Below are 230686 nucleotides of genomic sequence, written 5' to 3' on the forward strand. Positions count from 1 at the left end.
ATTTACAATGATCAAACAAGCCAGCACCTCGGTTAAAATAGCTGCTGCTGTCGGAACGCTAGCCGTAATTTTAACCGCCTGTGGGGGTGGAGATACCGCAGCGACGAACAATAGCGGAGCAACCAGTGAAGCTTCAAGCTCGCCAACTGCGGCAGAGTCGACAACGAACCCAAGTGAAGCGCTGATAACGCCGGAGCAATTGCCAGAGGCGCTGCTTGCAGGCAATTATAAAGGGATTTATGAGCGCTTTAGCGCTCCGTTTAAGGAGCAGGTTAGCGAGGCTGATTTTCTAAAAATGGCGGAGTCGTTTATGAGCGGCGTGAAGTCGCTCGAAAAGTCCTCCATTTTGAACAAAAGCGGCGTTGAACAGCGCACATGGGTGAGCGATTCCGGAACTAAGGGAATTGTCGGCATTTTTGATGCGGAAGGCACGATTATTGGGCTTCAAGTGAAGGAGCTCTCCCCTGCAACGGAAACAGACAGCATCCTGACCAAAAATAGCTACAGCCTGCCATTTCGCGGGGAATGGCTTGTCATTTGGGGCGGAAACAATGCGTTAATCAATTATCACTATGAATATGAGAGCCAGCGTTACGCCTATGATTTTGTGCAGGCGAAGGACGGTTTTTCCTATGAAGGCGATCCTTTGAAAAATGAAAGCTACTTCGCCTTTGGCAAAGATATTATTGCCCCTGCGGACGGCACAGTCGTATCGGTTGTTAACGATATTGCCGATAACGAGCCCGTTGGCGTTATGAATGAAAAGGCGCCTGCCGGCAATGTGGTTGTCATCGATCATGGAGGAGAATACAGCTATCTCGCCCATATGAAAAAAGGTTCAGCAGTTGTAAAGCCAGGCGACAAAGTCAGCAAAGGCGATGTCCTTGGACAGACGGGCAATTCCGGCAACTCCAGCGAGGCCCATCTGCATTTTCAGCTGTCTGACGGTAAGGATTTGTTCACCTCATCAGCGATTGCAGTGAAATGGGAAGGCGGCATTAAGCCTGTGCAGGGGGAAACGATTGGCTCCGCAGAATAAGACAACATAAGCAAACAGCTGCAAGCATCGGTCTTCTCAGACCCTGCTTGCAGCTGTTTTTTCTCACGATCTTATGCGCCAGACGGACTCATATTTTTACGGTATTTTTCAATGAAACCGGATTAAACGTTTATAGACGAATGTGGTCTTGCGATAGCCCTGCTCCTCATAATGCGATATAGGAGCATCAAGCTGCTGGCCCATCTTGAACAGCGCTTCCGCCTCCAGCATCAGCTGCTCTCCTATCCCTTGGTCCAAATATTCCGGATGTACGATAAGCCCGCCAATATAGGGAACGTCCCCTCGCACATGCAAATGAATCGAACCGACGATGGCGTCGCCCTCCACAACCGCTTTGAGAAAAATATGGTCTTGAAACTGCTTTCTTATAGCCGCCAAGGACGTAATGGAAGGCTCCAGCCTGTATGCTCCGAATCGTCCGGCAAGACCTCTGCCTGCTGCTTGCTTCAGTGCGATAAGGGCTTCGGCATCGGATACAAGCGCTATTTTTATTATCATCTGCTCTATCACCTCTTTGAGCGTACAATCTTCTTTAAACCATTTATTATTTATTATATAAAATAAAACTGAACTGATTCTGAACACTTCTCCTCTTCCATCAGGTAAATAAAGAAGCAGAGCAAGAGAACTGCTTTTCTCTTGCTCTGCTTCTTGCTCTTACTCTGCTTTCTCTTGATCTGCTTTCTCTTGATCTGCTTTCTTTCGCTCTGGATTCTCTTGATCTGCTCGATCTGGTTGTTGAGTTGGTCCGCTTAATCTAAGTAATCTGCTTTGGCTATTAACCAAACTGTGCCTGATGGAGCCTGCTGTAAATGCCGCCTTGGTGAACAAGCTCCTCATGACGGCCCTGCTCCTCAATGCCTTGTGGAGTAACGACGACGATGCGGTCGGCGTTTTTGATCGTTGCCAATCGGTGCGCAATAACGAGCGTCGTCCGGCCCTCCGACAGCTCAGCCAGCGACTGCTGAATAATCAGCTCCGTCTCTGTATCAAGCGCCGACGTAGCTTCATCCAAAATCAGAATCGGCGGATTTTTCAGGAACATTCTTGCAATCGACATCCGCTGCTTCTGCCCACCGGACAGCTTGACCCCACGCTCGCCAATGACCGTATCCAGCCCTTCCGGCTGCGTACGAATAAAATCATCCAGGCGCGCTCTTCGAGCCGCTTCCCATATTTCTTCCTCGGTGGCACCGAGCTTGCCGTAGAGAATATTTTCACGAATCGAGCCCGAGAACAAAAATACATCCTGCTGCACAATGCCGATTTGGCTGCGCAGCGATAGCAGCTTGATCTGGCGAATATCGACGCCGTCCACCGTAATGGAGCCTTCATTCAGCTCGTAAAAACGCGGCAGCAGGCTGCACAGCGTTGTTTTCCCCGCACCCGAAGGCCCGACAAAAGCGACCGTTTCCCCTTTGCCGACAGTCAGGCTTATGTTATTGAGCACCTTCTCCTCGCCTTCATAGCCGAAGGAAACATTTTGGAAGCGAATGTCGCGCTTAAGCTCGCCCATCGCCACCGCATTCGGCGCATCGGCAATATCCGGCTCAATATCGAGCAGCTCCACATAACGCTTGAAGCCGGCAAAGCCTTGCGGATAGCTTTCAATAATCGCATTAATTTTCTCAATTGGCTTGAAGAAGACGTTCGTCAGCAGCAAAAAGCCGATAAATTCGCCGTACGTCAGCTCGTTCTGAATAACAAACCAAGTGCCGCATACCATGACGAATACGGTAACTAAGCGCATCATCATGTAGCTGATCGTTCCGTTTTGCGATATGAGCTTATAGCTAAGCAGCTTCGTCAGACGGAAACGGCTGTTGTTCGTGTTAAACTGCTCTTTCTCATACGACTCATTAGCAAACGCCTGAACGACGCGAATACCGCCAACATTATCCTCTACCCGGGCATTGAAATCGCCAATATCGGTAAACAGCTGATGAATGGCGCTCGTCATTTTGCGGTTGAAATAAATAACGAACCAAATAATGACCGGCACGACGATAAAAGTCATCACCGCAAGCTTCCAATTAATGAGCATCATCAGCACGAAAGAGCCTGCCAGCGTCATAACAGCGATAAATAAATCCTCTGGTCCATGATGCGCCATCTCGCCGATCTGCATCATATCGTTGGTTAGACGCGTCATTAAATGCCCCGTCTTCGTATTGTCGAAAAACTTGAAGGACAGCTTCTGAATGTGCTCAAACAGCTTTTTGCGCATATCTGTCTCGATGTTAATACCGAGCATATGCCCCCAATAATTTACGACAAATAACAGCAGCGTATTAACAATGTACAAGGCCAGAAGCGCCAGCGACGCCCACAAGATGATCATCCATTCTCCCTTTGGCAGCAGATCATCTACAAACCGGTTGACTACTAGCGGAAAAGCGAGCTCTAGCAGCCCGGCCAGCACCGCACAGCCAAAATCCAGCATGAACAGCCCTCTATAAGGCTGGTAATAAGAAAAAAAACGACGTATCATGAGCTTGCTCCAATCCCCCTTATCATCTGTCTCTTTAAAAATATATAGAAAACAGCGTTGGGAGACAATGGATTATTGTAGGTTTGGCTTGGAGGATTTCAGAAATGTGTACCAAAACACTTTTTAGTTTATTTATTCTTTTCTGTCTGATAGATGGAAACCAAGGTCGCTACTACTTTATATGTCCTAAACCAACTGTTTAAGAATTTTTCGATGATTGGCTTTTAATCCTTCAGTATTCTTCAATTTCGATTCTATCTCTCTTGCGTCGTGAAACGGTTTTAACAAACTAGGTCTTCGGGATACATAACCGTTGCTTAAATAATAATTAATCGTAACAAATGGAGCATCCGCATTTAATACTGTTTCAATAACCTTATATAGTTTTTCAGGATTACGTGATATTGCCTTGAAAGAGTCTGTGAAGAAAAAAGATTGCTCACCACTTTTAACTGTTTCAAGAATTTCATTTAGCGAAGGACCTATTTTAGAGTCCATCCCACTTTGATTTTCAATTTCGATATTCTTATCATTATTAGTTTCACAATTAAGATGTGAAATGCTATGTTTTTTATCTTTTTGAAAATTCACATAAGTTTTGCACTTACTAAGATAATTCATAACCTCCCATGCTAGTGGGTACTTAAAGGGAAGCTCCTCAAAAGGATCTTCTTGCGGTTTTCCCACTTCTTGAGCTTTAATATTTAAATCATATTTTGATAAAAAGCTTATTGCATCAGAAGTAATAACCCTAACCTGTAGATCAGAAATAATCGGCTTTGTTAAACCTAACCCCCTTGCCGCTAACAATGTACTAGCAGCATCTTCTAACAAACTATTCCTTATCCCCACTACTACAAGTGAATTAACACCAATGTTAGATCCCGGTTGGTAATACGTTGCCTCTTCAATTCCATGCATTAGCAGCGTATTACGATACTCTTCATCTCTCCATCTATATAAAATAGATGAAAGTCTATTATGTATATCAATAGATATTTTCGAAGTCACCTCTTGATTAGCATCAAGACTGTTAACCAAAGGAATGAAGTTATTTTCAATATATAAATCTACAATGTTACTCATACAATCTCCTTTCTACGTCTAAAAATTTATATAAATCATGTAGCAACTAGCTTGTGCTTTCAGTCCTATTAACTCCCAAAAGATATTTTCTTAATAGCACAACTTTCAATTCCCATTAAAAATAAGTATAATATTTATCTATTATAACACTTTTATCCAGAGGAGACTTAGACATGTTCGCTCTTAATATGACAGACTCAAAAAATGACAGCATTCAGTTGTACACATCGGTCACTCATAGAACTTTCAATGAATATCTAGAATATCCTGAATTTGAAGAAAATTTTGATTTCTCACCCATTAGGCATGGTATTAAATTAGTAGCATCTTTAGATATGATATTAGAAGAAACAAATGCACAAGATATAGAAGAAAAACTGAAAGCAGAATACCATTTAGATAACGAAAGTAACGAATTAGTTATTGCGAGTATCAGCATTAGGGTCTGTCAATAATTTTGTGTAAACGCTCTTGAAGCAAAAATTAACGGAGGTGCTGACCGATCCGTTCAGGGAAAAAGACGGAGAGCTGGAGGAGCANGGGTCTGTCAATAATTTTGTGTAAACGCTCTTGAAGCAAAAATTAACGGAGGTGCTGACCGATCCGTTCAGGGAAAAAGACGGAGAGCTGGAGGAGCATTTGTCCCCAATTCTGCACACGGCCTGTCCACTTTCGGGTAACGTCCATCGTAGCCAAATAAAGCATTTTGAGGAGGGACTCGTCGGTGGGGAAAATGCTTTTTCCCTTTGTCACTTTCCGAAGCTGACGGTGGTAGCTCTCAATCATATTGGTCGTATAAATGAGTTTACGAATCTCAGGNTCGGTGGGGAAAATGCTTTTTCCCTTTGTCACTTTCCGAAGCTGACGGTGGTAGCTCTCAATCATATTGGTCGTATAAATGAGTTTACGAATCTCAGGTGGATATTTAAAATAGGTGGCGAGTTCATCCCAGTTGGTACGCCAGGAGCGCACCATGAGCTGGTATTTGCTTCCCCATTGCTCTTCAAAGCGATCTAATTCGAGCAGGGCGGCTTCTTCGGTTACCGCTTTGTAGATCGGCTTTAAGTCAGCCGTTACCTTTTTCAGATCCTTGTACGAGACGTAACGGATGGAGTTGCGGATTTGGTGAATGATGCATTTCTGAATCTCGGCATTCGGATAGCAGGCAGAGATCGCCTGAGAGAAGCCCGTGAGGTTATCCACACAGGTGATCAGAATGTCCTGTACACCACGGTTTTTAAGTTCGTTTAATACACTAAGCCAAAATTTAGCGGACTCATTTTCCCCAATCCACATGCCTAATACGTCCTTGTTGCCATCTAAATCAATGCCAATGACCATGTAGGCTGCCTTGTTCACAATGGCTCCGTCTTGTTTCACTTTGTAATGAATCGCATCCATAAATACGACCGCGTAGATGCCCTGCAACGGCCGATTCTGCCATTCTTTAATGAGGGGGACGATTTTGTTCGTCACGTTTGAGATCATCGTGGGAGAGACGTCTATCCCGTATAGTTGGTGGAGATGATCTTGAATATCTCTTGTGCTGACACCTTTTGCGTACATCGCGATGATTTGATCCTCAATACCGGTGACGGTTGATTGGTGCTTCTTCACAATAACGGGCTCAAACTCGCCATGACGATCACGAGGGACGGCAATCTCCACCTCGCCGTATTCACTTGTTACTGTCTTTTTCGTTTTCCCGTTTCGGCTATTGCGTGTCGCTTTGCTTTTCACATCATGCTTCTCATAGCCCAGCTCCGTGTCGAGCTCAGCCTCTAGCATGGATTGCAGCGTCTCTGCAAATAGCTCCTTCAATAAATGCCTTCACTTGTTCCTTATTGAATCTCGCCATCGGTGCCATCCTCTCAAACCAGCCTTTCTTCTATTGTAATAGGGTTTGAGAGTTTACACAGAATATTTTACAGACTCCAGCATTACTGAATTTCCGGCTGAATGGAAAGAACATATGGAAGATTCGTGGTCCATGTGGTTAGACACACTGGATGAAGACCATTGTATTATAGGCAACCGGGCCGATCAGATTGAGGAGCACGATTTATATAATGATCCCTTTTCATTTGGAAGTCTATTCTACATAAGACGAGTCGATGTACATCCAAAGTTTCGGGGACAACACACAGGTATTAATTTAATTCAATATACTTTTAAAAATCTTATTAGAAACGCAAATGGAATGGTATTCTTATTTGCAAAACCAATGCAATCCACCCTCTCTAAAAAGAAAGAGACTTTTAAAAGCCACGCAAGGCTTGCTAAATACTATGAAAAATGCGGTTTTAAAAGAGTATCACAGAAAAAAGCAGATGCTATTTTGATGGAGACAAATTTGCAGGATTTGGTTGAACACAATTGAAATAGAAGAAAACAGAATTGTGTTCTCACAATATTTTCAGATAAAGCAATTAAAATAGCGCCTGTTCAAGGCGCTTTTACTTTTCTTAAATCCTGACATCGTTTCTTTCTAAAATCTAGGATGTGTATGCAAACGTAAGCGAGCCAAATCCCGATAGATGCAAGCGTCAAACATACTCCCGCAACCACCGCGAATGCAACCCGCATGAATGTGAACCTACTTACCAAAAGGCAACCTCGCGCTCCTCGTTCCAGGGGTTTGCTTCCTGCACAAGGACACAAACGTAGATTTGGAGGACACAGCAGCCGCTATTTCAACCGAATCGCTGGTTTTGGCATAGGCGCGGACTCAGGAGCCGCTAATGCGCTGCCCATCATCATTTTGAGAGGATTATGAAGGCAATAGCGGATTTCCTGTCCGCTTAAGGTCCAAAATGGGATCAAAATCCAGAATAGCGGAATCTCAGTCCTTCAGAAGAGGAGTTGAGCCCCACAAGCTGCGTATTCTTAGCCACAGCGTTCTCTGCAACTGTGTTCTTAGCAACAATCGCATGCTGTGGCTCCATAAACCTTGAAATGTCAGAGAAGATGAGCCTCTAGTATGCATTTAGCAAGGTGTAGCAAGAAGAGCTCCAGTTTGCATACACATCCTAGCTAATAAAAAAATCGATTGACAGCGCTTCCCATAAAATGCTACTATCTTCTCCCTGTCATTTTAACAACGTGAGGAGGAAAGCACTTGATTGAGGTTAACGGAATAAGCAAGTCGTTCCTGGTGTCGAAGCGGCCGCCGGGCCTGGCGCATGCGGTAAAATCGCTTTTTCGGAGGGAATATACGGTCGTGGAGGCGCTGCAGGATATTTCATTCACGATTGGCTCCGGTGAAATTGTCGGGTATATCGGCCCGAACGGAGCAGGGAAATCGACGACAATTAAGACGATGAGCGGCATTCTCGTACCGGATAGCGGGACGTGTTCGATTATGGGGTACACCCCTTGGAAGGATCGCGTTTCATATGTGAAAAATATCGGCGTCGTGTTTGGACAGCGCTCGCAGCTATGGTGGGACGTTCCGGTATTGGACTCCTTCGAGCTGCTGCGCGACATCTATCGCACTCCCCCACTGGAATATCGGGCTACTCTGGCATTGCTCGTAGAAACGCTGGATTTACAAGCGCTGCTGCACACTCCCGTTCGCCAGCTCAGTCTTGGACAGCGCATGCGCTGTGAAATTGCTGCTTCGCTGCTGCACAGTCCCAGCCTGCTGTTTCTCGATGAACCGACGATCGGGCTCGATGCCGTATCCAAAATCGCCGTCAGGCAGTTCATTAAAACGATCAATGAAGAAAAAGGCGTTACCGTCATTTTGACGACCCATGATATGTTTGATATTGAGGCACTCGCGAGCCGCCTGCTGCTCATCGGCAAAGGCAAGCTGCTTTATGACGGCACCGTGCAGGGGCTGCGCAGCCGCTATGGCGGAAAAGTTGAGGCGCCGCAAGCTTCACAGCTGGAACAGGCATCCGCTTCAACGTCTGAACGGGGCCATTCTAACGACAGCCTGTCCATTGAAGACATTGTCGTGCAAATGTACAAGGAGTACGCACTATGATTAAACCTTACTACGCCGTACTCAGGTTGCGGCTCAGCAACGGGCTGCAATACCGTGCCGCCGCATACGCCGGCATCGGGACGCAGTTTTTTTTCGGCTTTATTTTCATTATGGTGTTTGAAGCCTTTTATGCCCAGACCAGTGCCGCCGCACCACAGATGAGCCTCTCCGAGGTTGTCGCCTATTGCTGGCTCAAGCAAGCGTTCCTTGCCTTCATCGTTTTATGGCTGCGAGACAATGAACTGTTTCAGCTCATTACAAGCGGCAATATTGCCTATGAGCTGTGCAGGCCCAGTGGCATTTACGGCCTCTGGTATGCCAAGCTGCTCGCCCAGCGGCTGTCCAGCGCTTTGCTTCGCTGCCTGCCGATATTGCTGGTCAGCGTCTTTCTGCCTCAGCCCTACAGGCTTGAGCTGCCGCCTGACTTTGCCGCCTTTTTCCTATTCGTCTGCTCGCTTATCATAGGGCTGTTTCTGATCGTGGCCATCTCCATGCTCATTTATATTTCCGTATTTATTACGATGTCTCCGGCCGGCTCCCTGCTGATGTTCAGCGTGTTTGGCGAGTTTTTCGCCGGCATGATTATTCCGGTGCCGCTTATGCCGGATTGGATGCAGCGGATCGTCTACGCTCTGCCCTTCCACTGGACCGTTGACTTCCCCTTTCGCGTCTACACTGGCAACATTTCCACGCTAGATGCCGGAACGGGACTGCTGTTTCAGCTGCTGTGGCTCGCTGCCCTTATTTTCCTTGGCAAAATCGCGATGAACAAGGCGCTGCGACGCGTCGTTGTACAAGGAGGCTGATGCGGCGATGACGCTTTATTTTAAATACATGCTGCTGCTGTTCAAAGCGCAAATGCAGTACCGCGCTTCTTTTCTGCTTCTCGTGCTTGGACAATGCTTAACGCCATTTACCGTATTTGCCGGGCTATATTTCATGTTCGAGCGTTTCGGGGAAATGAAAGGCTGGAGCTTTTACGAGGTGCTGCTGTGCTTTGCTGTGACGCATATGGCTTTCTCTATTACCGAATGCTTTGCACGCGGATTTGATATGTTCTCCTCGCTAGTCGTCAGCGGAGATTTCGACCGGCTGCTCGTTCGGCCGCGCGGCACCATTATTCAGGTGCTGGGCTCCAAATTTGAATTTTCTCGCGTCGGACGGCTGCTGCTCGGAATTGTGGTTCTCGTCTGGACGATCATGAATCTGGACATTCCATGGTCGCCGCTTAAAATAACGGCGCTCGTGCTGATGGAAGCAAGCGGCGTCATTATTTTTGCCAGCATCTTTATTTTGTGCGCTTCGTTCAGCTTCTGGACCGTGCAGGGACTGGAGATCGCTAATATTTTAACCGATGGCGGGCGGGAAATGACGCAATATCCGCTGAGCATCTACCATCGGCGCATTCAGCAATTTTTCACCTTCATTATCCCGTTCGGCTGTGCCAACTATTTGCCGCTGCAATACATACTCGGCCGCGAGGCAAGCCCGATGTATGCTTTTCTGCCGCTGGCAGGGCTGCTGTTTCTTGCACCCTGTCTGCTCATCTGGCAAATTGGCGTTCGGCGCTACCGCTCGACCGGGTCCTAGTGCTGCGGAATAAGCAGCTGGTTACTGAGCCGCCGGATAAATGCGATAGGCATCACGGCCAGCCGCGCCCGGTGCGTCCGGTACATTGACTGTATCAGCTGCTTCGGTTAATTGGGGAGCTGCACCATCCAGCTTGGACAATGTCCAACCGTAAGAAAGCACCGAGGCAAGCTGGTCAGCTTCAGCGTTCGTCAGCCAAGCATGGACCGATTCGCCTCCTGGCTCCAACAGAAGCTCCGCTTCTTGCTGAAAAGCAACTTTAATCCAGCTGTGAATGCCGCGAATCGTATTGTATTTTATTTGATAGCCCTCGTTCACAGCCTGTGCAAACAGCTCCGCATCGCTGCTGGCTAAAGCATTCAATAGGCTGTAGTCAAATTGAAAGGGGCTCGTATCTACGGGTAAATCGCCCTCATGCACCTTGCGAATCAATTGTTCATTCGTCCAGCCATAGGACTTAAGCGATTCCAGCAATAGCGCATCCCATTGCGATAGTTTAATAACCGTTCCTGTCTTTGCATCCATGTTATTCGTCTCCTTTATCTGTGCTAACGCTTGTCCTTATATGAGTAAAGAGATTGCCCCGACCATCACGAAGGAGGGGGGCAATCTCTTTCTATTATTTAGCTGCTGCGCCTGCTTGGTAGGCGTTCAAAAACTCTTTTACTTTTGCCGGATCAGCCTTCAGCTCAAGGCCTGTTTTCACAAGCGGGCTAAGCGTAGAAATAGCTTTAAATTTATTGCCGCCGTAATAGGCTAAAAACTCATCCTGATTGATCGAATAAAGCACCGCTTTTCTCAAATCTGCGCTTTCTGCAACCGGACGGTTTTTCGTATTAAACAGCAGGTACGAAGCCGCGTTGCTCGGAAGCGTCTGGAGCGCCAGCTTGCTGTCGCCCTTCACAATGTCAAACTTCGTTTCAGGCACGCTGTAATAAAGATGAATTTCGCCGCTGCGCAGTGCAGACAATGCACTATCGGCATCTTTAATAAAGCGAACCTTAATCACCGTAATTTTCGGCTCATGCTTCGTGCCCTTCATGTAGCCAGGGTTTTTATAGAAGACAGCTTCATAGTCGTTTTTGTGAGCCAAGATGTAAGGTCCGCTTGTGTACAGCGTATTGTTGTACTGGCTGCCCTCGGTTACCGTGTTTTGGTCGCCGTAAGGAATATCCTTGTTCACATCGAATTTGGCTACATCGTACGTATTAATTTTTTCTACCTGCTTCTTGGATACGATACCCGCAGATTGGTGGGCCAAATAATTCAGCACTTGCGGGAATGGCACCGTTGTTGTCAGCTTCACAACCTGGTACTTGCCTTCCTTGCTATTTGCTTGTGCTTTATCCGACACGAGCTCGGAAATTTTGGCATCGAGCCCTTTTTCCAGTTCATTTTTCACATTACCGCTGCCGCTCGACAGCTTTACAGACTCAAGCGCTGCCGGGTCAGTGATCAGCTCGACATTTTTAATATGCTCGTGCAGGGTATACGTCCGGTGGTCAGGAACGGAATCTTTATTTTTGGCGCGATCCAGCGAGAAAATAACGTCGTCGGCGCCTACACGCTCGCCAGAATCGGCAACAAGCTTGTCTTTAATTTCCGCGAAATGAATATCATCACGCAAAATGAAATAATAATCGGAATTGCCTTCGGCAATCGCAAAATTATACGACAATGAGCCTTCCGCCGTCAGCTTGTCGTCATCGGTCAGGTTCAGCAGGCGCACGTATTGGTTCGTGTTGATAATGTTAATGGAGCCGTCATTGCCTTTAATCGGGTCAAGCGAAGTCAAGGTCGCCATGGCCGATTGCAGCACCAACGCTTCCGTATTGCGCTTGGATGCATCTTTAAAATCCAGCTCTTCCCACGGGAGCGATCTAGACTTCGATAGGCGAACGCTGTCCTTGTTCAGCACTTCCTGATTAAACGCTTGCGATTTAAGCGAGCTGTAAAGCGGAGCAATATAGGCGTTGTCAAAAACGAGCTTTTGCTCCAATTGTTTATACGTTTCTGTGTATTGATCCGGTGTTTGTGTGGAAGCCGTATCAATGAGGGCATCAATGTCCTTGTCGCTCATAATGCTATAGTCACCGCCGGTTTTAAACAGCGAGCGAACCGCATAGTCCGGGTTTCCCGTTACTGTCGTCCAGCTCGACAACGCTATATCATAGTTGCCAGCATCCTGTTGTGCTTTAAACGTACCGTAATCGGCTTGAATGTTCAGCTTTACGTTAAAGCCGTTTTTCGCCAGCTGGTCACGTACAATGTTCAGATCAGCCTCATTGCTGCTCATTCCGAGCAATTCAATATCAACCGGCTTGCTGTCGACAACCGCCTCTGCGCCTTCCGTCGCTTGCGGCGTGCTGGCAGCCTCATCCTTCGTCGTCAATGTGCAGCCGCTCAGCATAATAGCCAAACTGAGCAGAATGAGTGAAAATAGCTTGCTTGTGTGTTTCATGTTTCTCTCTCCTCTTGTCATTATTCTATAGTCTATAAGTTAACTCACATTCGCACATCGCCCATACATCGTTTCGTAACGTAGCTTTGGATAGAATATGAATGAGGTTACAGCAAATATAAAAGCAAATACAGCTGCAATTGCAGCTTTAGCACTGCCCTAATCCAGCTTCGGATCTAATGTATCCCGCAGGCCGTCGCCGAGAAAATTAAACGACAGCACGAGCGCAATAATCGCCAGCCCCGGATAAATCGCCGTATAGGCGTGGGTTTCCAGATAAGCACTGCCCAGCCGCAAAATATTGCCCCATTCCGGTATATGCGGCTCGACGCCCAAACCGAGGTAACTTAAGCTGCTCGTTGAAATAACGGCTGTGCCTATCGTAAGCGTCGATTTCACAATCATCGGAGCAATAGCGTTCGGCACAATATGCTTGAACAAAATAACGAAGTCTCCTGAGCCGAAAGCCCGCGCAGCCTGTACATATTCGAGCGTCGAAACGAGCAGCACATTCGCCCGCATCGTTCGGGCATAGGTCGGAATAGCGCCGATACTGAGCGCTAATATCAAATTAGTCGTGCTGGCGCCAAAAGCGGCAATGATCGCAATAGCCAGCAAAATGCCTGGAATGGCGTACAGCACATCGAGTGCACGCATGATGATGTTATCTGCATGGCGGCCGTAATAGCCGGACACCGCACCCAGCACACCGCCGATTAGGACGGGAATGAGCGTCGATAAAAAGCCGACAATCAGCGATATTCTAGCACCGAATACGATGCGTGAAAGCAAATCCCGGCCGAAATTGTCCGTCCCCAGCGGATAAGCGAGATTTGGATGCTGCAAAATCGCTCCATAATTATTATCGATAGCCATTCCATAATCAAAGATCAAATAGCTGGTGACCGACAAGGTCAGCAGGAACAAAATAAAGAGCAGTCCCAGCATCGACGTTGAGCTTCTGGACAGCCGCTCCACCACATCGCTAAGCCGTGAGCCGGATGTAAAGCTTCGATCCCGCAGCTTGGCGATAAGCAGCAAGCCGAGGAACAGCGCGAACAGATTGCCGCTCACTGCCGTTGCGATTAGAATCAAGGCGACCAACCACATCCAGCGCGGCAATTCCGCCTTGTCAGCGTATTTGGCAACGAGCAGCAGACTCGCAAGCTGGGCCAACGCCGAGATGAGAAGCAGCAGCATGCCAAGCAAAAATGTATTCGCCACATAAGGCTTGAACAAATTTAGAGCAGATACGGCGAGCACTAGCAACGTAGTTAGCAAGGTATAAACCGCAAGCGTATAAGCTGCGCTCTTCTTCCGTTTAATGAGCTGGAATGCTGCGGTGGCAATGAACACATTCGCCGTCGCCAGGCTGAGCAGCAGCACATAGCCGAGCGCTCTAGTCGAGCGGCGAAGCTCGCCGCCCCCTTTAAGCAAATCGCGCCGAATGAACGCCCATACTGCAAGCTGCAGCAGCGCAAAAACGAAATAGGCAGCGCTTAGGGCCAGTCCCCCCGGCTTGAACGAAGCGTCGGCAGGCGTATAGCTACTGAGCAGCAGTACAAGCGCCAAAGCCAGGGAGACAATGCCAGCGAAGCTGGACTGGCTGTACTCCAGGCTGGATTTTAATTTAAATCGAATTTGCTGCTTGTTTATGAAAACATTGGACACGGATAGCACCTGCTTTAGTATTGTTTCATTTTGGAGCGAATTCTCGGGTCAAAGAAGGCGTAAAGCAGATCCACAATGACGTTAATAACCGATATCGTAATTGCCGTGTAGACAACCCCGCCCATAATGGCCGGAATATCCGGAATAAACTGCTTGTCCACAATATAGCTCCCAATCCCGCTAATATTGAACACCTTCTCCGTCACTGCCGCCCCGCCAAGCATCGCGCCAAATTGCAGCCCAATCACCGTAATAATTGGAATGAGCGCATTGCCTACAGCATGCTTCCAAATGACCTGCCGGCGGGCCAGCCCTTTCGCTTTGGCGGTCGTAATATAATCCTCATGAATAACCTCCAGCGTCGAAGATCGAGTCATGCGCGCAACAGCCGCCGTCAGACCTGTACCTAGAACAATGATCGGCATAATCGCCGACAGCGCATTTTGCGGATTATAAGTTGCTGGCAGCCAGGATAGCTTAATTGAAAAATTCAAAATAAAAATCAATCCTTGCCAGAAATTCGGAATCGACAGCCCTAGCAAAGCAATGAACATAAAGGTGTAGTCGAAAAAGGAGCCTGGCCTCGTTGCCGAAATAATGCCGATTGGCAAAGCAATCAATACGGCGATCAACGTCGATACGAAGGTGAGCGTCAGCGTAACCGGAAATTTGCCGGCAATAGCTGTCGTTACACTTTCATTGCCTGCGAAGGAACGGCCCAGATCAAAGGTCAATATGCCCTTAATCGTATTCCATAGCTGAACAAGATAAGGTTGATCCAGCCCATACAGCTGGTTAAACGCCGCAATTTGCTCCGCGGTAGCCGTTTCTCCCAATATGTTGGCTGCTGGATTCATTGGCGAAATATATAAAATCGTAAAAACTAACAAGGCTACACCGAAAATAACAAATATCGCCATAATCAGACGCTCGGCAATATATTTCACATACGGGTTCGCATAAAGCGCCATAATGGCGTACATCAGCAGGCCAGGAATAAACGATAATACGAAAAATGCGGGCCGCTTGAGCAGGGAGTCAAACGTATCGCTGAACGTCAGCTTCCCTTGCGGCTCCTCCGATAGCCGTTCCAATACGCGGGCGGCAAGCTGCTCTTTAAATTTAGCGGCAGCGATTCGCCTCGCTTCCTGCTCCGTTTTGTGTGCGCCGGGCGTCTGACCGAAAAATTGCTGCTTGCGCTGCAACTGATCCAGCGCCTCCGCCAGCAGCTTGTCCATGCTGCCTGCTTGCAGCAGCTCTTGTCTCGTCTCTTCCTCAAGCCGGCGATAGCCAAACCGGGCTTTGCGATATACATAAACCGCGAATACGAATGCGGATACGGGTGCGCCTGCAATAAGCAGCAGCAGCCTGTAGGCTGGATGCTGAAGCATTTTACGATAGACAGCAGCCGCCCAGTCTGTGATGCCATTTCCAATTTTCAAGTCTTGCACCGTCAAGCCTGTCCGCTCCTTTTAATTCAGCATTTTAATTGCATTATTCCGATAGATATAGTAGATTTTATTTTAAGGAATACAAAATGTCAACATTCTACTAAATATGATTTGCACAGGTGACGATATGAAACCATTATTACAAGTCAATCATTTGTCCGTTTCCTTCTTTTCTCGCGATTCAGAGGTTGAGGCGGTACGCGGGGTAAGCTTCGAAGTGCATCCAGGGGAAACGCTCGGCATCGTAGGCGAATCGGGCAGCGGCAAAAGCGTAACCGCCCGCACGATCATGCGCTTGCTCCCTTCTCCCCCCTCCATCGTCAAAGGCGGCGAGGTGTTGTTTCAAGGCGATAATCTCGCTCATAAATCAGAGCACGAAATGGAGAAAATACGCGGCAAGGATATCGGCATGATTTTTCAGGACCCGATGTCTTCGCTCAATCCGACGATGCGTATCGGCCGGCAAATTGAAGAAAGCTTAATCAAGCATCGCAAGCTTGGCAAGCAGGAGGCCCGCAAAGCGGCAATTGAAATGCTGGATATGGTTGGAATAGCTGATAGCGAGTCCCGCTACTATCAATATCCCCATGAATTTTCCGGCGGCATGCGGCAGCGGGTGATGATTGCGATTGCCCTTGCCTGTAGGCCTTCGCTGCTCATCGCAGACGAGCCTACGACTTCACTAGATGTAACGATTCAGGCGCAAATTTTGCAGCAAATGAAGGAATTGCAGCAGCAGCTCGGAACGTCCATTATATTGATCACGCATGATTTGGGCGTTGTAGCGGGGATGTGCGACCGCGTAGTCGTCATGAAGGATGGAGAAATCGTGGAGAGCGGCACGACGGAGCAAATTTTCGCAAATCCGCAGCATCCTTATACGGTGAAGCTGCTTCACGCCCTGCCGCGTCTCGATGAGAAGAAGAAGCCAAAGCCGAAGCCGTTGCTAGCCCGTCCGGAGGACAATGTTCCGCTGCTGCAGGTGCGCTCGCTCAGGCAGCACTTCGACCTCGGCAAAGGCCAAATCGTTAAGGCGGTTAACAATGTAAGCTTTGATATTCAAGCTGGCGAGACGCTTGGCGTCGTTGGCGAATCAGGCAGCGGCAAGTCGACGACAGGCCGCACGATATTGCGGTTAAACGAAGCGACTGGCGGGGAAGTGCTATACCGGGGCATTCCGCTCCAGCATTTAAACCGGGCCGAGATGAAGCAAATGCGGCGGCATATGGGCATTATTTTTCAAGATCCCTATGCTTCGCTTAACCCGCGCCTGCGCATTGTCGATATTATCGGCGAGGCGCTGGACGCTCATGGCCTAACGAAGGGCAAGGCAAACCGTCTCAAACGCGTAGAGGAACTGCTGGAATTGGTCGGGCTGAACGCCTCCCATGCCCTGCGCTATCCGCATGAGTTTTCCGGCGGGCAGCGGCAGCGCATTGGCATCGCCCGCACGCTGGCGGTCGAGCCGGAATTTATCGTCTGCGACGAGCCGCTGTCTGCCCTTGACGTCTCGATTCAGGCGCAAATTGTGAAGCTCTTGGAGGAGCTTCAACAGCGGCTTGGCCTGACTTACCTGTTTATCGCCCATGATCTATCCATGGTTAAGCATATTAGCGACCGGGTCGCGGTTATGTATAAGGGCAAAATTGTTGAGCTGGCTGAAAGCGAGGAGCTGTATTCGAATCCGCTCCATGCCTATACGAAGTCGCTGCTCGCAGCTATCCCGGTTCCTGATCCTGCGATTGAGTCGAAGAAGCGGCTGCTGCCGCATACAGAGGCAGCCAAAGCCGATCCGTACGGACTGGAGCATTCTTCCTTTATTGAAGTGAAGCCGGGACATTTTGTCGCCGTTGCAGGAGCTTAAGCTTCCGGATCAGCCTTAGCATAGGTTTATTAAATAAACAGCCAGCACTAGCCGAAAATAGACGGCAGGTGTTGGCTGTTTAGCGTTCTTTTTCATGGAAACGGGGCTGTGTCTCCATTTGGCATCCTGTGTGCAGGCAAGGTTAATGGATATTACCCGCGGCCTTCAGCCTCTCCGCAATGGCAGCAAAATCCTCAGCGGAAATGCCCGGCGCGAATTCCTCCTCCACCTCTGGATATTCCGGTACAGGCACGCCCTTCGGCAACCCATGAATAACCTCAAGCGGCTGCCCATCCTCTGGATGCGTGCCCTTCCAAATTTGGTCAATCGTTTTAAAATCATTATCGCTGTACGTATAAAGCTTCGTATGAACGCCTTTCTCCTCATACTTGCGCGCTTCATTGAATGCTTTGTTATTAAGAGAAGGAATTGGAATCAGCTTCGTCACATCGACGCCGGTCGCCACTTGCAGCGCTTTCGCATACGCCACGACATGGACACCGCCCCGTACGAGCAAATAGCCGACTACTTCACGCGCAGCCGGATGGGAGGTCATTTCATACACCTTCATTTTATGGGTTCTGGCGCCAACCTCCAGGAAGAAATTATGCAGCAAATCCTCGACCAAATTTCCGCTGTTGAATACATGCTCGCCCGTCCACGGCCGCCCCATTGAATCAACGGGCAATGCGCCTTGTCCGCCAGACAGGAAAGGAAGCGACATCCGCCAGTCCTTAACGGATTTCAGCGGCGATTCATCCGGCTTGCCCGGTGTCGTGGAGCCATGCAAGCAATGGTTAATCGCGTGGGAGACGAGCTCGACATGGCCTAGCTCCTCCGCCGTAATGCTCGTAACCAAATCATAAAACGGGCGCAGCTTCGTTTTCGAGCGAAAATTAAACGACTGGTACAAATAGTTGCTCAGCGTAGACATTTCGCCAAATTTTCCGCCCAGCAGCTCTTGCACCGCAGCCGCCGCGTTCGGCTCAGGCCGCCCGACATTCGGAATTTCGATCAACACTTCATCCAAGCGTTTGAACATGCTTTACCCTCCATCATTGTCAGTATCAGACTTCTCTGACAGCGCCAATAAGTTGCGACGCTTTATTATTTGCTGGATCAGGGAACGATATCCGTAATGGAGAACAATGGGAGAATGAAGCTGGTTTTTTATGGCCCTTGTTTTCTAAACTCTGTCGGAGACAGGCCCGCTATTTTCTTGAATTGCTTTGAAAAATAAAACAGGTCATTAAAGCCCGCCTGCTCGGCGACCTCGCTAACGCTGAGCGTTGAATCGGCCAGCAGCTCCTTCGCTTTTTCGATTTTCAAACGAGCGATGTATTGAATCGGCGGCACGCCCATTTGCTCCTTGAACATTCTTATAAAATAGTTCGGATGCAGGCACGCCCGCTTTGCCAGGTCTTGAATGGTGATATCGCTGCCGCTATTCATATGGATATAGCTCAAAATTTCTGTCAGCCGCTGGGTGGCAGCCGCATTTTTCAAGCTGATGCTCTCCTCGCCCTGCTGCATAATGAACAATGAAAACAGCTCCAGCAGCTTCGCTTTTGCAAGCAGCCTGGCATAGATTGTCTGGTCGTTCGCATAAAACACCAGCTCGGCAAAAATCGTCCGTACCCGTTCCTGATCAGCAGCCGTGCACAGATAAGGCACATCCAGCAGCTTGAACAGGTTGATTTCCCCAACCTTGGCGCTGAAATGGCACCAATATTTGCGGTATGTGGCACTCCCCTCTATGACCGAATACGATTGGGGCACGCCCTCCGGCACCAGAATAAGCTCGCCTGGAGCAGGCGAATACTCCTCGTCCCCGATTTTGAGCCAGCCGCTGCCATGCTCGATGTAATAAAACTTGCTGTAATCCGGCGTAAAATCGAGATCCTGCCATTCGGTGCTGACCGTATTATGATGGGCGATAAATAGCTCCACCTGCATATGGGACAAATAATAGGCGAGCAAGGAATGAGCATTCATGGGGCAAACCCGCTTCCATGGTTAATTTTATACAAATAAAAGTTAGTGTCCCACATTCTTAATCCTGTTAACGCTTGCTAGAATAGCCATGTAGATTTCAAATCGGAAAGGACGGTAACAGAAACCATGAATAAACAAGAGTATTTGAACCAAATAGCCGCAACGATTGCGCAGGGCCCTTATCGTGACGATTGGCAATCTCTCGGCGCATTTGAGGTTCCGGCTTGGTATAAGCAAGCTAAATTCGGCATCTTCATTCACTGGGGCGTGTACGCCGTTCCGGCCTTCGGCAGCGAATGGTATCCGCGGAATATGTATATCCAGGGCAGCAAGGAATATGAGCACCATATTGCCACCTATGGCGAGCATAAAAACTTTGGTTATAAAGATTTTATCCCGATGTTCCAGGCTGAAAAATTCAACGCCGAAGAGTGGGCCGACCTGTTCCAGCGCTCGGGAGCGAAATATGTGATGCCCGTTGCGGAGCATCATGACGGCTTTCAAATGTACAAAAGCGCCATTTCCCGCTTTAACGCTTATGAAATGGGACCTAGACGGGATTTGCTGAATGAGATGAAAACCGCTTTCGAGCAAAAGGATTTGACCTTCTGCGTCTCGTCACACCGTGCAGAGCATTGGTTCTTCCTGTCGCATGGCAAGGAGTTTGAATCCGATATCCATGAACCGCTTGCGTGCGGCGACTTGTATTGGCCTTCTATGCCGGAGCCGGATCATCATAACTTGTATGAATCGCCACCGACGGATGAATATATGGAAGACTGGCTCATTCGCTGCTGCGAGCTGATCGATAATTATGAGCCGAAAGTTTTATATTTTGACTGGTGGATTCAGCATGCCTCGTTCAAGCCGTATTTGAAAAAGCTCGCAGCCTATTATTACAATAAATCCGCTGAGCTTGGCTTCGAGGGCATCATTAACTATAAGCATGACGCCTACATGCTCGGCAGCGCCGTTCCCGATGTGGAACGCGGACAATTCGCTGAGCTGAAGCCGTATTACTGGCAGACCGATACGGCTGTTGCCCGAAACTCATGGAGCTACACGCCTAACAATGATTATAAATCGCCGCTGGAGCTCATTCAAGATTTGGTCGATATCGTCAGCAAAAACGGCAATCTGCTGCTCAATGTTGGCCCGAAAGCCGATGGCACGATCCCGCAGGAGGATCAGGACATTTTGCTCGCGATCGGAGGATGGCTTGAGACGAACGGCGAGGCCATCTATGATACAAGCTACTGGCGCACTTATGGGGAAGGACCGACGAAGGCTGTAGAGGGACAATTTACGGACGGTAAAAGCAAAATTTTCACACCGCAGGATATCCGCTTTACCGTGAAGGGAAGCAGCCTGTATGCCACCGTACTCGTCTATCCAGAGGACGGCGAGGTTAAAATTACGTCGCTGAAGGAGAAATCCCACGATTTTCAAGGCATTATTCAGCAGATCGAAGTACTCGGCTTCGAGGAGCAGCCTGTATGGGAACGCACAGCAGAAGCACTCGTCGTGAAGACGAATGATGTTCGCAGCTCTTATCCGGTTGTGTTGAAGATTACAGTGGATTAATCAGATCAATGTATCCATTCGTCTAAAAAAAGCAAACCCACCAACAGCCGGATAAAGGCTAGCGGTGGGTTTTGCAGTTGACTCTTTTGCAAATGTTAAGGACTTTTTTGATCATCGACAATACAATCGTCCCTGTACACATAGGACATGGCTCACAGGTCGTATACAGCGTCAGTCCATTGTCCGCGATAAACCTTTTATTTTCAAGCTGGAGCATGTGGTTCCCCGCTCGTCCATTCCAATTATCCCTCCAAAAATTCACAGCAAAAAGCTTCACAGCGTAAACCATTCGTCCACTTTCTTCCGATCATAATCTAAAATCCAATCATTATACTGCTCATATATCCCCCGTAACGTCTCCACTTTTTCAGCGATAATGTCCAGTCCTCTGTCATCATAGAGATGAAAAATCGTTTTGTTCGTTTCATTAATGATATATATGTCCCCATCAATAATTGGCTCAAGACCAAGCGAACGATTTGCAATCGCCTCTAAAAGAGAATTAACGTTCAAATTTTGAAGCTTCACGCGGGCATAGTACCTTACCGTCACAATATCATCCGCATCATCCGGGCTCTTGTATCGATATTCCTGCTCTTGCTTTGATACTTCACTTATAGGAATGCCGCTAATATAATCATTGAAAGTCTTATACACATCTTTTTCAAAAAGAGTAACCGGGTGCTCGTCCCAGCTATCCATGAACAGTACAAAATAAATAAAATCCTCGCATCGATTAATCGCATTAAATAAAGCCAGCGCTCTGCTTTTGACTTTCTCAGCTCTAGCCGCAGCTTCACATATGTCTCCGCCCATTTCGAATCTAATGCCTACTGGCGCATTATAAAATATCGGGCTTTTTAAAGGCAGGCTCTTAAAATAATGCAGTAAGAAATGATCTAAATGTGAATCAAACGCCATCCCATCACCTCTTTCAAATCTGATCGTTCTCACCTTCGCCAGAAAACCATTGTATAATGAACACAGCTCTATTGAAACGCTTCAATATTTGCTTCGACATTAAAAATATGACCACTGCGAGGGAAAAAAGATGTTTGATCCAACCGTATTCGATAATTTGAAGGTTGCTTTTGAAAATCAGCTGTACGATCTGGATACGCTGGACGAAACGATTCAGATAACAGGCCGCAAAGATACGATGGAAATGTCCGTTATGGGACGAGCCTTCAGCCTTGCCTTCCACTTAACCGGGCAGGAAGCCGTAACCGCCGAGCTGCGGCTCGAAGCCTCATTGAAGGAGCTGGCCGCCGAGCTATTGGAGCTGCCGGGAGAGGCGCCCGGCTGCGAGCTGAGCTTGCTTTTTCATATGAGGGTGAAGGATTTCGAGCAGCAATGTCCGCAGATTGAAGCGGTATTCCAGCGGATTTGGCCGGAAAACCCTGTCCCTGTGCAGTCGCTCAGCTTTGTCTACTCAGAGGGGCAGGCGGAGCATCAGAACGAGATTAAGCTATCGTTCAAGCGCAAAATCAACGAGGAGCAAATGGAGGATATTCCGAGCTTGCTGGAGCATGTTCTGTTGACTTTGCGAGCGCTGGGCGAGGTTTCCGCTGCAAGCATAGAGGGAAAATAAGCGGCCCACCACATAACAGGCTAATCATTCCATAGTCAATATAGCGCATAGCAGCAAAAAGAAGAGCCCGCAGCCAATGCGGGCTCTTGCTCTTTGCACTATTTTCACAATCCATCGCTTATTTAATCAGATCTACAGCATCCTGCGGCACAAACGCATCGGTTCCGTTGTAAACGATGACGCCTTTAAGGGTCGTTTTCTTTCCGTTCAGGACGGCGATGTTTTTGTAAATTTGCAGCTCCAGCTTCTGGCTGCCCTTCGTCACGAGGATGGTTGGGTTTTTCGCATCCTTCAGGTTAAGCTCGTATTTCGCGCCTTTAGCCGTAAAAGCCTGCTTAGCCGGCACGAAGAGCTGCTTGCTGACCGCATCCAAATCAAGATCCAGCACGCGAGCCATATACTTCGCAATATCGGTATTGTCGATGACGCCAAATGGCCGGTCATTATTCGGAGCATATGTGTACAGCACCACATCTCCGCCGGTGTGTCCGCCAGTTGTCCAGCCAATACCTGCACGCTTGCTGATCATAGGGCCTACTGCATAATTCATTCTGCCCGGCTCCGCAGCTTTAATCGCCGCCATTTCCTCCGTCGTCAAATCCGAAATGCCATAATATTGCTGAAGCACAGATTTAATGTTCGTTCTCTTCGCATCCAGCTTCGCCTCCAAGCCCTCACCCGTCAGCTTCGCTTTCTTCAGCGGGCCAATGAAGGTGGACAACGGCTCCTTATCGTAGGTGCCTGTCGTTGCGGCGCTGCCGATCGTCAAACCGCCATTGCCATGGTCCGTTACAGCAACAACGGCTGTCTGCTTGTCCTTTTTCGCAAAATCCAACGCTACTTTAACCGCATTATCAAAGGCCAGCACATCGCTGATAATACCGATTGGATCGTTGGCATGAGCTGCCCAATCCACCTTGCTGCCCTCTACCATGAGGAAAAAGCCGTCTTTATCCTTGGAAAGAATGTCGATCGCTTTTTGCGTCATGTCGGCGAGACTTGGCTGCTTAGCGGGATCACGGTCCATATCATAGGACAGGCCTGCCGGAGCAAACATGCCCCATAGCTTGCCCGATTTGGAGGCCTTCATCGCCGCTGGCGTCGTGACATAGTCGTAACCGAGCGCTTTAATGGAGGAAACCAAATTTTCGCCATCGCTGCGGCCGGACGGAACCAAATAATCGCTGCCGCCGCCTAATACAACATCGACCTGATTATATACCTGCTGCTTGCTTAGGGCATCGTAGTTTTTACGGTCTGGATAGTGAGCGGTAAAATCAGCCGGAGTCGCATGCATAATTTCCGAGGTTGCAATGATGCCCGTCGCTTTTCCCGCAAGCTTGGAAGCTTCCAGCACAGAAGCAACCGGCTTTCTCTCATCGCCCGGGGCGATAGCCTTTTGGCCCGGCATCGTAGCCTTGTCTGGCAAAACGCCAACAAACCCCGTATGCGATTTATGTCCAGTAGCAAAAGCGGTGCCCGCAGGAGCAGAATCCGCAATCGGCGCATCTGCCGAGTGGGTGCGGACCATGCCGCTCGCCATTTGATCAAGCGTTAAGGAAGAGCCTTTATACCATCTGGCGAGCGCCGTTGCATCATTTGCCATGCCGTCAGGAATGAGAATGATCACATTTTTGATTGGCGATTGCTCATCCTCTGCGCTCACTCCGCTGTTTCCCCCTACAGTTGTTACTGCCACAATAGTCGCGACTGCCAGTGCTACCTTGGCTGCACGAGCATGGAACCTCTTTAACATGTACATCCTCCTATTAACTAGATTGGATAATGCTTCAACACAACTAGTTTATAAGAGAATTGATAGGGGAATGTAAAGGTCACTTTGATTATTTGTAAATTTGCAACAATTACCCATATTTAGTTTATCGCTTGAATCCTTAGATACATGCGTTTTTTCTACTTTATTCAGCTTTATTCAACAAAACATTTTGATAAATTCAATAAAACATCTTCCCTATTCATTATTTTCCATGGTAGTATTATACTATTGAGCAAAAAGACCTATTTTATCTTCTATGCAGAGTGAGTACATAGTCTTATTGTTTTAGGTCCTATGCACAATATGCAATTGTTTGGCAAACAGAGAATAGATAAGGGAGAGAGTTATGATGATTGGCAACATGGCAAGCAAACGTATTTCAGTCGCACTTGTTTTTGCAATGGTCTTATCGATTTTTTCCACGAACTATATCGCCTTTGGCGCAGAGGCAGCCGCCTCCTCCGTGTCGTTCACAGACATCGAGAAATCTTATGCTAAAGATGAAGTAACCGCTCTAGTAGAAAAAGGCATTCTCGGCGGTTATGGCGACGGCAGCTTTAAGCCTTCGAACTCTATTACTCGCGCGGAACTAGCTAAAGTGCTTGTGCTTGCTCTAGGCAAAGAGCAGGATGCTGCAAGCGCCGCATCTTTCAAAGATGTGGCCAGCAACAGCTGGTATAACGGCTATGTTGGCGCACTTGTGAAATCCGGCATTACGCAAGGCATTTCCGCCGACCAATTTGCTCCGAACAAAACCGTTACACGCGAAGAGCTCGCCGTATTCTTTGTTCGCGCCTTCGGCTTGGAGCAAGCTGCTAAAGCGGTGCCGCTGGATGAGAAGCTCTCGGATCTCTCCACTGTATCGGCATGGGCGAAAAGCTCCGTTTCCTTCGCCTACCAAATCGGCTTCATTAAAGGCGTAGCCAATGCAGACGGTACAACTCGCTTCAATCCTTCGGGCGTAGCAGATCGTCAAGCGCTAGCTCGTCTAGCCTACGAATTCGTCTTCAACAAATCGTCCTATGAGCTGGCAGCCGCTTCGCTCGGTGCAACTGCTACACCAGCACCGTCTGCTACCCCGACTCCAACAAACCCGCCGAAGTCATCAGACAGCAGCAGCGGTGGTGGAAACAATGGTGGAAATAACGGTGGAAATAATGGCGGATCGACGAGCACTTCCATTAATTCCGCAGGTGAGCACACGCTGGGTGCGGTGACTGGCGATGTCCGCATCTACGCTGCCAATGTTACCCTTAAAAACACAACGATTTCGGGTAATCTGTACTTGGAAACTAGCATCGGCAATGGCGATGTAACGCTCCAGAACGTTACCGTTAGCGGATCGACGACCATTAATGGTGGCGGCCCTAACAGTATTCACGTACAAAACTCCACTCTGGCAACCGTCATTGTAGACAAGCAAGATGGAAGCATTCGTCTCGTATTGGAAAATGGAACCGATGTTCAGCAGGTTACGATTCGCTCTGGCGCTATTATCGAAACACAGCCAGGGGTTGGACAAGTTGGAAACATCACCATCTCAAGCAACGTTCCACATAACGCACAAGTTTCGTTAAACGGCGTATTTAATTCGGTTTCCGTCTATGCTGAACAAGCAGCCATCACGCTAGGCGAGAACGGCTCTATCGGTCAGCTGGATGTATTCGCAAGCGCACTGAATACCGTTTTCCACCTGGAACATGGCTCTAACGTTGCAAATGCCGTACTTGATGCGATCGTTTCCTTCCTTGGACAAGGCTCGATTACTGATGCAGTGGTCAATGCAGACGGCGTAGACTTCAGCTCGCTGCCAAGCCAGCCAAACCTGCAAGCCGATCCTGCGGTTTCCAGCATCATTGCTGAACCTGCTCTAGGCTTTGAGCTTTCAGCGATTGGAGCAACACGTCAAATCGTTGCGACAGGCGTGAAATACACAGCTAACGCTAAAGATATTACGACTCATTCCAACTGGACCAGTTCAGATGCTTCTGTAGCTGAAGTCGTATACGGCAAGGTTAAAGCTGTCGGCGAAGGTACAACCTTCATTACAGCAACCTATGGCTTGTACAATGTACAGGTTCCTGTAACAGTAGCCGTTTATGAGCAAGGGTACCCGACGATTTCCACTGTACAAGTAACGAACGGCGCAGTCGATGTTTCTTTTGATCAGCAAGTGGAGGATGTGAGCCTGTCTGATTTCGCAATTTCCGCAACGCTGAACGGTGCAGCTTATGAGCTGAGCGGCTTGCAATATGCGGACGGCAAAATCACCTTTAATCCGGTTCAAAGCTATGGCTCCACGCTGTACGTTCATGTGGAAGCGAATGAAGCCAAAACCAAGTTCGCAGGCAGCCAAAGCGGTTCGGTTAAACTGACAGGCTTCGGCGGTACCATCATTGATGTTGCCCGTAATCCTGTAGCTAACCTGACGATTGAGTTCCGCAAAGGCCTCGGCGCTACAAGTGGCCCTGTTGTTGGAACAGCTGTAACCGATGCTAACGGAAGATATTACATTTATTTGGCTCCTGGCATTTACACAGGTGAGCTGGGCGGCGTAGGCACGCCATACGTAACAACCTACATGACTGCTGTATCGGCAGTAAATGTAAATAACCAGAATGAAAATCAAACTGCAATCGGCATTCCGTCCGAAAATGAAACGCGTATCGTATTGACATGGGGCAAGGACCCTGCCGATCTGGATTCGCATCTAATTGGACCAGCTGCACAAGGCGGTATCTTCCACACTTGGTATGGTGGTAAAGCTTATTATTATAACAATACCAAAATGGTTGATCTAGACTTGGATGATGTAACTTCGTATGGACCTGAAACAACAACGATCCGTAAAGATACAAACGGCACGTACACTTTCTATGTGCATCACTTCTCCGGAGCAAGCACAATTTCGGCTTCCGGTGCCAAAATTGAAGTGTACCGTGGTTCTTCCCCTACACCAATTAAAGTGTACGAAGTGCCAACCGATAGAGGCAATGAGATTTATTGGACTGTATTCACGATGACCATCACAGATGGTCAAGTTACATTCACGGATGTTAATGCATTCTCGAATACGAATCCTGTAAGGGGTCTGAACATCGTAGATAACAATCAAAGACCTTCTGAAGAACCAGAGCAAGAAGAAGAGCCAGAACAACAACCGGAGCAGGAGCAACAACCTGAACAGCAGCCAGAGCAACAGCCTGATCCACAAACAGCACCTTAATAGGCTGCAAAAAAATAACGCAGCGGTAACGCCTTAAACTTCAGGCAGCCGCTGAGCAATCAACAAAAACAGCATGACCGCTGAATCGGTCATGCTGTTTTTTTCTTTTCACTATAGGCTTGCGCTCCACTCGCTTACCCGTTACGACTCTTTGGCAAACGCGTCGCCCACCAAACCCACCAAATCAGCACTAAATACCAAACAATCCAATTCCCCGTCTTCCTTCTCACAGAAGGTACGAACAGCAGCAGCGCAAATATCCACTCCACTATACCTGTCGCATAAATGATTTCAAGCCGCAATGGAACAAAATCAGGCAGCATCTCGGCAAAGCCCTGCGCCTCCCGAAAATGTTAAAACCCCGCAACCACAAATAATAAAGCAAATAATACACAGCCAATGAATCTGGCTGCCGTTGTTCGCTGCTGTCGAATATTCCGTCACACTCCTTCCAATTGCTTTTATTATCTATTACCCCTATTCCTTTTCATACATAAAAGGGTAAGCTTTTAGCCAAATTATGACTTGGAGAGCTTTGGCGACTGGCGTGATCCCTTACCTAGCCGCACTCCGATCCTATTCAAGGAGGGTGGCACTGGCATGTTTTTCAACCATACAAAATCAGGTGGCTTGAATCAGCCGAAGGGCGGCTCTCCCCGGAAGAAGCATAAGGAACAACCGTTCAGCCCTTCGCTCAAATCCAATATAGATACGTTTACTAAGCTGCTTGGTCACAGCTCTGATCTCGAAATTAAGCCTTTTGCAAGCGACTTGGCTCCAGAGATTACGATGTCGCTCGTCTATTTGAGCGAAATGGTCAATGAGGCGACGTTAAATGAATCCGTCCTGCGCCCCTTAATGGAGGAAGATAAACAAGCGGAGGAGCGCAGCAACGCTTTAATTCATTTGATTAAGGAACAGATTATACAGGTCGGCTCGACTTATTGCACCGATTCCATAGAAGAAGCGATCGATATGCTGCTGAATGGTTACTGTCTCCTGCTTGTCCAGGAAGCGAGCAGCGGGCTGATGATTAATGTCAGCAGCAAAGAAGGCAGAACAGTCAGTGAGCCGACTACCCAAACCGTGCTGCGCGGGCCACAGCAAAGCTTCAATGAAATCTTGAGTACAAATATTAATCTGATGCGCCAAATCATTAAGTCGCCGGACTTGCATATCGAATCGATGGTTGTTGGCAGCCAAACACGTACGCAAATTGCGATGCTGTATTTGAACGGCGTCGCTTCAGCAGAAGCTGTAAAGACCATTCGTGAACGCCTTGAGGCTATTGAAGTCAGCGGCATTCTTGAAAGCGGCTATATCGAAGCGCTCATTCAGGAAAAACGATATACCCCCTTCCCAACGCTGATGAACACCGAGCGTCCAGATGCGGTTGCCGGGGGCATATTGGAGGGACAAATTGCGATTGTTGTAGATGGCACGCCATTCGTGCTGCTTGCGCCGGTCACGCTGTTTCAATTTTTCCAGACACCGGAAGACTATTACCACCGCTTTGATATCGCTACCTTCCTGCGGCTGATTCGTTTCGTATCTTTTCTCATTTCCATGCTGCTGCCAGCCCTATATATTGCCGTGACAACATTCCATCAGGAAATGCTGCCAACTACACTGCTCATCACGCTTGCTGCCCAGCGGGAGGGCATTCCGTTTCCGGGGCTGGTCGAGGCGCTGATTATGGAGATGACCTTTGAAGTATTGCGTGAAGCAGGCGTACGGATGCCACGAGCTATTGGTCCAGCCATTTCCATCGTAGGCGCACTCGTCTTAGGACAAGCCGCCGTAGATGCCGGAATCGTATCCGCCGGCATGGTCATGGTCGTGTCCTTCACCGCCATATCCAGCTTTGTCATTCCGCAGTTCAATATTGCGATTTCCGCTAGGCTCATTCGCTTCACGTTCATGCTGCTCGCTGGCGTGTTCGGCTTTATGGGCATTGTCGCCGGATTTATGGCGATGCTCATCCATTTGGCTGGACTTGAATCGTTTGGCGTTCCGTATATGACGCCGCTTGCTCCCTTCAATTGGTCGGCCATGAAGGATACGTTCATTCGCGCACCCCATAAAGCTCTGCTGAAACGAGAAGCTACGAACAAAATTAATCGCACTAGCAAGGCCGAATAAAGCTTAGCTGCCCAAATCTAGTCGAGAGCCCGCGGTTGTACAAGCGGCGTACGCTGAAAGGAGGAATCCGCATATGTATCGCCTGCTTACCCGCATCGTAGGCTCTTTGCTCATATTCATGCTGCTGGGAGGCTGCTGGAATCGCGTTGAAATGAATGAAATCGGCATTATTTCTGCCACGGCAGTAGATTGGGAAAAAGGGAAATGGATTGTATCTTACCAGATGGTCATCCCGCAGGCCATTTCCTCTCAAGGCAATAGCGCTGCTACGGGCGATGCCCCGGTGAACGTATTTTCGACCGAGGCAGATAGCATTCGCAAAGCCATCGGCGATGCCAGCCGCGAAATGTCGCGCAAGCTTTATTTTGCCCATAATCAAATCATTGTCATTAGCGAGACGGTCGCGAAGAAGGGAATCTCGCCGCTGATGGAAATCTATATGCGCAACACCGATGCCCGCGAAACGGTGTCGATGTTCATTGCCAAGGGCAAAGCGCGCAAGCTCATTGAGCAGCTGCTCCCTGTGGAGAAAATTCCCGGTACCGCTGTCCAGCGTCTGGTCGAAAACGAAGCTGCAAGCAGCTCCGTCTATCCCGATATGACAATGTATCGCATTTTACTCGAGCTGCTTGGCCCTACGCAGGCAACCGGCATTCCTGAGCTGGAAATTTCCGGTTCCAAGCAGCCTCTCAGTTCCGTAAGCTCCCTGCAGAACACCTATACCCGAGCAAAAATCAAGCTGGGAGACCTTGGCGTTATTTCCGGTGACAAGCTGGCCGGTTGGCTCACACCGGATGAAGCGGCCGGCGTCATGTGGCTGTCCGATCAGGTCAAGCGGACGACCATTAGCTTTGATTGCAGAGGTCAGGGGAGCAAAAAGGATTCCTCCGTTATTATAGGGGGAGCCTCCACCACGGTGAAGCCGGAGCAGCGGGCCGATGGAAGATGGGTCATGAATGTAAGTGTCAAAGCTAATGGGACACTCCTTGAATATACTTGCCCGAACGATCTTCAGCAGCCGGGGCTGTTAAAGCAGGAGGAGCTAAGAATCGCCGAAGAAATTAAACGAGGGATGGAAACGAGCTGGAAGGCGGCAAGCCGTCTGAAGACGGATATCGTCGGATTCGGCAAAGCCATAAGCATGAAATATCCGCAGCAGTGGAAGCAAATACAGAAGGATTGGAATGAGGAATTTCCCGAGACGGTGCTGAATTTGGATGTCAAATTCAAGCTTGCCCGCATTGGGTTCAGCAACTTTACCTTCAAAGAGGCGCAATCAAAAACGAGAAAATAGCGACGCCAGATTTGCACGCGCAGCCTGCGCTGCATACTAATACACGCTCGAAGGAGGGGTAAAATGCGATGGCGAAGGCACCCAAAATAGGCAAGTTTCAGCTTGCCATCATGATTTTGCTTTTCCAGATCGGCAGCACCCCCCTCTTCGAGCTGGGCGTAGATGCGAAGCAGGATTCATGGCTTGCGATGGCGCTCGGGGCAGTGATTGGCGGGATTTTTCTCTGGATGCTGCTGCGCATTCAAACTCGGTCCCCAGACGCTGACATGCCAGAGCTCTATAAGCAGCTGTTTGGCAAATGGCTGGGTTTTACGCTTGCTGTGCCGCAGGCACTTATATTTGCCTATGAATCGATGCGAAACGTCCGCGATTTTGGCGAGCTGACCGTCATGACCATTTTGAACAAAACGCCGCAATGGAGCATTATGCTGCTCATCATTTTATTGTCCTTATATGCGATTTGGAAAGGAGTCGAGGTATTTTTTCGGCTGGTGGAGCTGCTGTTTCCGATCGTATTTTTCAGCTATATTCTGCTTATCGCGCTGCTTATTCAGACCGGACTGCCGGACTATCACCGCCTGCTGCCAATTATGAGTGATGGCCTAGCGCCGATTTTCAAAGCGGCCGTGCCGGATATCGTCGCGTTTCCATTCGCACAGATGCTAACGATGTTAATGTTCTGGAAATATGTAAAGCCGATTGCCTCAAGGCTTCGCACCACCTACAGCGCTTATACGATCGTCTCCCTATTTCTGGTTTTCATGAATATGCTCATTATGTCCGTGCTCGGCCCTGCGCTCTCAGGCTACAGCATGATGCCTTTTCTTGAAGCCGTCCAGCTCATTCGCATTGCTGACTTTCTGGAACGGCTCGATGTAGTCGTAACGATTCTGCTTATTATCGGGCTGTTCGTCAAGCTGTCGCTGCTTTTTATGGCCGCCGTTCTGGCGCTCAGCTCACTGCTGAAAATTCCGTACCGCAAATGCGCGATTATCGTCGCAGTATTGATTTACAGCGCCTCCTTTGCCGAACCGAACAATACGGTTCATCTGTGGATTGGGCTGAAATATACGGTAAGGTACGTAACTCCTGTGCAAATAGCCATTCTGTTTATCGCCTTCCTGCTCGGCTTTTTTCGCAAAGCCAAACCTGCCAGCCGCACGCAATAGGGTCGGTATCTACTTTCAAATGAAAATCCTGTATAATAGTGTCAACTATCTTCACATGAGGGGAGTGGACACTATCGTACAAACGCTGCTGCAGCTGACAATCCGCGATATTTTACAACGGCCGCTGTTCCAGAAAGCCGAGGTGCTCGCAAGTGAAGATGCCTTAAACCGCACCGTCAGATGGGTCCACATTATGGAGGTCATTCAAGCTGGCCAGCTTTTAAGCGGCGGCGAGCTGATTTTGACGACAGGCATCGGCTGGCAGGAGGATGAAGAACGAAGCCTGATTTTTCTACAGCAATTGCTCGATTCCGGCGCATCTGGGCTGTGCATTGAGCTGGTCACTTATACTTCCAGACCGCCGGCACGGATGCTGGAGCTGGCAAAACGCGAGCATTTCCCCATTCTCCTCTTCCACGAGCAAGTCCGCTACATTGATATCACTCAGGATCTTCATGCCCACTTCATTAATCAGCATCATAAAATGGTGTCCGAACTGGAGACGTTATCCAGGCAGCTCGGACAGCTGCTCTTGTCCGGCAAGGGCCTGAGGCCCCTTCTGGAGCTGCTTCAGCAAACAACGGGTGCGCAGGTCGCTTTTTTTCCCTTGAATGCCGAAGCCCAGTTTGTCCCCTTCATGACGAAAGCGAAAGCCGACAAATTTTACGAGCGGTGGATTTACAATGAAATGTTCTCCGCTCCGCTGCTGAGCCAGCAGCTTGCTCATCGGCCCATTGTGGCGCTCGGCCATCTATTCGCTGATTTGCTCATTCACGCGAGGCAGGAGCTGACTGAATTTCAAATTCTTGCGCTGGATCGCTGTGCGACTGCGGTAGCCCAGGAAATGATGCGCACCCAATATACCGAGGAGAAACGCCGCTACCAAGACGATCTCTGGCTTGGCGACTGGCTTTCCGGCAAACATGGCCTAACCGAAATCAACGATTATATTCGCCGTATTAAACCGTCTGCCAAGCTTGGCAGCGTAGCGGTATGCGTGTTTCAGTTGGAAGCCTCGCACATGGAAGCGGCGGATTTTGAATCGCTGCTGCTCCAGCGCTACCGGGTGGCGCGGGCGATTTTTGAGGGGGAGGGCTTTTATTTGCTCCCGCTGCTGCTGCAAGGGCAAATTGTGTTTATTTTGCTGGATCAGCTGGAGCGCCAAAAATGGAAGGAGCGCCTGCTGCAAGCAGTTGAGCGGCTGCGCAAGACGGAGATGAAGCAGGAGCCGGCGCTCTTCTCCGGGCTTTGGGGCATTGGCAAGCTGGCCGCACAGGTCGACCAAGCAGCGGAAAGCTATGCAGCAGCCAAAGAGACGCTTGCTATACAACGGGATGCCGGGCCGCTGCCAGCCCCCTTTTTCGACGAGCTGCATACGTACAAAATCATTTCCGCGCTGAAAAAAAGCGGGATGCTGGATGAACTGATCCGCGAATACATTGAGCCGCTTGTCTCCTATGACAAGGAAAAACACGGCCAGCTGCTGCTGACGCTGAAAACCTATTTAATCCGCTCCGGCTCCAAGCAGGATACAGCCCGCGAGCTGTTCATCGCCCGGCAGACGCTTTATCATCGCCTTGATAAAATCATTGCGCTGCTGGGCGAAGATTTTATGAACGCCGATAAGCGGCTCGCCATTGAGCTCGCAGTGAACGCCTATGAATATACGCGCGAGGCCATCCGCTAAGGGGGCAGCGGATGGCGAGGATTACGCTGATGGCGCAGCGCCTGAGCTGGAAGAGGCTGCAGCAGCCGATGCCCGGGCCTGCGCCAGCTGCTTGATCAGCAAATTGGTTAAATATTTGCGCGCTTCGGCAGTAAGCAGCTGAACCGTTGCGGCTTCTCCGCCCGGATGCTGGAGCGTTACCGTCGCTCCGCTCAAATTTTCCTCAATGTGGATAAATTTAAACTGCCTGACCATATAGCTGTCCAGCTTCGCCTTCTCCTCCAAAACCTGCTGATATTCCGACACTTCGATCCCTCCTTGCTATCATTGAACCGTCTATTTGCTGCTTATGCCGACCGCTTTATAAGAAGCAGCAGGCAGCTCCCCCTGCACGGGCTGTTTGTAGGGCGCGCGCTTCACATATTGTCCGGCGCCTGCCCGTCCGACGAAGGCTAGATCGCGAATGACAAACTCGCCGCGAGACAGCACGCTGACTGGGGCTCCCGTTACAGCTATCCCTTCAAACGGGTTATAGTCCACATTCATATGATGCGCTGCTTCCGAGATAACCCTCTGGATCGTCGGGTCGAAAATCACGATGTCGGCATCGCTGCCTACCGCAATCGTGCCCTTGCGTGGAAACAGCCCGAACAGCTTCGCGCTGCGTGTCGAGACGAGATCGACAAACTGGTTCAGCGTCAATCGCCCTTTCGCTACGCCTTCGGAATAAAGCAGGGAGAAGCGGTCTTCGATGACCGGCCCGCCATTCGGAATTTTGCTGAAATCTTCGCGTCCAAGCTCTTTTTGCCCGCTGAAATTAAAGGAGCATTGGTCCGAGCCGATCGTTTGCAGCCCTCCTGTGCGCAGCGCATTCCACAAGACGTCCTGATGCCGGGTCTCGCGCAGCGGGGGCGACCATACGTACTTGGCTCCCTCAAAATCCGGCAGCTCCAAATACGATTGGTCGAGCAGCAAATATTGCGGACAGGTTTCACCCCAGACGTCGAAGCCCTGCTCCCTCGCCTCAGCAATCGCTTTTACCGCCTCCTCGCAGGTGACATGCACGACGTACAGCCTCGCTCCCGTCAATCCTGCAAGCTTTGCCGCTCTTCCTGTCGCCTCTCCCTCCAGCATGGATGGTCGGGTCAGCGCATGATAGATCGGCTCCGTATGCCCTTCCGCCAATGCCTTGGCAACGAGATAGTCGATGACATCGCCGTTCTCGGCATGGACCATAACCATCGCTCCCAGCTCGCTTGCCGTCAGCATCGTTCGGTAGAGGGTGCCGTCGTCGGCTTGGAAAACATTTTTGTAAGCCATAAACACCTTGAACGACGTAATGCCCTCCGTGTGGACAATATCCGGCAGCTCGGCCAGCACCGCATCGTTAATTTCGCCAATCATCAGATGGAAGCCGTAGTCGATGGCCGACTTTCCAGCCGATTTCGCGTGCCACTTCTGAATTGAATCCGCCAGCGGCTTGCCTTTATCCGTCAGGCAAAAATCAATAATCGTCGTCGTTCCGCCAAACGCAGCAGCAATCGTCCCCGTCTCAAAATTATCCGCCGTCACCGTACCGCCGAAAGGCATATCCAGATGCGTATGCGGATCAATGCCTCCGGGAAACAAATATTTTCCAGACACATCGATGATTTCCGCGCCGATAGCCGCACCAGCAGCTTCCAGCCCCGTCCCGATAGCCTGGATGATGCCCCCCTCAATCAGCACATCCGCCTGATACGTGTCCGCAGCCGTTACAATCGTTCCATTTCGAATGAGTTTCGCCATCTTCTCCATCTGCTACACCGCCTCTCTCGCACTTGATTTGGCATTCCCTTCGCTGCCGCCCATGCCCGCGATCGCTTGCTGGCGCTCATTCCATGACATCGGCAGCTCGGAAGACGGCACCTCGACCATTGAGATTGCTCCTTCCACTGGGCAAACGATGGAGCATAAATTGCAGCCGACGCAATCCTCTTCCCTCACCTTCAAGAAAGCACGCCCGCCTTCGTCCGTATGCCGCTCGATGCATTGATGCGAGGTATCCTCGCAGGCGATATGGCATTTGTTGCATACGATACATTCTTCCTCATGAATGCGGGCAACGACTTGATAATTCAAATCGAGATCGCCCCAGTCCGAATAGCGGGACACCGATTTGCCGATCAGCTCCATCGCCGACGATAATCCCTTGTCATCCAAGTAATTGTTCAAGCCGTCGATCATGTCCTCGACAATGCTGAAGCCATGATGCATCGCTGCCGTACACACTTGAACGCCCGTTGCGCCCATAAGCATAAATTCAACCGCATCGCGCCAATTCGAGATGCCGCCGATTCCCGAAATCGGAATGTTCACCTGCGGATTACGAGCGCATTCCGCGACCATGTTCAGCGCAATTGGCTTCACTGCCGGGCCGCAATAACCGCCATGCGCCCCCTTCCCGCCCACATGCGGAATCGTCAGCCAAGAATCCAGATCGACGCCAGCGAGCGAATTAATCGTGTTAATTAAGGAAATGGCATCCGCGCCGCCCCGCGTCGCCGCCTTTGCCGTCGCCGTAATATCGGTAATATTGGGCGTCAGCTTGACGATAACCGGTGTCTGCGCCGCCTCCTTCGCCCACATCGTCTGCGCTTCGACCAGATCCGGCTGCTGCCCGGAAGCAGCCCCCATGCCGCGCTCCGCCATGCCATGCGGACAGCCAAAGTTCAGCTCAAGGCCATCTACGCCGACCGCCTCGACCTTTTTGACGATTTCATGCCATTTCTCGCGGCTTGGCTCGACCATCAGCGAAGCAATGACAGCATGATTCGGGAATCTCTTTTTTGTCTCATAGATTTCCTTTAAGTTGACCTCCAGCGGACGATCCGTAATCAGCTCAATATTGTTGAAGCCCGCAACCCGCTGCCCGTTGAAATGTACGGCGGCAAAGCGCGAGGACGTATTGATAATGGGATCGCCCAGCGTCTTCCACACTGCGCCGCCCCAGCCTGCCTCGAATGCGCGCTGCACCTGGTAGCCCGTATTGGTAGGCGGCGCAGATGCCAGCCAGAAAGGATTTGGAGAGGCAATACCCGCTAGATTAATGCGTAAATCAGCCATTGTCGTTTCCCTCCTTATGCCTTCGATAAGATGCGAATTTGTACAGCTGCGTTTATAGCAGCTTGGCATTGATTGATGAGCCTGCTGCCTTGTCGTTCCCATGCAACAGTCACATACTGGATTTCACCGCATGCGGAGCCGACCCGGCCAATTTTGACGCTGCTTTCCTTATGCCGGCTCCTCCTGCAGCTTGATTAACTGCTTATAAATAGCATAAGCTGCCTTCTTGCCCTGCTGGGCGGCCGAGACGACCATCGCTTCTCCTTGGCCTTCACCGAAAATAACGTCCCCAGCGGCAAAAATTTGCGGATCGGACGTTTGATAGCTGCTCTCGTCTACCGTTACAATGCCGCGTGTATGCGCGATGCCTAGCTGCTCGATCAATGGCAGATGGCGCGTTTGTCCAATTGCTAAAACAACAGCATCCACTTCCAGCCTGAACGTCGAGCCGGGAATCGGTACGGGACGCGCCCGCCCTTCTTCCGTTTCCTCCAGCTCCATCATGAGGCATTCGAGTGCCGTCACTTGCCCCTTGGCATTCCCGATAATGCGAGCCGGTGCTGTCAGCCATTGAAATTCAACGCCATCCTGCTTGGCGAAGTCATATTCGAACGCATAGGCCGTCATTTCGGCGGCGCTGCGGCGGTAGACGATTTTCACATTCATGGCGCCAAGTCGTACCGAGCAGGTCGCCGCATCAATGGCCGTGTTGCCTGCGCCGATAACGGCGACACGTTTGCCCGCTATGTCGGTGCGCACAGCCGTTTTCGTCGACTCCACAAAATCAATGGCGTCAAATACGCCGTCCAGCGTTTCGCCTTCAATGCCAAGCGAAGGTACCTTCGACATGCCAATGGCCAGCACGATGGCATCAAATTCACGGCGCAGCTGCTCCAAGCCCACATCTACGCCAACCTTTGTATTCGTCCGAATGTCTACGCCTAGCTGCCGCACTTGCTCAACCTCCCAGAGCGAAACCTCCTGCGGCAGCCGGAAGGAGACGATGCCATACGTATCTAGACCGCCCGCTTGCTCCTTCGCCTCAAATACGGTAACGGCAAAGCCGAACCGCGCCAGCTCCCGCGCTGCCGACAGCCCGGCTGGGCCGCCGCCGATAATCGCGATGCGCTTGCCGTTGCTCTTGCCGGCCGTGAACAGCTGCTGCTCATTATGAATCGCCCAATCTGTAGCATAACGCTGCAAATCGCCAATGCGAATCGGCGTGGAGGAATGATTCAGCACGCATGCGCCCTCGCACAGCTCCTCGGTTGGACATACGCGCGAGCAGGTCGCGCCGACCGGATTGGCATCCATAATCGCTCTGGCGGAGCCCTTCAAATTGCCAGAAGCGATCTTTTTAATAAAAGAAGGGATATTGATACCTGTTGGACAGGCCGTAATGCACGGTGCATCATAGCAATACAAACAGCGATTCGATTCATCGATCGCTTCCTTCGGCTTCATGCCTGCCTTCACCTCGGCGAAATTGCGCCGGAGCGATTGCTCCGATATAAAGGCGATGCCCATAGCTGCTTCCCCTCCTATTTTTAAACCGCCTATTTATGATGAAAATGATCCACTATCCGCTTATCCGCTTATCCGTTTGTCCGTTTACAATCACAAGCTGACGAGATTGTCATACGTCTCCGGGCGGCGGTCACGGTAAAACTGCCATACCTCGCGGACTTCACGAATCAGCTCCTTATCCAGCACGCCCATGACGATTTCCTCCTTATCCCGGCTCCCGATTGCCGTAATCGCCCCACGCGGATTGACCAAATACGATTGCCCATAAAACTCGCCCATATTCCAAGGCTCCTCTACACCCACACGGTTGATCGCCGCAACATAATAGCCATTCGCCACCGCATGGGCGGGCTGCTCCAGCTTCCACAAATACTCCGAGGTTCCCGCAACCGTCGCCGATGGATTAAACACGATTTCCGCTCCATTCAACCCCAGTGCCCGCGCCCCTTCCGGGAAATGGCGGTCATAGCATATATACACGCCAACCTTGGCGTACGCCGTATCAAAGACGGGATAACCGAGATTGCCCGGTTTAAAATAAAACTTCTCCCAAAAGCCGCCCCCGCCGCCGCCCACAGCGACATGAGGAATATGATGCTTGCGGTATTTGCCAACATAAGCGCCATCCGCATCAATAACGGCAGCAGTGTTGTAATAAGTGGCGATGCCCTCCCGCTCGTAAATCGGCAAAATGATGACGATGCCGCATTCCTTCGCCAGCTCCTGAAAAAGCCGCGTCGTTGGCCCATTCGGAATTTCTTCCGCAGCTGCATACCATTTCGTCTGCTGCTCCGCGCAAAAATAAGGGCCATAAAAAATTTCCTGAAGCGATACGATTTGCGCACCTTGAGCCGCAGCTTCCCTTATCATGCGGATATGCTTCTCTATTGCAGCCGCCTTATGCGCCTCGACAGACTCGCCGCCATGCAGTTCGTTCGCCGCTTGAATTAAAGCAATCGACACCTTGCTCATCCCGTTTTCGCTCAAACCACCTCACTCCTTCCCCTTAGCAATGTTCACAGCCGCGCGGTACAGCAGCTCAGCTCCAAGCGCAATATCCTCCGGCGCGGCATATTCCCGCGGATTATGGCTAATGCCCTCCTTGCAGCGGACAAAAATCATGCTGTAATCGCACACGTAAGACATCGTGAGCGAATCATGAAACGGTCCGCTCATCAGCTCTGGCGGCGCAAGTCCCATGCCCGCAGCCTCGCGGTGCAAAATCGTCTTCAGCCAGTCCGCGCAATATCTCGGCTCGCTGTTCGTATCCTCGCGTATCGCATACGCGAGGCCATGCTCCACGCTGACCTGCTCGATCACCGCTCGCAGCTCCCGCTCCAGCCCGTTTCTCCGTTCCAGCTCAATGTCTCGGAAATCAACGGTAAAGCTGACCTTCTCCGGTATAATGTTGCGCGAATCCGGGAAAACAGCGACCGATCCGACGGTGCCGACCGTCGGCGCACCTGGCACGCGCCGGGCCAGCTCATCCAGCGCGACAATAACCTTAGCGCAGCCGACCATCGCATCCCGGCGCATCGCCATCGGCACAGAGCCGGCATGCCCGGCAAAGCCGGTCAATTCGACCGTCCACCAGACGGGACCGGAAATGCCGCTGACGATGCCGATTGGTTCATTTTTCGCTTCCAGTATGGGGCCCTGCTCGATATGAAGCTCCAGAAAGGCTCGGATTGATCCCGCCTCAAAAGAATAGCTGTCATATTGTGCTGGATCACAGCCGAATTGCAGCAGCGCTTCCCTGCGGGTTATGCCGTTTTTATCGGCTCGCGCCAGCTCCCCCTCCTCCAGCTTCCCGGTCATTCCCCTTGCGCCGAACAGCCCTATATTGAAGCGGCAGCCCTCTTCATCGCAAAAGGCGACTACCTCTACATTCATCTCCGGCCTAATGCCGCGCTCCGCCATCGTCTGCACTGCTTCAATTGCGCCGAGGACGCCAATGACGCCGTCGAATCGGCCACCATAAGGCTGCGAATCAATATGTGAGCCCAGCATAAGCACAGGCGCCTGCTCATCCCGTCCCTTATACACGCCGATTAAATTGCCGAAGGGATCGATTCGCGCCGTCATGCCTGCTTCCTCCATCCAGCCCTTTACGAGCTCCACTCCTGCGCGGTCCTCCGGGGATAAGGCGAGGCGGCATACGCCTGTTTCACCAATCTTGCCGATCGCAGCCAGCGCCATAATCCGCTGCTGAAGCCGCTCCGCCTGAATGTGATGCTTGTTCTCCTTAGCCTGAAGCGGCTTCATGCCGCATCCCCTCCTCCGATGCTCCGCCAGCGGCCCCGAACACCGCCAGCAGCGTTTCGATGATAAAAGCGATATCTTCATCCGTCGAAGAAAGCGGCGGACTGAGCGTCAAAATATTCATAAAGCCCGGCACGGTATCCCCGTTTTTGCCAATGAGCAAGCCTCGTGCCTTGCAAGCCGCGATTACACCAGCGACAAATGCAGCAGCGGCAGGCGTCTTCGTCTCCTTGTCCTCGACCAGCTCGATGCCGACGGCGGAGCCGAAGCTCCGAATTTCTCCGACATTCGGATGCCGGAGCAGCGGCTTCATGCGGCTGCGCATCCGCCTGCCAATGAGAGCAGAGCGCTCAACTAACCCTTCGCGCTCAATAATTTCAAGGTTTTTCAGTGCAACGGCACAGGAAACCGGATTGCCGCCAAACGTATTGATATGGCGGAAGTGGCTGTCCGGCCCTGCTTCCTTGAAGCTTTCATACAGCTCGGCGGATACAGCCGTTGCGGATAAAGGCGAGTAGGCGCTCGTCAGCCCCTTCGCCATCGTGACGATGTCCGGCTTAACGCCATAATTGTGGTGCCCGAATTTTCGCCCCGAACGTCCGAAGCCGCAGATGACCTCGTCAACAATCAGCAGGACGTCATATTTATCGCAAATGGCTCGCAGCTTTGGCAAATAGCTGTCCGGCGGCACGAGCATGCCGCCCCCGGTAATGACGGGCTCGACGATAATGCCAGCGACGGAGTCTGGCCCTTCCCAGATGATCGCGTCCTCATAGGCCTGGGCGCATTGCAGCTCGCAGGCACCGCTCGTCTGGCCGAATGGGCAGCGGTAGCAATAGGGCGGCGGCACGTGGGAGAAGCCCACGCCAAGCGGCTCGTATTTTAGCTTGCGCTGCGCCTGCCCCGTTGCGCCTAGCGCTCCCATCGAGTTGCCGTGATAAGCCCGATGGCGCGAAATGAACTTGTGCTTGGTCGCTTTTCCGCGTTGATGAAATGCTTGGCGGGCAATTTTGAACGCAACCTCGTTCGCATCAGAGCCGGAGTTAGAGAAGAATATCCGATATTCCCCCTCCAGCCAATCACCCAGCTTCGCCGCCAGCTCGATGCCCGGGACATGGGATTGAATGAGCGGCGAATAGGCCAGTGTCGTCATTTGCGCGGCAGCCGCCTCGGCAATTTCCTTCCGCCCGTGCCCCACATTGACGCACCATAGCCCTGACATGCCATCCAAATAGCGATTGCCGTCCACATCCGTAATCCAGCTTCCTTCCCCTGACGCGACAATCATCGGATGATCATTATGAGGTGTAATATGATGCCATAGGTACGCCCGATCCTTTTCCAGCAGCGCTTCCTTTAGCTCACTTGCTTGCATGGCTGCATGCTTAGCTTCATCATCCATTGCTTCGTGGATATCCATCAGCTTCTTCATCCTTCCCGCCGATTGCCGTCTATGTGCTCGATCTGCCGTTTATGTTGTCTATGCCCTGCAACAGCCATTTATGCACGAGCCCGAGAGATTCTTTAATTCCAATAAGGCTCGCCTTCTCGCAGTCTCAAAATCCCGCTTCGCTTCGGGCTTACGGCTTCGCCGCATCCGCCAAAATCGTCTTGTCGACTGCCACCGCCAAATCCGGCTCCTTCTTGATCAGCCCATATTTCAGCGAAATATCGACCGTCCGCTGCACAGCCTCGTCTACGAACGAGCCCACCTGCGCCTCCGTAAAGCCTTCCGGCTTGACCAGCTTGGCCATTTCCATCAACATCGTCGTCTGATGCTCCTTCGTCGTGCTGCCTTCAGTTACGGCTTTCATAATGATGTCAACCGATTCCGGCTGATTGGCAATGGCGTAGTTCCAGCCCTTCATCGTCGCGCGAATCGCTTTAACGGCGGTTTCCCGGTTCTTTTTCAGCCACTCCTCCTTCACGACCAGCGTATCCTCCAGCATGCCGACGCCCGCATCCTCAAAATCGTAGACGTACAGATCGTCTTCCTTCACGCCGCTTTCAAGCACAACATGGTATTCGTTGTAAATCGTCGAAACAGCCACATCAAGCTGCTTATTGAAAAATTGATCCATCGTGAAGCCCTGCTTCACAAGCTCCACGTCCTTTTTCGGATCAAGGCCATTTTTCTCCATGAAGGCGAGCACTTGAAACTGCTGGCTGCCCGTCCACATGCCGACCTTCTTGCCTTTCATCTTCGCCGGCTCGTCGATGCCAGATGCTTTGTCGGCGACGAAGCGGTAGGAGCTTTTCTGAATAAGCTGGGCGACCGATACGAGCGGCAAGCCATTAGCCCGGTTGACCAAAAGACTGTCAAAGCTCGTCACCCCAATATCCGCCGCCCCATTAACGACCTGCTGCTCAATGACGACATCTGGGCCGCCGGGAATAATCTCGACATCGAGCCCCTCCTGCTCATAGAAGCCTTTTTCCTTAGCGACAAAAATACCGGCGAATTGCGCCTGCGGCACCCATTTCAGCTGAATTTTCACCTTCGTAAGCGGCGCCTCAGCCGCTGCCGTCTCCTCCACTGCCGCCCCTTCCGATCCAGTAGGCATCTGTGTGCTTGCTGGCTCACTGCCTCCGCCGCCGCAAGCTGCCAGCAGCAAAAGCCATGCCATTGCCATCATTGCCAAGCTTGTTCTTCGGTTTCTCTTGATCATGAAGACCATTCCTCTCCCTATCGAATCGCATCTATTTATATGGGTCTTCCCTAGCTGCTGAAACTGCGACTGAGACTTAGACTGAGACTGCTGTGGCGGGGCGAGGTCGGCAGGCCCGCGCTTAAGCAGGCGAATCTAAGAGGCTCCGTATGAAGCGAGCTACCGATTGCGCTGCGCAACATGCCAAGGAATAGAAAGCTGCTCTGCAAGCTGTACAAGGTAAAAAAGCACAATGCCGAGCGCAGCGGCAATCGTTATGCAGGACCAGGCAAGCGGCATATTGCCGAGCTTGATTTGATCGGAAAGCAGAAAGCCCAGCCCCCGTGACGATATAAAAAACTCGCCGACAATGGCGCCGATGATGCTCGTCGACATATTGATTTTCAGTGCGGTAAAAAAATGCGGCAGACCATTTTTAAAACGAAGCTTTATAAATACGGAGCGGCGGCTTGCTGCATACACATGCATCAGCTCCACATACATGGGATCAATGGAACGCAAGCCCTTGTAGGCGCCGACCGCCATCGTGCTCATGGTCATAACGGAGACGATAGCTATTTTGGAAGCTGCTCCGCTGCCAAACCAGTTGTTCATTACGGGAGCAAGGGCAATAATCGGGACGGCATTCAGTGCCGCAAGCACAGCGATGCCGCCATTTAGAGCTTTCGGAGCAAAAGACGCAGCGGAAGCGGCGATTAGCCCCAGCAGCGAGCCTACTAAGCAGCCCATGATGATTTCCATGCCGGTAAACAGCGAATAGCGCCACAGCATCTCGGCATTTTCTTGAATGGACGAGGCAATCGCCGACGGCAGCGGCAGCTGATATAACTCCAGCTGAAACAGCTTATGGAATAGGCCCGTTTGCCAAGCCATCAGAAAAAGCAGCCCGAACACCAGCGGCAGCAGCCATGCCTTGCTTCCTCTTCGCCTTCGCCCCTTCTTCACTCGTCTGACAGTGTTTTCCCGCGACAGTACCGCAGATTGATTAGCAGGCACAGCAGCCATCTCCTTCATCATTCGTCCCTCCCTTGCGAGCGGAACTCTGGCTGCCATGGCGTAATAAGACGCTCCGCTATACTAATAGCCGCGAGCAGCAGCAGGCCAATAGCCATGCTCATTAACACCGCAGCCCAGAACATGTATACTTGAGCGTTCCCATAATAGAGCGAGCTAATCATCAGCACGCCGATGCCGTTCGGCGCTCCCATCAGCTCCACAATGATTGATGCGGTTATAGAAAGCGGCGCAGACAGCTTAAGTCCGGCAAACAGGCCGGGCAGCGAGGCTTGGAGCTTCAGCTTCATGTAAAGCGTCCATGTTGAGGCTGCGTAAGAGCGCATGAGTTCCTCTTGCTCCGGCTTAATGCTCTGCAAGCCGCGCAGCGTATACAGGGCAACCGGGAAAAAGGTAACGTAGCCCGACATCAGCGTTCGCGACAACGCTGGATCATGAACGATGCCGTAAATGATTGGCGCAAGCCCGATAATAGGCACCATTTGCGAGGCGATCATATACGGCGACAGCGTATGCTCAAGCGTGCGGGATAAGCTCATCAGCACCGCGAGAAGGAAGCCGACCGCAGAGCCAATGGTGAAACCTAGAAGCGAATTGCCGAATGTAATGGCACCCTGCTCGGCTAAAACAGGCCAATACTGCACAGCTGCATTCAGTACTAGGTGCACATAAGGCAGCTTTGAAGCTGGAGCCAGCAGCTGCCATACATCGGCTATAAGCCAAGCAAATGCTTCCCATAGCAACAGCACGCATACTGTCCACAGAACTACATGCCAACTGATTCCCCATCGCCTATACGATTTGCTCGTCAAGCGAATCACTCTCCTCATGGAAGCAGCTCCGCACCAAATCGGTCATCGCATGAAACTTATCCGATCTGCGAGTATGCGCGAAGCTTCCTTCCTCCCGCTCAACCTTGATTATGGAATGAACACGACCCGGATGGGCCGATAAAATGACGATCCGATCGGATAAATACACCGCTTCAGGAATGCTGTGGGTAACAAAAACGATCGTTTTATTCGTTTGTTTTTTAATATCAAGCAAATCAAGCTGCAGCCGCTCCTTCGTAAATTCATCAAGTGCAGAGAAGGGCTCATCCATCAGCAGCAAAGGCGGATCAAGCGACAAGGCCCGGGCAATCGCGACCCGCTGCTGCATGCCTCCGCTAAGCTGCCACGGATAGTGGTTTTGAAATTTGGAAAGGCCGACAAGCTCTAGTAAATGCGTTATTATTTCAGAATATTCAGACTTTTTAAGTCCCATTATTTCCATTGGCAGCTCAATATTGTCCTTGACCGTGCGCCATTCAAACAGCGTAGCACTTTGAAAAACAATGCCGAATTTGCGGCGCAGGCGCGCCTCGCGGGGATGCTGGCTGCCAATCGTAATTTGGCCCGAGGTAGGCTCCAGCAAATCGGCCATTAAACGCAGAAGCGTCGATTTCCCGCAGCCGGATGGGCCGAGGAGCGAGACGAATTCGCCCTGGCGGACGTCAAAGCTTACATTTTGCAGCGCAGCCACCTTGCGGTCACCGCTGCCAAAATACATGGATATATCGTCGATGCGAATTTCCACTGGTTGATTTTCCTTCGGAGCGTCCATGCCATCCCTCCTTCTCTTCAATCAACGCTATCTTTGTGTAATATTATATAACACTCAGTTTTAATTACATTAGACAGAGTGTTACATAATCATAATAATCCATTGTACATGATGTCCAATTCTTGCATAAATAGCTGATTTCCGCGCGCTGCTGTTGGGATTTATGTTTTATTACCTTACCTATTTGATACCGTTAATAGTTAAGGCTATCAGCTATTTATGAGATATAGCTTCTACTTTTGTCCTGCTCGTCACTAAATTTGCATCCCCAAAGTCAACCTCATGCTTTTCGATCCAGGGGATTGCTTTGTGCACAAGGATACAAAGATAGTTACGGAGCGGAGGGCACAGCAGCCGTTCTTTCAACAGAATCGCGGGTTATTCCACAAGTGGCGGACACAGCAACCGCTATTTCAACAGAATCGCGGGTTATGGCGCAAGTGGCGGACTCAGGAGCAGCTATTGCGCTGCTAATCGCCATTTTGACGGGGTTAGAAGGACAATAACGGTTTTCCTGTCCGCTTGCGACCCGAAATCGGCTTAAATGCCCAAATAGCGGAACCTCAGTCCGCCAAAAAGGAGGGAGCGTCCCTAGCTGCCCAGTCTCAGCAATACTGTTCTCAGCAGCTACACGCCTACACAACAAAAACCGCGCCACCACCATGAGCAGGAGCCCATGCCGGTAGCGTGGCTTTTTTTTCGAAATGAAAGCTATGCTATGAACTAATATCCCCAAACCGCCTAGCTATCCCACGCCTGCCAACGAAGGCCGGAGAATCAGCCTCGTTCTGCGTTACCTAGGATGCGGCCGGCGGGCGGTAAATGTCAGCCCTTTACGGCTCCATCGGTCACACCGGCTATAAATTGGCGGTTGAAAAACAGGAAGATTAGAAACAACGGCAGCGTAGCCATAACTGAAGCCGCCATAACAAGCGACTTATCCTGAAAATAGGACGACGTATCCAAGCGCAGCAGCGCTACCTGCACCGTCAGCATCTCATTCGATTTCATCACAATCGATGGCCATAAATAGTCATTCCACGCCCCCATAAAGGTCAAAATGCCAAGCGTCGCATAAGCGGGAGCAATTGCCGGAACAGCTATTAAGGCATACAGCTGCAGGTTTCGGCAGCCATCGATTCGCCCCGCCTCCACCAGCTCGTTCGGAACGGAGGCTTCGATATACTGCCGCATGAAAAACACCCCAAAGGCACTTACCATGCCCGGCACAATGACCGCGCGATAATCATTCAGCCATTGCAGCTTCGTAATAATCAAATATTGCGGGATAATGCCGAGCTGCGCCGGAATCATCAGCGTCCCGAGTACGAACAGCAGCATAAAGCCCTTTCCCGTAAAATTCAGCCGGGCAAAAGCGAAGCCTGCCAGCGAGCTGAGCAGCAGCATGGACACGGTGATGCTGACTGCAATAATGGCCGTATTGCCCATCGTACGCAAAAAATCGACATTTTCATTATTGAAAATCTTATCAAAGTTTTCCGCCAGGCGGCTTCCATAAAATACCTTCGGCGGTATCGCCGAAATTTCGCCAGCCGTACGGGTAGAAATAACGCTCATCCAATAAAAGGGAAAGATCGAAAAGCCGACAAACAGCAGCAGCAATACATAAACGATGGAACGCCCCGTCCGATTTCGCATGGCCGCCTCCTACCTCCTTAGCTTTCCGACTAGCAGCGAATTAAATAGAGCAAATATAACAATGATGATCAGCAGCAAATTGGCAATCGCTGAAGAATAGCCAAAAGCATGGTCGGTGAAAGCTGTTTTGTATAAATACATGACAACGGTTAGCACCTGATTGTTTGTGCCGCCATTAACGGCCGCGACGGCTCCCGACAAATCGGACATGAAGGTGAATGGCTCCGTAAACAGCTGGAGACCACCCGTCGTAGCAATCAGCGTCGAGAACATAATCGTTGGCGTCAGCATTGGGATCGTAATGCGGAAAAACTGCTGCCCCTTGCTGGCCCCATCAATCGTCGCGGCTTGGTACAAATCCCCTGGGATGCTTTGCAGCCCTGCCAGCTGAATGACCATGTGGAAGCCGAGATAACGCCAAAACACAAGCGCAGCGACTGCAAGCTGCGTAGCCCATGAATCCCCTGCCCAATCTAATCGATCCAAGCCCAGCAGCGTCAGCAAATAATTGAACAGGCCGTATTTCACCCCAAATACATTGGCAAAAATCAAGCTCACCGCCACAAGCGAGGTGATATTTGGCAAAAAGATAAAAAAGCGGAACACGCCTTTTCCTCTAATAAACGCCTGATTGAGCAGCACCGCCAGCAATATCGCAAACAAAATTTGAAAGGGCACGGATTCAAACCAAATTAAAAAAGTGTTGCCAATCGATTTCCAAAACAAGGGGTCATCCGTTAACAGCAGCCGATAATTCCGCAGTCCGACAAACGTCCGGTCCCCGAGCATATCCCATTTAAACAAGGAAATATAAATGGTATACAGCATCGGATAAAAGCCAAATACCATGAAGATTGCAAAAAACGGCAGCGTGTACAAATAACCGGAAATATGGTCGCTGATACGTTGATTAAACCGGCGAGCGGCATGCCCAGTCCTCATTTTCCTCTCCATTTTCCTCTCCACTTTCCAGCCTCCTCTCTAGCAGCATTTCATTCATGCAGCCTCGAACAGCAAAGGTAGAGTGCAGCCGGAAGGCCGCGCTCTACCGTCGTTTTCCTAACGGGCCAACGTCGATTTCACCTTGCTCACTAGCTCGGTCCACGTTTTCTCCGGGTCAGCCCCTTTCTCCACATTCGGAAGCTGCTGCCCAATTTCATTCGTAATCGTCGACCAATTATTAATCGAATCCATTAACGTCACCTGCTCCGCTGCTTTCGGATAAATCTCGCCTACTGGTGCGCCATTGAAAAAATCATCCTTTTTCGAGGTGAACGCTTCATCCTTGTATACACCCGGTGTCGAAGGGAAATTGCCATTGGATTCATAGACCGAAAGCTGCTGCTCCGGCGCCAAGATCCATTTAATAAACGCATAAGCTTCCTTTGCGTGCTTGCTTTGCTTAGGAATAAGCAGGAAGGAGCCGCCCCAGTTCGCCGAGCCGCCGGGCATCATCGCAATATCCCATTTCCCTTTCGCATTCGGAGCATTTTGCTTCACGAGGCCGAGCATCCACGGAGGCGCAAACATCGTCGCAAAATCGCCCGTATCCAGTCCGACCTTCCAGTCATTCGAAAAATCCGGCTGCTGCGCGGTCAATCCTGCCTGTGCAAGCTTCGCCGAGTAATCCCATGCCTCTTTCACCGCCGGATTCGTATCCATCGTCAAATTGCCGTCCTTGTCAAAAAAGGTGAACTCCCCGCCCTGCTGGATTTTAGGCAGAAACGCGCCAAAGAAGGCGTCGGTCGTCAGCGGCTTGCCCGTTTTCTCCTTAATCGTCTCGCCCAGCTTGAAATAGTCATCCCACGTAGCGGCGAGCTTGGATACCTCATTGCGGTCCGTCGGCAGCCCCGCCTGTTCGAACACTTCAATGCGATACATCATCGCCATAGGGCCGGAATCGGTCGGTATGCCAAAAATAAAGCTGCCATCCGCGCTTGTGCCCTGCTTCCAACGGGAATCGAGATAATCCTTTTGCAGCTCATCCGCTCCAAAGTCCTTCAGATTGTAGAAATAATCCTCTTTCTTAAACTGCGGAATATCATCAACCGTCAAAATAACGATATCTGGCGCTCCGCTGCCCGCGGAAAGCGCGGTTAACAGATTTTGCTTATGGTTGGCTTCGTCAATTTGCACATCCAGCGTAATGTTTTTATTTTCTTCCTGATACTGTTTAATCAGTCCATCAAGTCCGGGACCGTTCGTATTCCAGTAAGTAAGCTTGATTGGCGAGTTAGCGCTTTCTGAGGTGCCGCTAGAAGATGGGTCATTCGAGGAGCTGCAAGCAGCCAAGGAGCCTGCCAATAATCCGGCGGCCAGCAGCATGGTAAAAGGTTGCTTCATTCTCATCTTTATATCCCCCTGCATCATAATGTAAGCCCTTACAAGTCAGTTATACCACTTGCAGGCTAGGCCCGAGAATAAGGGGGATTTACGATTTTTTGAACTATTCTACAATCGGGTCATTTTTTCAGGTCGTACTCGACCGGATCCGGTAATCATACGGGCTGACGCCTTCTAGCGATTTAAATAAGCGGCTGAAATAAGCTTGATCGGAGTAGCCGGTGTTATGGCAAATTTGATAGATTTTCAGATTCGTTTCACGCAATAGCGTCTTCGCCCGCTCCATCCGAATTTGCGTCAAATGCCGCGTGAAGGACAAGCCCGTCTCGGAAGTAAATAGGGCGCTTAAATAATTGGGCGTCACGTCAAGCCGATTAGCCAGCATGCTGAGAGAAAGCTCTCGATTGGCATATTCATATTGAATGTGCGACATCGCATTTCGAATAATGCGATGCACAAATTCATTCATCGTTCGATTGTTCGTTGAATCGGGCAGGCCACCCTGAAAGGTTCTCATACTCTGCTCATACATCGCACGAATTGACGCCAAATCTGCAGTTACGCCACCAAGTCCGACTGCTAACTGTACAGCCAGCTTTTGCTCCAGGCATAATCTGGCCTCCTCTATGTACGGCTCCAATGCGGGCACAGCGATATCTGTCGAGAATAGAACGGCGGTCATACGCGAGGCTTCAATAATAATGACGCCGATTCCGTAATGGGCCAAAACATCCTCCAGCAAGCTCTTCGCCCAGAAGCGGTCCGGCTTCGTCCAAAATTCACGGTCGGGGCTCGTCAATGTGAACAATCCAATCCAGCGATGCGGTGGAAACAGCGAGTGGTCTAGCGGCAGCTCCGGCTGCTGTTCATAAAATAAATCCTGCACACGCGATTCCAGCGCATTTTGCTCGCGCAGCTTAATAATTTCGAGCGAGGGTCCTCGACTCTCATCCCTTAGTCCTGACTCTGACTTGAGGCTATCGATCCCCTCCAACCTGTGCTCAATCATCACAATGATCAATTGCAGCACATAAGTCCGCAGCTTCATTCGTTCCAGTTGGTTCATTGCAGCCGAATGGCGGGAGGCTTCGATTATTTGGTCAAGAATCGGTCGCAGCCGCTCCGCCACCCTAGAAGCAGCCGCATAAAACAGCTGCGGATCATGAAAAATCGAGTAGGCCAGCGAGCGATCCTCTATATCCAGGTGCAAGCAGAAGTAGGTGACTCCCTCCTTGTCACTCGTCTGGCTCTCATGCGTATAGCCGGGAGGAATAATGACCAGATCACCAGGGAATTGCTCATAAGGAATGCCATTAATGATCATTTTCTGAAAACCCTCAACGACCAGATTAATTTCCAGCAGCGGGTGGTCATGCTCCGGGTAAGACCAGCCCTGCTCTGCACTGCGCCAGTGTGTGCCATAAAGCTGGAAGCTGAACCTAAAATCCGGCAGCGCAAACTCCTCCAGACATTTGTCCTTCCCGCGGCCGGGAATAAACAATAACGCCATACGCCGTCCCTCCTAGAAATATCCATCGTCATTTTATTGTGGCATACGCCTTAAAAAAATAAAAGCGGCCGCATTATAGCAGCCGCTTACAATAAAATATTCAAATACCTTGGTGATTCAATCTAACCCAAATCATTAATTCACTTCAAAAGCGTAGCCCAATCTTGTATTAATCCGAAAGTCTCCTCTTGATTTTCATCTAATCTTTCAGCGATGCGTATACATTCTAATTTCTGCTCGGGTGAAAGTCCTCCGGCAAAATGTATGGCTTCTGCATAATAATAAATGAGCTGATTGTCTTCCTGTTCCAGTTCCTCCTTATCCGCCAGCTTTTCCAGACGCGCTATACACTCTACTGCCAAGGCATTCCCAAAAGACTCCAACTGCAAGAAAACATCGATTTCCGCTTTATCAAATTGAAATGGAGATACCTCTGCAAATTCACTTTCCAGTGCATCCAGCCAATAGTCCAAGTATTTCCCGACTGACAGTTGTTGATTTTGCTGCATCGTTTGCTTGAATTGCTCATCCTTCTCCTGTAAATCAGGGAATATCTCATAAAACAATTGTGGATCAATCGTCTTTCTCATAATTAAGCTATAATCCAAATAGTCATTTCCGGTAGCGGCAAACGCAATAAAATTTTTGGTCTTGTTTAGTGATTGAAAAGCATCTTCCTCAATTAAACGTTTGACTGCTTTCAGCACAAGAACTTGAAAACCTGCCTTCATAATTCCAGTCTCAAATGCAACAATAGGGTCACTATCTTTAGCAGGAGTCTCCTCTTCCTCTAAATCTTCTGTCAAATAAGCCAGCTTTTCAAAAAAATCGATAACAAGTCCATGCATCCCCATATGCTCCTGCCAATATTGAAACTCGAAATCACCCTGATTATATTTCAAGCTGTTCACTTCGTGAGCACTTTTAAGTTTCGGATAACTTCTCAGCGTTTCCTCAAAACTTTCTAGCGTATTCATATAAATGTATATGCTGTTATGCTCATCAGCGTATAAATTAAAAGCATATACATCCTTATTGTGATCACTATCTGCAAAAGACTGTATCGCCACTTTGCACCCTTCTACCAAAGCATGAACAAACTTCTCTGTAGTAATAGTTTCAACATGCTCTGGCTTGCATAAGCTATATCCTGCCTCTCCATCCTCATATAACACGTAATAACCGGCTCGATCGATAGGGGTTCTTCCATCCATCTGTCTTCCAAGTTTCGAATAATAAATGTTCATATGATTTCTCCTCTATATGTTTTATTTCCCTAAAAATCCGCCTTCAGATCTAATGATCTGGCCCGTAATCCACTGCGCATTGTCGCTGGCCAGCAAACAGATCGCTTTCGCCGCATCCTCCGGCAGACCGATACGTCCCATCGGGAACAGCGGCAGCAGGCGGGCTTTCAGCTCATCATCCATCCAGCCCGAATCGGTCGGCCCCGGATCAAAGCCATTGACCGTTATTTGCAGCGGAGCAAGCCCCACAGCAAACGGCTCGATGAGAGCGATTAAAGCGCCTTTCGTAGCCGTATAGGCGAGATTGTCCGCATCCGGTCCTTTGGAAACCATAAATATAATTCTTCCGTTCGTCCCTATCGGCTGGTTTTGCTCAAAGCGCTTCGCGAACTCGGTACTGAGCAGCATCGTTGTCCGGTTGTTCACCACATGATGCTGCTCAAGCAGCGCTAGATTCAGGGTCCGAAAATTTGTCGGCACACAATAAGCCGCATTATTAATTAAAATCGAGGGGCTGCCCAGCGTCCGCTCCACCTCATCCATGATGAGAGACGGCATATCCGGGTTGGAAAAATCAGCCTCCATATGGCTCGCCCTTACGCCTAGACGTTCCAATTCGCCGCGCAATTGCTCCGGCCAAGCTTGCTCGAGGCCATTGCCTTCCACCTCATCAAACGCTTGCCAATGCGTAAAAAAGATATCGATGCCACTGCCCGCGAGCGCGCGGCAGATCGCTGTTCCAATGCCCGTGGAGCGGCTTGCGCCGGTCACAATAGCAATTTTATTTTTCATCGAAGCTTTCAAAGAAGTCATGTGTAATTCCCCCATTCAATATTGGAGGATAAGAAGACATTAGGCATTCACCCGAGATGCTGCTCTGCCCCATAACGAACAACGGCTGCCTATAGGCAGCCGCTGACAGGGGTATATGAAATCCCCAGCCCTGCTTATCCTGTAAGGTTTGCGAAAGGAACGCCAAATACAATAGCAAGCTAAAGCCCCTTACTAAATCGGCATTCTATTCTGCTGCTAACCTCTACAGGATTATCCACATGGCGGGTTCAAGTCTCCTTTTTCAAGCATCTCTATTCCGGATCATAGCATGGCGTGGAAGGTTTGGAAAATCGTGAGAATATAAATATGTGATCCTTTCATTACCTTTTAAATATGTATAGAAAGTATTGAAAATAATCGGGTCTATAACACCGCAAAATACAATCTATTACATCCACATTCGACTGATATCGCCAAATTATTTGGTTTAAATTCTCTCAAATTGTTGATGATGGAATCATTAAGTGATACTATAGAACTAAATAAAAAAGATTTTGAGGGGGATCAATTGGACATTGAATGAGAAAAAAAAGCCAGGCTGTTTGAAGATTATCCTTATCGTTTTTGGCGTTTTCCTAGCACTAAGCATTATTATTGCAATTATTGGAAGTTTAGCTGACGACTCTAGCGAACCCACTACTGCGTCCACAACTAAGGAAACAACAGCAAAAACTTCACAAGGCTCAGAAGAATTGTTTGCTACTGCTAAGAAGCAATTTGAAGAGGGCAGCTACCTTGATGCTTCTGCTACAATTGAAAAAGCAATTAAAGCTGAGAATAAAGACGAGTATACTAAATTAAAAACGGATATTGCGGCGAAAATCAAGGAACGCAAAACAAAGCTTGAATCCGGTTTTGAAATCAAGGAAGATAAGGTTGAGAACATCACTTTCATCTCTCCATCCGAAGGTGTTACAAAAGGATTAGTATTTTACCCTTACATCGGCGTTAAAGATTCCAAAAAGTATATGTTGTTAAGAGTAGGATTCCAAGAGGATACTTCAAAGGCTCTATTCGTATTTACTAGCATTAAAGTACGTGCAGGAGATAAATTAGAAGAACTTTCTTTTAATCCTTTGAATAAATCAAGCGATGTTGATATACTTGGTGCTGGTATGACGGAAATTGTTGATATTAATGTTAACAAAACCATTCAAAACATGCTTGACAGCCAAATTCCAAGTACCGAAGAAGTTATTGTTAGGTTTGAGGACATTTCCAATAAATCAACCGACTATACATTAACGAAAGAACAAAAACAAACGATTGCTGACATTCTAGAGTATTACAATTATTTGGATTAAATCATAAGAATACTTAAAGGCGCCTCCTTTCTTTTATACAAGAAAGGAGGCGCCTTTTGTATACTGCCGTTACTTTTCCGAGCATGAAGCAGTAAAACCTTAAGGCTACTTATTTTTCACCATTTGTCTCGCATGCAGCCAAGTTTTGATATTGCTATACAAGCTGTGCGGGTAATCATAATGATAAACTTGCGCTGTCTCTAAAGACAGACGGCCGAATAATTCATAAGAGACGATCAAGGCTTTCCAGCTAGCAAGCTGATCAAAACCTCCGAACGATTGTTTTAAGTCCGCTATAACTGCATCATCTGCCCAGTCTGCAATAAATTTCCCGGCATGCCAAGTATCATAGTTTTGTCCATGAATCGCTTTGGCATGCCACTCCATCATTTGCAGCAGCAGCTGTTTGCAATCGTGATCCCTTTCGCCCGCGACCCATAATTCACCGCGCAAAATCTGCTTCGCCACATACAGGCAGGCAAACCCATATTGCTGAACCACCTGCTGGAAGGCAGCTTCCGTAATCGGTGGCGGCAGGTCAGGGACAGCTGTTTTGGGAATCAATTTGTCGCCTTTGCCCGTCTTGTCCAGCAGCAGCTTCACCCCACGCTTAAAGCCCTGCGGCACTTGTCCGACAGCAGCCAAACGTTCCAGTTCAGCGATAGGACAAAACAAGAAATCCACCTGCAGTCCCTCATTGAATAGCACTAATTTCTCAGGATCTCCTCCTGCCGTCCGGTACATAAAGCTCGTCCAAACTTCCCCAATATGGATCAGCCAATCATTATGCTCAAAATAGTAATCTGGATTGGTCGAATAAATGACGATGTCCAGATCGGAAAATTCATCAAACGGCTTATCCGTTCTTGCTCGCGATCCCATCAAATATATCGTCTGTATTTCATCGTTTTCACCAGCCCAGCTTACGATTCGCTGCTGCAGCATTTCGTATAAATCCGCCATTTTCACTCCTCCATCACTTGTGGGCGTCTAAAGATCCTTTTTCAAATAATAATGCTGATGGCCCCCGGCGTTGTCTATTGTGCCATAAACCTCGTAGCCATGCTTCTTGTAAAAATCGAGCGCCTGAAAGCTTAACGTGTCCAGTTTAATGAAATCGCATTTTTTCGCTTTGGCAAGCTCCTCTGCTTCTTCCAAGAGCTTCGACCCATAGCCTAATTTCCGCAGCGGCTCATCGACATACAAAATATGCACCTCCAGCCAGTTCCAGCACACTTCACCCAGAAGCCCGCCGTATACGACGCCATCCTCCTTTTTTAAAATCAGATTAATCTCTTGGTATCTGTCGCTTAGCTCTTTCGGAAAATGCTCCCTATTAAAGGCGATTAGCTTATTTAGCACAGCTTTCTTATCGGCCGAATTTGATTCGTTTATGATCTGAAGTTCCATGGCACACCCCTGCTTTCTCCCAGCTAATTCCATCCTATTCTTGTATTATCTACCGCAAACGGGGAAAAAGCTATACACAAATAGAGAAATAGAGCGCAGCTTACTGGGGAAGCTTAAGTTTCCCCCCTTTAAAAATCGCGAGCCAAATGAACAGCAGCCTAGCCCAAGCATCGGCATGCTTGGGCTAGGCTGTGTGCAAAGTGAGCGTTACGCTTTATTTTCCAGACTGCTGCCTGTCGTAATGGCTGCCTCCTTAAAATTTTCCACCGAAGCGGTCTTTTCATAAAAACGGGGCGTATTCGCCATTAAGCCTTCACGCGTATAGAAGGGATCGTTTTCTGCAAGCGGGAACACGACCTTTTCTCCTGTGCTTGCCGACTTGTAAACACCCGTAATAAATTCAAGCGTGCTGCGGCCGCTGATACCGTCAATAAGAACGGGCGCGCCGGTCTCGATCGCGGTCAGCACGTTATCGATCTGTCCGAGATGGCCGATATACTCCACCTCCGGAAGGTCTTCATACAGCTTCTGAAGCTGCTGCTCCAGCTCTTCATTAGCCATCGGGAAGCCATTCGGCCGCGAGATAGAAGCCTTCATTTTCCATGGAACGGACACACGGGCCTGCTTGCCTTGGAAAATCAGCTGCTGCTCCTCGCCATGGTGCACAACGGAGCTAGTCACGATGCCGAGCGCCCCTTGCGGGAAGCGCAGCATTGCCATCGACAGATCCTCGACCTCTGCATTATCATGCGATGTATTCGTCATAAATGCTTGTACCTCGCTGGGCTGTCCCATCATCCACAGCAGCGCATCAATATGGTGCACCGCATGGTTCAGCGTACAGCCGCCACCTTCCTTCTCCCATGTGCCTCGCCACCACAAATCGTAATAGGAATGTCCACGCCACCAGAAGGAATCAACCTGAGCATGAACGATAGGCCCCATCAGACCGCTATCTACCACCGATTTCAGCTTCATCATTGGCGTTTTAAAGCGATTTTGCGCCACAATGGACAGGATTTTCCCGCTGCGGCGGGCCGCTTCGTTCATTTGGTCGCATTCCTGCAAGGAAGAGGCCATCGGCTTTTCCACGAGTACATGCTTGCCATCGTTCAGAAGATCAACCGCAATAGGCGCATGGGTATAAGGCGGCGTACATACCGATACCAGATCGATATCCTCCCCTAGCAGTTCCTTATAATCAGCTACAATTTTAACGCCTTCCAATTGAAACTGCTCCAGTCTCGCCTGTGCCTTATCCGTGTAGGAATCGCAAATCGCTACAACCTTGCAGCGCTCGCCAAATGTTCTATACGCTTCCAAATGAGCGGAGCTAATGGCTCCTGCTCCAATAACCGCTACTTTCAGCATAAAACGAACTCCCCCGTCCGCAAATGAGTTAATCTTTCCCTCTTAATTTTAAAGGAAAATCAACCTCATTTATGATTGGGAATTGTGATAAAATACAACTATATTGCGGTTTTTGAAGTGTTTCAGCTACATGCAATATAAGGGAGGCTCGGCAGCCGTGCACAAAATGGAAGAACAGTTTTCATTCAACTATCGCATCTCATCCGACAGCAGCTTCTGGGAAGTTTTTCACGCCCATTCCCAAATGGAATTTTCCTATGTCCATGCCGGACATGGGGATCTCATTGTAGAAGGCAAGCGCTACCGGGTCGAGCCAAATACTTTAATGGTTTTTCATCCCTTTCAGCTTCATCGGGTACAGATGGATGTATCGGCAGAGCAGCCGTTCGTTCGCACCGTGCTCATGTTTGAGCCGTCGCCACTCAAAAAATACTGGAGCTCCTTCCCATTGCTGAAAGCTTTTTTCGAGGAATTGCTGCTTCGGCCCGGCGGCGAGCCCTGGTACGGCATTTCTGAGTCATCACCGCTTGCGCTGCTTTTGAAGCAATTTAAGGAAACGCGGGAGCAGCTTGCTGCTGATGAATCCGCGGAAGAAGAGGACGATCATTTTCTGCTGCTGGAGCTGCTGCGGCAATTAAAAGCCATTCGCCAGAAGCCCGGCAGCCAAGCTGCCTTGCAAATAAGACGGCAGAGCCACAGGGCAGAGGAAATGATGGAGTGGATCGAACAGCACTATCAGGAGCCGTTCCGGCTGGAGCAAATGGCCGATGCGCTGCATCTGTCCCGCTATCATGTCGTGCATTTGTTCAAGCAGGCTACGGGCTCAACCATTATGGACTATACCAAAGCGACGCGCGTCCGACATGCCTGCCTCTATTTAATCGAAACGACGCTGACCGTACCTGAAATCGCCACCCGTGTCGGCATGGGCACCCCCTCTTATTTCTGCAAGGTGTTTCGTCAGCAGATGGGACATACGCCGCATCAATATCGGCTGCATACCCAGCGCAGAAAATAAGGCCGCTCTATTCGCATAGAAGGCAGCCTTGCTCTGTCAATGCTAAGCTTTTCTACATTTCCATTTCCCGTTTCGGACGGGGCTCACTTTAACCCCAATTTCCACAGCGGTTATGGAAAGGACTTTAATATAAGTAACCACACCCTTCACATTAAGAATGGCACAACCATTGGCCACTCCCATGAACACGCCTACATGGGAGGTGCCATCAAAATGAATGCGAATATTAGGAGTACCTACACCAATACCCTTAAGAATGTTCCGAATGCAGCTGTTGCTGCCTCCGCTTTTGTTGTTGCAGCTTCGATCATCTTTGCTCTTATTCCCATAGCTTTTATTCCCGTAGCTTTTGTTTCCGTGGCTTTTGTTTCCGTGGCTTTTGTTTCCGTGGCTTTTGTTTCCGTGGCTTTTGTTTCCGTGGCTTTTGTTACTATAATTTTTGCTGCTATAGCTGCGACTGACTCCTTTTCTAGGCAATAATATCACCTCCTTATTGATAGAGTTGATATTATTGTATGGAAGTTGATAGATTATGGTGTGTGTCTTTTATGCTATTAAATTTCATCTTCCCGCAATACAAGGAAAAGGAAAATTCCTACCCATTCGCGCTACTAAGCACTTTATAGTAAAATGAGAGAATGCTCTAAGATAAGATGAAGAGGTGCCTGAATGTCCATTAGTTTCACTACATCGATTATAAGCCGGCTCAAAAGAGAAATTGCTGCTTTAGAAGCCCAAAGCGTATTGGAGAAAAATAAATCCGCTAAAGCGCAAGCGAAGCTGAAGCAATTGCAAAAGGATAGCAAAAAAAGCAGCCTGCCCAGCGATTTAAGCAGCAAGCTGACCCGTATGAATAAATTAAATGAAGAAATCGCCGAAAGCGCGAAAAAACAAGCCGAGTTCTCCCGGCAGTTGGTTTACAAAAAGTCTGAGTTAAAAAAACACTCCTCCTAGATTTTCACACCCTACAATCGGCTAACGAATGCATGTAGTCCGCAATTGGAAAAAGGTTGGATTCTCCTTTAATCGAGGGAATCCAACCTTTTTTATTTTCCCATTATTCCTTCCCATGCATCCCGTACAGGCGGCGATAGGCAGTCGGCGTCATGCCTTCATGCTGCATAAAACGCTTATTGAAATAGCTGACGCTCGGATAGCCAGCTTCCTCGGCAATTTGCCCAATGTTGTCATCCTTCCGCTCCAATAGCCATTGCTTGGCTGCTTGCAGGCGACAGCGCGTAATAAAATCCATTGGCGTCATCCTCGTCGCCGCTCGAAACAGCTTACAGAAATAATAAGGCGTCACTCCGAGCCTATCCGCCCATTCATCCAAAATAAACGGCTTTACCGCCTCCTGCTGCATCAGCGGAAGCAGCTCCATAATTCGGTCGGCGGACGTTTCCGCCTTCCCCTGTTTCAGCGCCACTGCCTGCTCGACGAATATCGTAAGCAAAGCATAAGTAAGCATAGAGAGATGCGCCGGATGCAGCATACGATATGTGTCCGCCTCGCCCAGCAGCTCCTCATGAGCCTTCTCCCAAACCGCGGGCTGACGAAGTCTCCATAAAGGGCTTTTGTGCAAGCCCTGCTCAATCAAATAATCGCGCAGCCCGCTGCCGCCATAAAAGTGGAGCCAGCGGATATCCCATGGCTCATCCTTGCTGCTGTAATAACGCTGTTTTTGCAGTGGAAAATACAGTACCGCCTCCCCCGCGCGCAGCTCGTGAACGACACCGTCCAATTCGACAAATCCTCTGCCCGATGCGACATAATGGATATTAAAATTATTCAGCGCGCCCGCTTCCCGATATACGCTATGCTCGGGCTGTTCATTGTAATTGCCAACCGATTCCGGAAAACAAAAGTAAGGCATATTCGGTAGGGTAAGCAAATGGCTTTGACGATGCAAATCCAACACCTCAATGACAATATTGTTTTAATAGGGTGCAAAATATTATCATTTTAATTTTAATTCACATCCTCTATAATCGCAATATCATCATAAACTTTCATACAAAGCGAGGTTGAATCATGAGCAAGAAGTTGAAATGGGGCATTATTGGCTGTGCTGGAATTGCGAAACGCGCTGTTATTCCAGGGCTGCATTTATCTGAATTAAATGAAGTGGCTGCCATCGCCAGCCGCGACGGAGACAAGGCTAAGCAAACCGCCGAACAACTCCAAATTCCGACTGCATACGACAGCTATGAAGCCCTTTTGGCGGACAGCTCCATCGACGTCATTTATATACCGCTCCCTAACCATTTGCATAAGGAATGGGCAATCAAGGCTGCTGCGGCAGGCAAACATATTTTATGCGAAAAACCGCTTGCCCTTACGGCACACGAAGCAGCAGAAATGGCTGAAGCCGCTGAGCAAGCTGGCGTCCTGCTTTCCGAGGCTTTTATGTATCGCTACCATCCCCGCTATGAAACGATTAAAAACTTAATTGCAAACGGTGCCATCGGTGAGGTACGCGGCATTCGCAGTGCTTTTACATTCAACAATGCAGGCGATAAAGCGAACGTCCGTTACCGCAAGGCTTGGGGCGGCGGCTCCCTCTACGATGTAGGCTGCTATCCGATTAATGCAGCGCGCCTATTGCTGGGCAAGGAGCCTGAAGCGGTAACGGTAAACGCCCAATTTTCACCCGAGCATGATGATGTGGATATGATGGCGTTCGGGCTCATCGAATTCGAGGGCAATGTATCGCTCACCTTCGATTGCGGCATGTGGTCCGCCTTCCGCAATCCGCTTGAGATATTAGGCAGCGATGGAATAATCGAGGTTCCTTCCGCTTTTGTTACGCCTACTCCAGAAAGCGGCACGATATTCGTCACATCTGGCGGCGAGCGCAAGGAAGTTGAAGTCCCTTATGTAAATGCCTATACCGAGCAAGCCGACCATATGGCACGTGCCATTACAGAAGGCAAAGCTCTAACCTTCGGTGCTGCGGATGGCATTCGCAATATGAAAGTGATTGATGCCTGCCTGCAGTCTGCACGCGAGCGCCAAAGAGTTATTTTATAAGCTTAAACGCTTCAAGCACATTAGCCTATTGAGGAGGCCACGACAACAATGGATTATTTAAAGGTGCAAGGCTTGGACAAACCGGTATCCCGGCTTATGAAAGGCTCGGATTATTTTTTTCATGACCGCTATGATAAAGCTGCGGCAAACTTGGATGCGTTTTTCGCCATCGGCGGCAATTCCATTGATTCGGCCCATATTTACTGCGGCGGTCAAAGCGAGGAAGTTATCGGCCGTTATTTGAAAGAAAGAGGCAATCGGGAGCAGTGGGTCATTTTGACTAAAGGCGCACATCATGACCAAAATGGCCCCCGTGTAAGCAGTGAAGCGATTCGCAGCGATTTGAACACCAGCCTTGAGCGGCTGCAATCCGGCTACATTGATATGTATGCGCTGCACCGCGATGATCCAGCCGTTCCCGCTGGCGAGGTCATTGAAATTTTGAACGAGCATGTCGCTTCAGGCGCCGTTCGGACGATTGGCGTGTCCAACTGGACATGGCAGCGTATTAAGGAAGCCAATGATTACGCAGCAGCCAAAGGTTTGGTGGGCTTTTCCTTCAATAGCCCTAACTTCAGCCTGGCAAAAGCAAACGAACCGTTCTGGGCAGGCTGCGTTTCCGCCGATGAAGAGACATCCGCTTGGCATGAAGCAACGCAAATGCCGTTATTTTCGTGGTCGTCCCAAGCCAGAGGCTTCTTCACGGAACGCTTTACACCCGAGGATCGGTCGAATGCCGATCTGGTCCGCGTCTTCTACAGCGACGGCAACTGGGAGCGGCTGGAGCGTGCCAAGCAGCTTGCTGCCCGCAAAGGGTTTACCGCCATTCAAATCGCACTCGCTTACGTGCTAAATCAGCCGTTCCCGACCTGCGCCTTAATTGGCGCACAGTCACTGGAGGAGCTGCGATCCTGCGATGAGGGCTCGCTTATTACATTGACAGCAGAAGAGCGGAATTGGCTGGATCTGACCTCGGAAACTCAAGGCTAGGTAACCGCAGCATACGATTGTTGCTGAGATCACGCAGTTTTGGAACCTCATTCCTTTTTTGGCGGACTGAGGTTCCGCTATTCTGGCTTTTGACCCGATTATAGGCGATATGCGGACAGGAAATCCGTTATTGCCCTCTTCCTCCCATCGAAATGGCTTTGGACAGCGCATTAGCGGCTCCTGAGTCCGCGACGTGTGCCATAACCCGTGATTCGGTTAAAATAGCAGCTGCTGTGTCCGCCAAATCTATCTTTGTACAGGGGAAACTCCTGAAACGACTCGTATGAAGCTGCCTTACGGTACTTCATCTATTAGATCGAGATATCGAGATCCAAAATATCCTTGAGCCGCCAACCTTTTGGCGGTTTTTTGGCGTGCTTTTAACGAAAAAATATTATGGATAGCGCTGTTATAAAGCAAAGGAAATCGACAGCTATTTGTCGAATAATGTCTGTTATATTATCTACTACTATTTTCAGATAACTGTGGAAATGGGGGAGCGTTAGCAGCAAATTGTATGAAAGAATGGGATTCATAAACATCGAGAAATAAAATTAGGCCGTACACCGCTGTAAACCATTTAATTAAGAGCACCTACATCTGAGGGAGTGATCCATATTATACGCTCGGTTAAACATCTCAAGAAGGCTTTTATAATTTTATTAAGCTTAACGGTCGTTCTTTCTAGCAGTTTTTCTATGAATCCATTCATAGACGTGGCTGCCGCTGCCATCACCCCCACAACTGTCACGTTTACCACGAATGAAGCAACGGCGTGGAACGACGGTATTGCCGAAGACGGCGAGGGCGGATCTGCCAATATCGCAGGTATTAATATGCAGTTTTACAATATCAGCGATACGAGCGGCACAATTATTCCAGAAAAGCTGATACATGGGGATACTCAACAAAGTGACTCTTTCCATGCTTTGACTAGTTATGCTTCTAATATAGCTAGTGGTTGGAAAGGCATGGGCATGCAATCGTCTGACGGAGCCGAGTTTCGGTTAAAGGAATTCTTTTACTCTAATTGGGGCGGATCTGCTTCTATTACTGTAGTAGGCTATCGTAATGGAACGGAAGTGGGAAATACTTCATTTACTACAGATGAATTAGTGAATAATTACGATTCGAAAACAGTGATATTAGGATCAGCATTCTACAATGTTGATAAGGTGCTTCTATATTCAACAGGCCCAACCTGGCATGGTATTAATAATATTCAAATTGACGAACCAATCATCACTAATGCGGCTCCGCCAACTATTGGCACTCAGCCGACTGATAAGACCGTGAACGTCGGCGGCAGTGCAAGCCTAAGTGTCGCGGCTAGCGGTGGCGCGACGCTTAGCTACCAATGGTATAGCAATTCGACGAACAGCAACGTCGGCGGGTCGCTTATCGGCGGTGCGACTAGCGCTTCGTATTCGGCACCAACCTCCAGTGCGGGCACGACCTACTATTACGCAGTCGTAACGAATACGGACAGCAGTGCATCAGGCAATCAGACTGCTACGGCTACCAGCAATGCAGCTAAGGTTACCGTGAACGCTCTTACTCATGCAGCAACTCCGACGATTAACACGCAGCCAACAGATAAAACTGTGAACGTCGGCGACAGCGCGAACCTCAGTGTTGCGGCTAGCGGTGGCGCGGCGCTTAGCTATCAGTGGTACAGCAATTCGACGAACAGCAACGTCGGCGGGACACTCGTTGGCGGTGCGACTAACGCTTCGTATTCAGCACCAACTTCTAGTGCAGGTACGACTTACTACTATGTTGTCGTGACCAATACGGACAGCAGTGCTACAGGAAACCAGACTGCTATGGCTACCAGCAATGCAGCTAAGGTTACCGTGATTTCTCTTACTCATGCTGCAACTCCAACGATTAATACGCAGCCAACAGATAAAACTGTGAACGTCGGCGACAGCGCAAACCTCAGTGTTGCGGCTAGCGGTGGCGCGGCGCTTAGCTATCAGTGGTACAGCAATTCGACGAACAGCAACGTCGGCGGGACGCTGATCGGCAGTGCGACTAGCGCTTCGTATGCAGCACCAACTTCCAGTGCAGGCACTGCCTACTACTACGTTGTCATCACAAATACAGACAGTAGCGCAACAGGTAACCAAACCGCTACGGCTACCAGTAATGTTGCAACCGTAACCGTGATTGCGTTAACCAACGCATCCACTCCTACTATCGATACNCACAGACAGTAGCGCAACAGGTAACCAAACCGCTACGGCTACCAGTAATGTTGCAACCGTAACCGTGATTGCGTTAACCAACGCATCCACTCCTACTATCGATACTGAGCCAACGGATAAGACTGTGAACGTGGGCGACAGCGCGAACCTGAGTATTGCAGCTAGTGGCGATGCAACACTGAGCTATCAGTGGTATAGCAATTCAACTAACAGCACGGTTGGCGGTACGCCTATCGGCGGCGCGACTAACGCTTCGTATGCAGTTCCAACTTCTAGCGTAGGCACGACTTACTACTATGTTGTCATCACAAACACAGACAGTAGCGCAACAGGTAACCAAACCGCTACGGCTACCAGTAATGTTGCAACCGTAACCGTGATTGCGTTAACCAACGCATCCACTCCTACTATCGATACANAGTAGCGCAACAGGTAACCAAACCGCTACGGCTACCAGTAATGTTGCAACCGTAACCGTGATTGCGTTAACCAACGCATCCACTCCTACTATCGATACAGAGCCAACGGATAAGACTGTGAACGTGGGCGACAACGCGAATCTGAGTATTGCAGCTAGTGGCGACGCAACACTGAGCTACCAATGGTACAGTAATTCAAGCAACAGCACAGTTGGCGGGACGCCTATCGGCGGTGCGACTAGCGCTTCTTATTCAGCACCAACTNGCAACACTGAGCTACCAATGGTACAGTAATTCAAGCAACAGCACAGTTGGCGGGACGCCTATCGGCGGTGCGACTAGCGCTTCTTATTCAGCACCAACTTCTAGTGCGGTCACGACTTACTACTACGTTGTCGTGACCAATACGGACAGCAGTGCTACAGGGAGCCAGACTGCTACGGCTACCAGCAATGTAGCTGTCGTAACCGTGAATGCACTAACCAACGCATCCACTCCTACTATCGATACTGAGCCAACGGATAAGACTGTGAACGTGGGYGACAACGCGAACCTAAGTATTGCAGCTAGTGGCGATGCAACACTGAGGTCGTCATNGCTACCAGCAATGTAGCTGTCGTAACCGTGAATGCACTAACCAACGCATCCACTCCTACTATCGATACTGAGCCAACGGATAAGACTGTGAACGTGGGTGACAACGCGAACCTAAGTATTGCAGCTAGTGGCGATGCAACACTGAGCTACCAATGGTACAGTAATTCAAGCAACAGCACAGTTGGCGGGACGCCTATCGGCGGTGCGACTAGCGCTTCTTATTCAGCACCAACTCGGCTACCAGCAATGTAGCTGTCGTAACCGTGAATGCACTAACCAACGCATCCACTCCTACTATCGATACTGAGCCAACGGATAAGACTGTGAACGTGGGCGACAACGCGAACCTAAGTATTGCAGCTAGTGGCGATGCAACACTGAGCTATCAGTGGTATAGCAATTCAACCAATAGCACGGTTGGCGGTACGCCTATCGGCGGTGCAACTAGCGCTTCGTACTCAGCACCAACTACTAGTGCAGGTACGACTTACTACTACGTTGTCATCACAAACACAGACAGCAGCGCGACGGGCAACCCAACCGCTACGGCTACCAGCAATTCAGCTGGTGTAACGGTTAATGTACTAATCGCACCTGATCAACCGCAAAATCTTATTGCCCTAGGCGGCGATCAACAAGTCACCTTGAATTGGAGCCCTTCAGCAGACGCGAGCTATTACGATATTTTTATAGCAAATGCTTCCGGGCAGTACAGCAATACGCCTATCGCAACAGTGACAGGCACTAGCACGATTGTGCAAAATCTAAGCAATGGCACAGCTTATTACTTTGTTGTAAAAGCAGGCGGTACAGGCGGCCTGAGCCTTCAATCCAATGAAGCAAGCACGACTCCAGCCACCGTTGCCACAGCCCCAACGAACGTCACCGCAGCAGCAGGGAATGGGCAGGCAACTGTCTCCTTCACCGCCCCAGCAGACAACGGCGGGAGCTTAATAACAGCGTATCAAATAACCGTTTCTCCAGGAAACGCAACGGTTACCGGAACAGCTAGCCCAATCACCATTACTGGCTTAACAAATGGTACGAGCTACACTTTTACAGTCAAGGCGCTTAACGCTGCAGGCGAAAGCATGGCTTCCACTGCCTCTAACGCCGTCACGCCATTTACGACAACTAGCAATAGTGGCAGCGGTGGATCTTCACCTGCTGTACAGCCAACAGATTCGACAACTACCCGTAACGGTGTTGAAGTATGGATCAATGGTAAGGTTGAAAATATCGGCACTTCCATCACTAGTATCATCAACAACCGTTCCACCACAACCATTATAGTTGATCAAAAAAGTCTGGAGAAAAAGCTTGCAGAGGAAGGCAAGTTTGCCGTCGTCACGATTCCGGTAAGCAGCCAATCTGATGTGATCATCGGTGAAATCAATGGTCAGATGCTTAAAACGATGGAAGATTATCAAGCCACTCTTGAAATCAGAACAGATCGTGCATCCTACAAAATTCCCGTTTTGCAAATCAATAGCAGCTTTGTTTCCGCCCAGCTTGGCAACGCTCTATCTTTGCAGGACATAAAAATTCAAATTACAATATCCACGCCAACAACTGATATGAAAAATGTAGTAAACAATGCTGTGGCTAAAGAAGGACTCACGCTTGTCGCTCCTGCCATTGAGTTTACTGTCAAAGGCATCTACGGCAATAAAACCTTTGAGATTACCAAGTTCAACACTTATGTACAGCGCTCAATCGCTATTCCGAGCGGCATTGACCCGAACAAAATTACAACGGGAGTTGTCGTTGAACCAGATGGAACGGTGCGCCATGTGCCGACAAAGGTCGTCCAAGAAAATGGTGCCTATTTTGCACAAGTAAATAGCCTAACCAACAGTACGTATGCGATAGTCTGGCATCCCTTTGAGTTTAGCGATGTCACGCAGCATTGGGCGAAAAAGGCAGTCAACGATATGGGCTCGCGAATGATTATTGAAGGAAATGAAAATGGCCTCTTTAATCCCAATCGCGACATTTCTCGCGCAGAGTTTGCAGCCGTAATCGTCCGTGGACTAGGCTTGCGACTTGAAAACGGTGCGGCTTCATTTTCAGATGTATCCGCCTCGGATTGGTATAGCTCCGCCATTCATACCGCCTATGCCTATCATTTAATCGATGGATTTGAAGATGGTACGTTCCGTCCGAACGATAAAATTACACGGGAACAAGCGATGGTCATTATCGCTAAAGCCATGACGCTGACGAATTTGAAAGCCCAGCTTGCGAATGAGGCGGCAGCACAAACTCTGCTCCCTTATAAAGATGCAGCGAATGCTGCTGAATGGGCGAAAAATGGCATAGCCGACAGCGTGCTAGCAGGCATCGTATCCGGAAGAACCAGCGCCGAGCTGGCTCCTAAAGCTTTTATTACCAGAGCTGAGGTCGCTGCCATTATGCAAAGACTGCTGCAAAAATCGTATCTGATTCAATAATTAAAATTAGACTGACCAAAGGGGTTGCCATCCAAGTCATCCACGATGACTTAAGGGCAGCCCTTTTCTATTTTGCGGCACCGCTGGTTGTTGATCAGAAGAGCTGTCCATTATAATTGAATGTATAAGCACTAAGCAGCTCGGCATTTATTGAGAAAGCAGGTTTCAGAGGATGGACGTACATGATCATATCGTGATATGGAATTACACCTATTGCAAACTGCTGGATGTTCGCCACATTGTTGTGAAAGCGGGAGAATCCACTCGCCCCTATAAAGCGCCTGCCAGCCTGTTTATTATGTGTATTCGTGGAAGCGCGCAGGTACAAGTTAACGTGGAATTGCACCCTTTTAATCGTTTTAAGATTTTGCATATCGGTAAAGGAGCAGCCATTGATTTTCAGGCTGGTGAGGACGGCTTTGAATATTATAGTGTTTATTATAAAGCGACGATTCCACTGCCTGCGCCGCAGCACATTGTTCAGCTTGCTGAACGGCTGCGCCCTTTTCACACGCTATATGAATTTGCGCCTGCCCATCCTGTCGTTTTATACCGCTGCTTGACCGACATGTACAAGGAATGGAACAAGGCGGAGGCGCTTGGACAGCTGCATGCCAAAAACCTGCTTTTCCAGTTCGCCCACGAACTATTAAATCAATTGAAGGTACAGGGCACTTATTCAGAAAAGCGTGATTTAGCAGCGCAAATCATTGCGATTATTCAGAAGCAATATGCCGAGCCCATCACACTGGAGTCCTTATCAGAAAGCCTGAATTACAGCGTCCCTCACTTATCCTCCTATTTTAAAAGCCGGACGGGTGTTAGCCCCATTGATTATTTGATCAAAGTCCGTATCGACAGGGCGGCAGCTCTGCTGCTTGAAACCGATGCCACGCTAAGCGAAATAGCGGCTGGCGTCGGCTATCGCGACCCCTATTATTTAGGCAGGCTGTTTAAAAAATATAAAGGCGTCTCTCCCTCCCTATTCAGAGCGCAGCGTTCTGCAATTAAACCGGTAGAAGATTGTCCTTCTACAATCATGAGATCCTCCATTGCCCCTCCAAAAACGCTCCGCTATACTAATGTAGCTGATAACGATTATCAACGGAGCAAAGAGGGAGAGTCTATTATGTTTAGAGAATTAAAACCGTCCATGGCGGCGGTAATACTACTCAGCTTTATGCTGCTTCTCAACGCTTGCGGAACACAAGCGTCTACTAGCAATAATGCTGCTACTGGAGCAGCAAGCTCTACAGAACCGAGCAGTACGCCTCAAGCAACGGCTAGCCCCGCGCCTGAGCAAGAAGGAACCAAAATCGTATCGACCGTTATGGGTGATGTTGAAGTTCCGCTGCATCCGAAACGCGTAGTGGCTGGAGAATATTTAGGCAGCCTGCTGGCACTCGGTGTGATTCCGGTTGGAACCTCCACTCACCATCTTTCAAATCCTTATTTAAGCGATGCTTTAAAGGACGTAGAGGATCTGGGAGACGGGAACGGCAGTATAGAGAAAATTCTTTCGATAGAGCCAGATCTGATCATTATGGATGACATGTATACTGAAATGAATGATCAGCTAAGCAAAATCGCGCCAACTGTTATTGTCCCTTATGCTTCGCTTAAATCGGTACATGAGGAAGTTTCCTATTTTGGCGAACTGCTGGGCAAGGAGCAGGAAGCAACCGCATGGCTTGCCGACTATGATAGCCGTATCGCAACAGCGAAACAAAAAGTGCTTGAGGTCATTCCGGCAGAAAGCACGTTCTCCGTCTTGGAATGGATCGGGAAAGACGTTTCGGCGGTCGGCGCCAACTATGGCAAAGGCGGACAGCCCATTTACAATGTATTTGGCTTTAAGCCTCCTGCTGAAGTAGCTGCTGAGATAGGCGATCCAGGCTGGGCAACCCTATCTAATGAGGTATTGCCTAAATATGCCGGGGATTATATCGTGCTCACGACCGACAGGCAGTCCATCGACGATCTCAAAGCAGACCCGATCTGGGGATCTCTTGACGCCGTCAAAAATAACCGGGTATTTATTTGGGGCAAAGAGCGTTCCTGGTACTGGGACCCGATCGCTATTCTGACCCAAACGGAAGAGCTTGCTGATTGGCTTGTAAGTACGAAATAATAAATTAATGGCGTTTAGAAAATAGGTAATGGAGTGAAATATTCGCTCCATAAAAAAACACAGCAACGGCGCGAAATGTGCATTGCTGTGTTTTTTTATTTTATGAGACAAGCTCCGAATAAATCATGATAGAGCTATCGGGCTCCCAGTACCACTTGCCATCAGTTGCTTTACTTACATCCTGCAACTCATAGAGCCGAGTAAATTCTTCTGTAGTCCCTTCACTATTTTTTACCGTAGACACATAATATACTTTTGCTTTATTCGGCTCATATGAAACTATCGTCGCTTGCTCCAGCCTATAGTCGTAATCGTAATTTAAAAAAACAGAGGTATAATATTTATTCAATTCTTCCTTGGAAAAAGAGCCTTCACTTGCCCAATAAACGGGATTGATCATCTCGATCAAAGCTGAGGAATTTTCATCATCTATTGCTTTCGCGTTTGCCTCCACTAAAGTATAGATAGCGGATTTATCTTTATCAGGTACAGCTACCTCCTCATGGGAGAGTGACTCATAATCAAGATATTCGATTTCCGATGAGACATCATGTATTTCCCAGCCTTTTCCTTCTTCATTACTCATTCTAATAGTTGCATGCTCCATGCGATCCAGCAACTCATTCCCCATCTTTGGTATGAATACACCCGTGAGCATCGTGACATAGGTGCCCCAAGATTCTAATTCAATGCTTGTTATCTGAGCAACGGGATTAAAATCTTGAAAGTATGACTCAAGAATGGATCGAATTATTCTTAGATCGGCCTTTTTGGGTTTTGGCCACATACTTTCATGTACGTTTACAATTCTTTTGTCTGTATAATACTCTGCAACTAAATACTCAGTAGGTTGAAACAAATGTCCAAGGACTAAGGTGTTCGCCCCAGATTCAATAATAGTAGGTGTTTCCCAATCAAAAACAAACTGCCTTCCGTTAACGTAAGCCATCCCACTATTTAAATCAATTTTAAAAAATGCGTACCTCTGACCTTGCCGTAATAATCTTCTTGTTTTTATCAAAATGAAAAGTAAAACCCAATTCCTTCACAACACTGCGAAACTCGACATACACTCTTCCTCCACGGATAATGGGAGCAACCACAGGTTTAATTTCTTTATCCTGTACCAAGAGACGTATCGGCTGCACAACTGGCTTATCTGCTGCAAATACCGATGTGTTAGGCATTAGCATGCATGCTATAACCAGTAGAAACACGAAACCATTTTTAATAAAGAGTTTTCTTATCATTGATTTTTCACTCCACACTGAGCTATTATTGAAGCTTAATTTGCGTTAACTCACTGTAATTTAGATCATCCATCCAACCTTTCTTATAATTCTCGCCAAAAATAAAGTACGGACTATGCCCGACTCCCCATAACGTCCCATCTTGTTTTAAAAATAGGGATTTGCTTGTATCCGCGAATACATCTCTTACCGGAGACAAATCCATAATTTTCGTTGGTTTTTCCACCGCCTCGCCAATCGAAAGCATACCAAGCTCTCCGGCGACATTTTCTCCCCAACCATATAATGTTCCCTTATCATCAATTGCAAAAAAATGATATTTTCCAGCTACAGTTTTTACGATACGGCTTAAACCATCAATCTGCTTTGGAGACTTGGCAAAATAATAGCTGCTACCAAAAATACTTTCTCGCAGCTCATCCCACCCCCACACCGTGCCATCTTTCTTTATAGCGAGTACGGCTGTATTGTTCATTTCAATGCTCGTAATGTTGGAAAGCTCTTTAACATGAATAAGCTCGGAGCTGTCAGGATTCGTCTTCCACACCGTGCCATCATTTTTCAATACAGCTGTAAAGGTAAATCCGATTTTAACCTCTTTCACATTGCTCCATGGCAACTTAACAGGGCTTGGGTGAATAATCTTATTGATATCGTATTCCTCTCCCAATTTCCCATTGGAGTTTGACCCCCAAGCATATACTTCTCCTGAATCATCTATAGCCATAACAGCCGAGTTATGATTTTCTATAGCTGATATTTTCTCAAGCCCCTCCACTTGCTGGGGAATGCGGGTCACCTCATATTTTTCCAAGCCATTGCCCCAACCACCTGCATTATTAAAACCCCAAACCCAGACAGTTCCGTCATTTTTCAAAGCAATACCAAGGTCCCCATCCAGTTTGACTTGTTTAACATTTTCCAATAATTTCATAGGCTTCTCATAAAATTGCCCCCACGTCCATAACTGCCCGCTTGATGTTACAAGCGCAATTTCTCCATCTATACTTGCCGTTTTAATCGAATCGGTTATGTAGGGCTCTGTTTTGGACCAAATCCCTAGCTTTTTCATGTGGGCCTCCTCTTGGAAAGGCAGCAGCCGTGCTTTCAGGTAGGGATCTTCATTAACTAAAGAGTTTTTAGCGTACCCTCGGCTCACCAACTCTTGGTTAACAATCGTTCCATCGTCCTTATATACCAAAGCCCACAGATTCTTATTTCTATCCCGCCCACTTCGAAAATCTACCCTAACCTTTGTGCCAATTGGCAGCATAGCCTTTAAGTATTCCGTTGCCTCCATACTATTTTGAATGGGAGAGAGCCCCGAAAGCCGGACTTGTTCGGTGACCAACTCCTGCTCCGTATTTATATATTTTAATGCCACATACAGGCCATCAAAAGCCTCAACAACCTCAGCATCTATCTTTGGAGCGGATTGTATTTGCAGCGTAAGATTCGTTTTATCCCACATCAGCTTGGCTCCAAAGGCTTCCGCCGCAATCCGTACAGGAAACATCGCTGAACCGTCTACCCAATCCCCTGGCAGCGTAAGCGATACAGGATCCTCGTTAATAAAGGCCTGTTGTTCCCCCATCTGGTATGACAATATTTGATCAGCTTTGGAGGAGATAAATATTTTATAACTGTTGTACCAAACAAGCTCCGCCCCTAGCGCTTCAAAGATCATTTCCGCTGGTACCATTACCTGTCCTTTTTGCAGAGCAGGAGCAGTTTCAGAGGTAAGGGGAACTCCATCGAGCAATATCTTTATTTCTCGTGTATCATTTGCACCGTAAACTGCTGGAGCCAGCAAGCCTAAGCATAAAAATCCTATTACCAATACGACTATCTTCTTCATATACTTCTCTCTCATCCCCTATTATCCGCTTCGTATAATATTGTAATTATCGGCTTAATGTAACAGATGATATAGATACAGCTTATAAAAAAAAGCCTTCGGCAGCATGCCGAGGCTGTTTTGCATTTGAAATAGAATCTATCAACGATTTTCCTAAAGCCAGGCTAAGGAATCAGAGCCGCGAGCACATCGTCGATTTTACTGCCGTCAGCGATCGGTCCGCTCTTCATCCATGTTCCAAAATTAACCTCGTGAATGTTACCGTTTTTAACAGCAGGCAGGTTTAACCATAATGTACTTTCAAGCAACTCCTTCGCTTGCTGCTCTGCGCCCGTATCTACGGTCAGAAAAATATGGTCGGCATCCAGCTGCGGAACCATCTCCAGCGACAAGTCGAACGCGCCTTCGATTTTGGTATCCAGAACGAGCTCTTGCACCAGCTTGCTCGGCGTCAGCTTAAGCTCGTTGTATAGAACAGGACCTGCATAGCCTGGCCCACCATATAGTCTTAGCGACTTGGCATGAACACGCAAAATAGCAACGGTCTCATCACCAATAGCCGCTTTTAGAGCAGCGGCAGCAGCGGCTGCTTTCTGGTCATACGCCGCGATTGCTTCTTCCGCCTGCTCCTTCTTGCCAAGTAAATCGCCGAGTGTGCGAATCGTCGCGCGCCAGTCTTCGCGTGCATCCGTAAAAGCATACATCGGAGCAACTTTAGACAAATGCTCATACTGCTTCTCATCATACACATTGGTCAAAATAAGATCTGGTTCCGCCTTAACAAACGCCTCGACATCTCCATCAATATCAATATCTTCAACCGTAAGCCCCAAATAGTCTTGGCTGCTCCATGAACCAATTCGCGATTGGCGAATCGGGGTAACGCCCAAAGCTGTCAATTCATCCTCTAAATAGATGCCGATAACTTTGCTCGGCTCGGCTGGAATTGTCAATTCATGTCCGATTTCATCCGTAACGACCCGATCGGCTGATACTGCAGCCTCCGTTGAAATGGGCTCCTTCACTGCTTCTGCTTCCGTCGAACTGCTATTCGCAGCCCCACATCCTGTAAATAAAATAACTAGCGCCAGCATTATGCCGGGCAACGCCCCTGCCTTAAACATGCCTGTAACCACTCCCTGAGTATAATGATAATCGTTATCACTATATTCTTTTTTCACCATTTCCCCAAGGACAAATCGACTTTTTTTATAGGACATTTGTGTCATTGGCGGCCATAGACGAACAAATTCAGCGCTTCTGCTATTTTGAGCTTATCCATCTCCATACCGATGCTCATCCACGTATAATAGTCCGCTTTATAGGTTTGCCCGTTCCTGACAGCAGGAAGCTGATTCCAAGCTTCACTCGCCATAATAACGCTAGCTTCCTCCTCCATACCCGGGTCAATGACGAGGAGCAAATGATCGGTGTCAAGCATTGGCAGCTGCGAGGGATCAAGCTCTGCCCACCATTTATCCCAAGTCAGCTGCCGAACAAGCTGCGGTGGCTCCAGCAATAAATCGCCATAGAGGACGGGACCGACGAAGCCCTGCTCTGGTCCGCCATACAAGCGAAGCTGCTGAGCATGGAACCTCAACATAGCTACGCTGTGCCCCGCCAAAATCCGGCTTAATTGTTCACGTGCACTTGCTACGTGCTGCTCAAAGTCTGCAAGCAGCTGCTCGGCAAGCCTTCTTCTTCCGATCAAGCCCGCAATTTCCAGCAGGTCGGCCCGCCGCTCTCTCCGCCAGGTTACAGTCACGGTTGGCGCAATTCGGCTCAGCAGTTGCTCCTGATCAGGGTGAATATAATCGCTGCACAAAATAAGCTCAGGCGGCTGTGCCGCCAGCAGTATGGCTTCCCGTTCTCCGAAATTCTCCTCCAAGCTTCCCAAATGCAGGGAAGCCTGCAAGCGTCCGCTCAGCGGATGATCGGGATCGATCATCGTTGCACAGGGTACCACCCCCAGCGCCAGCAGCGCATCAATAAAAGGCGGATATAAGCAAGCGATCTTCCGGCGTGGCTGCTTCTGGTAAGTCGTTGGCGAAACTCCCAAAGCATTTTTGAACACTCGGCTAAAATAATAGGGCTCGCCAAATCCGGCGTACTCGGCAATTTCACTAATTTTGTCTGCGCCTTGGATCAGCGCTTTTTTCGCCTGATTGAGCCGAATCCCGGTCCAATATTCCTGAGGGGTTTTGCCCAGCGCCTTTTTGAAGGCGCGCGAATAATACGGTGCGCTCATGCCAGCCATATCGGCCATTTTATCGCGGGATAACGGCTCCTGAAAATTCTGCTCCATATAGCGGGCAGTGAGGAGCAGCACTTCCCGCTGGCTGAGGCCCGGCTTCTGTTCGACAGCCTTAAGCAGCCTGTAAAGCAGCTCCTGAAAATCAATTTGCAGGCGGAATCGCTCCAATGTCCCATCGTAAAGACGATTCACATACAGCTCCTTCACGCGGTCAATAAGCGACCCGGCGGCACGTTTGGACAACTCCGCATAATAGCAAGATACGGCAATGTCCGGTAATGCATCATGCCGAAAAGCAAGCTCATAAAACCCCATCGGCTCTTCCTGCTCTGCCGTAACAACCAGCTCAGCCCCCTGCATGCTGATGCAAAAGCTCCCTCGATGCAGCATTCTTTTCATTCCGCTGTCCTCTAAAATGCCTGCTCCGCTTGCTACAAGCAGCAGACCTCCGCTGTCCGCATACCTAAGCCTTATCGTCTGCTCCCCATCAATTCGCTGATATTGAATATGTTTCATTTCGATATGGGATTCAATTAAAGCTAGCGCCATTACCCGGCTCTGTTCCATGATGTTCACCTTATATGCTTTTATTTTAAGGATTGGTTACGTCTATTTTAGCAGAAAGACAGCCGGGAAGCTGGACGGTGTAGAAAGCAAAAAAAGCCCAGGAGGTAAGCTCCCGGACTTTCAGCATTATTTTCAAACTCAGGATCGATGATACCTGCTTATTTCTGCAGCTGGGCTACCTTCTCAATCATCTCATCAACCGCTTGCTCCGCCAAATAAGGGCCGAAGTTCCATTTATCGCGGGTTACGTTGATAATCCGATTATTTTTGATCGCAGGGATGGATTGGTATAGCGGCTCCTGGAACAGCTTATTCATGTCGACCAGTTCCTCGTCGGTCATTTGCGTGAAGAAATAGTCGGCTGGGCGATCCGCTAGCGATTCCATGGAAAGGGCGGCTCCGCCATCCGAATATTGCTTGAACTGCTCCGGCATTTGGTAGCCGAAATCCTCATAAATCAATTTGCCAAGCGTACCGCCTTCGCCTCCAAGAAACAGCTCTCCTTGGTAAAGAATAAAGGTGATAGCCGTTTCGCCTGGCGTCACTTTTACTTCAAGCTGATCGCGGACGCTTTGCAGCTTCGCTTCAAATTTCGTAATCCACGCTTCCGCCTCTTGCTTGCGGTTCATAATATCGCCCATGTCCCGCAGCGTATTGATGATATCTGGATCGCCGCCCCATGAGACAGCTACCGTTGGCGCGATCTTTTCAAACTGGGTGTACGCCGATGCGTCATGGTATTCCGGTAAAATAATCAAATCCGGCTCAAGCGCAGAAACGGCCTCGACATTGCCAAGCCCTTCACCAATGCTAGCAACGCCTGCCAGCTCTTCTGGATAATGATCAAGCACCGCCTGATCAACACCGACCGGCTGTATGCCAAGCGGCAGCAAATAGCCGCCATAGGTGATAACAACCACTTTGCTAGGGTTCGATGGAATTTCCACCTCACGTCCAAGTGCATCCTTATACATTCTTGTCGTTGCTGCTGGTGATTCTGCTGCTGTATCAGCCGTAGCAGTTGCACCTGGCTGAGCATTGCTTCCTTGTGCGCTCTGCTGCGGCTCTGCAGCAGTACCGCCACATGCAGCGAGCAGCAGCGACAAGCTAAATAATAATGTAACGGCAAAAGATGGCTTAAAACCTAACTTCATTTCATTCACTCTCCAAGCGCTATATTGATAATGATTCTCGCTGTTACCAATATAGCTTTGTCCAGCTTGAGGGGCAATGTGCGATTCGGGCATCATTTTTGGACGAATTGAACCTATTGAGCCCAAATTAAGCTTTTTAAACTGTGTAGGAGTTACTCCTGTCAGCTTCTTAAACAGGCGGCTGAAATAATAAATATCGGTATAGCCCACCTTTTCAACAAGGCTGCGAATCGGCGTATCCGTCTCCGTGAGCAGATATTTGGCTCGATTGATCCGAGTTTGCATCAAATATTCCATGGGGCTGCAGCCGAATTTGCGCTTAAACACCCTTGCTAAATAATGCGTGCTGTAATGGAACTTCCCAGCCATCGTTTCCATCGTTACCGTTTTATGAAAATACTCGTGAATATACTCAGCGATTTGCTCTGGTAAATCTGGTACTGTAGCTTCGGCTTTCACCATTTGCAGTTGGCGAAACTGTTCCACCACGAATTGATAGAAAATTCCCGTTACCTGCAGCCGATCAAGCTCCTCGCTACTTGCCCACAGCTGAGACATCTGCTCCAGCAACGACAGCAGCGACATAGCATGCATCACCTCAAAGGCATAGCGCCTCCCGAACACATCCTGCTGCTCTAAATCACCATGCCTTACTTGATTGCCTATCATGACCAGCGGTTTATACAAAATTAAATAATAGTCAAACGGCTCATCCCCACTCCATATGCTCAGGTTGGCGCCTTTTCCACTATGCAGCAAATAACCATTATCGCAAGGAGCTTCTAGCTCCTCCATTACTAGCCTCGCATTGCCTTGATTGGCATATACAAAAGCGTTTGCAGGAAGCCGATAGGCTAACCGCTTCTCTCCCGGCTTCATCGTAAGATGGCGAATATCCAGCACTTGAACAGGCCTTCGGTTCCATAATTGGATAGTATCCTGCCATTCCATAAAAACACCTCGAAACGAAAATAAATGCTGAACCTGCATCCTTTATTATAAAGGATAACATCCAAGCAGCAAGTACGTCAGCCCTATTGCTTTTCTTTTTGCCGCTCGGATTTTCAATAACTTAATATGGATTCGAAGCTCTATTTGAATCAATAATTTAGCAGACTGATCCATATTGGAACCCTCGATTTGTAAAGAAAGGATAGATATAAAGCTGATGATTTTTGCAAATAGACGAAAAGTAAGTAATTATCTAACGCATGTACATTATTAAGTGGATTATCCCGATAAATAATCTATATACATAATTCACTTGGGAGAAAGAAAAAAACCAAAGGAGACCATACGTATGTTTAAGCGAGTGGAGAATGAGCTGGAGCTGGCGATGTTTAATGGTGTTTGGACAACTGTCTGGAGGGAGAAAGGATTTGATCTTGAGTTTTCCGCTCAAGCACTTGAGCGACTTATGATTGTCACGATGGAGGGACATTATGTAGGCACGGCTGAGATTAAGCCGTACAGTGCTGCAAGCACGATTAACGAAGCCGGATTCTTTCAGGAGCACCCGGAGCTGATAGGCGCACAGGGAGAAATTGCGGAAATTGACAAAATAGCCTTATTAAAGCCGTATCGTGGGCAACAATACATATCTGAGCTGCTCTCCTCCCTTGTCTATACTGCGGAGGAACGGCAGATCAAATATTATGTTTCGTTGCTGGAGCCTGTATTTTTTAGGGCATTGCGGGTTACTTTCAAGGTGCCGTTAGAGAAGCTTGGAGAGAAGGTGTTTTATAAAGGAGATTATGTGGTTCCAATGGTATTAAATGTGGAGCAAATTTATTCGAATAAACAAAAATATAATTGGCTTTCCTATTCGCAGCAGGGCGTTTTCACTGCACATGCTAGCAACGCAGGAGTCTAGAACTGAATCGGCTTAGCTTTACAAATTATAAAAAGGTGGATTTACGTATGAAGAGAGTACTAACGGAGCTTGATAAGCGGAACCGATTGTTAATCAAAATTCTTTGGGGCGTGCTCTTTCTAGGAGTGGTCACGGATATTGTTATCGGTCTGGATAAAAATATGATTCTTTTTCTTGCCCTCGTTGGAGGTGGAACGAGTGCTATAGTCACTTTTATGACTTATAGAGGTATCCTTACAGACTATATTAAGTATATGGTTCCGTGCATTTTAACGATAGTTGTCTCCTTCCTTATCATTTCCGATCCGAATCCAGTCGTAAGCACTTATTTTATTGTTTATGTTAATCTCGCAATCATCACCTTGTACGCCGATTATCGGCCTATTATTTTCACAGGCATACTGGGAGCAGCGCTGAGCACTTATTTATTTATGAACCCTGTGCTTCAGCCTAAGCTATTCCCAGGAGAATCGCTCGCCTATTTGTATTTGTATTTAATGTTTGCAACAGGGGCGCTAGCATTCTCGGCCAGCTTCACCCAGCGGCTGCAGAAGCAGGTAACAGACAAGCAGCGCGAGGCAGTAGCCTCCAAGGATATGGCGGAGGCGCTGCTTACCAAGCTGGAATCCTCGATTCTTGTGCTTACCGAATTCAGCAGCAGCCAGCAAGCGACGGTTCGTTCTACCGGAGAAATCTCCAAAGAGGTAACGACGACCTTCTCGGCCATGTCAGCTGCCATTGAGACCCAGACGGGAACCATTATGAATATTAGCGATACGACGCAGATGATAGACACGGCCGTCAAGCGCTTGCTTGATGGAACGGAATTGCTGCGACAATATTCTGCAGACAATGCCGCGTTGACCGTGGAAAATCGGGATCAAATGGCTGCACTATCAGAAGAGATTGAGCGTGTTAGAGCGATCATCCTGCATACAGTCGACATGATGAACCAGCTTAATGAGCAAAATGATCGCGTAAGCTCGATTGTCGGAACGATCAGCGATATTGCAGAGCAAACGAATCTACTGGCGCTTAATGCCGCCATTGAAGCAGCACGGGCAGGCGAGCATGGCAAAGGTTTTGCAGTCGTATCCGACGAGGTACGAAAGCTTGCCGATAGTTCAAGAGCTGCGACACATGAAATTACGACGATTTTATCCGGTATTCGTTCGCAAATCAGCGCTGTTCACCTGCAGGTAACAAGCGGACAAGCAGCAGTGACAACCAGCAGGGATGTTTCACGTCAGGTACAGCAGCTTATTGATCGCATCAGCGAAAATATGGAGCTCGTGAGGCAGCACTCTGATACAGTAGGCAGTTCTGCGGGTGATCTGCATGAGCGTTATGCAAGCATGGTCGATGAGATGGTCAATATTGCTGCTACGACTGAACAGAACATGGCTTCCGTTGAAGAGGTTCATGCTAGTATGGAGACGCAGGATGTGAAGATCCATACGATGGTGCAGGAGTACGGTCAGCTGGATCAGTTGTTGTCAGAGCTCAAGGCGATGGTAGCAAAGCAGTAGCCTGATATAAGAAATACCCGTAATAGTGTAGGCAAAGCCGATGCTTCGGCTTCTGCCCACTTTACCCAACGGAGCACTCTCCCTTCTTACGCGTCTTCTTCCCGAACACCAAGCGCCAGATTTTTTTCTCTGAACTTGCTATTATGCGAGGAAACATAAGCAACCTCGTCGGCTTTTGGCTCCATATACAGCTTGGCGCTGTTCACGGCAAAGGCCGCATCGGTAAACGCTCCGGCAATTAAATAAAGCTTTGATTCGTAATCTACAAAATCTCCGGCAGCAAAAACACCCGGAATATTCGTAGCCAGCTTGCTGCTTACCTTTACTCTACGAACGCCAATATCCAATCCCCATTCACGAATAGCTCCACAATCACTCTTCAAGCCATGATTTACAATTACGGCATCAACGTCCAGCGTTTCTGTCTCTCCGCTCTCCACCTGACTGATAGTCACCTGATGGATTGCTTTACCATCCTTGCTATGCAGCTGAGTAACCGCATATGGCGTTTTAACATTAACCGTGGACTGTCTCATCCGCACAACATTTTTCTCATGTCCGCCAAATTGCTCGCGGCGGTGTATAATCGTAACGCTGGCCGCCAGCGGCTCCAGCTCATTTGCCCAGTCTACCGCCGAGTCCCCGCCGCCGGATATCAGAACATGCTTGCCGCGAAACGGTTCAAGCTCCTGCACCGTGTAATGGAGATTGCTCACCTCATAACGATCTGCTCCTTCAATATCGAGCTTCGACATTTTCAGAATGCCGTAGCCGATCGTGAGAATGACCGTTTTCGTCCAATGCGTCTCTCCCGATTCCGCTGTAAGGAGAAAGGTTCCGTCCTCCAATCGATCCAGACCGACAATCTGCTGTCCAAATACAAGGGTCGGATCGAAAGTCCGCGCTTGCTGTGCCAGCTGCGCAATCAATTGCCTGCATAGGATCGGCGTCACGCCGCCAACATCCCAAATCATTTTTTCCGGATAAATCAGCATCGTTCCACCAAGCTCTTCCTTGGCTTCAATCAGCTTTGTCTTCATATCGCGCATACCGCTATAGAAGGCCGCGTACATGCCAGCCGGGCCCCCGCCGATTATCGTTACATCGTATAACTCTGTGGATTGTGTCACTCTGCTTCCTCCAATCTAGGACTTCGATTTCTCGATCAGCCAATTTGCCAGCTCTTCAACCTGAGACAGCATCGCGATCGGATCTTGGAACCATGATTGATCCTCTGTCCATAGAAACACACGATCATTTTTTATCGCATCCAATTGGCTCCATAACGGATTAGACTTGTATTCATCCAATGCTTTCGGACTGGTCAAGACAACATAATCACCAGCGAAATCGCCCAGCTTTTCCAGCGAAATCGGGTAATATTTCTCCTTCATAATCTCTTTAGTAAGTCCTACTGGCGGATTGAGCCCCAGTGCCTCATAGATTGCACGTCCGCCCCGGCCAGAAATATTACCGAAGACGTAAATCGATTTATCCTGATCTTCAAGCACGCTAACCGTCGCATCCTCAGGAAGCGCCTGTTTCACCTTCGCTTTAGCGGCAGCTATACGAGTATCGTAATCGTCCAGCCAAGCGGTTGCTTTTTCCTGAACGCCAAGCAGCTCGCCGAAATAGTTTATTTCCTCATGAACATTGTTGAATTTATTATAGGGAACACTAACTGTTGGAGCTATTTTACTTAACAATTCATATTTCTTTTGATCACCTGTCAATGTGATAATCAGATCGGGCTCCATTTCCATAACCTTTTCAATGGAATCCCCCACATTTTCAACACCATCGATCTTATCCTTTAAATACGGGTTTTGCATAAGCCACTCGGATGAACCGATCGGATTCGCACCTAAAGCGACGAGAGATCCCAGATAGTCTATCGCTACGATTCGTTTAGGATTTACTGGTATCGTAACATCCCCGAACACGGTGGATACCGTTTTAGTTGTTTCCGTTGGTGCTGAGCTCGCTTGATTTGTGCTGCCTTGCTGGCCATCAGCGGCTCCTCCTTGAGCAGCATCTGCTGGCTGTACGTTCGCCGATTGGCTTCCCCCGTTTGCTGTTGCCGTCGTCGTATTCGTGCCTCCTGTGCCGCAAGCGCTTAGCAGCAGCATGAGACATAGCAATAAAGTTGCTGTCATAGATGTTTTCGTACCTCTGTACAACGTAAAATCCCCCTCTGGTTTATATTGATAATGATTTTCATACTCATCACCAATATATCGTTGAGCGACACGTTTCACAATGGAGGATGTTAACGATTTTTTTGCAGAATATTGTATCTTGCCGCCGGCAAGCTTGCGTTTTTTGTACTGGCCGGGAGCTACGCCCACATGCTTTTTAAACATCCGATTGAAATAAAACATATCGGGATAGCCCACAGAAGCGGCAACCTCCTGCAAGGTAGCATCCGACGTCAACAGCAGTTCCTGCGCTTTGTCCATTCTTAGCATGATGAGAAAGTTGATTGGACTGTTTCCCGTCTGCTCCTTAAACTTTCTGGATATATATTGCGGACTATAATTTAGCAGCTGCGCCAGCGACTCAATCGTAATATTGTGCTGATAATTGTCCGTCATATAACGAATGGCTTGCTCCGATAAATCTGGACTGTCCGTCTCCAAGCCCTGCCGTTGTATTTGCCACAGCAATTCATACACAAATTGATAAAACAGCGATTTGGCATGCAGCTTTTCCAGCGTATTCAGCCTGCTCCATTCACGATGCATCCGCTTTACCTTGTCCAGCAATTCAACCGGATATTGCGGTGTAAAATCATATTGCTGTTGGAACGGATTTTCCCGCTCCATAAGAAGCTGCAGCTCGCGCCGGAAAGGTGGCACTAATGACGCTTTATACAAAATTAAATAATATTCAAATACATCCTCGGCTTCGATCTCCAGCCGGGCTCCTTTGCCGCCATGCAGCACATGAAACCGCCGAACCATGCTCATATGGCCATCCAATGAAACCTTTGCACTGCCTCGCGCCGTCAACAAGAACGCACTCGCGGGCAAGTCATAAGCCGGCAGCTTCTCATTAAATTCCATCCTGATATGACGAACATCCATCATTCGAACTAACGCGTGGTTCCATAACAAGATATGATCTTCTATACTCATCGCACCGTTTCAATTCCTCTCCTCAGTTTCCCGTATGCTGGATCGCTCTACGAGATAACTGTCGCAACAACTCCCTCTATTATAAATGATAATGATTCTCTCTCATAGATTATAAGTTTTCAACCACGACGGTACTGCCAAAATCTTCACTAAACAGCAGCTCAATTAATTTTGCCGCCGTGTATTCAGGTGTCTGCAGCTTGCCTTCTTCCGCGATTTGAATGAATTGATCAACGTAGGGAAAATCCGCTTTGGATAATGAACGCATCTCCGCTTGCATTTGGGTATCGATCATCCCCGGATAGACGGACACGACCTTGGCTGGAAATGGCTGAACCGACTGCTCCAAGCTCACACTTTTTGAAAAAGAATCCAGACCCGCTTTCGAAGTGCTGTAACAGCTTTGCGAAGGCAGCAAATAGCGGGCAGATCCAGAGGAAATATTCATAATCCGCTTATCCACTTGGTACTGCTGGGCAAACTTGAGGAAATTAGCCGTTATAATCATCGGAGCCAGCAAATTAATGTTCACATTTTCAATGATGCTTTGAGCTGGATTTTGTTCAATGGGCGCCACCGGAGCTAGCATTCCCGCATTATTAATTAAATAGAGGCCTGTGATTTCTGTATCCTGCGGAATCATGCTGAATAGCACCGTAAACATATGCTCAATATGCAGCAGATGATTCAAATCGAAAGGATAATAGGTCATGCTCGTCTTTTTCTGAATCGACCGCTCAATTAGCTGTTCATTTTCCGCCCGCGATAGGCAAAATAAATGATGATCCTCTGCCAACAGCTGATTAGCAAGTTCCTCGCCAATGCCTCTAGATGTGCCCGTAATGAAAAAAACTTTCATTCGTTATTCCCCCTTAGCGTCTATCAATACACTATTGACCGTTTCCATCCATACTTCATGGTACTCCATCGCAACTTTCATCATCATGCATCGGGATAAATTATCAATAACTAAGGCCAGCATATGGGCTTTGTATACGACATTTTGCGGTGCTACCACTCCCAGCTCCACACCCTTCATCAATAGATCATGGAAGCCGTTCAGAAAATTTTGCTGCATATTTCCGAGAAGTGACCGGTACAGCTCATCGCGCTCCGCAAGCAGCATAAATTCACTTAACACCCTTAAAGAGGCGGCATGCTCTTTACTCCCATCGGGAAGCATTTTCAAGCCGCCTTCATACAAGGCTTGCCTGAAATCCCCTGCCGCAGCAAAGTCCGCCTGAAAATAGCTTTCGAAATAATGATTTTCAAAAAGATGCGAATAAATCCGGCTGACCAGCTCTTCCTTTGTCGAAAAATGATAATAAATCGACGGCTTCGTAATGCCGACTTTGCCCGCAATCATGCTTAAGCTCGTTCGTTCAATGCCGTGCTCGGCAAAAAGCTCAAATGCCGCCTCTATAATTTGATTCGTTGTAAGCTCCTTCTTCTTCAAGGCATTCCGCACCTTTCTTCATCCATCCTGCTGGAAATGATTATAAGCGACAGGAAAACAGTCTGTCAATAATTTAACTACCGATAGTTAAAAAATATATTAAGTAACGGCAGCATCTGCTGAAAGCGTCCCATTTCATTTAAGAGCAAGTTAAAAAGGTTGCCCTGCTCATGCCTGATAATAGGCGTAAGCAGGGCAACCTTTTATTTTTGCGTATAGCTCCAGTGTATTATTGCTATGTATTGCTATTATTCCGTGTCCTAGACACAACAATGCAGAGCAGGACTATAAATACAATCATAAATGGGATCGTGATAAATGGAACATAAGCAGCATCTCTTGTAAAGGTGAACAATACGGCTAGCAGAATGCCATTTATGCACATGCCTATATTCTCTCTTCTTCGAGCAAAAAGCTCATTCTTCATTAGTCTGTTAAGCAATAGTATAATTATAAGCACCATCCAACCAAAAGCTATAAAAAGAATTGCAGTTCCCATACAACCTCCTAAATAAATGTATAATAAATCATGCCTATTTTCAATTAATTATACATCACCTCATCAAAAATAGAAGGAATTAATCCCATTTTTCAACTTAGTGCCTCAAAAAAACATTCAGTAGGTCAACCAGCTTGTGGATTGACAAACGCAGCCAAATCATTTATTTTCGTTGTACATACAAAATAAAAGAAGGAGGAATATTTATGACAGAGCAGCCTCAAACCGATGCCGTGCAGCAGGATGATGCTTTTTTGCATAGCTGCATGTATTTCACAACGAACCGCCTGAGCCGGGCAATAACGCGAATGGCGGATGAAGCCTTTGCGACGACGGGACTTGCGCCAGCCTATGGCTATTTGATTCGCCTCGTCGTCGGTAAGCCAGGCATTACGCAGAAGGAGCTCTCGGAGAAGCTGTATATTACCCCTTCCACTCTGACGCGTTTTATAGATAAGCTTGAGGGAAAGCAGCTGGTGGAGCGCCAAGTGCAGGGCAAAACCGTGCTCGTCTATCCAACCGACAAGGGCAAGGAGCTGGTACCGTCACTACGCCAAGCTTCACACACACTGAAGGAAAAATATCAAGCGATTCTCGGCAAAGAGCTAGCTGACCAGCTAACCCATGCTCATGAATTAGCGAGCGAGCAGCTAGAGCGCTAGAATGTGCATGCCGGTTGTATAAGCCACTTCAAGCGTGGCACCGGCTATTTTGCATGGTTTTTAATTTTGTATGTACAACAAAAATATAAAGGGAGATCGATTTATATGAGCCTTCTTCATTCGCAAGCTGAGCTGCAGCCGAAATCCCGGTTTTATTATGGCTGGATCATTGTACTGCTGACCTTCGCCACACTGCTCGTGTCGGCGGGTATCCGCTCGCTGCCGAGCATCTTGCTTGTCCCGTTTCAAAATGAGTTCCATTGGAGCCGCGGCAGCATCTCCAGCGTCATCTCCATGGGCATTTTGCTATACGGCTTAGTCGGGCCATTTTCCGCCTCCATGCTGCTGCGCTTCGGGGTGCGCAAAGTCGTCATAAGCTCGCTCGCGCTGCTTGCCGTCAGCCTGGCAGCCACACCGTTCATCCACGCCTTATGGCAGTTCAACCTGCTGTGGGGGCTGGTCTCAGGCCTTGCTACGGGCATGATGGCAAATGTGCTTGGCGTAACGGTCAGCAATATGTGGTTTGTTAAGCGCAAAGGCCTAGTCATTGGTTTGCTGACAGCAAGCGCTGCTACCGGCCAACTGCTGTTTCTGCCCCTTTTTGCAAAAATGACGGCTGATTTCGGCTGGCGCTATGCTATTTTTGCAGCTATAGCGGGCGTTCTGCTTGTTCTCGCTGCCGTAGCCATCTGGATGCGCAACCACCCTTATGATGTTGGTGCCGCTCCCTACGGCTCCAGCGAAATCGTAAAACCAGCCGAATTCACGGGGAACCTGCTTCTGACTCCGCTGCGTAATCTCTGGCTGGCTATGAAAAATTCGACGTTCTGGCTGCTCGCTGGCACCTTCTTTTTTTGCGGCTTCTCTACCAACGGCTTAATCGGCACCCATCTGATTGCCGCTTGCGGCGACCATGGCATGCTGGAGGTTGCTGCTGCCGGCCTGCTCGCCATGATGGGTCTGTTCGATTTGTTCGGAACGACGATCTCTGGCTGGCTATCCGACCATTTTGACAGCCGCAAGCTGCTGTTCTGGTATTATGGGCTGCGCGGCCTGTCGCTGCTGTTTCTGCCCTATGCGCTTACCGCGACGCCAGCCATGCTTGTCGTGTTCTCCGTTTTCTATGGTCTCGACTGGATCGCAACGGTTCCCCCGACCGCCAAGCTGGCTGGCGAAACGTTCGGCAAGGAGAAATCCGGCATGATTTTCGGCTGGATCGTCGTTGCCCACCAGCTCGGCGCTTCTACCGCGGCCTATGGTGCAGGGGTTATGCGCGATTGGTTCGGCACCTATTCGCAAGCGTTCGTCATCGCCGGATTTGTATGCTTCTTCGCGGCATTAATGGCGCTGCGCATTAGAAGAAACCCGGCTGCTGGCGCTCAAGCAGCATAACAGATGCGAAAAAATAAGCCATGAACAACGTCTCGACAGACGATGCTCATGGCTTATTTTCAATCTTAAACGTTTTCCTTGACGCTTACTTGAAAAACACCTTGTCCACATTGTATTTCGCTCTTAGCTTATTCACAATATACGTCTCGTAAATTTCTCTATCCACTGGCTCTTCAATGATGCAAACCACAATCGTCGTCACTTCGTCGCGATGCGGTTTCATTGGGGATACCGAATCTTCAAAATGCTTCTTGATTCTTGGTCTCAGCTTTCTTGCCTTGCCGACAAACAGCAGCTCCTTGCTCTTGTTGTAGAACATGAAGATGCCGCCCTTGTCGCGGGGAATCAGGTGAAAATCAGTAAAGCCATAAATATTGCTCAGCTCAGGAGAAATTTGCTTCTCAATCGTTACATCCGGTGTTGGTATCGTAATATTAATCACGCGCTGCTCACGTCCTCATTCAATATAAGAGTAAATACTACCACAAAACCCGCCGCAACACCATTTCAAATTTCCCCCTTCTTTCTGCCCTCGCTTATTTACGCTGAAAATAAGTATCCATATAATAAAGAAAGAAGAATAAGGCCCTACTTAGGAGGATAAAACACTGCAATGAAACTAGATGACCATATAATGCTCTGGAATCATGCTTCTGTGAAAGTAATGGATTTTCGCCATGCCCAGCTGGAAGCTGGAGAACGGCTGTCCCCCTACCGATTGCCGTCCAACGCCTTTCTCTATGTCCTTGACGGCAGTGCACATGTACAGCTGGATCAATCCCAGCATCACATGAAACGATTTCATGTCCTGCACGGCGGACGCAGTGCGTATCTCACCATCGAAGCAGAAGAGCCCTTCACGTATTACCTTGTTCTGTACAAGCCCGTTCTGATGCTGGCCCCTTCACATAAGCTAATGCAGCACCATGATTTGAACCGCCCTTTCCAATATGTTTACGGCTTTGTGCCGTTATATCCTTTACCTTTGTTAGAGACGCTTGGTAAGATGCATTCAGCGTGGATGACGCCTGATCCTCTTCATCTGTTCCACGCGCGGACTTTATTTTATCAATTTGTACATGAGCTGCTTTGGCAAATGCAGCGTCAAGGAATTGAACCGGCTCGCCCGGATTTATTGGCTCAGATGCTGCGTTATATGCAGGAAAGCTACAGGGACCCTATTACGCTGGAAACGATGTCGGCGCTGTTCGATTGCAGTGTAAGCTATTTAACCAAGCTGTTCAAAAAACAAATGAATGAGAGCCCCATCCGCCTGCTGACTCAAATCCGCGTAAGGAAGGCTGCCGACTTGCTGGCGCAAACCGAGACCTCCCTTCAAGAAACGGCGGAGCTTGTCGGTTATCCCGACGCCCATACGCTGGGCCGCAGCTTCAAAAAATATTATGGGCTGCCGCTATCCGAGTTTAGAGCCAAATACCAGCAAAACGGCCCTATACCAAAATCGCCTGCATTTCGTACTAAATTTGCCATTGTCCCTCCTTATACACAGTGCTATAGTGTGAATGATTACGAGTATCATTATCATTCAACGCGAAGTGGAGGATTTTCTGTGTCAAAAATAAACAAGCCCTATTCCATGGCGGCAGCTCTGCTGCTATGTATGACCTTACTGTTAAGCGCCTGCTCTGGCGCAACAAACGCAGGCGCTAATCAGCCTGGGACAAGCAGCAGTCCTGCAGCACAAAGCTCAAGCCAGCCGTCGGCGGAAGCCTCTCCAGCCAGCAGCTCTGCTGCAACTAAAACCTATACAGATAGCAAAGGAACGGTAACCATACCTGCCAACCCGGAACGGATCGTTGATTTGACAGGCAGCGCCATCGGAAACTTGCTTAAGCTGGATTTGAAGCCAGTCGCTGCTTTGGGAGAAGCACTCGTTAACCCTTATCATGAAGGCAAATTGGATGGAATTGTGGATCTCGGGGATGGCACTAACTTGGAGGCTATCCTGCATCTCGATCCGGATTTAATTATCGTCTTTGATTTTCTGGAGGAAAGCGAATATGAGAAGCTGGAGCAAATTGCTCCGGTTGTACGGCTTAAATATGGAGCAGGCACCCCTGCGGAGCTGTTAACCGAGTTCGGAAAAATAACCGGCCGTGAACAGGTCGCACAAGCATGGATTGAAGAATGGAATGCAAAAATCGCCGAGGTTAAGCCTAAAATTACGGAGGTTGTCGGAGACAAAACCGTCTCGATTTTGCAGCCTTATGCGAAAGGCATTTATGCTTGGGGCAATAAAGGCGGCAGGGGCGGAGAAATCCTGTATGGCGATCTTGGCCTGAAGGCTCCTGCTATTATTCAAAAAGCTCTTATTGATGGCGCCGAGTTTGGCTCAAGCTTATCCCTTGAACAATTGCCGGAGTATGCCGGGGACTATATTTTCACCAGCAATTGGGGCTGGGACGATGGGGACCCGGACGTCGTTTACGGGAGCAGCCTATGGAAAGGGCTTCCTGCTGTGAAGCAAAATCAAGTTTTTTTCATTAACGCTGAAGGCTCTTATTTCAATGATCCCATCTCCTTGGAAGCTCAATTGCAATTTATTATTGAGAGCTTTATAGGTGACAAGGCTTAACGCCTGCCCAACTTAAATAAGCATGTTCGCCAGCAGCTTGATGCCGGTGAACATGCTTTTTCTCATTTCGCTTCACAATTATACGCCGTTAGCTTCCCTTAGCTGGAATACAGCGAACAATACGTACGCGTGAAATTCCCTGCAAGCAAATCTTCTTTGCGTATATAAAATTGCAGTTCCCCGGCATCCCACCAGCAGAAGCCTACGTCATTATCCGAATCAAGAGCTAGCAGCACAAGCGTATCCGCAACCTCCTGCTCAGCCTGTCCTTCATCGCCTCCGAAGTGGTCCGCGAGCTGCTTCATCGCCTTATCCGGGCTGTATTCATAATGCTTGCCCGTCATCAGCATCAGCGCCGCCTCAATCTCGCAGTCGCCATGCTGCGTTGCCGGATAGCCAAACATGACGGCAAGATCGCCATCTTCGCTGCCGCTCAATTCATCGGTTAAATCCTCGTATTCCTCATAATCATGCTCATCATCTTCTACTTGCTCTTCATCAACATAGCCATAGCCTGGAAGCTCAATAGAAGCTCGGCCCACCACCTCATAGCCTGTATAGTCCGCATCCTCCAGTGACGTTTCCTCAGGAGCAAGGCGGCGCTTGGCACCTGCAAGCTGTTCGTCTTTCAAATGCAGGACGAAATGGTCAATATGATAAGCGGGCTCATCCACTCCTAAGAAAAAATAAAGCATGCCGCCATGCGATAACCGCGAAGCCGCATCATGCGGTGCCAATTCCTCCAGACGCAGCTGCGCCAAAAAAGTCATCGGTGTGCCCTCTTGATCAAGCGGCCATTCTATTTCATCAGGAAGATCGGGATCTCCGCCAATTCGCGATACGCAGGTTTTAGAATAATCCGCTAAATTTCGCTTCGCCAAACGCACGCCTTCACGGGCATGCTTCATTAAGTAGTCCAAGGCATGGGTATACTCCTGTTCTTGCAGCAAGTGTTCCAATTTTTCCTGATTTGGTTTTGTTAATGGCATAAAATCAAGCTCCTCATGGAAAATATGTAGACCCTTCGTCTATTGTAAACGATTGCCTACTTCATGCCCATAATTTTCGGTAGTTCTTCCAGAAAACGTTCCATTGTAATGGGATCACTCGCATTCCAGCTAATATCAGCCGTATAAGCCTGATTATTTTTAACAGCGGGGATCGACTTCCAAAGCGGGCCTTCCATCAGCTTTTTCGCTTCCACTTCATCATCTGTACCGGGTGAACTGAGTAAAAACACATGGTCCCCCGCATAATCAGGCAGCACCTCCATTGAAATAAGAGAGAATACTTCCTTCTTATCAATGAGCTCCTGTACCTTCGTGCTTGGGCTAAAGCCGCCTGACTGGTACAGCGACATTGTTAAGCTGAAATGGCCCATGACATAGAAGTCACCAGCCAGGCTTAGGTAGACCGTTGCCGACTCTCCCGGCTTCAAGCCGATTTTATCCCACATCGCCTTCGCCTTAATCTCATAGCTGGCAATCCAAGCCTCCGCCTCCTGTTTCTTATTGACGATGTCAGCAACCTCTCGCAAGCGATCAAACGTTGCCGCATCTCTATTGAAGATGACCGTGGGCGCGATTTTGGACATTTTCTCAAAAATTTCGGTGTCATCCGGCCCGCCATATCCAGCCTGCAAAATCAGGTCTGGAGCAAGCTCCAGCACCTTCTCCATATTATGCGGGTAGCCAATATCGACAACCCCCGCCAAATCATCTTTATAAATGTAGGGCTCGTTCACCCAATCGTTCCCGGCAGGTGTAATGCCCAGTGCCAGCAAATCCCCTGGAATGTCGCCGAGCATGACGATTTTCTGCGGATGTGTTGGAATCGCAACTTCATGCCCGCTAAAATCCTTGTAGATGCGTGTTGCTGCCTCTGTCGCAGCTGTTGCAGCTTGTTCAGCCGTCTCAGACTCGGTTGACTCGGTTGAAGCTGGTACCGACTCCGTCGCTTCTACACCACCCGTAGAGCCGCAAGCTGTTAATAAACCGAAGGTTAATAGCAGTATAGCGGCAATGAACATTCTGACTTGTTTCGCAGACATGTGAAAACCCCTCTTTTTGTTTGATGATAATCATTATCAATATACTGGATGCTGCCATCCAGCACAATGGACAAAACAGGCTTCTGCTATTTCACATGACAGGAAAACAACGACGAGGCTACATGACAACACTGTAAGCTTGGATGTCCCGTTTTGTAAGGGAACAACTATAGTTCAGGCGTTTTTGGCAGGATAAAATAGGATTAACCTCACCTGTGATTTGTTCGTCAGTACTTGAGGAAATTTCACAAAAGGGACGGTTTGATTATGCCTCATTCAAACAGACCGCTCTTCCTCATTTAACGAGGTTTTGGAGGGGCACCGTTTATGCTGGAATCGCCGCTATGCTGGCACTCACAGCGGGGCTTATCGCGATGTCGGGGCACAGCTTAAGCATATGGGCAGCGTCGCTGATCACGGAGGACAGGTTGTGTATGTAGCAGGCGCAGAGCATTATAATTTTGCCGATGTGCAGTTTCTTACCCCCATACTCCGGCAAATTGGCATGACCGGGAAGCGGAGTACGGACCGGGTTGCTTCAATTATTAACGCCTATACCCTTAGCTTCTTCGACCATTATTTGAAAAATAAAGGCGACAGCCTGCTGGAGGGACCAAGCGAAGCCTATCCAGAGGTGAAGTTTATGACCTCGCTGTTTGCTGGCGGCAATGGAGAAGAGTCCGAGAAACGAGAGAGACAGGAGCCTTGACGGGCCCCTGCCTCTCTTTTTTTTTCATTCCACGATCATGTCAATTTCCTCATGCTGCTCGTCGAACGTAATGCGCAGCCCCTTATTGTCGAGATACCACAAATTGGCTTCCTCCATGAAGAAGGTAATTCCTTCAACGGTAGCGCTGAGCCCCGGATTTATTGGCAGTTCCTTATTAACGCCTAGAGACAAGCCCGGCACTACAGTGCTGCAGCCGCCAAGCTTTATAAATATTCTGACCGACTCTCCATTTTTAAGTTCCAACTGCTGCTTATACCAGCTCGCCGCTGGCTGCTCAACGATTAATTGCATATGTGTCAGCCCCTTCCATTCGATATTCGCCACTTAAATGATGCTCCTTCATGTACGAATACCTTCATCATCGCCAATTGGCGGGCTGGTGTCAATGCAGCTGCAAATATTTGCTTTTATCGTTTATTCGCTCAAGCTGGCAGCAGCTTTAACCTTAAGCCGATATTCCTGCGGAGAAATCCCCTCCAGCTCCTTGAACACGCGGGTAAATTGCTTGCTGCTCTCGAAGCCTGAAGCGCTACCGATGTCCTGCATTTTATCGCTTGTGCTCTCCAGCAGCTCCTTACCTTTGCGGATACGCAGCTTTTTCAAAAACAAGACGAAGCTTTCTCCTGTATGTGCCTTAAACGCCTCGCTGAAATAAGAATAATTGAGGCCGACATAATTGCTGACAACCGCCATATTGAGCGGCCGGGCGTAGTTCATCTCCATATAAGCGATAGCCGCGTTAATTTCCGCATGCTCGTTATAGGCAGAGTGGATGCCTTTCACATATTCATTTACGCTGTACAGCAGATGCTCCAGACTGCGGTAATAGTCGTGAAAGCTGCGAAAATTGTCCATGCTGCCGACTCTGCGATACAGCTTCAGCACGTCAATAGACGCTTCTCCGTATAGGCGGAACACTTCATCGAGCACCTGCTCATTCATTCGCTTGCCCACCTGGCGCAAATAACCGATATCTATATCAGCCAATTCCTCGATACGAAAAATAGCTTTAAGCAGCGCTTGCAGCTCCTTCTCCCGCTCGGTGCCCAGCATATTGCCAAGCTTGCGAATGTCTTCATCCGGCAGCGGATGCATGCGGCGCTGCGACGCGCAAATATCCTGATGCTGGAGCAGGCGGCTGCTGGGATAAAGAAAGGAATAGTGCAGCGCTTCCTCTGCCTGCTTATAGCAGCTGCGCAAATCCTCAAGCCTAGCCGCCTCTGAGCTTAGTCCCAAACGCAGCCCTTCCAGCTCCTTGCCGCCAGTTAGCCTCAGCAGCTCGTGGAACTGCGCGGCCAGCCCTCCAATTAGGACAAGCCTTCCCCCGCCATCCACAAAAGAAGCATCGACCGTCCCTCCAAGCTGCTCCAGCATACTCTCGATGAGCTGCCCCCGCTCATTGCGGTTCACCGCTTCCCCATTCTCGGATTTATAGCTTAGAACAGCAACATGGCATGGCAAGGTGATTGATTCGAAGGGCATATCATTATCAGGACGCAGCTCCTCCTCCTGCCCCTGCAGCAGCTCTCCTTGAATGAGCCACTCTTTCAGGCGGCTCATTCGAACCTGCTCGCGGTATTTGTCTCCCTCAGCTGTTTTGCGCGCAAGCTCTGCCTGTGCCTGCAAAATACTTTCGCTCTTGCGCAGCGCCTCGAACAGCTCATCCCGGCGAATCGGCTTCAAAATATAATCTCTGACCTGGTACTCAATCGCCGCCTTCGCATACGTAAACTCATCATAGCCGCTCAAAATAATAAAAACAGGCTTGCGCTCCTCCTCCGGCTGCTGCATCACTTGCTTGATCAGCTCAATGCCATCCATCACCGGCATACGAATGTCCGTAATGACGATATCCGCCTGCTCGCTCTCATATTGCGCCAATGCATCCTCCCCATGAATGGCTAGCCGAATATGGTAGTAATCTGGAAACTCACGCTCAATCATCGTTTTCAGGCCGATTCTTATATTTTTCTCGTCATCCACGATCAGCAGCTTCTTAATCGTCATCCCCTCCTCCTGCAATCAGCACCTTGGGCAGCGTCAACATAACTTCAGTGAACTGGCCTTCCTCGCTGCGCACCTGCAGCCCGTAGGGCTTGCCGTAATAAATGCGGATGCGTTGATGCACATTACGCAGCCCTATGCCGTACAATGGTTTTGCGCTTCGTTCATATTCATCCATCAGGCGCTCCCCCGCCCGCTCCAGCTGGATGCGTTCATTCAGCAACGCAAGCGGCTCCGGAGCGATTCCTTCGCCATTATCGCGCAGCGTAATGACGATTCCGCCCTCCGCCTGCTCGAATGCGGCAATCTGGATGAGGCGCTGCTCCTCTCCCAGCTCTGGCCAGGCATGCTTAAGCGCATTTTCAACAATCGGCTGCAAGGACATTTTCAGCATCTCTACTTCCAGCAAGCCCGGCTCCATGCTCCGTTCAAGGACGATGGGCTCGTCGAAGCGAATATTCATGACGTCGATATAGTTTTGAATATGGCGAATTTCATCCTGCAAGCGCACATATTCGCCAGACCACTTAAAGTTGTAGCGCATCATGCCGCCCAGCGACGTAAGCGAGTCAGAGATGAGGCGCTGGTTTTCAATTTCGGCCAGCATTTTTATATTTTCCAGCGTATTGTACAAGAAGTGGGAATCAATCTGGCTGTGCAGCGTCCGCAGCTCGGCTTCCTTCGTCAGCGCCTTCTTCCTTACGCCTTGGGCAATCAGTTCATTAATCGTTTGCATCATTTTGTTAAAATGGAATGCCAGCTCGCCAATTTCCCCGCCTCCGCTGAGAGGAAGTCCCGCCGGCGTCTCGCCTCGCCTGACCTTCTTCATCGCGTCGGTTAAACGCCGCAAATTTTTAAGAATAATAGCATTCATCATATACGTAATAATGGACAGCAAGCCAATGAGCCCCACATTAACCGCCATAATTCGAAATTGCCCCTTCGATACGCGTTCATACACCGACTCCAAGGAAATGACATGAAGCAGCTCTGCTTCCGCTTGCTCTACGGGCGTACGAATGAGCAAATAAGGATGATCATCAACGGTAAAACGTATTTCCTGCTGCCCAAGCTCCTTCATTGCGGCGAACTGCTCCTTAATGGCTGTGCGCAGCTTCGGATTGCTGCCCTTGCCCGCGAAGGCTTGGAGCTCATCGAGCACGATGCTTCCCTTGCTGTCGGCCAGCATCATCTGCGAGCCCTCATCCTGCAAGCTTGCAAAGGCTTTAGGCGCAAAATGCTTCAGCAGCATTTCCACCTGAATGACGCCAATCCGTTCACTCCCTGCCCGGACGACCCGCATAAGAGAAACCTTGGGCATCTGATTATGCACATCCGTCACATTCCGGTGCAAAATATCGGCGTCCTCCTCCTTAAACACCCACAGCTCCTTGCCATCCAGCTCCGCAAGCTCTGAATACCAAGGCTCCGTCTGAATACGCCGCTCATGAAACACAATCGGCCACATTTCCGATATATAGTCATTGTCTGCAAACAGGCGCAAATGGGCGATGTTCGGATTGTTCGTTTGAATATGGATAACATCGGTCAGCGGCCCCCAATATAAATCAAGCAGCTCCTCCGTGGTAAATTCCTTGTGTGTAGATATATACTCGGTAATATCCGCGCTTAATATCGTAAGCTGGGCTGCCAGCTCCATCGCTTCAATTTGATTCAAAATATTTACCTTCTCCAGCTCCACTAAATACTGCCCCTGCCGAAGCGTCTCATTAATATGGCTGTCTCTAATTTCCCCAAACAAATAATTGGACACCACAATGCTTGGAAACAGCAATATAAAAACATACGCGGCGACGAGTCGACTTTGCATCGATCTTCTGCCCAGCCAATAAGCCGTCGATTGAAAATAGTTCCGAATTTGCCTTCCCACGTTAGGCTCACTTCCATCTTCGCGGCCCAGCCCCCTGACTTGCTTGCAGGCGGCAAAAAGCGCGCCAGTCCATGATGGATTTGGCGCACCTAATGCCGGGATGTATGCCCGGGCCTGACCTGTATTAGTTAATGAATTCTGCCAGCTTCGCTACGTTCTCTTCATATTTTTTCTGCTTATAGGCCTGAACGGTGCCAAAGCCAAGAGCATCGCGCTTGCTCAAATACTCCTGCCACAAGCTGTCGAATTCGGCATCTGACTTCGCAAGCAGCAGCCTCGGAAGCGCCTTGCCAAATTCATGATCCAGCTTCGTCTTCATAATGCCTTCCTCGGATGCCCCCGTCGGGTCAAGCTGGTCAAATTGCGACAGGCTGAGCGCTTTGCCGCGCGTCCAGTCTTCCATCTGCTTGAATGGCTCAACAGCTGGCGGCGACCATTCCGGCGTCAGATTCGTATCCATCAGCATCCAGAACGTATGGGAGGCGCCATATTTTTTATCGAAGGCCCCACGGTCGGAATTAAGCAGCTCCAATACGTCAGGTAAAAACTGGTCTTTCCCGTCTATTGTATCCCAGGTTACGCCCTGCTTGCCGAAAAACATATCCCGCTGGCCCTCTTCCGAAATAAGGTAGTCCAGGAAGCGGATCGCTCGTGCTTTATCCTTCACATTTTTGGAGATGAGGGTAACGGTCCAGCCGGAAATGGATGGCCCTGCAAGCGTTGCTTGATCCTGAGCAGCATTAGCTGGCCCATCCACCGCAATATAAATGGAGTTAGGATCGTTTGCAAATAGCGCATTTTGCTGGTTAGCCAGATCAGACCTCGCATACAGCATGGCAAAGTAGCGGCCTTGGGCAATTTTTTCCTCCATTTGCGGACGCTTGTCGATGAACACGTCTTTCGAGAGCAGGCCGTTTTCATTCGCTTGGCGCATCGTCTTAAGCCATTTTACATATTCTGCGTCCGTGTCGCGATCATACAGCTGCCCATCCTTTTCATAAGGAATAGCCAAGAAATTTTGAATATAAGCTTGCAGCGAGCTGTTGCCCTTTTCATTAAAATCATACATCCCCAGCGGAATTAACGGCTGGCCGTTAATGTCGGGAAATTTCGCTTTTGCATCAGCCAAGGCTTGAAGGAAACCTTCTGTTGTCCGCATATCCGGGCTGCCGATAGCCTCATACATGTCCTTGCGCACGAGGAACGTCTGCGTAGAGGTGATGCTGTCGCCAAACTTCTCGTAATCCTTCGGTGAGGAGGAGGCGTTCGGATACCCATAGATATGGCCATCCTCTTGCTTGTACCAGGCGAGCTTCGCCGGATCGGTCACCTTGTAGAAGTAAGGGTCATATTGGTCAGCCAGCTCATTAAGCGGGAGCACCATCTCGCCTTCTATCATTTTCTTGACGGCATCCTCGTACCAGCCGAGCGTAATGAAATCAGGCAGGCTGCCGGAGGCGATCATCGTATTCATCTTTTCCGCCTCATTGCCGGCAGGGACGATGAAGTTAATATCTACGCCTGTTTTTTCCGTAATATACTTGGATGTGTCATCTACGCCCCACTTATTAGGAAACCACGCGAAATTAATATACCAATCGAACGTAATCGGACTTTTATCCACTTCCCAGCCTTTATCCTCCTGCGTCAGCTTCACCTCAGCAGCAGCAGTTGGAGACGCGCCTCCATTCGTTGTGCCCTCGTTCGTATTGCTGTTTGATGAGCAGGCTGCCGTAAATACGAGTGCAGCGGCAAGCGGCAGCACCAGCAAACGTTTTATTGCAGGTTGTTTAACCATGTTTATTTTCCCCTTTTCTATTTGAGTAGACTAGCCCTTAATAGAGCCAATCATCATGCCTTTGACAAAATACTTTTGCAGGAAAGGATAAACCAGCACAATCGGCAGCGTCGTAACGACCATCGTCGCCAGCTTGATCGACTGTGAGGTAACGGTTTTGCCAACGCCGCCCGGAATGGCGGCTACCATCTGATTCGAGCTGGACTGTGCCACTACCCGGTACAAATACGTTTGGATCGGCTGCAAATCCATGTTGTTCATATAAATGACGCCGGCAAAATAGTCATTCCACTGATACACCCCATGGAACAGCGCAATCGTCGCAGTAACCGGCAGCGATACCGGCAGCACCACCTTGAGGAAAATGCCCCAGTCATTCGCTCCGTCGATTTTCGCCGCTTCCTCCAGCCCATCCGGAATTTCCCGGAAGAAGGTCATGAATATAATGAGGTCGAAGAAGCTGAACATCGCTGGAATAATATACACGAGAAAATTGTCCAGCAAATGCAAATCTCTAATTAGCAAATAGGTAGGAATCAGGCCGCCGCCGAAAAACAAGGTAACCGTGCCAATTAAAATGTAAATTTTGCCGCCAATAAGTCCCCTGCGGGAAAACGCATAGGCTACCATCGCGGTGAAAAAAACATGCAGCAGCACGCCAAGCACCGTTTTCGCTACCGTAATGCCCATTGCCGTCATAATGCCCGCGCTCTGGAATACCGCCTCGAAGCTTTCCGCGCTGAACACCCGCGGCCACCAGTAAATGCCGCCGCGCATGCCATCCTGCCCTTCATTGAATGCATTTACGAGGACGTACCAGATGGGATACAAGGTCGCAAAGCACACGAGCAGCATGCCGAAGCCGTTGAAGAGGTCGAATGCTGCTTCTCCCTTTGTTTTTCGTTTCAAGCTGAGCAAAGCCAGTCGCCTCCTTCCTAAAACAACGATGTGTTATTGATTTTTTTCGTTACACGATTGGCGATGAGCAGCAAGATAAGGGCGATAACGGATTTGAACAAGCCGACTGCGGTGGCATAGGAATACCGTCCCTGCTGCATGCCCGTCTGATAGACGAACATATCAATCACATTGCTTGCGCTTTCATTTAATGCATTTCTCAGCACCAGAATCTGATCAAAGTTGGAGTTCAGCACGCCGCTGACCGCCAGAATGAACAAAATCGAAATCGTTGCTTTGATGCTTGGCAGCGTGACGTACCACATTTTCTGAAAGCGGCCAGCACCGTCAATCGTAGCCGCCTCGTACATTTCAGGCGATACGCTCGAAATCGCGGCCAAATAAATAATGGCGGACCAGCCAAGCTCCTTCCATATATCCGAGGTAATAATAATGCCCCAGAAATAATCCGGCTCTGCAAGATACGAGATCGGTTCCTTAATGACGTTAAGCGCCATCAGTACATGATTGACGATGCCGACATCCGACAGCCAAGTCGTCAGAATGCCGCCAAGAATAACCCACGATAGAAAATGCGGCAAATAGGATATCGTCTGTACCGATCTTTTGAACAGCACCGAGCGCACCTCGTTTAAAAATAAGGCGAATATAATCGGCAGTGGAAAGCCGATCGCCAGCTTGATCAAGCTAATGCCCAGCGTATTGCGCATGACATTGACGAAGCTTTCATCTTGGAAAAATTCTTGAAAATGCGACCAGCCTACCCAAGGCGCCGCGCTGATCGGCTTGACGATATTAAATTCTTTGAACGCTATGATGATGCCGTACATCGGAACATAATTAAAAATAATCATCCATAAAATGCCAAGCAGCGCCATCACCTGCACATGCCTCTGGCCGTACAGCTTCCTGAACCATCTGCTGCGCTTGGCCGCTCTCGTGCTTGCAGCAAGCGCTGCCGCCGATTGTGCTTCGTGCCGTATTTTCACCTTATAAATCCCCCATACTACGTTGGAATCTTGCTCTATAGACTGAAATGCCTTCTTTATCCATTGTAGACGGCAGCTTCCGTTCCGGTAAGGCTTCAAATTTCGTTTTAGGGGGTCCTTTTTTCGGATTGCCTGCAAAACAAACAGGCCCATGCTTATGCGCATGGGCCTGCCTAAATACAATGATCTATTTTCAATTTTGAAGCTAGATTTGGCGGACACAGCAGCCGCTATTTCAACAGAATCACGTGTTATGGCATAGGCAGCGGACTCAGGAGCAGCTAATGCGCTGCAAATGGCCATTTTGACAGGATGATGAGAGCCATAGCGAATTTCCTGTCCACCTACGGCCTGAAATCGTAGCAAAAGCCAGAATAGCGGAACCTCAGTCCTTCAAAAAAGGAGCGTCCCGAGCTGTGGGGTGTCAGTAACAATCCACTAGCCGGATAAGGCAAATTTAATGACCCGGCTTATCGCTCCCGGCAGCACGCTAACGTGGCTCTCCTCGGGAAATTTGGCGATTGCAGCATGGAATCCGCTGGCTTGGAGCGGCCTTAGACTGTCCGCCAGCTGCTCGGAGTCCTTCACCATATCCGGCAGTTCCTCCGCGCCAATGGTGATCAACAGCTTCGGCGGGTGATCGATCTGAGGGAGCCTTGCTTCGAATGCGGCTTGCTCCTCCAGCACCGCATGCTTGTTCCACCATATGGACGGGCTTCCCGCAGCAAAGCGCTGAAAGGACTGAGGGCGGCTGAATAAGGCATGGAGGACGAGCAGGCCCCCCAGCGAATGTCCAAAAATCGTCTGCCGCTCCTTGTCTATGGGAAATTCCTTCTCCAGCACCGGCTTCAGCTCCGTCTCCAAAAAATCGAGAAAGCCATCAGCTCCGCCATGCTCCGGCCATGGCTGGCCATTCGGCCGGGCAGGCAAATTTTCGAGCTTTGCAGGTGTCGTGAAATCATAGCAGCGCCGGGTCATATCGAACGGTTCACCGGAAGGATAGCCGATGCCTACGATAATGACGGGGTCATAGCCATGCGGCTTGCGAGTCTGCAAAAGGGCGGCCTCAGCGAATGTGCCGAACACCGCATCCCCATCCGTCGCATAAATGATCGGGTAGCCCTTCTCCGGAGGCGGCTCCTTCGGCACGGCTATCCTAATGCGGTATTCCAGCTGCCTGTGGCTTGCATGCACCACTCTCTCGCTGCTTTCAGCCGTATAATGTCCCTTAGCTTCGCTTTTCATTATGGCGCTAGAAACCGAACAATATCATCGATAATTTTGCTGTATGCGATTAGACCGCCGCCTGTCCAATACTCATCGCTAACCGCGTAAACATGGCCCGCTTTGACCGCAGGCATGCTTCTCCAAATCGCATTGTCGGTCAGCTCCTTAATGTTGGCTGCGCCTGAGCCCGCGTAGTCGATTGTAAAAATAAAATCGGCATCCAGCTCAGGGAGAATTTCGAGCGAGGCATCCACGCTGTTTTTCTCTTCAACCAGCTTGCTCTTTCCTATGCCTAGCTCATGCGAAAGTACATAGCCTCCAAAGTAGTTGCCGCCAATCAGGTACATTCCTTTGGCATTAAAATTAATTAAAACCGCCTTTTTCCCATCAGCAACTGGAGCGAGCTTGGCCTTGGCTTCTTCCTTCTTCTTTTCATAATCGCTCAGCGCCTGCTTCGCCTCGTCAGGTTTGCCAAGCAGCTCTCCCAGCTTCGTTATCGAGCTGTTTAAATCGCCAGCCGCATTGACGAAAACGTACGTAGGCGCAATTTTGGAATACTGCTCATAGATGCCGTCGTCGGCATAATGGGCCGTATGCAAAATAATCAGATCAGGCTCAAAATCCATAATTTGCTCTGGGGAAGGCGGACGTCCTCCTGAAAACTCGACAGTTGGCACACCCTTAAGCCGATCCTGCAAGTAGGCTTGGCCTTTCCCGCTATTCCCCCATTGGGCAATAGGCGTTACGCCCAAGCTCAGCAGAGAATCCTCCATATAGGGGGCGAATACCTTTAATGGCTTGGCTGGTATAACGAGTTCATGCCCTTGTTCATCCGTTACCGTCTTCGTCGCTGACACTTCCTCTGAAGCCTCAGGGGCTTCGCTAACCTCAGGAGCCTGACTTTCTTGTGCAGCAGCAGCTGTCTGGCTTGGCTCAGCTGGGTTTTCGGCATTCGTGGAGCCACAAGCGCTCAGCAGGCTAAGCGCCATTCCTATAATGAGCAGCGAGAGCCCGCTTGCTTTTAACCTTTTTCGCAAAAAACTGTACTTCTGGAACATTCGAAATACCCTCCTATGATAACAATTCTCACTTAGGAGAATTATAAAGGATGCCCTATGCAGTCTCCATGGACTTTATCCGTTCCTGCCTTTGGACAATATCCGGTTAGGAGCAGCAGCATCTCGTCCAGCATCCGATTCATCGCTATGGCTGAGTATTCGAACCATGGGTCCGAAGGCAACAGATAGACAAAATGATTGCGAACCGCTTTGAGCGCCCGCCATTCCTTGTTATGTTGAAGCGCTAGCCAGTACGAGCGCGACTCTGCCTCAGGGCATACTACTATCAGCAAGCGGTCCGGGTCAAGATGGCTGAGCTGCTCCAGTGTTAGCTCCACATTGTACAACGAAGCCTGCTCATAGGCCGGAGACAATTGCAGCTCCTGATACAGCAGCTCAAAAATAGCTTGGTTGCAGTAGGCATGCACCTTTTTCCCATATATCCGCAATACGACAAAGGTATCCTCCTGCACGGCATGCTTGATGTTCGTCCGGGCCGATTCCAGCTTCTGCCCATATCCATCAATCCATTCCTCCGCCTGCTGCTCGCCTTTTAAAAAAGAGGCCATTTGACGAAGCTGCTCTCGCCAATCCTTCTGCCCCTTATCAACGAATAGGGCAGGGGCAATGCTGCCCAGCTTCTGCTTTTCTTCATCGCGCAAATGATCGAAGCCTACGATTGCGTCGGGACGGACCTTCGTCAGCTTGTCCCATTCCTCATGCCGCTGCAAATCCCCATAGCGCATATGCACCTGAATGCTCATCTGGTACACATTATAATAATAAGGCGTCCACTTTGAATCGAGCGGCGCAGCAACCGGAATAATGCCCAGCGCAAGCAGCTGCCCTATAAGCGAAGGAGAACATACCGCAATGCGTTGTCTGGGACGGGTCACAAAGGCGGAGGGGGATACGCCAACCTCTTTCTTAAACTTGCGGCTGAAGTAAAATTCATCACTGTAGCCTACCTTGTGGGCAATTTCCCGCAGACGGTAGTCCGTCTCCGTTAAATATCTTTTTGCCCGGTTGATGCGCAGGTCGGTCAAATAATCAATGGCGCTTTGCCCATATGTTTTTCTGAACAAATCCACAAAATATTTAGGGCTTATATGGGCCATCTCTGCCAGCTGTCCCACAGATATCGGCTCATTGAAATGCTGCTCCATAAAGCGGCGAATGCTTAATAAATCCGTCTTTGGGGGTTGATTATCGTACATGATGCCTCCGTTCCATGCTTTCGAGCCTTGTCCAGCTTATCCTCTCAGTATAGCAACATTGAGAATCGCTATCAATGGATTTGAAAATTGACCTGAGCGTCACACGGCGTTAATCCTGAGCTGACATAACTGGCGTATAGTCGAATCATACTCAACTAAATAAAGGATGATGGCACTTATGGGCATTCATACGTACTTTAGATCACTAAACGATTTGGAACGCATTATCCGCACCCCTGGCAAATTCAAATTCGAAGAGCACAGCGTGTCGGCTCACTCCTGGAAAGTTGTCCAGTACGCCAAGACGCTTGCCGATATCGAGGAGCAGCACGGCGTCACGATTGATTGGAAGAAGCTTTATGAAATTACGAGCAGCCATGATTATGGGGAAATTTTTATTGGAGACATTAAAACGCCCGTCAAGCATTATTCCCTTGAACTGCGTTCGATGCTGCAGCAGGTTGAGGATGGCATGGTCGAGCATTTTATTCAGGACCATATTCCTGAGGAATTTCAGGCTATTTTCCGCAGACAGCTGCGCGAGGGCAAAGACCATTCGGTAGAAGGGCTCATTTTGGAAGTTGCTGATAAAATGGATCAGGTCTACGAGGCATTCGCTGAGCTCCAGCGCGGCAATACCGAGAAGGAATTTATCGTCATGTACCGTTATGCGTTAATTAAAATCAAAAATATCGACCTCCACTGCGTGAAGTATTTCCTCGAGCACATCCTGCCAGATATTATCCATGAAGGCACTCTTTCCCCCATCGATATTCGTAAAATAACAGAAGAAGCGCTGGCGCAAGGTGAAACGGCCGTCGCCGTCCTGTAGCGGCGCGGCGCGTTTCATTCTGAGAAATATAGAGAAAGGATTGCGTTAGATATCCTTTCCTATATTTCAAGGTGAAACGGCCGTCGCCGTCCTTTAGTGGCGCGGCGCGTTTCATTCCGAGAAATATAGAGAAAGGATTGCGTTAGATATCCTTTCCTATATTTCAAGGTGAAACGGCCGTCGCCGTCCTGTAGCGGCGCGGCGCGTTTCATTCCGAGAAATATAGAGAAAGGATTGCGTTAGATATCCTTTCCTATATTTCAAGGTGAAACGGCCGTCGCCCTCCTGTAGCGGCGCGGCGCGTTTCATTCCGAGAAATATAGAGAAAGGATCGCGTTAGATATCCTTTCTCTATATTTCAATAAAAAAACGGCACTCCATCCTTTGATGAAGTACCGTTTTTTTGAGCTTTTCCAGCCCATTCGCTGCTATAAATTTTGCTGGGTAATACCCAATTCCGGATCGAACACCAGCATCTTCGTGCCAATTTTATCAATGAAAAACCGATCATGGCTTACGGTCACAACAGCGCCGGGAAAATGTATCAGCGCCTGCTCCATCACCTGTATGCTCGTTAAATCCAGATGATTCGTCGGTTCATCCAATATGATGACGGCTGCACCCGAAAGCAGGCATTTCGCCAATGCAACCCGGGCCATTTGGCCGCCGGACAGGCTGCCAATCACTTTGCTTAAATCCATCTCGGAAAATTGCAGCATCGACAGAAATTTGTTCACCTTTTTCCGCGGCGCATCGAGCCCTAGACCATACGTATTGACGGCGTGGCTCACTGTATCCTTAGGATCAAGCTCCTCCCACATCCGGTTGAAATACGCGTAGCTGACCCCTTTTTCCCAGGTGACCTCGCCGGATTCAGGCTTCTCCTGCCCCGTCAGCACCTTGATCAGCGTGGACTTCCCGCTTCCGTTCGGGCCAACGATGACGAGGCGATCCTCCTTCTGAATGTCAAAGCTGACGTTCTGAAAAATAGCGCGTTCCTCATAGCTTTGCCCGATTTGCTTAACCTCGCACAGCTTGTCCGGGAAACGCAGCAACTCATAAATATCCGTAATCAGCACGTTCACCGGATTCGGCTCAACCCGCTTCTTATTATCGGCCAATTTGCGGGATAACCGGTCTTTGGACGATTTTTTGCTGGCGCGGCTGTCGATCGCTTCCGACTCCATGAGCAGCAGCTCTTCCTCCCACTCGAACTGGCGGTCCAGCTCCTTCTTGCGCAGCTTCTTCTTACGAATATAGTCCGTATAATTGCCATCGTATGGCTGAAAATGATAATTTTCAATCTCGATAATTTGCGTGACGACCTTGTCGATAAACTGCCGATCATGAGAGATCAAGATCATGGCGCCATTAAACCGGTAAAGCCACTGCTCCAGCCACGCAATGCCTTCCATATCCAAGTAGTTTGTCGGCTCGTCAAGCAATACAACATCCGGCAGCTCAATTAGCATTTTCGCTAAAGCCGCACGGTTTCTCCAGCCGCCAGACAGCTCATCAATCGGCTGATTGCGTGAACGATCGTTGAAGCCCAGCTTCGTCAGAACGGTGTTGATCTCTACGGAAACGTTCCAGCCGTCCAAATGGTCCATTTGCTCGAACAGCTCCGCCTGCCTCGCCAGCAGCTCATTCATTTCGCCATCATCCGATACCAAGCCCAGCTTTTCCCCAACCGCTTGCAGCTCGCGCTCAATCAGAGCAACCTGCTCGAAGCACATTTCCAGCTCTTGCTGGACAGACAGACTACCGCGCATTTCTGAAAATTGCGAGAAATACCCGATTTTCACCTTTGGATCTATTTCCACTTTGCCGCTTGTCGGCTCTTCTTTGCCCATAATGAGCTTGAATACCGTCGACTTGCCGGCTCCATTCCGCCCAATAAGGCCAATTCGCTCCCCTTGGCTCACGCGAAAATAAATATCGCGAAAAATCATGGCGTCTTCATATTTCTTCGTCACATTTTCCAACCGAATTACACTCATGCTATCACCCTTCTAGCTCCGTCAGTCTACTAGTCATTATAACATTAGATATTGTTTATTTTTTGTTGCGCGCCAATATTTCGCCTGCCTTCGCCCGAAACTCGGTGGCCGCCGCCTCGGGCGTTATTTTGCCAAATAGCAGCAGGTCATGCAAATCACGCAGCACCACGGTCACTTCTGCCGTTCCGACCGGGTCCGGCGGGTCCATGGGACTGCTATTTTTCTCCACCCAATCGAGATATTCAAAGATTTGCGCAAGCTCAGGCTTAACGAACGGCTTCAGCTGCTCCTTTAACTGGGAAGATACGGGCACGCCCCTCTCTCCCTGCAGCAGCTTGTTTGCCTCTAAATTATTGACGAAGAAGCTGATGAATTTCGCGGCCTCTTCTTTATTTTTTGAATTTTTGGAAATCGAAAAAAACATGCCCGGCTTCAAAAATAACCCTTGCTTGCTGTTTGGCCCAGGCAGCGGCACGATAGCCAGCTGTTTGCCGTAATGCTCCACGATGTTGATGAACTGATTGGAATAGCCCCAGCCTAATAGAGCCTCCCCTTTAAAAAAAGGGTCTGCGTCCGATTTATTAATATCGGACGTCCAAATATCGGGCAAAAATATCAGTTTATCCTTCGCGAGCCTTTGCATTCGTCCAAAATAGTCGATAAACAGCTTGTCATCCTCATAACCTAGACTAGTGCCATCTTCTGCAAACAAGGTAAAGCCATGCTGTCTAAGAAAATAAGCAAAAAACTGCTCCGGCGTAAATACCGTTCCTAAATAAACGCCTGTGCCCTTGAGCTGCTCTCCCATCTGGTCAAAATCCTCCCAGGTCCACGAGGCGGTAGGCGGCTCTACGCCGCTGGCCTTGAAAACCTCTGGGTCATATACGGCAAATAGCGCATTGACGCCCAAATTCATGCCGTATAATTGGTCTCCCCATTTCCCGCTGGACAGATGGCTCTCGCTGATGGAGGACGCATCTATGATACCGCTTCGAATATACGGCTCCAAATTCTCCAGCAAATCAAGCGAGCTGTACTGGGACAAATACGAAATGTCCATCTGAATGATGTCCGGCAGCGCATTGCCCGCCGCGTACGGCGCGAGCTTTCTCCAATATTCATTGAAAGCGCTGTATTCAAATTCAATGTTAATATGCGGATTTAGCTCTTCATACATATGGATAACCTCGATCGTTGCGTTGTTGCGAAATTCATTGCCCCACCAAGCGATGCGAAGCGTAATCGGCTCCTCCTTAAGCTTGTTCAATGGGTCGGAATCCCCCGGGATGCAGCCCCAGAGAGCGGCTAGCAAGCCAAGCATTATGCCAATTCGGATGGTCGTTCGCATCATCTGCTTAATCCTCCTGCACAAGCGGAATAAGGACGCTGACTTTCGTTCCGCCCCCCGCCCGGCTGTCAATTCCTAGCCCATAGCTTTCGCCGAAAGCGAGCTTGATCCGATTTTTAATATTCAAAATGCCAATCCCGTTCCCCCGCGTCTCCGCCTCTCCGCTCAGCACACGCTGCACATAAGCTTCCTCCATGCCCGGCCCGCCGTCCTCGACAATGAGCGCAAGCTTCCCTTCCCCCCACTCCGCATAAAGCCGGATCGTACAGGGCTCAATCATAGGCTCCAAACCGTATTGCACGGCATTTTCCAATAGAGGCTGCAAAGTAAGCTTAGGGATGGCAGCGGCATAACAGGAAGCAGGCACATCCATATGAAAATCCAGCCGATTTTGAAATCGGTATTTTTGAATCGTAATGTAATGCTTCACCGTTTCAAGCTCCTCGGCAACCGTAATCACATTTTGCTTTAAGCTGATTGAGGAGCGCAGCAAATAACCAAGCGAGACGACCATGCTGGATATTTGCTGCTGCGCATTTTTTTTGGCCAGCCAATGGATAGAATCGAGCGCATTATACAAAAAATGAGGATTAATTTGCGCCTGCAGCGCCTTGAACTCCGTTTCCTTAATGATAAGCTGGTTGGCGTAATTTTCTTTAATCAGCGTATTAATGCGAGTAATCATCATTCGATACGTTCGCTGCAGCAGCCCTACTTCATCCATTTGCTGAAATGCAGGTGCGGACATGCTGGCATCCATGCTGTCCAGGTCGCCATACTGCACCTCCTTCATCTGGCTGATCAACTGGCGAATGGGCCTCGTCAAGCTGCGGGCAAAGGCCATCCCGATGGCAACAACGACAATAAAGGTCAGGCTATAGACGATAACGAGCGAATTTTTCAGCCACACGACCGTTTCAAAAATATGATTGTAAGGGACGATATTGTAATACATCCAGCCTGTATAGGAGGATTTTTTCTGCGACAGAAAGGTCGGCTCGTTGTTCACCTTCTTGATCTCGTAGCCGTCTCCCGCCTTTAGCGGCTGAAAGGCAACAGCCACACCTTCTGGCATTTGCCCGTACGGATAGATGACATCCTGCCCTGATTTAAGCAAAATATCACTACTCTGACTCGCCGTGCCTGCATAGTCCTCCACTAATCTCTCAATATTAATCCGCAAAAATAAAATGCCGATGGGCTCCAGCGTCAATGGCTCATACGCCCGCACCTCCCTGACCATAATTAGCATAGGGTCGGAATCATCCGGGTAAAGCCAGCGGACTTCGCCTTTTCCCGCCACAGCTTCTTTTATCATGCGGGCGTATTTTTCCTCTGAGAAGGATGGGGAGTCCCCATATTTGCTGACCCGCTGTCTGGAGTCGATAAGATGAACAGATTGCACATAACGTTCAGCATTGCTAATATGCGCCCACAGTTGATCGGTTATCTTCTTACGGGTTATGTAACCGGCATATTCTGCATCGTCCTGAAGCAAATCCTTTAATCCTCGCTGAATTTGTGAATCTGAAATAATGGTGAGCGACATCGACTCCAGCTTCTTCAGCTCCATATCTATCGTGGTGGACGATAAATTCAAGAGTCGATAGGATTTGTCATATAGCTGTCTGTCATAAATCGAATAGGCATAATATAAGGAGCTGTAAGCAATCGTAATAATAAGGGTCATGATCAGAAAGATCATGAGAAACATTTTTCGCTTGATGCTCAGATTCCGATATACCGTCATTATACAGAGCGCTCCTTTGCACAGGTCATACACTAGATATATCACAATCGGCAAAAACCAGATACACTAGCGGAAACCGGAGCTCTATTTTCACGAAGAAAAGGCTACTTTGGGGCGTATTACGCCCCATACAGCAGCCTTCATCCGTCTATGCATTTTTCACACTGCCGCTTATTTCGTTTGGTATCTTTCGTAAGCCGCTTGGTGCATTTCGACAGCTTGATCAATGCCCATGCTCTTAATCGTCTCTACCATTTTGTCGAACTCGGCAATCGGCTTCTGCCCGTTAATGATCGCTGTCATCGTCTCGTTCAAGTACGTATTGACTTGGCTCATAATGGAAGTGACCGTGCTTGCTTCGTCCAACGTCAGGCGGATAGGAGGAAGCGTCAGCTCGGAGCTCGCTTTCATCCACTCCGTGTTGGCATCCCGCTGGCCTTGATCGAACAAGAGGGCGTCCAAATATTTGCTGTCCTGATTGATCGGGCCATCCATAATCGATAGCGCATAAGAAGCCAGCGCCTGATCATAGGTCAAGCCGTTCGGATTGTCGGTGATGAGACCCGTAAACTTGATAGCATCGCCGTCCTTCTCGTAGCTCTCGCCCTCGATGCCAAAGTTGAACAAGTCGCTGCCCTGCGCGCTGTAATTAAAATCCATCCATTGCACGATATATTTCAGCTTGTCTTCATCGGCGCTTGATGTGATCGCTTCTCCATAGGTCAGCACCTTATTGTTCATATTGAAGGTCGCGTAGGCATTGCCATCCGGCGATACCGGCCATGGAGCGCCTGTCAGATTAAAATCCGGATCGGTATCCCTCATCAGGTTGAAATATTTGCCCATGCCGCTGAACACACCGCCCAAGTAGGAGCCGGCTAAATTATTCGTAATTTTATAGTCAAAGGCTTTGCCGTCATTCGTCATAATTTCCGGATCAATCAGCCCTTCTTTATACCAAGCTGCCATCGTCTCGAGGAAACTTTTGTATTCAGGCTCGATTGGCCCGAAAGCCACTTTTCCGCCCTTCATTTCGAAGCCGCCAATGACTCCGAAGGCTGGAGAAAAATCATGCAGCTTCGTCAAATTTCCCGGTCCCCAGTTGCCTGTAAACGGAAGCTCATCCTGCTTGCCGTTGCCGTTCGGGTCCTGTTCCTTGAACGCCTTAAGCACCGTATGCCACTCATAAATCGTTGTAGGCGTTTTCAAATTGAGCTTATCAAGCCAGTCCTTGCGCACGATAGGGCCCGTTGTCGCATTCAGCTTGAGCGCATCCAGCTTCAGAAGCGGGAACATATAGATCGTGCCGTCATCGAGAGCAATTTGCTTCAACACATCCGGATCGGATTCAATAATGCTTTTCAGGTTTGGCGCGTATTGGTCGATCAGCTCGTTCAAGCGAATAATCCGCCCGTCCTCGATCATTTTCTCAGGACCGCCTACTGCATCCGCCCAGTTGTAGTAGATGACGTCTGGAAGCTCCTTCGTTGCAATGAGCAGGTTGAACTGATCCTTTTGCTGTCCCAGCGGCGGGTGGGTAAATTTCACCTTGATTCCCGTCAGCTCTTCCTTTTTCTTATACGAGGCCATTTCCCCAAAGTTGTCCATCGAGGCGGTCAGCTTCGCATCATTCGCACGCCAATAATTAATCGTGAACGCTTCATTCGTAATGGGCAGCGGTATTTCCGTCAGCTTCTCTTCTCCGGCTGCTGGACTGGACGCCCCTGCATTGGCCGGACTGCCTGCTGCCGCTCCTTCATTTGGCGCATTGTTTTGCGAGCACGCCGACATCAGGCCGACAAGCAGCGCCGAGGACAAAATGACCAACCCCATTTTTCTTTTCACCCAAATCGCCTCCAAAAAATAATTGATTTTTATTGTTTCACGGCACCGATTAAAGCGCCTTGAACAAAAAACTTTTGAATAAACGGATACACCAGCATAATCGGCAGCGTAGAAATAATAATCGTGGCGTATTTAATGTTTTCTCCGATTGCAAAGCCTGTGTCCACGCCGGCACCCATCGACTCCGTACTGCTGCTAATTAAAATATCCCGCATTACAATCTGGATCGGATACAGCTCCTGGCTTCGCAAGTAGAGCATCGGGCCCACATAATCATTCCAATGGTCTACAGCATAATACAGCGACATGACCGCCAAAATCGATTTGGATAAAGGCAGGACGATACGAAATAAGATTAGAAAATCATTAGCTCCATCCAGCTTGGCGGATTCGATCAAGCTTATCGGAATGCTCTCGAAGCTCGTTTTCATAATCAGGAAGTAGAAGGTGCTGATTGCACCAGGGATGATCATCGCCAGGCGAGTATCCACCAGTCCCAAATTCTGAATGAGCAGAAAGCTTGGGATCATGCCGCCGCCAAAAAACATCGTAAAGGTAATGAGCTGCATAAACGTTTTTCGGCCGAATAAATCCATTCTGGATAGCGCATAGGCGGCAAAAGCCGTCATTAGCAAATTAACCAGCGTTCCTGCTACGACATAAAAGAGCGTGTTCAAGTAGCCGTTATAAATTTTCGGATTTTGAAACACATATTTATAAGCCTCAAGCTGGAAGCCTTCGGGCAGCAGCATGAGCGACCTTGAGCGCAGCAATTGATCTGGATCGCTTATAGAAGAATTCAGCACATACAGCATCGGATAAAAGGATACGGCTATAATGCAGCACAGCATAATCACATTGAAAAAGTCAAAAACATATTCCCCTGACGAGCGTTTCATAGGTCACCTCCCGTTTACCAGAGACTGGTCGAATTCACTTTTTTACTAATCGCATTGGCCATTAACAGCAGCGAGAAATTAATAATGCCGTTAATTAATCCAATAGCGGTCGAATACGTATAGTTGCCTTCTAAAATGCCGGAACGGTAAATAAAAGTGGATATGACGTCTGACGTTTCATAGGTCGGTGCCGTCTGCATGAGCAAAATTTTCTGAAAGTCGGCGTTCATAACCGCACCCAAACGCAAAATCAGCATAATGACAACCGTCGGCATAATGCCCGGGAGCGTAATATGCAGCAGCTGCTTCCACCTGCCAGCCCCATCCATCTTCGCCGCTTCATAGAGCTGGGTATCAATATTGCTGAGCGCTGCCAGAAAAATAATCGAGGCCCAGCCCGCCCCCTGCCAAATGTTCGAAAGAATGTACATCGGCCGAAACATATCCTTCTCCGCTAGAAACATAATCGGCTGCAGGTCGAAGAAGCTGCGAATGACATTAAACAAGCCGCCATCGAGCGACGAGAACGTTTTCAGCATTCCGACAACAACGACGACCGAAATGAAGTGGGGCATGTAGCTGATCGTCTGTACCGTGCTCTTGAACCACTTTTTGCGGACCTCATTAAGCAGCAGCGCCAAAATAATCGGTGCCGGAAAGCCGAACAAAATGCTGTAAAAGCTGAGGATCAACGTATTTTTAATAATTCGCCAAAAATAATAGCTGTTAAAAAACATCGTAAAATTGTCAAAGCCAATCCATTTCCCTTCCAAAATGCCTTTGATTGGGCTATAAGATTTTTGAAAAGCCATCAACAAGCCGTACATCGGTCCATAGTGGAAAATGAAATAATACGCTAGGACCGGAATTAACATGAGGTATACATATTTATTCCGCAGCCATTCCTTTTTGAGGAAAACGAGTTTGCTTGTTTTAGCTCTGCTGCCCTTGAGCGCCTGCTGCTGCTCTTCCTCCAGCTTCAACTCCATTCTTCTGCCCCCACCCTAAATGTTAATCGATTAATATTTATGTTTATAAATATACAAGTACGGCTTCTCTTTTCACATGTTCATTTCCGATGGTTTTATGTTCAAAACCGTGATGTATCAAGGTGAAACGGCTGGCGCCGTCCTTTGGCGGCGCGGCGCGTTTCAATCCGAGAAATATAAGCCTATTTATAAGAGTGAAACTTATAAATGCTTATATTTGCAAAAAAACACCCTGCGGCCGTATCTCGACGACTTCAGGGTGTAAACGATAAGCCTATGGCGTTTTCTTATATTCCGAAGGAGAAAATCCGGTATACTTCTTAAACATTTTGCTAAAATAAGACGAATTGCCGCCGAAACCGGTTTCCTCAGCCAGCGCCGCTATTGTAAATTCCTCGCTTTGTCCGATAATCTCCAGCGCCTTTTGAATCCGAAAGCTCATCATGTAGTTCGTAAATTTTTCCCCTGTCTCCTTCTTAAACATTTTGCTTATGTAATCCGGATTCATATAAATCTCCCCGGCAATAGATTGCAAAGTCAGCGATTCATCCTTGAAGCGGCTTTGGACAATATTTTTCATATGAAGCACCATCTGCGACTGCCTGCATCGATTCCGCTCATAGTTGTGGAGAGCAATCTCTTGGGCTATGCCCATCACATATTGTTGAAAAGACTGCAAGGTGCTCGTTTCGATTAAACCCGGGAGCTTATCCATATACGCCTTCATCTCGGAAGATCCACACAGCCGAATCATTTCCATGTACATCTGGATCAAATAGGATTTCGTTGTGGATATGTCATAGCGCAGCTCAGAAAGCATTTGAAACATTTGCTGAAGCTCTTTTTCCGCTTCTGCCCAATGCCCTGCTTTAATTGCTGTCATTAAACGTTCTTGGTCATACTCCCATTCAGAACGATCCCCTTCCCCAGATGGGGAAATGTCGCGCTCCATAATAAGACTGCCTTCACCGAGATAAAATCGATGGTTCAAGCAGACAAGCGTCTGCGTATATAAGCGCCGCGCCTGCGCCAGCTCTCCCGGCTCGCTGAGGGCGGCGGTTAGGTCAAAATGATAATATTTCGTGAAGGTGGCGCGGATGCTGTCAATTTTCTCGAAAAATTGCGCCTCGGACAGCTCGTCTTCCATGAGCAGAAGAACATGCTGGCCTACGGTAGAGCTGAGTATGGGGTTAGGAAAGATGTCCTCGGATATATTTTTCACGGCAAACAGATGCTCATACTCATGCTCGCCCTCGATTTCCACCAGCAGCAGGCGTACGCTTTGCGTTTGAAAATGCAGCCCGAACAGGTCGCCAAAATACTGCCATTCTCTTACGCCATACGTTTTATTCGTTACGAACTCCTTTAGAAAATGCTCCTTGGCATGCGGCAACACGCGCTCTAAATCATACTTGATTGATTGCACGAAGCTCTCCTGGCTGGCCCGTTCCTTCTTCTCCTGAACGATCTCCGTGATGGCCTCCACCAAGCTTTCCTCGCTGCACGGCTTCAGCAAATAATGCTTCACCCCATACTGCATAGCTGTTTTGGCATAATCAAATTCCGAGAAGCCGGTCAGCATGATAAAAGAGATACCGGGATACTGCTCCGCAACAGCAGCTACGAGCTGCAAGCCATCCATGCCCGGCATTCGAATGTCGGTAATAACGATGTCCGGCGGATTATCCCTCAACTTTGTTAGCGCTTCCAAACCATTTTGCGCTGTTCCTGTTAATTGTGTACCTAGCCGAGCCCAATCCATCACGGAGGAAATGCCGTCAAGAATGAGCCATTCATCATCAACCAAGAGAACCTTGTACACCGCTACTCCTCCTCCCCTGTTACCAACCTGATAAAAGCTGCGTCTTTTATTCTTAATTTTACCTTGCTATGACAAAGCAAGCAATGAAAGGGAGATGTGCAATTGGGAGCACAATTAGAGATGTACAATTAACAGTACTAGCAAAAAAAGCAAAGGCAGCTTTAACTGCCCTTGCTCCTTCTCTTTATTGCTCTTAAATATTAATATCATGAATGTTGTCGATAATAATGCCTTCCCTGACTCCCATTACGGTATTTCCTTTTTGAAGCGCTTTTCACAGGGTCTACACAGGGTCTACACAATATCAACGAACTAGTGGAATAACCCTCGGTGAATGCTAGCCCACACCTAACCTAAAGCTATACCCTCCACTGCCGCACCAAGTTTTTTCCGCATGCTATATTTGAATCGATGCAGCTTCTTTCACTGCCACTTGTAATCACATATAATCCCATTGATTTGGCAATGGGAATTGCCATAGCGCCGAATCCTCCGGTTCCTCCGGGAATGAAAAGCTTTTTCTTCGGCTGGGCATGGAGTACATTATGCAAGGCTTGATAAGCAGTCAAGGCAGTAAGGGGGACCGCAGCCGCTTCATTAAAAGACAAATGGTCAGGCATGATGGATAAAGCATCTTCATTCACGGCCGCATATTCAGCAAAAGCACCGATTTTATTAAGCGGCAGCCTCGTATAGACAGGGTCACCTACCTTAAAATTCAATACCTTATCACCAACGGCTTCAATAACGCCTGATAGTTCATTCCCTAAAGTGAATGGCAGCTTATAGTCGGCAATCATCCGCACACTGCCATTCAGATTAAGAATGTCCAGTGGGTTTACGCCTGCAGCTTTTACTTTGACAAGTACCTCATGGCTATTGATCTGTGGTATATCAACATCATTTAATTCCACTTGAATTTTTTTGAATAATTCTGTATTTGTGCCGCTTTCTAGAAATTCCGTTTCTGTTATAGCCGGTGCTAAAACCTTTGCCTTTAGTTTGGCACCTTTCAGTTCTAGCTCTTTTGCAAGCCCTTCTGTGAAGGCACTAACATAATATTTAGATGCTGAATAAGCAACATTCCCAACAGCAATGGCATAACCGAGCGCGGATGAGACGTTAATTAACTGAGTTCCTTCGACATCTGCATAATCTCGCACATACAGAGTAGAAAGGATCGTCAAGGATTCGATATTAACACGCAGCATCGTTTGGGCTTTATCTAAATTCTGATCTGCTACAAAAGCGGCTTCTCCCAGCCCCGCATTGTTAATCCAAGTGTCTATTTCGTATTCCTTTAGCTTGCTATACAAAGTGTAAGCCTGATCTGTAACAGACAGGTCACTTGTTTGAACAATAACATTTACACTAGGATCTATTTCCTGAATGGCCGTTTTAAGCTCTTCTAATTTATCCAATCCCTGAGCTTGCTCCTGTAATAACGGTATACTTCATCCTATTCTCTCCTTCATAACGTGCAGATTAGTGTAAATGAGTTTCAAGCACAATTTTAGAACGATCATTCTTATTAGGGTGAAAAAACAGTTAGATCTAACTTGCTATTCGTATAGCCATTTTAGAACGAACAGTAACGAATTTTTTTATGGCTAAAAATATTGCTTTTGGAGCGGCATTTCTTGGCTTGTTCAAGGCATAAGATACAAGCTCTTTCTTGCACTAGAGGGACAAGTGGGAACTTGTATCACAGAAACAAACCAGCTTCCATTTAGGTCACTCCTTTTGCCCATCATGTTGGCATGACCCTTTTAATCTAAAACGGACAGTGTCATAGCAATAATATTGTTGAATTTTTGTTGATCCGATGTTGTCTTGACCAGCGTACGCAGCCCCAACCACGCATTCATTAAATAATGAGAAATCATTTCAGGTTCAAGGTCAGCCTTGATCTCACCCGATTGCTGGCCCACCAGAACAAGGTTAGTTAACAATTCCTCAGTCCGTGAATAACTCTCATCCACCAGGGATGCAACTTCTGGATCCAACACGCCCAGTTCCACGCCTGAATTCACGAGAAAACACCCAAGAGGTTCCCCTTCATTTTTTATTGTCGCTTCAAACAACTCCCGAATGATTTCCTTTACCGGCGTTCGCTTTTCAACCAAAAATTTCATTCTATTCGTTTGCTTAGCTTCATATCGTTCGAGAGCTTTTATAAACAAGGCATGCTTATCCCCAAATGTATCATAAATACTTCTACGATGAATGCCCATAAAGTTAACCAGTTCATTCATTGAAGTTTTCTCGTACCCTTGTGCCCAAAATAGCTGTATGGCTTTATCTAATACTTCATTGATTTCAAATTCCTTGGATCTTGCCATCGTCATCACCTCGAATAATCATTATACATTTAAGTGAACGATTGGCAAACTGAAATAAACATAAGAAAGAGCAAAGGCGATTATAGTCCCCTTTGCTCTTTCCTCCAAGCCTATTACAGCAACTGCTGCCAAAGCAGGATGCCTAGCTCGTTTGCAGCCAGTTCACTTTAGCCCACGACAGCTTGCCCGCACCCGCGCCATTTGCAGCCACGAGCCTTGCTTTCAATGCCGCTGGATCATCAGCTGTATAGCTATAAGGAAGCGTTGTGAATCCGTTCCAGGAAAAAGGCTTGATCGCTGCTGGAACTGGAGAAAGCGGGCTTCCCGCTGTATCGCTATTTCCTCTAAAGGTTGTTCCATCCAGCGAATAGATCGTGTCTATAGCCGCGATTTTCCCCGTATAGTCAGGAAGACTGGCATCCTTCTGATTATTGCGAAGCGGGTAATAAACATCAATAATGACTGATTTCTCAATCAGCACAGCACCATTTTCTGTGGAAATCGCTCCATTGCTCGTTACGCCAAAATGATAACCATTGCCGGAAATGGCTGTCTCCATCGCCGAAGTAATCCGTGATCTGGCACTCCAAGCGCCTGCGCTGTCCATAACGATGTTGTAGGCATGGACGTTTCCAGCCCGCAGGCGAGGCATCCGGTCCTGCTGATCCTGATAATAGTTGTGATGCAGCGTCACTTCAAGCGCTGCATTATCGCTGGCAAATTCGGTTGAGCCCACCAGATGCCCTTTCTTCTGGCTGGCAGCAACCGCGATAATGTCATCCTTGCTCAGTCCTACTGCACTGCTTCTTAAAAAAGCATACATTGGATAAGCCGACTGATTCGCTTCCAGCGCATTGATTTGCTGGGTGACCCAGCTGCCTGTACTGCCGTCATCGCCTAAGAAGGAGGACCATGAAATGGTGACGCCATTGCTTCCTTTTTTCACATCGACCAGTCCGTCATATGCTTTGTGGAACGTACAGTGGTCGATCCAAAACTTGCTGCTTTCTTCGATTGTGATATAATCCCAGTCGTTTTTGTCGTAATCTCCCTTGGTTGCTTCATCCCATTCCCACAGCTCATCAAATTCGAGATTGCGAATGATGACATTCGTGCTTCTCTTGAAGGTAAAAGCAGCATGCTTGATCTTCGCGCCGTTGGCGGAGAAAATCGTCAGGTCCGTAAAACCGTCCACTGTAATTTTGCTAACGCCCGTATTAAGTAGAACCGGGTGCGTTAATGCGCTGTTGTGAGAGGCGAACGGCGAGACTTTCGCTGCCGCCGGAATTTCGTTCCAGCCAAGATCGAGATCGTTCATGATTTCGACGACCTTATAGCCTGAGCCTTTCTTTAGCGCAGCGGCTAGATCTGTTGCATTATAAACTTTTATATATTGGGAATCGGTTTCGGCGATGCTGCCTCCCCCTGTGTTGCCTGCGGAAAACCCAGTTAGTTGATATTCGCTGGTCGGCCCAGATGTTGGAGAAGGCGTTGGTGTCGGTGTTGGAGCAGTCGTCGGGCTAGTGGATGGAGTCGGGGTTGGCTGCACCGTCGGAGTCGGGGTTGAAGCCACTGTCGGCGAAGGTGTTGGTGTCGTTGGCACCGAGCCTGAGTTGGTAACGCTTACATTATCGAACTTAGCAATAGATTTAAAAGTTACCAAACCCGCTGCACCCGCAGCCAAGCTGGAATCCGTAGCCGAAAGCTCAAGCTGGCCGTTTACATAAAGCTTGATGGACGTTCCACTCAATTCGAGCTTCACCTTATACCACACACCCGTTGCCAGGCCAAAATTCGTTTTGCTCGCTATAGTTGTCGTGGAACCGCTTACTTTTTTCCTAATTTCAAGTGTGCCTCCACTGCTGTTATACAAGGACGCTGCATAAAAATTATTGCCATCCACGTATCTGCCGGCAACATACGTTCTAGTCGATCCATTAAAATCAACGATCTTTACATCCGCCTCCACCGCATAATCGGTCCATGTCTGGCTGCCAGCAGAAGTTCGGCCTTCGCTTGTGCCCGATTGGGAATAAACCGCATTGCCGCTGTCTTGAACGACGGACCAGCTTCCGCTAGTGGATGTCCAATTGCCTGCTCCTCCATCAAAGCTGTCCTCCAATAGCGTCGCTGCGCTTGCCGGATAAACAAAGCCGATTGTCCCAGCTGACAAGACAAGCGTTAAACATAATACGAAGACCAAATGCCGCTTTATAAAATCATTCATCTCAAAATACTCCTTCCATATTGTAGTAGATTACATTCTAATTATAGTAATTAATGGTAAAATTTGAATAGTCTCGAAGACCTAATAAAATCGGAGAAAACAGCCAAACAGATCACCACTACTATTCATGGAAGTGTTATAATTGATAATAGTTATCAATTATATACCTGATAGAAAGGAGGCGAGCCGTTGTTTTGAAGGATGACGACTATTTATTACTGTGGCATCATGCGCACATCCGGCTGAACGATATTCGCCATCAGCTTATAGGAGTTGGAGGCCAGTTAAATGCCTACCGGCTTCCATCGCCCGCTTTTATATATATCGTTCGCGGAACGGCACGATTTCGGCTTGACGGGAAGGAGCTTCAGGCGGACCGTTTCCATATTCTGCACAGCGGCAAGGGCAGCCTCTTGGACATAGATGGAATTAAGGAACCATTAGAATATTATCTCATTCTTTATAAAGCTTCGCTGCCGCTCCTAACGGCTCCATTTATTCGAAAACTTGCGGATAATGACAGTCCTTTTCATAAACAATATGAATTCGCTCCCCATGATCCGGTTGCGCTGCTTCATTTGGTGAAGACGATGCAGCAGCAGTGGCATGAAACTCATTCCCTACAGCGAATTCATGTCAAAGCCTTGTTTTATCAGTTCATCTACGAGGTGGAACAGCAGTTGCAAATGCAAGGCAAGCAGACCGTCAAGCCTGACCTTGTGGAGCAGGTCATCCGACATATTCGTGAATGCTATAGCACGCCTATTACACTCGCATCCATCGCCCAATTGTTGAATTATAGCGCCCCATATGTCTCCAAGCAGTTTAAAAATAAGACTGGCTACAGCTTAATTGATTTTCTAATTCTAACTCGTGTGGATAAGGCGAAGGAGCTGCTGCTTCATTCGGAAGCTTCGCTCCAAGAAATTTCCAGCAGTGTGGGATATCCAGATTTATCTTATTTCATTCGTATCTTCAAAAAAACGACCGGTGTAACACCCGGAAGCTTCAAAGCACGGGCTGGCAGCAGCCAGCAAGAAGCAGATCGTCCTACCCTTATGCTTAGATTGTCTGATGCAGCACGGGGGTTTCGACGTTATATTGATATGGAACATGATAAGGATTATCAATATGTCGAAGAAGGGGATTTCACGATGTACAAAGGAACCAAAGCCTCCATGGGAGCGACCGTGCTGTTATGTCTAGCCTTAATGCTCAGCGCCTGCTCCAGCGGCAGTGGCTGCTAATTCCATAGCTTCCAGCACCAGCCCTGCTGCTTCCACTCAGACGCAGAACAATAGTCCGGCTGCAAGCCAAACGAATGCTGAACCTGCTCCAAGCGTATATACAGACAGTCAGGGGCATGAGGTACAGCTTCCCGAAAGTCCAGAGCGCGTTGTACTCCAAGGCAATTCAATCGGCGATCTGCTGGCGCTAGGCATTCAGCCCATCGGCGTTGATCGCCGATTTATTGATGAATCCGTCTATTTGGACAAAGAACAGACAAAGGCGCAGGATATTGGTTTTCCAACCAATTTTGAAGCTCTTGTAGACTTGGCTCCCGATCTGACGATGCTCGGTTATGTTTTAGATAAACAGTACGAAGAAGTATCAAAAATATCGCCGACCGTCGTTTTTGATCAAAGCCTGCCATTAGCCGAGCGCCTCCCCATCATTGGAGAAATCGTCGGTAAACAAGCCGAGGCCAAGCAGCTGCTTGCCGATTATAATGCTAAAGCTGAGAACATGTGGAGTGAGCTGCATAAGGCAGGAAAGCTTACTGAAGGCGAAACAGCGGTCGTGTTAATTTATTATTGGAGCAAAGATATGTATTTGATGAAAACCGGCGGTCTTGCCTCTTTATTGTATCAGCAATCAGGCTACCAAATGTCCGAGCGGGTAAAGGAGCTTGAACCGACCGCGGGCTCTCCCTATATTGAGGTTTCAAAAGAACTCATGCACGACATGCTCATCGGAGACCGCCTATTCATCTTGTATCCACACAATGAAGATGCGGAAGCCTCCTTTGCTGAACTGCTGGAAACATCCCTTTGGAAATCGCTCCCTGCCGTCAAGAGCGGAAAAGTCACTTTTGTCGAAACAAAGTGGAATTACGAAGATATGCTGACTATTGATATGCTGCTGGACGAGCTTCCCAAGCTGTTGGCTCAATAAATTTGAAGGTATTGCAAGCATAATCGGAACACTATCCATCCCCCATTGCTTGTGACGCCTAATAAAAGAAGGTCTGCGCCCTCCCATTCATGCGGGGGTTGCAGACCTTCTTCTCTGTTTAATACCACGCTATTTAAGCAAAATAGTCTTATTCTCTATCTTTGAACAATCGGACAATTGCCGCAATAGCCACGAAACGCTGCGAGCCGATAAGCCAGGCAGCAGGTCGCCTTCACAAACATCATCTGATCGGGTTCAGTCGGATGTGCCATGAATTTCGGCGTCATGCGAAAAGGATTGCGGCGCAGCCCGAAAATTTCCGGCTCCATGTCCCAGGCCCAGCGCCTGAAACGCTCGCGTACTGCTGCCTGGCTTTCCTCACCGGCTGCCTCCATAGCTTCATCTTCCATATAGTCATAGAGTGCATTATAAATCTGCTTCCACAGCAAGGCAGCAGGGGTTTGTGATGCCTGCGAAAGTGCAGCAATAATGGGCCTCACTTCATCTCGGTAGAAAATAGGAAGCGCGGCTTGAGCATTTTCAGCAGGCGCCTCGGCAGGAATCTCGGCGGGAATAGTCTCACGCCAGCCCTCATGAATGTGAAAGGAAAAGAGCGGCATTCCATCTATTCGGCTGAGCTGCACCGACATATTCGTCATTCGCAAGGCTGAGGCTCTACGATCTGCGGTGCCCAGCATGCTATGCATGGCTCCACAAACGCCTGCATACCAGCTGCAAAAAAAAGCTGCTGCTACGCGCATGTCCTCTGTTCCAATCATCGGGGCGTATGTTCGGAGCAGCAGCTCGGCATTTTGCTTCTCGCTCAGCTCCACCAGCGTAAAGCTCAATATCGTGTTTTCTGCTGCCACCGAAGTAACAAAAAACTTCTCAGATAAAGACATACCTCTATTGGCCTTTATTTTCAAAAATCTGTAGAACGGCATCAATCGCAAAACGGTTCGCCAGAGGGGACATACCCAGATTAAACCATTCCTCTCCGCCTACCAGGTACACCTGATTTTTCTTCACGGCCGTCATGTTTTTCCACAATGAGCTGCTTTGGATTTCTTTGTAATAATTCTGGATGGTTTCATTGCTATCATCATTCATCTGCAAAATAATATGGTCCGGATTGTATTCCGGCAATTTCTCCAGCGATATGGTAATGGAAAGCTCACTCTGAGGGAAATTCTCAACCGCTTTAAGCCCCAGCGTCTTATGAACAAAGCTGCCACGGTCAATATTTTCGCCATAAAGAACAATGCCATCCGGCATAATCATCATATACATGACCGTTTCGTCCCCAACGAGAGTATCGAGCTTCTCTTTGGCTGCCTGTTCATGATCAACTAAATCTTGAATGACCTTATCCGCAGCCTCGGGCTTGCCTAATACGCCAGCAATATCCTTCAGCTCATCACGCCAGTCATCGCGTTGCGGCAGCAATACAGTTGGTGCAATCTTCGTAAGCTGATCGTAGTCTTTGTCCGACCACCATACCGGCGTGATAATCAGATCAGGCGCAGCGGCTAATATTTTTTCAAAATCAGGCGTCGTGGCGATACCCATTTTTATTGTATTTTTGAATGCATCCTCCAAATAAGACGGAAACTCCGGGTGATAATTTTGCACGGCAATTGGCGTAACGCCCAAAGCTTGCAGAAATTCCGGATACACAACGGAAAGCCCAATCACTCGGCTGGGATTTGCCGGAATCGTAATTTCGCCCTTCTCGCTGGCTACCGTACGGACGCTATCCGCTGCCGTGGCACTTGGCTCGCTGGACGAATTGCTCGCCTCTGGCGATACTGATGGTGAAGCTGTTGCTGTCGTATTTCCTTGTCCATTGTTCCCCGAGCATGCAGCCATCACAAGCGCCACCAGCGCGATCATGATTAGCGATAATGCTGTCTTCGATTGTTTCATTTTTCTGTACCCTCCTGAGCGGTCGATATATCTCATTTCTCATCAAGCGTAAACGGCTGTCGCTGTCCTCTGGCGGCAAAGCTAGCGTTTCGCGTTGAAATATAGGAAAGGATGGAAAAATCATATCCTTTCCTATATTTTTAAAGATGAGAATCAATATCACTGTTAGGAGTATAACGGATACTTTCCTCCTCGCCTATCGACGATCTCGCCAACATTTTATGCACGATTACGCCAAAGCTTTAACACCTCGTCCAAAACCAAATCTTGCGTAAACGCTGTATATTCGGTCCATGGATAAGAAGGAAGCTGGTCGATTCGCCTATTTCTGACTGCCTTCAGCTGCCCCCACGCCGCTGATTGCCGCAGCTCCTGCCAGGCTGCTTGCGCCTTTGCATCGTCATCTACAATGAGCAGAAGCCTATCCGCATCCGTATGCATCAGCTCATCCCGTGTCCATTGCTGCTCGGGCTGATCTAGCATAATGCCTGCCGCTGGCGCAATTTGGAGATCGTCATAAAACACCTCGCCCAAGCTTCTGCTGCCCAAAATGTTAATCGCATGCCCCGATATTCGGGCAATGAGCAGACGATCGTTGCCCCATACCTTCTTCACTTGCTCCCGCACAGCACGTGTTTTTCGTTCGTACTGATCGAGCCAGGCTTCCGCTTCTGAGGACTTGTCCAGCCACTGGGCAAGCAATCTTAGCTGCATTCGCCAATCATGCTCCAGCCATGGCATCAAATAAGTTGACGCTAGCTCTTCCAGCTTCTTCTCTGCTGCCGCGCTCGTAAATTCTTTAAGCCCGATGATGTAGTCCGGGTTCGTACTGCGTATCTGCTCTATTTTCACATCATCATCCTGCGCTAAGGGCAGAACCGAATGGGTGTCGTATTTTCGACGGTAATATTCGGTCCATGGATGATCGGCTGGAGCCGCATGAGGCGTAATATGCAGCGCCAGCAAATGTCCGATCATGTTGGCATGATAGGCTACGATTCTTTTTTTAGCATTTTTCATATATGCAGCAGGCGGCGTGCCCGTTATTTTTTTAAATTTGCGCCGAAAATAAAGCTCATCCTGATAGCCGACATAGCTGGCGATATCTTTAAGCTGGTATTCCGAGTCGGGCTTCATCAGCTCCTGGGCTTGCCTAATGCGATATCTTGCCAAATATTCAATGGCACTCCAACCATAGGTTTGCTTAAACAGCCGGATAAAATGCCGTGAGCTGATGCCAGCCTCCCTCGCCAATAGCTCAATGGTCAGCTCCTCGCGGTAATGCTGCTCGATATATAACTTGGCACGCTCCATTGCGGCCTCGGACTCCGTGTCCAATACGCGCTTGCCATCTCGCAGCAGGCTGTACAGCAGCTCATAAAATTGAATTTGACCACGCAATCGCTGCAAGCGATTGTCGCTTTTTATCGTATGGCCCATAGCCTCGCAAAGTGCACTCCATTCAATCATGGAGGTTACCATGACTTCTCCTTCGACGGGAAACCGCAGATTTTGGGGCTGCCGCTCGTTCTGCGTTTGCCGCTCCGACGATTCGGACTGCTCAAACACATCAAAGCGCACAGCATAAAGTCCACGCTCGCCCGAAACGTCTAGAAATGCCTCGATTAGTTGACCCGGCATACAAACAAAGGCACTGCCTGCCCTTAGCACCGAATACCGCCCGTCTACAGTAATCCAGCCTCTGCCGGATGCAGCAAGCAGCAGCATATGCGATTCGATGAATTGCAGCCGGAACGACCAGCTTCCCGAGCTGCTATCGTTTTTTTCGACCGCTCTAAGCTTGAACCACATGTTGTCCAGCCGCTCATATTCGCCCGCTTGCGAAGCGTATTCATGATCGGACATCCTGCTCGCCACCTTTTTCTCTTCCGCTTTATGCTTATTATTTTATAGGAACGAGCAGCGATAAGAAATACAACCCTCCCCTGCGGGTAAAAAAAAGAAAGCTGCCGCCAAGCCGCAGGTTAAATATCCGCAGTTGGCGACAGCCTTATTCCTGACTTAAGACTTATAGCTCGTTTGGAGCCAATTCACTTTAGACCACGAAAGCTTGCCTGCACCCGAACCGTCAGCTGCGACAAGTCTTGCTTTTAAAGTGGCTGGGTCATCTGGAGTGTAGCTATATGGAAGCGACTTAAGTCCGTTCCAAGCAAAAGGCTTAGTAGCTGCCGGCACAGGTGAAAGCGGGCTTTTGGCAGAACTGCTGTCCCCTCTGAAGGTTGCTCCATCGAGAGTATAGATCGTGTCGAGTGCCGCAATTTTTCCCGTATAGGTGGAATCGCCTGCATCTGCCTGATTATTGCGAAGCGGATACGTGACATCAATGATTACAGATTTCTCAACGAGCACAGCCCCACCCTCGGTCGAAATCGCACCGTTGCTTGTAATTCCAAAATGATAGCCTTTGCCGGAAATCGCCTTCTCCATGGACGAGGTCAGCCGTTTTTTGGAGCTTCTTGCTCCTGCGCTGTCCATCACGATGTTATAGACATGGACATTACCGCCACGCAGGCGCGGCATCCGATCCTGCACGTCTTGATAATAGTTGTGATGCAGCGTCACTTCAAGCGCAGCGTTATCGCTGGCGAATTCAGTAGCCCCAATCAGATGGCCCTTCTTTTGGCTGGATGCAATGGCAATAATATCATCCTTGCTTAACCCAACCGAGCTGCTTCTTAAAAAAGCGTACATCGGATAATCCGATTTATTCGCCTCCATTACATTGATTTGCTTGGTGACCCAGCTGTTAGCACTTTGGTCATCAGCTAGGAAGGAGGACCAGGAAATCGTGACGCCCGTGCTGCCTTTTTTCACATCGACAAGACCGTCATAAGCTTTGTGGAACGTACAGTGGTCAATCCATACGTTGCTGCTGTTTTCCACCGTTATATAGTCCCAGTCATTTTTATCGTAATTGCCTTTCGTCGCTTCATCCCATTCCCACAGCTCGTCAAATACAAGATTGCGAATGATGACATTCGTGCTTCTTTTGAAGGTAAAAGCGGCATGCTTAATCGTTGCCCCATTCGCCGAGAAGATCGTCAAATCGTTGAAATCATCGACCGTCACCTTGCTGATTCCCGTTTCCATTAAAACCGGGTGCGTTAATGCGCTATTATGAGCAGCGAAAGGCGATACTTGGGCCTCTTTCGGAATCTCATTCCACCCTAAGTCAAGATCGTTCATAATTTCAATGACCTTATATCCCGACCCTTTCTTTAGCGCAAGAGCAAGATCCTTGGCATCATACACTTTCATATAACGGGAATCTGTTTCTGAAATCATGCCCCCACCCGTGCTGCCCTGCGCAAAGCCTGCCAAATTGTACTGGCCTGCCTTCCCTGCTGGCGGTGAAGGAACGATCGTTGGCACAGGCGTCGGTTCAACCGATGGGGTTGAAGACGGTGTCGCCGTTGGTTCAATTGACGGTTTAGTCGATGGCTCGGTTGACGGCACTGCTGTCGGAGCAGGCGTCGATACTGGTGTTGGCGCCACAGTCGGCTCGGTTGATGGCAGCGTTGCATCTGGCGAGCTATCTGCAATCTTCACATTATCGAACTTGGCGATGGACTTGAACGTAACGAGTCCCGCGGCACCCGCCGCCAGGCTGGTATCGGCAGCTGACAGCTCCAGCTTGCCGTCTACATACATGTTGATTGTCGTTCCGCTCATTTCGAGCTTTACCTTATACCATACGCCAGTCTCTAAAGCATAACCCGCTTTGCTAGCCAACGTCGTTGTCGAACCATTCACTTTCTTTCTAATTTCCAGCGCACCACCGTTGCTGTTGTACAGCGATGCTGCATAAAAGTTATTGCCATCTATATAACGGCCCGCCACATAGATTCTCGTCGATCCATTAAAATCGACAGCCTGTACGTCAGCCTCAACCGAATAATCGCTCCATGACTGACTGCCAGCAACCGCACGCCCTTCGCTTGTGCCAGACTGGAAATAAGCTTTATTGCCTTTCTCATTAACGACAGACCAGCTTCCGCTAGAAGGTGTCCAATTGCCAGCACCTGCATCAAAAGTGTCTTCCATTAGTGCAGCTGCCTTTGCCGGATAAACATAGCAAAGCGAAAGCACAAGCGCTGCACACAAAGCCAAAATCACATTCCTCTTAAAAAAATAATCCAATTTCATTCTTACTCCTCTTTCCGATAGTAGATTTATAACCTATATAAATATCGGAAATTTTGGAAATATTTAAATAGTCTATAAGACCCAAAATAAGGGAATTTATTTCATCCCCGGCTTTGGCGACTATCCCACTGAGCTGCCCTACTCATTAATTCATTCACATATGATTTTTTGCCTTCTTGATAGTTACGTGTCTCTTCATTAGTTGTAGCAGGAAAAACAAGGAATATCGCGAAGATATAACCTTTAATAAAACATGAAGTATTAAAATGGCTGCATCTATGTGGGGGTAAGGATGACAAAATTAAAATTTCAGGATGACGGTACTTTTACAATCGTCCAATTCACCGATTTGCATTGGAAAAATGGAGAACAGGCAGATTTACAGACGTATTCGCTGATGAAAAACATACTTCAAGCTGAAATGCCTGAGCTCGTTATTTTTACAGGCGATGTGATCCACAGTGAAGAATGTATAAGCCCCAAGGAGTCTTATATGGATGCGATTAAAATCGCGGAAGAGCTTAGTATACCATGGGCAGCCGTCTTCGGAAATCACGATGCTGAGCAAGGATGCTCGAAGGAGGAGTTGATTTCCCTACAACAAAGATTTCCTTTTTGTTTAACAAAAAAAGGGCCTGAGCTTGATAATCGATATGGAAACTGTGTGCTTGAAATTGGTTCAAAAAATAGCACAAGCCCTGCTGCCGCCTTGTATTTATTAGACTCTGGGAGCCACTCCACTCATCCAATAGGAGGCTATGAATGGATTACTCCTCGTCAAATTAGTTGGTATCAGCAACAATCCCAGCGACTAACTGGGCAAAATAATGGGCTTCCACTGCCGTCACTCGCCTTTTTCCATATTCCTTTGCCTGAATACAATGAAGTGTGGAATTATCACCGCTGCTACGGACATAATTACGAGGGAATGGGATGTCCAAAAGTAAATTCGGGGCTTTTTACTGCTTTTCTTGAAATGAATGATGTACGGGGCGTGTTCGTTGGTCATGACCATATTAACGATTTTTGGGGTGAGCTGCACAGCATAAATCTTTATTACGGACGGGCAACCGGCTATAACAGCTATGGTAAAGAAGGGTTTGCACGCGGTGCAAGAATAATCCAGCTCACGGAAGGTGAGCAGCATGTTCAATCCTGGCTCAGATTAGATGACGGTTCAGTCATTATCAATCAGCCAGAACACCTTCCGGAACATGTGTGGAGGCGAGTGTAATCACGCATGCCGCTAATGAAACTAGACAATGGTCGGGGATCATCTATTACCTCAGAAGGTTCCGCAGCATGCTCTCCTGTATTAAAGTTAATAGCAGACAAAAGATCTTTAATGTGGGGGTCATGTGGGATGAGTATAGAAAAAGAGATTTATGTGCTTCTGACAGATACGGGAACCCTCTTCACAAGGATTATCCGAACGTTTACGAAGGATCCGCTGAATCACGCTTCGATCGCTTTTGATTCGGACCTGCGCGAAGTGTACAGCTTCGGCAGGAAAAATCCGAACAATCCGTTCTTCGGCGGATTCGTCCGGGAAGACGTGAGCAGCGAGTTTTTTGGCGAGTCGATGTGCGCCCTTTATCGATGCACGGTGAGCCCGGTAGTTTATGCTAATCTGAGAAATCAGGTTCAGCATTTTGAGCAAAATCAAGATTTGTATAGCTACAATTTGGTCGGCATGTTAGGCATTCTGTTCAATATCGAATGGGAGCGCAAAAATTCATACTTCTGCTCACAATTCGTGGCGACGATGTTCCAGCAAAGCGGGATGATTCTGATCGACAAGTCGCCGCTGCTCGTAACGCCTGGCGATCTCCAGCATACGCCCAAGCTGGAATTGGTGTATCATGGACATCTGAATTCATATGTGGGCTGTCAGAACAGCATGGCCGCGGCAGGCTCGTTCCGCACCGCATAGAAGGGATCCCGGAAGAAGTCGGGATCCCTTCCTTTTTTTCGAAAGCTGAACTGAATTTTCTTCTATTCCCCTGTAATGCAGGTTAGCAGTTCCTCAACAGGTGTACGAGGCCGAGGTTTAGGCTTCTTATCGGGATCAAAATAACCAAGATGCAGCGTGCCAATAATTCGTTCGCCTGGCTTTACGCCCGTAAGCCTGCAAAAATCCGGGTCGAAATTATATTCATTCGTCTTCCATACGACACCGATTCCCTGCTCCCACGCCAGCAGCTGGATATTTTGAATAAGCGCGGAGCCTGCACCAACAGCATCCTCCCATTCCCGCTGTCTAGCGTCAGCCTCTATGACGATGAGCAAATGGGCCTGCATGCGTTCGCAATAATCAAGCTGCAGCTTCTGTCCCCATTTTTCCCGCTCGTCCTCCGAGAACGTATGCAGCACCGCATCTGAAAACTGCTGCCTTCCAGCTCCCATGAACAAAATGAATCGCCAAGGCTCCTTGCGTGAATGAACCGGAGCCCATACAGCCGCATCCAACAGAGCAATGACCGTTTCCTTCGCCAACGTCCGATCGTTAAATTGACGTATCGTTCTTCTTTCGCGAATGAGCTGCTCAATTGCCGATATTGCCATCTCGCATCTTCCTCCTCTGCTCACCGCCCTTTATTGGGTAAGAAATTGAACCGTTTCTTCAATAATTTTCGTTTGGCCGATTGGGCCGCCAGGACCTTGAAACCATAGGCCATAGTCCACCAAATAGACATGGTTATTTTGAACAGCCTTCAAGCTTTTCCACACTTCAGTCTTCTGCATCTCCGTCGTTTCCGCAGGATCGGATGACAATAAGAAGATGTGGTCCGGGTCAATAGACGGCAGCTTCTCCAGCGAGATCACCTGCATGGAATCCGCTGGATCCGGTATAGAAGCTGGCGCTTGCAAGCCTAGATCATCATAAAGAACTTCATAGTTCCGTTTGCTATAATAGCGCACTTCCTTATCAGACAGGCGCAAAAACATAACCGTGTCATCGCCGATAGCTTGCTTGATTTTCTCTTTGCCCTCTGCAGCCAGCTTCTCGTAATCCGCAATAACCTGCTTCGCCTGCTCCGTTCTTCCGAGCATGTCGCCCAGCTTAAGCAGGCTCGTCTTCATCCGAATGATGCCCTGCTCATCCTTCACTTTCTCCGCAAACAAGGTAGGGGCAATTTTATTTAAGCTGGCAAAGGATTCGCCCATAAAGTCTTGGCCAATAATCAGGTCTGGCTCCAAGGCTAAAATGCTCTCAAAATTCGGCTCCACCTGCCAGCCTAAATTTTTCTGCCCTTGCAGGCGATCAGCAAGATAGGTCGGGAATTGATCGCTGCCTTCTTCATTGCTTGATGCCGCCTGCGGCACGATGCCAAGCGCCAGCAAATAATCGGTAGCGGCCGGAAATAAGGAAATAATATTTTGAGGCTCCCCTTTAATAACCGTTTCTCCCCATGCATGCTGAATGACTTTCTCCTGCGTGGACGGCTGCTGGGTTGCTTGCCCGCTGTTCGTTTGCTGCGCTGCATTGCTGCCGTTTCCATTGCCACTCGCAGCTGTCGTGTTTGATGTGCCGGAGCATGCTGACAGTAATAGGGTAAGGCTAAGCATAAGAAGGAGCGTAATCGACTGTTTCGGTTTCATTGGTATGCGTGAGTCCCCTTTTTGTTTATATTGATAATGATTATCACCATTATGAATATAACGGCGAAAGGTACGCCTGACAATGGAGGATTCTGACCTGCCCGTAGCATTATACTGATCGGATGGCAAATGAACATAGCTCGTTTTAAAGCGTCCCGGAGAAATGCCAACATATTTTTTGAAAATACGATTGAAATACATCGCGTCTGGAATACCCACGCTTTCCGCAACCGCCTGTAGCGACGCATCGGTATGCAAAAGGAGTTCTCTCGCTTTATGGATTCGAATACGGGTCAAATATTCAATGAGACTGCTTCCCGTCTCTTTTTTAAACCTTCTGGATAGATGCCCCGCACTGCAATCCAGCAGTTCTGCCAGTCCATCCACCATGATGGGCTCTGCATATCGCTCGTTCAGATAGCGGATTGCCTGCGCCACCATATTCGGCTTCATCGTTGGAATGCCCTGTGCATCCAGCTGCCGCAGCAGCTCGTGGACGAATTGATAAAACAAGGTTTTAACTTGGAATTTTGAAAGGGCGTCCGCCTGTCTCCACATTTGATTAAGGCTTGTAACATAGTTGTATAAAACAATCGGATAATGAGGAACGAAGGCATATTGAATGTGAAAAGGGAGCTGCTGCTCCAGTAAGGCTTGAAGCTCTCTGCTGCTGGGCAGCGGAAGGCTGGCCCGATAATAAATCATATAATATTCAAAGCAGTCCTCGACCCCGGAAATATCCAGACCTATGCCCTTTCCGCCATGCAGCACCTGCAGCTTGTTCACTTCATAGAATTTTCCGTCCAGTGCAACTTGGGCACTGCCTCTTGCTGTATATAAAAAACCGCTGGCTGGCAGCCGGTAGCCCTTCACTTGCTCCCCCGTGCGCATAACGTGATGCCGTATATCTAATATTTTAATAGAAGCCTGATTCCACAGCCTAACATGCTGCTCTATATCCATCGTTTCACCTTCCGATAAAAACCTGATCTGTGTGCTTCTTTATTTTATCGATAATAATTCTCATCTACAATATAAATTTATTTAACACCATTTATAAATAGCTTGATATTACACTCAAAAACCTAAATAATGAGGAAATAGGTCTAATTGCTTGGATACATACCGTAACGATTAGAGATTTATTTTGCACAGCAGAAAGGTTGTCATTTACATCATGGAGTTATCTCAACGTTTAAGCCAGAAACGGGCAGCCAAGGAACCGTTCCCGGTCTCGATTCTCTCTCTTACGGTTGGTGCTTTTGCCATCGGCATGACGGAGTTTGTCATCATGGGGCTTCTGCCTAATGTCGCAACAGATTTGCATGTCAGCATCTCGGCTGCCGGACAGCTGATTACGATGTATGCCCTTGGGGTAGCTATCGGTGCCCCGATATTGACTATGCTCACCCAGCAGATTCCGCAAAAGCGGCTGTTATGTCTGCTGATGGTTTTATTTATTGTCGGCAATGTCATTTCGGTCTTTGCCCCAAGCTATGCCGTCCTGATGGGCGCACGGGTCATTACCGCGTTGACGCACGGTACTTTTTTCGGGGTCGGAGCCGTGATCGCTTCTAATCTTGTACCGCCGAACAAACGGGCCGGGGCCGTATCGATTATGATGGCCGGACTGACGATTGCCAATATTATTGGCGTTCCCCTCGGTACCTTTATCGGACAAAATATGGGCTGGCGAGCCTCATTCGGAGCCATTGCCATCATGGGCGTCATCGCCTTGGCAGGCATATTGGTTTTCATTCCAAAAATCAAGCAGGAACAAACAGCAAGCATCGTTCAACAGCTTGCCGCTCTTGCAAGACCGAAGCTCCTTGTATTCCTGCTAATATGCGCGCTCGGCAATTCCGGACTATTCGCCGTCTTCACTTATATTACGCCGCTGCTTACGCAGGTTACGGGCTTTGCTGAGCACAGCGTAACGTGGATTTTAGTTCTTTTCGGCTGCGGCGTAACGCTCGGCAACATTGTCGGCGGGAAGCTTGCCGACTGGAAGCTGATGCCCGCCATTTTAGGGCTTTATGTGGCCATATCCGTCATTTTGGCTATCCTAACCTTTACGATTCATAGTCCAGTGGCGGCCGTCGTGACGATTTTTCTCTGGGGAGCCGGTTCCTTCGCGGTTATGCCGGGGCTGCAGGTTCGAATTATGAGCCTTGCCAAAGCCGCTCCTGCTCTCGCCTCGACCTCGAGCCACTCCGCCGGCAATCTCGGCAATGCTGTGGGCGCCTTTATTGGCGGCTGGGTCATCACTCATCTGTCCTTAAACGCACTGCCATGGGTTGGAGCTGTACTTGTGGGACTGGCGCTGGTGCTGGGGCTTGCAACTTATATGTCGGAACGCAAAACAATCAAATAAAAAAACATTCAACATTTTAAATTGGAGGTATTTCAATGAGCAAACGCTATCGCATTACAAGAGCCCTGCAAAATAACAACTCGTCGGCGCTGACGATTTCTTTGGAAGAATGCAAACAATATTTTGCGTCGAAGCCTGATTTTTCATATACATCGGTGTTTACTGTAAAAGGCGCTACCACGATGTCTATAGAAGGCGATTTCTTTATGTGGAGCTGCGGAGAAGCTTCGATCCCCTTCCGGCATTATGAGGGCGATATTTACGTTTCCGGCACGAACGATGCGGTCATTCCTAAGCTCATTGAGGTTGCAAGCGAGCTGATCGCTGACATCGTAAACGAGTAGTTTTCGAGCCAACTCCAAACTTTTACTTCATACACAAATAGCCCTCACGACCACAATAACGTGGATGTCGGGGCTATTTTTTATGCCTATTCTCGCTATTTTCACTATTTTCATTCGTCCTTTATATAAATTTTGACAAAAAGTTCACAAAGATACAATTGTAAAAAATAGATAAATATGTAATGATTATATTCGTAGTCTACTAGAAGAAAAAGGAGAGTTTACCATGTTCAAGCGGCTTTTATTGGCGGTTTCTCTACTAGTCACGGCGGTATTTGGCGGGTTTTCCTTCACACCTAGCGCGAATGCCCAGGCCATTCCCGAGGTAAGTCTGACAACCAGCAGCACACAATTGCCATCCTTCGACATTCCGGAAAGCAGCAAGCTTGACCTTACAGAAGCGTTGCCTGCACCTTCAGACATCTCTAGTTCGACACAAAGCCTGCAACAGCGCTCCCTCGACTCCGTCACTCAGGCGGTATACAATACCGATCCTGGCAACGCCTATACGATCAATACGGGCCAAGTCTATTTTGATTATATTGACCAAGCTGGCGGGCAGAAGTGGTTTAACTTTCAAACGACTGCGCCTAGCAAACTGACCGCTTTTTTACAAACGGTGCAATCCGCAGCTGTCGATTATGATTTGCACTTATTCCGCTTAGATTTAGATACCTTGCAATTGGTAGAGGAGCATTATTCGGTTTATGGTCCGCAAATGGACGAGCAAGTAAGCCGGATCGCTCCAGCGGGCATCTATTATTTGGCCGTCAATACGGTGGCAGGCTATGATGCAAGCAATCCGTTCTATTTTACAGTCGTTCAATCCTCTGTTTATGACAGTGCCGAGCCTGATGACAACTTTGTGTATGCCAAAGCAAAAACAAGCGCCTTCACCGTCAGCCAGACCATCGACAACGCTTTTGACGAGGACTGGATCAAATTCACGGTCAGCACAGCTAAGCAGTACACGATATCTTTTAACAATCCAGCGGCTGGCACAAACTATCAGGTTAACATCTACAACCAGAATTTAAATCAGCTGGCTACCATTAACCAAAATACAAGTGGAACCTACAACATGAGTGCCGGCACTTATTATTTTAGAGTATTAAGCACATCTTCGTTTAATGCTTCGCAGCCTTACACCTTCAGCGTGAGCAATGCGGCTGCGGCAGTCACGGTATCGAACATTACCTCCGACCCTAACGTTTCAGGTTATATGACCTATGGGTATGGGAATAAGTATCGCATCCAAAACTATATTACCGTGACGGGTTCAGCTAGAGATTCAAGCGGAAATGCAGCTGCTAATGTCCCTATTACCGTGAGCATCAGAACGGTTCTGAACAATCTGCTTTATACGGCGACTACCACTACTAATTCCAGCGGAGGATTCACTGCCTCTATCTCCAGCATCCAGCCTGGTGTTGGACTTTATGGCTATGATAACTGGGTTTCCTACCACTACTTTGATATTATTCCGATCCAGTTCAGCTCCAATAATGCGGTTTTGAGCTCTAATGAAACGACGCTTTACCACTTTGCTTATCAGATTTATCAACCTCATTAAACATTAAATGTGAGTCGTTAGAAGTATGATAAAAGCATAATAGAACTAAAGCCAATGCTCGCGGTCAAACGCGGCATTGGCTCTTTTTTTTGAAAATTAGCTTCCTATTCCTATTCAATTTGTGGCAATCCGCCTTCACGGGGTGGGAGGGTGAAAAGTTAAGAAGACAGGTCACGAAGACATTTAAGCAACGATTCGTTCCTTTATATAAGCCTTCGCTTGCTCCGCACAATGCCGAATATATTTAGCATCATCAAATAATTTACTCATCATGACTCCGCCTTCAATTAGCCCGATGACTACACTGCATGCTGCTTCCACATCCAGATCGCTGCGAAATTCTTGTCTACCCATCCCTTCCCTAACGATATTCCCAAGCTCGGTCATCAGCTCTTTCATGGCAAGCTGCGCCTATTGCTTGAGCAGCGGGTGGCCGTCGTCATTTTCCACCGCAGTATTTAGAATGGGGCATCCGCCTTCACAAGCATCCTGTTCAATCAACGTTACATAGACATCGCATATTTCCAGCAGTTGATCTGTGGAGGAAGCTTTGTTAGAGATAGCATCCATCAGCAAACTCTTTAATTGCATAAAGGAATAATCAAAAGCAGCCAGCGCAATTTCATCCTTATTTTCAAAATGGTTATAGATGCCGCCCTTGCGGACATTGCAGCGCTCCATAATCTCCGACAACGACGTGCCCGCATACCCCTTCGTATTAAATAGGCCTGCTAACTGGCGAATAATATGTTCTTTCGTCATTTGTCCCTTGCGCATATGCAGCCCTCTTTCCAGAAATGTACCGATTGGTCTTAAAATAGCATACTCTTCTGCCGTGTTCATCTTCTTAGATGCAGATTCGCATCGTAACGCAAGAGGAATAGGAGCTTGATGGCACTCCAAAAGTATGTTAATTTGAAAACGGACCAATCGGTATTATTTGGAGGTGCTTCCTATTACAATTTCAATCCAACATATTCGCCACGCCACATTGGTCGTTACGATAAACGGTAAAAAAATACTTGTGGATCCGATGTTAAGTGACGCCCGCGAGCTTCCGCCTGTTCCTTTCACTTGGACATTACGCAGAAATCCGCTAACCCCGCTGCCCGTTCCCCTCCCTTTTTTTGAGGACATGGACGCTGTATTGTTAACCCATCGACATTTTGATCATATGGATAAAAAAGCGATCTCGGTGTTAAACAAGCGAACCCCCGTCTTTTGCCAGCCGGAAGATCAGACCTTCTTGCAGACCGCCGGCTTCCTCAACGTACAAGCCATCGACAACTCGTTGGAATGGTGCGGCATCCAGCTGAAACGGATCAAAGGACAGCATGCCCAAGGTATTTTTACCAGACTGCTTGGCCCTGTATCCGGATTCATCCTAAGTACAGCAGCGGATGGTTCTATTTATTTGGTCAGTGACTGCGTCTATACGCCTGCGATTGAAGAGACATTTAGGGAGAACCATCCGGAAATTGCGATTTTGCATACCGCACGCGCACAGCTGCTATTGGGGACGACTATTACGATGACAGCGGAAGATATCCTGCGTATTCGCAAGGTTTCGCCAGCTACGAAGCTCGTCGCTGTTCACATGGATGCCATTAGCCATTGTACACTCAAGCGCCAGCAGCTTAGAATCTTCCTGAAGGAGCGAGGCTTGGAAAATGAAGCGTTTATTCCTGAGGATGGAGAGGTCATTGCATTCTAGCTTTTCATGCGCTCCACTCAGCCTGCATAAATCTAGTAGAACTCTTCTCTACCTCAGCTTTATGGTATAATACCAAGGATTTACATTAACCGAATAAAGTTGGGGGTACCTTTTTGAAGAAAATACATATTTGGGGAGCGGCTGCACTAATCGTGTGCTTGTCACTTGCCGGATGTTCCCAAGCTTCTACAAATCATCAACAAGCTGAAGCTGCGGACACAAACGAGCAATCACAATCCATCGAGGTCGATAACAGGCTGCTACAGACCGAATTTACGATGCCAGCTTCCATACTCAAAGACCAGGATATGGACAGTATAACGGCTGATGCGAAAAAGATTGGGATTGACGAAATTACTACAAATACGGACGGTTCCGTCACTTTTAGAATGTCGCAAGCTGCTCATAAGGAATGAATGAAAAAAGCAGGAAAAGGCATGCTGCAAGCGATAGAGGATCTAAAAAGCGGGAACTATTTGGCATTTATTAAGGGTGTCAAGCATAACAAAGCTTTCTCAGAGTTTACATTTATCGTGGATCAAAAAGCTTACAAAAACAGCTTAGATGCAATTGCGAATTTTGGCATTGGAGCGGCGGCAATGTCTTATCAAGCACTTGCAGGCGTATCTCCCGAAGAGCTCAAGGTCACCATTAACATTCAGGATGAGGGTACGGGAACTATTTTTGACACCATTATTTATCCTGATGCTTTAAATGAAATGAGTGGCAAATAAGCGGGAAATCTATAAAACTAGGATATGGGGGCCGAAGGAGCCATGAGCAAAAAGCAGGCGGAAACGATCCGCACCATGAAATATCGTTACAACGGGCCTAAAAATGGCATCGGCTATTCCTTTAGCCCCGTTCGTTATGAGGATGCAGAACCAGCCAATAATCGGATTTTTATTTATGAGGAAGATTTCAGCGATATGCTGCCGTATATTCAGCAAAAATACCCGCTTGCCGATATACGCACAGGCGAGATTTATGCAGCTTTCGATCCTTGCTGGGGTAATCCGCTACCAAAGGCAGTCTGGGAACAGGTTGTGCAGGAGCTTGATGCCCTATCTTTAGAAGACCCGGGCCAGCTTGCCTTTATCCATTCATTCACTGCTTGGGTTCGCGAGGTGCTGGTGCAGGCTGATGAAATTGTCGTTTATGGAAATTTGTAGAAGTAATGATCTCTGCTTTCCATTTCCCGTTCTCCCATAAGACGATCTAATCAATAAGTACAAGAAATACGGTACAACAACGCCAGCAAATTCATATGAACAGGTGATCAAGTTGAAGAACAAGCTGCGCAGTATATCAATCGACGGAGTAGACTATAAATATACGCTGTCTATGCGAGTCGAAAGCCAGACCTGTATGCACGAACTAAAAATTTATTTAAAGGATTCCAAAATCCACCCTTTACACATCCGCATACGCACATGGGATGATCCTATCGCTGGGTGTCCACTAAATTCGGGATTTATATTGGCTAATAATAGTAACAACATGCCTGAAGAGAATTACAATCTCAATCATCCCAAACGGGTTCGCGAGTGGCTCTTATATGGATTAAGCTGCGGATGGACTGGGACGAAAATGCTTGTCATCGAGGACGGACTTGCCGCTATGAAGGAAATGGGATATGAAATAGAGCGAATACAATCTAGTGCGTGTGCCCAAAGATAGACTTGGCGGACTCAGAAGCCGCTATTTAACCGAATCACGGGTTAAGGCACAAGCTGCGGACTCAGGAGCCGCTAATGCGCAGTAAATGTCCATTTTGTCGGAATTAGGAGCGCAATAACGGCTTTCCTGTCCGCTTACGGCCTGAAATCGTTGAAAAAGCCAGAATAGCGGAATCTCAGTCCTTCAAAAAAGGATCGAGTTTCCAGATTCACTGAAAATAGATCAAAAAAAGTGGCGGCGGCTCGTTGAGAAACGTTGACAGCATTTTTCAACTGCAATGGGCCATACAGGGTTAAAATACATGCTCGTCTAAGTCGCGAATCTTGACAAACCTTCCATTCCATATGTGCTCGTGATGCTCAATAATTTGAGGAGCGGTCAGCACAGCGTTCGCAAGGGTGCTATGGCTATTTTTCGCCAAAATATTAGACTTATAGCCACGGCTGTACGCGGCTCGAATCGTTGTATCCAAACAAAATTCGGTTTGTGCTCCAGCAAAAATAAGCTGTTCAATCGATTTCCCCTCCAAAACAACAGGCAATTCAGTGTTGTGGAACGAATCCCATGTCGTTTTTCGAATGACTGCATCCCCTGGCCTAATATCCAGTCCGTGATGCAACTGCCAATCTGGTGAATCGACATAAAATTCTCCATTTTTATTGTTATAATCCGTATGCTGGATAAAAATCACCGGAACCTCTGCCCTTCGTGCAGTCGCAATCCATTGGTTAATGCGGAGCACCAAGTCCTCTTTTTGATATAAGTAATTTTCCGGCAAGTTAAAAAAAACCTCCTGCACATCGATAACGATTAATGCTTGTTTCATCTCGGTTCTCTCCCTGTCTATTTCAATTCAATTCAATTCTTCTCCACCCTTATTTCCTCAATAATCAAATATTGCTCGCCATATGAACGCTGAATGTCTTCCATGCCTAACCGGAGTGATCGCAATAAAATTTGCGAATCCCTACTGACTTTTTCATGAATGATGCATTTCATATAGTTCCTGCCCATGTCTACCTCAGGACTGTCATCTGTAAATTGATTGATAGAGTTAACGGCATTAATCGTAAGCGTGGATACGGCTGCGGCAATAATGTCTAAGCCATATTTGGAAAATCCCGTGCTGCCCTTAGCTACAAAACCATAAATATCCTGATTGGCGTAGGTGAAAAAGGTTATTACGAAAGGATCTCTATGCTCCTCTGCTAATATGTCCCTTTGCCTATCCATTCTTATGTTGATATCATCATGCTCCATGAAATCCATCTCCTTGGTCGGTTCAAAAATGCTAAGTCCGCTATTGAAAATGGGATAATTCCCCTGCTGCTGCTTAAATTTTACTATAGCATGCTGCTGGACCGACGTATAGCTGATTCGAAGCGATGCTAGAAATTAGGCCCATTTCCCCTCACAAAAAAAAGACCAGCCCCAGCAACGGATACTAATCTCCGCCGCTTGACTGGTCGTTGCTGGGCCCCACCTGATCCTATTCCTGTTCCTGTTCCTGTTCCTGTTCCTGTTCAACCCACCGTCATAACTCCTATTGCACCGTTAAAGCTATCCCTATTTCCCATCCTTGCAAAACATCTTAATGACATGAAATGACTTCGCATGGACCTCATATTCCATCGTGCTGCTCACCTTGATTTCGTGCTTTTGCGGAGCTACGTTAAGCGGAAGCTCGATAGAGTTGACCGCCTCTTCTCCGCCTTGCATAATATAAACTTCCGCATCCTCGGTGAGCTGGAATTCGTTCTTCAGCTCTACCCGAACGGTACGATCGAGCGTATTGACCAGCTTCACGAAGATCGCGCCCTCTTCTGCATCATAGGAGACGGAGAACGGAATTTCCTCGTCGTCATGGACGACCTTAAGCAGTTCGCTTCCCATAAGCGTGCTGTACATTTTTTGCACATAGTAGCTAGGGCTGCCATAGGAATGCTCGCCATCAAGCCAAATCATATCCGGCGACCACTGAGAATAACCCAATCTTGCGAACAGCGGCGCATAAGAAGCAAGGACGACTACATCGGCATTCCGCTCAAGCCCCGTCATAAAGGCTGCCTCTCCCAAAGCGGCACTCCAGTTGTTAAAATGGGGCGCGTTCATGCCATTGCCATGGTGAGCCGCATATTCGCCAGCAAACACTTTAATGTTTCTTGGATACTTATCATAGAAATGGACGTTTTCGCACAGCCATTCCGGCTTTACATAATAATGCTCGTCTACCGCGTACACGAAATCCGGATTTTTCGCTGTTCTGTCTTTATAATATTTCCACGCATTTTCATAGTTTTCAGAGGAAATATCCGGGCCTGCTGAGCCGATAAGCTTCATCCCAGGATATTGACGATGAATGGCTTGCTGGAACAGATCGGAGCGCTTATAAAAATCGACATGCTCCGTTTCCCACTGCTCATTACCGAGACCAATCATCTCTAGCCCGAAAGGCTCTGGATGCCCCATTTGCGCCCGAATAAGTCCCCATGGCGAATCTGCTGGTCCATTTGCGAACTCGATCAGATCCAGAGCATCGTCAATGTATTCTTGAAAAGCTGGCGTATCGACGCATACGAGCTCATCAGACTGATACTGACAAGCGAGTCCAACATTCAAAACGGGGATTGCCTTCGCCCCCAAATATTCGCATAGCAGAAAATACTCATAATACCCGATTCCGAGCGTCTGATTATAGTGGCTGTACGGGCTCATAAACTGGTTTTCCTCATTATTTCCATGCAGCGCCCAGCGGTTGGTATTTGGTTTCCGCTCTTCCGCTTTTCCTATGCCATGCTTCCATTGGTAACGGTTATCCAGAGAGTAGCCCTCTACGACGCAGCCTCCGGGAAACCGCAAAAATCCCGGCTTCATATCCTTCAGCAGCTCTACCAAATCTGTGCGGAACAGTCCCAACACCGCATCTGCGGGAATCATGGAAATAAAATCAAAGCAGACGGTGCCCGGCTCGTTCAGTTGAATGACAAAAGCGCCATAAGAAACGACCTCGCTAGCGCGCAGCTCCGCTTTGTATTGAATCCATTCGCCCTTGACGGATGAAGTAACCTCAGCAAAAGCCATATTCTTGCCATTTTTCTCCACAAACACTTCAATGCCACCTGAGTAATTTTCTGCTCGTGCGTAGAAAGAGACGTGATAGGCCACGTCCTTCTTCAAACAAACGCCATCATACGCTTTATTCGTAAAAGCCTTCTGGCTATCCGTCGCGGTGAACGCCAGATAGTGCGGGTTTGTCGTGTTTTGCGGCTTGTCCGTTTCGATATTCAAAATAGCGCCGCTTGCAGCTTGCGGATATGCGCTCCAGCCATAAAGTCCGGCATACGTCTCCTGAACACTGCCTTTGTCCCCTGTTGTCTCTAAAAACTCAAAGGAACGGTTTTCGATCATTTCCGCATGAAGACCACCGTCGAGCCCGTAATTGATATCTTCGAAAAACAGTCCGATCATGCCCTTCTCGATAGCAGGGCCACGTTGATTCGTTATATGGATTTGCATATATATCCCCTCTTTGCCACGTCACGCTGAACGTTGAATTTGATATATTCAGCATAATTTAGAAGGGCATGGGCATTCAATTACACATTATGCGCATCTACTAACCTATTGTGCAAATTATATTTACAACGCAGCAAGCGGATTATACAATGGGCATACCCCGCATCCATGGAGGCGCTTATGAATATTGGAAATATCGGCTTTAATCATAGCCACGATAGCGATTTTATTATCAATAGGCCGCAAGGCTCCGGCGACTATATGCTGCTGCTTTTGAAAACACCTGCATTTTTCACCTTAAATGGCTCCGAAATGCTGACTGAACCGAATTCCTTCATCCTTTACAGCGAGGACGAGCCGCAAATGTACCGCGCATGCGGAGCGCAGTTTACAAATGACTGGTTTCACTTCAAGCTGCAGGAGGGCGATGAAGCTCTGCTCGCTGAGCTAGAAATCCCCCAAAATCAAATCGTCCGCATTGGCGACATGAACGAGCTGTCGTTGATGATTAACCATTTGTGCTATGAAAACTATTCCTCCAACCGTTTCAAATCAGAAACGATTCAATTATATTTGAAGCTGTTTTTTATTAAGCTAAGCAACAAAATCCATGTTTCCAATAAAGAAATCAGCAGCACCCACTACAATAAAATGTCGATTGTCCGCACTAAAATGTACAATCAGCCTTTTCTTCCGTGGACGATAGCCGGACTCTCTCATGAGCTGACGATGAGCAAATCTTGTTTTCAACACTTGTATAAGGACTTTTTTGGCGTTAGCCCGATTACGGACTTGATTCTGAGCCGAATCGAGCATGCGAAATATTTGCTTTCAACGACGGATATTTCCGTGAAGAAGGTTTCGGAGATGTGCGGCTATAATAATGAAATTCATTTTATGCGGCAATTCAAGCAGCAAATGAAACAAACGCCCAGCCAATATAGAGAAGCGATTCAGTTAACTGGAAGCAGAACATAAGACTAAGAAATTAGGACCAGAGCCAAAGCCTTAGTTACATCAGGTATTTGCTATGGTAAACTGGATGGCGGCATTGTTTTTCTTTCCAGAAACTGTTGGTTGCTGTATAAAAGCGAGTTCATCTTAAAATGGGGGTTGTCTCTATGAAAAAAAATAATAGACGATGGTTAGGTGGAGTGGCCCTTATATTGTCGCTGCTTACCCTTTCAGCATGTGGTTCTTCGGGACCTACGCAGGCGGATTTTGACAGCCTGCAGGAGCGGGTTGCAGGGCTGGAACAGCAGCTTGCCGCTAAGGAACAAGAGCTGGAAGAGCTCAAATCAACGGTTGTAGCCATTAATCAAGCTGGCGGCAGTGTCGATGCGTCTGCGCCAAGCGATAATGGCCCGGCTGACAAAGGGGACGATGTTCGAATTACCTTTGATCAGTATCAGCAGATTGTGATTGGCATGACCTATGATGAGGTGAAAAATATTGTTGGCGGTGACGGTAGCGCCTTGAGCGAAACTGCAGATATGATCGTCTACTCCTATTATGGCGCAGGAGATACAGGAGCGAATGCTATCCTCTCTTTCAACAAAGGAAAGCTGCTATCCAAAGCACAGGCAGGACTCGAATAAAATAACGATTGGGCAAAAAGAACAGACAGCCTTCACTCATTAATAACATGAGATGCGGGCTGTCTGTTTGTCTAATGCCTACTGTGGACTCGCTTTGATGGGATTGAGCGCAAACAACGAATGAATATTGCCTTCCGGATCAGCGAAAAAGCCTGTTGTATGTCCCCAAGCCTTTATTTGAGGCGCTGTAATCGCTGTAGCTCCCTTTGAGACAAATTCATCATAAAGAGCATAAACCTCTTCTGGAGAAGAGCATTGAAAATTAAGCTCAAACGCCTGTCCCTTATGCTCTTCTGTAAACGAAGGATGGTCGTTCGTATTATCCGCCATTAACGGCTTGGAGCATATCGCCAAACGAACCCCATTATTTTCAAACTCCGCATAATGACCTTCTTCTACTACGATTTTAAATCCGAGTACATCACGATAAAAGCTGGCCAGCCGGGATACATCATTCGATAATACGGTAATGCCTTCTAATTGCACTTTCATCCTGGCAGCTCCCTTACTCGCTTCGTTCTAACTTTCTCCTAAGTCTATATGAACTAAATTAATTCTTCAATCGCCACTTTGTACAAATAGTTGCCTTCACTGAACAGCACACGGTTTTCTCGAAAATCTTGAGTAAGCGGTTTAAGCGGCTCCGCCTGCTCATTCAAAAAATGAATTTTGTGCCCCTTACTCAAGCTGTCTCGTTTTTCATTTTTCTTCAAAATAAAGGTCTCATGCTTGCCGTAGCCGCCGTCGAATAAAAAGTGGTACCCATCCGTACAAAACCCGGCGGAGCCGGAAATATTCGGATTCATATAGGTAACCTTAGCCTGCTCGGGTCCGCCTGAAATACGGCCTAACAGAAAGTCCGTGTAAAAATAGAACCAGATCTCCTGTTCATTCACGACATTCAGCGCATAACAATCCGCGATATTCGACGTGTGGTCTTCGTATATTTTGTTGCCATGCTCATCCCAAGCCAGGAGACCTTGTGCCCCAATGGGATGATTCCACCCGTTATTTCCAAAAACACCTTCGTCGAAATAACTGGTCCAAATGGTGCCCTTCTCCGTTACCTGCACGCTCTGAATGCCGTCTCCCAGCATAAATTCCCGAACGGTCTCGCCCTTATAGTCACATACTTTGGCGTTCAAATCATATCTCTCTAAGCCATAATAAGAGCAGCGCGCACCGACTAACAGCAGTTTATTCCGAAGGGGCTGCACATAATGATAATTGAAATGCTGTCCCTCAATCACCACTGCTTCCATATAGTTATCTTCTATGATGAGCACCTTATAGGTGTACGTTTCCTTCAGTGCTGATGGGACGTGCACGCCTCGTTTCCGTTTCGGGATGCGGTTAACCAGCAGTACATACACGCATTCATCACCGCCGAGCTGGGCCGAAACCACCTCAAAGCCCTCCATATGCACAGACATATCCGCATAAGGCTGCAGCGTTACCGTTTTATCAAACATATCCGTTCCTCCCCTTCGATATCATCAAAAGCACCGTCGGTATTCAATAACTGAATTATGTGTGAGCACGGTGCTGCTGAACAGGGTAGAAGTATGGCAAAGGATAAAGCGGGCATGCTCGTCTCTATTGAACTGTCTTGAATTAGCCCGCAGCTCTCCTAAACTTTCGTTAATTTCAACACCCTTGCAATGTTCTCGGCAGTACGTTCTACGTTGCTTGGACCTTCCTTCAGAAGCTTCTCCAAATCGGAGGCTCCTGGAACAATTCCGAACACAGCATCAATGCCTTCGGCGTATAACGTTTCGATTCCTTCCCCAATGTATCCGGCGATAGCTATGACCGGCTTGCCCGCTTCCTTGGCCGCTTGTGCTACACCGTAGGGGGTTTTGCCAAATTTCGTCTGAAAATCGATGCCGCCTTCACCCGTAAACACGACATCGGCCTCAGCCAACTTGTCTCGAAGTTCTGTATATTCAATTACAATTTCAATACCCTTGCGCAAAACCGCCTGCGTGAAAATCAATAGGCCTGCCCCCAATCCGCCAGCTGCGCCTGCGCCCGGTATGTCTCGAACATCCTTACGCAATTGCTGCTTAACGACATCTGCATAATGTGAAAGATTCGCATCCAGCCGCTGAACCATTTCCGGCGTCGCTCCCTTCTGCGGACCAAATACCTGCGAAGCGCCATGCTCCCCGCATAACGGATTCGTCACATCGCAGGCGACAATAAACTGCACTTCCTGCAAACGCTCATCCAGCATCGACACATCGATGCGGGCCAAGTGTTCCAGAGCCCCTCCGCCACGCGAAAGTGCCTGTCCTTGTGCATCAAGGAATTTTGCACCGAGCGCTTCAGCCATGCCCGCTCCCCCATCGTTGGTGGCGCTGCCGCCGATTCCAATAATGATTTTGCGGATTCCCTGATCCAAGCAAGCGCGAATCACTTCGCCGGTCCCGTAAGTAGTGGTGCAAAGCGGGTTTTTCGTTTGCTTCGTCACCAGATGAATGCCACTGGCCGATGCCATCTCGATAACCGCCGTTGTACCGTCGCCAAGAATGCCATATGCTGCCGTTACGGTCTGGCCAAGCGGTCCGCTTACTTCTTTATAATGTATAGTCCCTCCTGTAGCATCCACAAGGGATTGCACCGTTCCTTCTCCTCCGTCAGCCATCGGGACATGAATATAACCTGCTGCCGGATAGATTTTCCTTAGCCCTTTTTCCATTGCGATGCAGACTTCTTTTGCTGTCATGCTTTCCTTGAATGAATCTGGTGCCAGCACGAATATCGTTTCTTTCATTTTTTCACCCCATCCTCGTGATTGAAAGGAGAAATCCGTAAATCCATGTAGCTGCAATAGCCATCATACCCCAAATTACAGTTTCATAGGGGACAACGCCCATCCGCTGTCGCCCCGCTGGCTTATTGCGGAATGACACCAGTCGTTCCCTCTGACGGAATGATGAAAGACAAGTCGGCATCCTTGTACTGGCGATTGATGACCGTGCGTTTAATCGTCAGCTCTTTCGGCATGCTGTTCATGCCAAACATCACGAATCCAAGATCAGCCCCATCGTCCAAATTCGGATGTTCAGGGCTATATCCCCCGCCAACCGACATCCGGTATTCCTTGCCATTCTCATCAACGGCGATCCAAGTATCCGACGCAAAGTTGGGATTGCTGAACGTTCCCCCAATTGGAATTTTCCCTACCCCATCTGAGTTGACCGTTAATCCCTTGAGCAGCAATGAATCGCCAGCGTCTTCAAATAGGACAGGATTTTCGGCCGAAGCTTGAGACGGATCAAAGACGACCGAGGCCTCGCTTTTTTCCCGAATCATATAGCTGTCCAGCACAAACCGGATCTGCTGCTTGTCATAGGCAAAATCATCGAATTGGTAAAACCATTTCGTCAACCCGCTCCATCGGTCAAACTCGTAGCGACGGCTTGAAAATTCCATTTCCGTCATGCTTGGGCTCTTCTCAAGCACATTGCCTTGTTCATCCTCCAGATGGTAGTTTAACAGATTAAACCCGCTTTGACCGTTTAATGCCCTGCTCGCCGCCTCCGGCGTCAGCGACGTCGTAAATTCAAGCGAGCCTCCGCTCGGCGTACGGGTTGCTCCTTGCATCTGAATCCGAATGCCGCTTGGCGTCTCATAAGAAATGCCGATAGGGGTGAGCAGCGTCTGGGCTTTCGCCTTGCTCAAATCGACATCGAACCGCAGCGCCCATCGACCCTTGACCGTCTTAGACGAAAAGTCATCCGAACCCGGTGTTCCTTGATGCAAGGCGATCTGGTTAATGTAAGCGTCGAGCTGCAGCTTGTCTTTCAATACTGGCCGTCTAAAAACAAATTCGAATCGGCTCGTAGTCGTATTGCCTCCCGTCATGATTCCATAAGGGATATCTCCAATATGCCCTCTATCTACATCAAAAAGATTGAAATTCCCATTAGTAGATTGAATTTCGCCAGCTACCGGATTTCCTTTCGCATCATAAATGTCGATTCCTACAATGAGACGGGTCGAATCGGCTATCACTTCGTTAACCTTCAGCGTATAACCCTGATCCTCGGCGCTGGCATCCGGATGCTGCACAAGTCCTGCTTCCTGCGCCTGCTTCATGCCGTTATCCACATAACTGTTCTGGGCAAAAAGCGACCGCACCATATCCGCAAGTGTCGGTTGTGCGTATAGCAGCGTGCTTCCCGCGAGCACGACGGCAGCGGCTGCAAGCCCCCAGGCTTTGCGTCTTGAAGATTTTCTGACCGCATATTGACGTTTGACTTGATGGGCAATAGATGAGGCGCCCGGCTCAAGATCAAGCGGATCACGATTTCCCGCTGGCTCTATGTCGATGCCCTCCAGCTCCAGCATCACCCGATCGGTAAAATCGTCTTGAAGCTTGTCCTCGAACAAGACGCTTTCTATTTTTTTATCTTCCATCGTCGGTGTTGGTGTTGGTGTTGGTGTCGGTGTCGCTGCTTCAGCCCCCGCTTTAAGACCGGCTGTTTCAGCTTTTGTACGATTCCAAAATGTCATAACGTTGTCCCTCCTTGGCTTCTACCATTTTCCGCAGTCTGATTTTAGCGCGGTGAACGATGTTGGTGACCTGCCGTACAGACATGCCGGTTATGCTGGCGATTTCCTCGTGGCTCAGCTGGTTCGTGTAGCGGAGAACCAGCACCAGCCGATAATGCTCAGGCAGCTTCTCCAGCAGATGGTCCAGCTCAGAGCGCAGCTCTTTTTGCAGCAGCTTGGATTCGGGTGTCTCGCGTTCGCAGCCTTCATCCTGCACGGGGGATTCTGCTGTTTTCCGTCGCCAGCCGTCCTTCTGCAAGTTAACAGCTATTGTATAAAGCCAGCCAGCAAAGCTTTGCACCGGATTATGCGATGCCAGCTTGCGGTACGCCTTGAGCAGCGTCTCCTGCGTCAAATCCTCAGCATCAGCCTCGGAAGAGCCCATTTTTCGAAACAGTCCATAAAGCTTATTTTGATAGCGCCGGACGATATCCGCGTACGCTTGTTTATTTCCGTTCAGCACGGCTTTGATTATCATATGATCGTCTCTCAGCTCCACTTGCTTCCCTCCTCTTACGGTGCGACTTTTGTTTATCTCACTACTAAGACTCCCCATCCTCGCTAATTCTCTCACTTGATTTTAAAAGTTTTTGAGCCTATTGTGGTGAATTGGCATTTATTTCAGCAAAAAAAGACGCCAGTCCTCCAAAACAGCCGTCCGACCAACTAAGGCGTGTATACAAACGTAAGCAAGCCAGACCCTGATTGAATTTAGCGTCAATCGTATTGCCTCTTCTACTGGAAATATTACTCTTCATGAATATATACAAGCGTACCTTAAGGCAGCTCTATGCGCTTGGTTTCATAGTTTTACTCCCTGCACAAAGATAATTTTGGCGGACACAGCAGACGCTATTTTATTAGGATCACGGGTTATGGGACAGGCTGCGGACTCAGTGCTCTTCTGTCAATAGAGTAGACACGCCCATTATGCTATTTTTTCGTAATAAAGCTGTTCGAAACGCAAGGGTGACATGTAGCCAAGCGTGCTGTTTCTGCTCTTCTGTCAATAGAGTAGACACGCCCATTATGCTATTTTTTCGTAATAAAGCTGTTCGAAACGCAAGGGTGACATGTAGCCAAGCGTGCTGTTTGAACGTTTTCGGTTATAAAAGAACTCCAGATACCGATACAACTGCTCATAGGCTTCTTGCTTGGTCTTAAATTTGGGATTACAGTAAATCAATTCACGTTTTAGGATACTGTGAAAGGCTTCAATACAAGCNTCCAGATACCGATACAACTGCTCATAGGCTTCTTGCTTGGTCTTAAATTTGGGATTACAGTAAATCAATTCACGTTTTAGGATACTGTGAAAGGCTTCAATACAAGCGTTATCGTAGCAGTTTCCTCTCCGGCTCATACTGGCCTTCATCTGGTAGGTGCTGAGTTGCTCACGGTAGGCTTTTGACGCATATTGCGATCCGCGATCGGAGTGGTGGATGAGTCCTTTTTCTGGCTTTTTCGCCGCGTAAGCCTGCTTGAGGGCGTCTAGTACCAGATCCGTTGTCATGTGATCACTTAATTGCCAGCCTACGATTTGTTTCGTGTAGAGATCCAGGATGCTCGCCAAATAGAGCTTACCTTGGCGACAGGGAATGTAGGTGATGTCCGCCACCCATTTCTCATTGGGCTTGGTCGCCGAAAARTCTTGCTGCAGCTCGTTCGGTGCGACCGGCCACTCGTGATTCGAATCGGTTGTGGTGACGCGGAACTTGCGTGACATGCAGGAACGCAGCCCCTTTTCGCGCATAATAAAGCTGACCGTACGCTCCGATACGATCCAGCCTTCTTTTAGAAGCTCGTTGTAGATACGGGGGCTTCCATAACGGAATAGCGAGTCATCATAGTGCCACGTGATTCGCTGGGTGAGCTTTTCTTTTCGCTGCTGCCTTCCGGACGGCGCTGCKGTGCGCCATTTGTAATAGCCGCTCCTGGATACGTGAAGCACCTGGCACATCTTCTCCACTCGAAATTCGGAGCGATGATCTTCGATGAAGGAGAACCTTAGTTCTTTTCTTTGCTGAAGATGTGCAGCGCCTTTTTTAGAATCGCCATTTCTTCTTTCAGATCCGCCATTTCCCGCTCTTTACGGCGGGTTTCCGCTTCCCTTTCTTTGAGGGTTTGTTCGAGCTTACGGATTTTTTCCGGATAGTTGACCTCCTCCTGATCGAACGCTCGATATTGACCGATCCATTGATGCAGGGTGCTTTTGGGAATATTCAGCTCCTCACAAATGTCGGCTATGGTCTTGGTCTTTTCTTGTACATACTTAACCGTCTGTCTTTTGAATTCTTCATTGTATCGTTGCCGTTGTTCTCCCACTCGCGGACACCTCTTCTTTTTCGTTACGTCTATTATTAGGCGTTCCTTAACGCTGTGTCCACTTTTTATTCTAGCTGTATCGTTGCCGTTGTTCTCCCACTCGCGGACACCTCTTCTTTTTCGTTACGTCTATTATTAGGCGTTCCTTAACGCTGTGTCCACTTTTTATTCTAGTTACACAGGAGACGCTAATGCACTTCCAATAGCCATTTTGCTCGGATTATTAGGTAGATAACGGATCTCCTGTCCGCTTAAAGCCTAAAATCGTTGAAAAAGCCAGAATAGCGGAACCTCAGTCCTCCAAAAAAAAGGAGCGAGCTTTCCGAGCCGCGTGTTCTTAGCGACAATGGCCTCAGCAACAATGGTCTTAGCGACAATGGTCTTAGCAACAATCTCACGCTGCGGCTCCTTAAGTCTTGAATCGTCAGATGAGATTTGCTTTTAGATTTGCTTTTAGATTTGCTTTTAGATTTGCTTTGAGATTTGCTTTGAGATCTGCTTTGAAATTTGCTTTGAGATTCGCTTCGAATAAGCGCTAAGCAAGACGCAGTAGACCGACTCCGGTTTGCTTGCACGCCCTAGTATTTGGAAGATACATAGGAATAGATTAAAATAGAGCTATTAATGAAAAGGGGTGGTAATATGCCATTGCATCACATTTCTTTGCCAGCGCTTAGCGCCTCCCCAGGTCCTATCGCTGTTATGCATCCTTTGCCTAATGAGCAAAATAGGTCGGTGCTTGCCTTAAATCATGCATGTGAATTGTGGAAGCTGAACCTTGCTACAGGACTTGCTGAACAACTGCTCCAAGTGGATATCCCTGAGTTCAATATTCATCATCCCGTGCAAGTCGTAATCAGTAAAGATGGGCAATATGCAGCGGTTTCGAACTGTTTTGGCCGTCACGCCGCAGTTTATGATTTGCTCGCCCGTCAACAAATGATGAAGCTGTCTCGAGACGACTATCATTCAGAGGTATGTACCTTTCCGTTAGCCTTTGCCGAGATTGACGGACGATCTCTGCTCATTCATGGAACACTGTGGAATCGTGTGGACTTAACCGATGTGTTGACAGGGGAGCTTCTAAGCAGCCGTCCACAGGCCGAATATGAAGACGACGGCTATCTTAATTATTTTCACGCCAAACTTTATGTATCGCCGGATCAGCAGTGGGTTGTAGATACGGGCTGGGTATGGCAGCCTGTTGGTATTATTCGGTCCTGGAATGTCCGAGCTTGGCTTAAAAACACTCGTGAGTCGGAAGACGGTGCTTCCGTATCCTCACCTTGGGAAATACTTGTGGACTGGGACTTGCCCGCCGCTTGGGTAGATTCGCAGACCATTGCAATCTGGGGACAAGTGGATGGCGATCTATTCGATGAGGAGGATTTGCCGGATGAAGGCGCATTGCCTGTCGTTATGGTGTTCAATGTGATGACGGGTGAACGTTCAATCGTATTAAGAGAGGCCCCTGCCTATGAGACCACTTCACCAATAGAGAATGTTTATCCTCATCCACAGGGAAAATTAGCAGTAGATGGTGATCGCTTGTTCTTATGGGGGAGGGGGCTGAATATGACCGTATGGAATAGGCATGACGGGGCACAGGAAGCTGCAGAGGAAGCCTTCTGTCCTGATTTGTACCATGAAGAGGGGCGGCTATTTCTACAATTGGATTCGCAGGGCGGCATTTCGGCTTGGCGGCATACGCCCTAGATGAGCCTCCTATTCGCCTCTGGGAGGGGCTTCGGCTTCTAGCGCGATTAATTCATATAGGTCATTTACCGAGCATCCAATCGTATCAGCGATTGAAATAGCGGTTTTCAAGGGCATCATTCTCTTATTTTCTATAAAATCATTCATCCGCTCGTGTTTATAATGCAGCGCTTCGGTTAATTGACCGATGGTCATGTCGGCTTCCGCTAATCGCTCAAGCAGCAAGCAGCGCCCAAGTTCAAATTTCATTTAATCTCCTCCTACTATGTTTGGCTATTCATAAGAAAGCGGATCAGTCGCCTTTTTCCGCCCTTAGAATAATTCCCCAATGTCGGGCTATTTATAAATTTCGAGCAGCAGCTAATATTTTATTCCGTAAAGGTGAGGTTGATATGAAAAATAATCCGCTGGCCTACATAAATACCCTTGAGGAAAAAGCATGAATAGGGCAGCAGAGTGGAGCATCCGTGTGCTGTCCGTAGAGCCAGAATGGCTGCATTTCCCCCATGCGCATCAGGATACATTAGGATATCGGTTAAAGCTCAGTCATTCGCCAAAAATAGAGCTGCTTCGCTATGATCACATTCAAGTGACCACGGGGACAATTGACACTTCATCTTGGGCCGCTTTCACAGCGATCGTGATGGAGATTAATCCGGAATCGCTGCTGCTCTTCACAGCCCCCATGTATCAGGAGCAGTTAAAGGAAGCGCATAAGATCAAGCGGATTTTCTCCCCACGCCAGTCGATTCAAGGTGCGGAGCAGCTCATTGCACATTATGGTTATTTTCCTCCCTTTCACTACGATGAAATAATGGATGCAAGCTGGGATGGGGAAAATGAAGGTTCGAGCGAGGAGAAAAGCTTGACCATTGCTATTAAGCCCTCCTTAGTTGAAGAGGCAGCGAAAAATGTCATCTTCCGTTTTGATGGGGTCCAGGAAGAGAATCTCTCTACTGTCGAGGAGCACAATACTATTTTTCAATTGGAATTTACTTATCAGGAAGAAGCGATACATGTTGTCATCGACTCACAAGAAGGTTTTGGCGGACAATTTCTGTGCCGCAGCGTCCATGTTAGCTGGGAAAGTTAAATAAAGCTGGCACCAGTCAATGACCGGCGTCAGCCTGCTGCTGTGCGCTTTCTCCAAACTACTGCTGCAGAAGCGCTTTATTTTTATCAAGAAAACGGGCATTATGCGAAGAAACACCAGCCATATCAGAAGCTCCCGGCTCATTGTGAGCCCAAATACCGATATCGGTTATTATGCTGCAAAGCCTATTCTATCAGCTATTTTTGCAAGAAATAATCGTAGTAGGCACCTTGAATCAGTAACACAATTTCACCGAAAACCCCTATGACAAAAAATAGGAAGTAGTAACTTGCCGATGATACCTCTTTGTTAAATAGCTCTTTAAAGGCTTGACTAAACACCCGCTCGAATTTAAACCAATTCAGGACCCAGCCGATAATGAGAAAAGTAAGGATCGCCATGTTGAAAACACCGCCCCCAATATCCATATTATTGTTGAGCTTATTATAATGGATAATTCGCCAAATCGAAAATGGTACATCATACATATAAAGATGGCGGCGGTTCAATCGTCACGATTTCTGGATAATGTACGTTCAATGCAGAAGCGCCTCTTGCGCCCCTTTTAAATACTGCTTAAGATGCGTATATTTTCGGTTGGCCATTTATTCATAAACAATTAGCCCCCTGACTCTTTACAGAGCGGGAGCTAACATCATTTTAGTATCTTTTTGGGAGGGATTTTTGATTCAAACATTCCCTACAAAACCGCGCGGATCTGCAGGGAATGTTTGAATCCATTTCAGCCCCTCATTTAAACGGGCAGCAGCTCATCTACAAGATGTGTTTTCATCGAATCAAATTGAAATCTGGTTGAGGCCGTAATTCCACGCCAGTCAAAACAGCCACGAATGGTTTTTTCATATTTTCCATTATAAAGCTCGCGATCTGCATCCAAAATATGGCCCAGCATTTTGTTGTAGCTAAATTTTTGCACCTCTGTGTTGCTCCAAGCAGTGGCCATTAGCTTACCAAATGTGTCTCTGGCATCCAGCAATGCTTTCGTAAATTGCTCCTCCTTGCCTGGATAAAGGGCTTCAAATTCCCGTTGCACTTTAGAAATCTCATCTCCCTTTGCATGAAACGAGCGATCTCCAAGCGATTGCGAAATTAAGCCTTGTTCAATTAAATTAAGTTGAAACATCTCTACTAATATATCAAAGGCACCTCCCGTAAATGGTTGGGATAAAGCATGTGGTTCTCGCCCAACCATACTCATTTTGAAATCATTAAATGCTATGCGTATGGATCGGCCACCGCTTAATTCCCCGAGTCGGGTTAATTCGTTAGGGGAGAACAAGTTCCCCTTCGTGTTATCCAGCAACCGTTTAATTACAGAATCGAAATGTAAGGTTGCCACTATTGCCACTAGATCGCCAAAAGCCTCATGATGCCCGCCATACTCAGGCGTTAATTGATCAGAATTTTGAATTTCATCTAACCCTTTTAAAACCGAAAAATTAATGGTGTGGCCTGTTTCATGCGCTAATACATCAAAATTTTCACAATAGGCATCATTATGATCTATTCTGCCATTTCTTCCTCTAGGAAAACCGAACTCCAAAAAACCTTCCAAACCTGAGTGAGCATTGTCCCATTCCACTCTGGGAATTAGCAGAAGTTTTGGCGGCGAAAACGGCCATTTAATGGCATGTCCAAAATAATCCTCCCAAATCTCCATTACACGCCTTACCGTGGCAAACATGGTCATTGCTGAAAACTCATGCGTTCCCGGTCGAATATGATCAAAATGGCCGTCTGCATCGGGCTTCACGGGCGGATTCTGTTCACCTTCATATCTGTACTTGAACGCAGGGGAACCCTCAAAGCCAAAAGGAATCTTATTAACAGCATCAACCACGTATATTCTGTTGTCTTCCGGTCCGCTCTGAATCGAGCCTGGCTGAGCATTAAGATAAACCACCTCGGGTTGTTCGAATCCAGGAATGGTTTTGCTTTGCGGATAGATTAAAAACCGCGTTCCATTTTCTCGTGCGTTAGCATCTAACATTTGCGACATTATTGTATCCTCCTTGTTTATGAGCTGACAACGAATATTATATTTACCTAAATTCAGTGTTATTATCAATCGTTTGTTTGGTATATAAAGGTCATAATAATTATATTAACTTATTATGGCTGTCGTAATTTGATACATAAAAGCGGTCTTAAACACACAAGATGTTACAGGTTCAAAAACACAAGATGTTACAGGTTCAAAAACACATTTTTGGAGGGATACACTGATGACATTTCAAAAAATTTGGGAAGCGGATATGAAGGAAAACGGAATCCTCCCTTTGATTAAAGGACTTAGTGACAATCAAAAGGACCCTGCACAAGGTTACGTTATCGTCGATATGAACCCGCAGCCCGATGAAGCTTCAACGCCAGGAAGTGAAAAGAATGAGATTACAGTATTTAAGGAAACCCTAATTCCTGACAGCAAACAGCCCTCGTACGACTTATTTATTAAATTGCATGATAATTATGATTGGAAAGTAGGAAGCAAGGAATCAACTTCTCCTGAGGAACAAGCTGAGGTCAATGATTTCTTACAATTTGCTATTGGAACTAAGCCCATGCAAATTGCTCGGGAATATGCTGAATCGAACGGACATCTTGCGGCTGGGAATTCAGATGATGATTGGAAGAACATGCTGAAAGCACTGTGGTTCAAACTAATTAAAGGAAACAGCACCTCTTATTTTGAGCATGTGTTTCTAGGCGAGCAGGGCAGTAAAAGGAGGAAATTGGGCGGCCATCATTTCTGGTACCATTATTTGATTAACGATGGCCCCTTCGTCAAATTGGAAAAAGAAGATTCGATTGTTTTCATTAGACATGTAGAAGTAAATAAAATAGAAGCTAGTAAGCTCGCTGAAGTGATAACGATTGAATACTCTTTGGAAGAAATAGATAATCAAGGCAAAAAAACAAAGCTGATTAAAAATATCGGAGGTTTTTTTGTCGGTACAAGCCCAGAAGGCCTACTTGCTCTCGGTACAGTCGCGTTTCTCGATGGCAGGGAACATATCCCGGTTGAGCTTAATGGAGAGAAGCTTGATATCACCGTGTTTCGAACTCAAGATGAGAAGAAAGACGCACGAACTTTCTACCCGGTGATCAAAGAAGCAGTTCCAGCACATTAAGCAAAAAGTGGGGGCTTCCCCCGCTTTTTTTATTATTACATTCATTTCTGCGAATGGAGGAATTAGAATGAGTCAAACCGAAATGCCGTATGAAATCAAATTTTTATTGGATGGCAACCAGGTACTTACGGATAAACATGAACTGCGCACCGACCTTGTTCATCTGGACCAAGCTGAGCATCAGCAACTGGATATTCGATTTTTGGATACTTCTGCATTGGATTTGTACCGTAAAGGCTGGATTTTGCGTGGACGTCTCAAACAAGGGAAGGATCGCTGGGAAATCACCTTCAAAAAGAGAATTGCTCTTCAAGGGACAATGACGATTGAAAATGCTATTCAAGAAGCAGAGAAATTGGGTTTTGATCTGAACGATCCTTCCCTTAACAAAGAAGTGGATTGGACCGGGGAGCATCAATCGTTAAACCTTTCCTATGAGGTAAAAGTAAGTGCTTCTGAACTGAACGATACCAGTGATTGGAAAATAACATTGATGAAGCATGCGCCGGAACCATTGCGATTGCAGCAATGGGGCGAGATAACTTTTAAGGAGATGTTATCTAAATCAAATATGTATGGCCCGATCCCTGCTCAAAAATATCAAGGAGAACGGAATGGGGTGAAAGAAAGTATTGAAATCTGGACGGTTGCTGGAAGCTCAATTGTGGAAATAACAACGGAGGCGCTAGGAATGGAGGCGGCGCAAAGTAGTCACGAATTGATGGCAAATCTGCTTCAGCAGCAAAATCTGCTGGTCCTGCAACCTGGTTTATCCAAAACCGGATGGGCGCTAAAAAAATGGCTGCAAACAGTAAGCAATCCCTTTTCGCTGCTTCTCGAAGGTGGATTCAACCTCTATTTTAGACATGCGCAGCCTGAAAGTACTGATAATGATGAGGTTATGTTGAGTCAATCAGGTCAAGAGCAAGCTAGGAAATTGGGCGAGCTGCTTTCTGAAAAAAAGATCCCCATACAACTGCCGGTTAGCGCCAGTCCGATCAACCGTGCGAGACAAACGGCGGAATTAGCTTTCAGCGAGAAAAATATTCTAATTGAGCCGCGGCTTATCCAGAAGAATCATTTACCTCAATTGTTAGAAATAGTCCCTAAGCAAGGATTCAATCAAGTATTTGTTGCTCATCACTTCACATTTAACAATCAGCTTAAAGAATACGATGACTTCATTCATCTAGGGATGGTATGGCTTAAGCCCTTGGGCGAGGGAAAAGGCTATACCGTAGTGCAGGTACTGGACTTGCTGCAGGAAGCTTTGATTAAGCACAGTAGCGATATTCGTGAATTAACCTTGAGGTAACAAAAATATTTAAAGGAAATAAAAGCATACCGCTGTAGGCTGCAACACGATGGAAAGTAACTGAGGAAATTCCTCCATACACTAAAAAAACTGCAAAGAACGCAGTGGGATAACTCTCTGCGGTCTTGCAGTTTTTCACTCTCTCTTTCAGCTTTCATCGGCATAGTTATCTTATTTCTGTGGAGCCATATTATTGTAAATGCGCGTTGCATTCACTTTTCCTGTGCTTACATCCTCTGTCGTAAATCCGGATACGATATTGCCAACTTTAAATTCCTTTTGCAGCAGATCTTCAGACGGCTCGGCAGCCGTTGGCCCACTGATACCCAATTCGGTTTCTGGGGTTACGGTTACCCATAAGTCGCCAACCTTGAAGCTTGCTCCATCTTCGCTTACTTCCGTAATCACGCCCTCAATATTGACGACCGCTTTGCCGCTCGTAGGAGGTTTTGTTGCAACAGCAGCCGACTCGGGTGTTGTATTTGGCACATTTGTTGTATTTGGTGTATCCTGATTCATCGCGAAGATGCCTACCGATAATACTGCACATGCTGCAATACCAACTGTCCAACCTGTTAACGTTCTTTTTTTAGCTTTTTCCATTTTAAACGACTCCTTTTGATTGATCAAATTTGGTTGTGCTGTCTTTTCCATTTCCGACATCAGCTTCTGATAGGTTGCCTCTTGAAAATTCTCACTTGTTTTCACACGGGACATCGCGGATTTATAAACAGATTTCTTCATCCTCAAGGCCTCCAATCTTCTCTTTTAAGATAAGGCGTCCTCTTGCGAGCCATGTTCCTACCGTTGCCGACTTGGTCTGCAAAATATCGGCAATTTCCTTAATGGAATATCCCTCATAATAGTGCAGATGAATCGGAATCCGATACTTCTTGTCCAAGGCTAGTACAGCCTGCAAGACCCCATTTTCTTCCGGTGGGAGATAGCTAAGATCTTCGGGAACAGGATTTCTGCTTTTGAACCATCCTGTTTTCAGCATATTTTTACTTTTATTTATGGTTGTTCGAATCAACCATGCTTTTTCGTGTTCATTGTTTTCAAATACAGGGCGCTTTTGCAAATAGGTGAGAAATACCTCTTGGGTCACTTCTTCCGCATCAGCTATATTTTTCAAATACGCAAAGGCAATTTTGATCATGCTTTGTGAATATAGATCCAAGGCCCGCCGTACAGATTCATTGAGCTCATATGAATTGTACACCTCAGCACCCCCTTTCACTTTTAATACAACTGAGAGTTCTAATATTTTTCATTGCGTCTAATTTTTTTAGCATTTAATGATTTCCACTAAAATATCCGTTCCATTAAAAGAGATAGAATAAGGACATTGGCATGACATGGCTGCCCTCCTACCTTAACCTTGCTATTCAATCATGTAGAGTACTGCATCTATAGGACAAAATAAAAAAGCACCCGATTGGATGCTTTTTCGTTCTAATCCTCACCTATACCATTTTCGGCTATTTCCAGAGCTTTTTCCAATAAAGGAGTTGGCGATGATGTCGAACAAAAGTCCAAGTGCAGCAAGCCTGCATCATTAGACAATAAACCGATTTTAGAAAGATACATCGCAGAAATGATTACCGATGATTTATGTGAAATCTGTGTGCCGATTAAACCATTATAGTTCCCAAGAATGCCTTGTTATCATGCCCCACAGCAATAAAAGCAACAACTTGCATGAAAACGGCGGACGGTTGCTGAACTTTCAGAGTACTCTTCCTCCTAAAACTGATGATTTAGCTTCCTGCTTCATCATGCTTATAGCTCATATGTCTATTCGTTAGCAGCAATCCATGCATATTTTACTGGATATTTCACAAAACTATAGTGTGGACAACATGATCTAATCGAGAGGGGAAAAAGCACACTTGGCTAAGCACACAGACACAAGTTGGAAAGAGGATCATCCGAGCACTTTGCTCAGTAACTCTGTCCAAAAGGCAAATCATGCGGTTAAGCAAGCGATGTCTCATCCAGAAGAACAAACCGTTGAGCAAGCATGCGATTCAATATCACATGCAGAAAATGCGCTAGATAATGCAGAGCAACATTACGGTCACATGGACACCGTCCAGCAAAATAAAGAGCAGTTAGAGCTTCTGGAGCACCAATTGGATGAAGTACAAGAAAATATGAAGGATCAGTAATATAAGAATAAAGACAAGCTCCGTTCGTTATGTAAAACGAATGGGGCTTGTTTTTATTTCACAATATATCCGCCTATAAAGGGATAGAATTTGTCTTTGTTCCCGGCGACGAGGTAACCTTGGGCTGGGACAACTGGTTCGAGGAGCCGGATAGCACGGTACGCATGGATTCGGAAGAAAACCTGATGAAAATTGGGAGATCGTTTAAGAAGCCGGAGGATAGACTGCGTCGAATGATGACTCCGGTCAGAAAAGCCGCTATTGGGCCGATGCTGGTAGAGCGGAATACCCAGCCAATCGGCTGGACCGAGGTGACTGCTGAAGAGCTAGATGCAGAAAAAGATGCTGAACTGCTAGGGCGGTTGGAAGTGTTCAAGAGGAGCGTTAAAAGTAACCGTGAATATTATCCTTCCTATCGTCTAGATCGGGATGGTGAACATATTCGCATCTATCTGTTTAATGATAGCGAGAATTTTGAGGATTGGGCCGATTCGACCTTGAATCAGGAATTCGACATTCCAACCGAGGACGAGTGGGAGTATATGTATGGTGCCGGCTGTAGAACCTTGTTTCCATGGGGAGACGGAATGGATTACTCGATGAATCTAAAATATTTTGAGGGTCTTAAGGATGACAGAGAGACGAGTACCCCAACAGGAGCAATCAGCCATTCCTATGACCTTGAGCTACCGAATGTCTTCGGACTGCGTTTTCTGGGAGATCCATACCAGAAGGAGCTGACCAAGACAGAAGACGGAGAGTCGACCGGCAAAGGTGGCGAAGGCGGGGCCAATCACAATGGAGGTTTGGGCGTCTTTTTCAGTTATTTGCCAACAGCCGTATATTACCGTGACAAACATGAAGATGAACAGGAATGGGTGGAATGGCTCGATCAGCTGCATTATCGACGAATTGTGCGACTGTGAACAATCCTTGTGTATTACTAAACAGCGTTATCCGCTCTACACCATTATTTAAGTCCAAACTTTCAGGCTTGCTTTGAGAAACGACCCAAACTTTATCTCCTTGTTCAGCAACTCCTCTAACGAATCCATCTCTTGATCCTTTGCTCGCGCCGGATACAAGCTAGATTCCCCTCTCACTCTCCCTTACTTTTCCCAAAAAAATAATGAATATTAAAATCGAAACTTTGCCGAAATACCGTATTGCCTATGTGCGACAAGTAGGTCCATATGGTCCTGCCAATAGTCAAGCAATGGAGAAGCTGAAACAATGGGCTAAGGGGAAAGAGCTGCTTACCGAATCGACTATCCTGCTCGGAGTGCCACAAGATAACCCTGAAACAACAAAGCCGGAAAACTGTCGATATGATGCATGTATTGTCATTGCAAAGGATTATCCAGATGATGATTCCATTTGCGAAGGCCAGCTTGATGGTGGAACGTATATTATTTGCAAAATCAAACATACAGCGAAAGCTATAGAAAGAGCATGGAATGAGATTTTTCCATACTTGCATAACAACGGATACCAAATGGACAATAAACCAATTTTAGAAAGATACATTGGTGAAATGCTTATCAATGATTTTTGCGAAATATGCGTGCCGATTAAACCTGTATAACTTTCTAAAATCACGATAATCTACAACCTCCTAAGACACGTACAAGCGAATTTCTCGAACCGTATTTTGTTTATTGTGCGGTGTCGCTCTGGGCGTTTCCGGGGCGATTATGCAGTCGGTCACTCGCAACCCGCTTGCAGATCCAAGCATACTGGGAGTCAACACAGGCGCATCTTTGTTTGTCGTCTGTGGGATTGCGTTCTTGAATATTAGCAGCGCCAATCAATATATATGGCTTGCTTTAGCCGGAGCTGGAATTACGGCAGTGTTCGTATTTGGAATCGGCTCTATGGGACGTGGCGGCGCCACGCCCATTAAGCTTGTTTTGGCGGGGGCGGCCACCAGCGCCGCCCTTGCTTCTCTGGTTACCGCCATCATGATTCCGCGCTCCTATGTTATGGATCAGTTCAGATTTTGGCAAGTAGGAAGCGTCGGTTCGGCAACCTGGAGCGCTATTACTACCTTCATCCCTTTTCTAATCGTTGGCTTACTAATCGCTTTTATGGCTGCCCCGGCACTAAATGCGCTGGCACTGGGAGACGATGTTGCGACTGGACTAGGCGTTCGGACAGGGCTGCTAAGGTTTATTGCAGCTTTTGCAGGTGTTATTTTGTGTGGAGCTGCTACTGCGCTCTCGGGAGAGCAGCTTAAAGGCGTATTTTTTGCGGTTAGTACAATACGTTTACCGAGAATGCTGGCTGGTCTCTTCGCTGGATTTGCTTTCGGCATTGCTGGTTATGTCTTCCAAACGATGCTGCGCAATCCTCTTGCGAACCCGAATGTCATCGGTATTACCTCCGGCTCCAGCGCGGCGGCTGTTTTTTGCATCACCATCCTTCATTCAAGCAGAGCAGTGATTTCCATTGCTTCTGTCATTGCTGGTCTAGCTATAGTCATACTGATCTATGCACTATCCAGGGGCAAAACATTTTCAATCGGGCGATTGATTCTTGTCGGAATAGGCATACAGGCTATGCTTGACGCCGTCATATCCTATCTTCTGCTCGTTAGCGCCCAACAAGATATCCCTTCAGCGCTCAGATGGCTCGGAGGCAGCCTCAATGGCTCTCAAATGCATGAGCTTCCGCCTCTTATAATAACGGTTATTATCTTTACTCCTATCATTATTGTTCTAGGAAAACATCTAAACATATTGGAGCTTGGCGAACAATCGGCTTCTTCTCTCGGCGTGGACACAGACAGGACAAGAATTGCGCTAATTGTGAGCTCCGTCATCATGATTGCTATTGCTACGGCTACCACGGGTCCAATAGCCTTTGTCTCCTTCCTTGCGGGACCGATCGCAAAAAGAATGGTCGGAGCCGGCTTCTCGAACATCATCCCGGCGGGACTGGTTGGCGTTAATTTAGTTCTGGCGGCAGATCTAATCGGACAATTTGCTTTTGAGTACAGATTCCCCGTAGGCATCATTACCGGATTGCTCGGAGCGCCTTATCTAATCTTCTTGTTAATCCGAATAAATCGAAAGGGAGAATTATAATGAAACCGACACATATTTTTCAAGCCGAACAAATCGTAGCGGGCTATGAGAATAAAACGGTTATTCACGGAGTAGATCTTGTTATACCTAGCAATAAAATAAGCGTTATTATTGGCTCCAATGGCTGCGGTAAGTCTACGCTTCTTAAAACACTGGCCAGGCTTATAAAACCTGCATCGGGCAAAATCACCCTTGATGGCAAGCCACTCGGCAAAATCCCGCCTAAACAATTGGCTCGAGTGGTAGGACTGCTGCCGCAATCCCCTATTGTTCCGGAAGGCATTTCTGTAGCGGACTTGGTGGGACGGGGAAGGTTTCCGCACCAATCATTACTCGGCGGATGGATCTTTCTGTAAAACCCGCATTAAATCTCCTTTCACCTAACCCAGCCCTATGCTGCTTAACTCCCAAATGGTTTTTTATTATATCAGCGCACCATACCCCGACATTTACTATTTCCCTAAAGCTAACTTGAAAAATGCTTCAGATTCAAATGGAATACGATGTTGAATTTAATTATCACTACAGCTACGGCCGTTAATCCGTTTAACTTGACAACCTACTACGAAATGTAGTAGGTTTTATTTACTACATCATGTAGTAACAAAGCTCGTTATGGACGCATAACGAAGTAAAGAGGTGTTCACGGTGAACCAGATTCAAAAGTTATCGGATACTGAAGTAGAGCTAATGGAGGTTATTTGGGAGTGCACCCCGCCAGTCACATCTACTGAGCTTCTCAGTATGTTTGCCCTAAGGGGAAAGGAATGGAAAGCACAGACCATTTCCACTTTCCTCTCACGCCTGGTCGAAAAAGGGGCGCTAACGACTACGAGGCATGGACGGATCAATAAATACGAACCGCTTATTTCGGCCGAGGATTACAAGCTAATAGGGACGCAGCAAGTTCTGGATGGCTTATATCAAGGCTCCGTCAAGAACATGGTTTCTGCTTTGTATGATGGTGACAAGTTATCGGATGAGGATATTGCGGAATTGAAAAAATGGCTGTCGGAAAAGTAGGTGCTGCATATGAATACCATTTTTACATTGATGTTTACCCTAACCGTAGCTGGAAATGTCGTTGTCGCTTGTATTTGGTTGTCACAGCACCTATCCACCGAGATTTGGCCTACGAAGTGGCGGTACGTGATTAACAAAATGGCGGTAGGATTGTATTTATTCCCCGTCGTTCTTATTATTCAGTGGATTTCGCGAATGATCCCATTCCGTACGCCAAACGATTCCAGCATGAATGAATCTGCTTCGATCGTACAGCATGCCCAGCCCGGAGCATTATTGAGCTTCAAGCCTGAGCCGCTCTTTCCGGAATGGACGATTTCAACAAATGCAGCCTTTTTTGTAATAGCCATATGGGCAATCGGAGTTGTAGCTTTTGCAGCTTGGCAAACGTATTGTTACCGCAGATTTTTAAAGCAACTGGCAAATACGAGTACTGCCGTCCCATTAAACAGCGAGGCGGTTAACCAGCTTTACCTGATTAAGCAGGCTCTTGAACTTAAAAGCAAGGTCCGGCTTGCTTATAGCTCCTCCATTCAGAGTCCCATTCTTGTTGGGCTTTGGAAGCCTGTCATTTATCTCCCTATGGGTAGTACCACAAACGTAGACATGAGCATGATTATCCGTCATGAGCTGATTCATCTGAAACGCAAGGATATATGGGTTAAAGCTTTTACGCTAGGAGCCAGCGCTTTACATTGGTTTAATCCTTTGGTTCATATCCTTCGTAAGGACATTCATACATGGAGCGAGCTGTCCTGCGATGAAGAAGTGGTCAAAGGCATGTCCCATGCCGAGCGCATACGTTACGGGCAAACCCTTTTAAACGTAATAGCAGAATCAATAAATATTCCCGTACAGCTCGGCGCCTCTTTATCCGGTGACGGAAAACAATTAAAAAGGAGATTAATTCTGATGCTAAATGTTAAGAACCTGAGCAAAAAAACCATTTTTCTATCCATTACAGCGGTATTTGCGGTAGCTGTAATCAGCACATCCGCTGCGGTATGGGCATCAGGCAATACGCCCAAGGTAGCTGAGGATAAAATGGCCAACGCCGAAAACCACACGGCCAACTCATCAGCGGAACCGGTGCCTTCTATCGCTCCATCTGAGACAGCTAGTGATAATCAACCAGCCGTTACGGAACCCATTCCTGTTCCTTCTGTCGCTCCAGTTGACGAGGCTAGTGAAAGTCAAGCAGCCGTAACAGAGCCCGCTCTTGTTCCTTTCACTGCTCCATCTGCGGCAGCTAGTGATAATCAACCAGCCGTTGCGGAACCCATTCCTGTTCCTTCTATAGCTCCAGCTGAAGCAGTAGTTAAATAGTCTCCAGTAAAATAGAGGCTCATTGTGAAGGGGTTGTCCCGAAAGGGTTTTAATCTGCGGTGAACATCCCCATTGAGCTCGGCAGAATTCATTTTACGAAAAAAAGCGCAGGTTTTAAGGCGGAATTAGCCCGAAACCTGCGCTTTTTGCAGTTTTTTTGTCCACCTATGGAAATTCATTATGGTCGGTGAACAAGGAAAAGGCTTCGCTGTCGTTGCCTCAGAGGTGCGCAAGCTCGCCGAACAGACTCAGCATGCGGCTGAACAGGTCAGCGGGCTGATTGATGGGGTTAGACATGATACTGCTGAGGCTGCCGCAGCAGGCAGACCCATTCGCTAGCAGTGAAAGCACCTCTATGCTCGCAGAAAACCCACCTTTAGACTAAATAGCCAGGGTGGGTTTTCTGCGAGCATGCACAATCGTTTCTTTTCGTATGAGGATAATACTTGAAAAGAGATGAATCATCTGGATTTATTAATCTATCACCTGAGCCAATTCGAATAAATTCCCCCACGGATCGGTGAAAAATGCGAGGCGGCGATGGATGGCCTCCAAGTTAAAGGGCACCCCGATGATGGTGACCCCTTTTGAATCCAAATACGCAATCGCTTCATCCACGTCGTTCACGGTCATGCAGAGGTGATGGTGACCAGCTTTATACATACTGCTGTTAATATCATGGTAAATGGGCGCGTCATTTACCTCTCCGTCTCCAATGATCTCAAAGTAAAAGGAGTCGTCATGGGGCGGAGCGACATAAGCAAGGTGCAGGTCTCCAAACGGCCATTCTTGAATGACACGGAAGCCCAGCTTCTCCACGTACCAGCTCTTTGCAGCCTCGTAGTCTGGCACACGGATGGCGATATGATGACCTTTCAGTGACGCGATAGGGGTGGCAGCAGAATCCTGCCGAAGGTTAGAGTCATGCATGTTTTTTCCTCCTTGGATTTTATAGGACTAGACTTCGTCTGGTTGACATGTATAAATGTACCAGATGAATACACACTATACTTTGTTCGGAGGTCCAAATCCGTTGTTCATTCAGCTCAAGGTTAAGATCATCAGAACTTTAGCGGTTGTTTGAGTGCGGAAGGTGGGATTCCAAATCTCAGCTTAAACACTTTGGAGAAGTGTGAGACGTTCTCAAAACCCGTTGAGAAGCAAATTTCAGTTACGGATAAGGACGAATGGATTAGCATTTCTTGTGCTTTATCCAATCGGCGATTTCGTATCCACTGGAGCGGAGAAGTATTATAGATCGCTTTAAAATCACGTTTGAAGGAGGATAGGCTTCGGCCAGATAAGTAGGCGAGATCATGCAAGGTTACGGGATTTGTGATATTCGCATCAACGACGTCCTTGATGCTTTTTCGTTCTTGGCGCTTAATCTGAGCAAGCTCAGACAGGAAAATATCATTTCTATCGGCTATGCCAAATAATAATTCTAATAACTTCACCTTAACCAACCCATCTCTAATCCGTTCCGGTTCATTGAAATACGGTTTCAATGATTCCAGATAGCTGAAGAGTCTATCATCAATCGTATGTACAGATACCGGAGCCGGTGTCCTAGATGCTGAAGTAGGAGTATAATCCGCTAGTTTCATAAACTCGTTAATTAATTCGTCTTTTAAGAAGAACATCATATAGTTGAGTACATAATCGAAGTTCGGTTCCCCGCTTTTTTCATATTGGAACGCAATGGATTTATGGATCAGCACCATTTCATGCTTGTTCACCGTATGCACCTCGGTTCCAAACCGTACGGTATACATCCCTTCCATTACGAATAAGAGCATATGGTCTTCTAGAAACAACGTGCCAGTGGCGCCTTCTGTACGTGTGCAAGATTCAATGGCAGACAGTCCATTCATTCTCAATATTCTTTGTTGATGGGTTGGTGTTTTGATTAGAATCCGGGGTATTTTTGTCAATTTACTCAAGGGTACAGCCAATGGACATGACTCCTTAGGAATTATATTTGTAGACTATACTTAACTTAGATATAAGTTTCGTTCGAAGAGGCTCACTTCATGTGATTTCTACGGGATTACTTTTATGAAAACAATGACATGCTGCTGATTAAAGCTGTTCAATCATCTTGTGACAACATGGTTAGAAACGTTTATTCTACCATGCTAATTCTTATTGATAAAGCCTTTACATCAGTTCCAAAAATATAGTTTTGCCAAGAGCAACAAACCTTTATTAAGAAATCCGTCTGTAGCATTCGCTAAGAATTTAACGGCTTCCGTAGGAGCCGTTGACAATACTAAGACTTCCGGGGAGGTTGCGTTATTACTTGTAGTTACAGACAGCAAGGTCAATCGTACAGTTGATAACTATTATGGAATAAACTTCAAACATTTTATGAAGTTATTTTCAAAGTTGGACGAGCTTTCCGCAGGCGAAAAGATCCCAATATACTGCTCAGGTATTACCGATAATGATCCGCCTAAAGAAGTTGTCCCTATTACAGATGAAGATGGTTACCAAGTAATAAATAAAAAAGGAAAAATGGAAACAAAGTCTTATGAGGTTTTCCCCACTTATCGTTATCCAATAGCTGGGGCTAATCCAGGCTGACAATTCGGTGCCGAGGCACTTCGAAAAGTCGGCCTTTTTATTGATTTACTTTGTTGAGTTAATCGGCACGTTATCATAATCGCCAAACCTCATCCCGTCAAGAGATAATTTGCAAATGAGCGACATAACGTGGAATCCCCCTTTATTCTTTTGAAATAGGAATGAATTTCCGAGTATGAAGAGCGATATCGCTTTTTTCATTTCATCCTTTTTCACGTAAAATTTTCTTCAGGTCATTAGGGAGATAAGGGATCTACACACAAAGAACAGGAAAGGAAGAGTTACATGAACAGGGTAGAAAAAATCAGATTTACACTCCTTTACAATGAAGCGCCTGAAGCAGATTGTTACGGGTACATGGAGTTGAATCGGGATGGCACTATGATTGCGCTCTACAATAAGTATGGCGAGGAAATCGACATGAATGGTGGACATGAATTTGTCAGGGTAGGGACACTGGGCAAATTCGATGATGAAGACCGCGATAATTTCTATTCCTTGTTAGAAAGTGATGGTGTAGGATAATCTGCACGCCAGACTGGCGAATCGGTGTCAATGCATTACGAAAGGACATAACACAATGAATATTCGGGAGGTAGAAGATGAACAAACGCGTTCAAGAGGCAAGTGGAATAAAGAGAGGACCGATGTTAACCGCGCTGCTCATCGGTGCATTTGTTGCGTTTCTTAACGAAAATTTGCTTGCCAACGCGCTTCCTGGATTGATGCGGGAATTCAACGTTGCTGCCGCGACCATACAGTGGTTATCGACGGGCTATATGCTCGTTATCGGCGTACTGGTGCCAGTGACCGCATTATTGCAGCAATGGTTCACCACACGCCAGATGTTTATGTCTGCGATGGCATTATTTTTAGCCGGCACCTGCTTGTGTGCAGTATCCCCGGGATTCGGATTGTTGCTGATGGGCAGGGTTGTTCAGGCTTGCGGGACAGGATTATTGGTTCCACTCATGATGAATACGATTCTCGCCCTCTATCCTTCAGAACGCCGGGGTTCCGCCATGGGTCTCATGGGGCTGGTCATTATGGTCGCCCCTGTCATCGGGCCGGCTTTGTCGGGGTTGATCATCGATACCTTTCACTGGCGATGGCTGTTCTACATGGTCATTCCTGTCGCCCTGTTTTCAATTATTTATGCAAGCTTTTACTTGAAAAATGTAACAGAACTGACCAAGCCAAGGGTCGATCTTTTATCCATTGTGATGTCAACCGTCGGTTTCGGTTGCGTCACCTACGGCTTCAGCCAAACCAGTGTCTGGGCCGAGCCTGAGGGTTACGGGTTGCTTGCCATAGGAAGCCTCTTCTTGCTCTTGCTTGTATGGCGGCAGCTCAGGATTAAAGAGCCGTTGCTCGATCTTTCCGTATTCCGGCATCCCACTTTTTCTCTAGTTGCAATATTGGTTGTAATCCTGATGATGGTTCTATTTGCCACAACGACATTGCTGCCAATCTATTTGCAGGATGTGATGCAGTTGACAGCCTTCGCAACAGGTTTACTTCTGATGCCAGGTTGCATCTTGAACGGCATGATGATGCCAGTGTCAGGGAAATTATTCGATAAATTCGGACCGCGATTTGTCATTTTGCCCGGACTGTTCTTGATCGCCATAGCGTTGTGGCTGTTTGCCAGCATCGACAGTGATACAACGCGAGGTTCCGTTCTGTTCAATCATGTCCTCTTATTCTTAGGCATATCGTTTGTCGTCATGCCGGCTCAGACGGCAGGATTGAATCAACTTCCGCGGCACCTGGTCCCCCATGGCACAACCATATACAACACGCTCCAACAGATTGCAGGGGGAATTGGCATCGCATTGTTCGTCGGCATCATGTCGTCTGGAGCCAATCGTTATCTCCACCATTCGCTCGATCCTACTGCAATGCTGGAGAAGACACAGAGCATGGTCGCCGGTGTGCAAACGGTTTTTTGGATCGAATTTATTCTCGTCGTCCTTGTTTTGGTAATAAGCTGGTTTATAAAAAAGCTGCCTGAACATCATGAAAGTGATTCATTACAAGCACAGATCGAATCATAAGTTCACAGCCTAAAAACAACGAATAGGGGTGAACCCGGATACCCGGGTTCACCCTCCCTATACAGCTTACAACCTAGCAATTATTCATTTAATGAATTTCAAATGAAGCAGCAGCGCTTTGATGACAACTTCCGATTTGGCGCGAGTCGCATTTTGCAAATGGTTGAATTTATCCTTCGTATCACCTTTGAATTTGGACAATTGGCAAATTCAATAGCACTGGAAATCATTACTGCCATAGTTACGGCATCGTTTTCTCATGATTCTTTAATTGCATCACCAGACGTTGCGTCAAGCTCAAGCTTTGTTCGGCGAGACTGATGCTTCGGGGAAAAATCACTCTACTCCGGTTTAATCGCCATCACTCTTAATCGTTTATAATCCGCATACCATGAGCCGTCATGAAACAATTCGTTGCGGGCTTTAGCAGCTATTTTCGAACAAACGGCAGTCCGCTCCTCTTCAAAAAGTGCCTTGAAGAAATTGTCGGCGAAGCCCCTCAGCCAATGATTCAAGCCTTGCTCATTGTCCTTGATCTTTGTCGGTCGATCGAAGTGAGCCGCATAGGTGACGCGGAAGCCCTGCTGTTCCAACAATGCGCTGTATTCGGCGATGCTTGGGAAATACCAGGGATTCAGCTTGCCAGCATCCATGCCGAATTCCTCATGCAGCACCTCGCCAATGGCCTGAACGATCGTTTCCACATTTCCTTTCCCGCCAAACTCTGCAACAAACCTGCCACCAGGGCTTAAACTATTCCATACACCTGTCAGTACCGCCCCCGGGTTCTTCATCCAATGCAGCGCTGCGTTGGAAAAGACGGCATCGAACGTAGAATTTACGGTGAAATGTTCGCCATCACCAACAAAAAATTGGATTTTGGGATATTTGTGCTGCGCCTGCTCGATCATTGCCTCTGATAAATCCATCCCTGTAACATGTGCGCCAGCTTGACTAATTTCATGTGCCAAATCTCCGGTTCCGCAGCCCAAATCAAAGATTTTTTCATCCTTCATCGGATTCAAAAGCCGAACAACATCCTTGCCCAATTCAGATACAAATCCAAGATTGCGGTCATAATGATCAGATTGCCAAACTTGATTGGAACTCATGAAATCATCTCCCAACTTTTAGGTTAGGGATAGTATGGCATAGAGCCATTTATAAGTTAAATATATTAAATCTATATACATTATAGTTACAAACTATATACACCTATACATAAAACTCTAACCCCTTATCGTTTTGCTAGGCACAATACCGAACTTCTTCTTAAAGCATTTGCTGAAATAGTAGGGATCGGTATATCCCACCTTCATGGACACATCCACAACCTTCAATGACATCAATCCGTCGGAGGATACACCATTCAGCAGCTCAATGGCTTTATCCAGACGAATATTGGTCAAATATTCGGTAAAGGATTGACCCTTCTCTTTTTTGAAAATATGACTCAGATAGCTCGGATTGACCGCCAGGCTGCGTGCAGCCTCCTGCAAATTGACATTCTCGTTGGAATAGTTGGCAATTACGTAGTCTACCGCCTTGGTCACAATATCTGAATTTTTACTGCGAGGAAGCTGTTTCTCTATTTCCACAAACACCATTTCTCGGAAAAATGTCTCCAGCCATTGCTGCAAGGCAGCTACCGTCTCCAAAATATGCATTTGGCGGAAGAGTGGATGCCTTTCCGTTAGCCAGTCCGGAGGGAGAGAACCTCCCCGTTCAAGAATAGCTGCGCTGCCTAGCGATACACACTCCATCAGCACAAACTGGGCTATCTCCTTGCTCGCCCTGCTTTCCATTAGATGATCGCAAGCACGCCGAATGAGCTCAGTAACGGTATCCTGCTGTTTCTGACGGAGCGCGGTCAACCACTCAGAGCGAGCGATCGGCAGCGAAAAAACAGCGTCCTCTGCCCCCGCATGCTCCTGAGCATAAGCAATGACCTGATTGCCGCCTTGTGTGAACTTATATTTGAGCAGGTACAGCGCTTCCGAATAGGACAAGTAAACTTGGCTAATGCTCTCGTAGCTTTGTCCCAGCCCAAATGTGACGAATAGATGCATTTTCTGATCGATAAAAATACGTGACTGCTCGCATAAGTCGAAAAGCGCAGCATCACTATGTTCAGACAGGCTTGCCAATACGGCAATCTGATTTTTTTCTATATTAATAAATGTGCAATCAACGCCCGCAGATCCCAACGTTTCCTGCACAATATTTTGTACGGCAAACCGCCAAAGCTGCCGCTCCTGTTCCTTGGCAAATCGGGTATTGAGCTCGTCGAGCTCCACGATAATGACCGCATAAGAAGAGAACGCCAGATTAAGTCCATAATAACGAGCTTGCTCGCTTAGCGTTTCTGAACTAACCGTCGGCTCATGCAGCAGGAATTGCCTAATAAAGTGGTCCTTCAATATGGGCTTGGTCTGATCAAGCTGCTGCTTTAATTCGCCCATCGATCGTGAAAACTCATTTTCCTCACACAGCTCATCATGTACAGCGGCCAGCGCCTTGGTGAGCTCGTCCTCGTCAATAGGTTTAAGCAGATAATAGGAAGCGCCAAAACTGATAGCCGCACGGGCGTACTCAAAAACATCATAGCTTGTAATAAAGATGATCTTGGTATTTATATACTCGGATCGCAGCGATTCGACAAAGTCCAGACCAGACATGCCGGGCATATTAATGTCAGCGATAATGAGATCATAGTTCTCCTGCCGCGCCAGCTTGAGTGCTTGGGTCCCGTTCTCGGCCTCATGCTTAATGCGGAAGCCCAGTGCTTCCCAATCGATTAATTGTATAAGCAGCTGACGGAAATAATACTCATCATCTACAATTAGAACTTGATATAATTGCTTCTTCATAACTGAGACGCCCCCCTTTCCTCAAGCTCCCCCCTGCTGGCCGCAAGAGGAACTCGCAATTCTGCTTGAACACCCTCTCCGAGGGTCGAGGTAATGGAGAGCCCATAATTCTCTCCATAAAGCAGGAGAATCCGCTCTTGTACGCTGCCGATGCCAAAGCTGTCCAAGTCATGATGTTCCCCATCCTTTTCCTTGCCTAGCCAAATCCGGTTCAGCTGCTCTGCGCTCATGCCGCTCCCGTTATCTCTAACGGTGAAAATAAGCAGCTGCCTGCCGTTTTCCTCCGTTTTCCTCCCCGTAATCGAGCATAAAGCTCCTTCATGCTTATCCCTCAGACCGTGCTGAATCGCATTCTCAACTAGCGGCTGCAGAAGCATATTGGCAATCCAGCAGCTCTCAATCGCTTCATCCATTTCAATGCGATAATCAATGTAGCTGTAACGAACCTTTTGAATATAAAGATAACTCTCCAGATGCTTGCGCTCCTGAGAGACCGGAATTAGCTCTTGCCCATTATTAAGCGAGGTGCGATAGAAATCTCCCATCGCCTTCACTACCCGACTGACATCTCGCGCATTTACCATGAGTGCCATGGATCTGACCATTTCGAGTGTATTGTACATAAAATGGGGCTTGATCTGTGAATATAGCAGCCGCAATCCAAGCAGCCTTTTTTGGCGCCCCTCTTGATTGATCGTCTGCAGCAGATCTTGAATTTGCCCAATCATTTCATTAAATTTGTGAGCCACCCTGCCAATCTCATCATTATTCGAAACGACAGCCCGTGCATCCAGATTGCCTTCGCTTACCGCTTTTATCGTTCGGCTCAGTTGGATAATGGGTCTGGTAATCCAACGGGAAAATACAGCCGAAAGAGCGAACGCAATCAGCAGCCCCGCGACGCCAAAACCAACAATGAACAGGGTGATTTTCCATTGATCCTTCATAAGGGTTTGAGTAGGAACAGCGTATACAATCTTCCAGTCATTCTGCTCCATCTCCATCGATGAGATGATCAATCGCCCTTCGTTCGCGTATACCTCATCGTATACTGATTTGTGAAGCAGCTCTGGATCATTAGCGGAAATAATCGTTCCGGCAGCATTGGTTATCATCATTTTACTGTCGAGATGCTCCTCGTCCCGACCATACAATTGGGACAGCTTTCGCTCGTCGATATTGATGAAAATAAACCCGGTGGTCATGCCGTCGTCTATATCAATGATGCGTCTGCCTACCGCCATTACATTTACTTTTTCAGCGTTAACGAGGAAGGGGCTTTCAAAGGTTTCAATCCAGACAGGCGAACCTGCAGCCGCTATCATCTGCTCCTTCGGATACAGGTCGGCTGCATTAGCCCCTACATTGGTCAAGTTCTCTGAATAGTAGAGCTTATCACTCTTAATGGATTGAATTATAACGGAATTAATATAGGGATTGGACTCCACAAGCGAATTGAGACTGGCGTACAGCAGCTGGATATTTTCAATCTCATGCCACTGGGCCATTCTATTGCTTTTCAGAACCGACTGATAGGTCTTGTTCACAATGGCGAGCTTGGAATAGTTCTCAATATCGTTAAATAAGGTGCTAATCGTATTCGATATAAGCGAAACCTTGTATTGAGAGCTGCTTGCCGCTCTTTCTACCGCCTGCTGCTTGGTCATATGATACAGCGTAATAGTCAACAGCAGGACACTAGGAAAAATAACCAATAGATTGATGATCAGCATCTTGCTGCGAATTCCCATATTGTGTAGTTTTCTGATCCCATTCATGAATATCCCTCCGTCAGTCGACTCCTTAGATGCTAGAGAATGTCCCCATTATACCAGCCAGCATCAGAGAGAGGAGAAAAACTTATTTCAGGATAGACCCGGCGGTGAAGCTCTTTTCTAATTGTTCACTGAAAAATAAATAGATAATGACTAGCGGAATCGTTGAAATAAACATTGCCGCACATAACGGCCCCCACTCTACGCTGTATTCGCCGCTGAAGTTCATGAGTCCTAGAGGCAGAGTACGAAGTGAGGATTTCTGAATAAACGTTACGGCCATCAGCAGTTCATTCCATACGTTGAGAAAAACAAAGATTCCTACGGATGCTAAAGCCGGTCTCAGCAATGGCAGAACGACATGGAAGAAGGCGCGGATAACGCCATATCCATCGATGAACGCCGCCTCCTCAAGCTCCTTGGGAAGTCCACGCAGAAAACTCGACAATATGAAAATCGCAATGGGTATATTAACCGTTATATACGGCAATATAATCGCAAGCTGAGATTTCAACAAACCAAGGTCTCTAAGCAGCGTAAATAACGGTACTAGTGTCGCATGGACGGGAACCATAACCCCTGACAAAATGATGATGGACAATAGTCCGCTCCACCTGAATCTCATTCGAGTCAAGGCATAGGCCATCATGGAACCGAGCATAAGTACAACGATTACAGTGATAGTTGTGACAATTACGCTGTTAAAGAAATAATCGCCAATCTCTCCTTGGACCCAGGCGTCCACATAATTTTGAAATTGCCAGGTCTCGGGCAGACTGAAGGCGGAATTGCTCTGAATTTCTTTATTGTTCTTGAATGAGATAAGCACCAGCCATACCAGAGGAATGAGCTGCAGCAGGCCGATGACAGACATAAAAGCGTATAGCCCTATTTTTTTCAAACTTTTTGGACGAATCATTTTTGACGGCTGCTCAGGAAGGTGTAAGGGATGATTGCTTGCTAATTGTTTTTGCATTGGTGCCACTCCTCTACGAATACACTGTATTTCTCGACATCAACTTGTTAATCACCCAGGAGATCAGCAGACATTGTACGACCAGATAAACAGCCAGCGTACTGCCATAACCAAAGTTCATTTTCAGGAAGGCCTCCTGAAACATCCGTACAGCAACAACAGTCGAACTGTTGTCCGGCCCGCCTCCGGTCATGACATAGACTTGCTCGAATACCTTCAATGAGCCGACAACCGCCAATACGACATCCACCTTCAGCACATCGGACAGAAGGGGGAGCGTAATGTGTCGAACGGACTTCCAGCCTGTTGCTCCATCCAACCGGGCAGCCTCATAAATATGATCAGGTATGCTCTGAATACCCGCGAACATAATAAGCATGTGATAACCGATAAATTGCCAAACAAGAACGAAAACCACTGACAGCAAGGAGGTCTTCGTATCTCCCAGCCATAGCTGGGTCATTGATTCTAGCCCAATGGAGCGCAAGAAAGCATTAAGCAGCCCGATGGCAGGATCGTATATTTTGCTCCAGAGCAAGCTAACCATTGTAGTGGACATAATGACCGGGAAAAAGTACACATTACGAAACCATTTGCTGCCCTTGATTTTACGAGATACGAGCATGGCCAGAATAAAAGCAGCAGGCAACTGAAAGATCAGAGAGAACAGCACGAAGACAAAGCCGTTTTGCACAGCTGGATAGAAATTGGGGTCACTGGTAAACATTTTGACATAGTTGTCGAACCCGATAAATTTCATCGGTTGTATGCCATCCCATTCATGCAAACTAAAGAAGACCGTTCGGCAGATAGGATATAAAAAGAAAACAGAAAATAAGGTCAAGCCGGGCAGCAGAAACAATGCCAATACCCAGCGGTTTGATAAAGCCTTCTCCATGCGGGATTCCTCCTAACGCTAGCTGCGATTTACGATAAAAAGAAGAGGCACCTATTCATTACAGTGCCCCGTCCCTTCATTATTGTTGTTTCATGATTTTGTCCATCATCTGCACAAATTCACTTGATGGCAGGGAGCCAGTAAAGAGCTTCTGATTCAGATCCCGGTTCTCCTCATTGACGGCTGCCGGTACCGTATTGCCCCAGAACGTTTGGATAAAAGAATATTCGCTGTAATCTTTCAAATATTGCGCGTAAGCCTCATTAACCTCGCCCTCCGGCTTCACTGCGGTTTCCGCATAGGTTGCTTGTCCCAGCTTGGCAAGCGATTCATTCACCTTAAGCGAATAACGGACGGCAAATTCCTTGGACAGCTCAAGCTGCTTGGAATTAGCATTAACGTACAGACCATATGGAGCGGTGCTTTTCTCACCCATATTGGACGAGAATGGATCAGCTTCTGCGCCCGTTTTAGGGAATTTCACGTAGCCGAGGTCATCGCCAAGAGCCGGGATCGCCTTCGTAAAGATCCAAGAACCATTAACAATCATCAAAGCTTTGCCGCCATAGAACAACTCACGCGCCTCCAGGTCACTGTTGCCGAGAAACCCGGATTGGAATGCATTGGCATTGACCAACTCGATAATTTTGTCCGCCGCGTCTACAAACGGCTTGTCTGAAAAGCTCATTTCACCATTCTGAGCCTTCGTATAGGCATCCTTATCCTCACGCAGCACGAGCAGATTGTAGATGATTTCACCCGGCCAGCGATCTTTGCCTCCCAGCGTGATCGGGGTAATCCCCTTGTCATTCGCTATTTTGATGACATTCATCAGCTCATCCCACGTAGTCGGGGCCTTTAAGCCTAGTTCATTCATCAGCTTCTTGTTGTAAGCCAGCAGATAGGATTGATCAGGGCGATAAGGCAGGGAATAGATGTTTCCATCCGCTTCCTTAATCAACATGCCATCGTTAAAGCTTCCTTCCAGTCCTGTACTCTGCAATGTATCGTTGAGCGGAGCAGCCATCTTTGAATTAAGGATGCTTTCTCTCTCTGATTTGCCTGCATATTGAGCAAAAACATCCGGCAGCTCGTTAGCTGATATAGCAACCTTTATTTTCGTTTTGTATGTTTCCGGATTTATGAATTCATAATTCAGCTTAATCTTCATTTCTTCAGCGATTTCTTCAGCTACGGGCTTTAGATAATCATCCGTATTAAACATCCACAGCGTTAACGAGCCGCCGTCCTTCGCCGAATTGCCATTCGTACCTGGCGTTACTGTATTGTCATTTGTACTACCGCATCCGGACAATACAAGCGAAGCCCCTATGCCAATGGATAGCAAGGATGTGATAAAGCGCTTTCTACGATTCATTTTAAATCCCCCTCTTTATGTCTTCTTGTTGTCGCTTACAGGTTTTATTATAGAGATAAATGGTCGTTTGCTTAATGGAATTCCTTTAGGCACACCCGTAAATATATTAGCCATTTGGCAATCACGGTAAAATTCCCAAAGTTATTTCTTGTATCTTACTATTCGTTTATTTCTCCACCTGATACTAATAGAAGTACATCGAACGGCCGCATGGTCACAGCGCCCTGCAGCACCTTGCCCGACAGCAGATCGCGCATCGTCTGACGGATTACGACAGTTTGGCTGGTATGCGCATAGTTGAGTAGAAACCAAGTATCTTGCTCACTGTCAATCCGCTGTCTGCGGTGCAGCTCAACCTGCTCCGGCAGCTCCATTAACTCTGCCGCGGGAGAGGACAGCCCTGATAAAGTCAGCAGCTTCGTCGCCGCAATCTCAGTAAATGCCGCGCCAAAATAATAAACGGTTCCCTTGCCCAGCGTATTTCGGGAAACTGCGACACTTCCCTCATAATAGCTTCCACCACTATAATGGCCTACGCTTTGCGCCGAATCTGATGTGATGCGGAGTATATCATTAAATTCCGGTGCTTGTACGGATAGCTGGGTGCCTCCATCTTCCTCGAACGTAATATCTGGTGTTGCTTGATACGGGCCTATACGGGTGAAATCCTCGACTTCAATACCGCACAGATCGACAAGCGGGCCCGGCAATGGCTCCATGCGGCAGTGGCCGTTCTCATCTTTATAGCCGCTGCGGCAGCCGAATATAACCGTACCGCCTTGTTTTGCATAAGCTTCTAGAAGCTTGGCGTGGGCTGTGGTGATGAGCGTCGCATGCGGATACACCAGCAGCTTGTAAGAGCACAGATCCTCCAGCGTCGTTTCCTCATCAAGGTAGAGCGCATTGGTTGGAATATGAGCGCGAACGCAGGCTTTGTACCATTCGAGCAAGCTGTACCTCTCCAGCGGCCCATGCCAGCTGTCCAACTCGCCATCCCATTCATTGTCGTAGTTTTTGATTATGGCGACTTCTGCCAGATAACGCTGTCCTACGATTTGGCTGCCAACCAACTGCAATTCCTTGCCCACGAGAGCGGCTTCCCGCACTTTACGGTTGTCGTGATTAGAATAGTCGTTGATGCCATGCCAGTACATCTCGGTGCCGATGGACGCCGTACGCCAGCGGAAATACAGCACCATATCTGCTCCGTGAGCTATGGACTGATACGTCCAAAGCCGCATCTGCCCTGGCAGAGGGGCTGGCGTTTCCAGCCGGGTAAACCAGCCGCATGCGCCCGACTGTTGCTCCATTACGCAGAAGTGTGGCGAAATGCTGCGCACGACACTGAGGTTCCAGCTCCATTTTTGATCCAGCAGAGGACGATCCCCGGAATCGGGCATAATGGTGCTAATATTGGGATATGAATCATAGGACATAAAATCAAGCGATGTCCGTGTCAGCTTATGGTTGTCCAGATGTCCAAATATTCCGTTATGCGTGACCCACTGGTAGCTTGGCACGATGTCCCTAATGATATCCGCCTGCATACGGCAATAGGAGATGGCGCTATCTGAGAAAAAACGCTTTTCATCTAGTGATTGATGCGGGTTAGGGGCATTAGACACCGTTGGACGAGTTAGGTGCACCTGCTCCCAATCGCTGTAGGTCTGATTCCAGAAGACCGCTCCCCAAGCATGATTCAATTGTTCCAAAGTGCCGTACTTTTCCTGCAGCCAGCTTCGGAATGCAATATGATCGGCTTGCGAATAAAACACGTTCATTTCACAATTCAGCTCATTATCAATCTGCCAGCCGATTACAGCAGGGTGATCCTTGTAATGCTCAGCCATTTGCCGAGCGATACGAGCTGCCAGCTTTCTATAAACAGGAGAGTTATATGTGAAATGCCTTCGTTGGCCATGCTGGTATACCATGCCATTTTGAGCAGCGTTAAGTGTTTCAGGATACTTGGTAGTCAGCCAAGCAGGAGGCGTTGCGGTAGGCGTGCCCAAAATGACCTTAAGCCCGTGCTTATGCGCAGCCGCAATAGCCCGGTCGAACAGGTCAAAGTGAAACTCTCCTTCCGACGGCTCAAAGATCGACCACGCGAATTCGGCAACGCGAATAATCGTAAAGCCGCATTCACGCATACGTCTGTAGTCGTCCTCCCACAATTCCTCCGCCCAATGCTCCGGATAGTAACAAACTCCCAATTGAAACTGCTTAGTAAGCTTAGTCATTAAATTCTGTTCCTCTCCTGAAAACGTGAAATATGGTTAAACTCTGGTTCAAGTCGCTCGTACAGCCGCGTGTAGATAGCGAACAGTTCACTATAAATAGCGTGGCGATCAAGGCATGGTTCATGGCGACCCGCAATATGAATCCAGTCTCTAGCCTCATCCATGGATGAGATGTGTCCTAGTGCTTGCATAGCTACGATAGCTGCCCCCAATGCAGAAGCCTCGTGACTTTCTGGAACAAGCAGTTCTCGTCCCAGCATGTCCGAAAGCATTTGCCTCCATATCGGTGATTTGGCAAAGCCTCCAGAAGCGCGGATTTCCCGAGCTGGCCCCGCAATCTCCTGCAGCGCCTCCCCAACGGATAAAATGCTGTAGATTACACCCTCTAATCCGGCTCGAATCAGATGCTCCCGCTTATGCTGCAGGTTAAGGCCGAAGAAAACACCGCGCGCCGAAGCGTTCCAGTACGGAGCTCGCTCGCCAGAGAGAAAGGGTAGGAGAAGCAGACCGTCAGCACCAGAGGAGACACGATCAGCGCTCTGAATCATCAGCTCATATATATCTGCGCCAAGACGGGCTGCCTCCTCCCATTCCGCTGATGCCAGCTTATCCCGCAGCCAGTTGAGAACAATACCGCCGTTGCTGGTTGCACCGCCGATTACCCAGCGCTGCTCGTTCAATGCATAGCAGAAGGTGCGTCCGAACGAATCTGTTATCGCCGTGTCGGACATCATGCGAATGGCGCCGCTCGTTCCGATCGTTACGGCTAGCTCCCCGGCTCCAATAGCTCCTACACCAAGATTGGCCAAAACACCATCGCTGGCTCCGATAACAAAAGGAGTATCCATGCTTATGCCCATACGCTCGGCCCAGATGGGGTTCAAGCCGTTCAATATTTCTGTCGTTGGCACAAGAACTGGCAACTGCTCCTCTCGAATACCCAGAAGCTCCAGTACATCTTCGTCCCAACCAAACTTTTGCAAATTGAACAAGCCGGTAGCTGATGCAAGAGAGCAGTCCATGACGAAGCGATCAAATAATCGAAACAGAATGTACTCCTTAATGCCGATAAACTTTCCTGCTTGTTCGTAGCAGCTCGGGTCCTCCTCCTTCAACCAGAGAATCTTGGATAGGGGAGACATGGGATGCATAGGGGTTCCGGTTCGCAGGTAAATCTGTTCCCCTTCCAGCTCTTCCTTCAATCGCTTGACTTGCCCGGTGCTGCGATTATCTGCCCATATCATGCTTCGAGTTATCGGTTTATTAGAGCGATCCAGAACAATCAATGAATGCATAGCTGAGCTAATGCCAATGCCAATCAGCTCATTCGCTGCTGCTCCCGATCGGCGCATTACTTCTCTAATCGCTGTGATAGTCGCTTGAAACAAGCTTTCAGGATCTTGCTCTACCCATAAAGAACGGGGATAAATGAGCGGGTAATCCACTGAATGAATACCGCGTATGCGTCCTTGGGGACCGAAGGCGACAGCCTTCGTACTTGTTGTACCAATATCGAGCCCTATTATAATTTCGTTATCGAGCAAATTAAGCCCACCTTTGCATGTACAGAATACTGCGGCTTTCATCGAACAGCTCATAAGGTTTCTTATTACAAACTTGCCTATTAGCCTAACTGGTATTAACGGTCAGACTAGATTATAGCGAAGAGCGCCCTTTTGATGAATGGAATTATTTTGGGTGCCATTCGCAAATATTTTTGCAAGCCGTCTATTTGAAACAGCACTAAAAGAGCTTGTTCGTCCCGTGAAGAACGATCAAGCTCTCTTAGTGCTAACTCAAAATCCTACTGCTTTAGGCCTCGCTTACTCCAAAAGCCCCCAAATTCCATCAGGCAGCCACAGCTTCCTCACAATCAGGCATACGATGAGCACGGCAGCGCCTAAAATAATATTTTTGGTTACTTTATTCATGGCCGTTCCTCCTTTTTATTTATCGAACCGTTTTTTTCCGTACACCAGCAAGCACAGCGCCCCTGACAGAACCGTCCACATCATCAGGCTAAGAAGATTTCCGCCCATTTCCGAAAGCCCCCCATTTTGATGAAGCTCTAATATGGCCACGACAAATTGCTGCGAGGGAAGCACATTAATGATATTCATTAGGGCAGGCATATCCAAAGTCGGAACAAATATCGGTCCAAAAATAAACAGCAGCAGCAGTGGAAGGCCTACAATCGAAGATTCCGATGCCGTTCGTGCGATGAGGCCTATAATCGTACCCAATGCCATAAAAATAAGCAGCAGCAATACCGCCAATACTGTCAAAAAGAACAGATTCACATCGGGCACACCGGAAATCGCCAAGCAGGCCGCGATGACAATTAGAGCAAACAGCGTCGTTGTCGCGCTTTTCCCCGCAAGCACCTCCAGCTTTGTAGCAGGCGACAGCATGAGGGAGCGCAAGGTGTTCTTCTCCTTCTCTTCGGCAATCATATTCGCCTGAACAAAGGCTCCTGTTATGGAGATGGCAACTAGTATAGGAATGGAAAGAAACGTCAGGTCGCTCGGATCATTTTCTTTTTGTTTAAATAAAAGGGCTAGCAGTACGGGCATTCCCGCATTTAATAAAATTTGCGGATTGCGAATCGCATCCTTCCATTCTTTTTTGACCATGGCCCTGAAGCGGCGTATGGAAAACGTCATTCCAGTCCCCTCCCCGTCAATTTCACAAAAATATCCCCCAGCGTAGGCTCATTGGAATGAATGGCTAACAGTTCTTCTCTTCTTATTAAGTCCCGTATGAAGCCCGCTCCCACCTCATCCTGCTGAACAATCTGCTTCCCGAGCGGCGTAGTCACGGTAATGGAACGGTCACCATAGCGAAGGCGCAGAGCCTGCGGCGTGTCGAGAACCGAGATTTCTCCATTATTCAGAAAGGCTACGCGATCGCAAAGCATTTCCGCTTCCTGCATATTGTGGGTTGTCAAAAAAATCGTCGTTCCCCGGCGGTTCATTTCACGCAGCGTTTTCTGAATACGCTCGCTATTCACAGGGTCCAAGGCGGATGTGGGCTCATCAAGAAAAAGAATGTCCGGCTCATGCAAAATCGTTCTTGCCAGCGTCACCCGCTGCTTCATCCCTTTCGAGAGCCGTCCGACCAGCGTATGCTTGTCGCCGATTAAATTAACCGCATCAAGAACGGTTTCAATTCTTCGTTCGGGCACACCATACAAGCAGCAAAACAAAGCCAGATTGTCATACACGCTAAGACGCTCATAAGTGCCGCTATTATCCGTAAGCACACCTATTCTGCCCAGAAACTCGGAGGGTCGGCTTCGTGCAGGATCGCTCCCCAGCACCTTCACTTGCCCGGAATTATAGAGCAGCTGCGAGGTAAGAATTTTCACCGTTGTCGTTTTGCCCGAGCCGCTGGGACCGAGGAAGCCGAATATTTCCCCCTGCCGGACCTGAAAGCTAATCTTGTTCAGCGCTTGTTTCTTTTTGTACCGTTTTTCGAGGTCATGAACCTCAATAATCGATTCCATGGTGATTACACCTTCCCTTGACATGAGTAGCCGAAAGCTCCATCCCAGCTTAGCGGTGAATAGAGCTGTAAACAGCAAATTTCCCATGAAAAGATCCATTTGCGCGCTGAAAGCAGCCATTTTGGCGGTGAACGGAGCAGAATTACAGCCCTACAATCGTCTTCAGCTCTTCAAACTTCCCCTTGGATAATGGAATTCTGGATTTTTTATCGTCATTTAGGACGAGACTGTAGCTGTTGCGGCTCCATACGATCAATTCGGCAATTTGGTCCAAATTGACAATATAGGAACGGTGGCAGCGATAAAACCGGAACGCCTTGAGCTTCGCCTCCAATTCCGCAAGCGTCCATGAGCAAGCAAAGCTGCCGGCCTGCGTATACAGATGCGTAACGCCCTCGATGCTTTCAATAAAGTGGACTTCGCCGGGATCTAGGAACACGTATTTGTCTTCGGTTTTTACCATAAACTTTGCTAGCCTTGGGGTATGCTGTTGCTCGCGCCTTGCAACCTCAGGCTCGTCGCCGCCGGGAACAGGCTCAGACTCATTGAATTCCGAGGCATCCTGAATCGTAATCGGGGCAAGCGAGCTTCCCGTCAGTCCGTAAATACGATTAGATATCGAGAGCGCTTGCTCCAATGTCGAGCACGTAACTAAAATCGCCTTATTTTGACGAAGCAGCTCTGCTATCATCCTTCTTACAATCATACAGCTCTCCAGATCGAGATTTTGCTCAGGGTCCTCCCAAATCAAAAGCTCCGGATTATGAAGAATGCTTCTTGCAAAACCGAGCAGCCGCTTCTCGGAATAGCTCAGTTTAGAAATCCGTTCGCTGGCCTTTCCCGCCAATCCGATCTTGCTTAACAGCTCTTCTATCCCCGTTCGTATGCCATGCAGCTCCACCCAAAATAACAAATACTCCCTAACCTTCAAGCGTTCATAAAGTCCTTCGTCCAAACAGCTGAATCCGACCTGTCCAGCTGCTTCGTTGCTGCCCAAAGAAAGCAGCTTCCCGCGATAGGAGATTTTGCAGCCGGAGGATACGCCCTCTCCTCTAACCGACCGAATGAACGTACGACCAATATCGTGATGGCATTGTATAACTACGCATTGCCCGGATTCCAGCTCAATTACATCTGAGCCAACTCCATTGCTTAAGGCTGTATTCGCAGCTAATTTATTCATATATAAAACGCCTCCTGCCGAGTTGATTTTATAGGTTAACCAGTTGCTTCCTTATCTGCCATTGTACCACCGACGCACGCATCGGAGCAGCAAGCAAAAGTTCAGCAGCAGCTTCGGCTAGGGGGAAGCTTCGACAGCGAGCCTGAGCGGACGAGCAGATGAAATAAAACAGGGCCGGCAGCCACTCGTTAGAGTTGGACTTCCGGCCCTGCTTGTGTTTATGCAAAGTGAGAGGGAGCAATAGGAGCCACTTAGTCCCTTTTTGATTCATGCTTTATTTCCGTAATTTATACCAATGGATGTGGAACATACCGTTCTTCTAAACTTGTGATTTCTTCAGGGTTCCATTTAACCAATAAGGCCGAAACCGCATCCTCGAAATGACTGATTTTAGTCGACCCGATAATCGGGGCTGCATCTTCTTTTTGCAACAGCCATGCAAGACCCACCTGTGCGCGTGAATTCCTCGATTAGCGGCTACCTCCGCAACTCTTTCCACGACTTTGCGATCAGCCTCTTCCGTTTTAGCAAATAACGCATTAGCTATCTGGTCATTCTCTGAGCGCGGGGTCTGCTCATTCCAATCGCGGGTCATTCGGCCTGCAGCCAGAGGCAAGTATGGAGTGACGCCAACGCCCTCGTACCTTACGATCGTGATCTAGGGCCTCTCTCTCACTGCCAAACGAAATCGCTGTCAGAATCACACTCAAATTTTAAAGCGAACAACCAATGTTTGCAGATTTTGGGCCAAATGAGCCAGCTCTTCCGCCGACGAAGCGATTTCTTCAATGGAAGCGACCTGCTCCTCTATTGAAGCTGAAATACTTTCTGTTCCTGCAGCGTTCCGCTCGGACACCTCACTAAAGAACTGAATGGCCTGAACAACCTCGACGGTGCTGGCGGACATTTGTTCCGAAGCGGCAGCAATCCCTTCTACCTGGGAAGTCAGGTCATCAATAGCCGCGTTGATGCTCAAGAAAGCTTCATCTGCTGTGTTACAGCGCTCTGAATTTTAGCAGTACCCGTACGTACTAGCCCGGTCGCTTGCTGGGCAGCCGCGCTCACTTCGCTATCGTCGATAACCCCCACCAGCACCCAGCTTGTTTTTTCATTTGTCGTAATAAATGCATGCTGCTTGCTTCCATCCGTAGACCATAGGCGAGACTTCCTTGCTTTTGCTCGAAAATATCAGGATACGGCGAAGCTGTCGCTTCACTGCCTGCTTTTTCATTGGGATGCACAATAAATTCATTAGATTTATCCAGCACATATACATAGCCCTTCGTCCCGATCTTGGTGGAATTCACTAAATCGCTCAACGCCTTGAGCGAGAGGCTGACCGAAACAACACCATGCCCGTCCTTGGAAGTCTGGGCGACCGACACAACCACATTGCCCGTATTGCTGGAAATGTACGGCGAGATAATCGTAGGCTTTCCTTTATTTTCCTAAGCGCTTATGTACCAGGGCCGCTTGCGCGGATCATAATCTGCCGGATTTACCGCACTTTTCGGAACGTTGGCGTATACGCCTTGATCGGTGCCCACCGAAGCCAGTTCCACGTCGTCGTGTTTTTGTTTGTAGGCGTCCAGTACCGCCCGTACGAATGGGTCCTCATTTCCCTGAACAGGACCGATATTGCCGGCTGGCAGCTGATCAGCCAAAAAATCCACATTTTTTTCGGTAGCTCCAATCATCTGATTAATCGTTTCATTAAGCACCGCCAGCTTCCCCGATGCACTTGCAAACATTTCCTCCTGCACCTTGGCGCGGGCAGTATTAACATCAAGCGCCCGACCCTGCATTTTGAGGGCAGCTTTCCGCGCCAAACAAGCGGGGGATGCTGAAAATTTCTCCCGGCTTGCGGTACGGTTCAGTCCGCTGTTTGCAACGGCAAGTTATTGCTTTATTGCATATAAATTAATTGCTTTCTTTGAGAGTCCCAGCGCCATACTAAATCACCATTTAGTCGCAAACCGCCATACCACTCATTTATTCCCTTCACCTTTATCCAGTCCTTCAATCCCGCGACTACCTCCACCCCAATCTCAGTTAATGCAATTTTTCCATTTTCAAAGGAGGGGGTAGTTTTCTTCCGATAATCAGGAAACGTATGGGATGATCCTAGTATTTTTATCAGTGCATGCGGTTGTTCTGACATACTCCTTAACCGATACCATAATTCCAAATCACCCATGCCTAGTACACTTAAGCGGTTCCCGATCTCTTGCAATAACTTGCATGGGGTATCCACACCTTGCCGAATAAGCTCCAAAATGGTTTGCTCTACGATTCCCAGCCCATTTATTGGGGAAGGCAGGCGTGATAAGTGCAGTTCAAGCGCCGCGTGAGCAAAGGGCAGCACCGATGTGTCTTTATTCAAAATTTCAACATGTGATTCAATATTTGGCGATGTGTACGCCTCCCAGATTATGCTGCCCGTCTCAAGCTCCTTCTCTCCCACCCTTTGCCAAGTACCTGACAATGTTTCCAACTGCTTTGATGTAAGTTGCCCCAATCCCCTAAACAAATTAATACCTGGGTAGTCGCCGATGCACAGCAAATTCAGCTTGGTATGACCTAGGGCCTGATTTGAAAACCAGTGCAATAAATAGCTCAGCATGAGTTGGTCAAACAAATCATGCTCGAACCATAGTACGATCTCATCGTATTTGTGAAAGTTCCGCAGAATCTGTTCTTGCGACTTACAATTTGTCACATAGTCATCTGCTGGAATGCCTAGAGTTCTCTCTAAATATTCCACTCTGGGCGACCTCTGATGGAGCTCCCCCGTTTCTACGAATACCGGACCTACCGGATATACTTCTCTCCAAACCAAGATATCTCCGCGAACGTTTCCCTTCCTTAACTTATCGCTGACGATATCTCCATTTACTATATGGAGCATGGATACTCCTCCTTCGTAAAGATCATTGAACATGGATACAAAGTCGGTAACAAGCAGCGACGTTCTTAGCTTATTACGGGCGTCGAACAACCGTTTTTTTAATGCAGAGGGAGATACTTTAAGGTAACCTGATATTTCTTTTATCGAATATCCATGAAAATAAAATAATTGGACTACCAGTTTTAAATTGCCCGACAAACCCTCGATGGAATGGTGAATCCTCTCCTGCCATTCCTTTCTTTCAATAATGGACTCCACATTCAATTCCTCTGCATCCATTATAATTGTTTCATCCATTGGCATTGTGGAATGTATTTTTCGGCGGAGAATACGCTGGCATTGCCGTTCGACTATAGTCTTGAACCATCCCGGGAATGCATCCGCCTCTTGCAACTTAGTGAGATTGGCAAAAGCCTCCGTGAACGCTTCTTGTACCGCATCCTCCGCATGCCCCCAGTCACCTAGCTTTCCATATGCCACAGAAAATGCCATGCCACTAAAATGCTGCACGATCCGCTCCCAGGCGATTTGGTCGCCAAGCCGGGCTCCCTCGATCCACTCCCGCACCTCTTGCACCTCCGCTGTGTTCAGTTTCTATATACAAAGTGCCAGTATCGTTGCAAAAGGTTACTTGGTTCTATTGATAAGATAGTAGTAACATGCCGCTGCTTGTGGCACGGTTCTCTTCTATATAATTTTAACCTTCATATTCTTTGCATGAAATTTCAATTACTCGGTAATACCCCTTACAAAACACAGTTCTATTAGGCTTGATTAAAATTAATACTGAGTTTATTACATCCGAGGAAGATATAATAAAATTTATCCAACAAATAAACAAATTTCATATAATGCTCTCGAAACCAAGTACTGTGTATGAATGGCGGCCATTCTGCTTCATCCATATACTTATACGGCAAATGTCGAAACCAATGAATCATATCTTTTCCCCTTTCTCGGGCTATTGTATTGAGATAACCTTCCACGCCGTGTTCAACCAAGTTATCTGATAACATTCTGATCTCACATTAACTCGTGAAAGCAATTTTTGTCTACATCCTTGGCAAGGAGTCTTTCACTATGAAAAGCACGAAGCACAAGGTCGGCATGGCTCGAACGAATATTGAAATTCCCCCTCATTTTTCAACCTAGTTTTGGTGCGACCCGAATGCATATTTGACAAAGGATAGAATGCTAGAAGCCCGGGAAGCATGATTAAGCAGCTATGCAGACAAATTGCTCGGAGCCGCCAAAAAATCAGTTGTCAACGTTTAACCCCCATGCGTCAACGACGGCAGCAGCGCAACAGCCTCCGAGCCAGCGGCGACCGTTGCTCCCACGGAAACAGCAGATGCAGCAGCAGGCGATGGCGAGACCGTTACGTTCAAAGCTGCCAACGGGGATATCGAAGTCTCGCGCAATCCGTAACGCATCGTGGACGGAACTGCGTTTTATACAGGCTACTTCCTCGCTCTCGGTGTCACGCCGGTCGGCGTTCAGTAAGAAGTTCTAGCCAGCCCTTATTTGAAAGATAAGCTTGCTGGCGCGCAAAGCCTGGGCGACACGCCGATGCCCGAGAACGTGCTTGCTCTGCATCCCGACCTGATCGTCGTGTTCAGCGGTACGGAAGGCATCGACGAGCTGCAAAAAATCGCTCCGGTCGTTGCCATCGACTACGGCGCCAAGACGTATAAGGATCAGCTGATCGAATTCGGCCAGTTGACGAACAAGGAAGCCGAAGCCCAAGCTTGGATCGAGCAGTGGGAAGCCCAAATTAACGAGTTGAAGCCTAAGGTACAGGAAGAAGGAAGTCATCGACAGCGGCACGGGCTGGGCATCCATTTCGCTGGAGACGCTCCCGCAATTCCGGCGATATCATCTTCACTTCACCCTGGTCCGGCGATACAGCCGATCCGAAGCTCGTGTATGAGAACGCGGTGTGGCTGGGCCTTCCTGCCGTCAAAGCGGGTAACGTATTCCAGCTTGATTCCAAGGCGGACACGTTCAACGATCCCATCACCATGCAATCCCAGCTGCAATATATCGCGGATAGCTTGATCTCATCGAAGTAGACGAATAAGGGGCGTTCCAGAAGTCAACAGCGACTTCGGAACGCCCCTTCTTATTGCGCTGGTGTAGACTTTCGCGCCCCAAAGCACAACGCTAAGAAGTACATCTCCTCATAATCAATGTACTCCTTGCACCGTACTATGCTTTTTTTCAAGTTTTCTCCTCATCCCCCATTCCGCAGCCACCGGATTCCCCTTATCTGAACTCCCATCGCTTCAGCGAAAAATCTCCTTTCATCGTATTTTTCCGACCTATGCTAGGTATGAATAGAAACTGACAAAAAAGGATCCCCACCTTATAATTGTTTAATATATCCTATAGCGGAACTGACCAGGAGGACGGCATGCAATTTGAACCAGTGTATGATGATGGGGAACTATTTCTACCAAAGATTGAATTAAATATGACATCGAACCAATCGATTGGCATTATAACGGACTTGAAGCGAAAGCAGCTTTTAATGAATCAATTAGTGAATCATTCCCACTATTATTTATTTCGAGCTCAGCAAAACGAGTATATGCGTTTAACGGTGGAAGAGCTAATCACTTTTCTAATCAAAATAACCGAGAAGAATGAGCGTGTCGCTTCGTTAATGGATTATTTTGCTTTAAAAGAAGAACGGAAGGTGAAAATCAAGGATCTAAGCTCATCGAAAAGGATGTATGTGACATTGCTGCGTGTCTATTTTGCGCATCAGCCTACACTTGTACTGGAAGAGCCCTATTTTTACTTGGAAGAACAAGATCGTCGTCAGTTTAAACGGATTTTGGATGACCTTTCGAAGGAAAAGCAAATTTTAATTTTAACTTCGAATTTAGAGGATGCCCTCATTTCCTGTGATGTCATTTATCGATTGAACGAGCTCGGTTTTCATTCATTGGATATTCGGGACTCAGACGAGGATAAACAGGAAGTGCAGGAACAAGATCGGGCCAATATAACGTTGCAGAAGATTTATACGAAAAGAAAGGACAAAGTGATTTTATTTAATCCGCCTGAAATCGATTTTATAGAAAGTGTAGATGGTTCGATTCTTGTTCATGTGGATGGAGAAAACTATGACTGTGCTTTGACGCTAACCGAGCTTGAGCAGAGATTATTAAATTTCGGATTTTTCAGGTGTCATCGATCCTATATCGTTAATCTGCAAAAAGTAAGAGAGATTATTACATGGACGAAGAATAGCTACAGCTTGCGATTAAATACAGGTAAAGATGCCGTAGTTCCATTATCCCGTTCAAAATTGCAGGAATTAAAAGCACTTCTTAACCTTTAATTCCGAGGGACATGTGGAACCAATCAAGCATTTGCTGGTACCATTCAGGCGATAAAAGCTACATTTCGGCGGGTTTTGATGGCTGGAAGCGTGCAATCTTTATATATTTAAGCCATCAACTCTAAGGAAGTGGTATTAATGGATGTTATCCAAGTCGAACATATTCGAAAGAGCTTTGGAAATAAGGATGCATTAGCAGATGTGTCTTTTTCAATTGCGTCAGGAGAAATTTTTGGGTTTCTAGGTCCGAGTGGTTCAGGAAAAACGACATTAATAAAAATTTTAACTGCGCAATTAAATTCGACAAGTGGACAGGCAAGTGTATTTAACAAGCCAGCAGAGATGATGAATCAGTCTGCACAGAAGATGCGCTTTGGCATTTTGACGGATAATAGCGGTCTATATGAGAGATTATCAATTGAGGAAAATCTGGAGCTGTATCGTAAGTTATATGATCTTCCTAGATCTTCGATCGATAAGGTGCTGCAATTTGTAAACTTAAGCGGAGAGCGCAAAAAGAAAGTCAATCTCTTATCGAAAGGGATGCGTCAGCGTGTCCTGTTGGCAATCGCGATTATCCATGAGCCGGAATTATTATTTTTGGATGAACCTACTTCGGCTTTAGATCCGGTAAACTCCGCGCATATTTATAAAGGGTTGCGCCGCTTAAATGAGAATGGGACAACGATTTTTTTAACGACGCATAATATGGCCGAGGCAGAATTGCTATGCAACCGTGTAGCGATTTTGTATAAAGGACAAATCCAAACCATCGGCTCGCCCAAGGAGCTTAAAAAACAGCATCGTGAAAACGTCGTTTGTGTGGAGTTAATCAATAGGCAAGCCTATGAGCTCCCGATTAATAATGGAACGGCTGATCAAATATCCGACTGGATGAAACGAGGGTTAATTGATCGATTAGAAACGAAAGAGCCTAGTCTAGGGGACATTTTTATTAAAATGACAGGAAGTGAGCTGCTATGAGTATCTCATTGAAACGTGCGCAAGCGATATTTGTGAAGGATTACAAAGAGTTTTCACGCAATTATGCCCTCTCCATTATGTTGATTTTCCCAATTATCCTCGCACTTCTTCTTCGAGCTGCTGGCGCCGCCTCGTCTTTGCCTGGATCTTTCGCTACAGTTCTTAATCTTTCGTTTGTGTTCCTAACATGTTTCGTACAAGCATGCTTGATTGCGGAAGAAAAGGAGCGTAACACTTTACGATCATTAATGATGACTCCGGCCACGACCATGGATGTTTTAATCGGTAAAAGCACTTTAGTCTTTGTCATGTCTGTTGTTGTTCTGGTTATTGCTACGTACCTATTTGGCTATGAACCAGCTAGTATATGGGCGTTTGTGGCAGCAATCCTTCTTTCGATTATTTTATACACAGCAGTCGGGACGATATGTGGTCTATTCTCCAAGACGTTGCTTGATGCGTCATTATCTATAATTCCTGTGACGATCGTATTCTCTGGAGCACCATGGGGAGCATTTATTGTGGATGAGTATCCAGTCTTCAAAGTGCTGGATTACATGCCCAGTAGCCAGCTTGTTCATTTGCTAGGTTTACCCCCTACAGACTTTACGACGGGAGAGTTATTAAAACCCCTCCTTATTATTTTGGCATGGACGGTTGTATTAACGATTGTATCGGTTGTTTTGTATCAACGACGGTTAAAGGATGAGTAGGGAAAAAAACCAAGAGAGCGACCACACCTTTATGGATTCGTCGATGCCTCTAGCCACTATAAATGTGTATTTCTACCGAGGAGGGATCAAATTCCGATGAATTTAGCTTTCAAGTTGATGCGAGAATTCAAAGACCGAGATACCCGGCATAAGCTGAAAGGCTATCGGGACAAAGCGGAGCTCATCAGGAAACGGAATTTGGGAGCTTGGGACGATCAGCGGCTGCAAGCGGAGTCTCTCCGGCTGAAAAAGGAAGCTGCATCGGGTACGCCTTTGGACGGGCTGCTTGTCGATGCCTATACGCTAGTCTGCGAGGCAGCGAAGAGAACGCTCGGATTGCAGCCCTACGATGTCCAGATCATGGCTGCCATCGCTCTGCACGAGGGATTTTTGATCGAGCAGCATACCGGTGAAGGAAAAACGCTCTCTGCTGTTATGCCTGCTTATCTACATGCTCTAACCGGTGAAGGCGTTCATGTGCTGACTTTCAACAATTATTTGGCAAATCGGGATGCGGATTGGATGGGCCCGATCTATCGTTTCCTCGGGTTAACGGTAAGCGCGGTTCAAGCGGGCATGAGCTTGCCCGAGAAACGGGAAGCGTACGCCGCCGATATAACCTATGTTACGGCCAAAGAGGCGGGATTCGATTATTTGCGCGACACGATTGCTTTAGACGAAGCCGATACCGTGCATCGTCCCTTCCACTACGTCATCGTCGACGAAGCGGATTCACTGCTTCTTGACGAGGCGCGGGTGCCGCTAGTCATCGCTGGCGAGCCGGGCTCTTCCGACAACGACGGCATTCTTTTTGCAGAAGTAGCCAGGCAGCTCGCGCAAGATGAGGATTACGATTTCGACGAGTTCCAGCGGAACGTTTACTTGAATGAAGCAGGCTCTGCGAAAGCAGAGTCGCTGCTCGGATGCGGCAATTTGTACGATAGCCATAATAGTCATTTGTTAATGTCGTTAAATAATGCGCTGCATGCGGAATTGTTATTGAAAAAAGACGTCGATTACATCGTCCGGGACGGTAAAATCGAGCTGATCGACGAATATACCGGCCGCGTGGCGGAGAACAGGCATTTGCCGGACGGGCTGCAAGCCGCGCTTTCGGCCAAAGAAGGGCTGCAGGCGAAAGCCGGCGGGATCATTCTCGGTACGATCACCCTTCAACATTTCCTTAGCCTATATCCAAAAATTTGCGGAATGACGGCTACCGCGCAAGCTTCCGCGGTGGAATTCGAAGTTATTTATGAGCTTCAGGTCGTGCATATTCCGCCGAACCGGCCAAACATACGGATCGATCATCCACACCGGATTTATACCCATAAAGAAGCTAAATTTAAGGCGCTTGTACAAGAAATCTCGTCCGTCCATAGGGCGGGACGTCCGATTCTCATTGGTACGTCAAGCGTCGAGGAGTCTGACATGCTGGCGGAAGCGCTAGCAGTTGCCGGCGTACCTTGCCATGTTCTGAATGCGAAAAACGACGCAAAAGAAGCCGAGCTCATCGCCAAGGCGGGAGAGATCGGCGCCGTGACGGTGTCTACGAATATGGCGGGACGCGGCGTCGACATTCGGCTCGGCGACGGCAATCCCACGCAAGCTGAAGCTGTCGCCAAGCTGGGCGGATTGTACGTGATTGGTACGCATATGCACCAAAGCGTCCGGATCGACAACCAGTTGCGCGGGCGTTCCGGACGCCAAGGGGATCCGGGAGCTTCTGTATTTTTCGTAAGCTTGGAAGACGAGTTGCTGCTTAGGTTCGGCATCGATAAAGCAATACGGGGTCTTAGGCAGGATGAGACTCTCGAAGAGTCGGTGCTCCATAGCAAAATTGACCATATTCAGCGTGTTATTATGGGTCAAAACTTCCATATCCGTCAGGAGCTGAACGGTTATTCGGATATGGTGGAGGATCAGAGGCGTATGCTATACGAGGAGCGGCTCGGAATTTTGAAAGGCGAGACACCGATGAGCCCTTCGGAGCAGCGGGTACGGCTTTATTTTATCGACAAGCTCTGGGCTGACCATCTGGCATATGTTTCTTACATTCGCGAAGGCATCCATTTAACGAGCCTTGTTAACCATAATCCGCTCGACGAATTTCATGCGCAAATCATCCAAGCCTACGAGCAAATTCCGGCTAAAATAAATAGAGAGTCGGCGAATATGCTCGCAAAGCTCGGAGGTTCGAATGATCCGGCGATGTGGGAAAAATTCGGACTGAAAAGCCCTGCTTCCACTTGGACTTATATCATCACCGATCAATACAAGCAATACTTGCAGAATCCCGGTACATGGACCCCGGAGACAATAATTGCTTACTGGATGCGCAAGATTTTGAGGCAGGTATTCGGGTGGTCAAAATTTTGATGCAGCGTAGCTTTTTCGAGGAATATGAGATAATTCAAGCAACCAAATAAAGCCGGTATAGCTCCCCCAAGTATAGAGGCTACCGGCCTTATTTGTGTGCTTGCAGCACTTACTAGAGCATCGATTAGTCAATCCCATGCCAATAGGTTCACATTATATGCCATTATTGTAGCTGCTGGCTGATTATTGAAAACAGAATCCCTGGCTCTTAATAACGGCGTAAAGCTCGGGACGCAGACGGTTCTGACGAAGCCTCGCCTCCATCTCGCCTGACCAACTGGCCTGCTTGCCTTCACCAGTTCGACTGGCATAATACTGCCCCAGTGTCTCATCATACGCATGAATATCGCTGGCAAATCCAGAGTCGCTATAGCGCTCGTCATGATAGACTGACTGTACAGGAAGGCGCGGGCGCTTCGTTGGCATCTGGTCCGAGATGCCAATGCACATGCCGAATACCGGGTAGACAAGCCGCGGCAAGTGAAGCAAATCGACAACCTGCTGCATATCGTTGCGAATACCTCCGATGAAAACAGTGCCAAGCCCTAGCGCTTCTGCCGCTACGGCTGCATTTTGCGCAGCCAAAGCGGCATCCACTGTCGCGACAAGAAATGTCTCGACGTTCTGATGCAGTTCAAGCTCGATATCAGATGTATGCATTCGCACAGCAACTTGTGCGCGATGTAGGTCAGCGCACCAGACCAGAAACAGTGGACATTCCTCAACATGCCGCTGCCCTCCGGCCAGTTTCGCCAGATCGCGCTTCTTGCTGGTATCGCGAACGCCTATAACACTATAGGCTTGTATATTTGAAGAAGTTGAAGCAGCCTGAGCACTAGCCATAATCTGCCCTAACTGCTCCTCCGAGATTGTATCCGGCTTGAATTTGCGAATGGAACGATGGGATTGCAAGTGCTTGACTATGTCATTCATTGTGACTCCTCCTTCACCAGGATCGTAACGCTAGACACCAGGCTCTTCAAGCGCTCTTCGGGCGAGCTCCCTCAGCACAAGGTCATCGAGCGGCGGGTTGTGCACACCTGCCCGGATGTCCCTGTATATTCGTTCCAGTGGATTGGAGCGGAACATGCTGGAGCCGCCAACCACCCGCATGGCACGATCAGCAATCTGCAGGGCGCGATTCGTCGCCATATACTTGGCAAGCCCAAGATCGGCCTTCAACTGTGCGCGTTGCTCCGGTTCCTGATCCCACCTTCTCGCCATCGTGTACAACATCGTTCGTACGGTGATCAAATCCGCCTCTATTAAGCCAATCTGCTGCTGGATGAGCGGCAGCTCTCCAATCGCAGTGCCCAGACTGTCAGGCTTATACGTGCGAGCGAATGTTACTGTATAATCCCTTGCGGCAGAGGCTAGCCCTGTGTAACAAGCAGCTATGAACAATAGATAGCCCAACCCGTCATTCGGACGCTGGCGACTCTGCCCGTCAGGGGTTAGCGAAATGAGCGATGACTCGGGGACGAACACCCGATCCAGCAGCAGGTCATGGCTGCCTGTCGAACGCATGCCAAGCGTATCCCACGTCTCCTCCATGCCCACTCCCTCCGAGCGGTCCACGTAGAAATCCCCTGTAGCCCCCTCGCCTTCCAGACTGGCACTGACACTAAAATGATTAATAATCGGGAGAAGCGTGCTGTACGTTTTCCTGCCGCTAAGCAGCCATCCCCCTTCTGTGCGCGAGGCGACTGTTCTTGGCTTCATTCCACGGCTAGGACTGCCGACCCCGGACTCACTAGCGTATCCGTTGTACAGCTCGCCAGCCGTCACTGCCCTTCTGCACAAGCGTTCAAACAGATGCGCCGGCCAGTGGCGTGTCGTACGAAAATGAAGAATGGAGCCCAAATGCCAGCCGAGAGCGATTGCCGTAGAGCCATCGCCCTTGGCGATTCGCTCCAAGAACAGCACCAGCTCATAGAGCGATAATTCATCACCGCCGAATTCACGAGGGACAGTCAGCTTCATGCAGCCCTCTTGCCTCAATTCCTCGAAGTTCTCGATTGGGAAGGAGCCTTCCCGGTCATGCTTGGACGCCCGCTCGGCGAATCGTACAGCGAGGCGGTCAGCCAAGGCCACCAGCTTCGCTTCCCTCTCCTTTTGAACAAAATCCTCTACCTCAATCCTCTGATACATTTCCAATTACCTGCTGCGGTAGTCTTGCAGACTAACGTCTATTTGTTCAATATGGCCCTGCAGGTGAGCGATTTGGCCAGCAATCAACCCTTCCAGCGTTATCAAACCATTCTCAGGATGTTCTCCGGTACGAGTCCATGCTTCTTCATTTAATCGCTCCAGCAGTTCGCTGTTGGCCGCCCTCAGCAACTGGAAGCGCTGCAGTGCAGCCTCAAGGTCAAGCGCCTCATAATCAAGCGTATTGGTCCAATTATCCTGTTCAAAGACTTGCAGAGGAGGAGAGTTCTCCGAGAGAATGTTGCGTACGCGGAAGGATACTGCCAGCTCCGCATCCGCCAAATGAATCGCGATTTGCTTAATCGACCATTTCTCCGGCAATCGATGGTGAAGCAGTTCCCCTTCGTTCAGGCCCCGTACCGCCTCTGCCAGCGCTTCTCCTCCCGAACGATAATTGGCAATTAATTGTTGCAGTTGTGTTTTTATAGCCATAACAATAGCCCTCCTTGAAGTTGTCTTCTTGTAATTAACTTTCTATATAGGCATGCGCCGTGTTATAAGCGCTTGTCCAGCCTGCTGACGAGATAGTTTCCCGTAAACTGGAATAGCTGTACGCACACCACAATAACGATGATTGTGAAGGCCATCGTATACGTCTCATAACGTTGGTAGCCGTAACGCAAGGCAAAGTCCCCTAGCCCTCCTCCTCCAACAAGACCCGCCACAGACGAGTAGTTAAGGAAGCTAACCAAAATAATGATAATGGAGTTGGCGATACCTGCCCTCGCTTCGACATACAGCACGCTCCAGATGATCCGCGGCCAGCTTGCGCCCATCGACTCGGCCGCTTCGATGAGCCCGCGATTGACGTCCAGCAAGCTTTGTTCAACGAATCTGGCAAAATAAGGCGTGGAGGCAATAACGAGCGGTACAATGACAGCCGTAGTCCCAAGCGCCGTACCGACAATTAATCGCGTTAAAGGAATAATGGCCACCAGCAGCACGATAAACGGGAAGGAACGAATTATGTTGACGATCCCGTTCAGAATGACGTAAGTTCTAGGCGCTTTAATCCTTGAGCCAGGACGAATAAAATAGAGGATTGTGCCCAGCGGCACTCCTATTGCGACCGTAATTGGAATCGAAATTAAAAGCATGTACCATGACTCGCCAAATGCAACCCAAAAGTCAGGCATTGCCTTTGAAATCTCTTTAATGGCCTCATCCATGCAAGCTTACCCCCACCTCGTCCGCATAAAAATTATCCCGTTTAAACAGAAAGCTGGCAATTTTGGACTTTGGCAGATAGTTCTGATCATTCATGGAAAAATTCTCTACTATGATGCCTTGCTCCATAACGGCTACCTTATTGCATATCGCCCTGACCACATCCATCTCATGCGTCACAAGTACAATCGTAATGCCAAGCTGGCGATTAATTTGCGCAAGGTACTTTAAAATATCTCCCGTTGTCTGCGGATCCACAGAAGAGGTTGGCTCATCGCATAGCAATACCCCAGGGCGATTAGCAATTGAACGGGCGATTGCCACACGCTGCTTCTGCCCTCCGCTCAGCTTGGATGGATAGGTATTGATTTTGTCGGCTATATCCAGGATTCCTAAGCACTCCTCGACGCGCCTCCTGCGCTCTGCCTTAGGCATGCCGGCAACCTTCAGCGGAAAGGCGACATTATCAAATACGGTAAGGTTGTTCAACAAGTGAAAATGTTGAAAGATCATGCCGATTCCCTGCCGTTCCTGCCGCAATTGCCCCTTGCTAAGCTCTGCGAGCGGCTTGCCATCGACGATGACCGTGCCGCTATCCGGACGCTCAAGCAAGTTAATCGTGCGCAGGAGGGTTGATTTGCCCGCCCCGCTAAAACCTATGATTCCGTATATATCCCCTTTCTCAATATTCAGAGATACATCCTTCACTGCAGCAAGAGACCCGGAAGGCGTGTCAAAGCTCTTATTAATATTGCGAAGTGTAATCATCTGCCGCTATCCTCCAATCTATACATGTATGGCTAGCGCAGCTTCTACTTAATGGGGACCATCGAGTAACGATTCGGAGGAACAGTCAGCCCCAAATGCCCCCGCAGCGTTCCTGCGCTGTACTCCGAGCGAAATAGTCCACGATTCTGCAATAGGGGGACTACCAGATCAACGAACTCATGGATGCCTTCAGGGACTATCGGCCCTGAACTGACAATGAAGCCATCCGCCGCCTCTTCTTCGTACCATTGCTGAATCGTATTTGCTACATGCTCAGCCGTCCCGGCAAAAGGATTGCGTCCTGACCGTGCAGCAAGACGCAGAGCCAGCTCGCGAAGTGTCAGATTCTCCGCGCGAATCAGCTTCTCAATACGCAGCACCTCAGACTGAAACCCATCCGTAATTAACGCATCCAGATGGGGCAGCAGCGGTGCATCAAGCGGAATGCGGCTGAGCGCCGTATCCTTGAAGTACTTTCCAAGGTCCTTCAGTGCCTCCTCAATATTAGCTAAGCCGTCGATTTCCGCATGCTTGCGTTGCAAGTCTGCTTCATTGTCCGCTACGATGGCGCTTATGCCCGGGAGGACAAGCACCTCTTCCGGGTTGCGCCCGAATCGCGCAACCCTCTCCTTAATGTCCTGATAGAAGCGCTTGGCATCTTCAATTCCATGCTGATGCGTGAAGACGATTTCCGCATGCTTAGCCGCGAAATCCTTGCCTGCCTCCGATGAACCCGCCTGAACGATGACCGGTCTGCCTTGCGGGGTACGCTCCAGGCTCAGAGGACCGCGAACCGAAAAGTATTTGCCCTTGTAGTTTAGAGTGTGCAGCTTGCTTGGATCGTAATATCTGCCGCTATCCTTATCTCTAACGAAGGCCCCTTCCTCCCATGAGTCCCACAGACCCTTGACCACATCAAGGAATTCATCAGCAAGCTGATAGCGTTGATCATGCTCCATATGACTGTCACGGCTAAAGTTGGCTGCCGTCCCCGGAAGCGCGGAGGTGACGACATTCCAGCCAGCCCTCCCCTTGCTAATGTGGTCCAATGAGCCAAACATCCGGGCAGTATGATATGGTTCATGGTAAGTTGTCGACAGCGTGCCGACAAGCCCGATGTGCGAGGTCGCACCAGCGATTACCGAGAGCAATGTGAGCGGCTCCAGCCGGTTAATAAGCTGCGGCGCGGAGAGATCATTCACAAACAGGGTATCTCCGACAAAGACAAAGTCCAACTTCCCCTGCTCCGCCTTCTGTGCAGAGGAAACAAAGTAGTCAATGTTACTGGAAGCATCAGACCAGTAGCTAGGATGCCGCCACAGCCCGGAGTGGTTGCCTCCGACGCTTAATGAGCAAGCTAGAGCCAAACGTCTAGTGCGATTCATGCTCAATCCCTCCCTCTCTACCAGGCATAGTAGATGCTTCCTTCATCATATCTGGTCTTATAAAACTCCTTAACGGCATCAGAGTAGTAAGCTTGCTTCAAAGCCTCAATCTTGGGCGTGCCGACAAGCTCGGGCCGAGTAGCGGCAATAATATAGAAATCCTTAACCTCATCCGTTTCAAGTCCCAGCGCATCCTCCAGCTTAAGTCCGCCACTGACGCGCTGGCTTTGGTAGAGGAAGCCCGCTTCCACATCATCGAGAGCGCGCAATAGCACCCCGGTATCCAGCGTTTTAAATTTGAACTTGTGATTGTTTTCTATAATATCCGAAGGGGTAATTTTCGTTACATCGACGCCTTCCTTAATCTTGATCAGACCGGCATCCTGCATAATAAGGAGCGGGCGACCTCCGTTGGCCTGGTCGCCAGGAATGCTGATCGTCGCTCCGTCCGGCAGTTCGTCGAATGAAGCGTATTTTTTGGAATAAATGCCGTTTGGCGCAAACGTCGTTAGAAAAGCCGGAACAAGATTTCCATTATTAGCTTCATTAAACGAATTAAGCGCAGCCGTATGGTTTCCTATTGCAACATCGTAGAAGCCTTCAAGCACTTCCTTGTTTGCAATAATACTGTCGGTCGGCACCTCGAATTCCAGCTTAAAGCCGAGCTTCTCCACTTCCTTGGCCAAAATCGGCGCCACCTCGTCATTGTGATTAGGCGTATTGGCCAGCAGTTTAATGATACGATCCTCTGGGTTGGTCTCCTCCGTTGCAGCCACGCTTGCAGGAGCATCCGTCTGGACAGGAGGCGAGGCTGAACTTCCATTGTTTGGCGCTTTTGTTCCGCATGCTGCCAGGGCAAGGATGACGATAGTAAGAAAAATAGCGGCAAAGACTGGTTTTTTCAACATAGTTCTCCCCTTAAAAGATGATGGTTTGTGTGAGTAAGGTTAAGGTGCGAACCTCTCCTTCGAGGAGTACGTCCAAAATTAATACCAAGTTATCCGCTGCGAATATTTATAGTATATCAGATTTTTTTCATTATAATAGTCTATGTTATGTAATATCTATCATTAAATATTTTAATGATTGCGATAAACCATACCGCCTATTGCGATCAGTACGCCGAGCATAGCCAGTCCCCAGAACAGCCATACGAAAGCAGCCCCTGCCGAACCGGCAAACATTGCTGCCATCAAGCTGCCGCACACAGCGGCACTCCCCGCTCCTCCTATGAACTGGAAAAGTTGCTGCAGGCCAACCGCCCCGCCCAGGCGAGCCGTGGAGACGAGCTTGGGCAGCTCGGATGCTACGCCAGCATTCAATGCCGTACAGCAGACGATGGTCAACAAATAAGCCGCGCCCGCTACCCATGCATAGCGGGTACTGAGCAAGGCCAGCAGGGCATCCCCCAAGATGATCCCCCATGGAGCAAGCATCATCACCCTGCGCTCGCCATAGCGTATGAGCGCCAAGCTTATAGAACGGGCAAGAATGACCGAGAGTAACGCTCCTGGAAATATCATTAGCCCGGTCTGGAGCGGCGACAGACCATGGATATCCGCCAGCATTTGCGGCAGCAGAAAAAGCAGAGTGAAATTATTCATATGGGCAGCCATGCCAATGCCATTCAATAGCATTAAGGGACGGTCTGCCAGAAGCGAAGGATCGATGAAGGGATGGGCACTGCCCTTGATATGGCGGCCTAACCATGCCACAGCCAATATGAATGCCAACGTTGCAGCAAGCGAGCCATGCGAGATAGCCAGCATTAACATTGAACTGCAGCAGGCAACAAGCCATGCGCCGCCCCAATCGAATTGTCCGGGACGACCCGCTTCGCTTGGGAGACTTCGGTATAAGGGCACGATGAGTAGAAGCACAACTGCCGTCACGATAAAGAGACTCCGCCATCCGCCGATCTGGGCCAGGATGCCGCCAGCGAGCGGACCAAGACCGAAAGCCAGCGAAGTCGCGGAGACAATTAACGCTACTGCCTGCCCTCGCCGGGCTGCCGGGACATGCCGGCCGATTAGCACAAGCGCAAGTCCTTTGACGCCTCCGGCGCCGATAGCCTGAATTAGCCTGCCTGCCAGTAATAAACCGGCATTCGTGCTGCCATAACCAATTATCGAGCCAATGCCGAAGCATAACAGGCAAGCAACAAGCAGCGCTCGCAGCGAGCGGAAATCGGCCAGCCTGCTATATGTAATGGAAGCAATTGCGTACATGATGGAATACCCGCTGACAATCCAGGATAAGGATGATCCCCCCATGTTAAAGGCTTTCGAAATTTCCGGCAGCGCCACATTAAACATAGTGGTGTTCATAATAGCCAGCAGCACGGCCAGCGCAAGAAGCGGGACGGCGGCCTTTTCACGAAAAAGAGCTGTAGTTGCAACTGAATGACGCATAATGAAATCCCTCTCTAGTTCGCTATAGTTCGCTATGGATTGCTCTTCCCGAGCGTTCATGTCATACTATAACGTAAATAGATTCATATGTAATCTCTATGGTTTGCAATATTATTCATTGCCAATTTTAATGATTGAGGCGGAGCTTATGGACATTCAATATTTCATTACTTTTCGCGAGGTCGCACGCTGCCAGAATCTGACGAAAGCTGCCGCGCGGCTCGGTTACGCGCAACCGACTGTCAGTGTACAGGTTCAGCGGCTTGAGCATCATTTTGGCATAAAGCTATTTGAACGCAGCAGCAGAAAGCTGAAACTGACAGCAAGCGGCATGCAAATGCTTGTCTACGCCGATCAGATCGTGGAAGGCTATAACCAAGCGCAGGAACACTTTAGTTCCGGGGCTAATATTAGTCTGGCAATCGGTACGACCGAAACTCTTGCCGCCTTCTTTTTGCCTCCTTATTTCCAGGCGTTTCGCAGCCGCTATCCCCAAGCGAACGTCGTCTTCTTCCCTACATCCGATCATGAAGTTATTCGCAAGATCAAGAACAATGAGTTGGATATCGGCATTTTACTTGATATGCCTGTAATAGACCCGGAGCTTAAGTCTATCACCGTGCGCAATGAGGAGCTTATCTTCATCTGCTCCAAGGATCACCCGCTGCATGGCAGAAATAACATAGGCATTCATGAGCTTGAGAACAGCTCTTTCATTTTGACGGAAAAGGGATGCTGCTACCGCAGCGCCTTGGAGAGGTCGATGGACAACAATGGGGTATCCTACAAGGTCGTCTCTGAGATGGGCAGCCTGGAGGGAATCAAGCAATGCGTGCAATATGGGATGGGCATTGCCATGATTCCAAAAATCGCAGCGGCAGACATGCTTCGAAAGGAGCAGTTGGCAGGATTCACGATACGCGAGGACGCACTGTCCTCCTTCTACACGCAAATCATCCTTCACAAAAACAAGCATTTGGCTTCGCCTATACGTTATTTGGTTGATCTGCTGACCGCTAAGCCGCCCCAAGCCTCTGTCCAATCGTTACTCCAAGCGGAGCCAACGGGGCTGGGCAAGCAACCACCGTCTGCTATTAGCACATAATCTTTTTGGATCGGAAGCAAGCCATTTGAACAACGCCGCTTACCTTAAGCAAACACTTCCGGCTTGCAACTTCCCCGTACCCGTAGTCCTAAACTTAAGCGAAAAAAGCGCTAAGTCGTCTGTGAAGAACGACATAGCGCTTTTTTCGGGTTTGTTATTACCGCATCAAGCTCCTCGTGCTTAACGAGCCAAACCTAATAAATCCTAATGAAGGTCAAGCCTTTCGGCTAATCTGGAAGCAAAGCCTCCATCACTTGCTCAATGCCTTCGAGGAAAGCAACACCATTATGATGGAAGGGCGCTTTCAAAAAAGAAAGGGACTTAAAACAGCAGTTGAGCCGATACTGGCTCCATCCCAACATCATGACTGAGGAAACCTTTCGATCAGAGGTTTGCCAAGTTTACAACTTGTATCAAAGCAGCCCCTGCCTTGTGCGAAGATCGCATCCACGTGCATTAGATGATCGGCATTCAAGTCAAACGCTGTCGCACAAGCACGAAGCCTTGTCGTACAAGGGGGAGAGCAGCGACATGCGAGAGTCTGTACGATGTATAAGAGAGCATACAAACAAGCGACCGGTCCAAAGATTCATGAAAGCGTGTTTAGAGAGCGAGCGTTGACTTTAAGAAAAAAAACACACATCGCCGTGAGCATTCAGCCCACATTACGATGTATTCAAATCTTAAATACTATTTTACGCTTTTCGGAGTTTGCTCGTCTCCGGTAGCGATTGGGTTAGATGAGTCCGCACTCCAATCGCTCCAGCTAAAGATTCTTCCTCGGGCATCCATGCTGCCTTCACTATGTTGAAGATATGGCTTCGTATACCTCAAAATCATAAATTCTTGCCGCAGCGTTTTGGGTTTGGGTAGGCGTCGTAACGACCAACTTAATATATCGAGCTGGTACTACAGTAATTTTGTCTACGGTAATGCCGCTCGTATTATTAGTTACGTTCACTACTGTAGTCCAATTTGTACCATCAGTACTGACCAGAATCTGTACAGTGAACTATAGCAGAGAACATAAGAGCATACGCTCAGTTTCGGCCTCTATGAAAATATTTTCAACGGTTACATGTTGATTCCATGTTAACTCAAAACATAAAGAATATATCGCCTAAGGCACGAAGTCCACATGGTGATGTATTATACTTTTACATACTATTTTATGCTTCTCAGTTCTTATTGTTCCCCCGGAGCCACCAGATTCCCGCTATCCGAGCTCCAAACACTCCAGCTATGGGATTCATTTCTTCTCCGGATCTCTGCCAACTTTTTTGTGAGTGCATTCTCCATATTCAGATACTCATTGCGTGCTTCAAATTCCTTGATCTGAAGCTTTAAGCGGTCCTGTTCATTGAGCTCCTCTAGCGGCTTCTTTCGGCCCCGGAGGTCCTGTACAGCCTCTGCGCCACTTGCTTAATATTTACGAATCCATGCATATACCTGGTAAGAGGCACTGTATTTATCTATTTATTTCTTTTAATTAAAAAAATTCCCATAACGATAGAAGTAGGGGTTTTGTTTTTCTTCTGTCTACTATGATGGGAGCATATCACAAAGAGAACGGCCCAGATTTATTTCTAGTAATATGCATTTCTATTTTGAGAGGTATGCCCTCTCCTCATACAGCCTCGTCTTAGGACAACCGATGAATCGACCATACCGCATCCATATTGAAATTAATGGTAAGACCGTTAGCTTCATAATATAATCCAACTTGATCGCCTGCTTGCAACTGAACATCACCAGATAGTGTCACCGTTGCGCTCTCAAGTAGGGCTCTCATAGTTAAGACTAAAGGCATATTAACATTTAAAATAGGCAAGTTACCTTTTATTAAATCAGAGTTGGCATTTTTCTTTACGGTGAAAATTGGGTTGACACCGCTGCCTAGGCTTACGCTGAGTGAAGCAGTTGTATTATAGTTAACAGTTGCATTTATGGCATACTTGCCGGTCTCCGGCACCGTAAATATCCCAGTAGCAGCATTAAACGTAGGACTCGAATAATGTGGGGAAGCCACACTCCAACTTATAAATTGCATACTACTATTTGCAGTGGTTGCACCAGCAGCCGAAAACCCTTCAGATGTATAAGAAGTCCCTGCTGGTCCAGTTGCACCAGCAGAACCCGTCTCGCCTATCGGACCCGCTGGGCCTACTGGACCTGCTGCACCTGGATCGCCTTTATCTCCCTTATCACCTTTGGCACCTGCCGCTCCTGTTGCACCCGTTGCTCCCGGATCGCCTTTGTCTCCCTTATCACCCTTGGCGCCTGCTGCCCCAGTTGCTCCCGTTGACCCCGTTTCGCCTTTGTCACCTTTATCGCCTTGGTCGCCTTTAGCTCCAGGCAGAGCAGGCTCCATTGCTTCATCCATTGTAATATGTAATGTTTGAAGCGTCTGATCCCACACCACCTTGCCTCCGTATAACTCCACTAGGAAACGAGCTGGAACCATCAAGCTGCCATTCACTATTTGTGCCGACTGCTCTAATGCTACCTCCGTAGTCTCCGTACCGATAGTAACGATTGCCGATGCGCGTTCAAGAACGAATAACACGGTAAACTTGTCATCAGACAGCGTCAATGTCTTGGTTTGATTGTCCCAGTGATACTTAGATTCAAACATATCCGCAGCATTTTTAACGGAAATAAGAACCTTCCCATCCTTTACGACAGGAGGAACCTTCTGTTCTATTGAACTTCCATTCACGATCAACGATATTCCAGCTGCCTGCACATATTGCACAGAGATCATCATTAAAGCTAATAATGCGATTCCTACAGTACTTAACCATTTCTTTTTCAGCAAGTTAATTTCCCCTCTCAAATATACAAGCTATAATTAATCTTAATAAATTGTACCATATTCTTATCTTTTTCCCCGTTATTTCCGTAAACCGATAGCATTATCAAGTTACATTGAAATTTATGAAACTTTATTGCATATTATCATTTGCTAGAATTGCTCCGTAATTGGGTTGATCTCAAAAAGAGAGTGAACATTGCCATTAGGATCGGCAGCTATTGATTGTCCCTATTCAGCTTATTGATCATGCTGTTGCCGCTCATTAATATCAGGAGTTGCATAACCGTTCCACAGTGCAACTTTTTCTTTCGAGTTTAATTTCCTTTTTACATTCCCACCTACTTGTCAAATTCTTTTTCTCATTTTTCGCGCAAAAAAAAGAACGGGCTATCTTTTCGATAACCTGCTCTTGTTCTTGATAGTGATCGTCCTAGATGCCTAATATGTTCTTCTAATTCTTGTAGGGTCTTCAATGTAATCAGAAGGTTATCATTTAAAGCGACTTAATCAGCTCTTCCAACTCATCAACCAATACTTTTGCAAGTTCAAAATCAGTATCTTTTAAAGCCAACTCTATTTTCATTTCAACTAATCTTTTATTTTGTTCCGTTACAAGATAGTCCCTATCGAAATGACTAGCATAAATCATCTGTCTAAATTTTTTAATCGTCATTTTCCTAATCGTCTTATTCTCAATGATTAAAACATAATCCATACCATTTACAACAGAATAAAAATCATGAGAAATCATCAGAATCGCACCTTTGTAGCCTTCAATAGCTTTCTCCAGTGCTATTTGGGAATAGATGTCTAAGTGGCTTGTCGGTTCATCAAGAAGCAATACGTTTGCTTTACTGGCAGCAGCTTTAGCCAATTGAAGCATATTTTTTTCTCCACCAGATAGAGATTTTATCTTTTGATTAACGATTTCTCCTTCAAAACCATAGTTTGCAATATACGTTCTAACTTCATCATAACTCTTAAATCCAGCGTCGATGAATTCTTCTAGTATTGTATTAGATACCTTTAGCACTTCGCCTTGATTTTGAGATAAATAAGCCTCTTTAACATCAGCATTTATTTCAATTGATTCATGATTATTTTTAAAGATATCTCGGAGTAAAGTCGTTTTCCCGGTACCGTTCGAACCAATAATGGCTACTTTATCCGTAGATTTCATCTCGAAGTTAACATTGTCTAAAAGCAATTCATCAAAGGCAACACAATAATTTTTTACATTTACAACAATGGCGTCTTCAATTTCATTATCGATACCAAAGCTAATATTCGGTTGCTTAATATCAACAAATGGCGCTTTAATTCTACGTGCTTCCAATCTTTCTTGAAACTTGACTCTAGCTTTTAATGCTTTGCCTCTAGAAGCTTCTGAATTATAAGTTGCGATAGCTCTAAGATTATCAATGATTTGCTCGTTTCTCTCTATTTCTTCATCCTCAGCAACTTTGAGCTCTTGCAACTCAACTTTAGTCTGAAGTAATGAGAAGGTATAATCCATATATCGCCCATCAAACTCTTGGATTTCTGTATTTTCAAGGTGTATAACTTTGTTGAAGCAATGATTCAAAAGATATCGGTTGTGCGTAACAACTAGCAGCATTCCCTTGTGAGAATTAATAAGATTCTTAAGCGCATTTAGGTTTTCAAAGTCTAGAAATACATCTGGTTCGTCCATAATCATTAAGTCTGGACTACTAAGCATTTCCTTCATCACTTGAATGAGCTTGAATTCCCCACCGCTCAGGTCAGATACGCTAAGATTTTTAAGCTTCATAAGGTTGGCTAGATTAAGTTTTTTATTAAGGTTGCTTTCAAAATCCTCCCCGCCAATTAAATCCAATGCGTCTAAAGCTAATTGATATTTTTCTAATAAGGAATCAATATCCGATGATGTTTCCATCTCCGTACAAATAGCTGTTATTTCATTTTGTATCTTAATAAATTCTTCCCCTATATATTCATAAACGGTTGTTTCTTTCGTTGTGTCGATTTGTGGAAATTGACTTACGTGTCCAATCTTGCAAGTCGGGTCTATTACTAACTTGCCTTCGAACAAGTATCTTTCTGGATCCATTAAAATATCTATTAATGTACTTTTACCATTCCCGCTTGTTCCTATAAAAGCGCAATGTTGTGCCTCCTCAAGCGTAAATGATATGTTTTTATATAGTTCTTTTTGCGGAAATGAGAAGGATAAGTTATCAACTTTTATCATAGTATTTCCTTTCTCTATAACTAAAATAGTGACTATTACTAGGTGTATGGCAAGCTATAGATCTTTAGTTTACCGTTGTTAGAGTAACACTGTTCACAACCAACTTCAATCGGTTTATATCCTATCCCTTGGTGGTCCAAGTGGCATATTACTTTGAAAGTATACTAACACGCTTAGGAGAATAAAAAGAATTGGTAAAAATCACGCTATACTGACAGCCCGATTTATCCGATAAAGTAAGAAGAGCGGCATGGGGCATCCAATCCACTCATTCTGCATCAATACCACCTAAAGGAGATGTCTGCGCATGCAATACCAGTTTTGCCAACAGGTCACGATTGTGGATATGAACGATGAAATTATTTCGGAAGTGTTGTTCGATCATGGGAAGTTCGAAACGGCTGCCTTGTCGATCGGGTCCTCCGTTCTGATTCAACAAGTAGGATTGAAGGAATTCAATGTCGTTTACGATAAAAGGGATGGTAAAATCGCTCGTTATAAAATCACGGATATCGAAATCGATCTCATCGCGCGACCGCCGCTCACGCGAGTTTACCTCGAGCCGGTGAAGCTTATCGTCGGCCAGCATGATATCGGAATGATGCTTTAAACGAATTAGCAAATTTGGGCCGCTGCAGCCCTTCAAACCGCGTCCGGCGCGGTTTTCCATCTCTTATTATTAGAGCAAGCAAGTCCGATCAACATGCTTACATGAGAAGGACCGCGTGCCGTCTAGACTGCACGCGGTCTCTTTGTTGATTTCAAGCATAAAAATACATCGCCCCAGGCACTCGGCCCACATAGCGATGTATTCAAAATCCGCATACTATAGTCGCCTGTGGCGACAGAGTTCCGCGGGTCGCTACTCCAATCACTCTAGCTCCCCGCATAAAGCTTCACATTCTTAAACCCGGCTTCCTGCACTGTTGATTATCATTCGTGTGATGCAACAATACAATACCTAATTGTATTTAACTATGACCAAGTTATACCCAGTATCGTATAACCCCTCATTAAGCCTATTAAAAAAGCGAATACCAAAAACGTAACAAGCAGGATGTACCTCTGTCAATAGAGTAGACACAAGAAACCGAGAGAGTTAAGCAGCCATTCGGTACCTGCGTTCGCATTCATTAGGTGTGAGATACCCGATGGTCGAATGAATACGTTTGGCATTGTAGAAGCAGAGAATGTATTCAATGATGCGTCTGCATGCTTGTTCGAGTGTCTTGAACCGCTCCAAATAAATGAGTTCCTTTTTAAGAACGCTATGGAACGCCTCGATGCAAGCATTGTCATAGCAGTTGCCTTTGCGACTCATACTAGCCTTCATTTTGTTTATTTTTAGACGGGCTTGGTAGTCATGAGAAGTATACTGACTGCCTCGATCGGAGTGATGCAACACCTCACCAGATGGACGCTGCTGATTACACAAACCAAGTTTGGCTGTCCAGTAAATCCGTACTATTTTGAATCCCGCTGGCGTGATATGCTTCAAAAATCTAGACTACCTAGAATCCGATACCACGATCTTCGCCATACGCACGCGAGCCTTCTGCTCCAGCAGAACGTACACCCTAAGCTAGTTAGTGAGCGATTGAGCCATTCAAGTGTGGGCATCACTTTGGATAGGTACAGCCATACATATGGAGTGGACTATAAGGCTGCAAATGAGTTAAGCAAAATACTGACTGGCAGGTAAAATAACTAAGAAACTACAGTACGTATTGAATTAAGGTGGAAAGGAGGATCTAGTCGGCTGATTAGTTACGAAATCAGAGGCTCTTGTAAAACTCTTATATAATAAAATTAGCGATCAGGAATATTATCCACAATAAACCACTTATTATTATTCCTACCTTCTCTTTTTTTGTTTTATATTTCTTATATATAAGTGTATATAAAATAAACAAAGGCCATATACTAACCAAAATAATCATTAATATTTCCGAAGTAATATCCATTCACCTCCAACTTATTTAAGTATTTTTCCATTTCATAACACTTGATTTACCTGATTCCAATATGTGTAGTTTAACATGAAAATTGCACATAAGTAAAAATGATTAGCTAATCAGTTTTACTTATGTGCTTGAAATTACCGTTTTCTATTCATTAGATGCTTTGTAGAATTGCATAAGCGCTACCCATCGAACTATTTGCATCGCTACCCGCAGACCAAATAGCAGTAGCGAATCCAGCAACACCTATTGCTCCTCCAATAGCACCAACGACACTAGCTGCTGTCAAAACTGTTAACCCTAATGCGGCCATAAGTAAGGGAGCATTTATATTAATGGTATTTCTAGCTGCGACAACATCGCCAGCATAATGCTTGAAATTTATTACTGCTAATTTATTCGGACCATCTGTAAGTACTGACTTGGTGACTGCATCATCTTTTGCTCCACCAGTATCTAAAAACATTGCGCCGTCGATTGATAGCCTATTTTTAATTCCAGAAGCAGTTGTCATAGTTGTAGTATATGGAGTAGGGAGAAGTATATGAGTATAACGATCCTCCCAAGTAATGTAAGAGTAGCGTCCTCCGCTCCCGAGAACTGTATATGAAAATCTTTGATTCATTGGTGTGTTCTCATAGCTTGAATCACTGTAAATCACCTCATTTAGATCGTACTTTTCACCATTTATTTCTGCCTCATTCTCATTAATTACTTCGATTGTTGTTACATCTGAATTTTCTGTAACACTACCATCATTAAAGTTATTAATTTCTTTAGTATTTAATAGGATCTTATTATCAATAATAGTTCTAGTTATAGTTCTATATGTTGTTCCAATAATTTCTCCATCTTTAAAAATCTCCTTCTGTTGTTCCAGTAGCACTAATTCTTGACTTTTCGCTGCAAAAGTCTGCATGGGAGACAGCGCAAATATCAAAGATAACGTTAAAATAAATGCAATTGCTCTTCTCATATTTTATTCCTCATCTCTTCATTTTTTGCATTCAGTTCCACAAATAAATCAACATCCCCTCATCGTGGATAAATTAGAATGTTAGCTCAATTTTCCCATACTTATCCATAAATTTCAACAAAGTATATTTGTATTTCCGAAAGACCGCATGCGGGACACAAAATGGAGTTTTAGCTTATTCAAGCTCACACGGTTGTTGATTTCTTGTTGATTGGTTTTGAAAATGTGAAGGCTATTGAATCGCTTCTGAGTTTATAATTTAGTTACAATGCATGAAACAACGCCTGTATCGTGAATAAGGGGCCCATACAGCATTTTCCTACGAGGAGGGGGCTGATCGGCCTTCTTTGTATGCTTACAGCGGTGGGGATCAACATGATCGTTGGGCTGTACGATACATGAAGAAGCATACAAACAAACGCTCGGTTCTGGGCTTTCTGAAAGTATTTACAAGGAGCGAGCGTTGACTCCATGTTGACTTCGAGCGTAAAAAAATACATCGCCCCGAGCATTCAGCCCACGTGACGATGTACTCCCAGACACATACTATAAATGCTTCTCGGCCCTTACTCTTCCCAATCCGCAACCGGGTTACTAGAATCCGAACTCCAATCACTCCAACTCCCCGCATAAAGCTTCACATTCTTAAACCCTGCCTCCTGCGAAGCAGAGGTCAGGAAATGCTGCTATTGCAAATACTTTCTTCAAAAGGTTAATCCCATTAAATAAGCTCTTACTGGTCTCCGGTCGCTATTTCAGTACTTATTTGTAATAGGGTTCAGAGTAACGCTCTACCGGCAAATTTCACTACAGTTTTAGTACCTAAAGTATTACTAGGCTTTACTCATCTGCATCTTCATTTTTAAAGATTTCTCTCAAACCAATATGAGTTGCTATTGCAAAATCCATTAATTTGCTATCTCCAGGGTGAATTCTAAGGCTCATGAGTTTGAATTTGAAATGACCAATCGCAAGTTTTCTTTCATTATATTGAAATTGAATAAATGATTTTACAGCATCAAAAATGTAACATATAATCATAGGAAACATTTGCTCCCACTCTTTATTTCCTCTTAAATCATCTTGAATTAGAGCCTCATTTATAAAGCCGATGTGTCCCTGACAGGGCTCAATTACGAAATCAATAATGGCGAAATGTTCCGACCCAGCTTGTCTAATGTATCTGGTTTGTTTTTCAATACGTTCTACTACAGAAATAATAGATACTTTTTCCACATCATAAGGTGGATGAATCCAAATCATAGAGAACTCCTTTCTGGTTTAGCATGTAATATGATCATTGACACTTATAGCGCCTGTATGCGCTTCCCTCATCCGATATTTTGAAGTCATTTATGATAAAGCTTTCCCGTCAGTCAAAGCTGAAACGAGAGCTTCGAGACGATTAGGTCGATCCAGTACTCCATCAGCTTGTGCGATAGATTTCCCAACACGGTTACTCTACCGTCTGGTAGCGATCATTATGAATCGCCTGCTCGATCCATCCCTCAATCTGATGCTTAGGTAGTAGGATATTACCTCCAAAAGCATTGTTCCTATGTATGCCCCAGTCTCCATATACTAGCATATGGTACTGACTATCTATTCGTTTTACGAGCCCCCATACGCCGAGATCTCCCTGTGCGCCAGCACTTATAAATAGCCAATCCTGGTAATTGAATATGCACGGCTTCCCGAACATTTCAAAATCCTCCAAGTACCCGTTACTCCCATCTCTGATCGGAAATCGCTTATTGTAATCCTTAATCATCCACACCACTAAAACCTTTACTCGCAACCAAGCTTTGAAATTATCCTGCTCAAGTACACATTCGATGGAGCAACGAACAAAAGAAGAATGCTCAATCTCTTCGGGATGTGAATCCCATCCATTGAGGCTGGAGGATACCGGAGTGTAAAGCATCCAAAAAGGGTTTCCTACCACCATATGAAAAGGATGACATACTTTCACCGTTCTAACCTGACCTTGCTCTGGCGGGCGATCTGACCGCATCCAATGGGGGGCATCTAGCGGAGGAACATCGTTGTCGTAGTCAGACCATTCCATAACATCATTTTCGAAGCCAACAATATCAAAAAACTCACTCTCCATCTTTACGTGCTCCGATAAACTTTTGCATGTGCTGCACACCAAGGCGATTACTTCTTGCTCCATCTGTTCCAACTCCATTCTATCTCGTCCGATTGCTCAGAGCCTTACGTTTGCCATTTAAATAATAACCACTTTATCAAATGACATGCCATTCCCAGATGTCCGTAATGCTTCAATATTCTTGAGTGATAACTGTTTAATAAATTTTCGTCGATTATGATACACACAGTTAACTAATAAAACCTTAGACAAAAAACTTCGAGCCCCATAGTGTATTTTCACTCTTCCTCCTACACTGTTAATTATCATTCGTGCAGATGCAGCAAAACAATACCTACTTATGTTTAACTATGACAAAGTTATACCCAGTATCGTATAACCCCTCATTAAGCCTATTAAAAAAGCGAATACCACAAACGTAACAAGCAGGATGAGTATAGTTACGCTCTCAGGTATATTTTTAATCCTATTAATTAAAAACATCGCGGCGAAAACGGCAATTGCCACTACTCCATATTTCAACTCAGTGGAAGAGATTAAAAGGATAAATGCAAAGACGCCAATACATATCGTATAAAATGCTTTTTTGTATACTTTAGTTATGATTAAACACCTACCAATATTTTAAATCGTGCATTTAAATTCGCATCTACTTATAATCCTTTTAACCCACCCAACCATGTCACAATAATCAGCATGATCCCAATGAAAATAAATACATAGCCACCTATTTTATAACGCTTTATCATGGCTTTTGTTACTTTCTTTTTATAAGTATTGCTTGCCGTCGTTCTATTCATAAATTCTGTAAATACAATATTTAATATACCGTAACCGCAAAACATCAGAAAAAAGATGATTGACATGATCCATTTCCCTTGCATTATTTCCCTCCTAAATGGTAATACCAATCTTGATAGTACATTGGCGTTACTGGATCGACCATATGCACACTTACTAATATTTTCTCACCTGACAAGCCTACTTCACCAGGATATAGCCTCACTTCGGTAGAAGTATAGTGTAGATTATAAGGTGGCTGAGGAGATAAACAACTTGCTAAAAAGAATACAATAATTTTGAACACTCACGCCTTTTCTATCGCATTGTTCTACTACACTTTGTTACTAAATGATATAGTAAATTTACGTTTAGCTATTTTTAAAAATGAGAGGAGCATCCCAAAGATGAGGGAAATTGTTGAAAAAGATATTCAACATTGGAATAAATACAATCCTACGGAATCCCATTATAGTCGATACACCCCAGGTACAGTAGCATCTGCATATAAAATAGTAGATGTCTACAGGATGTTCACTATGGGCCGTTGGAATAATGCCTTCTTTCTCGAAGAAGATTATGGACATCTTTGTGATAAAAATGATAATATTTCGATGAAATTCGTAGAAAGTATGTTTATTTGGGATACTCTTTTCTATTACAACAATTCAATTGACTTAACATGGCAAGTTGTCTGGTATTACTATTATGTAGACACTTATGAACTTCTCTATGATGAGGACGTCTATAATAAAATCGCTGACAAATGTGACCTACCGAGTTTAAACGCATTACTTGATTTGAGAGTTAGCCACCCTTCAGTCGAGGGACAACTTGCCGCTAAAGTCAAGATATCAATAAACCAGTTCTTCGGTAATGACACTGTAGTTAAAATGCGCAAGATGTATAACTACATTAAACATCGTGGATGCTTTCATGTTGATGGATTGGGGAGCAATGATAAGTTTTCTAACTTCTCTGTAAATGGTCTACACTTCAAAATGTTAACGAGACAAGAAATTGATCTAAATGAAACATCACTGTTATTTGAGCAATATGATGGCCTGTTTGTAGACTATTTTAATCAATTGATCCAATTACTAATGCCTTCTGATTATTTTCTAAAACACTTGGATTTTAACGGTGTTCTTTACGATTATCAAAAATTAAAAGACAAACTCGACTGATTGTTTTTGTTGCTCCTGTGTTGAATGTAGACACATTTAAATGAAATTGTTGAATCACCTTCATCATTGTTCCATATAATAAGGTTATAGGGTCGGTTAGCCACTCCCAAGAGGAGGGGGCTGATCGGCCTTCTTTGTGTGCACACAGCGGCGAGGATGTATGATTGGTGGGCTTTTCGATGCCTGAATAAGCATAAGAGCATGCGTTCTGTTTGGAGCTTGATGAGATCGCTTTCAGTTAGCGTTTGTTGATTCCTTGTTGACTTAGACACCGATGATCAGAAAGAAAAGAAGTACATCGCTATATGAGCGATGTACTTCCAGACACATACTACTATGCCGATTACGCTTTCTCTTCTTCGCCAGTCGCTACGGGGTTTTGCGAGTCAGAACTCCAATCACTCCAGTTTCCCGCAAAAAGCTTCACAAGACTGTTTAAATACTATCTATTCTTGTCGTGATTCTTACTCCATTCTGTCAATTATTCAAAGACCAAATGACTTCACATAACAATAAGTTTCGTTTTCATAGTGATCGCTCAAACTCATTTGGATTGTAAATACCATACGAGTATGCCTTGAATAACGCGGTCTCTGCGTTTGTTAACCTCATTTATTTGAAGTGGTTATATCGTAATTTTCCAAGTACTTGACCACTTCATTTGTTACCTTCATAACAGGAATCAATTCTGCCTTTTTATCTTCATTATTATCAACCAGAGTGATCTGAATAAGTATATTATGAAAAGATAAAATCGTATTTTGAGATTTATACGAGTAAATTCCATAATCATTTACATCAATAAAATCCGGCTTTACAAACAATAAATCATTAGATAAATTTTGCTTTAAATAAATCAAATCAACAAACACGAGACAATTCGTATCTTTATTAAAATATGCAATTCTTTCTTGTGTTTCTTTATAACTTTGAGTCCCGTCCACCGTTAAAAACTTTCTTTGACCAAAAGAGCTTTCCTTATCAATTGCAATTAAATTATCATCTGTGGTTTGAGCGACTTTCTCATATTGCTCAATTGCTAGCTCTTGTACCATATCAGAAAATAAATTCCTGAATTCCACGTAGGAAAAAAATGGTTTCGTTTCTTCTTCAACTTTAGGTTCTTGTTTAGTACAACCGTTGGCTAGAAATATAATACAAATCATTAAAATGAATATCGCTTTTCTTTCATTTTTCATTATACAAACCTCCGTAATGTATGCAATCTTAGTTAAGCGAGTAACAGAGTGAAAATTCATCAGCCCTTCTGACTTCCTCTAGGAAGCAAAAGGGCTGAATTGTTCCCCCTTCGGGGTACGTCAATTATTTATTTCACTTTGGAGGAAGTGGCGAACCGTTCGCTACATCTCCGCCTTTCCAATGATCGTCTGATCCAATAATTCCCCAAGCATTTCCTGTCTCATAATAAATCCCTAAATTTGTTGATTGTCCTGTTGCCTTTACAATTTTCCACTTGTCCCAAGCTCCACTTCCTCCGGTATATTGACCGGCTTTGTATCTATAAATATAACCAGTTCTGCCAGCAGGCACATGAACTGTAGCCCCAATTGTTTCACCAGTGTATGATGTATGCTGATAACTTACTTCTAGCCCTACTTTTGCTTTCATCTCAGCTAGCACAGACACTTTAAAACCTGCTTCTGCTTCAATTCTACCTGTCGTTGTCCAAACAGATTGAACTGAAGATGTTTGCGAATAACTTAGGGGAACGAGTTGGGTCGAACTTGAAGCATTTTGAAATGTAACTTGTCCTTTATAAAACTTATACATACTATAAGAGTCATAGTTTGGAACGTAGTATTTCCAATTATATTGGTAGATATAAGTGCCATAATCCTCTGTAAATTGTGGATTGATTCCCCCTGAATTAGTAAAGTCACTAAACTCTTTTTGTCCTGTAAACTCATCGTCACTTACAATCTGGGTTTTGATTTTATTGCCGTTAAGATCCTCAAAATATGCTTCTTTTTTAAATTCATCCAACTTTTTATCGTATTTTTCTGGACCATCTGAATAATATTTATGAATGAACTCCGCATTGCCAGCAGCGTGGGTCACGGGTGTAACGATAGTGATGGCTGTGAGTAATGCTACAGCAACTGGTATTAATCCTTTTTTCATGTTTACATCTCCTTGTTTCAATCATTGTATTGTTGAAATACATGGTACTGTTAACACAACTTTTAAGTGTTCAATTATGATATATAATTGATATTATCAGTTTGGTCTCAATGAAACTCACTTGGTCCTCCTTTACTAAAAACTTTAAAATCAACAACCGTTCTCTTAAATCATGCAACTGTTAACACACCTAAATCCTACCTCTTTTTTCATATATATGGAATACCCCTTTTGTATCATTTATATGTCGAATTTTGGATTAAATAATAATTTAATGATATAAATTGAGAATTCCTGTTCCCTCACGTCATCATCTGTTGATTTTACGTTACTACTTAGGTACCTATATAGAACATTTCGAGTGAAATCGGCGTCCGAGCCACTATATATTGATTTCCATCTTGCAACGTTGCCCAATAATAATGTAAAATTCACAGGTTCACAAGGTCCAAAACACAACATATAGTGTTTAAAATCTCTAGTAAGTCAAAATGTCGTACCTAAGTAGTAACGATTTTACGTTGATTCAAATTTTCGATGTAAATAAAGTGTTGACTTTGCGGGGTTTGTTACTTTGCCCAAGCTGTACTCCAACACGCTACACAACCTATACATGAAGCAGGGCCGGTTAGCGACTCTCCAGAGGAGGGGCAGACCGGCCTTCTTTGTTTACAGGGAGAGCAGCGATATGCGGTATGCGAGAGCCTGTATGGCACATTAAGAAGCATACAAACTAGCGCTCAGTGTAGAGCTTCTTGAAAGCGACTTCAAATAGCGCGTGTTGACTCAGTGTTAACTCAAAGCCCCGCTGAATACATCAGCCAAGACACTCGCCTCTAGTGGCGATGTACTCAGAACGCCCGTCCAACGCGGCTTCTCAGCCCTTACTCTTCCCCCGTAGCAACCGGATTCCCGCTATCCGAGCTCCAGTCACTCCAACTCCCCGCATAAAGCTTCACATTCTTAAACCCTGCCTCCTGCAGCGCAAAAAAGTTAGGCGTAGCGGTCACACCTGATCCGCAGTACACGATAATTTCATCGTCCTTCGACAGCGCGGCAAAGCGTTCCGCCTGCTCCTCCGGCGACTTCCACATGCCATCCACATGGCGGCTTTCCACCCAAAAATGATTAATCGCCCCCGGAATATGCCCGGCCGCCGGGTCCATCGGCTCGACTTCCCCCCGATAGCGAGGCGCTTCACGCGAATCAATAATGACGATCCCGTCCTTGCCAATGCTCTCCTTCACATAAGAGCGGCTTACCAGTATCTCGTCCCGCAAAGCTGGTTCAAAAATAACCCCTGCCACCGCCTCCGGCTCTTCTGAGCTAACGGGATAATCTGCTGCCTGCCAAGCGGTGAATCCGCCCTCCAGCACATACACTTGCCCCTCATGCCCCATCCACTCAAGCAGCCAGCGCAGGCGTGAGGCCATAGCCCCACCTTGGTTATCGTAAGCCACTACTGTCGTATGATTGCCAATTCCAATCCGTCCCAAAAAAGCGGCCAATACTTCCGTCTCTGGCAGAGGATGGCGTCCACCTTCTCCGTTCGGGCGCTTCGGTCCCGACAAATCATGGCTTAGATCGGCATAATAGGCTCCCGGAATATGGGCCTCTTCATACGATTCTCGGCCTGTTTCAGGCTCAGTCAGCAAATAACGCGTATCGACAATTACTGTATTTTCAGCACCCAAACGCTCAAGCACCCAATCCGCCTTTTTAAAATAAGTCATCCCGCTCAGCTCCTCCAACATATTTTCTGGCTTAACCCAGCTATATACCGCCATCGTACCCGATAAATCCCATGAGGAGCAACCATTTGCCCACTATTTCCTTTGCAAAACCACATCATCCAGCGAGCCCTCTTTGTCTATTACCCTGGCAGCCTTGCCTTTAAGATATTTATCGAAAAAATCAACCAGCAGCGCATTCATCACGCTCTCCATCCGATCCGGATCTATGGCGCCAAGCAAGGCAACTTCGACCTCTTCATCGCCAATTTTGCTTTTCGAAATCAGATTCTCCGCCATAATCTCGCTGTAATCGGTAAAATTGCTGTGAGTGCTGTTTAAAATCGTTGCTAAATAAGCTTCGCTGACCGCATTTTGAAAAGGAAAGCTGAGATAATGCCCCGCAAGCGGGCTGTCATTTTGCAGCAAAAGCACGGGCTTATTCATCGGCCTATGCCACATTGAGCTATAGCAAAAACCATCCAAATTCGCAATGGCTTTGACCCGCTCAGATACGAACGCCATATTTAAAGCCGCGCTTCCTCCGAAGGACATGCCGAAGACGCCAATCTTTTCAGCATCAATATGGCTGTAAAACGCAGCATTCTCCTGCTCGGCATCCGCCAAAAAATGCTCAAGAGCAGTAAGGCTATCCGTCACCCACAGTTCATTGCGAGCGATCATATTGGGCTGGCTATCAATGATTCGCTCATAGTAGTCATGATGCTCCTCGAAGCTCGCTTCTTTCCCTTCTCCACCGAGCCATGCTGCGTATGTCCGGAATATCTCCACGCCTTTTGTCGCGTCCGCGACCACAGCCTCCGGCAGCCCGCTCACATCAAACTTCGATATGCTGCCATCAGGCAGCTCATAAGACCCATCCCCCAAATGCCCGATGCTGAGCACGATATAACCGTGGGACGCAAGCTCCTCGAACTGAACGGTGTTAGCTTCACAAGAAAGGCAGTAGCCATGGCTAAAAAGCAGCAGCGGATGCTTGCCGTCAGCAACGGGCGCATTCATATAGGAATTCGTTTCAATGCCGCTCGTGCCGGGCAGAATCTCTTTCCTTATATATTTTTTCAAGCGCCCTTCCTGAGTCTCTCCTGCTGGATAAAAGCATAGACAAGGAATCAATCGTTTTTCATCCTGTTGTTCATCCCGTTCATACTCATAATATAAGCTAGAGCAGCCTACGTCATAAGCCCCGCTAGGTTTTCTGAGCTTGTGTTTCTCTTTGATTTTCATCGTTTTCCCCTTTCGGTATGAAAAATGGCGGAGCTGCAAGCTTTGGACTGCAATGGCAGGTAGAAAGCGACCACTCACACTATCTATTCAGTCGTTCCTCATCCCTCAAACCCACGCATCATTCGCGTATCCGCGTTGTTCCCAATAACCGACATGCTCCCCTTCGATCAGTTCAATGCGGTTCAGCCATTTGACCGACTTGTAGGCGTACATTTTCGGCACAATGAGCTTAACCGGGCCTCCGAGATCGCTTGGAATCGGCTTGCCGTCGTGCATGACCGCGACCATCACATCGTCCATATCCGCCTGCTCCAGCGTCAGCGTATCGGTGTACACGCCGTCGCCGGAATAAAACTTCACCGTCCGCGCTTTCGTCTGAACGCCTGCGGCTTTTAGCAATTCCTTAAGCGGGATGCCCTCCCACGTATTGTTGTAGACGGACCAGCCCGTCACACAATGAAAATCGCTCACCTGCACCGTCCGCTTCAAAGCGACAAATTGCTCCCAATTCCACTGCAAGCGCTGATCAACCAAGCCATCAATCGTAAACGACCAATTGCTATTGTCGAATTTCGGAATCGGTGTCACCGTATATACGCGGAAATTCCCTTTTGCCCCGCCGCCCGTAGGCGGAAGCGAAGCCGGGAGCGGCTGCGGCGCAGGCAGCAGCTGATTGTCATCCTCCGCAACGAATTCGTCCAGCGACTTCGTTCCGCCAAAGCCTGTCCCAAGCGCCCCGCCAAGCCACTTGAGAAAAGAAGGCCCTATCGCAATCGCGATCCCCGCGCCCAGCGTCCATTTTATAACCTGTCTCCGTGAATATACGGCCTGCGGCCCTGCCGCTGGGTGAATCTCTTCCTCATGAACCGGCTTTATCGTACGACGATGGGGCTGCTTGAGCCATTTTGTCCGCGTAATGGAATGGTAGATAATATAAGGCAGACCGATCCAAGTGAGCAAATCATGCACGAGCAGCGCTGCGTTCGATATTCCGGGCCCTACTAGTCTAAACTGCCACAGCAATACACCAGACAAAAACCATCCCGCGAGCAGCGCCAGCACGACGATTACATTAAATTTTTGCCACGGCTTTTCCTTTATTTGCTTCCAGTGCTTAGCGGCAAGAAATAAGTAATAAACGACGGGCAGAAGCGAAGCGATGCCAACGACGATATGGAGTCCTTTTAGCCATACGCGGCCTTCGCCCAGAAATCCGCGCCAAAAACCGCCCAGCAGCATCAGTCCCGTCAATGCCAAAATGACAACGATCCAGCCATTCCATGCGTGGAGCGAAACCAGCTTTTTCCCATAGCCCTTGCGCAAACGCTCAATGAATGAACTCATTTGAAAACGTCCCCTTCCCAAGCTCCATATGTATAACTAAAATGTGCGGCTTTTCATTCTCGTTCTCATTCTCATTTTCGTTCGTCCCAGCCTTCTTAATTCTATTATAACGCCTGACGCACAACATTACGAAACGATGGGCCAAGCATAGCAATCTGCGCTAAACAACTAGCAACGAAGTGCTTACAAAAATATCAACCGCTGTTTTTAGCATGAGCCTGCTCTTAAGTAAAATAAATAAGGCCTTGCTATAAGGCGCAATTTAAGATACATTATTAATTAATTAATCAGTTATTTAATTAATTAAAACTTCGTTTAAAGAGAGGGGAATCCATTTGGCTAGACCCGTCAATGAAGAAAAAAGACTGGAGCGGCGCAAACGCATCCTAAAAGAAGCGGTTATCCTGTTTGCAGAAGGCGGCTATTCTAATACCACAACGGCCATCATTGCGGAGAGGGTGGGCGTGACTCCTGGAACCATTTTTCAATATTTCGCTAGCAAAGAAGCTTTATATTACGCCGCCGTCCTTGAGCCGCTTGCTGATATTCAGCTGAAGTCGCTTGCTTGTCTCCAACAAGAGGGGACACCGGGCGCATTGATTAAGAACATGGTGAAAGAACAATTCAACGATATCTATTCCTATACCAATGAATTGCGGCTTGCCCAATCTGTTTTAGGACAACGAACCAGATTTCCTGAACTTACACAGAAGGTTCTTGAAAGCATAAAGGTCATGACCGATGCGATCGAATCCGTCTATGCCAAGGGTCAGCTACTGGGAGAGTTCGACAAAAGCTTTTCTCCAGCAATGATCTCTCGCAGCTACATCTCTTTCTTAAATGGAGTGGGCTTAACTCTTGGAGAAAATATTATCCATCATCCCGAGTGGGAAAATCTGAAGGGGCATGCCTATTATTTGTTCGCCCCCATACAACCTAGAGAATAACTGGAGGAGTCAGAATGAGCCAACTATCCTTACAACCGGATCATACAATTAATGTGCGTGTGAAAAAACGGAAGAAAATTTTATGGAGCCTAGGAATTGCGCTTTTGCTTGTGGCGGCTCTTGTATTTTTTATCTCTTATAAAGTAGTAGACACTTTGCTGCACCATCCTAGAGACACTAATGTCAGCTACGAATTGAATATCGAGAAAACTCCCTTCGAAGAGGTCGAGTTCCCAAGCTTGAAAAATGATAATACGATTAGAGGCTCCTTTTTTCCTGCAAATAATCTTTCTGGTGAAGCAAGCAATAAGACCATTATTGTCGTCCATGGCTATACGAGCAATCGTTTAGTTAAAGGGCGGACCCCAAAGCTAGTAGAGCATTTCGTTCCGAAGGGCTACAATGTATTGGCATTTGACCTCAGCTCGCAAGGAAATTCCAATGGTGATTTGATTACACTGGGCCTCAATGAAAAATACGATCTGCTAGGAGCTGTAAGCTATTTAAAATCCAGAGACCATACGGGTGATAGCATTGGCGTTATCGGCTTTTCAATGGGTGCTGCTACTTCCTTGCTAGCCGCAAGTGAAAGTGATGACATTAAAGCCGTCATTGCCGATAGCCCTTTTCGTAATGCTGGTCTATTTTTGAGAGAAGGTTTGCCTTTCTTTTCAGGCTTGCCTGCGTTTCCATTCAGTTATACATCGACATGGATGGCAAATTGGGCCTTTAACGTTGATCTAGACTCCATATCACCGATGGATGCGGTAAAAAAGATGCAAAACAAGCCCGTTATGCTCATTCATGGTACAGGAGATCAGCAAATTAGTTATAAAAATACGGAAGTGATTTTCGAGTCCTTAAAAAATAATCCAAGTGCAGAAGTATGGTACCCGCAAAATACGGAGCACATCGATGCTATTAACCATTACCCTACTGAATATTTTCAAAGAGTAGATCGCTTTATGGATGAGTATTTAGGGAAATAAAATACCCTTCCTTATATAGAAGCAAGGTACAGACTCCTCAAGAAATGGAGAAGAGCTGTACCTTGCTTTTGTTAAATGGGCTTTTAATGGTCTCTGGGCATTCTATGAAAAGACGACATGCAGCTTTTATGCAAGCAAAAGAGTTCCTAATTCAGCACCTTTATTGCTCACAAAGAGCGCGAACGGGACGCATATTGCAAAATAGCGGCGGCTGCCCGTTCCCGGCGCTCTACATCTTCACTCTGCATCGCCAGTCTTAAAATGTCCACCGCTTCCCTTATTGTCGCATGATCTATGGCAAAAGTCTGCTCACTCTGTCCGCCGCTTTCCCCAGCACCGCTCAACCAGAGCTCCATCTGCCAATCGGTTACGGGATGCTCGTACATAGCGGGAAATTGCCCTTCGGCTATAAATGACTTTAGCTCTGGGGCGGCCATGGCTTGCGGCAAGCTTTTGAGCCAGGTCACACCTCTTCGATGGCAGCTGCCGTCCTCCCTATTATCCGCGTCCAACACATAATAATAGTCGCCCAAATCGCCAAAATGCACCTTGTCCCCATCCACTAGAAGCACATAATCGCCATCAGCCATCACTTCCACGAACAAACGAAGCTCCACGATACGGCTAACAAGCGCCGCACCCTCCAGAGCATCGGCCTCAATCAACCGTGCCTTGCACGCTTCCTCGTCGAATGGCTCCAAATTTCCAAGCCCCGGGCCATACAAGCAAACGAAGTTATCCTCCAAAAACGCCTTGCTCCGGCTTATTCCGCCTACATCCGCTTGCATCACAAACAACTGCAGCCTGCTCACCTCCGCTTCATTCTCTTTGAGCCTATTATATCTTTTTATCCGCTTCAGGAAAAAGCCGCTCAAACTAGGGCGTGCATGAAAACGTAAGTAAATCCTATCTAATAGAAGCCGGCGTCAAACGTATCGTCTCTCCAACCACGCTTCTACTGGGAATGTCACACCTCATATTTGTAGATTTACGTACCAAGAGGCAGCATTATCTTCTTAGTTTCAAGGGTTTTATATTGCGGCTTGCACAAATATAAATTTGGCGGACACAGCAGCACCTATTTTAACAGAAACAGGGTTAAACCACAGTTCGCGGACTCAGGAGCAGCTATTTCGCTGCAAATGCCCATTTTGCTGGGATAATGAGGGCAATAACGGATCTCCTGTCCGCTTACGGCCTGAAATCGGTTCAAAAGCCAGAATAGCGGAACCTCAGTCCGCCAAAAGCATCAAGTGCCTCGAGCTGCCGGGAATCAGCAACAGTAACAACAACAATCACAAGTTGCGGTTCACAAGCCTTGAATCGGCGGATGTGATTGCCCTTGAATCATGGCGAACCTATTGAAGTTAACCAACGACCTCTGCTGGGAAAAATAAATCCCGCGCGTTCCCCATCATACGAGGAAGCGAGCGGGATTTTAGAGCCTGCAAGCTGCGATGCTGACCTGTCTTGCCGATTATCCTTGAAGCATGGAGCCTATAGGCACATGCTTGCTTAGTTCTGTTCCGAGCATGCAGTCTATCGCCGCATTCTTGCTTATTTCTGCTTCAAGTATGCGATCTACTGCCCTATTCTTGCTTATTTCTGCTTCGAGAATGCAGCCTATCGCAGCATTCTCCTGCTCCTAAAGCTTCAGCAGCTTGAAAATCACAGCTGCTGCCTGCGCTCTCGTCGTCTGCCCTTGCGGACGGTAGCTGCCGTCTTCGAAACCGTTCACTAAGCCCGCCTGCTGCATTGCGCTGACGGCCTCCTGTGCGAATCCGCTAATGGACTGCTCATCTGCAAAGGAAGGGAAAGGCTTCGTGCTTGCTGTGCTTTCCCATGCGATCTGCTCCGTTGCACGGGCCAAAATAACAGCCATTTCCTCGCGCGTAATCGCGTCATGAATGCCAAACGTCCCATCTGGGCGCCCTTTCACGAGGCCCAGCTTCTCTGCCGAAGCAACGGCCGCTTCATACCAAGCGCCCTGCAACACATCCCGCAGGCTGCTAGTCGCCTGCTCGTCAATCAATTCGAGCGCGCCCAGCAGCAGCTGGACGAACTCCGCTCGCGTGACAGCCCGCGCCGGCTCAAACCTGCCGCCGCCCGTTCCGCTCACGATTTCGCGCGCTGCCAGCGCTTCAATCATCGTTTGGGCCCACTTCGCTTGGCCCAAATCTCCAAAAGCCACATCCGCATAAGCGATCGCATAGCGGCTGAAATGCTCCGGCTGGAAGCGAACGACTCCAGCCGCCTCATCAACCTTCACGTTGCGCACGACTTCCATTGCGCCGCCCTCGCCTACATAATAGACGACGACTTTGTGCGCTTTTTCGCCTGCTTTTAGCGTATATGCAAGCTCCACCGTTACTGGCGCATTCTGCTTCTGCCCAAAGGCATGAATTTCCTTGCCGTCTACACTCAGCTTGAAATCATAAACGGGGTGATCGCCTAATTTCGTCTTCACATTAGCCGGCAGCTCCGCAGCTGCCACTTGGACGGCTTCCAGCGTTAATTTCTTGGTGCCTGCCGCCACAATTCCCCCGGCCTTCGTAATATCCACTGTAATCTGCACAGCACCCGCCTGTACGATGATGAACCGTACTTTTGGCTGATCCCCTGCCAGCATCAATTCCATAGGAATCTCCACTTTCGCTCCTGCCACGGCTCCCGCCTTGCTCGGCTCAAGCTGAATATGCAGCGCATTAGCCGATTGCAGGCTAGCTAGCGCTTTCGCCATATCGCTTGTGCTCAGCTGCGCCTGCAGCATGCCGCTCGCATCTGCTGTCACCTTCACGGTTAGCCCGTTTGCGCCAGCTTCAACGCTCGTGCCGCTGCCCGTCGATCCCGTACCTGCTCCGCTCGACGTACCGCCACCCGTTCCACCACCCGGCGTACCCGGATCTGTTCCACCACCCGGCGTGCCCGGATCTGTTCCACCACCTGGTGTTCCCGGATCTGTTCCACCGCCCGGTGTTCCCGGATCTGTTCCACCGCCCGGCGTGCCCGGATCTGTTCCGCCACCCGGCGTGCCCGGATCTGTCAGCGTCTTCGCCGTCAATACGGCTGATCTATCCGATTCGCCCGCAGCGTAAAGGGCGGACACCTGATAAAAATAATCCGTATTGGCGCTCAGGCCACTATCCGCATACGATGCTGTGCTGATTGGCTGGGCATTTACCAGCACGTAAGGCCCATTTTCAGCCGTCGCACGATAAACGTTGTAGCCGCTCACGCCAGCTAGCGCTGTCCATGCCAGCTCAATCGCTTTGCCCGTCGCCGTGTTCACTTTCAGGCCAACCGGCGTCTCCTTCGTCGGTTCCACCTGAACCATCGTCCCATACACCTTCACCTCGCCAAACTGCGGCGTATACCAGTTGCCTGGATTGTTGCGCAGAACGGCATCGACCATCTGCACCCTTACGTACCTTGCTTTGCCGCTCAGCTTATCGGAGGTAAAGCCATAGGTTTTATTGTCCGTTTTGTCCAGCGCCGTTGTAAAGGTAACGCCGTCCAAGCTCGTTTCGATTTTGTATCTGTGATAGCCCTCCGAGCCATTATGCAAATACCACGAAAGCTGAATGTTCGTCAGGCTGTACACATCGCCAAGATCAACCTGCCACCATGATGGCCAGCTGTTATTCGCTGCGATCCAGCTTGTCGTGTAATCGCCATCGTTGGCGTAGGTGGCCGGACTGTTTTCCAGCTCGCTCTTCGCTATGGCTGGCTTGCCCTGCGACAGCAGTTCGCCGTTTTGCTCGGGAACGACTTCGCCCGTTGCCTGGTTGTAGTACACTTTTTCATAATAATCATATTTCGCATAGCCATTGCCCAGTGTAATCGGCAGCCAGTGCTGCTTCGCCTCGCCCGCCCCTGCTACCCAGCGGTTCGCCATATTCACAAAGCTGATCCCCGCGGAGCCTTCCATTTTCCAAATAAAGCCGGATTGCGCCGAGAAG

At 47.6% G+C, this 230686-nt stretch carries 193 protein-coding genes and 9 pseudogenes (2 of these 202 only partly in view); 69 read left to right on the plus strand and 133 right to left on the minus strand.

Features of this window, described 5'->3' with window-relative positions:
* Window positions 1–1039, plus strand: the 3' portion of a protein-coding gene (locus ASF12_RS06665) for a M23 family metallopeptidase (protein ID WP_235533058.1). 14 nt of this gene lie to the left of the window's left edge; only the last 1039 of its 1053 coding nucleotides appear in the window; its start codon lies beyond the left edge, outside the window; it ends in the stop codon at window positions 1037–1039.
* Between the two features lie 108 nt (window positions 1040–1147).
* Here the strand turns inward: ASF12_RS06665 and ASF12_RS06670 are convergent, their stop codons facing one another.
* The 3 genes from ASF12_RS06670 to ASF12_RS06680 form a co-directional block, all read right to left on the minus strand.
* Window positions 1148–1558, minus strand: coding sequence for a GNAT family N-acetyltransferase (locus ASF12_RS06670; RefSeq protein ID WP_056031206.1), 411 nt, complete (start codon window positions 1556–1558; stop codon window positions 1148–1150).
* A 280-nt stretch (window positions 1559–1838) separates the two neighbouring features.
* Complete coding sequence (locus ASF12_RS06675; protein ID WP_056031208.1) at window positions 1839–3551, minus strand: ABC transporter ATP-binding protein; 1713 nt, start codon at window positions 3549–3551, stop codon at window positions 1839–1841.
* Between the two features lie 186 nt (window positions 3552–3737).
* Window positions 3738–4637: a hypothetical protein gene (locus tag ASF12_RS06680; protein WP_056031210.1), complete on the minus strand. Its 900-nt coding sequence runs from the start codon at window positions 4635–4637 to the stop codon at window positions 3738–3740.
* A 173-nt stretch (window positions 4638–4810) separates the two neighbouring features.
* Between ASF12_RS06680 and ASF12_RS06685 the strand changes: the two genes are divergently transcribed.
* Window positions 4811–5092, plus strand: a complete 282-nt coding sequence (locus ASF12_RS06685) for a hypothetical protein (protein WP_056031212.1) — start codon at window positions 4811–4813, stop codon at window positions 5090–5092.
* A gap of 127 nt (window positions 5093–5219) precedes the next feature.
* Here the strand turns inward: ASF12_RS06685 and ASF12_RS35480 are convergent, their stop codons facing one another.
* Both ASF12_RS35480 and ASF12_RS06690 read right to left on the minus strand, forming a co-directional pair.
* On the minus strand, window positions 5220–5450 hold the full coding sequence (locus ASF12_RS35480) for a transposase (RefSeq protein ID WP_442952519.1): 231 nt from the start codon (window positions 5448–5450) through the stop codon (window positions 5220–5222).
* Window positions 5451–5457: 7 nt separating this feature from the next.
* Window positions 5458–6458, minus strand: a pseudogene (locus ASF12_RS06690) (IS256 family transposase); the annotation flags it as partial.
* Window positions 6459–6609: 151 nt separating this feature from the next.
* On the opposite strand from ASF12_RS06690, the gene ASF12_RS06695 reads away from it, so the two are divergent.
* From ASF12_RS06695 to ASF12_RS06710, 4 genes are all read left to right on the plus strand, one after another.
* Window positions 6610–7017, plus strand: a complete 408-nt coding sequence (locus ASF12_RS06695) for a GNAT family N-acetyltransferase (protein ID WP_155972842.1) — start codon at window positions 6610–6612, stop codon at window positions 7015–7017.
* Between the two features lie 738 nt (window positions 7018–7755).
* Window positions 7756–8628, plus strand: a complete 873-nt coding sequence (locus tag ASF12_RS06700; RefSeq protein ID WP_056031218.1) for an ABC transporter ATP-binding protein — start codon at window positions 7756–7758, stop codon at window positions 8626–8628.
* Window positions 8625–9434 (plus strand): ABC transporter permease, encoded by an 810-nt coding sequence (locus ASF12_RS06705; RefSeq protein WP_235533059.1) that lies wholly within the window; start codon window positions 8625–8627, stop codon window positions 9432–9434. Before ASF12_RS06700 ends, ASF12_RS06705 begins: the two co-directional genes overlap by 4 nt.
* 7 nt (window positions 9435–9441) lie before the next feature.
* Complete coding sequence (locus ASF12_RS06710; protein WP_056031221.1) at window positions 9442–10218, plus strand: ABC transporter permease; 777 nt, start codon at window positions 9442–9444, stop codon at window positions 10216–10218.
* A 21-nt stretch (window positions 10219–10239) separates the two neighbouring features.
* Here ASF12_RS06710 and ASF12_RS06715 read toward each other — a convergent pair whose 3' ends face one another.
* The 4 genes from ASF12_RS06715 to ASF12_RS06730 all read right to left on the minus strand — a co-directional run bounded on the left by ASF12_RS06715 (window position 10240) and on the right by ASF12_RS06730 (window position 15741).
* On the minus strand, window positions 10240–10743 hold the full coding sequence (locus ASF12_RS06715) for a hypothetical protein (RefSeq protein WP_063892470.1): 504 nt from the start codon (window positions 10741–10743) through the stop codon (window positions 10240–10242).
* 94 nt (window positions 10744–10837) lie between these two features.
* The gene (locus tag ASF12_RS06720; protein WP_056031222.1) at window positions 10838–12679 is read right to left on the minus strand and encodes an ABC transporter substrate-binding protein; all 1842 of its coding nucleotides are present in this window, start codon (window positions 12677–12679) and stop codon (window positions 10838–10840) included.
* Between the two features lie 159 nt (window positions 12680–12838).
* Window positions 12839–14350, minus strand: a complete 1512-nt coding sequence (locus ASF12_RS06725; protein WP_056031226.1) for an ABC transporter permease — start codon at window positions 14348–14350, stop codon at window positions 12839–12841.
* 14 nt (window positions 14351–14364) lie between these two features.
* Window positions 14365–15741 carry an ABC transporter permease gene (locus tag ASF12_RS06730; RefSeq protein ID WP_081418706.1) on the minus strand — a complete coding sequence of 459 codons (1377 nt, stop codon included), beginning with the start codon at window positions 15739–15741 and terminating at the stop codon, window positions 14365–14367.
* 187 nt (window positions 15742–15928) lie between these two features.
* Here ASF12_RS06730 and ASF12_RS06735 point away from each other — a divergent pair, with 187 nt between their 5' ends.
* Entirely contained in the window at window positions 15929–17665 is a 1737-nt protein-coding gene (locus ASF12_RS06735) for an ABC transporter ATP-binding protein (protein ID WP_056031233.1), read from the plus strand.
* A 142-nt stretch (window positions 17666–17807) separates the two neighbouring features.
* Here the strand turns inward: ASF12_RS06735 and ASF12_RS06740 are convergent, their stop codons facing one another.
* Together ASF12_RS06740 and ASF12_RS06745 are read right to left on the minus strand one after the other, a co-directional pair.
* Window positions 17808–18707 (minus strand): manganese catalase family protein, encoded by a 900-nt coding sequence (locus tag ASF12_RS06740; protein ID WP_056031235.1) that lies wholly within the window; start codon window positions 18705–18707, stop codon window positions 17808–17810.
* A gap of 128 nt (window positions 18708–18835) precedes the next feature.
* Window positions 18836–19660: an AraC family transcriptional regulator gene (locus ASF12_RS06745; RefSeq protein WP_056031239.1), complete on the minus strand. Its 825-nt coding sequence runs from the start codon at window positions 19658–19660 to the stop codon at window positions 18836–18838.
* Window positions 19661–19786: 126 nt separating this feature from the next.
* On the opposite strand from ASF12_RS06745, the gene ASF12_RS06750 reads away from it, so the two are divergent.
* The gene (locus tag ASF12_RS06750) at window positions 19787–21244 is read left to right on the plus strand and encodes an alpha-L-fucosidase (RefSeq protein WP_056031240.1); all 1458 of its coding nucleotides are present in this window, start codon (window positions 19787–19789) and stop codon (window positions 21242–21244) included.
* A 58-nt stretch (window positions 21245–21302) separates the two neighbouring features.
* On the opposite strand, the gene ASF12_RS06755 is transcribed toward ASF12_RS06750, so the two are convergent.
* Window positions 21303–21533, minus strand: a complete 231-nt coding sequence (locus ASF12_RS06755) for a deaminase (protein WP_056031243.1) — start codon at window positions 21531–21533, stop codon at window positions 21303–21305.
* Window positions 21518–22165: a DUF3885 domain-containing protein gene (locus ASF12_RS06760; protein WP_056031246.1), complete on the minus strand. Its 648-nt coding sequence runs from the start codon at window positions 22163–22165 to the stop codon at window positions 21518–21520. Before ASF12_RS06760 ends, ASF12_RS06755 begins: the two co-directional genes overlap by 16 nt.
* 130 nt (window positions 22166–22295) lie before the next feature.
* Here ASF12_RS06760 and ASF12_RS06765 point away from each other — a divergent pair, with 130 nt between their 5' ends.
* Entirely contained in the window at window positions 22296–22835 is a 540-nt protein-coding gene (locus ASF12_RS06765; RefSeq protein WP_056031249.1) for a hypothetical protein, read from the plus strand.
* 118 nt (window positions 22836–22953) lie between these two features.
* On the opposite strand, the gene ASF12_RS06770 is transcribed toward ASF12_RS06765, so the two are convergent.
* Window positions 22954–24591 carry an alkaline phosphatase gene (locus ASF12_RS06770; protein WP_056031252.1) on the minus strand — a complete coding sequence of 546 codons (1638 nt, stop codon included), beginning with the start codon at window positions 24589–24591 and terminating at the stop codon, window positions 22954–22956.
* 367 nt (window positions 24592–24958) lie between these two features.
* Between ASF12_RS06770 and ASF12_RS06775 the strand changes: the two genes are divergently transcribed.
* The 5 genes from ASF12_RS06775 to ASF12_RS06800 all read left to right on the plus strand — a co-directional run bounded on the left by ASF12_RS06775 (window position 24959) and on the right by ASF12_RS06800 (window position 34130).
* On the plus strand, window positions 24959–27838 hold the full coding sequence (locus ASF12_RS06775) for an S-layer homology domain-containing protein (RefSeq protein WP_081418646.1): 2880 nt from the start codon (window positions 24959–24961) through the stop codon (window positions 27836–27838).
* Between the two features lie 600 nt (window positions 27839–28438).
* A complete protein-coding gene (locus tag ASF12_RS06785; protein ID WP_081418647.1) occupies window positions 28439–29980 on the plus strand; it encodes a spore germination protein in 1542 nt (513 codons plus the stop codon).
* Between the two features lie 73 nt (window positions 29981–30053).
* Window positions 30054–31274 (plus strand): Ger(x)C family spore germination protein, encoded by a 1221-nt coding sequence (locus ASF12_RS06790; protein ID WP_056031261.1) that lies wholly within the window; start codon window positions 30054–30056, stop codon window positions 31272–31274.
* A 68-nt stretch (window positions 31275–31342) separates the two neighbouring features.
* Complete coding sequence (locus ASF12_RS06795) at window positions 31343–32443, plus strand: GerAB/ArcD/ProY family transporter (RefSeq protein ID WP_056031264.1); 1101 nt, start codon at window positions 31343–31345, stop codon at window positions 32441–32443.
* Between the two features lie 64 nt (window positions 32444–32507).
* A complete protein-coding gene (locus ASF12_RS06800; protein WP_235533061.1) occupies window positions 32508–34130 on the plus strand; it encodes a PucR family transcriptional regulator in 1623 nt (540 codons plus the stop codon).
* Window positions 34131–34151: 21 nt separating this feature from the next.
* Here the strand turns inward: ASF12_RS06800 and ASF12_RS06805 are convergent, their stop codons facing one another.
* The 11 genes from ASF12_RS06805 to ASF12_RS06855 form a co-directional block, all read right to left on the minus strand.
* The gene (locus tag ASF12_RS06805) at window positions 34152–34415 is read right to left on the minus strand and encodes a hypothetical protein (RefSeq protein WP_056031270.1); all 264 of its coding nucleotides are present in this window, start codon (window positions 34413–34415) and stop codon (window positions 34152–34154) included.
* Between the two features lie 30 nt (window positions 34416–34445).
* Complete coding sequence (gene hydA / locus ASF12_RS06810) at window positions 34446–35897, minus strand: dihydropyrimidinase (RefSeq protein WP_056032939.1); 1452 nt, start codon at window positions 35895–35897, stop codon at window positions 34446–34448.
* Between the two features lie 12 nt (window positions 35898–35909).
* Window positions 35910–37214, minus strand: a complete 1305-nt coding sequence (gene preA / locus ASF12_RS06815; protein WP_056031272.1) for an NAD-dependent dihydropyrimidine dehydrogenase subunit PreA — start codon at window positions 37212–37214, stop codon at window positions 35910–35912.
* A 168-nt stretch (window positions 37215–37382) separates the two neighbouring features.
* Window positions 37383–38741 (minus strand): NAD(P)-dependent oxidoreductase, encoded by a 1359-nt coding sequence (locus ASF12_RS06820; RefSeq protein WP_056031275.1) that lies wholly within the window; start codon window positions 38739–38741, stop codon window positions 37383–37385.
* A 90-nt stretch (window positions 38742–38831) separates the two neighbouring features.
* The gene (locus ASF12_RS06825) at window positions 38832–39713 is read right to left on the minus strand and encodes a nitrilase-related carbon-nitrogen hydrolase (RefSeq protein WP_056032942.1); all 882 of its coding nucleotides are present in this window, start codon (window positions 39711–39713) and stop codon (window positions 38832–38834) included.
* Window positions 39714–39734: 21 nt separating this feature from the next.
* The gene (locus ASF12_RS06830) at window positions 39735–41006 is read right to left on the minus strand and encodes a M20 family metallo-hydrolase (protein ID WP_056031279.1); all 1272 of its coding nucleotides are present in this window, start codon (window positions 41004–41006) and stop codon (window positions 39735–39737) included.
* Window positions 40987–42378, minus strand: a complete 1392-nt coding sequence (locus ASF12_RS06835) for an aspartate aminotransferase family protein (RefSeq protein ID WP_056032945.1) — start codon at window positions 42376–42378, stop codon at window positions 40987–40989. The genes ASF12_RS06830 and ASF12_RS06835 overlap by 20 nt, the downstream gene beginning before the upstream one ends.
* Window positions 42379–42583: 205 nt before the next feature.
* Window positions 42584–43672 carry an ABC transporter substrate-binding protein gene (locus ASF12_RS06840; RefSeq protein WP_081418648.1) on the minus strand — a complete coding sequence of 363 codons (1089 nt, stop codon included), beginning with the start codon at window positions 43670–43672 and terminating at the stop codon, window positions 42584–42586.
* Between the two features lie 159 nt (window positions 43673–43831).
* The gene (locus tag ASF12_RS06845; protein WP_155972845.1) at window positions 43832–44689 is read right to left on the minus strand and encodes an ABC transporter permease; all 858 of its coding nucleotides are present in this window, start codon (window positions 44687–44689) and stop codon (window positions 43832–43834) included.
* Window positions 44686–45516 carry an ABC transporter permease gene (locus tag ASF12_RS06850; protein WP_056031288.1) on the minus strand — a complete coding sequence of 277 codons (831 nt, stop codon included), beginning with the start codon at window positions 45514–45516 and terminating at the stop codon, window positions 44686–44688. Before ASF12_RS06850 ends, ASF12_RS06845 begins: the two co-directional genes overlap by 4 nt.
* On the minus strand, window positions 45479–46291 hold the full coding sequence (locus ASF12_RS06855; protein ID WP_056031290.1) for an ABC transporter ATP-binding protein: 813 nt from the start codon (window positions 46289–46291) through the stop codon (window positions 45479–45481). Before ASF12_RS06855 ends, ASF12_RS06850 begins: the two co-directional genes overlap by 38 nt.
* A gap of 302 nt (window positions 46292–46593) precedes the next feature.
* On the opposite strand from ASF12_RS06855, the gene ASF12_RS34295 reads away from it, so the two are divergent.
* Window positions 46594–46797 (plus strand): hypothetical protein, encoded by a 204-nt coding sequence (locus ASF12_RS34295; RefSeq protein WP_155972848.1) that lies wholly within the window; start codon window positions 46594–46596, stop codon window positions 46795–46797.
* A gap of 319 nt (window positions 46798–47116) precedes the next feature.
* Here ASF12_RS34295 and ASF12_RS06860 read toward each other — a convergent pair whose 3' ends face one another.
* The 6 genes from ASF12_RS06860 to ASF12_RS06885 all read right to left on the minus strand — a co-directional run bounded on the left by ASF12_RS06860 (window position 47117) and on the right by ASF12_RS06885 (window position 53863).
* Entirely contained in the window at window positions 47117–47950 is an 834-nt protein-coding gene (locus tag ASF12_RS06860) for a carbohydrate ABC transporter permease (RefSeq protein WP_056031293.1), read from the minus strand.
* A 9-nt stretch (window positions 47951–47959) separates the two neighbouring features.
* Window positions 47960–48916: a carbohydrate ABC transporter permease gene (locus tag ASF12_RS06865; protein WP_235533062.1), complete on the minus strand. Its 957-nt coding sequence runs from the start codon at window positions 48914–48916 to the stop codon at window positions 47960–47962.
* Window positions 48917–49009: 93 nt separating this feature from the next.
* Window positions 49010–50299 carry an ABC transporter substrate-binding protein gene (locus ASF12_RS06870; protein ID WP_056031296.1) on the minus strand — a complete coding sequence of 430 codons (1290 nt, stop codon included), beginning with the start codon at window positions 50297–50299 and terminating at the stop codon, window positions 49010–49012.
* Window positions 50300–50420: 121 nt separating this feature from the next.
* Window positions 50421–51803 (minus strand): AraC family transcriptional regulator, encoded by a 1383-nt coding sequence (locus ASF12_RS06875; RefSeq protein WP_056031299.1) that lies wholly within the window; start codon window positions 51801–51803, stop codon window positions 50421–50423.
* Between the two features lie 140 nt (window positions 51804–51943).
* Window positions 51944–53050, minus strand: a complete 1107-nt coding sequence (locus ASF12_RS06880) for a DUF4303 domain-containing protein (protein ID WP_056031301.1) — start codon at window positions 53048–53050, stop codon at window positions 51944–51946.
* A 21-nt stretch (window positions 53051–53071) separates the two neighbouring features.
* Complete coding sequence (locus tag ASF12_RS06885; protein ID WP_235533063.1) at window positions 53072–53863, minus strand: SDR family oxidoreductase; 792 nt, start codon at window positions 53861–53863, stop codon at window positions 53072–53074.
* Between the two features lie 536 nt (window positions 53864–54399).
* Between ASF12_RS06885 and ASF12_RS06890 the strand changes: the two genes are divergently transcribed.
* Window positions 54400–55188, plus strand: coding sequence for a hypothetical protein (locus ASF12_RS06890; protein ID WP_056031304.1), 789 nt, complete (start codon window positions 54400–54402; stop codon window positions 55186–55188).
* A gap of 105 nt (window positions 55189–55293) precedes the next feature.
* Here ASF12_RS06890 and ASF12_RS06895 read toward each other — a convergent pair whose 3' ends face one another.
* From ASF12_RS06895 to ASF12_RS06905, 3 genes are all read right to left on the minus strand, one after another.
* Complete coding sequence (locus ASF12_RS06895; protein WP_056031307.1) at window positions 55294–56151, minus strand: aminoglycoside 6-adenylyltransferase; 858 nt, start codon at window positions 56149–56151, stop codon at window positions 55294–55296.
* Between the two features lie 27 nt (window positions 56152–56178).
* Window positions 56179–56598 (minus strand): GNAT family N-acetyltransferase, encoded by a 420-nt coding sequence (locus ASF12_RS06900; protein WP_056031310.1) that lies wholly within the window; start codon window positions 56596–56598, stop codon window positions 56179–56181.
* Between the two features lie 207 nt (window positions 56599–56805).
* Window positions 56806–57969 carry a Gfo/Idh/MocA family protein gene (locus ASF12_RS06905; protein ID WP_056031313.1) on the minus strand — a complete coding sequence of 388 codons (1164 nt, stop codon included), beginning with the start codon at window positions 57967–57969 and terminating at the stop codon, window positions 56806–56808.
* 166 nt (window positions 57970–58135) lie between these two features.
* On the opposite strand from ASF12_RS06905, the gene ASF12_RS06910 reads away from it, so the two are divergent.
* The 3 genes from ASF12_RS06910 to ASF12_RS06920 all read left to right on the plus strand — a co-directional run bounded on the left by ASF12_RS06910 (window position 58136) and on the right by ASF12_RS06920 (window position 59941).
* Window positions 58136–58987: an AraC family transcriptional regulator gene (locus tag ASF12_RS06910; protein ID WP_056032954.1), complete on the plus strand. Its 852-nt coding sequence runs from the start codon at window positions 58136–58138 to the stop codon at window positions 58985–58987.
* Window positions 58988–59200: 213 nt separating this feature from the next.
* Window positions 59201–59467, plus strand: coding sequence for a hypothetical protein (locus ASF12_RS06915; RefSeq protein WP_056031316.1), 267 nt, complete (start codon window positions 59201–59203; stop codon window positions 59465–59467).
* A 189-nt stretch (window positions 59468–59656) separates the two neighbouring features.
* Window positions 59657–59941, plus strand: coding sequence for a hypothetical protein (locus ASF12_RS06920; protein WP_056031318.1), 285 nt, complete (start codon window positions 59657–59659; stop codon window positions 59939–59941).
* A 103-nt stretch (window positions 59942–60044) separates the two neighbouring features.
* Here the strand turns inward: ASF12_RS06920 and ASF12_RS06925 are convergent, their stop codons facing one another.
* Window positions 60045–60896 carry a helix-turn-helix transcriptional regulator gene (locus ASF12_RS06925; RefSeq protein WP_056031321.1) on the minus strand — a complete coding sequence of 284 codons (852 nt, stop codon included), beginning with the start codon at window positions 60894–60896 and terminating at the stop codon, window positions 60045–60047.
* Between the two features lie 122 nt (window positions 60897–61018).
* On the opposite strand from ASF12_RS06925, the gene ASF12_RS06930 reads away from it, so the two are divergent.
* The 4 genes from ASF12_RS06930 (at window position 61019) to ASF12_RS06950 (ending at window position 70817) form a co-directional block, all read left to right on the plus strand.
* Window positions 61019–62017, plus strand: a complete 999-nt coding sequence (locus tag ASF12_RS06930) for a Gfo/Idh/MocA family protein (protein ID WP_056031324.1) — start codon at window positions 61019–61021, stop codon at window positions 62015–62017.
* A 48-nt stretch (window positions 62018–62065) separates the two neighbouring features.
* Complete coding sequence (locus ASF12_RS06935) at window positions 62066–63007, plus strand: aldo/keto reductase (protein ID WP_056031326.1); 942 nt, start codon at window positions 62066–62068, stop codon at window positions 63005–63007.
* A 3489-nt stretch (window positions 63008–66496) separates the two neighbouring features.
* A complete protein-coding gene (locus tag ASF12_RS06945) occupies window positions 66497–68686 on the plus strand; it encodes an S-layer homology domain-containing protein (protein WP_235533064.1) in 2190 nt (729 codons plus the stop codon).
* Between the two features lie 172 nt (window positions 68687–68858).
* The gene (locus ASF12_RS06950) at window positions 68859–70817 is read left to right on the plus strand and encodes an AraC family transcriptional regulator (RefSeq protein ID WP_056031333.1); all 1959 of its coding nucleotides are present in this window, start codon (window positions 68859–68861) and stop codon (window positions 70815–70817) included.
* Window positions 70818–70917: 100 nt separating this feature from the next.
* Here the strand turns inward: ASF12_RS06950 and ASF12_RS06955 are convergent, their stop codons facing one another.
* The 6 genes from ASF12_RS06955 to ASF12_RS06980 all read right to left on the minus strand — a co-directional run bounded on the left by ASF12_RS06955 (window position 70918) and on the right by ASF12_RS06980 (window position 78851).
* Window positions 70918–71838, minus strand: coding sequence for a hypothetical protein (locus tag ASF12_RS06955; protein WP_162241882.1), 921 nt, complete (start codon window positions 71836–71838; stop codon window positions 70918–70920).
* Entirely contained in the window at window positions 71786–72067 is a 282-nt protein-coding gene (locus ASF12_RS06960; RefSeq protein WP_056031339.1) for a stalk domain-containing protein, read from the minus strand. Before ASF12_RS06960 ends, ASF12_RS06955 begins: the two co-directional genes overlap by 53 nt.
* 25 nt (window positions 72068–72092) lie before the next feature.
* Complete coding sequence (locus tag ASF12_RS06965) at window positions 72093–73925, minus strand: stalk domain-containing protein (RefSeq protein ID WP_056031342.1); 1833 nt, start codon at window positions 73923–73925, stop codon at window positions 72093–72095.
* A gap of 164 nt (window positions 73926–74089) precedes the next feature.
* Entirely contained in the window at window positions 74090–75049 is a 960-nt protein-coding gene (locus tag ASF12_RS06970) for an ABC transporter substrate-binding protein (RefSeq protein WP_162241883.1), read from the minus strand.
* Window positions 75050–75150: 101 nt separating this feature from the next.
* Window positions 75151–76746, minus strand: coding sequence for an AraC family transcriptional regulator (locus tag ASF12_RS06975; protein WP_056031348.1), 1596 nt, complete (start codon window positions 76744–76746; stop codon window positions 75151–75153).
* A 158-nt stretch (window positions 76747–76904) separates the two neighbouring features.
* Window positions 76905–78851, minus strand: a complete 1947-nt coding sequence (locus ASF12_RS06980; RefSeq protein ID WP_056031356.1) for an ABC transporter substrate-binding protein — start codon at window positions 78849–78851, stop codon at window positions 76905–76907.
* Between the two features lie 349 nt (window positions 78852–79200).
* Between ASF12_RS06980 and ASF12_RS06985 the strand changes: the two genes are divergently transcribed.
* Together ASF12_RS06985 and ASF12_RS06990 are read left to right on the plus strand one after the other, a co-directional pair.
* Entirely contained in the window at window positions 79201–79773 is a 573-nt protein-coding gene (locus ASF12_RS06985) for a GNAT family N-acetyltransferase (protein ID WP_056031359.1), read from the plus strand.
* Window positions 79774–79820: 47 nt separating this feature from the next.
* On the plus strand, window positions 79821–81302 hold the full coding sequence (locus ASF12_RS06990; protein WP_056031362.1) for a methyl-accepting chemotaxis protein: 1482 nt from the start codon (window positions 79821–79823) through the stop codon (window positions 81300–81302).
* 86 nt (window positions 81303–81388) lie between these two features.
* Here the strand turns inward: ASF12_RS06990 and ASF12_RS06995 are convergent, their stop codons facing one another.
* The 4 genes from ASF12_RS06995 to ASF12_RS07010 form a co-directional block, all read right to left on the minus strand.
* A complete protein-coding gene (locus ASF12_RS06995) occupies window positions 81389–82432 on the minus strand; it encodes an NAD(P)/FAD-dependent oxidoreductase (RefSeq protein WP_056031364.1) in 1044 nt (347 codons plus the stop codon).
* A gap of 15 nt (window positions 82433–82447) precedes the next feature.
* Window positions 82448–84418, minus strand: coding sequence for an AraC family transcriptional regulator (locus ASF12_RS07000; protein WP_235533065.1), 1971 nt, complete (start codon window positions 84416–84418; stop codon window positions 82448–82450).
* Window positions 84419–84548: 130 nt separating this feature from the next.
* Window positions 84549–85298 carry a (S)-benzoin forming benzil reductase gene (locus ASF12_RS07005; protein ID WP_056031371.1) on the minus strand — a complete coding sequence of 250 codons (750 nt, stop codon included), beginning with the start codon at window positions 85296–85298 and terminating at the stop codon, window positions 84549–84551.
* 3 nt (window positions 85299–85301) lie between these two features.
* The gene (locus tag ASF12_RS07010; protein WP_056032957.1) at window positions 85302–85895 is read right to left on the minus strand and encodes a TetR/AcrR family transcriptional regulator; all 594 of its coding nucleotides are present in this window, start codon (window positions 85893–85895) and stop codon (window positions 85302–85304) included.
* Window positions 85896–86600: 705 nt separating this feature from the next.
* On the opposite strand from ASF12_RS07010, the gene ASF12_RS07020 reads away from it, so the two are divergent.
* On the plus strand, window positions 86601–87056 hold the full coding sequence (locus tag ASF12_RS07020) for a MarR family winged helix-turn-helix transcriptional regulator (RefSeq protein WP_056031377.1): 456 nt from the start codon (window positions 86601–86603) through the stop codon (window positions 87054–87056).
* Window positions 87057–87161: 105 nt separating this feature from the next.
* Window positions 87162–88448 carry an MFS transporter gene (locus ASF12_RS07025; protein WP_056031380.1) on the plus strand — a complete coding sequence of 429 codons (1287 nt, stop codon included), beginning with the start codon at window positions 87162–87164 and terminating at the stop codon, window positions 88446–88448.
* Between the two features lie 85 nt (window positions 88449–88533).
* Here the strand turns inward: ASF12_RS07025 and ASF12_RS07030 are convergent, their stop codons facing one another.
* The gene (locus ASF12_RS07030; protein ID WP_056031387.1) at window positions 88534–88890 is read right to left on the minus strand and encodes a GIY-YIG nuclease family protein; all 357 of its coding nucleotides are present in this window, start codon (window positions 88888–88890) and stop codon (window positions 88534–88536) included.
* 171 nt (window positions 88891–89061) lie between these two features.
* Here ASF12_RS07030 and ASF12_RS07035 point away from each other — a divergent pair, with 171 nt between their 5' ends.
* Window positions 89062–91044, plus strand: coding sequence for an AraC family transcriptional regulator (locus ASF12_RS07035; protein WP_056031390.1), 1983 nt, complete (start codon window positions 89062–89064; stop codon window positions 91042–91044).
* A gap of 98 nt (window positions 91045–91142) precedes the next feature.
* Here ASF12_RS07035 and ASF12_RS07040 read toward each other — a convergent pair whose 3' ends face one another.
* Both ASF12_RS07040 and ASF12_RS07045 read right to left on the minus strand, forming a co-directional pair.
* The gene (locus tag ASF12_RS07040; protein ID WP_056031393.1) at window positions 91143–92033 is read right to left on the minus strand and encodes a YwqG family protein; all 891 of its coding nucleotides are present in this window, start codon (window positions 92031–92033) and stop codon (window positions 91143–91145) included.
* Between the two features lie 56 nt (window positions 92034–92089).
* A complete protein-coding gene (locus tag ASF12_RS07045; protein ID WP_056031396.1) occupies window positions 92090–93094 on the minus strand; it encodes an ABC transporter substrate-binding protein in 1005 nt (334 codons plus the stop codon).
* Between the two features lie 310 nt (window positions 93095–93404).
* On the opposite strand from ASF12_RS07045, the gene ASF12_RS07050 reads away from it, so the two are divergent.
* Entirely contained in the window at window positions 93405–93803 is a 399-nt protein-coding gene (locus tag ASF12_RS07050) for a hypothetical protein (RefSeq protein ID WP_056031399.1), read from the plus strand.
* 24 nt (window positions 93804–93827) lie between these two features.
* Here ASF12_RS07050 and ASF12_RS07055 read toward each other — a convergent pair whose 3' ends face one another.
* The 9 genes from ASF12_RS07055 to ASF12_RS07095 form a co-directional block, all read right to left on the minus strand.
* Window positions 93828–94148, minus strand: coding sequence for a HesB/YadR/YfhF family protein (locus tag ASF12_RS07055; protein ID WP_442952504.1), 321 nt, complete (start codon window positions 94146–94148; stop codon window positions 93828–93830).
* A 90-nt stretch (window positions 94149–94238) separates the two neighbouring features.
* Entirely contained in the window at window positions 94239–95831 is a 1593-nt protein-coding gene (locus ASF12_RS07060; RefSeq protein ID WP_235533066.1) for a response regulator transcription factor, read from the minus strand.
* Window positions 95821–97719 (minus strand): sensor histidine kinase, encoded by a 1899-nt coding sequence (locus ASF12_RS07065; protein ID WP_056031402.1) that lies wholly within the window; start codon window positions 97717–97719, stop codon window positions 95821–95823. Before ASF12_RS07065 ends, ASF12_RS07060 begins: the two co-directional genes overlap by 11 nt.
* A gap of 124 nt (window positions 97720–97843) precedes the next feature.
* A complete protein-coding gene (locus tag ASF12_RS07070; protein ID WP_056031405.1) occupies window positions 97844–99517 on the minus strand; it encodes an extracellular solute-binding protein in 1674 nt (557 codons plus the stop codon).
* Window positions 99518–99547: 30 nt separating this feature from the next.
* Complete coding sequence (locus ASF12_RS07075) at window positions 99548–100372, minus strand: carbohydrate ABC transporter permease (RefSeq protein WP_081418707.1); 825 nt, start codon at window positions 100370–100372, stop codon at window positions 99548–99550.
* A gap of 80 nt (window positions 100373–100452) precedes the next feature.
* Complete coding sequence (locus tag ASF12_RS07080) at window positions 100453–101424, minus strand: ABC transporter permease (RefSeq protein ID WP_442952505.1); 972 nt, start codon at window positions 101422–101424, stop codon at window positions 100453–100455.
* A 438-nt stretch (window positions 101425–101862) separates the two neighbouring features.
* Window positions 101863–102669 (minus strand): alpha/beta hydrolase, encoded by an 807-nt coding sequence (locus ASF12_RS07085; RefSeq protein WP_056031411.1) that lies wholly within the window; start codon window positions 102667–102669, stop codon window positions 101863–101865.
* Entirely contained in the window at window positions 102669–103709 is a 1041-nt protein-coding gene (locus ASF12_RS07090) for an ABC transporter substrate-binding protein (protein WP_056031414.1), read from the minus strand. The genes ASF12_RS07085 and ASF12_RS07090 overlap by 1 nt, the downstream gene beginning before the upstream one ends.
* A gap of 41 nt (window positions 103710–103750) precedes the next feature.
* A complete protein-coding gene (locus tag ASF12_RS07095) occupies window positions 103751–104926 on the minus strand; it encodes a helix-turn-helix domain-containing protein (RefSeq protein WP_056031417.1) in 1176 nt (391 codons plus the stop codon).
* Between the two features lie 178 nt (window positions 104927–105104).
* On the opposite strand from ASF12_RS07095, the gene ASF12_RS07100 reads away from it, so the two are divergent.
* Entirely contained in the window at window positions 105105–105758 is a 654-nt protein-coding gene (locus ASF12_RS07100; protein WP_056031420.1) for a YfbR-like 5'-deoxynucleotidase, read from the plus strand.
* 428 nt (window positions 105759–106186) lie between these two features.
* Here the strand turns inward: ASF12_RS07100 and ASF12_RS07105 are convergent, their stop codons facing one another.
* The 11 genes and pseudogenes from ASF12_RS07105 to ASF12_RS07155 all read right to left on the minus strand — a co-directional run bounded on the left by ASF12_RS07105 (window position 106187) and on the right by ASF12_RS07155 (window position 120980).
* Window positions 106187–107758: an ABC-F family ATP-binding cassette domain-containing protein gene (locus ASF12_RS07105; RefSeq protein ID WP_056031423.1), complete on the minus strand. Its 1572-nt coding sequence runs from the start codon at window positions 107756–107758 to the stop codon at window positions 106187–106189.
* A 55-nt stretch (window positions 107759–107813) separates the two neighbouring features.
* Complete coding sequence (locus ASF12_RS07110) at window positions 107814–109109, minus strand: ABC transporter substrate-binding protein (RefSeq protein WP_235533067.1); 1296 nt, start codon at window positions 109107–109109, stop codon at window positions 107814–107816.
* A gap of 4 nt (window positions 109110–109113) precedes the next feature.
* Window positions 109114–110856 (minus strand): sensor histidine kinase, encoded by a 1743-nt coding sequence (locus ASF12_RS07115; RefSeq protein WP_056031426.1) that lies wholly within the window; start codon window positions 110854–110856, stop codon window positions 109114–109116.
* Window positions 110857–111027: 171 nt separating this feature from the next.
* Window positions 111028–112701: an extracellular solute-binding protein gene (locus ASF12_RS07120; protein WP_056031429.1), complete on the minus strand. Its 1674-nt coding sequence runs from the start codon at window positions 112699–112701 to the stop codon at window positions 111028–111030.
* Between the two features lie 29 nt (window positions 112702–112730).
* Window positions 112731–113600 carry a carbohydrate ABC transporter permease gene (locus ASF12_RS07125; RefSeq protein ID WP_056031434.1) on the minus strand — a complete coding sequence of 290 codons (870 nt, stop codon included), beginning with the start codon at window positions 113598–113600 and terminating at the stop codon, window positions 112731–112733.
* Between the two features lie 14 nt (window positions 113601–113614).
* Window positions 113615–114589 (minus strand): ABC transporter permease, encoded by a 975-nt coding sequence (locus ASF12_RS07130; protein ID WP_056031437.1) that lies wholly within the window; start codon window positions 114587–114589, stop codon window positions 113615–113617.
* Between the two features lie 274 nt (window positions 114590–114863).
* Window positions 114864–116411, minus strand: a complete 1548-nt coding sequence (locus tag ASF12_RS07135; protein WP_056031440.1) for a response regulator transcription factor — start codon at window positions 116409–116411, stop codon at window positions 114864–114866.
* Between the two features lie 419 nt (window positions 116412–116830).
* Window positions 116831–117351: pseudogene (locus tag ASF12_RS07140) on the minus strand (NADP-dependent oxidoreductase); the annotation flags it as partial.
* Window positions 117338–117869, minus strand: a pseudogene (locus ASF12_RS35175) (SDR family NAD(P)-dependent oxidoreductase); the annotation flags it as partial. The pseudogenes ASF12_RS35175 and ASF12_RS07140, both read right to left, overlap by 14 nt.
* Window positions 117870–118180: 311 nt before the next feature.
* Window positions 118181–118753 (minus strand): TetR/AcrR family transcriptional regulator, encoded by a 573-nt coding sequence (locus ASF12_RS07150; RefSeq protein WP_056031443.1) that lies wholly within the window; start codon window positions 118751–118753, stop codon window positions 118181–118183.
* 142 nt (window positions 118754–118895) lie between these two features.
* On the minus strand, window positions 118896–120980 hold the full coding sequence (locus ASF12_RS07155) for a pectate lyase family protein (protein WP_056031445.1): 2085 nt from the start codon (window positions 120978–120980) through the stop codon (window positions 118896–118898).
* A gap of 194 nt (window positions 120981–121174) precedes the next feature.
* Between ASF12_RS07155 and ASF12_RS07160 the strand changes: the two genes are divergently transcribed.
* Together ASF12_RS07160 and ASF12_RS07165 are read left to right on the plus strand one after the other, a co-directional pair.
* Window positions 121175–122227 (plus strand): helix-turn-helix transcriptional regulator, encoded by a 1053-nt coding sequence (locus ASF12_RS07160; protein ID WP_056031448.1) that lies wholly within the window; start codon window positions 121175–121177, stop codon window positions 122225–122227.
* Window positions 122217–123155: an ABC transporter substrate-binding protein gene (locus tag ASF12_RS07165; protein WP_056031451.1), complete on the plus strand. Its 939-nt coding sequence runs from the start codon at window positions 122217–122219 to the stop codon at window positions 123153–123155. The genes ASF12_RS07160 and ASF12_RS07165 overlap by 11 nt, the downstream gene beginning before the upstream one ends.
* A gap of 155 nt (window positions 123156–123310) precedes the next feature.
* On the opposite strand, the gene ASF12_RS07170 is transcribed toward ASF12_RS07165, so the two are convergent.
* The 4 genes from ASF12_RS07170 to ASF12_RS07185 all read right to left on the minus strand — a co-directional run bounded on the left by ASF12_RS07170 (window position 123311) and on the right by ASF12_RS07185 (window position 129248).
* Window positions 123311–124057 carry a (2Fe-2S)-binding protein gene (locus tag ASF12_RS07170; protein ID WP_056031454.1) on the minus strand — a complete coding sequence of 249 codons (747 nt, stop codon included), beginning with the start codon at window positions 124055–124057 and terminating at the stop codon, window positions 123311–123313.
* A 4-nt stretch (window positions 124058–124061) separates the two neighbouring features.
* Window positions 124062–125081, minus strand: a complete 1020-nt coding sequence (locus ASF12_RS07175) for an ABC transporter substrate-binding protein (RefSeq protein ID WP_056031457.1) — start codon at window positions 125079–125081, stop codon at window positions 124062–124064.
* 219 nt (window positions 125082–125300) lie between these two features.
* Complete coding sequence (locus tag ASF12_RS07180; RefSeq protein WP_056031460.1) at window positions 125301–126947, minus strand: helix-turn-helix domain-containing protein; 1647 nt, start codon at window positions 126945–126947, stop codon at window positions 125301–125303.
* Between the two features lie 156 nt (window positions 126948–127103).
* On the minus strand, window positions 127104–129248 hold the full coding sequence (locus tag ASF12_RS07185; RefSeq protein WP_056031462.1) for a pectate lyase family protein: 2145 nt from the start codon (window positions 129246–129248) through the stop codon (window positions 127104–127106).
* Between the two features lie 292 nt (window positions 129249–129540).
* Here ASF12_RS07185 and ASF12_RS07190 point away from each other — a divergent pair, with 292 nt between their 5' ends.
* Together ASF12_RS07190 and ASF12_RS07195 are read left to right on the plus strand one after the other, a co-directional pair.
* The gene (locus tag ASF12_RS07190; protein ID WP_056031465.1) at window positions 129541–130482 is read left to right on the plus strand and encodes a metallophosphoesterase family protein; all 942 of its coding nucleotides are present in this window, start codon (window positions 129541–129543) and stop codon (window positions 130480–130482) included.
* Between the two features lie 129 nt (window positions 130483–130611).
* Window positions 130612–131181 carry a hypothetical protein gene (locus ASF12_RS07195; protein WP_056031469.1) on the plus strand — a complete coding sequence of 190 codons (570 nt, stop codon included), beginning with the start codon at window positions 130612–130614 and terminating at the stop codon, window positions 131179–131181.
* A gap of 62 nt (window positions 131182–131243) precedes the next feature.
* Here ASF12_RS07195 and ASF12_RS07200 read toward each other — a convergent pair whose 3' ends face one another.
* Window positions 131244–131813 (minus strand): nitroreductase family protein, encoded by a 570-nt coding sequence (locus ASF12_RS07200; RefSeq protein ID WP_056031472.1) that lies wholly within the window; start codon window positions 131811–131813, stop codon window positions 131244–131246.
* Between the two features lie 30 nt (window positions 131814–131843).
* Entirely contained in the window at window positions 131844–133814 is a 1971-nt protein-coding gene (locus ASF12_RS07205) for an AraC family transcriptional regulator (RefSeq protein ID WP_056031475.1), read from the minus strand.
* A 214-nt stretch (window positions 133815–134028) separates the two neighbouring features.
* On the opposite strand from ASF12_RS07205, the gene ASF12_RS07210 reads away from it, so the two are divergent.
* The 3 genes from ASF12_RS07210 (at window position 134029) to ASF12_RS07220 (ending at window position 137142) form a co-directional block, all read left to right on the plus strand.
* Window positions 134029–135225 (plus strand): MFS transporter, encoded by a 1197-nt coding sequence (locus ASF12_RS07210; RefSeq protein ID WP_056032971.1) that lies wholly within the window; start codon window positions 134029–134031, stop codon window positions 135223–135225.
* Between the two features lie 35 nt (window positions 135226–135260).
* Window positions 135261–135569 carry a hypothetical protein gene (locus tag ASF12_RS07215; protein WP_056031478.1) on the plus strand — a complete coding sequence of 103 codons (309 nt, stop codon included), beginning with the start codon at window positions 135261–135263 and terminating at the stop codon, window positions 135567–135569.
* Window positions 135570–135795: 226 nt separating this feature from the next.
* Window positions 135796–137142: an Ig-like domain-containing protein gene (locus ASF12_RS07220; protein WP_056031481.1), complete on the plus strand. Its 1347-nt coding sequence runs from the start codon at window positions 135796–135798 to the stop codon at window positions 137140–137142.
* A 183-nt stretch (window positions 137143–137325) separates the two neighbouring features.
* Here the strand turns inward: ASF12_RS07220 and ASF12_RS36505 are convergent.
* A pseudogene (locus ASF12_RS36505) lies at window positions 137326–137985 on the minus strand (TetR/AcrR family transcriptional regulator).
* A 103-nt stretch (window positions 137986–138088) separates the two neighbouring features.
* Here ASF12_RS36505 and ASF12_RS07230 point away from each other — a divergent pair.
* The 4 genes from ASF12_RS07230 to ASF12_RS07245 all read left to right on the plus strand — a co-directional run bounded on the left by ASF12_RS07230 (window position 138089) and on the right by ASF12_RS07245 (window position 140028).
* A complete protein-coding gene (locus tag ASF12_RS07230; RefSeq protein WP_056032973.1) occupies window positions 138089–138856 on the plus strand; it encodes an MBL fold metallo-hydrolase in 768 nt (255 codons plus the stop codon).
* 113 nt (window positions 138857–138969) lie between these two features.
* A complete protein-coding gene (locus tag ASF12_RS07235) occupies window positions 138970–139272 on the plus strand; it encodes a hypothetical protein (protein WP_056031484.1) in 303 nt (100 codons plus the stop codon).
* A complete protein-coding gene (locus tag ASF12_RS07240) occupies window positions 139273–139590 on the plus strand; it encodes a hypothetical protein (RefSeq protein ID WP_056031487.1) in 318 nt (105 codons plus the stop codon).
* Window positions 139591–139632: 42 nt separating this feature from the next.
* Window positions 139633–140028, plus strand: a complete 396-nt coding sequence (locus ASF12_RS07245; protein ID WP_056031490.1) for a hypothetical protein — start codon at window positions 139633–139635, stop codon at window positions 140026–140028.
* An 800-nt stretch (window positions 140029–140828) separates the two neighbouring features.
* Here ASF12_RS07245 and ASF12_RS07255 read toward each other — a convergent pair.
* From ASF12_RS07255 to ASF12_RS07265, 3 genes are all read right to left on the minus strand, one after another.
* Complete coding sequence (locus ASF12_RS07255; protein WP_056031496.1) at window positions 140829–141362, minus strand: isochorismatase family protein; 534 nt, start codon at window positions 141360–141362, stop codon at window positions 140829–140831.
* 32 nt (window positions 141363–141394) lie between these two features.
* Window positions 141395–141796: a ribosomal-processing cysteine protease Prp gene (locus tag ASF12_RS07260; protein ID WP_056031499.1), complete on the minus strand. Its 402-nt coding sequence runs from the start codon at window positions 141794–141796 to the stop codon at window positions 141395–141397.
* A gap of 306 nt (window positions 141797–142102) precedes the next feature.
* Window positions 142103–144052, minus strand: a complete 1950-nt coding sequence (locus ASF12_RS07265) for an alpha-L-arabinofuranosidase C-terminal domain-containing protein (protein WP_056031506.1) — start codon at window positions 144050–144052, stop codon at window positions 142103–142105.
* A 180-nt stretch (window positions 144053–144232) separates the two neighbouring features.
* Between ASF12_RS07265 and ASF12_RS07270 the strand changes: the two genes are divergently transcribed.
* Both ASF12_RS07270 and ASF12_RS35495 read left to right on the plus strand, forming a co-directional pair.
* Window positions 144233–145030 carry an AraC family transcriptional regulator gene (locus tag ASF12_RS07270; protein ID WP_056031511.1) on the plus strand — a complete coding sequence of 266 codons (798 nt, stop codon included), beginning with the start codon at window positions 144233–144235 and terminating at the stop codon, window positions 145028–145030.
* Window positions 145031–145173: 143 nt separating this feature from the next.
* Window positions 145174–145650 carry a hypothetical protein gene (locus tag ASF12_RS35495; protein WP_081418654.1) on the plus strand — a complete coding sequence of 159 codons (477 nt, stop codon included), beginning with the start codon at window positions 145174–145176 and terminating at the stop codon, window positions 145648–145650.
* A 78-nt stretch (window positions 145651–145728) separates the two neighbouring features.
* Here the strand turns inward: ASF12_RS35495 and ASF12_RS07280 are convergent, their stop codons facing one another.
* The 8 genes and pseudogenes from ASF12_RS07280 to ASF12_RS07310 form a co-directional block, all read right to left on the minus strand.
* Window positions 145729–146142, minus strand: coding sequence for a VOC family protein (locus tag ASF12_RS07280; RefSeq protein WP_056031517.1), 414 nt, complete (start codon window positions 146140–146142; stop codon window positions 145729–145731).
* A 53-nt stretch (window positions 146143–146195) separates the two neighbouring features.
* The gene (locus ASF12_RS07285; RefSeq protein WP_056031520.1) at window positions 146196–147122 is read right to left on the minus strand and encodes a hypothetical protein; all 927 of its coding nucleotides are present in this window, start codon (window positions 147120–147122) and stop codon (window positions 146196–146198) included.
* Window positions 147123–147280: 158 nt separating this feature from the next.
* Window positions 147281–148426 (minus strand): glycerate kinase family protein, encoded by a 1146-nt coding sequence (locus tag ASF12_RS07290; RefSeq protein ID WP_056031523.1) that lies wholly within the window; start codon window positions 148424–148426, stop codon window positions 147281–147283.
* 122 nt (window positions 148427–148548) lie between these two features.
* On the minus strand, window positions 148549–150171 hold the full coding sequence (locus tag ASF12_RS07295) for a DUF4179 domain-containing protein (protein WP_056031526.1): 1623 nt from the start codon (window positions 150169–150171) through the stop codon (window positions 148549–148551).
* Window positions 150143–150709 (minus strand): RNA polymerase sigma factor, encoded by a 567-nt coding sequence (locus tag ASF12_RS07300; RefSeq protein ID WP_235533071.1) that lies wholly within the window; start codon window positions 150707–150709, stop codon window positions 150143–150145. The genes ASF12_RS07295 and ASF12_RS07300 overlap by 29 nt, the downstream gene beginning before the upstream one ends.
* A 528-nt stretch (window positions 150710–151237) precedes the next feature.
* The coding region (locus ASF12_RS35500; RefSeq protein WP_235533072.1) for an IS3 family transposase at window positions 151238–151435 on the minus strand (198 nt) is incomplete at its 5' end.
* A 1-nt stretch (window position 151436) separates the two neighbouring features.
* A pseudogene (locus ASF12_RS36510) lies at window positions 151437–152206 on the minus strand (IS3 family transposase); the annotation flags it as partial.
* A gap of 11 nt (window positions 152207–152217) precedes the next feature.
* The gene (locus ASF12_RS07310; protein WP_056031535.1) at window positions 152218–152535 is read right to left on the minus strand and encodes a transposase; all 318 of its coding nucleotides are present in this window, start codon (window positions 152533–152535) and stop codon (window positions 152218–152220) included.
* Between the two features lie 642 nt (window positions 152536–153177).
* Here ASF12_RS07310 and ASF12_RS07315 point away from each other — a divergent pair.
* Window positions 153178–154251 carry a hypothetical protein gene (locus ASF12_RS07315; protein ID WP_056031538.1) on the plus strand — a complete coding sequence of 358 codons (1074 nt, stop codon included), beginning with the start codon at window positions 153178–153180 and terminating at the stop codon, window positions 154249–154251.
* A 9-nt stretch (window positions 154252–154260) separates the two neighbouring features.
* On the opposite strand, the gene ASF12_RS07320 is transcribed toward ASF12_RS07315, so the two are convergent.
* On the minus strand, window positions 154261–154500 hold the full coding sequence (locus ASF12_RS07320; protein WP_056031541.1) for a helix-turn-helix domain-containing protein: 240 nt from the start codon (window positions 154498–154500) through the stop codon (window positions 154261–154263).
* Window positions 154501–154690: 190 nt separating this feature from the next.
* On the opposite strand from ASF12_RS07320, the gene ASF12_RS07325 reads away from it, so the two are divergent.
* On the plus strand, window positions 154691–155344 hold the full coding sequence (locus ASF12_RS07325) for an Imm50 family immunity protein (protein ID WP_056031547.1): 654 nt from the start codon (window positions 154691–154693) through the stop codon (window positions 155342–155344).
* Between the two features lie 197 nt (window positions 155345–155541).
* Here ASF12_RS07325 and ASF12_RS07330 read toward each other — a convergent pair whose 3' ends face one another.
* A complete protein-coding gene (locus tag ASF12_RS07330; RefSeq protein WP_155972863.1) occupies window positions 155542–155853 on the minus strand; it encodes a hypothetical protein in 312 nt (103 codons plus the stop codon).
* A 245-nt stretch (window positions 155854–156098) separates the two neighbouring features.
* A complete protein-coding gene (locus tag ASF12_RS07335) occupies window positions 156099–157364 on the minus strand; it encodes a hypothetical protein (protein ID WP_056031551.1) in 1266 nt (421 codons plus the stop codon).
* Between the two features lie 226 nt (window positions 157365–157590).
* Here ASF12_RS07335 and ASF12_RS07340 point away from each other — a divergent pair, with 226 nt between their 5' ends.
* Window positions 157591–158496 (plus strand): hypothetical protein, encoded by a 906-nt coding sequence (locus ASF12_RS07340; RefSeq protein WP_056031554.1) that lies wholly within the window; start codon window positions 157591–157593, stop codon window positions 158494–158496.
* Between the two features lie 67 nt (window positions 158497–158563).
* Entirely contained in the window at window positions 158564–159811 is a 1248-nt protein-coding gene (locus tag ASF12_RS07345; RefSeq protein WP_056031556.1) for a histidine phosphatase family protein, read from the plus strand.
* A 171-nt stretch (window positions 159812–159982) separates the two neighbouring features.
* On the opposite strand, the gene ASF12_RS07350 is transcribed toward ASF12_RS07345, so the two are convergent.
* Window positions 159983–160555, minus strand: a complete 573-nt coding sequence (locus tag ASF12_RS07350) for a hypothetical protein (protein ID WP_056031559.1) — start codon at window positions 160553–160555, stop codon at window positions 159983–159985.
* Window positions 160536–161033 carry an RNA polymerase sigma factor gene (locus ASF12_RS07355; RefSeq protein ID WP_056031562.1) on the minus strand — a complete coding sequence of 166 codons (498 nt, stop codon included), beginning with the start codon at window positions 161031–161033 and terminating at the stop codon, window positions 160536–160538. The genes ASF12_RS07350 and ASF12_RS07355 overlap by 20 nt, the downstream gene beginning before the upstream one ends.
* Before the next feature lie 670 nt (window positions 161034–161703).
* On the opposite strand from ASF12_RS07355, the gene ASF12_RS07360 reads away from it, so the two are divergent.
* From ASF12_RS07360 to ASF12_RS33535, 8 genes and pseudogenes are all read left to right on the plus strand, one after another.
* Entirely contained in the window at window positions 161704–161982 is a 279-nt protein-coding gene (locus ASF12_RS07360) for a DUF2564 family protein (protein ID WP_056031566.1), read from the plus strand.
* 47 nt (window positions 161983–162029) lie between these two features.
* Window positions 162030–162908, plus strand: coding sequence for a hypothetical protein (locus tag ASF12_RS07365; RefSeq protein WP_155972866.1), 879 nt, complete (start codon window positions 162030–162032; stop codon window positions 162906–162908).
* 203 nt (window positions 162909–163111) lie between these two features.
* Entirely contained in the window at window positions 163112–163567 is a 456-nt protein-coding gene (locus ASF12_RS07370; RefSeq protein WP_056031572.1) for an AraC family transcriptional regulator, read from the plus strand.
* 49 nt (window positions 163568–163616) lie between these two features.
* Window positions 163617–165068, plus strand: a complete 1452-nt coding sequence (locus ASF12_RS35180; protein ID WP_268795415.1) for an iron chelate uptake ABC transporter family permease subunit — start codon at window positions 163617–163619, stop codon at window positions 165066–165068.
* A pseudogene (locus ASF12_RS07380) lies at window positions 165068–165412 on the plus strand (ABC transporter ATP-binding protein); the annotation flags it as partial. The gene ASF12_RS35180 and the pseudogene ASF12_RS07380, both read left to right, overlap by 1 nt.
* A 304-nt stretch (window positions 165413–165716) precedes the next feature.
* On the plus strand, window positions 165717–166091 hold the full coding sequence (locus tag ASF12_RS07385; protein WP_056031575.1) for a BlaI/MecI/CopY family transcriptional regulator: 375 nt from the start codon (window positions 165717–165719) through the stop codon (window positions 166089–166091).
* Between the two features lie 9 nt (window positions 166092–166100).
* Window positions 166101–167417, plus strand: a complete 1317-nt coding sequence (locus ASF12_RS07390) for a M56 family metallopeptidase (RefSeq protein ID WP_081418655.1) — start codon at window positions 166101–166103, stop codon at window positions 167415–167417.
* Between the two features lie 186 nt (window positions 167418–167603).
* A pseudogene (locus ASF12_RS33535) lies at window positions 167604–167729 on the plus strand (methyl-accepting chemotaxis protein); the annotation flags it as partial.
* Between the two features lie 162 nt (window positions 167730–167891).
* Here the strand turns inward: ASF12_RS33535 and ASF12_RS07395 are convergent.
* On the minus strand, window positions 167892–168347 hold the full coding sequence (locus ASF12_RS07395; RefSeq protein ID WP_056031581.1) for a VOC family protein: 456 nt from the start codon (window positions 168345–168347) through the stop codon (window positions 167892–167894).
* A 131-nt stretch (window positions 168348–168478) separates the two neighbouring features.
* A complete protein-coding gene (locus tag ASF12_RS07400) occupies window positions 168479–169372 on the minus strand; it encodes a helix-turn-helix domain-containing protein (protein ID WP_056031584.1) in 894 nt (297 codons plus the stop codon).
* A gap of 193 nt (window positions 169373–169565) precedes the next feature.
* Between ASF12_RS07400 and ASF12_RS07405 the strand changes: the two genes are divergently transcribed.
* The 3 genes from ASF12_RS07405 (at window position 169566) to ASF12_RS07415 (ending at window position 172060) form a co-directional block, all read left to right on the plus strand.
* Window positions 169566–170003: a hypothetical protein gene (locus ASF12_RS07405; protein WP_056031587.1), complete on the plus strand. Its 438-nt coding sequence runs from the start codon at window positions 169566–169568 to the stop codon at window positions 170001–170003.
* A 285-nt stretch (window positions 170004–170288) separates the two neighbouring features.
* Entirely contained in the window at window positions 170289–170528 is a 240-nt protein-coding gene (locus tag ASF12_RS07410) for a hypothetical protein (RefSeq protein WP_056031589.1), read from the plus strand.
* A 77-nt stretch (window positions 170529–170605) separates the two neighbouring features.
* Window positions 170606–172060 (plus strand): MDR family MFS transporter, encoded by a 1455-nt coding sequence (locus ASF12_RS07415; protein WP_056031591.1) that lies wholly within the window; start codon window positions 170606–170608, stop codon window positions 172058–172060.
* A 341-nt stretch (window positions 172061–172401) separates the two neighbouring features.
* Here ASF12_RS07415 and ASF12_RS07420 read toward each other — a convergent pair whose 3' ends face one another.
* The 16 genes from ASF12_RS07420 to ASF12_RS34310 all read right to left on the minus strand — a co-directional run bounded on the left by ASF12_RS07420 (window position 172402) and on the right by ASF12_RS34310 (window position 191226).
* Entirely contained in the window at window positions 172402–173172 is a 771-nt protein-coding gene (locus tag ASF12_RS07420) for a class I SAM-dependent methyltransferase (protein WP_056031593.1), read from the minus strand.
* Between the two features lie 117 nt (window positions 173173–173289).
* The gene (locus tag ASF12_RS07425) at window positions 173290–174930 is read right to left on the minus strand and encodes a response regulator (RefSeq protein ID WP_056031596.1); all 1641 of its coding nucleotides are present in this window, start codon (window positions 174928–174930) and stop codon (window positions 173290–173292) included.
* Window positions 174927–176708: a cache domain-containing sensor histidine kinase gene (locus ASF12_RS07430; protein ID WP_081418657.1), complete on the minus strand. Its 1782-nt coding sequence runs from the start codon at window positions 176706–176708 to the stop codon at window positions 174927–174929. Before ASF12_RS07430 ends, ASF12_RS07425 begins: the two co-directional genes overlap by 4 nt.
* Before the next feature lie 82 nt (window positions 176709–176790).
* Window positions 176791–177681 carry a carbohydrate ABC transporter permease gene (locus ASF12_RS07435; RefSeq protein ID WP_235533073.1) on the minus strand — a complete coding sequence of 297 codons (891 nt, stop codon included), beginning with the start codon at window positions 177679–177681 and terminating at the stop codon, window positions 176791–176793.
* Window positions 177682–177694: 13 nt separating this feature from the next.
* Window positions 177695–178579, minus strand: coding sequence for a carbohydrate ABC transporter permease (locus ASF12_RS07440; protein ID WP_056031606.1), 885 nt, complete (start codon window positions 178577–178579; stop codon window positions 177695–177697).
* A gap of 79 nt (window positions 178580–178658) precedes the next feature.
* Window positions 178659–179957 (minus strand): extracellular solute-binding protein, encoded by a 1299-nt coding sequence (locus ASF12_RS07445; RefSeq protein WP_056031609.1) that lies wholly within the window; start codon window positions 179955–179957, stop codon window positions 178659–178661.
* A 158-nt stretch (window positions 179958–180115) separates the two neighbouring features.
* Window positions 180116–182197 carry a beta-galactosidase gene (locus ASF12_RS07450; protein ID WP_056031613.1) on the minus strand — a complete coding sequence of 694 codons (2082 nt, stop codon included), beginning with the start codon at window positions 182195–182197 and terminating at the stop codon, window positions 180116–180118.
* Window positions 182197–183783 carry a gluconokinase gene (locus ASF12_RS07455; protein WP_056031616.1) on the minus strand — a complete coding sequence of 529 codons (1587 nt, stop codon included), beginning with the start codon at window positions 183781–183783 and terminating at the stop codon, window positions 182197–182199. The genes ASF12_RS07450 and ASF12_RS07455 overlap by 1 nt, the downstream gene beginning before the upstream one ends.
* A 360-nt stretch (window positions 183784–184143) precedes the next feature.
* Complete coding sequence (locus ASF12_RS07460) at window positions 184144–184860, minus strand: ABC transporter permease (RefSeq protein ID WP_056031621.1); 717 nt, start codon at window positions 184858–184860, stop codon at window positions 184144–184146.
* Window positions 184857–185702 carry an ABC transporter ATP-binding protein gene (locus ASF12_RS07465; protein ID WP_056031624.1) on the minus strand — a complete coding sequence of 282 codons (846 nt, stop codon included), beginning with the start codon at window positions 185700–185702 and terminating at the stop codon, window positions 184857–184859. Before ASF12_RS07465 ends, ASF12_RS07460 begins: the two co-directional genes overlap by 4 nt.
* Before the next feature lie 142 nt (window positions 185703–185844).
* Entirely contained in the window at window positions 185845–186885 is a 1041-nt protein-coding gene (locus ASF12_RS07470) for a LytTR family transcriptional regulator DNA-binding domain-containing protein (protein ID WP_056031627.1), read from the minus strand.
* 706 nt (window positions 186886–187591) lie between these two features.
* Window positions 187592–187861: a hypothetical protein gene (locus tag ASF12_RS07485; protein WP_056031636.1), complete on the minus strand. Its 270-nt coding sequence runs from the start codon at window positions 187859–187861 to the stop codon at window positions 187592–187594.
* A gap of 85 nt (window positions 187862–187946) precedes the next feature.
* A complete protein-coding gene (locus tag ASF12_RS35505) occupies window positions 187947–188270 on the minus strand; it encodes a Cache 3/Cache 2 fusion domain-containing protein (protein ID WP_235533074.1) in 324 nt (107 codons plus the stop codon).
* 63 nt (window positions 188271–188333) lie between these two features.
* Complete coding sequence (locus tag ASF12_RS35510; RefSeq protein WP_235533075.1) at window positions 188334–188690, minus strand: hypothetical protein; 357 nt, start codon at window positions 188688–188690, stop codon at window positions 188334–188336.
* A 101-nt stretch (window positions 188691–188791) separates the two neighbouring features.
* Window positions 188792–190360, minus strand: a complete 1569-nt coding sequence (locus ASF12_RS07500; RefSeq protein WP_056031645.1) for a sigma-70 family RNA polymerase sigma factor — start codon at window positions 190358–190360, stop codon at window positions 188792–188794.
* Between the two features lie 704 nt (window positions 190361–191064).
* The gene (locus ASF12_RS34310; protein ID WP_155972869.1) at window positions 191065–191226 is read right to left on the minus strand and encodes a hypothetical protein; all 162 of its coding nucleotides are present in this window, start codon (window positions 191224–191226) and stop codon (window positions 191065–191067) included.
* A 91-nt stretch (window positions 191227–191317) separates the two neighbouring features.
* Between ASF12_RS34310 and ASF12_RS33550 the strand changes: the two genes are divergently transcribed.
* The 5 genes from ASF12_RS33550 to ASF12_RS07525 all read left to right on the plus strand — a co-directional run bounded on the left by ASF12_RS33550 (window position 191318) and on the right by ASF12_RS07525 (window position 197218).
* Window positions 191318–191851: an ABC transporter substrate-binding protein gene (locus ASF12_RS33550; protein WP_081418658.1), complete on the plus strand. Its 534-nt coding sequence runs from the start codon at window positions 191318–191320 to the stop codon at window positions 191849–191851.
* A gap of 355 nt (window positions 191852–192206) precedes the next feature.
* Window positions 192207–193142: a LytTR family transcriptional regulator DNA-binding domain-containing protein gene (locus ASF12_RS07510; protein ID WP_056031651.1), complete on the plus strand. Its 936-nt coding sequence runs from the start codon at window positions 192207–192209 to the stop codon at window positions 193140–193142.
* Window positions 193143–193280: 138 nt separating this feature from the next.
* Entirely contained in the window at window positions 193281–194126 is an 846-nt protein-coding gene (locus tag ASF12_RS07515) for an ABC transporter ATP-binding protein (RefSeq protein ID WP_056031654.1), read from the plus strand.
* Window positions 194123–194839, plus strand: coding sequence for an ABC transporter permease (locus ASF12_RS07520; protein ID WP_056031657.1), 717 nt, complete (start codon window positions 194123–194125; stop codon window positions 194837–194839). Before ASF12_RS07515 ends, ASF12_RS07520 begins: the two co-directional genes overlap by 4 nt.
* A 96-nt stretch (window positions 194840–194935) precedes the next feature.
* Window positions 194936–197218, plus strand: a complete 2283-nt coding sequence (locus ASF12_RS07525; RefSeq protein WP_056031660.1) for a preprotein translocase subunit SecA — start codon at window positions 194936–194938, stop codon at window positions 197216–197218.
* 183 nt (window positions 197219–197401) lie between these two features.
* Here the strand turns inward: ASF12_RS07525 and nfsA are convergent, their stop codons facing one another.
* The 8 genes from nfsA to ASF12_RS07565 form a co-directional block, all read right to left on the minus strand.
* Window positions 197402–198151 carry an oxygen-insensitive NADPH nitroreductase gene (nfsA, locus tag ASF12_RS07530; protein WP_056031663.1) on the minus strand — a complete coding sequence of 250 codons (750 nt, stop codon included), beginning with the start codon at window positions 198149–198151 and terminating at the stop codon, window positions 197402–197404.
* A gap of 30 nt (window positions 198152–198181) precedes the next feature.
* Entirely contained in the window at window positions 198182–199369 is a 1188-nt protein-coding gene (locus tag ASF12_RS07535) for an acyl-CoA dehydrogenase family protein (RefSeq protein WP_056031666.1), read from the minus strand.
* Window positions 199370–199375: 6 nt separating this feature from the next.
* On the minus strand, window positions 199376–199858 hold the full coding sequence (locus tag ASF12_RS07540; protein ID WP_056031669.1) for a DinB family protein: 483 nt from the start codon (window positions 199856–199858) through the stop codon (window positions 199376–199378).
* A gap of 62 nt (window positions 199859–199920) precedes the next feature.
* On the minus strand, window positions 199921–200595 hold the full coding sequence (locus ASF12_RS07545; protein ID WP_056031672.1) for a methionine ABC transporter permease: 675 nt from the start codon (window positions 200593–200595) through the stop codon (window positions 199921–199923).
* Window positions 200588–201361: a methionine ABC transporter ATP-binding protein gene (locus ASF12_RS07550; RefSeq protein ID WP_056031675.1), complete on the minus strand. Its 774-nt coding sequence runs from the start codon at window positions 201359–201361 to the stop codon at window positions 200588–200590. The genes ASF12_RS07545 and ASF12_RS07550 overlap by 8 nt, the downstream gene beginning before the upstream one ends.
* Window positions 201362–201405: 44 nt before the next feature.
* Window positions 201406–202746: an LLM class flavin-dependent oxidoreductase gene (locus tag ASF12_RS07555; protein ID WP_056031678.1), complete on the minus strand. Its 1341-nt coding sequence runs from the start codon at window positions 202744–202746 to the stop codon at window positions 201406–201408.
* Between the two features lie 17 nt (window positions 202747–202763).
* Window positions 202764–203654: a MetQ/NlpA family ABC transporter substrate-binding protein gene (locus tag ASF12_RS07560; protein ID WP_056031682.1), complete on the minus strand. Its 891-nt coding sequence runs from the start codon at window positions 203652–203654 to the stop codon at window positions 202764–202766.
* 171 nt (window positions 203655–203825) lie between these two features.
* On the minus strand, window positions 203826–205157 hold the full coding sequence (locus ASF12_RS07565) for an MFS transporter (protein ID WP_056031685.1): 1332 nt from the start codon (window positions 205155–205157) through the stop codon (window positions 203826–203828).
* A gap of 148 nt (window positions 205158–205305) precedes the next feature.
* On the opposite strand from ASF12_RS07565, the gene ASF12_RS07570 reads away from it, so the two are divergent.
* The gene (locus tag ASF12_RS07570) at window positions 205306–206262 is read left to right on the plus strand and encodes a LysR family transcriptional regulator (protein ID WP_063892474.1); all 957 of its coding nucleotides are present in this window, start codon (window positions 205306–205308) and stop codon (window positions 206260–206262) included.
* An 802-nt stretch (window positions 206263–207064) separates the two neighbouring features.
* Here ASF12_RS07570 and ASF12_RS36515 read toward each other — a convergent pair.
* The 3 genes from ASF12_RS36515 to ASF12_RS07580 all read right to left on the minus strand — a co-directional run bounded on the left by ASF12_RS36515 (window position 207065) and on the right by ASF12_RS07580 (window position 211310).
* A complete protein-coding gene (locus tag ASF12_RS36515) occupies window positions 207065–207262 on the minus strand; it encodes a discoidin domain-containing protein (RefSeq protein WP_081418660.1) in 198 nt (65 codons plus the stop codon).
* A gap of 642 nt (window positions 207263–207904) precedes the next feature.
* Window positions 207905–209080 (minus strand): copper amine oxidase N-terminal domain-containing protein, encoded by a 1176-nt coding sequence (locus ASF12_RS07575; RefSeq protein WP_056031688.1) that lies wholly within the window; start codon window positions 209078–209080, stop codon window positions 207905–207907.
* A gap of 490 nt (window positions 209081–209570) precedes the next feature.
* Window positions 209571–211310, minus strand: a complete 1740-nt coding sequence (locus ASF12_RS07580; RefSeq protein WP_056031691.1) for an ABC-F family ATP-binding cassette domain-containing protein — start codon at window positions 211308–211310, stop codon at window positions 209571–209573.
* A 307-nt stretch (window positions 211311–211617) separates the two neighbouring features.
* Here ASF12_RS07580 and ASF12_RS07585 point away from each other — a divergent pair, with 307 nt between their 5' ends.
* Window positions 211618–211920 carry a hypothetical protein gene (locus ASF12_RS07585; RefSeq protein WP_056031694.1) on the plus strand — a complete coding sequence of 101 codons (303 nt, stop codon included), beginning with the start codon at window positions 211618–211620 and terminating at the stop codon, window positions 211918–211920.
* Window positions 211921–212409: 489 nt separating this feature from the next.
* Here the strand turns inward: ASF12_RS07585 and ASF12_RS35040 are convergent.
* Window positions 212410–212733 (minus strand): annotated as a pseudogene (locus tag ASF12_RS35040) (IS3 family transposase); the annotation flags it as partial.
* Here ASF12_RS35040 and ASF12_RS36300 point away from each other — a divergent pair.
* A complete protein-coding gene (locus ASF12_RS36300) occupies window positions 212707–213012 on the plus strand; it encodes a tyrosine-type recombinase/integrase (protein WP_327204909.1) in 306 nt (101 codons plus the stop codon). The pseudogene ASF12_RS35040 and the gene ASF12_RS36300 sit on opposite strands and share 27 nt — an antisense overlap.
* Before the next feature lie 413 nt (window positions 213013–213425).
* Here the strand turns inward: ASF12_RS36300 and ASF12_RS07595 are convergent, their stop codons facing one another.
* From ASF12_RS07595 to ASF12_RS07610, 5 genes and pseudogenes are all read right to left on the minus strand, one after another.
* Window positions 213426–214247, minus strand: coding sequence for a hypothetical protein (locus ASF12_RS07595; protein WP_056031699.1), 822 nt, complete (start codon window positions 214245–214247; stop codon window positions 213426–213428).
* A gap of 566 nt (window positions 214248–214813) precedes the next feature.
* Window positions 214814–214915, minus strand: a pseudogene (locus ASF12_RS35520) (sulfurtransferase); the annotation flags it as partial.
* A gap of 172 nt (window positions 214916–215087) precedes the next feature.
* The gene (locus tag ASF12_RS07600) at window positions 215088–215510 is read right to left on the minus strand and encodes a hypothetical protein (protein WP_056031702.1); all 423 of its coding nucleotides are present in this window, start codon (window positions 215508–215510) and stop codon (window positions 215088–215090) included.
* 193 nt (window positions 215511–215703) lie between these two features.
* Window positions 215704–216423 (minus strand): hypothetical protein, encoded by a 720-nt coding sequence (locus ASF12_RS07605; protein ID WP_081418662.1) that lies wholly within the window; start codon window positions 216421–216423, stop codon window positions 215704–215706.
* A gap of 590 nt (window positions 216424–217013) precedes the next feature.
* Entirely contained in the window at window positions 217014–217244 is a 231-nt protein-coding gene (locus ASF12_RS07610) for a hypothetical protein (protein WP_056031708.1), read from the minus strand.
* Window positions 217245–217547: 303 nt separating this feature from the next.
* Here ASF12_RS07610 and ASF12_RS07615 point away from each other — a divergent pair, with 303 nt between their 5' ends.
* The gene (locus ASF12_RS07615) at window positions 217548–218327 is read left to right on the plus strand and encodes a hypothetical protein (RefSeq protein WP_056031711.1); all 780 of its coding nucleotides are present in this window, start codon (window positions 217548–217550) and stop codon (window positions 218325–218327) included.
* A 608-nt stretch (window positions 218328–218935) separates the two neighbouring features.
* Here ASF12_RS07615 and ASF12_RS07620 read toward each other — a convergent pair.
* From ASF12_RS07620 to ASF12_RS07640, 5 genes are all read right to left on the minus strand, one after another.
* On the minus strand, window positions 218936–219526 hold the full coding sequence (locus tag ASF12_RS07620) for a hypothetical protein (RefSeq protein ID WP_056031714.1): 591 nt from the start codon (window positions 219524–219526) through the stop codon (window positions 218936–218938).
* 133 nt (window positions 219527–219659) lie between these two features.
* Window positions 219660–220469 (minus strand): hypothetical protein, encoded by an 810-nt coding sequence (locus tag ASF12_RS07625; RefSeq protein ID WP_056031725.1) that lies wholly within the window; start codon window positions 220467–220469, stop codon window positions 219660–219662.
* A gap of 884 nt (window positions 220470–221353) precedes the next feature.
* Complete coding sequence (locus ASF12_RS07630; RefSeq protein WP_056032982.1) at window positions 221354–222202, minus strand: sulfurtransferase; 849 nt, start codon at window positions 222200–222202, stop codon at window positions 221354–221356.
* Between the two features lie 93 nt (window positions 222203–222295).
* Window positions 222296–223447, minus strand: a complete 1152-nt coding sequence (locus ASF12_RS07635) for an alpha/beta hydrolase family protein (protein ID WP_056031728.1) — start codon at window positions 223445–223447, stop codon at window positions 222296–222298.
* Window positions 223448–223552: 105 nt separating this feature from the next.
* Window positions 223553–224791: a molybdopterin-dependent oxidoreductase gene (locus ASF12_RS07640; RefSeq protein WP_056031731.1), complete on the minus strand. Its 1239-nt coding sequence runs from the start codon at window positions 224789–224791 to the stop codon at window positions 223553–223555.
* A gap of 335 nt (window positions 224792–225126) precedes the next feature.
* On the opposite strand from ASF12_RS07640, the gene ASF12_RS07645 reads away from it, so the two are divergent.
* Both ASF12_RS07645 and ASF12_RS07650 read left to right on the plus strand, forming a co-directional pair.
* The gene (locus ASF12_RS07645) at window positions 225127–225738 is read left to right on the plus strand and encodes a TetR/AcrR family transcriptional regulator (protein ID WP_056031734.1); all 612 of its coding nucleotides are present in this window, start codon (window positions 225127–225129) and stop codon (window positions 225736–225738) included.
* 14 nt (window positions 225739–225752) lie between these two features.
* On the plus strand, window positions 225753–226727 hold the full coding sequence (locus tag ASF12_RS07650) for an alpha/beta hydrolase (RefSeq protein WP_056031738.1): 975 nt from the start codon (window positions 225753–225755) through the stop codon (window positions 226725–226727).
* Window positions 226728–226894: 167 nt separating this feature from the next.
* Here the strand turns inward: ASF12_RS07650 and ASF12_RS07655 are convergent, their stop codons facing one another.
* A complete protein-coding gene (locus tag ASF12_RS07655; protein WP_056031741.1) occupies window positions 226895–227539 on the minus strand; it encodes a hypothetical protein in 645 nt (214 codons plus the stop codon).
* An 833-nt stretch (window positions 227540–228372) separates the two neighbouring features.
* Window positions 228373–230686, minus strand: partial view of an immunoglobulin-like domain-containing protein gene (locus ASF12_RS07660; RefSeq protein WP_056031745.1) — the final stretch only. The gene runs 5225 nt beyond the window's last position; 2314 of the gene's 7539 nt are visible here — the last part of the coding sequence; its start codon lies off the right edge, out of view — the gene reads right to left on this strand; its stop codon occupies window positions 228373–228375.

The organism is Paenibacillus sp. Leaf72 (assembly GCF_001422685.1).
In the GTDB taxonomy this organism is placed as follows: domain Bacteria; phylum Bacillota; class Bacilli; order Paenibacillales; family Paenibacillaceae; genus Pristimantibacillus.

Coding starts and splice junctions, on each gene's coding strand:
- ASF12_RS07410 (WP_056031589.1), top strand. CDS start 170,289: ATGAACAGGGTAGAAAAAATCAGATTTACACTCCTTTACAATGAAGCG.
- ASF12_RS07240 (WP_056031487.1), top strand. CDS start 139,273: ATGAAAAAAGCAGGAAAAGGCATGCTGCAAGCGATAGAGGATCTAAAA.
- ASF12_RS07600 (WP_056031702.1), bottom strand. CDS start 215,510: ATGATTTGGATTCATCCACCTTATGATGTGGAAAAAGTATCTATTATT.
- ASF12_RS06750 (WP_056031240.1), top strand. CDS start 19,787: ATGAATAAACAAGAGTATTTGAACCAAATAGCCGCAACGATTGCGCAG.
- ASF12_RS07395 (WP_056031581.1), bottom strand. CDS start 168,347: ATGCATGACTCTAACCTTCGGCAGGATTCTGCTGCCACCCCTATCGCG.
- ASF12_RS07640 (WP_056031731.1), bottom strand. CDS start 224,791: ATGAGTTCATTCATTGAGCGTTTGCGCAAGGGCTATGGGAAAAAGCTG.
- ASF12_RS07170 (WP_056031454.1), bottom strand. CDS start 124,057: ATGTCTTTATCTGAGAAGTTTTTTGTTACTTCGGTGGCAGCAGAAAAC.
- ASF12_RS07130 (WP_056031437.1), bottom strand. CDS start 114,589: ATGGAGTTGAAGCTGGAGGAAGAGCAGCAGCAGGCGCTCAAGGGCAGC.
- ASF12_RS07615 (WP_056031711.1), top strand. CDS start 217,548: ATGAGGGAAATTGTTGAAAAAGATATTCAACATTGGAATAAATACAAT.
- ASF12_RS07595 (WP_056031699.1), bottom strand. CDS start 214,247: ATGAGAAGAGCAATTGCATTTATTTTAACGTTATCTTTGATATTTGCG.
- ASF12_RS07045 (WP_056031396.1), bottom strand. CDS start 93,094: ATGTCTGCGAAACAAGTCAGAATGTTCATTGCCGCTATACTGCTATTA.
- ASF12_RS07560 (WP_056031682.1), bottom strand. CDS start 203,654: ATGTTGAAAAAACCAGTCTTTGCCGCTATTTTTCTTACTATCGTCATC.
- ASF12_RS06960 (WP_056031339.1), bottom strand. CDS start 72,067: ATGATAAGAAAACTCTTTATTAAAAATGGTTTCGTGTTTCTACTGGTT.
- ASF12_RS06765 (WP_056031249.1), top strand. CDS start 22,296: ATGTTTGATCCAACCGTATTCGATAATTTGAAGGTTGCTTTTGAAAAT.
- ASF12_RS07520 (WP_056031657.1), top strand. CDS start 194,123: ATGAGTATCTCATTGAAACGTGCGCAAGCGATATTTGTGAAGGATTAC.
- ASF12_RS07070 (WP_056031405.1), bottom strand. CDS start 99,517: ATGGTTAAACAACCTGCAATAAAACGTTTGCTGGTGCTGCCGCTTGCC.
- ASF12_RS06820 (WP_056031275.1), bottom strand. CDS start 38,741: ATGGGCATCGCCTTTATATCGGAGCAATCGCTCCGGCGCAATTTCGCC.
- ASF12_RS07075 (WP_081418707.1), bottom strand. CDS start 100,372: ATGCTGCTCGTGTGCTTTGCGACCTTGTATCCCATCTGGTACGTCCTC.
- ASF12_RS07220 (WP_056031481.1), top strand. CDS start 135,796: ATGTTCAAGCGGCTTTTATTGGCGGTTTCTCTACTAGTCACGGCGGTA.
- ASF12_RS07650 (WP_056031738.1), top strand. CDS start 225,753: ATGAGCCAACTATCCTTACAACCGGATCATACAATTAATGTGCGTGTG.
- ASF12_RS07580 (WP_056031691.1), bottom strand. CDS start 211,310: ATGATAAAAGTTGATAACTTATCCTTCTCATTTCCGCAAAAAGAACTA.
- ASF12_RS07540 (WP_056031669.1), bottom strand. CDS start 199,858: ATGGCTATAAAAACACAACTGCAACAATTAATTGCCAATTATCGTTCG.
- ASF12_RS06935 (WP_056031326.1), top strand. CDS start 62,066: ATGGATTATTTAAAGGTGCAAGGCTTGGACAAACCGGTATCCCGGCTT.
- ASF12_RS06760 (WP_056031246.1), bottom strand. CDS start 22,165: ATGGCGTTTGATTCACATTTAGATCATTTCTTACTGCATTATTTTAAG.
- ASF12_RS07260 (WP_056031499.1), bottom strand. CDS start 141,796: ATGGAGCATGATGATATCAACATAAGAATGGATAGGCAAAGGGACATA.
- ASF12_RS06930 (WP_056031324.1), top strand. CDS start 61,019: ATGAGCAAGAAGTTGAAATGGGGCATTATTGGCTGTGCTGGAATTGCG.
- ASF12_RS07515 (WP_056031654.1), top strand. CDS start 193,281: ATGGATGTTATCCAAGTCGAACATATTCGAAAGAGCTTTGGAAATAAG.
- ASF12_RS07110 (WP_235533067.1), bottom strand. CDS start 109,109: ATGATGCGAACGACCATCCGAATTGGCATAATGCTTGGCTTGCTAGCC.
- ASF12_RS06675 (WP_056031208.1), bottom strand. CDS start 3,551: ATGATACGTCGTTTTTTTTCTTATTACCAGCCTTATAGAGGGCTGTTC.
- ASF12_RS06910 (WP_056032954.1), top strand. CDS start 58,136: ATGGAAGAACAGTTTTCATTCAACTATCGCATCTCATCCGACAGCAGC.
- ASF12_RS07200 (WP_056031472.1), bottom strand. CDS start 131,813: ATGGCAATATCGGCAATTGAGCAGCTCATTCGCGAAAGAAGAACGATA.
- ASF12_RS07620 (WP_056031714.1), bottom strand. CDS start 219,526: ATGAAAAATGAAAGAAAAGCGATATTCATTTTAATGATTTGTATTATA.
- ASF12_RS07265 (WP_056031506.1), bottom strand. CDS start 144,052: ATGCAAATCCATATAACGAATCAACGTGGCCCTGCTATCGAGAAGGGC.
- ASF12_RS07175 (WP_056031457.1), bottom strand. CDS start 125,081: ATGAAACAATCGAAGACAGCATTATCGCTAATCATGATCGCGCTGGTG.
- ASF12_RS06985 (WP_056031359.1), top strand. CDS start 79,201: ATGTTTAAGCGAGTGGAGAATGAGCTGGAGCTGGCGATGTTTAATGGT.
- ASF12_RS06785 (WP_081418647.1), top strand. CDS start 28,439: ATGTTTTTCAACCATACAAAATCAGGTGGCTTGAATCAGCCGAAGGGC.
- ASF12_RS07315 (WP_056031538.1), top strand. CDS start 153,178: ATGCCATTGCATCACATTTCTTTGCCAGCGCTTAGCGCCTCCCCAGGT.
- ASF12_RS06950 (WP_056031333.1), top strand. CDS start 68,859: ATGGACGTACATGATCATATCGTGATATGGAATTACACCTATTGCAAA.
- ASF12_RS07285 (WP_056031520.1), bottom strand. CDS start 147,122: ATGTTTGATAAAACGGTAACGCTGCAGCCTTATGCGGATATGTCTGTG.
- ASF12_RS07325 (WP_056031547.1), top strand. CDS start 154,691: ATGAATAGGGCAGCAGAGTGGAGCATCCGTGTGCTGTCCGTAGAGCCA.
- ASF12_RS06745 (WP_056031239.1), bottom strand. CDS start 19,660: ATGAATGCTCATTCCTTGCTCGCCTATTATTTGTCCCATATGCAGGTG.
- ASF12_RS07035 (WP_056031390.1), top strand. CDS start 89,062: ATGAAACTAGATGACCATATAATGCTCTGGAATCATGCTTCTGTGAAA.
- ASF12_RS07420 (WP_056031593.1), bottom strand. CDS start 173,172: ATGAGTTCCAATCAAGTTTGGCAATCTGATCATTATGACCGCAATCTT.
- ASF12_RS07105 (WP_056031423.1), bottom strand. CDS start 107,758: ATGAGTGTAATTCGGTTGGAAAATGTGACGAAGAAATATGAAGACGCC.
- ASF12_RS07255 (WP_056031496.1), bottom strand. CDS start 141,362: ATGAAACAAGCATTAATCGTTATCGATGTGCAGGAGGTTTTTTTTAAC.
- ASF12_RS06680 (WP_056031210.1), bottom strand. CDS start 4,637: ATGAGTAACATTGTAGATTTATATATTGAAAATAACTTCATTCCTTTG.
- ASF12_RS07205 (WP_056031475.1), bottom strand. CDS start 133,814: ATGGATATAGAGCAGCATGTTAGGCTGTGGAATCAGGCTTCTATTAAA.
- ASF12_RS07125 (WP_056031434.1), bottom strand. CDS start 113,600: ATGAAACGCTCGTCAGGGGAATATGTTTTTGACTTTTTCAATGTGATT.
- ASF12_RS07440 (WP_056031606.1), bottom strand. CDS start 178,579: ATGGAGAAGGCTTTATCAAACCGCTGGGTATTGGCATTGTTTCTGCTG.
- preA (WP_056031272.1), bottom strand. CDS start 37,214: ATGGCTGATTTACGCATTAATCTAGCGGGTATTGCCTCTCCAAATCCT.
- ASF12_RS07085 (WP_056031411.1), bottom strand. CDS start 102,669: ATGAAAAGCGAAGCTAAGGGACATTATACGGCTGAAAGCAGCGAGAGA.
- ASF12_RS06685 (WP_056031212.1), top strand. CDS start 4,811: ATGTTCGCTCTTAATATGACAGACTCAAAAAATGACAGCATTCAGTTG.
- ASF12_RS06855 (WP_056031290.1), bottom strand. CDS start 46,291: ATGGACGCTCCGAAGGAAAATCAACCAGTGGAAATTCGCATCGACGAT.
- ASF12_RS06875 (WP_056031299.1), bottom strand. CDS start 51,803: ATGGCGTTATTGTTTATTCCCGGCCGCGGGAAGGACAAATGTCTGGAG.
- ASF12_RS07115 (WP_056031426.1), bottom strand. CDS start 110,856: ATGACGGTATATCGGAATCTGAGCATCAAGCGAAAAATGTTTCTCATG.
- ASF12_RS07635 (WP_056031728.1), bottom strand. CDS start 223,447: ATGAAAATCAAAGAGAAACACAAGCTCAGAAAACCTAGCGGGGCTTAT.
- ASF12_RS06715 (WP_063892470.1), bottom strand. CDS start 10,743: ATGGATGCAAAGACAGGAACGGTTATTAAACTATCGCAATGGGATGCG.
- ASF12_RS07435 (WP_235533073.1), bottom strand. CDS start 177,681: ATGCAAAAACAATTAGCAAGCAATCATCCCTTACACCTTCCTGAGCAG.
- ASF12_RS06740 (WP_056031235.1), bottom strand. CDS start 18,707: ATGTTCAAACGCTTGGATGAAGTGTTGATCGAAATTCCGAATGTCGGG.
- ASF12_RS07095 (WP_056031417.1), bottom strand. CDS start 104,926: ATGTACGATAATCAACCCCCAAAGACGGATTTATTAAGCATTCGCCGC.
- ASF12_RS07390 (WP_081418655.1), top strand. CDS start 166,101: ATGAATACCATTTTTACATTGATGTTTACCCTAACCGTAGCTGGAAAT.
- ASF12_RS07270 (WP_056031511.1), top strand. CDS start 144,233: ATGAATATTGGAAATATCGGCTTTAATCATAGCCACGATAGCGATTTT.
- ASF12_RS06755 (WP_056031243.1), bottom strand. CDS start 21,533: ATGGTTTACGCTGTGAAGCTTTTTGCTGTGAATTTTTGGAGGGATAAT.
- ASF12_RS06880 (WP_056031301.1), bottom strand. CDS start 53,050: ATGAACATTTATTATTCGAAACTTGGAAGACAGATGGATGGAAGAACC.
- ASF12_RS07535 (WP_056031666.1), bottom strand. CDS start 199,369: ATGTATCAGAGGATTGAGGTAGAGGATTTTGTTCAAAAGGAGAGGGAA.
- ASF12_RS07465 (WP_056031624.1), bottom strand. CDS start 185,702: ATGGAATCGATTATTGAGGTTCATGACCTCGAAAAACGGTACAAAAAG.
- ASF12_RS07210 (WP_056032971.1), top strand. CDS start 134,029: ATGGAGTTATCTCAACGTTTAAGCCAGAAACGGGCAGCCAAGGAACCG.
- ASF12_RS06795 (WP_056031264.1), top strand. CDS start 31,343: ATGGCGAAGGCACCCAAAATAGGCAAGTTTCAGCTTGCCATCATGATT.
- ASF12_RS07630 (WP_056032982.1), bottom strand. CDS start 222,202: ATGACTTATTTTAAAAAGGCGGATTGGGTGCTTGAGCGTTTGGGTGCT.
- ASF12_RS06970 (WP_162241883.1), bottom strand. CDS start 75,049: ATGTTTAAGGCAGGGGCGTTGCCCGGCATAATGCTGGCGCTAGTTATT.
- ASF12_RS07020 (WP_056031377.1), top strand. CDS start 86,601: ATGACAGAGCAGCCTCAAACCGATGCCGTGCAGCAGGATGATGCTTTT.
- ASF12_RS06735 (WP_056031233.1), top strand. CDS start 15,929: ATGAAACCATTATTACAAGTCAATCATTTGTCCGTTTCCTTCTTTTCT.
- ASF12_RS06895 (WP_056031307.1), bottom strand. CDS start 56,151: ATGGCGGATTTATACGAAATGCTGCAGCAGCGAATCGTAAGCTGGGCT.
- ASF12_RS06920 (WP_056031318.1), top strand. CDS start 59,657: ATGTCCATTAGTTTCACTACATCGATTATAAGCCGGCTCAAAAGAGAA.
- ASF12_RS34310 (WP_155972869.1), bottom strand. CDS start 191,226: ATGCGTTACGGATTGCGCGAGACTTCGATATCCCCGTTGGCAGCTTTG.
- ASF12_RS06840 (WP_081418648.1), bottom strand. CDS start 43,672: ATGATCAAGAGAAACCGAAGAACAAGCTTGGCAATGATGGCAATGGCA.
- ASF12_RS07320 (WP_056031541.1), bottom strand. CDS start 154,500: ATGAAATTTGAACTTGGGCGCTGCTTGCTGCTTGAGCGATTAGCGGAA.
- ASF12_RS07550 (WP_056031675.1), bottom strand. CDS start 201,361: ATGATTACACTTCGCAATATTAATAAGAGCTTTGACACGCCTTCCGGG.
- ASF12_RS06705 (WP_235533059.1), top strand. CDS start 8,625: ATGATTAAACCTTACTACGCCGTACTCAGGTTGCGGCTCAGCAACGGG.
- ASF12_RS07005 (WP_056031371.1), bottom strand. CDS start 85,298: ATGAAAGTTTTTTTCATTACGGGCACATCTAGAGGCATTGGCGAGGAA.
- ASF12_RS06845 (WP_155972845.1), bottom strand. CDS start 44,689: ATGATGAAGGAGATGGCTGCTGTGCCTGCTAATCAATCTGCGGTACTG.
- ASF12_RS07555 (WP_056031678.1), bottom strand. CDS start 202,746: ATGAATCGCACTAGACGTTTGGCTCTAGCTTGCTCATTAAGCGTCGGA.
- ASF12_RS07625 (WP_056031725.1), bottom strand. CDS start 220,469: ATGAAAAAAGGATTAATACCAGTTGCTGTAGCATTACTCACAGCCATC.
- ASF12_RS07570 (WP_063892474.1), top strand. CDS start 205,306: ATGGACATTCAATATTTCATTACTTTTCGCGAGGTCGCACGCTGCCAG.
- ASF12_RS07455 (WP_056031616.1), bottom strand. CDS start 183,783: ATGAAAGCCGCAGTATTCTGTACATGCAAAGGTGGGCTTAATTTGCTC.
- ASF12_RS07295 (WP_056031526.1), bottom strand. CDS start 150,171: ATGACATTTTGGAATCGTACAAAAGCTGAAACAGCCGGTCTTAAAGCG.
- ASF12_RS35510 (WP_235533075.1), bottom strand. CDS start 188,690: ATGCAGGGTCGGGCGCTTGATGTTAATACTGCCCGCGCCAAGGTGCAG.
- ASF12_RS07470 (WP_056031627.1), bottom strand. CDS start 186,885: ATGAATAAATTAGCTGCGAATACAGCCTTAAGCAATGGAGTTGGCTCA.
- ASF12_RS07565 (WP_056031685.1), bottom strand. CDS start 205,157: ATGCGTCATTCAGTTGCAACTACAGCTCTTTTTCGTGAAAAGGCCGCC.
- ASF12_RS06790 (WP_056031261.1), top strand. CDS start 30,054: ATGTATCGCCTGCTTACCCGCATCGTAGGCTCTTTGCTCATATTCATG.
- ASF12_RS07510 (WP_056031651.1), top strand. CDS start 192,207: ATGCAATTTGAACCAGTGTATGATGATGGGGAACTATTTCTACCAAAG.
- ASF12_RS06915 (WP_056031316.1), top strand. CDS start 59,201: ATGAATGCGAATATTAGGAGTACCTACACCAATACCCTTAAGAATGTT.
- ASF12_RS06990 (WP_056031362.1), top strand. CDS start 79,821: ATGAAGAGAGTACTAACGGAGCTTGATAAGCGGAACCGATTGTTAATC.
- ASF12_RS07290 (WP_056031523.1), bottom strand. CDS start 148,426: ATGAAAGAAACGATATTCGTGCTGGCACCAGATTCATTCAAGGAAAGC.
- ASF12_RS07450 (WP_056031613.1), bottom strand. CDS start 182,197: ATGACTAAGCTTACTAAGCAGTTTCAATTGGGAGTTTGTTACTATCCG.
- ASF12_RS07370 (WP_056031572.1), top strand. CDS start 163,112: ATGAATATTAAAATCGAAACTTTGCCGAAATACCGTATTGCCTATGTG.
- ASF12_RS07025 (WP_056031380.1), top strand. CDS start 87,162: ATGAGCCTTCTTCATTCGCAAGCTGAGCTGCAGCCGAAATCCCGGTTT.
- ASF12_RS06730 (WP_081418706.1), bottom strand. CDS start 15,741: ATGCTTCAGCATCCAGCCTACAGGCTGCTGCTGCTTATTGCAGGCGCA.
- ASF12_RS36300 (WP_327204909.1), top strand. CDS start 212,707: ATGCAACACCTCACCAGATGGACGCTGCTGATTACACAAACCAAGTTT.
- ASF12_RS06965 (WP_056031342.1), bottom strand. CDS start 73,925: ATGAAGAAGATAGTCGTATTGGTAATAGGATTTTTATGCTTAGGCTTG.
- ASF12_RS06695 (WP_155972842.1), top strand. CDS start 6,610: ATGGAAGATTCGTGGTCCATGTGGTTAGACACACTGGATGAAGACCAT.
- ASF12_RS06825 (WP_056032942.1), bottom strand. CDS start 39,713: ATGAGCAAGGTGTCGATTGCTTTAATTCAAGCGGCGAACGAACTGCAT.
- ASF12_RS07445 (WP_056031609.1), bottom strand. CDS start 179,957: ATGAATCGTAGAAAGCGCTTTATCACATCCTTGCTATCCATTGGCATA.
- ASF12_RS06710 (WP_056031221.1), top strand. CDS start 9,442: ATGACGCTTTATTTTAAATACATGCTGCTGCTGTTCAAAGCGCAAATG.
- ASF12_RS07215 (WP_056031478.1), top strand. CDS start 135,261: ATGAGCAAACGCTATCGCATTACAAGAGCCCTGCAAAATAACAACTCG.
- ASF12_RS07460 (WP_056031621.1), bottom strand. CDS start 184,860: ATGACGTTTTCCATACGCCGCTTCAGGGCCATGGTCAAAAAAGAATGG.
- ASF12_RS07090 (WP_056031414.1), bottom strand. CDS start 103,709: ATGTTCCAGAAGTACAGTTTTTTGCGAAAAAGGTTAAAAGCAAGCGGG.
- ASF12_RS07335 (WP_056031551.1), bottom strand. CDS start 157,364: ATGTCGCAAATGTTAGATGCTAACGCACGAGAAAATGGAACGCGGTTT.
- ASF12_RS06885 (WP_235533063.1), bottom strand. CDS start 53,863: ATGACTTCTTTGAAAGCTTCGATGAAAAATAAAATTGCTATTGTGACC.
- ASF12_RS07605 (WP_081418662.1), bottom strand. CDS start 216,423: ATGGAGCAAGAAGTAATCGCCTTGGTGTGCAGCACATGCAAAAGTTTA.
- ASF12_RS06850 (WP_056031288.1), bottom strand. CDS start 45,516: ATGAGGAGAGTGATTCGCTTGACGAGCAAATCGTATAGGCGATGGGGA.
- ASF12_RS06870 (WP_056031296.1), bottom strand. CDS start 50,299: ATGAGAATGAAGCAACCTTTTACCATGCTGCTGGCCGCCGGATTATTG.
- ASF12_RS07415 (WP_056031591.1), top strand. CDS start 170,606: ATGAACAAACGCGTTCAAGAGGCAAGTGGAATAAAGAGAGGACCGATG.
- ASF12_RS06980 (WP_056031356.1), bottom strand. CDS start 78,851: ATGGAATGGCAGGATACTATCCAATTATGGAACCGAAGGCCTGTTCAA.
- ASF12_RS06720 (WP_056031222.1), bottom strand. CDS start 12,679: ATGAAACACACAAGCAAGCTATTTTCACTCATTCTGCTCAGTTTGGCT.
- ASF12_RS06975 (WP_056031348.1), bottom strand. CDS start 76,746: ATGGAACAGAGCCGGGTAATGGCGCTAGCTTTAATTGAATCCCATATC.
- ASF12_RS06830 (WP_056031279.1), bottom strand. CDS start 41,006: ATGAAGCCGCTTCAGGCTAAGGAGAACAAGCATCACATTCAGGCGGAG.
- ASF12_RS07350 (WP_056031559.1), bottom strand. CDS start 160,555: ATGAAGAAATCTGTTTATAAATCCGCGATGTCCCGTGTGAAAACAAGT.
- ASF12_RS07185 (WP_056031462.1), bottom strand. CDS start 129,248: ATGAAATTGGATTATTTTTTTAAGAGGAATGTGATTTTGGCTTTGTGT.
- ASF12_RS07545 (WP_056031672.1), bottom strand. CDS start 200,595: ATGGATGAGGCCATTAAAGAGATTTCAAAGGCAATGCCTGACTTTTGG.
- ASF12_RS06835 (WP_056032945.1), bottom strand. CDS start 42,378: ATGCAAGCAAGTGAGCTAAAGGAAGCGCTGCTGGAAAAGGATCGGGCG.
- ASF12_RS07525 (WP_056031660.1), top strand. CDS start 194,936: ATGAATTTAGCTTTCAAGTTGATGCGAGAATTCAAAGACCGAGATACC.
- ASF12_RS07245 (WP_056031490.1), top strand. CDS start 139,633: ATGAGCAAAAAGCAGGCGGAAACGATCCGCACCATGAAATATCGTTAC.
- ASF12_RS07150 (WP_056031443.1), bottom strand. CDS start 118,753: ATGGCAAGATCCAAGGAATTTGAAATCAATGAAGTATTAGATAAAGCC.
- ASF12_RS07425 (WP_056031596.1), bottom strand. CDS start 174,930: ATGAAGAAGCAATTATATCAAGTTCTAATTGTAGATGATGAGTATTAT.
- ASF12_RS07610 (WP_056031708.1), bottom strand. CDS start 217,244: ATGCAAGGGAAATGGATCATGTCAATCATCTTTTTTCTGATGTTTTGC.
- nfsA (WP_056031663.1), bottom strand. CDS start 198,151: ATGAATGACATAGTCAAGCACTTGCAATCCCATCGTTCCATTCGCAAA.
- ASF12_RS07100 (WP_056031420.1), top strand. CDS start 105,105: ATGGGCATTCATACGTACTTTAGATCACTAAACGATTTGGAACGCATT.
- ASF12_RS07190 (WP_056031465.1), top strand. CDS start 129,541: ATGACAAAATTAAAATTTCAGGATGACGGTACTTTTACAATCGTCCAA.
- ASF12_RS07060 (WP_235533066.1), bottom strand. CDS start 95,831: ATGACGATTAAGAAGCTGCTGATCGTGGATGACGAGAAAAATATAAGA.
- ASF12_RS07155 (WP_056031445.1), bottom strand. CDS start 120,980: ATGAATGATTTTATAAAGCGGCATTTGGTCTTCGTATTATGTTTAACG.
- ASF12_RS35495 (WP_081418654.1), top strand. CDS start 145,174: ATGAAAAAAAATAATAGACGATGGTTAGGTGGAGTGGCCCTTATATTG.
- ASF12_RS06905 (WP_056031313.1), bottom strand. CDS start 57,969: ATGCTGAAAGTAGCGGTTATTGGAGCAGGAGCCATTAGCTCCGCTCAT.
- ASF12_RS06900 (WP_056031310.1), bottom strand. CDS start 56,598: ATGGAACTTCAGATCATAAACGAATCAAATTCGGCCGATAAGAAAGCT.
- ASF12_RS07345 (WP_056031556.1), top strand. CDS start 158,564: ATGAGTCAAACCGAAATGCCGTATGAAATCAAATTTTTATTGGATGGC.
- ASF12_RS07195 (WP_056031469.1), top strand. CDS start 130,612: ATGAGTATAGAAAAAGAGATTTATGTGCTTCTGACAGATACGGGAACC.
- ASF12_RS07430 (WP_081418657.1), bottom strand. CDS start 176,708: ATGAATGGGATCAGAAAACTACACAATATGGGAATTCGCAGCAAGATG.
- ASF12_RS07585 (WP_056031694.1), top strand. CDS start 211,618: ATGCAATACCAGTTTTGCCAACAGGTCACGATTGTGGATATGAACGAT.
- ASF12_RS06775 (WP_081418646.1), top strand. CDS start 24,959: ATGATGATTGGCAACATGGCAAGCAAACGTATTTCAGTCGCACTTGTT.
- ASF12_RS07340 (WP_056031554.1), top strand. CDS start 157,591: ATGACATTTCAAAAAATTTGGGAAGCGGATATGAAGGAAAACGGAATC.
- ASF12_RS06770 (WP_056031252.1), bottom strand. CDS start 24,591: ATGTTAAAGAGGTTCCATGCTCGTGCAGCCAAGGTAGCACTGGCAGTC.
- ASF12_RS07280 (WP_056031517.1), bottom strand. CDS start 146,142: ATGAAAGTGCAATTAGAAGGCATTACCGTATTATCGAATGATGTATCC.
- ASF12_RS06860 (WP_056031293.1), bottom strand. CDS start 47,950: ATGCGAAATCGGACGGGGCGTTCCATCGTTTATGTATTGCTGCTGCTG.
- ASF12_RS07180 (WP_056031460.1), bottom strand. CDS start 126,947: ATGTCCGATCATGAATACGCTTCGCAAGCGGGCGAATATGAGCGGCTG.
- ASF12_RS06670 (WP_056031206.1), bottom strand. CDS start 1,558: ATGATAATAAAAATAGCGCTTGTATCCGATGCCGAAGCCCTTATCGCA.
- ASF12_RS07040 (WP_056031393.1), bottom strand. CDS start 92,033: ATGCCATTAACAAAACCAAATCAGGAAAAATTGGAACACTTGCTGCAA.
- hydA (WP_056032939.1), bottom strand. CDS start 35,897: ATGGCGAAACTCATTCGAAATGGAACGATTGTAACGGCTGCGGACACG.